Source organism: Caballeronia sp. LZ032 (genome assembly GCF_031451315.1).
Lineage (GTDB): Bacteria > Pseudomonadota > Gammaproteobacteria > Burkholderiales > Burkholderiaceae > Caballeronia.
On sequence record NZ_JARUXP010000004.1, the window covers coordinates 840865 to 1068748 of the forward strand.

Here is a 227884-nt window from a genome sequence, read left to right on the forward strand (position 1 = left end):
GCATAAAGGCCGGATAGAGAGCTGCGACCCATCCTGTCAATCTGAACACACGAAAGCTGTTGCAAAACGGGACGCGTTCATAGAGACCTCCTGTGAAGTTCGCCTGGATTGACACGCAGTGCCGGCAATATCCCGTGTTGGCGCTGTGCGAGGTCCTTGGCGTAAGCGTTAATGGCTATCGCGCCTGGAAGCGCGGCGGCACGCCCGAGCGTCAGCGGCTGACCGATGCGCAGTTGCTCACGTTGATTCGGACGATTCACGCCGAGGTCAAAGGCGCGTACGGTTCGCCGCGCATGACCGAAGAGGTTCGCTCTCGCGGCTTCCCAGCCAGCAAGGCACGGGTAGAGCGGTTGATGAGCGCCAACGGTATTCGAGCCCGCCACAAGCGCCGTTACCGCGTAACAACCGATTCCCGGCACAAGTTGCCGGTCGCGCCGAACGTGTTGAATCGCAACTTCGCGCCGGCCGGGCCCAATCAGGTGTTCACCTCGGACATCACGTACATCTGGACCGACGAAGGTTGGCTGTACTTGGCCGTCACGCTGGACCTGTTCAACCGGGAGGTCGTGGGCTGGTCTGTCAAGCCGCGCATGACCACGGAACTCGTTATCGACGCGCTGACGATGGCATGGTTCCGCCGTCGGCCCGCGCCTGGCGCGCTGCATCACTCGGATAGGGGCAGTCAATACGCCAGCCACGACTTCCAGCGCAAGCTCAACTCGTACGGCATGCAATGCTCCATGAGCCGCAAAGGCAGTTGCTGGGATAACGCGCCGACGGAAAGCTTCTTTAACAGTCTGAAGAACGAGCGAGTGCATGGCACGAGGTACCGCACGCAACGCGAAGCCGTCGCGGACTTGTTCGAATACATCGAAGTGTTTTATAACCGCAGTCGTCGTCATTCATCGCTTGGCTTCGTGTCGCCAACCCAGTTCATGCAAGACTGGGGTGTGGCTCAGCGGACAAGGGATGCGGCTGCATAACCCGGGGCCTCTGGAAGGCGAAAAACCGAGGGAACCTCACTGCCCAGATCTGACCTTTTCCAGCTCCCGCGCGTAATACATCGCCGCCGCATCAATCTCCTCGGCGGTCATGTTGCGCGCCACGTTCCGCATGACGCCATCGATATCATTGGTCCGCGCCCCGCTCGCGAACGCCAGCAACTGCGACTTCGTATAAGCCGCCGGCAGACCATCGAGCCAGGGACTTCCCGCCTTGCTGTCGATGCCGCCATGACACACCGCGCACGGCGCCACATTCCGCATCGGCGCTCCGTGCGCGACGATCGCCGGCGCACGCGCATCGCTCACCTTGCGCTGCGCCGACGGTCGCGGCAGACTCGCGTAATACGCCGCGAGATCGCGCATGTCCTGATCGCTCAGGTTCATCGCCATCGGCGACATCACCGCGTTGCTGCGCGCGCCCTTCTGAAAATCGATCAACTGCTTGTAGATCACCGCCGCATACTGGCCCGCCAGATTCGGCGAGTTCGCATCGCTCATGCCGCGCTCGCCATGACACATCGTGCAGCGCAAGGCCAGCGTCGCGCCTCGTCCGATGGAATTCGAACTGACCGTCGCGAGCAGTTGCGGCGTCATCTCGACGCTCGTCAGCTTCGCCTCCGGCTCGACGATCACGCCTCCCGCGTACCAGCTGCGCGGCACGCCCGCCGCGCTGCAGATGGCGTTCCAGATGCCGCTGAACTGCGCATCGCGCTGCACCGAAGGCAGCCACACGAAGCCGATCAGCGCCGCCACGATGGCGATGCCAATCGTCCCCAGCACGCTGACCGTGAACCAGCGGTTGCGAAAGGTGAAGAGGCGTTCGTCGCTCATCGCGCGGCTCCGATGGGCACGGCGGGCACCGACGTGTCGGAGCGCGCGAGCAGTTGCGCGATCGGATAGCCGTAGTTGACGAGCGTGAGCCCGATCATCAGCGTGAGCCACAGGGCAAAGCTGTTCAGCGCCACCGGAATGCTGCTCGGCTCATGCACCGCGCGGCTGAAGCGGAACGGCTCGATCGTGGCGCGCGGCGTGCGATGCGCCTTCACCAGCACGATGAAGAACAGCACCGCCGACACCAGCAGAATCAGCGCGCCCACCACCGAGATCACCACGGACAGCGCCTGCGCCGCGATCTCCGGATCGCTGTAGTCATAGAAGGCCATGCGTCGCGGCATGCCCAGCAGGCCGACGAAATGCCACGGGAACGTCAGCACGATCATGCCGATGAACCACAGCCACAGTTGCCAGCGCATCAGCTTCGGATGCAGCAGCGGCCGCCCGGTCAGATGCGGCCACAGATCGTAGGCAATCACGAAGTACATGATGACGATCGCCCCGCCGAAAATCAGGTGGAAGTGCCCGGTCACCCACTGCGTGTTGTGAATCGTCGAATCGAGCTGGTAGCTCATGTTGATGAGGCCGCCCGCGCCGCCAAAGCCGAGCATCACGAACGAAAACGCCACGGCCAGCATCATCGGATTGTCCCAGGGTAGCGCCTTCAGCCAGCCCAGCGGGCCGCGTCCGCCGCGCAGCCGCGCCGCGATCTCCACCGACGCGCAGATCGTGAACACGGTCAGCAGCGTCGGCACGGCGACGAGCGCGGTGAACACCGAATGCATGAACTTGAAGCCCGATCCCACTTGCGGATCGGCGAACAGGTGATGGATCCCGATCGGCATCGACACCACGAGGAACAGGATGAACGAGATGCGCGCCATGGCATCGCTGTACAGACGGCCGCCGACCGCGCGCGGGATGATCGTGTAGTACGCCACGTAGGCGGGCACCAGCCAGAAATAGACGATGGCGTGCAGCGTCCACGAGAAGAAGATGCGAGCGAGGCCGGCATCGATGGTCGTCTTCCAGCCGAAGGCCACCGGCAGGATCAGGAACAGCACTTCGATCGCCGCGCCCACCGCGGTCCAGCCCCACAGATAGGCGCCCGCGACGGTCGCGAACATCGCGAGCGGCACCGGCTTGCCGCGGTTCTCGCGCTTCCACGCCGCGAGGTTCACCGACATCAGCGCAACCCACACCCACGAGCCCACCACGACCAGTACCACGCCGATGTAATAGAAGACATTGCCGATCATCGGCGGATAGAAGGTGTAGAGGACCGAAGCCAGACCCATCGCCACCGGTATGGTTGCCGTGACCGCGCCCGCTGCTACCAGCCAGAAGCCCAGCCACGCCCAGCGCAAACCCGCGAGCGGACGCTTCAGCGCCAGTTCGCTGACGGCATAGCCGAAGCCCATCGCCACGAGCGTCGGAAAGGCATAGCCCATCACGGTGCCGTGCTCCGTCACCGAGCGGTAGTACAGCTCCGGATTCTGCAGCCACGGATGCAGTGGACTGCGCACCAGCATCTGCCATGCGCCGAGCAGGAGCGCGATGCCGAAGGCGCCGAACGCCAGCCAGAAATGCGCGAGGACGAGCCGCTTGCTATTGAACACAGGACACTCTCCGCGAACGGGCCGGCAGCTTGGCGGCCCTCTCCATGAACTCGGCGCGATCGATCACCTTCACGTGCGCCCACATGTTCTGATGCCCGGTGCCGCAGTACTCGTGGCAGGGCATCAGATGATCGCCGGTCGTCTCGAAGGTCGTCTTGAAGGTCGAGACATAACCCGGTTCCAGCATCGAATTGATGTTGGTGCCGGTGATCAGGAAGCCATGTACGACGTCCGCCGCCGTCGCGCGGAACGTCACCGGCACGCCCGCCGGCACCACCAGGCATTGCGGCGTGAACGAATACTGCTGCGCGACGATGCGCACCGTCACCGAACCATCCGCCTCCGGCGCGCTGCCCAGATTGCTCTCGATGAATTCGCCCGACACGCCGAGCGTCTCCGGCCGCACGGTCTCGACCCGCGACGGCGGCATCATCGCCCAGTGCAGGCCGGTGTAGACGACCATCCCGACCAGCAGCACGGCGATCGCGAGGACGAGGATCGCCCAGCGCCGCTCCACGCGTTCGGCAATGTCATGCGAGCTTGGATCGATGGCCATATGCGAAGTCTGGATGAATCACCGGATCACGCCGCGCGGCAGGAACACGGCGAAGTAAAAAACGAACCACATGCCGATCACGATCGCAGTCGAGATACCGGCCAGCACGATTGCGCCGCTCGGGCCGCGCTTCACAATCTCGTCGAGCTTCGCGTCTTCCTCGGCGTTCGGGTCTTCGTTCATGGTCGTCAGGGTTCTAGTAAAGCGGCGCCGAGCGCAGTTCGTTCACGTCCTTCACCGTCACCGGCGCGCCCTGGTTGCCCCATGCGGTGCGGATGTAGGTCACCACCGCCGCCACCTCGACATCGGACAGCGCTTGCGCGAACGGCGGCATGCCATACGGCTTCGGATTCTTGAACGTGCCAGGCGGATAACCGCCGTTCAGCACCATGCGGATCGGGTTCACGGCCGAGTTCATCACGATCGACTGATTGTTCGCGAGCGGCGGAAAATCCGGCGGCTTGCCCTCGCCGCGCGCGGCGTGGCACTCGGCACATTGGGCGTCGTAGATCTTCTTGCCGAGCGGCGCGAGACTCGTCTGCTGCTCCATCACCGCCGGTCCGGGCGGCGCGGACTTGTCGCCGGAACGCGCGGGCAGCGCCTTCAGATAGACGGCCATCGCGCGGACGTCGTCCTCGCTCAGATACTGGAGGCTGTCGTACACCACTTCGGCCATCGGGCCGTACACCGCGCCGCGACGACTCACGCCCGCATGCAGCAAACCGACGATGTCGTCCATGCTCCAGTCGCCGAGGCCTGCCTCCCGGTTCGAGGTCAGCGAAGGCGCGTACCAGTTCTGGATCGGGATCAATCCGCCCTCGAATGCCTTGGAGCTCACGTTGCCGCCGAGTGCGTTGATCGCGGTGTGGCACATCGAGCAATGTCCGAGTCCTTCGACCAGATACGCGCCGCGATTCCATTCCGCCGATTGCTTCGGGTCGGGCCGGTACTCGCCCTCCCTGAAGAACAGCGAGCGCCAGCCAAACAGCAGTTGCCGCTTGTTGAACGGAAAGCGCAGTTCGTGCGGCCGGTTCGGCTGGTGCACGGGCGGCGTCGACATCAGGAACGCGTAGATCGCGTCGGAATCGGCGCGCGTGACTTTCGTGTAGGACGTGTACGGCATCGCCGGATAGAGCAGCGAGCCGTCGCGCGACTTGCCGTCGTGCATCATCCGGTAGAACTCGTCGGCGCTCCAGCCGCCGATGCCCGTCTCCCGGTCCGACGAAATGTTGGGCGTGAAGAGCGTGCCGAACGGCGTGTCCATCGGCCGGCCGCCGCCGAAGGTCCGGCCGGCGGGCAGCGTATGGCACGCGATGCAATCGCCCGCGCGCGCCAGATACTCGCCGCGCTTGATCGTCTCCGCGCGGTCCTGCGCATGGACCTGCCTCAACGGTGCCAGCAGCAACACCGCCCATGCCGCCCATGCCGCCAGTAGAACCGCGACGGTCAGCGCTCCGGAGGGTCGAAATCGGCGCACGTCGGGGTCCTCGTCAGTGGGGAACGCTGCCGCAGGCGAGCGGCATCGTGAGCGAACCGGCCGCCACCGGCGCCGGATCAGCCGGCGCGGGCAGCGAGGCCAGGTACGCGGCGATCCCGGTGATGTCGCGATCGGAGAGCAGCTTGGCGATCTGGCCCATGCAATCGGGCGCGGCCGTGGTGCGGGTGCCGTAGCGCCATGCGCCCAGTTGCGCGCTCAGATAATCGGCATGCAGGCCCAGCAGGCCGGGGATGGCAGGTTCCATGCCGGTCATCGCCGGGCCGTGGCAGCTGATGCAGGCAGGCACGCTGCGCACCGGATCGCCTTTCGTGACCAGCGACCTGCCCAGTTCGAGCGTTTTTGCATCGACACTGACGGGCGCCGGCGGCGGGAACGGCGGACGCTCGCCCGCGAAGTACGCGGCAATCTCCTTCAGATAGGCATCCGGAAGATAGGCGAGCAGGTAATTCATCGGCGGATATTTGCGCCGGCCGTCGCGGAAGGCGAGCAACTGGTTGTACAGGTAGCCGGCAGGCTTGCCGGACAGGCGCGGGAAATAGTCGTTGTCCGTGCCCTCGCCGTGCGCGCCGTGGCAGGCGGCGCAGCCCATCACGCGGGCCTGCATGGTGTCCGGCGCGCGCTCGGTGGCCGGCGCGTCCGCGGCGAACGCCCCGCTGCCGAAACACAGCAAGAGTGCGCACACGATGAACGTGCTGAGCTTCGCCGCGTCTGTCACGTTCTGCACGTAACCCCCGGTTGTCGAAATGCCGTGTTCGAAATGCCGTTGTCGATACGCCGCGCGGGACAGGCCCGCATCCGGCACGCTGCTTCAAGGCACTGCAGTGAACATGCTGTCGATGGGTTGCGTCAGGCTGTTCTGATACTAGAAGACAGCGCCCGCTTTTCCCAGCACCGGGATTGTCTCAATGCGCGCGCACGCCGCGTGGCGGGCACGAGCGCGTTTCTTGATCTAAAGCAATCTATTCAATATTTTCGGGATAGGCAAAGAGCCGGCCGCGCTCACTTGAGCCCAAGGCGCTTCGCGAGACGATTCAGGTTGGCCCGATCCAGACCCAGCTCGCGGGCCGCGGACGCCCAGTTCTGCTCATGACGCCTGAGCGTATCGAGGATCAGCGCGCGTTCGTAGGCGCTCACCACTGCACGAAAGTCCGTGCCGCTTGCCGACAGCGGCGGCGGCGCGGCGGACGCCTGCGTCGGGGCGGCATCGCCGTTGAGCGCGAGATCGGCGGCGCTGAGCGTCAGGATGCGCGGACGCTCGCGGTGCGACGCCAGCGCCTTCAACGCGCTCCGGCCGATCAGATGCTCCAGTTCGCGCACGTTTCCCGGCCAGCGATAGGCCAGCAGCGCGGCCTGGGCGTCGGCGGCGAGGCGCAGACTCAGCAGGCCGAGACGCGAACGGTTTTCCTCGAGGAAGAAGCCGGCCAGCAGCAGCACGTCGCGGCCGCGCTCGCGCAGCGCCGGCACGACCAGCGGATAGACCGACAGCCGGTGATACAGGTCCGCGCGGAACCGCCCTTCGCGCACTTCTTCGGCGAGATCGCGATTGGTCGCGGCGATCAGCCGTACATCCACCTTGTGTTCGCTGTCCGAACCGATGCGCTGCAACTGCCCGTTCTGCAGCACGCGCAGCAGTTTCGCCTGCACGGGCAGCGGCAGTTCGCCGACTTCGTCGAGAAAGAGGGTGCCGCCGTCGGCGAGTTCGAACTTCCCGCGCCGGTCCGACGACGCCCCCGAAAACGCCCCTCGCACATGCCCGAAGAGCTCGCTTTCGACGAGCGTATCCGGCAGCGCGGCGCAGTTGAGGCTGACGAGCGGCTTGTCGGCGCGCGGCGACAGCGCGTGAATCTCGCTCGCGACGAGTTCCTTGCCGACGCCCGTCTCGCCCGTCACAAGCACGGTGAGATCGCTCGAGGCGACGATCGCGATCTCCTCCAGCATCCGCCGATGCCGATCGCTGCCGCCGATCATCTCGCGCCGCTTCGGCCCGCCTGCCTGCCGGTAAGCCTCCGCGCGATGACGCTCCGCCTCCCTCGAACGCGCCAGCCGGTCGATGCGCCCCGCGACGCTCACCGTCGCCGCCGCAAGACTCAGAAACGCTTGCAGCGAGGCCATGTCGATGCCGTCGAAACGGGCGGGATCGAGCGCGTCGAGGGTCAGCAGGCCCCACGCGCGGCCATCGATCCACAGCGGGCAGCCCAGGCAGTCGTGCACCTCCAGATGGCCGCTCAAGCCCTTGACGAGGCCGTCATAGGGATCGGGAAGGTCGGAGCTGGCGGAGAAGCGTGTCGGCGCCTCGTGCGCAAGGATGCGCGCGAAACGCGGATGTTCGCTCACCCGGAAGCGCCGCCCGAGCGTATCGCCCGACAGACCGTCGATGGCGAGCGGCACGAGCGTGTCGCCGTCGAGCCGCAGGAGCGCGGTGGCGTCGCTCGGAAAAAGCGCGCGGGACGTATGCAGCAGACGCCGGTAGCGCTCGGTGTCCGGCATCTCGCTCGACAGATCCTCGATGAGCGGAACCAGCGCGTCGAGCAGCACGCGCGAAGTCATTGCGACTACGTCAGCAGTCTTTTTGACTAGAGTCGAATCGACCATATAAATCTTCAAAGCATTGATTTAACGACGATTCTACCTTGGCACAAAACCTGTATTGGAGTTTGCACAGACTTCCGATGCGCCATGCATCTTCATCAACGAGGAAAGAACCATGCTGTCAGCCGAACACCGTGCCATCGTCAAGGCAACCGTTCCCCTGCTCGAAAGCGGCGGCGAAGGGCTCACCACCCATTTCTACGCCCGGCTGCTCGCCGACTATCCCGAAGTCCGCCCGATGTTCAATCACGCGCACCAGGCGAGCGGCGCGCAACAGCGCGCGCTCGCCAACGGGGTGCTGATGTATGCGCGCCATATCGATGAACTGGAGAAGCTCGGCGGGCTCGTCGGCCAGATCATCCATAAGCACGTCGCGCTGAATATCCTGCCCGAGCATTATCCGATCGTCGGACGCTGCCTGCTCGCATCGATCCGGGACGTGCTCGGCGCGGAGATCGCCACCGATGCCGTCATCGACGCTTGGGCCGCCGCCTACGGGCAACTCGCCGATCTGCTGATCGGGCTCGAGGAAGGCATCTACAGCGAACGCGAACAGGCGCCCGGCGGCTGGCGCGGCACGCGGCGCTTCGTCATTGCCCGCAAGGAAAAGGAAAGCGACGAGATCACGTCGTTCTACCTGACGCCCGAAGACGGCGGCGCCCTGCTCGACTTCCGTCCGGGCCAGTACATCGGCTTGCGGGTGGTAATCGACGGCGAGGAAGTGCGTCGCAACTATTCGCTGTCGGCCGCGCCGGATGGCCGCGAGTACCGCATCAGCGTGAAGCGCGAGGCGAACGGCAAAGTCTCCGGCTTCCTGCACGAGCACAAGCACGCCGGCGACGTGCTCGAACTCTATCCGCCCGCCGGCCATTTCACGCTCGAACCCGGCGAGAAGCCGGTCGTGTTCATCAGCGGCGGCGTCGGCATCACGCCGACGCTCGCGATGCTGCACACCGCGCTCGTGACGCAGCGTCCGGTCACGTTCATTCATTCGGCGCGGCACGCCGGCGTGCATGCGTTCCGCGAGACCATCGAGACGCTGGCGGCGCGCCATCCGCAGCTCAAGCGCTTCTACTGCTACGAGCACGCGCGCGACGGCGATCATCCGGCGGACGGAATCGGTTTCGTCGACGAAGCCTTGCTCGACAAGTGGCTGCCCGCGGATCGCGACCTCGATGCCTATTTTCTTGGGCCCAAGCCCTTCATGAAAGCCGTGAAGAAGCACTTGAAGGCGCTTGGCGTGCCCGAGTCGCAGAGCCGTTATGAATTCTTCGGCCCGGCAGCGGCGCTCGACTGAACGCCTTGACGCGGGTGTTCGAAACCGCGGCGCAGCTCGCCGCGGTTTTTTTCGTCCGGCGAAGACTTCCACTGGTTACCCCATATTCCACAAACCGGCTATTTGAATAGGCCACCATCCGGCCTATTCTGAACCTGTCCAAACCCACAGCAAGGAGCAGCGCCATGGAATCCCGTCTCGACTTCTACAAGGCCAATCCCGCCGCTATCAAGGCCCTCGTTGGCGTGGAAGAGCGCATCGGCAAATCCGCGCTCGATAAGTCCCTGACCCATCTGGTGCGCCTGCGCGCGTCGCAAATCAACGGCTGCGCGTTCTGCGTCGACATGCACACCACCGATGCCCGCAAGGGCGGCGAGACGGATCGCCGTCTTGCGACCGTCGTGGTATGGCGCGAGACGCCGTTCTTCACGGATCGCGAACGCGCCGCGTTCGAATGGACCGAAGCACTGACGCTGGTCTCGCACGACCATGTGCCGGACGCCGTCTGGCAAGCCGTGAAGCCGCATTTCAGCGACGAGGAAATCGTCGACCTGACGCTGCTCGTAACCGCGATCAATGCATGGAACCGTTTCGCCATCAGCTTCCGCAAGCTGCCCGCCTGACGCGCCCGGCCCACTTTGACGATCCGGGCGTCGCAATGTGACTATGATGGCAGGCACCTTCCATGAACATGGCGCCCTGCCCATCTGATCGTGAATCTTCGTTCTCTTCGCCTCGCCGTCCTGGTCATCGCCGCGTCACTCGCGCTCGGCGGCTGCGGTCTGTTCGGCTGCGGCGGCGTGGCCACCAACGGCGGCGGCTTCGGCGGTTGCAGCGTCGGCACGCGCTTCTGAGGCTTCTCCCTCATTCGGCAGGGCTCGCATTGAGCCCGCGAAGCGGCGTCCTTCCCCACGGGAGCAGGGTTTTCCGGCAAGCCGTTCCCGCCGACACTGTCTCCAACCACCCGTTTGGAGAAAATCATGGACGCTGACCTCGCTCTCGCCCTCTTCGCATGCGCTTCACTGGCATCGGCACTGAGCTTTCCGGCGTGGCTTGCCATGATCGAACGGCGCACGCCACGGTACGTCACAGTCACGGCTGCCGTCCGGCTGACGAGATAAGAGAGCGAGGAGACCATCCGCCGGCGGCTGCACAACACGCGCAATCGCAATCGGCCTGCGGGCCGCCTCGTCAGTCGCAAGCCGCGAAACGCGCGAGCTCGATAACAATAAAACGGGCGACACGCCGGGTCGCCCGTCCTGGTCACTCCTTCATGGCAGGCGTATAAGGCAGATCCAGTGCCGCCGCGCGCGCATGCCGCACCGTATGCGCCTGACGCATCGGCTTCAGCACGAAGAGCGCAAGCAGCGCCGAGAGCGCCGCCATCCCCGCCGCGAGCATGAACACGGCGTGCCAGCTTCCGGTCATCGACGTGATGACGCTCGAAAATGGCACCAGCAGCGCAGCCGTGCCCTTGGCCGTATAGAGCAGCCCTGCATTGGTCGCCGCGAACTTCGGGCCGAAGGTGTCGCCGCAGGTCGCCGGGAACAGGCTGTAGATCTCGCCCCAGGCGAAGAACACGATGCCGGTCAGCACCACGAAGGCCACCGGACTCTGTCCATAGCGCGACAGCGCAACGATGCCCACCGCCTCGATGGCGAACGCGATGAACATCGTGTTCTCGCGCCCGATGCGGTCCGATACCCAGCCGAAGAAGGGTCGCGTGAGGCCGTTGAGCACGCGGTCGATGGTCAGCGCGAAAGTGAGCGCCGGCAGCGTCAGGCCGAGCAGCGAGACGGGTGAATCATGCAGGCCGAAGTCCTTCGCGATGGGACCGAGTTGCGCGGTGGCCATCAGGCCGCCTGCCGCCATCATCACGAACATCAGGTACATGACCCAGAAGATCGGCGAGGCCAGCACCTGCTTCGGGCTTGCGTTGTAGACGGCCGCCTTGACCGCGCTTTTCATGGAGGCAAGCAGTTGAACCGGCGGGGCATAGAGCGCCATGCCGAGCAGGAAGACCACGAGTCCCTGTCCCAGCCCGAACCACAGGAAGGTCGCTTCATAGCCGCTCGATTTGATCATGTGCGCGATGGGCACGACGGTCGCCGCCGATCCCATGCCGAAGCCCGCCGCCGTGATGCCCGCCGCCAGCCCGCGCCGCGCCGGAAACCACTTCAGCGCATTGCCGACGCAGGTGCCGTACACCGCGCCCGCGCCCACCCCGCCGACGGCCGCCGCGAAATAGAGCAAGGGCAGCGAAGACGCCACCGAGTTGAGCGCCCAGGCAATCGCGCAGAGCAGACCGCCGCCCACGACGACCGGACGCGGACCGTATTTGTCGACCAGATAGCCTTCCACCGGAACGAGCCAGGTCTCGGTCACGACGAAGATCGTGAACGCCACCTGAATGGCGGCGCGGCCCCAGTGATACTTCTCATCGATCGGATTGACGAAGAGCGTCCAGCCATATTGCATGTTGGCGATCATCGCCATGCAGATCACGCCGAAAACCAATTGCACCCACGGCGAAGCGAGACGCGAGGTCCTGCCTTCGCGGTCCATCTGGTCCGTTCCCATGCCTGTCTCCTTGGCAATCATGCCTTGTGTATGCGTGCGCCGATCGGCGCCTCTCGCGGCATGAGCAGCGTCGCCGCATATACACAGTATTTGATATATCAAGTAAGTCAAGCGAAAGAAACGACCGGGTTTTCACGGAGAAAACCGGGCATCGTAAGCGCTTGAAAGCTGGAGGAGAGGCAGAACGAAGGGCAAAAAAAAACCCGGCAGAGACAGCCCTGCCGGGCGATGAGCGTGGGCGAGACATGGCAATCCGCAACACGCCCTCTCTTTATATTGAAAGATAAACGTAATGTAAACGGAAATTTATGTAGGGTTTACGATCCGGCCGGTTTCGCCTGTTCCTGGAAGCCGTCAGAACACGTTCACCGGCACGTTCACCATCAGTCGATACACGTCGCTCGTGCCGTCCGGATAATACGGGCTGTTGCTGTGGTGGTGCATGTAATAGAACTTGATCGACGTGTTCTTCAGCTTGCCGCTTGGCACCGTGTAGCTCGGAATCACGCCCACTTCGTAGTGCGTGCCCTGGATCGGCGTGCCGTTGATGCGGTATGCCGCGGCCTGCGCGCTGGTGCCGTTGGCCATCGCGCTGCCGTCCGCATCCCAGCCATATGCGCCCCACACCGCGACCTTGAGACCCGGCACGCCGTAGTGCTTCATGTCGAGCGTATAGGTGAGACTCAAGGACTTTTCATGCGGCTGGTTGTAGTCGACATCCAGCGAGTTGGACAAGTAGTCGCCCGCGGACTGCCCCATGTAGTCGAACCTCTGATCGCTCACGATCTGCTGATACGCCACCTGCACCGTATGCGCGCCGTGCGTACCCGACAATGCCAGCGAGTAGGCATTGTTGGTGATCGCGCCCTGCCGCTGGTCGCCGATCGAACCCGTGTAGTAGTAGTTCAGCGCGCCCGTCCAGCGTATCGAGGCGGGATCGCCGATGCTGTGCGTCGCATTCAGGTAGTACTGTTGCCACACGTCGTTGGCAATGCCGCCCCATAGCGAGACGGCCGTGTCGTCGCCATGGGTCCAGTCGCCGCCGAAGAAGCTGAAGCGCGAGATATGCGTGCCGCCGTATTCGGTCGTGAGTCCGGTGACGCTCGTCATGCCGCGCGCAAGCACGGCGTCCACCGTGCCGGCCTTGAGCGTCAAGCCCCTGATCTCATCGCTCTCCAGCGAGAAGCCGCGATACGTCGGCGGCAGCGAGCGGTTGTCGTGCGGCACGAGGAACGGATCGTCGAAGAGTTGCTGACCGTATTTGAGCACGGTGTTCGAGACGCGCGCCTTCACGTCCCACACGCCGGGATAAGCCCACGCCAGTTGTCCCGATCCGCCGCCGTCCGTGCCGAGGTGCACGCGGTTGCCCGCGCCCTCCCCGCCATTGAACTTGAATGCGCCGAACAGGGAGACGTCGCCGCCCAGTCCGATCAGCCCCTTCGTATAGCCCGACTCGAACACGGCCTGTGCGCCCAGCACCGATGCATCCTTCTTGCCGCTGCCCTTCAGGTCGTCATGCTCGGTGTAGGACCGCAGCAGCAGGTTGAAATGCGAGTCCTCGATCAAGCCGTTCGACTTCGCCTGGCTGCTCATGGGCGCATCGGCTTCCGTATGCGGCGGCGATGCGGGCGGCGCTTCGGTGTGACGCGTCGAGGCGTCGGCATCGGTTTCATCGGCATGAGAGGTAGCGGCGGCGGCCATGAAACCGCTGCACAGCAGAATCGACAGCGCGATTGATCGCTTTTGTTTTTTCATTAGAAAGATCTCCACGAATTGATGCAACGCTCGACTGCGCGCACAGAAAAATCAGGATGCAGAACACCCCGCCCGCAGATCGGCAAGGTCTGGGCGTACGGACAGGATCGGGTGAAGCGGCAGGCCGGCCAGGTCGGCTACACCGGCCTTTCGCTATAGGGCGTGGATTGGGCGACTCATGCGGGTGGACGCGTCCTCGCTATCGAAGGGTTGCAGTGAAAGCGCACGTCCGTCATGCGAACAGACAAGCTACTGAGGCATCGCCGCCGAGCGGGCGCAGCGCGGGCACCTCGTGCGCGCAGCGCGCCTGCGCCATCGGGCAGCGCGTGCGGAATACGCAGCCCGAAGGCGGATCGATGGGACTGGGGATATCGCCCGGCAGGATCTCCACGGTGCGGGCACGCTGGATCGCCGGATCGGGCACCGGCACGGCGGAGAGCAGCGCGCGCGTATAGGGATGGCGCGGCGTGTCGTAGAGCGCGTGCTTGCTGGCCAACTCCATCACGCGTCCGAGGTACATGACCATCACGCGATCGGAGATATGGCGCACCACGGCCAGGTCGTGCGCAATGAAGATCAGCGCGAGCTTCATCTCCTTCTGCAACGACCGGAGCAGGTTCACGATCTGCGCCTGAATGGAGACATCGAGCGCGGACACGGGCTCGTCGCAGATCACGAGCTTCGGCTCGACCACCAGCGCCCGCGCGATGCCGATGCGCTGACACTGGCCGCCGGAGAACTCGTGCGGATAGCGATTGATCATCTGCTCGCGCAGGCCGACGCGCGCCATCATCGCGCGCACGCGGGCGTCGATCTCGCGCTTGTGCATGCCCGGCCGATGCTCGACGAGCGGTTCGGCGATGATCTGCCCGACCGTCATGCGCGGATCGAGCGAGGCGAGCGGATCCTGAAAGATCATCTGCACGTTGGCGCGCAGCGCGTGCCATGCATGTTTCGACGCGTTCGCGAGCGGCGCGCCCATCCAGACGATCTCGCCGCCCGTGGCCGGAATCAGGTTGAGGATCGCGCGCGACAAGGTGGACTTGCCGCAGCCCGATTCGCCGACCACGCCAAGCGTTTCGCCGGCCTTGAGATCGAAGCTGACGCCATCGACGGCCTTCAGCGTGCGCTTCGCTGCCCACGGCAGGCGCTGCTTCGCCCCGACCTGAAAATGCACGCGCATCTCGCGTACGGAAAGCAGGCTGGCGTCAGACATGATTGATCTCTCCGAGGCGGGCATGCATCTGTTCGACAGGTCGATGGCACGCGCGCATCCCATGCAGGCCGATGCGCTGGAGCTCGGGCGCCACGCGCGCGCACTCATCGCTCGCGTCCGCGCAGCGCTCGTGAAACGGGCAACCCGCGAGCGGATGCGCCATGTTCGGCGGATTGCCCGGAATGCCGACCAGCTCGCCGCCGTCGTGGTCGAGCCTCGGCAGCGCGCGCAACAGACCGATGGTGTACGGATGCGAAGGCCGGGCGAAGAGCGTCGGCGCATCGCACTGTTCCATCACGCGGCCGCCGTACATCACCATCACCTGATCGCACACGCCGGCGACGACGCCCAGATCGTGCGTGATCAGCACGATCGACGTGCCGAAGTCATGCTGGAGCGTGCGCAGCAGTTGCAGGATCTGCGCTTGCACGGTGACGTCGAGCGCGGTGGTGGGTTCGTCGGCGAACAGGATCTCAGGCTCGCACAGCAGCGCCATCGCAATCATCACGCGCTGCCGCATGCCGCCCGAGAGTTCGTGCGGATACTGCCCGATGCGATGCGCCGCTTCCGGAATGCGCACCGCTTCGAGCATCGCGATGGCGCGCTTGCGTGCCTCGCGGCGCTTCAGGTTCTTGTGCAGTTCGAGCACCTCGGTCATCTGCCGTTCGATGGTCAGATACGGATTGAGCGAACTCATCGGGTCCTGGAAGATCATCGAAAGGCGATTGCCGCGGATGCGGTTCAGGCGCCGCCCGCTCATGCCGATGAGATCGTCGCCGCGATACAGCGCCTGGCCCATGGCCCGGCCGTTCTGCGCCAGCAGCCCGAGCATCGCGAGCACGCTCTGGCTCTTGCCCGAGCCCGACTCGCCAACGATGCCGAGCGTCGCGCCCGCCTCAAGCGTAAAGCTCACGCCGTTGACGGCGCGCACGGCGGCGTCGTGAGTCGCGAACTCGACCTGCAAGTCCTTCACTTCGAGTAGCGGCATGGCTCACCTGTCCTTCGGATCGAGCGCGTCGCGCAGCCCGTCGCCGACAAAGTTGATGCAGTAGAGCGTGACCGACAAGAGCGCCGCCGGACACAGCAGGATCCACGGCGACGCCTCCATCACGCCGACGCCGTCCTGGATCAGCACGCCCCAGCTGGTCATCGGTTCCTGCACGCCGAGGCCAAGAAACGACAGCACGGATTCGGTGAGGATCACGGCGGGCACGGTGACGGTCGTGTAGATCGCGACGATGCCGAGCAGGTTCGGCACCACGTGGCGCCGGATGATGCGCGCGGTCGGCACGCCGATCGCACGCGCTGCTTCCACGTACTCTTTCGAGCGGATCGAGAGCGTCTGGCCGCGCACGACGCGCGCCATGTCCATCCACGAGAACACCGTGATGGTGATGACGACGAGATAGAACTCGCGGCCGAGCAGCGTGACCATCAGGATGGCGATCAACAGGTACGGAATGGCATACATCATGTCGACGATGCGCATCATCGCGTTGTCCACGCGCCCGCCGACAAAGCCCGCCACCGCGCCCCACACGATGCCGAGCGTGACCGACGTGAGCGTGGCGAGCGCGCCGATCATCAGCGACACGCGTCCGCCGATCAGGCAGCGCACGAAGAGGTCGCGGCCGGTGTCGTCGGTGCCGAAGAAGTGCCAGTTGGCGAGCGTGGGCGGCGTGCTGGTGGCGTTCCAGTCGGTGGAATCGAAGGCGTTCGGCGACAGCCATGGCCCCGCGATGCACGCCAGCGTGATGACCGCGAGCAATGCGAGACTCACGACCGCCGCCTTGTTGCGCAGGAAACGCGTGCGCGCGTCCTGCCACGGACTGCGGCCCGCGACGGCCTGTTCGAGCGTCGAACCCAGCGATGCTGTTTTCATGGCGCGCCTCTCAGTAACGGATCTTCGGGTCGAGCCACGCATACGCGAGGTCGGCCAGCAGGTTGAGCAGCACGGCCACCGCCGTGACGAGCACCACGAGGCCCAGCACGAGCGTGTAGTCGCGATTGGCCGCGCCGTTCACGATCAGCTTGCCGATGCCCGGCAGCGAGAACACGGACTCCGTGACGACCGCCGCCGTGATCGATGAAATCGCCAGCGGGCCGATCACCGAGACGACCGGAATCAGCGTCGGCCTGAGCGCGTGGCGCAGCACGATCACGCGCAGCGGCAGGCCTTTCGCGCGCGCGGTGCGGATGTAGTGGGTGTTCAGCACTTCGATCAGGCTGGCGCGCGTCACGCGGCCGATGGTCGCGACGTTGATGGTGGCCAGCAGCGCGACCGGCAGCACCATGTAGCGCAACTCGAAGCCGTTCCAGCCGCCGGCCGGCAGCCACTTCAGCGCGATCGCGAACACGAGGATCAGCACCGGCCCGAGCACGAACGACGGGATCACGTTGCCCGCGTTGCCGACCAGCATCAGCGCGTAGTCGGCGAGGCTGTTGCGGCGCAGCGCCGCGACGACGCCCAGCGCCACGCCCGCGCCGATGGCAAGCAGCATCGACACGCCGCCGACCGCCAGCGAGACCGGCAGCGCGCGCAATACGAGGTCGTTGACGCTCCAGTCCGCGTAACGGAACGAGGCGCCGAGATCCCCGTGCAGGAGGCCGTCGAGATACAGCAGGTACTGCTTCCACAATGGCTCGCCGAGGTGATACTTCGCCTGCAGGTTGGCGAGCACGTCGGCGGACACCTTGCGCTCGCCATCGAACGGGCCGCCGGGCGTCGCGTGCAGCAGCAGATAGCAGACCGTGATGACGATCAGAAGCGTCGGCAGCGTGAGCAGCACGCGCCGCAATGTGTATGACCCCATGAGCGTTCCTCCGGTGCGTCAGGACTTCAATGCCTGACGATGTAGAGATCCTTGCTGGCGTAATGATCCATCGGATTCTTCAGCGAATAGCCGCCCACATAGCTTTTCACGAGGCGTGGCAGGCCGTATTGCAGCAGCGGCAGCATCGGGTAGTCGTCCATCACGAGTTTCGCCGCCTGGGTCTGCAGCTGCGTGCGCTTCGCGGTATCGGCGGTGGCGGCCGCTTCGCTGATGAGCGCATCGGCTTTCGGGTTGCAGTTGAAGTTGTCGTTCTGCGACGACTTGCACTGCACGAGCGTCAGGAAGGTCGTCGCGTCGTTGTAGTCGGCCACCCAGCCATTGCGGGCAATCTGGTAGTCGCCGTCATGGCGCTTCTTGAGCAGCACCTTGAATTCCATCGACTCGATGTCCATCGTCAGGCCCAGCTTCGTCTTCCACTCCGACGCCACGAAGATCGCCATCTTCTTGTTGTAGTCGCTCGTGTTCATCGCGAAGCGCAGCTTCGTGCCGGGCTTCACGCCCGCCTGATCGAGCAGCTTCTTCGCTTCCTCGACACGCTTCGTCATCGGCCATGCGGCCCACTCGTAGTTCGACACGTCCGCGCCGCTCACGCCCTTCGGCAGCAGGCCGAGCAGCGGCGTCTGCCCGTCCGCGGTCACGCGCCGCGCCAGCAGGTCGCGGTCGATCACCATCGACAAGGCCTGGCGCACGCGCACGTCCTTCAGCAACGGATCGCGATTGTTGAAGCTGTAGTAGCGCGTACCGAGAATCAGCGAGTTGCGGATGTCGCCCGGAAACTGCTTGCTGTAGGTCGCGTACGTGCCGGTGGGCAACTGGTAGGTCATGTCGTTGTCGCCGGACTGGAACATCTTGACGTCGGTGTTCTCGTCCTCGATCGGCAGATAGGTGACTTGCGTCAGCTGCACGTTCGCCTTGTCCCAGTATTGCGGATTCTTCGTCAGCACGAGCTTGCTGTTCACCTGCCAGTCCTTCAGCTGGAATGCGCCGTTCGTGACGATGTTGCCGGGCTTGGTCCATTCGCGGCCGTACTTCTCGATGGTCGCGCGGTGCACCGGTCCGAAGTTCGGATTCGACATCAGTTCCGGCAGGAACGGCACGGGGCCGGCGGTCTTCACCTCGATGGTGGCGGCATCGACGGCGCGGATGCCGAGCGTGCTCACCGGCTTTTTGCCCGCGACGATCTCCGCGCCGTTCAGGATGAACGGACCGAACACGCTCGCATACGACGAGGCGGTTTTCGGATCGAGAAAGCGCTGGCTGCCGTACACGAAATCGTTTGCGCTGACGGGCTCGCCATTGGACCAGCGGGCGTTGGCGCGCAAATGGAAGAGCCAGGTGGTCGCGTCCTTCTGCTCCCATTTCGCGGCGACGCCCGGCACGACCGCGCCGTCGCCATTGGTGGCCGTCAGGCTTTCGAAGAGATCGCGTGCGAGGTTCGCCGCGCCCACGGTTTCGACCAGCGCCGGATCCAGCGTCTCGACCTCCGAGCCGTTGTTGCGCACCAGCTCCTGTCTGGCGGCCAGCGTTACGCCGGGCGGCACGATGGCCGCCGTGGCGTTCCACGCACTGATAGCCAGCACGAGCGCCGCGCTGGCGGCGAGGCATGTGCGTTGAAGACGGGCACGAACGGCGATCGGTTTCATGGGCATTCCTGGGGTCCTTGTCTCGTGTTGTTGTGCTTGTTGTGTGTGTTGCGCCGGCCGGCGGATCCCGGCCGTTTATCTCTTTCGAGATAAACAATGAGGTTTCCGAATCAAGCGCATCACGCGGGCGATGCTTCACCGGGCGGGCTGTCACGCGGCGCCGGGCCGCTGCATTCATCTGCGGTTCAAGACTGGCGGCGAGTATTTCGCATCAATAAGCCAGATGCCACTCACATGTGCTTATAGTCACTAAATTTTTCGAATAGTCGTTCGAATTGTTGCAAAGGTGTCAATGAGCACGGCGGCACAGGGTTCCGGTCGAGGCGGCGCACGACGGTTTCCGCTAAGATCGGCGTCGCTTTCAACCGTCGCTTTCCAGCCGTACGCCAGATGATCCGTTTCCGCCAGATCGAGGCTTTCCGCAGCCTCATCATGACCGGCACCAGTGTCGGCGCAGCCCGCAAGCTGCATGTGACCCAGCCCGCGATCAGCCGCCTGATCGCCGATCTCGAAGCCGATCTCGGCTTCAGCCTGTTTTCCCGCATCGGCGGCCGGCTCAATCCGACCACCGCCGGCCTGCGCTTCTACAAGTCCGTCGAAGAGAACTTCCTGGGACTGGAGCGCCTCAAGCAGGTCGCCGCCATGATCCGCGAGGAAGCCTCGGACGGTCTGACCGTCGCCTGCATGCCGGTGCTTGCCACGACCCTGCTGCCGCCCGTGCTGCTCGGCTTCACCGGCGAGCATCCCGGCGTGCCCATCAAGGTCGATTCCGTGAAGGTGCCCGAGGTGCTCGTCAACCTGCAGAACCACAAGGCCGATGTCGCCTTGAGCCTGGCCTTTCCGGCGGTCGCGGGCATCGAGGTGGAGAGCCTGCTGAAGGCTCCCGCGGCCTGCGCGATGCCCGCCACGCACCGGCTCGCGAAAAAGAAGCTCGTGCGCCCTGCCGATCTGCGCGGCGAGAATCTGATCGGCTGGCTGCCGAATTCGCGCCAGCCCTACGAGGCCGAGCAATCGCTCATTTCGTCGACCGAGGACCGGCCGCGCTACACCGTCTTCACCGATACCGCGCATACCCGCTATGCGATGGTCGCGGGCGGACTGGGCGTGTCGATCGTCGAGCCCTTTGCGGCGAAAGTGTGGCGCGCGCATGGAGTCGTCGTGAGGCCGTTCGAGACCGACATCGAATACGAATACGTGATGTCGTATCCAAGCAGCGGCATTCGCTCGGATCTGGTGGGATCGTTCAGGAATGCCGTGAAACGGGTCGTCGAAGCGTATTCCTTCGACGACTGACGCGCGCCGAAGTCACCTACTGCTTCGCGCCTCGATGCGTGCGCCGCACCGCCAGCAGCACGATCAGGCTCACGAGCAGCAACACCGCGATCGCGCCCGCCGCACGCGCGAGTCCCGCCAGCGGCGACGGCTGCGTGCCCGTCCGCAACCGCGCGACCTGCGCGACGCTCACCTTCGCCTCGACGTTCCCATACAGCCCCAGCAGATGATTGCCGAGCGTGGCGATCTGCTGATCGGTGAGCAAGGCCGCGAAGCCGGGCATCGAGGCGTCCGACGTGCGCTCGGGATGTCGCGTGCCGCCCAGCATCACGAGCACGAGATTGTCCGTGTTGCTGCGGCCGAGCGTGGTGCTGTGGAACAGCGAAGGCAGCCGCCCGCCGCTCGCGCCTTCGCCGCTCGCCTGATGACAGGACGCGCAATAGCCGTCGTAGAGCTGCGCGCCGCTCAGGCGGCCGCTGTCCACGGGCCACGCCACCCCGCGCAAATCGCCCAGCCCGTTCGCCGGTTTACCCCAGGTGCTGGCCGGCTGGGTGTCGGCTTCGGTCCGGACCGCTTCGACCGTCTTCAGATACACCGCGACCGCGCGCAGATCCTCGGCGGCGAGATGACGCAGGCTGTTGTCGACGGCTTCGGCCATCGGACCGGCCGCGTGCGCCTTGCCGCGCGCATAGCCGTCGCGCAGATAGCCGATCAGCTCCGCCTCGCTCCATGCGCCGATCCCGCTGTTGACGTCCGGCGTGATGTTCGGCGCATGCCAGGCCCCCGCCGATCCGCCCGCGAGCGCGCGCGAGCTCGATTCGGCCAGCCACGCGTTGCGCGGCGTGTGACAGGCGCCGCAATGCGCCAGGCCTCGCACCAGATACGCTCCGCGATTCCACGCCGCGCTGCGCGATGTATCGGCAACGTAAGGCTGTTCATCGAGGAACAACAGGTTCCAGACCGCCAGCGTCTGCCGCACGCTGAACGGAAATGGCAGCGACGTCCGGGGCGCCGCCTGATCCACCGCGCGCACGCGCTCCATGAAGTACGCGTACAGCGCCCGGGTATCTTCATCGGTCACGCGGGCGTACGAGGGGTAGGGCATCGCCGGGTACAGGTACACGCCGTCGGCGCGGATGCCGCGGCGCAGCGCCGCGGAGAACTGCTCGAACGTATAGCCGCCGATGCCGTGCGTGCGCGACGGCGTGATGTTCGTCGAGACGATCTCACCCAGCGGCGTGGCCAGCGCCAGGCCGCCCGCGAACGGCTGGCCATCGGGCGCGGTGTGGCAGGCCACGCAATCGCCGGCAATCGCCAGATAGGCGCCGCGTTCGAGCAAGGCGTCGTGCGCGCGTGTGTCCGCCTGCGCGGCCGCGCACAGCATCGCCCATGCGCATCCGGCCAGCACGCGCCAGCGCAGAGCCTCAAGCATGAAGAGCGCTTCGTTCACGTCGTGCTCGTCGCGTGGAGGTGCTCGGCCGTGCCCAACGCGAGCGCGACGGCGGTCAGCGTCGAGTTGACCGTCGCCGCCGTGGGCATGACGCCCGTGCCCGCGATGAAGAGGCGGTCGGCGAGCGCCAGATCGAGCGACGCCTGCCCGGTGAGAAATTTCGACAAGGCCACGAAACTCTCCGGCGCAGGCAACGCCGTGGCGAGTTCGGCCGGCATGGGCCGGCGCGTCGTGCCGGGCACCCAGGTCGTCACGCAGGACGCCACGATGCCGGCCAGAAGCGTGCGCCGGGTACGCGCCCGCACCGGCCCGCGCTGCATGGAAACACTTGGATGATTCATGTTGATTCGATGGTTCGTTCTGACTGACGGATGCGCCGCAACGCGCATGACGTGCGCGACTGCTTCCCCGACCCGTTGCTCGCTCGCGGTCGGTACAGTGCGGCATGCGGCGGCGCGGCGATAGAGCCCGCGCTCGAATTCAATGAAATTGACAATTGCGGGCGACGTCGCGGCATGACATCGGCTTGCTGGAGCGCTTCGTGCTGCCTCCCGACGACGCGTCCAACGCGTGCCGGCGCGACGGCTCATACTCTCGGTCACGGCACACTGCCGGCGCTTTTCCCAGCACCATCCGACGCATGTTCGGGCGAACCTGCGCGGACCTCATCGACACGGAGCATCCATGCACGACCTGAAAGGCAAGTCGATCCTCATCACGGGCGCGAGCACCGGCATCGGCGCGGCGGCGGCACGGGCGTTCGCGCAATACGGCGCGAATGTCGCGGTTCACTACAACAGCTCGAAGGAACAGGCCGAGGCGGTCGCGCAGGACGTGCGCGCGCTCGGCGTCAGCGCGATCACCGTCGGCGCCGACGTGCGCGACTCGAAAGCCATCGACGCGGCCGTCGCGCAAGTGGTGGACAGCTTCGGCAAGATCGACGTGCTCATCAACAACGCCGGCAGCCTCGTGAAGCGCGAGCCGATCGCCTCCGCCAGCGACGAACTCTTCGACGAGATCATGCACATCAACGCGCGTTCGGTCGTCGCGTTCACGCGCGCCGCGCTGCCTTCGCTGCGCTCGGGCGGCGGCGGCTCGATCATCAACGTGACCTCGGTGGCCGCGCGCAACGGCGGCGGTCCTGGCGCGCTGCTCTATGCGGCGTCGAAGGGCTTCGTCAGCACCATCACGAAAGGCATGGCGAAGGAACTCATGCCGGACCGCATCCGCGTGAACGCCGTCGCGCCCGGCGTGATCCAGACGCCGTTCCAGGAACGCTTCACGACGCCCGAGCAGCTCGAGTCCTTCCGCAAGTCCATCCCGATGGGCTTCATCGGCGAACCGGACGATTGCAGCGGCGCGTTCCTCTATCTCGCCTCCGAGACGATGTCGCGCTATGTCACCGGGCAGATCATCGACGTGAACGGCGGGCAGTTGATGCCCTGAGTCCGGCGGAGCCGCGTGATTTCGGCGGCCTCGCGCGCATGGTATATAACGGACTGATCTTTCGTCGCACGCAAAAAAGGAGAATGCAGGAGATGCTCTTGACACAAACACCGCGCATGCGGACCTTCGCACTGAGCGCTATCGTGGCGTCCGCGCTGCTGACGGCGGGTTTCGTCGACACGACACCCGCCCATGCGAAAACCGCGGATCAGCCGCAGGTCCTGACTTCGTCGGCTGTCGCGGTCGCCGACAAATACGCCGCCGACACCGCCGAGCAGATCTTAAAGCAAGGCGGCAATGCCGTGGATGCCGCGGTGGCCATCGCGTTTTCGCTCGCGGTCACGTATCCGGAAGCGGGCAACATCGGCGGCGGCGGCTTCATGACGCTGTACGTCGATCATCGTCCCTACTTCCTCGACTATCGCGAACGCGCGCCGCTCACCGCCACCCGCAACATGTATCTCGACGACAAGGGCGAGGTCATCAAGGGCATGAGCCTGTACGGGCATCGCGCGGTGGGCGTGCCGGGCACCGTCGAAGGCATGTGGGAAGCGCAGAAGCGCTTCGGCAAGCTCAAGTGGAAGCAGGTTCTGGCGCCGGCCATCCATTACGCGCAGGATGGCTTCGTCGTCGATGACCAGCTGGTGGCGCGCCGCGACGCCGCCGCGAAGGAGTTCGGCGGCAAGACCAACTTCGACCTCTATTTCGGCGGCATGAAGTCCGGCGAAGTGTTCAAGCAGCCGGACCTTGCCAAGACCCTGCAACGGATCTCCGACAAGGGCGCCAAGGGCTTCTATGAAGGCGAGACGGCACAGCTGATTGCGAAGTCGATGGAAGGCCACGGCCTCATCACCGCGCGCGACCTGAAGGACTACAAGGCCGTGTGGCGCCAGCCGATTACCGCAAGCTGGAACGGTTATCGCGTGATCACCGCGCCGCCGCCAAGTTCGGGCGGCGTCGGCCTGGTGCAGTTGCTCAAGATGAAGGCGGACCTCAAGGACAAGTTCAACGATGTCCCGCTCGACTCGGCGCAGTACATCCATCTGGTGGCCGAGATCGAAAAACGCGTGTTCGCCGACCGCGCGCAGTATCTCGGCGATCCGGACTTCTACAAGGTGCCGGTCGCGCAGCTCACCAACGACGACTACATCCTGAAGCGCGCGCAAGAGGTGAATCCGGACCAGCCTTCGGACACCAAGAGCGTGCAGCCGGGACTCGGCACGTCGATGCCGGAGAAGGCCGAGACCACGCATTTCTCGGTGGTCGACAAATGGGGCAACGCGGTATCGAACACGTACACCATCAACGGCTACTTCGGCTCGGGCGTGGTGGCGGAAGGCACGGGCATCGTGCTGAATGACGAGATGGACGACTTCGCTTCGAAGCCGGGCGTGCCGAACATGTTCGGCGTGGTCGGCAGCGATGCGAACTCCATCGCGCCGAAGAAGCGCCCGCTCTCGTCGATGACGCCGACCATCCTCACGAAGGACGACAAGGTCGCGATGGTGATCGGCACGCCGGGCGGCTCGCGCATCTTCACGTCGATCTTCCAGGTGCTCTCGAACGTGTACGACTTCAACATGCCGCTGCCCGAGGCCGTCGGCGCGACACGCTTCCATCATCAGCTGCTGCCGCCGAACACGATCTTCCAGGAGCCGTTCCATCAGCTCGATCCGGAAGTCATCAAGCAGCTCGAAGCCAAGGGCTACACGTTCCAGATGCAGGGCTTCAATGGCGACATCCAGGCGATCCGCGTCGATGGCGACACGCCCGAGGCCATGTCCGATCCGCGCGGGCGCGGCGTCTCGCGCGTGATCAAGTAACGCGGCAGTCACGCGCCGCTGCCGGTCTTGCCGGACTAGGCGTTTGCCCTAGTCCGGCGTTTTCGCGGTCCGGCCGGTGCCCCGTCGCGTGGGGCGTTGACGGCATATACGCCGCGTGGCATGACCGGCATGTTTTTCATGGGATTGGACCCTGCGTTCTGTTCCCCTAGGCTCTGTCCTGACCGAGTGCAGCCTCAGGTGCGAGACCTCGGCATCATTCAAGACACCCTACGAGACGACCCTGATGACGGCTCCGAAGTACGCCTCGTGCGTGCACGGCCCTGCCGTTTCAGCGTGCTGATAAAGGAGCAGCTCATGTTGGAATCCTCTGCCCAGCAGCTTGGCGACATTGACATTCCCCCTACGGAGCGACAGGAGAGCGGGCCATCCGGCAACGGCGGCTTTCTCGATCGCTATTTCGGTATCTCAACCACCGGCAGCACGGAGAAACGCGAAATCGTCGCCGGCGTGACGACCTTCCTCGCGATGGTCTACTCGGTGTTCGTCGTGCCGGGCATGCTCGGCAAAGCCGGCTTCGATACCAGCGCGGTATTCGTCGCCGTCTGTCTGACGACGGCGTTCGGCTCGCTGCTGATGGGCGTGTGGGCGCGCCTGCCGATCGCGATCGGCTGTGCAATTTCGCTCACCGCGTTCACGGCCTTCGGGCTCGTGCTCGGCAAAGGCCTGACGCCCGCCATCGCGCTCGGCGCCGTGTTCCTGATGGGCATCGTCTTCACGGCGATCTCGGTCACCGGCGTGCGTTCGTGGATCCTGCGCAACCTGCCGACGGGCGTCGCGCACGGCACGGGTATCGGCATCGGGCTGTTCCTGCTGCTGATTGCTTCCAATGACGTTGGTCTCATCATCAAGAATCCCGCGCCCGGCATGCCGGTCTCGCTCGGACACATCACGGCGTTTCCGGTGCTGATGTCGGTGGTGGGCCTCGCCGCGATCTTCGGGCTGGAACGCCGGCGCGTGCCGGGCGGCATCCTGCTCGTGGTGATCGGCCTTTCGGCGATCGGCCTGATCTTCGATCCCTCTGTGCGCTTCCATGGCGTGTTCGCGTTGCCGGCCTTGTCCGCGCCTGGGCATGCCTCGCTGATCGGCGCGATGGACATCAAGGGCGCCCTCTCGATGGCCGTCCTGCCGAGCGTGCTGGCCCTCGTGATGACCGCCGTCTTCGATGCCACCGGCACGATTCGCGCGGTGGCCGGCCAGGCGGGACAGATCGACCAGAACGGACGGATCGTCAACGGCGGCCGGGCCCTGACGGCGGACTCGCTCAGCTCGATCTTCTCGGCCTGCTTCGGCGGCGCGCCGGCGGCGGCGTACATCGAATCGTCCGTGGGTGTGGCGGCCGGCGCGAAGACCGGTCTTGCGGCCAGCGTGGTGGGCGTGCTGTTCCTGGTGGTGATGTTCCTCTCGCCGCTCGCCGCGCTCGTGCCCTCCTATGCGACGGCGCCCGCGCTCATGTACGTCGGCCTCCTGATGCTCGGCAACGTCAGCAAGCTGCATTTCGAGGATACCGTCGACACCATGTCCGGCCTCGTCTGCGCGGTGTATATCGTGCTGTCGGCGAACATCGTGACGGGCATCATGCTCGGCTTCTCGACGCTCGTGATCGGCCGGCTGGTGGCAGGCGAATGGCGCAAGCTGAATGTCGGCACGGTGGCGATTGCGGTGGTGCTCGCCGTGTTCTATCTCGGCGGCTGGGCCATCTGACCGCTCGTCTGGCTGATCGTCGACGATAGCCACATACGACAACGCCCCGCAGGCTTTCGCCTGCGGGGCGTCTCTACTTTTACGACCTGACCGGGGTGCTACGACTGATGCTTACTTCCGGCGGTACGATTCCACGAGGATTTCGCAGTTCTGCAGATGCAGTTGCAGCGCCCGGTTCCACTCACGACGCACCGCAGCCTTTGCCGCGCGCAGCCAGGAACCGAACGAAACGAGCAAGGATTGTTGTGCAGTGGTCTTCATGAGCGTCTCTCAGGGTAAGTAGCTAGGGGATAACCCTGAATATACGCCTTTTACGCTGCATTGCAACAAGTTCTTAAAAAAGAATCAGGGTAATCCCTAGATCATCGGTCAATCCTTCCGGGGCGCGTCCGGCGCGAGTTGCACGCCCTTCTTGAAAATGAAGCAGCCGTAGCCGCGCGCCTCGCCCGTCGCAATCACGCAGTACGCCTTCCGGGCGCGCTCATAAAAGGCAAAGCGCTCGACCGGCGCCAGCGGCACCGGCCGTCCCTCGGCGGCGTCGATTTCCTTCTGCACTTCGCGTTGCACGGCAGGCAGCGCGCTCGCGTCGCCCACGACTTCCATGCGCTCGGCGGGATGATCGACGAAAGTATCGAGCGGCAACACCGACAGCACGGCCCGCGCGGCACGCGGCGCATCGACGCCGTCCAGCCGCAGCAGACGGCCGAGTACCGTCTGACGCGCGACGGAATCGGCGGGGAAATTGGCGTCGCAGATCACGACTTCGTCGCCGTGACCCATCGCGCAGAGCGCATGCAGGATGTCGGCATTGAGCAGCGGATCGAGATTTTTCAGCATGTCGCGGGATTCTCCATGACGGTTTGAGCAGACGGATCCATGGTAACCGGCACCGGCGCCGCGTTCAGGGCACCAGCAGGTCGCCGGTGCGCGCCGCGTGCGCGCCCGCGATGCGCGCCACCAGCATTCCGGCCGTCGCGAAGCGCGTCCAGTGGCGCGCGTACAGCACGCCATCCGTCCCGGCGACGAGCGGCACGAGCCGGTCTTCGAGCGGATCCAGCACCTCCGCGATGGTCTCGCCCGCACGCACCGTCTCGCCGATCTCCCGCCGATGCAGGATCACCCCCGCCAGCGGCGCGCGCAGATGCTCGCAGCCGGCAAGCGGCGTCGCGGGATGGCGCAGCGGCGGCGGCTCCGGCGCGTCGCCTTCGATCATGCCGAGGTGCGTCAGCGTATCGACGATCGCCTGCGCGTCGCGCGCCGCCAGTTCGTGCGACACGTCGCGGACGCCGCGTAACTCGAGCGTGACCGTCAGCACGTCCGGCGGCAGCGGATAGCGCTCGCCGAACGCGCCGCGCAAATAGCGCCACGCCGACGCGCAGGCTTCGTCGAACGGCTCGCCTCCCGACACGTCCGCCAGCAGTTGCGCCTCGCTGCCGAGATAGCGCGCCAGCGGCTCGATCGCGGGCCACGCTTCGGGCGTCGTGTAGAGATGCGGAGCGGCTTCCCAGTCGCAATGAAGGTCGATGACCAGCTCGGCGTCGCAGGCGAGGCGCATCAGTTCGAGCCGCTGCGCATCCAGTTCGGTCACCGGCTGGCGAGCGGCCAGCGCGTCGCGCAGCGCCGTGCGGATCAGCCGCCCGTTATGGTGTTCGTCACCGTTCAGGCGTAATTTCAGGTGCAACGCCAGCTCCGGACCGAGCTCCGGAAAGCGCCGGTTGAAATCCTGCCCGGAGCGCAGGTCGAAACGCCCCATTTGCGCGCCGAACCAGTGCTGGTTCAGGCCGGCCGGATTGGCGACCGGAACCAGAACGATCCGCGCCATCAGCCGTCCGGCGGCTTCCAGCGCGGCGAAGCGCTGCTTCAGATACCACGCGACGACCATGCCCGGCAGTTCATCCGCGTGCAGCGACGCCTGGATATAGACCTTGCGGGGCGCGTCGCCGTCTTGCGGGCCGAAACCGTAGCTCGTGAGCACACGCCCGGTGCCGAGCGGCGCGCCCGCGAGCGGATGATGATGAACCTGCATGTGCGCAGACCTCGTGTCGAAAAGAAAAGGCACCGCAAGCGATGCCTTTCCAAAACCCTGCAAACCCGCGGCGAGGCGCTTACTGGATCGAGATATCGGTCTCGAAGTACTTGGCCATGATGCGCTTGAACGTGCCGTTCTTCTTGAGCTCCGCGAATGCGTTGTCGAGGCCGTTCTTCAAGTCGGTGTCGCCCTTGCGCAGCCCGATGGCCGTTCCCGGACCGATGATCGCGCGGTCCTCGACGATCGGGCCGACCAGCGCGAACGGCTTGCCCTGCGGCTTCTTCAGGAAGCCGATGGCGGCTTGCGCGGCGTCGGTGAACATTGCGTCGATGCGGCCCGCGACCAGATCCGCTTCGACCTGTTCCTCGTCGGCGTAAGGCACGACGGTCACGCCCTGCGGCTCCCACTTCGCCTTCGCGTAGCGTTCCTGCACGGTGCCCTGCTCCACGCCGACGCGCTTGCCCTTCAGCGATTGCGGCGTCGGCAGGATGCCCGAGCCGGCGCGCGCGACGAGTTGCGCATGCGTGTCGTACAGCGGCACGGTGAAGTCGATCTGCTTCAGGCGTTCGTCGGTGATGCCCATGTCGGAGAGGACGGCGTCGAACTTGCGGGCCTTCAGGCCGGGAATCATGCCGTCGAAATTGTTCTCGACCCACACGCACTTGACCTTCATCTGCGCGCACAGCGCATTGCCGAGGTCGATATCGAAGCCGGCGAGCTTGCCGTCGGCCTGCTTGGATTCAAACGGCGGATAGGACGGGTCGACGGCAAAGCGGATCTGCGTGATTTCCTTGGCTTGCACGGCGGACGACACTGCGCCGAAAGCGGCGGTTACAGCAAGGACGGTACAAACGGCGAGCGAGGCGGACTTCTTCGATGACATGCGTTTCCTTCGGGACTTTCGGTGTAACCAGACGGTGAAACCAGAGCGGCTGGAGCGGGCTTGCGCCCGCGAAAAACCGAGCATGGTAACAAATTGGCACGATCGTCCCGGATTCCCCTCGCTCAAGGCACCACGGAAAGGAACAGGAAAGCCGCGAAGATCACGAGGTGCACGACGCCCTGGAGAACCGTCGAGCGGCCGGTGCCGAGCGTGATGACCGAGACGATCAGCGTGAGCGCCAGCATGACGATTTCCTTCGAGGCGAGCCCGAGCGAAATGGGCTGGCCGATGACGATCGACACGACCGCCACCGTCGGAATGGTCAGGCCGATGCTCGCGAGCGCCGAGCCGAGCGCGAGATTCAGACTCGTCTGCAGGCGGTTGAGCCGCGCCGCGCGCAGGGCTGCGAGCCCTTCCGGCAACAGCACGAGCGCCGCGATGACGATGCCGACCACCGCTTCGGGCGCGCCCGCGGCCGCGACGCCCGCCTCGACCGCCGGCGACAGCAGCTTCGCGAGCCCGACCACCGAAACCAGCGACAGCAGCAGGAACGCCAGCGCGATCCACGCCTCGCGGTTGCTGGGCGGCGGCGCATGGGGCGCGCTTTCATCGTCGGGGGCCGCGACAGGGACGGACGTGGCGGCTTCGGGCGTGGGCAGCAGGAAGTAGTCGCGATGCCGGATGGTCTGCACGAACACGAAGGTCACATACAGCACGAGCGAGATCACGCCGACGAACACCAGTTGCGAAGTGGACAGCGCCGGACCTTGCACCGTGCTCGTGAAGTTGGGCAGCACGAGCGTGAGCACCGAGAGCGCGCACAGGATGGCGAGCGCCGCGCTGGCGCCCTGCAGCTGGAAGTTCTGCACGTGATGCCGCAGGCCGCCCACCAGCAGACACAGCCCGACGATCGCGCCGCTGCAGATCATGATCGCGGCAAAGACCGTGTCGCGCGGCAAGCCGGCCTTGTCGGGACCGCCGGAAAGCATCACGGAGACGATCAGTGCGACCTCGATCACTGTGACGGCGATGGCCAGCACCAGCGTGCCGAACGGCTCGCCGACCCGATGCGCGACCACTTCCGCATGATGCACCGCTGCGAACACCGCGAAGGCGAGCGCGATGGCGGCAAGCACCATCAGGACGCCGCTCGGTATCAGCGCGGTCGCGGCGAGCACGACGAGCGCAAGGATCGGGGTAATGACGGTCCAGTCCAGCTTGAGTTTCATCGGCGCTCCGGGCGGATCGGTTGAGGGGACGTCGAGGTTCGGTCTCGAGCTGAACGGGTTGCATGCATGGGTCCGACCCACGGGCGCGACCGGCGTGCCGTAGCGCGCCGTGACATGCAGCCGCAGCCCCTCGGCATGATAGCGAATGTGCCGGCTGAAGCGCGGATAACCGAGCCAGGTGGTCGAAGGAATGAATTTGTCGCGTGTTTGTCGGAGAATAAGGGTGGTCAATGGCCACGTCCAGGAACCCGGAGAACCATGCTAGTCGCCCCGATACCCGAGAACGAACCCATTCGCCTGTCCACGCTGCGCACGCTCAGATTGCTCGATACCCCGGCGGAAGAACGCTTCGACCGCCTCACGCGGCTGGCGCGGCGTCTGTTCGACGTGCCCATCGCGCTGGTCAGCCTGATCGACGAAAACCGGCAGTGGTTCAAGTCCTGCGCCGGTCTGGGCGTGCGGGAAACCGGCCGTGACATCTCCTTCTGCGGGCACGCGATCATGCACGACGACGTGTTCATGATCCCCGACGCCCGTACCGACGCACGCTTTCATGACAATCCGCTCGTCACTGGCGATCCGGGTATCCGTTTCTATGCGGGACAGCCGCTGACCGTGCCGAACGGCAGCAAGCTTGGCACGCTGTGTCTGATCGACACGCGTCCGCGCGAACTCGACGGCGAGGCGGTCGGACTGTTGCGCGACCTGGCGCATATCGCGGAGCAGGAGATTGCGGCGATCGAACTCGCGACCGTCGATGAACTGACGCTGATCGCCAACCGGCGCGGCTTCGAGGCGCTGGCGCAGCATGCGCTGAATGTCTGCCGGCGCATGGGCCGGGACGCTTCGCTGCTGTTCTTCGATCTCGATGATTTCAAGCGCATCAACGACAGCTTCGGCCATGCCGAGGGGGATCGCGCGTTGACGACCTTTGCGGCGGCCTTGCGCGCGGCGCTGCGGGAAAGCGATGTGATCGGCCGGCTGGGCGGCGATGAGTTCGTCGCGCTGCTCACCGACGCCGGCGATGAAGAAACCGATCGCGCGCTCGAGCGGCTGCGGGATGCGCTGGCGGCCAGCAACGCGGCGGCGGAGCGCGGGTATCAGATCCGCTTCAGCGTCGGGCAGACGCTGTTCGAAGCGGGGCAGCATGGGTCGATCATCGACTTGCTTGCTTTGAGCGATAGCCGGATGTATGCCGACAAGGTTGCGAGGAGAGGCGGAAGGGGATGATAAAGACGCGTTCATGCCGGGCACTTTGGCGACGGTGAACAGGCCCGTCTGGAATACGTGTCGAGTTTCGCTATCGCCGGAAAGCGGAACGATTGAAGCTGACGGAACGCCTTGAGTCGATCCTGCTGATTGAAAAAAGGCAGCCAAAAAAACGCGCGGGAAGCATCGACTACCGATGCTTCCCGCGCGCCATCAACCAGCCAATACGCTTACGACACGAGTTCCGCGTTCAACGTGATCTTCGCGTTGCCCGCGAAGAGCTTCGACACCGGACAGCCCTCCTTCGCGGCTTGCGTGGCCTTGTCGAAGGCGGCCTTGTCGGCGCCCGGAATCTTGGCCTTGAGGTCGAGCTGGCAGGCGGTGATAGTGAAACCTTCGCCATCCTTGTCGAGGGTGACGGTGGACTTGGTCTCGAGACTCTCGGCCTTCAGGCCCGCCATTTCCAGTTGCAGCGAGAGCGCCATCGTGAAGCAGCCTGCGTGCGCCGCGCCGATCAGCTCTTCCGGATTCGTGCCCGGACCTTCCTCGAAACGCGACTTGAAGCCGTACGGTGCCTCATTGAGCACGCCGGTCTGCGTCGAGATGAAGCCCTTGCCGTCCTTGATGCCGCCGCTCCATTTTGCCGATGCTGTCTTTTGCACGTGAGTTCTCCAGAGGATGAAGGTGAAGGGAAATGATCGAACGGCGGCGTGACCCTCGGTCGCGCGCCGCATGCGCGTTGTCGGTCCGCACGCGTCGTGCCCGCTCGGACTTGCATGCATCCGCCGGATGACCTTGATTCGTCATCACGGCACGGCCGGACCGGCACGTCGTCATGCATCGTAACGGATCGCTCCGAGGCGCGCAGCGGAGGCAGGAAGCAAGCGATGAAGCGGCCTATGCCAGTCGGACGATGATGCCCGCAAAGCCTTTCCCGGCAAGGCTTTGCGCGGTGCCGCCCGGCGCCTGAGGGGTCGGGCCGATAACTCGGAAGTATTCATATGGTCAAAGACCATCGATTCACTTAGCATGCGTTCACCCTTCGACCCGAAGCACTTCGACACCGTGCAAGCCGCCCGCGCACGGTCCGGCCTCGCGTGTCGATCATGACCGGCAGAAAGACATGAACGCATTACCGCAACCGAAAACCCATCAGCTCGTCGACCGTATCAACGCACTGCGCGCGGCTTCGCCCCGCTTCATCGACCCCGCCGAAATCACGCCGCTTTCGCGTGAGTGGCGCGCGATCGGACATGACATCCGCCAGCTGTTGCAAGCCGATGCTCGCGCCGCGTGGGAACTGACCGGCTCGTGGCGCGCGCTCGCCGGCGATGTCGAAGGCGCTGAAGGCGCGTTCAGGAACGCGGTGGCGCTCGGACTGTCGGACGTCGGCCGTGAGAATTGGATGATCACGCGGCTCGGACTCGGCATGTTCTCCGAGGCGCAAGCGCTGTATCGCGAACTGTGCGGCGCGCGGACGCGCAACCTCGCGGTCATTGCGCCGTATGGGTTTCTCGCGGGAGCGGTCGGATGTACGGCGGAGTTGATCCGGGAAGCGAGGATGCGGGGGGTTGAGTGGGATGAGGAGTGGGCGGAACAAGTGTCGGCCGCGGCTTCCATATTGACGGACGCAGGCGTGACAGACGACGAAATCGCACAACGTCTCGATTGCACGGGCATCGTGTTGAGACAGCATCGGCTTTGCCCGGACGTCAATCCCCTCGTACTCGACGTGGAAGGAGTCTGCCGCTGCGTCAGCTTCAGACTCAGCGTGCCTACCTCGTGGGATCTTACGAAGAAGATGAATGAGGCGTTGCTACGTGAAGAGGAACGGCTGATGTTCTTCAACACCGCTGCACTGGGCGTGTATTTCGACGGAGCGTGCAAATGAGCAGCACAGCGCAGGAATGGGTCGAGTGCGCAGCGGCACTCATGCGCCACGCCACCACCGAGCCTCAATATCGTACCGTCTGCAGCCGCGCCTATTATGGAGCGTTTCATGCGGCAAACGAATTTCATCGGAGGTTGCCCGCGCCCGGTACCGTCGGTCGGGCAAGCGGCCGCCATGACCAGTTGATCCAGCAGTTGTGCAATCCAATGATCCGCCCGAATGACGCGAAACACGCTTTATCGAAAGCAATTGGACTGGACCTGATCACGCTTCGCAATGCACGAGTCAGAGCCGACTATCACCCTGGCGAGAACGTCAATCACGACGTGGCTGAACAATCCACCCAACTTGCCGCCAAAGTCATAAGGAAAACCACCTGACATGGGCCCACCCACCGACACCATCCCCGAAGACCGCACCCTGCCCGACCGCGTCGACGTCGTCGTCATCGGCGGCGGCATCGTCGGCGTCAGCACGGCGCGGGCGCTCGCCGACAAAGGCCTCTCCGTCGCGGTCTGCGAAAAGGGCGTAGTCGCCGGCGAGCAGTCGAGCCGCAACTGGGGCTGGTGCCGCGCCACGCACCGCGACTTGCGCGAGCTCGAACTGAGCCTCGAAAGCCTGAAGCTGTGGCGGCGCATCGATGCGGAACTCGGCATCGACACCGGCTTTCGCACGAGCGGCATCCTCTACGCCGCCGACGACCCACAAGCCCTCGCCGATCACGAAGCCTGGCTCGAACGCGCGCGGGCACTCGTCGGGCGCGACGCGCTCGACTCGCGCATGGTCTCGGCGGACGAAACCGCTGCGCTGATGCCAGGCACCGCGCGCCGCTTCGCGGGCGGCATCTACACGCTCTCGGACGGCCGCGCCGAGCCGCAACGCGCAGTACCCGCCATGGCCGCCGCACTGCGCCAGAGCGGCGTGAAAGTGCTCATGCCATGCGCTGTGCGCGGCGTCGAAACCAGCGGCGGCGCCGTCAGCGCCGTGGTGACGGAACTCGGCCGCATCGCGTGCTCAAGCGTGGTGGTAGCCGGCGGCGCGTGGACGCGCTATTTCACCGGCAGTCTCGCCGTCGACGTTCCGCAGTTGCTGGTCCGCTCCTCGGTCCTGCGCACGGCGCCCATCGAAGGCGGGCCGGAGGTGAGCGCCTGTAACCGGGACGTGGGTTATCGCAAGCGGCTCGATGGCGGCTACACCATCGCCAATGCATTCCACAGCGATCACGACATCACGCCGGACAGCTTCCGGCTGTTCTTCAAGTTCCTCCCCGCCCTGAAAAGCCAGTTCGGTTCGATCAAGCTCGGCCTGAACGCCCGCTTCCTCGACGGGCTGCGCATGCCGCGCCGCTGGCCGCTCGACCAGCCCACGATCTTCGAACTCGTGCGCACGCTCGACCCCGTGCCGAATCCGTCCTTCAACGCGAAGGCCCTCGCGGAGTTTCGCGCGATCTACCCTGCGCTATCGCAGATCCGGGAAGCGCAGGCATGGGCCGGCTATATCGACGTGACGCCTGACGCCGTGCCGGTCATCTCGGGCGTGGACGGCAAGCCAGGACTCTTCATCGCGACCGGCTTCTCCGGACACGGATTCGGCATCGGGCCGGGCGCGGGGAGACTGATGGCGGATCTCGTCGCGCGCGACCGGCCGATCGTCAATCCGCACGCCTTCCGGCTGTCACGTTTTTTCGATGGCAGCAGGATAGAAATCGACGGCGGATTCTGATGCCACGCTTGCCATGCGTGTCGCACGTCCGCAATCGTCCCGCGCTACCATATCGGTTCAACGCCCGTCGCACATGACGCCGGCCCAGGTTCACAAGACGGCGCATCCCGCGCCGTTCGCTTTTGAGGCTCACATGGCATCCACGCCTGTTCTGTATATCGACGTGTGGTCGGACTTCGTCTGCCCGTTCTGCTATCTCGAAACGCCCGTGCTCGATCAATTCCGCAACGCCTATGGCGATGCAGTCGAGATTCGCTGGCATGCGTTCGAACTGCGCCCCGAGCCGGCGCCCCTGCTGGATCCCAATAGCGACACGATCGTCGAGGCTTGGGAAAAATCAGTGCAGCCGCTCGCCGAAGAGCGCGGCGTCACCATGCGCATGCCGCCCGTCACGCCGCGCAGCCGCAAGGCGTTCGAAGCCGCCCTGTTCGCGCGCGAATCGGGCCGCTTCGACGTCGTGCATCGCGCGATTTTCAAGGCGTACTTCGAGGAAGGCATCGACATCGGCGATACCGATGCACTGCTCGATATCGCGTCCGCATGCGGTGTCGATCCCGAACTGCTGGAAGAAGCGCTCGACGACGGCACCTACACCGATCTCGTGATCGAGGACGAGGAGTTCGCAAAGAAGCTGGGTGTGGGGGGCGTGCCGTTCGCGGTACTGTCGCGCGAGCCGGCGCCCGGTCAGGAAGCACCGCCTCCTATCGCGCTGCGTGGCGCCGCCCCGGTGCAGCATTTCGAAGCCGCAGTCGAGCGGCTCTTTCCCGACGGCTTCCCGGGCAACTGATCGCCGGCCGGCATGCACGAGACGCGGGCCGGGCGCGCGGTTCAGCTGTGCTCGGCCATGAACGACTTCAGCGCGATGCGCTGCGAAGGCTCGAGTGATTCGAATTCCAGCCCGTAGGCCACGTGACCCGTACCGGGCTCCGGTGCGCCGACATGCCGGACGATCGCAATCGTGTCGATCTTCACGTCCACGCCATCGGTGCTGAACTGGAACGAGAGCGCCAGCTTGTCGCCGATGCGCGCAGCCGGCTTCGCCACCGTCAGCGACATGCCATACGGGCTGATATCGCTGACACGCCCCAGTTCCGGCACATCCGTCGAACCATGAGCCGAAAAGTGCGCAGCAAGACGCGTGGGCATCCGGGCGAACTTGCGGGTGCGAAGTCGGCGGATCGCGCCGGGCGCGGAGAGCACCGCATAGTTGAACGGCTCGCGGCAGATCGCATCGACCGTGCAGGCAAAACGGAATACGCCGCGCCCGGTCAGCGCAACCAGATCGACTTGTTCGCCGACATTGAGATCGAGCGGATCGAAGCCGGTCATCAACGGCTGCGTCACGAACAGCGAGCGCTCGCCGTTACGGCGCGGCGTCGAAAAACCGATCACGCGGCTCGCATACATCGCAGACCCTGTCCCGCCGGTTCCGCGCAGTCCGACTCGCGCGCCGATCGTCAGGCCGATATCGTCGAGCGACAAAGGCTGATCGCCGGACACATCCGCGTCTTGACTCACCGCACGCGCCGGTTCCTGAACCGCCCGATGCGGCTCGAAGTGCTGGAACATGAAATCACGCGCCGCGACGTCCGGCACGACAGCGCCCGCATCGAACAGCACGGCGCCGTCGGCGGACATGATCGGCCAGTCCAGCGCTGCATTCAGCGGAATCTCGGCCGGCCACAGACGAACCAGGGACTGGCGCGCTTCCAGTACGGTTTCTTCGGTCATCTTTAGGACGATTCTTAAGTGTTTTCGTAATCGTCAGTCTTGAACCCTTCGCCGTCAAGAGTCAAACGGCAACTTTTACGTTGGCGCACCAATTTTTTTGGAAAAAACGCCACGTTGATGACACAACAATTTGAGATAGAAGTTTTATGCGCATAAACATGGGGCCCGACTCAGCGCAACACGCTTCGTTCTCGTCGCGGCTCTAGCGCAGCATCGCACCCGTTTCCGCCGAGCCGGATACCGCTTGCGGCGCGCCGTTCGTTGCGCTTTCGATGGCTGCAAGCACTTGCGGCACGTCGGGCGGCGCGCCGTGATCGCCGACCGATACCGAGCGCCCCGGCGCATCGATGCCGAAATGCTCGCGCGATGTCGCGGCAAACAGCATGACCGTGCGGCGCTGCATGGCATGGGCGAGATGCACGAGACCGGTATCGGTCCCGACCACCAGCTCCGACGCCTGGATCCAGTGTGCGCATTCCTCGACCGTCACTTTCGGCAGCACGATCGCGCCCGGCACGATAGCCGCAATCGCCTGCGCCTCGCCGCGCTCGCGCTCGGTGCCCCACGGCAAGGCAATCGTATAGCCGCGCGCGACGAGCCAGCGCCCGACTTCGCCCCAATGTTCCTTGGGCCATTTCTTCACGTCGGCCGAAGTGGCGTGGAACAGCATCGCGATGCGCTTGTCGCGCGGAATATCGAGGCTGTACGCGAGCGCAGGCAGACGCACGTTGTAGTCGGGCGTCTCGTCGAAGGTGTAGCCGAGCGCCTCGGCGACGCTCACGCGCATGCCGCGCCAGGCATCGGTATGCGGACGCGGGCGAAAGCGCGCGTTATACGCGAAGGCCGCGCCACGCTCGCCGAGATCCTGGTTCAGATAGCCGAAGCGCCGCTTCCCGCGTGCAATGAACGCGATGATCGCGCTCTTGTAGACGCCGTGGATATCCACGATGGCGTCGTATTTCTCGGCACGCAGTTCGCTGATGGATGCGCCGATTTCCTTCAGGTCGTTCCAGTTGCGGGCCTTCTTGAACTTGCGCAGCGGCGCGCTCAGCACGCGGTCCACACCCGGATTCCAGCGAATGATGTCGGCGAAGGCGGCGTCGGCGGCCCAGTCGACTTTTGCGGAGGGAAAGGCACGCCGCAGGTCGGAAACGACGGGCAGCGTCTCCACGATGTCGCCGAGCGACGTGACTTTGACGATCAGAATTCGCTTCATGGAAGAGTCTTGAGTGCTCGGATGCCGGCGGCGCGCGGGAATGGGCCGCCGCAGGCGGCGCAGTGAGCCGCGCTCCGCAAAACCAGCGATTCTAATGAAATTGGGAAAGCGGCATTGTCAGCCTTTGTAAGTTCCGCCCGCTCGCGCCGGTTTGCGTGCGTCGCGCGTATCGAGAATAGTCCAAATCGCGCAGCGTGACCGCAACTCAGAGCGCGCGTGCGGAGAAGGTATCGCACTGGCCGACATCGCCCGTCGACAGCCCGCGCCGCAGCCAGCGCTGCCGTTGCTCGCTGGTGCCGTGGGTGAAGGCCTCCGGAACGACGCGCCCTTGCGACTGCTGCTGAAGCCGATCGTCACCGATCGCGCCTGCCGCGTTCAATCCCTGCTCGAAATCGCCGGGCTCGATCAGTTGCGCGTTCATCCGTTGCGCGACTGCGGCCCATACGCCCGCGAAACAATCCGCCTGCAACTCGACGCGCACGGACAGCGCATTGGCCTGCGCGCGCGACATCCGTGTGCGCGCCTGATCGACCTTGTCTGAAATGCCGAGCACGTTCTGCACGTGATGCCCGACTTCATGCGCGATCACGTATGCCTGGGCGAAATCGCCGCCAGCGCCGAAGCGGTCGCGCAACTCGCGATAAAACGAGAGATCGATGTAGACCTTACGATCCGCGGGACAGTAGAACGGACCCATGGCCGCCTGTCCGGTGCCGCAGGCCGTCTGCGTGCCGCCGGAGAACAGCACCAGCGTGGGTGCCGGATAGTCCTGGTTGAACTGTGTGTGGAAGATCTGCTGCCAGGTGCGCTCGGTGTTGCCGAGCACCTTGCGCACGAACACGGCGCCCGGATCGGTGGCGGGCTGCCTGCTGGCGGGCGCTGCCTGCTGCTGCGGCGCGTTGCCCTGCAGGACCTGTGCGCCGTTGATGATGGTCATCGGATTGATGCCGAAGAAGTACGAAGCCGCGAGCGCGACGATGATCGTGCCAATGCCGATCGATCCGCCGCCTACCCGGAAGCCGCCGCCTCCGCCGCCGCGCCGGTCTTCGACATTGCGGCTTTCTGCTTCGTCATCGAGGCGCATCGTATCTCTCCTTGTTTGTCTGCGCGGCGCGCGCGCTGCGATAGCCATTATCGTACCCGGCCGAATCGCGCGGTTTGTGATGACGCCGCCTCAGTTCTTTTAGCCCTTTCGCACAGGCTTCGCCGGTCGTGCGGTCGATTGTCGCGAACGCCCCTGCGCGTTCATGCCGCAGCGCACGATAAACGTGCCCGAAAAGCATCGGAGAATCAACCCGATAGCGCCTGCAAGCCCTTGAAACTGCGGCATTTGCGCGCGCAGCAAGATCGCTGACGCAACGCAACACTTTTTGCGATTGGCGCTAAGCTCGGCCCCGTTACACGACTGAATCGGCAAGAACACACACGCCCGACCATCCGGGCGCGGGTGACATTCAAGGCACAGGGCATCATGCATTCGACTCTCGAAGCACTCGATCTGGCGCGGCTCCAGTTCGCGTTCACTGTCTCGTTTCACATCATTTTTCCGGCGTTGTCCATCGGGCTCGCGAGCTTCATCGCGGTGCTCGAAGGCGCCTGGCTCAAGACCGGCAAGCCCGTCTACAAGGAGCTGTGTCTCTTCTGGTCGAAGGTCTTTGCCGTGGCGTTCGGCATGGGCGTCGTGTCGGGCGTCGTGATGGCGTACGAGTTCGGCACCAACTGGGGCGGCTTCTCGACCTTCGCCGGCCCGATCACCGGCCCCCTGCTCACCTACGAGGTGATGACCGCGTTCTTCCTCGAGGCGGGCTTCCTCGGCATCATGCTGTTCGGCTGGAACAAGGTCGGACCGAAGGCGCACTTCGGCGCCACGCTGATGGTCGCAATCGGCACGCTCATCTCCACCTTCTGGATCCTCGCGTCGAACAGCTGGATGCAGACGCCCCAGGGCTTTCGCATCGAAGGCGATCACGTCGTGCCGGTGGACTGGTGGGCGATCATCTTCAATCCGTCGTTCCCGTACCGGCTCGCGCACATGGCGATTGCGGCGTTCATCGTCGCGGCGCTGGTCGTCGCCGCGACCGGCGCATGGCATCTGCTGAAAGGCCGGCGCGATCCCGCCATCCGCAAGATGTTCTCGATGGCGCTCTGGCTGCTGCTCGCACTGACGCCGATCCAGGCGCTCGTCGGCGACGCCCACGGTCTCAACACGCGTGAACATCAGCCCGCGAAGATCGCGGCGATCGAAGGCATCTGGGACACGGAGAAAGGCGGCACGGCGCTGAACCTGTTCGGCATTCCCGACATGGAAGCCGAAACCACGAAGTACGCGGTGCGGATTCCGCATCTCGGCAGCCTGATCCTCACACACAGCTGGGACGGCGAGATTCGCGGCCTCAAAGAGTTTCCGAAGGCGGACCGGCCGAACTCGACGCTCGTGTTCTGGACCTTCCGCGTCATGGCGGGTCTTGGCGTGCTGATGATCCTGATGTCGTTCGCGGCGTGGTGGCTGCATCGCAAGCGCCGGCTGTTCGAGGCGCGCTGGTTCCATCGCTTCGCGCTGGCGATGGGTCCGAGCGGCTTCATCACGCTGCTGGCCGGCTGGATCACGACCGAGGCAGGCCGCCAGCCGTGGGTGGTGTACGGCGTGATGCGCACCGCCGATGCCGTCTCGCCCGTTACTGCGCAACAGGTTGGCGTGTCGCTGCTGGCGTTCGTGATCGTCTACACGATCGTCTTCGGCACCGGCATCTACTACTTGCTGAAGTTGCTGCGGCAAGGGCCCGCGCTGCCGGGCTCGCCTACGGAGACGCCCGACGGCACCGCGCGCCGGCCGCTCAGCCTTCCGCATCAGTCCATCGAAGGAGCTTAAGACATGGACCTCACGCTTGCCTGGGCCGCGATCATCGCGCTGGGATTGTTTCTCTACGTGGTGCTCGACGGCTTCGATCTCGGCATCGGCATTCTCTTTCCGTTCTTTCCCGACCAGCACGACCGCGACGTGATGATGAACACCGTCGCGCCGGTCTGGGACGGCAATGAAACCTGGCTCGTGCTCGGCGGCGCAGGACTGTTCGCCGCGTTCCCGATGGTCTATTCGACCGTGCTGTCCGCGCTCTATCTGCCGCTCGTGCTGATGCTCGTCTGCCTGATCTTTCGCGGCGTGTCGTTCGAGATTCGCGCAAAGGCGCAGCGCACGCGGCATCTGTGGGATCTGGCGTTCATCGGCGGATCGGCGGGCGCGACCTTCTTTCAAGGCGTGGCGCTCGGCGCGTTTCTCGACGGCATTCCCGTCGCCGATGGCCGTTTTGCCGGCGATCCCTTCGGCTGGTTCACGCCGTTCGCGCTCTTTACCGGCGGCGCGCTTGTCGTGACGTACGCGCTGCTCGGCGCGTGCTGGCTGATCGCCAAGACCGAAGGCGATTTGCAGCGGCGGATGTATCGCGTCGTCTGGCCTTTGACGCTGCTGCAACTCGCGACCATCGCCGTCGTCAGTATCTGGACGCCGCTGCAGGACGCCGGCATTGCGTCACGCTGGTTCGACTCGCCGCTGTTCTACCGGCTGCTGCCCGTGCCGGTGCTGGTCGCGGCGTGCGCGTGGGCCATGAGACGTTCGATCGAATCGCGTCACGAGACACGGCCGTTCGCCGTCGCGCTGGGCTTCGTGCTGCTCGGCTATGCGGGACTTGTCGCGAGCATTTCGCCCCATGACATCTTCCCCGGGGTTTCGATCTGGGACGCGGCCGCGCCGCATTCGAGCCAGCTGTTCACGATCGTCGGCGTGGCGGTGATCCTGCCGGTCATCATCGCGTACACGACGCTAAGCTATTGGGTATTCAGAGGAAAGGTGCGCCATGGCGAACATCACTACCATTGAGCGCGCGCGCAAGCTGTTCTGGTTTGTGGCGCTGTGGGTGGCGGGCGTGGGCGGCGCGATGCTGCTCGCGCTGCCGTTCAAGCTGCTGATCAAGGCTGGGGCGGCGATTCATTGAGGGCGGTGTGTCGTCTTCGACAAACACCCCCTCAAAACACCCCCGCCGCCACCACCCCGCCGACGATCCCGAACACCACCACCGCCACCGTCACGAACGCCAGCACGCGCGGCGGAAACGACCGCCCGAGCATCGCCAGCGACGGCACGCTCACCGGCGGCAGCGTCATCAGCAAGGCTCCAGCAGGACCGGCAGCCATGCCGAGCGACAGCATCGCCTGGATGATCGGCACTTCACCGGCCGTCGGGATCACGAACAGTGTGCCAGCCACGGCGAAGGCCGCGATCCACAGCAAGCCGTTGCCGATATCCGGCCCGATATGCGGAAACAGCCACGCGCGCGCCGCGCCGAGCAGCAGCACGAGCACGATGTATTCAGGGATGAGCCGCAAGGTCATGCGGCCGAGAATCTTGAGCCAGCGCGAAAACGCCGTGCCGGGGTCGTCGGTTTCGACGAGCTTCGCCAGCGACTCGCGCGATGCCGCCGCCTGTGCCGGCGTCACCATCCGGTTCACCGCGTAGCCGAGCCCGAACACCATCAACACGCCCAGCACGAGGCGCAGGCCGGTCCATTGCCAGCCGAGCACGAAGCCCATGAACACCAGCGCGGCCGGATTGAGCACGGTATTGCCGAGCCAGAACGCGATCGCCGCGCCCGGCGCCGCCTCGCGCGCCCGCAGGCCCGCGACGACCGGCGCCGCGCAGCACGTGCACATCATGCCCGGCAACGACATCAGCCCGCCGTTCACCACGCTGCCGAAGTCATGCTCCCCGAGCGCCCGGGCGACCCAGCGCGGCGGAATCAGCGCCTGCACCGCCGAGCCGAGCAGCAGGCCGAGCACCATGGCCTGCCAGATGGCCTTGCCATAAGCGAGCGCGTAATCGAGCGCGGCCTGCCACGAAGGCGTCGGCGCATTCGCGGCCGTGCCCATCAGAATGGACTTGCCGATGGAATGCTGGCTCGCCGCAACAAACGCGCGGTTGTAGTACGGAAACCATTTCACATAGAACAGTCCCAATACGGCGATGAGCAGGAACACCATCCAGCCGAGCGCGACGCGAGGTTGTCGGAGCGTGGTCATAACGTGTTTTCTTGTTTCGAGTGTGAAGTTGGAATCAGAGTGCGGGCGTGGTTTCGGCGAGCTGCGCGAGCAGTGCATGCGCTTGTTCGATACTGTCTTCGTCGTTCGGCCGGAACAGCACGTGCGCCGCGTGCGGCAACTCGCGATAAAGCGCCTGGCTGCTGCGCGCGTAGGCCGGATCGTAATGCCGGTCGATCAGCTCGCCGAACAGTTCCGCGCGCGCATCGGCGTCGATCAGCCCGTGCCAATGCGCCACGCGTTCGCGGCTGTGGAGCGCAACCAGCTTCGAGAGCTGCGTCTTGAAGAAGGCCGGTTCGTCGAACAGATGGGCGTAATCCTGCAACAAAAACGCGATGCGGTCTTTCCGCTGCGCACGAACCTCCACGCAGGGCGACGCGTGCAGACTGTCGAGCAGCGCGTCGGGCAGTGTGATGGAACCGATGCGGCGCCCTTCCGCCTCGACGAACACCGGCCGGGTCCGGTCGAAGTAAGACAGCACCTCGAGCAGCGCCGAATCGAAGCCTTTCTGCGACGGTTGCGGCTGCCCCGGCAACGCCCCGAGCAGCGACCCGCGATGCGCCGCCAGCCCTTCCAGATCAAGCGCCTGCGCGCCCGCCCCGTGCAGCGCTGTCAGGAGCCGCGTCTTGCCGCTGCCCGTATGGCCGATCAGCACCACATAGCGGAACTGGCGCGGCAGTTCGCTTAGCCGCTCCATCACGCCGCGCCGGTAAGTCTTGTAGCCGCCGTCGAGCTGACGCGCTTGCCAGCCGATCAGGTTGAGCCAGGTCGTCATCGAACCGGAGCGCTTGCCGCCGCGCCAGCAATAGATGAGCGGGCGCCAGTTGCGGGGTTTGTCTGCGAAAAGCGTATCGAGATGCCGCGCGATGTTGCGCGCGACCATCGCCGCGCCGACGCGGGTCGCCTCGAACGGCGAAACCTGCTTGTACATCGTCCCGACGATCACCCGTTCCTCGTTGCTGAGCACCGGCGCGTTGATGGCGCCGGGAATGTGATCCTCGGCGAATTCGAGCGGCGTGCGGACGTCGACGATTTCATCGAAATCGCCAAGGCGGTCGAGAGGAACAAGCAGGTTTTTCACGGGAAACGGGGCGCGCGGCGGCTGACTGAAGCGAAAAATTATCGCATGGGCACGGATTCGCTTCCGGCGGGCTCTTTTTTTCCGCCGCACCAGGCGGGCGCGAAGCGGCTACAGTGGCCGTATCGCAGGACCGTCCGCACCGTGCAAGGAGAAGCAATGAGCTATCACGAGACGATCGGCGTGCGCCGCTACCGTTTCGACGACCTGAAGACGCTGCTCGCCCGCGCCAGTCCGCGACGCTCCGGCGATGAGCTCGCCGGTCTCGCGGCCGCCACCGAGGAAGAGCGCGTGGCCGCCAAAATGGCGCTGGCGCAGGTCCCGCTCGCCGCCTTCCTCGACGAACCGCTGATCCCCTACGAGGACGACGAAGTCACGCGGCTGATCGTCGACACGCATTCGCGCGAAGCCTTCGCGCCCATCGCGCATCTGACGGTCGGCGCCTTCCGCGAATGGCTGCTCGCCGACAGCACCGACACCGCCGCGCTCGAAGCCGTCACCCTGGGCATCACGCCGGAGATGGCCGCGGCGGTGTCCAAGCTGATGCGCAACCAGGACCTGATCCTCGCCGCCAAGAAGCGCCCGGTGGTCACGCGCTTCCGGACGACCATCGGCCTGCCGGGGCATCTCTCCGTGCGCCTCCAGCCGAATCACCCGACCGACGATCCCAAAGGCATCGCCGCCGCGATGCTCGACGGCCTCTTCTACGGCTGCGGCGACGCGGTCATCGGCATCAATCCGGCCTCGGATTCGCCGGCGGCCATCGGCACGCTGCTCACGATGATGGACGACTTCCGCCGCCGCTACGACGTGCCGATGCAATCCTGCGTTCTCACGCACGTCACCAACACGCTCGCGGCGATCGAACAAGGCGCGCCGGTGGATCTCGTGTTCCAGTCGATCGCGGGCACCGAGCGCGCCAATGCGAGCTTCGGCGTGTCGCTCGCGCTGCTCGCGGAGGCGCGCGACGCGGCGTTGTCGCTCGGGCGCGGCACGGTCGGCGACAACGTCATGTACTTCGAGACGGGCCAAGGAAGCGCGCTGTCGGCGAACGCGCATCACGGCGTCGACCAGCAGACTTGCGAGGCGCGTGCCTACGCCGTGGCGCGCCGCTTCCAGCCGCTGCTGACGAATACCGTGGTCGGCTTCATCGGTCCGGAATATCTGTACGACGGCCGGCAGATCATTCGCGCGGGACTGGAGGATCACTTCTGCGGCAAGCTGCTCGGCGTGCCGATGGGCTGTGACATCTGCTACACGAATCACGCCGAAGCCGATCAGGACGACATGGACACGCTGCTGACGCTGCTCGGCGCCGCGAACGTGAATTTCATCATGGGCGTGCCGGGCGCGGACGACGTGATGCTCAACTATCAAAGCACCTCGTTTCACGACGCGCTGTATGTCCGCCGGCTGCTCGGCCTCAAGCGCGCGCCTGAGTTCGAAGCGTGGCTCGCCAGAATGCGCGTTACGGATGCAGAGGGCGGTTTGCTTGCGCGTCCATCAGGCGCGCCCCGTCAACCACTGCTCGACTGGATCGACGCATGACGACGCCACCCCGCCAGGACGATCCGTGGGACGCGTTGCGGCGTTTCACGAATGCCCGCATCGCGCTGGGCCGCGCGGGCAGCAGCCTGCCGACTGCGCCGCTGCTCGCCTTCGAACTCGCGCACGCGCAGGCGCGCGACGCGGTCCACCAGCCGCTCGATACCGGCGCGCTTGCCGAGGCCATCCGCGCCGCAGGATTCGACACACTCGATGTGCCGAGCGCGGCACCCGATCGCGCTACTTATTTGCGTCGTCCCGACCTGGGGCGCATGCCCGGGGAAGCAGGCGAGGCGCATCTCGCCGAGTACGCGAAGACCCTGCATGACGCACCGGACCTGGTGTTCGTGGCCGCGGACGGACTGTCCGCTGTCGCCGCGCAGCGCCACGTCGCGCCGCTGCTCGCGAGCCTGCGGCCACGTCTCGAAGGCTGGCGCATCGGTCCCGTGGTAATCGCCACGCAGGCGCGGGTTGCGCTGGGCGATCCCGTCGGCGAACGCTTGCGGGCGCGGATGGTGGTGATGATGATCGGTGAACGGCCGGGACTCAGTTCGCCGGACAGTCTCGGGCTCTACGTCACGTATGAGCCGCGCGCCGGCCGTCACGACGCCGAGCGCAACTGCATCTCCAACGTGCGCCCGGAGGGCCTGCCTTACGACGCCGCCGCGCACAAGCTGATGTGGCTGCTGAACGAAGCGCGCCGCCTCGGACTGACCGGCGTCGGGCTGAAGGATCACAGCGGCGCGTTGCCCGCGCCTCACAGCCCGGACGCACTCGAAGACTAGCCGCGCAGCTTGCGATACACCGTCGTGCGCGACACGCCGAGTTCGCGCGCCGTCGCCGATACATTGCCGCCGTGCGCCTTGAGCGCTGCCGCGACCGCGCCGGCTTCGATGTCGGCAAGACGCCCGCCTGAGGGCAGCGTCGGTGCGAATGCCGGTTCTATCTCACCGAGTGCATCGAGTTCATCCACGAAATCGTGCGGCAGATGGGCTACGCGAATGTGCGTGTCGTGGTCGTCGAGCATCGCGCAGGCCGTGCGCAGCACGTTGCTCAACTGCCGCAGGTTGCCCGGCCAGGGATGGCGCGCGAACAGCGTGAGCACGGCCGGATCGATCTCGATCGGACGGCCGATAAATCGCTCGTCGCGCAGCATCGTGTCGGCGACCGCGCGCAGATCGGTTCGCTCAGCCAGCGGCGGCAGTGTCACCGAGAGTCCGTTGACGCGGTAATACAAATCCTCGCGGAAGGCGCCCTGCGCGACGCAATCGCGCAGCTTGCGGTTACTCGCGCAGACCAGCATGAAATCGACCGGCACCCCGCGCGCCGCGCCGAGCGGCTCGACCACGCGTTCCTGCAGCACGCGCAACAGACGGCTTTGCAGTGCGAGCGGCATGTCGCCGATTTCATCGAGGAACAGCGTGCCGCCGTTCGCCTGCACGATCTTGCCGGTCGCGCCGCGTTTGGCCGCGCCCGTAAAGGCGCCCGGCACATAGCCGAACAGCTCGGATTCGATCAGCGTCTCCGGCAGCGACGCACAGTTCACCGCGACGAACGGGCCCGCGCGACGCGGCGAATCGGCATGGATCGCGCGCGCGAGCATTTCCTTGCCCGCGCCGGTCGGCCCGCCGATCAACACTGGAATGTTCTTGCCGATCACCTTGCGGACGCGTCCGGCGACGTCCTGCATGTGCGCATCGCCGGTGCAGAGCGCCGCGAGCGCCGACGACACCGGCTCGGCGACCGTCACGGCCACGCTCGTCGACGGCCGGCCGCGAAACTCGATGCTCGCAAACACGCCGACGCCGCTGTGCAGCACGAGCCGCCGCGGCGCGTCGCCGGGACGCCCGATCAGCGTTTCGACACCCTCGCCGAACAGCGTCTCCGCCGTCTGCGCACGCAGACTGCGCAAATCAAGCCCGAGCTGGAACTGCGCGCTGCGGTTCGCGCACAGCAGACGGCCGTCCAGTTCGAAGACGGCAATGCCCTCCATCAGCGTGCCGATGAATTCGGGCCGGCTGTGGAAACGGACGCGCAGCTTGTCTTCGAAGGCGCTCGAAATCAGCCGGTTCTCGATGGTTTGTCCCGACATCTTGACGAGCGCCATCGTGTGCTGGTGATAGCCGCGCCGGTCGCCGGTGACGTCGAGGACGCCGGACAGGTTGCCGAGCGGATCCAGGATCGGCACGCTCGAGCAGGTCAGGAAATGATTCGCGCGCAGGTAGTGCTGGTCGCCGTGAACGGTGACGGCCGTGCGCTCCGCGATGGTCGTGCCGATGGCGTTCGTGCCCTGATGCGCTTCGTTCCAGATCGCGCCGGCGCGCAACGCGACTTTTTCGGCGCGGGCGAGAAAGTCGTCATCGCCGAACGAATGCAGGATCAGGCCTTCCGCGTCCGTCAGCGCAATCATGCTGTGCGTATTCGCAAGCTGGGCGTACAGCGTCTCGATGACCGGCAGCGCGTGCGCGCACAGCGTGCGGCTCTCGTCGAGCTTGACGGCGAGTTGCGCGCCGGTCAGCACGGCGTAATCGGGGCGCATCGTTTCACACAGCCCGAAAGTGGCCGAACGCTCGTGCGAATGACGGATGAGATCGCGCTGCGCGGGCTGCAAGGCCGCGCCGATGGCGTGCTGCATCGCCTTCCTCCTTGTCGGTTCAGCGCGGCCGTGGGCGGGGCTTGGTGCCATCCGACGCCGCGTGACTGTCTCCTCGCCGCAATGTAACACTGCGGCGGGACACGGGTCGATCCGAGGAAGCACGCGTAGGCGGCATGGCGCCGCCTTGGCGCTACAGCACGAGCGAGCCCGCGGATATCGCGATGACGAGGAAGATCACGAACAGGATCAGGAAGATGAAGAAACAGATCTTGGCGATGCCCGCCGCGCCCGATGAAACGCGTGTGAAGCCGAAAAGGCCCGCAACGACGGAGATGATCGCGAAGAGGATGGCAAGTTTGAGCATGGCGATTCCGGTTTTTTTGTCGTGATGGCCGGTGTACATGCAAGCAGCGTGCCGCACATGCTTTTCCGCATCAATCTGATGGTGCGTTGCGAAAAAGACGGTTAGTTGCTGGTCAATCCCCAAAAAAGCGGGCGAAGATTGCCCGCTTTTTTGGCTCGTTGCTGCTGTCAACGCCCGCGCGTATCGGCGGCGACGCGAGCTGGCGCTGCTGCCGGCGCCGGTTTGGGCAGCGGTCGACGGCTGCCGAGCCAGCCCGCCACGGCTTGATGCACGCGCGGCACGGCGAGCAGCGCGCCGATGGCGAGCGCATCGGCGGCTAGCCCGGCCGGCACGTTGATGAGGCCGTCGGTGAGCGTGAACAGGACAGAATCGACGACCAGCGAAATGACCGTCCCCGCGACGAATGCCACCATGCCGTCGCGCCCCACCGCGCCGATCCACGGCAAGCGGTTCGCGATCGCCTTCACGACGCCATAGCGCGCCAGATTGGCGCAGATCCACGCGATCGCCAGGAAATTGACGATTCGCGGCCCGGCGAGGTCACGCTTGAACGCACTGTCCAGCACCGGGGGCAGCACGAGCAGCTTGTAATACGCCATGCCGGCGATCAGCGCGACAGTGCCCGCGCTGACGATCCAGCCGAAACGATGCGCGCTCACCCGCTGGTACACGGGCTGGCAGCGCGCCAGCACGCCGAGCACGAACATCAGCTGCCAGGCTGCCGGATTGAAGTCCCACAGGTTGTCTTCGGCGGAGGGCAGATATTCGCCGATGGCCGGCGCACACGCCCACAGTGCGAGGCTCAGGCCGAGCAGGATCCAGGGCTTGCTGCGCGCGAGCGGCAGCATCAGCGGCACGGCCAGCGCGAACAGGGCGTACATCGGCAGGACGGCGGCCAGGTACGGCTGGCGCTCGAAGGTGAGAATCTGCGCGATCGAAGAGACCGGCTCGGCCATCAGGCTGTCGAGATCGTGTAGCGCGAGATTCGGCGCGTGGCCAAAGAACGGCCGCAGCAGGAAGGACGCGGCCAGCATCAATACGGCGGTGACGAGGAAGGCGCGGTACAGCTCGAACGCCCGCTTCACGAAGCGGCGGCGCGCGACGCTTTCGGAACGGCGCTCGGCGAGCGAGACATAGGCGGTGGCGGTGGCGAAGCCGCCAAGAAAGACGAAGACTTCGGCGGCATCATTGAGCGCGAACGCATGCAGGGTGAAGCGCGACACCATGCTCCCGCCGATATGATCGACGACGATGATGAGCAGAACCAGTCCCCTGAAGAAGTCCAGCTCGACGAGACGTTGTGATTTTCCCTGCATGCGAAAGTGGCGTTTTTTCCCGGAAGTCGGGAAGTGTAGGACGGCCGGATTTTCAGCCGGCTCGAGAGGGTTGGAGTTTACCCGTAAACCGAGCTCAACCGCTTCTCAAGAGATGCAAAAATCCGTTTCAAATCCGGTATTTGTGGCCAGTTGGCCATATTTAGTCGCAAGACACGACCCGGCCCGCAGAAGATCGCTATCGTGTGGCGCTTCGATACGAATTAATATTTCAGGTTCCTTTCATTTCTGCAATCGAGCAGGTTAGCATTCCGCCATTGACGTCAATCCCTGACCAGGCCCGCACCGCATGGACTATCTCTTCGCCCTTCTCGCCGATCCTGCCGCCTGGGCCGCGCTCGCGACGCTCGTCGTCATGGAAGTCGTGCTTGGCATCGACAACCTCATCTTCATTTCCATCCTGACCAACAAGCTGCCCGAAGCGCACCGGGCACGCACCCAGCGCCTGGGAATCGGCCTCGCGCTCGTGATGCGGCTTGGCTTGCTCGGCACGGTGGCGCTGATCGTCCGGCTCACGGCGCCGATCTTCGAAGCCTTCGGGCACGGCTTCTCGTGGCGCGACCTGATCCTGATCGCGGGCGGCGTGTTTCTCGTGTGGAAGGCCACCACCGAAATCCGTCATCACGTGACGCACGACGCCGACGACCACGCTGGCGCGAACCCGGGCGGCCGTCTGACGCCGCTCTCGGCGATCGGCCAGATTTTGCTGCTCGACCTCGTGTTTTCCATCGACAGCATCGTGACCGCGGTCGGCATGACCGAGCACATTCCGATCATGTTCGTCGCGGTGATCGCCGCGGTCGCCGTGATGCTGTTCGCGGCCGGGCCGCTGTCGAGGTTCATCGAACGGAATCCGACCATCGTCATGCTGGCGCTCGGCTTCCTGCTCGTGATCGGCATGACGCTGATTGCGGAAGGTTTCGGCTCGCATGTGCCGAAAGGCTATATCTATGCCGCGATGGCGTTCTCGGCGCTGGTGGAGGCGCTCAATATGCTCGCCCGGCGCGCGAAGACGCGCAAGGCAGGCGCAGCAAGGGATTGAGAGCCTCCAGACGGACGCATGCTAGCGGACTCTGGCGGTGTGCCAGGCTTAGTTCAGCGTCCGAATAAATTTCCGAGCGTTCGCACAAGGAAATAAAAGCAACCGGGCCAGGTAATATTTTGTATTAAGTCATTGTAGAATCCGCCGAAACGATAATTCCAGACGGCGAGATTCAATTGGCGACAGTTGCAAATACAAAAATAGTCCAGACAGAGGCCAGACCCTACCGTCCCGAGATTGACTCACTTCGCGCAGTCGCTGTCATTGCCGTCCTGATCAGTCACTGGGCGCCCAAAATCATGGGCCCCGTGAATTGGGGACACGCCGGCGTCTACATGTTCTTTGTGATCAGCGGCTTCGTCATTACGCGTGGGCTGCTGCGCGAACGCAACGCAGGTCAAGGCCAGATCAATGTCGTCGCGTTTTACACCCGGCGCGCGCTGCGTATTTGGCCGATCTATTACCTTTCGATCGCATTCTATTTGCTGATCTGGCCTGGAATGAGCGGGTCGGAGGCACTCTGGCACTCCGCATTTCTCTCCAATCTCTTTTTCTCGCTCAACCATGGAGACGGATTTCCAATCCATTTCTGGTCGCTCTCGGTTGAGGAGCAGTTTTATCTGGTGTGGCCGTTCATCACGCTGCTGCCGAGCCGAATCTTGTGGAAGGTCTGCTGCGCCATGATCGTCGCTGCGCCCGTGTCGAGACTCTTCTTCTACGGACACATACACAACGTCGAAGCAACGCTTTACTCCTTGACCAGCAACGTCGATTGCCTCGCGTTCGGTGCACTGCTCGCATTATTCGAGCAGCGAAGGCAGCAAGGTCTTGCTTTTCCTCATGTCGTCACAGGATGCATCGGCGCCGTTCTCACGATGTGTGTTTTCGCCGGCGACCTCACCGGTCACTGGGCCTATGGAATCGTTCTGTGGCCCACGGCCATTGGCTGCCTGACAGCCTCGTTGATTGCCTGGATGGACGGCTCGCCGACTGCGATAGCGATCGCTTGCCGTCCCACCTTGCAATACCTCGGCCGCATCAGCTACGGGATCTACCTCTACCATCTGGCAGTGGGCCGATACCTGTTCGATCAGACCGTGGTTCGGAACATGTCGCCGCTGGCTTTTTTCCTGATCGCGTTTGCGATCACCGTCGCGGTCGCATCGGCGAGCTGGTATCTGATCGAAAAGCCGTTCGTGGCGCTGGGACGCAGACATCGCGACGGATCGAAATCTCCGCGTATCGCCATGTCCATGGCGATCGCGTGCGCAGTGCTTCTCGTGCCGCTTGGCATGAACCAGCTCTTCCTTCGCAACGCGCTGCCGGTCGTCTCGCTGCAAACGAAGATCGTCGATTACGGGCCCAGGACCATCGATCTCGCCCACCTGGATCCCGCCGGCACGCCGATCTGGATGAAGATCAACGGCGATTTGCCTCCGGGTACGGTGGCCGTCATTGGCGGTGAACGAATTCCAATGTGGAAGTCCGATGACGTCGTGGCATTCAAGCTGACGCCGGATCTTTTGCTTCGTCCGAGCCATCAGACGGTGTTTCTGGAGCACCGTGGCTTCGTCACTGTTGCGCGAACGGCCCAGGTCGGACTGGAAATCGGCAGCAATTGACCGACGCGCCGCGCTGACCGTCAGAACAGGCTGCGCTGACGCACCTCAGGCTCGGACCGCGACGCTTCCGGCAGCGGCTGCGCCCGCAGCCAGCGTTCGATAGCATCGACCACATGCTGCCGCTCGACGGCATCCAGCGCCCGGCCCGCCGGGATCTCATGCCATTTGGCCAGACATGAGCGGCAGCACGTCGCCGTCGCATGCTGTGCGATGAACACCGGATGCCCGCGCATCGGCGTCTGCTTTCCGTCGTTGGGCGGCAGCGGCGGCCCGAGACGCCTGCCGATCATGTCGTGCGCTTGCGCGAGCACCGTCTCCATGCCCTTCGCGCCCAGATACTTCCCTTCCCGCACGCCGAGCGCAAAGCGCCGCCGGAACGCCGACCGGGCGAGTGCGGCAAAAACGGCGTCGAGATCGCGCATGGCGGGGTCAGCTGCCGTAGAGCGTCGATTCGGCGAAACCGTCGGCGGACAGCACGCGGCCGACGAGAATCATCGCCGTGCGTTCGACGCCCGCCGCGCGCACCTTTTCCGCGATGTCCGCGAGCGTGCCCTCGATGCGCGTTTCGTCGGGCCAGCTCGCGCGAAACACCACGGCCACCGGACAGTCCGTGCCATAGTGCGGCACCAGGTCGGCGACGATGCGCTCGATGTGACGCACGCCGAGATGAATCGCAAGCGTCGCGCGGTGCCGCGCCAGATCCGCGAGCGATTCGCCAGGCGGCATGGCCGTGCGGGTCGCGTAGCGCGTGAGGATGACCGTCTGGGAGATGCCGGGCAGCGTCAGTTCGCGACCGAGCGCCGCCGCCGATGCAGCCGTCGCCGTCACGCCGGGCACAATTTCATAGGGAATGCCGAGCGCGTCGAGCCGGCGCATCTGCTCGCCGATCGCGCCGTACAGCGAGGGATCGCCCGAATGCACGCGCGCCACGTCCTGGCCGGCGACGTGCGCGTCGTGCAACAGCGCGACGATGGTATCGAGATCGAGCTCCGCCGTATCGATGCACTTTTCCGCATGATGACCGGCGAGCACTTCCTTCGGCACCAGCGAGCCGGCATAGAGCAGTACCGGGCAGGTGCGGACCAGCCGCTGGCCTTTGACGGTGATGAGTTCGGGATCGCCGGGTCCGGCGCCGATGAAATAGACGGTCATGCTGTGAATGAGAGTTGAAGTCCGAGCGCATCGAGTGCATCGGCGACGGTGCCGAAACGGCGGTCGGCGGCGGGCAACTCGGGACGCGCGAGCATGATGACCGGCAGGCCGCGTTCGCGCGCGACCGTCAGCTTCGCCTCGGTCGCGCGTCCGCCGCTGTGTTTGCTGATGACGACATCGATGCGGGCTGCGTCGAACAGCGCGCGTTCGCCGTCGAGGGTGAACGGGCCGCGCGCATCGATGATCCGCGCGCGTGCATTGCCCGCGTGCGCTTCGAGACAGCGCACGGTCCAGTATTGCGAAGCGGGAATCTCGTCCAGATGCGCGAGCGGTTCGCGCCCGAGCGTGAACAGCGGCCGGCCGAATCCGGCGATGCCGGCGACGATGCCGTGCCAGTCGTGAACGAAACGCCAGTCGTCGCCGGACTGTGCAGGCCACGCGGGACGGCGCACGGCCCATAGCGGCACGCCTGTGCTGTCGCAGGCCGCGCGGGCGTGGCGGCTCATTTGCGCGGCATACGGATGCGTCGCATCGACGACGAGCGCAATGCCCGCGTCGCGCAGATAAGCGCCGAGCCCGTCGATGCCGCCAAAGCCGCCGACGCGCACCGTGCACGCGAGATCGTCCGGTACGCGTCCCAGGCCTGCCAGGCTATAGACGTGACCGGCGGGCAGTGCGCGCGCGAGCGCGAGCGCGTCGCCGGTGCCGCCGAGCAGGAGAATGCGCTTCATGCCGCACCGGCCTTGCGGGAAGACGAACGCATGCCGCTCATGGCTTGCTCGCTTGCAGCAGCGTGATGGGCAGCGCCTGGCGCCAGGTATCGAAACTGCCGAGCGGCTCCGCCTGCGCAACGGCGATGCGCGTCAGTTCGCCGCCATGCCGCGCGCGCCATTCGACCAGCGCCATCTCGCTCTGCAAGGTCACGGCATTGGCGACGAGCCGTCCGCCCTGACGCAGGCGCGACCAGCACGCATCGAGCACGCCGGGCACGGTCAACCCGCCGCCGATGAACACGGCGTCCGGCGCGGGCAGGCTGTCGAGCGCGGCGGGCGCCTCGCCCTTCACGAGTTGCAGCGCGGGCACGCCGAGCGCGTCGCGGTTGTACTCGATGAGCCGCTGCCGGCTCTCGTTCGCTTCGATCGCAATCGCACGGCAGGCGCGGTGCGCGCGCATCCATTCGATGCCGATCGAGCCGCAGCCCGCGCCCACATCCCACAGCAGTTCGCCCGGCTGCGGCGCGAGATGGGCCAGCGTCACGGCACGCACCGCGCGCTTGGTGAGCTGGCCGTCGTGCCGATAGGCGTCGTCGGGCAGGCCCGGCGTCAGCGGCGGGCCGGCGTGGCCCGCGTGCGTACGGCAGTCGATTGCGATCAGATTGAGTGCGGCGACGCGCGGTTCGCGCCAGTCGTCGGCCCGTTCGTCGATACGGCGTTCGCTGGCGCCGCCCAGATGCTCGAACACGCTCATGCGGCTCGCGCCGAAACCATGCGCGGTGAGCAGCGTGGCGACTGCGGCGGGCGTGGCGCCGTCGGCGCTCAGGACGAGCAGGCGCGCGCCGCGATGCACGTCGGCGAGCAGCGACGCCGCCGGCCGGTTGACGAGCGACACGCACGCCACGTCCTGGAGCGCCCAGTGCAGGCGCGCCGCGGCCAGCGACAGAGACGACGGCGCGGGCAGCACGCGCATTTCCTCGCCGGCGACTTCACGCGCGAGCGTCGCGCCGACGCCGAAGCACATCGGATCGCCGCTTGCGAGCACGCAGATGCGGGTCTTGCCGTCCCCGCGTTCGGCGAGCACGGCGTCGATCGAAAAGGGCCGGGGCCACGGCACGCGGCGCGCGGCGATACGGGACGGCAGCAGCGCAAGATGGCGCTCGCCACCATGGATGGCCTGCGCTTCGACGAGCGCGCGGCGGGCGGCGCGGGACAGGCCGTGCCAGCCGTCCTCGCCGATGCCAACGACGGTCAGCCAGGTCGACATGCGGCATCTCCTCGATTGGGATCCGGGCCTGTCAGGCAACCCGCTCAGCAAAGCGCCCGAGGGGCCGTCAGGGCCGGATGGTCGGTAAAAGCGGGCATGATACAGGTCCAACGGAGCCCGGGTTGCCCTTGCAGTGGACGGTACGGTTGTTATGTTTCTCGAGCTTCGTGAAGGCGCGTCAAATCTTGATGGCCCGAAGAATCGACTCTCATAGATTACATGGGTACGACCGGTTTCTCGTGGTCTGAATCAAATCGAAGCCCAAGTGGCGGCGCGCGACAGCGCTTGATTCAAGAACGCGCAACGGAAGGCGGCAAATCTGCGCAAGTGAACGCGAACGATCTGTTTGACGTGGTCCGCATACGGGTGACGATGCTCTCTTGGCTGCGGAGATCGAACAAGGCGGTGACGGTTCCGCCTCTCTGCCCCAGGTTCGTCAACAGGACATACTCATATTTCATTCGAACAAAAGAAAGCGCGACGCGTTCTACGATGGTGCCGCCCGCGCCGACGGGTTCCACGACCGTTACCCTCACGTCATCCATGCTCCACCGCATGAATTCCTGTGGCGTTCCTCCGGCCATACGTGAAAACAGCGCGGCTTTAGGGATGGACCGACCCACGGCGCAGTACTGGCCAAATTCGGGCTGGCGCGATCCAGGCGGTGAACGAATTCCACGTCGCGAATGGTTGCCCTCGGTCCGCTTCCTGCATTGCTGTGTGATGCGCCGGACGCCTGATGCAATGATCACTTGAAAGAGATGACATCAATGGCCTTGGGCACGCTCTGCGATTCGCCCTCGATACCGTCAACAAGGATAAAAGTCTCCATGCGTTCCTTTTCTTGAACAGAATGAACTTGTAATGCGCATCAAACAATTTCAGCTGTGAGAGACAAAGCCGATCGACGACGACAAGCCAAATCCGTCAATCAAACCCTCACTGATACCCTTCATGACAATCATGGCCCTGGCGTTTCTTGCCGCCATACCGATCAAGGCCGGACTGGCAGCGCACGCAAGCATCAGTGCCTCCGGAATGCCCATGTGCATGATTGTGCAAGCCTTTGCAATCAGCATGCCGCCACCCATTTCGACGTTGAACGCGCCGCCGCCAAAATCGGCTGCGGACAGTTCGTCGCCTTGGAAGGAGTAGTTCATAAAGACGATGCCGTCGCCCCAGAAATCCGTGGTGGAGCCCGAACCGGTCAATCCACGCCCTTTAGGCAAGGGCAATTCAGGAAGCTGAAACTGCTTCGGAATTCTCAGGCCAAGAAGATTGATTCCAAACGTGGAAAAGTTGAACTGGTGGGATACCTTCGCGGGATCGACCAGCACGAGTATGCCGCGTGCAGCAGATAAAGGACCCAACGCGCCAGCCACACTGGCACCGGTGTTATATCGCCAACGACTCTTTCTATAACTGATCATTCCTCGATCCGAAGTTGAGCAAGGACCTCCCCATTAGTCCCGATATGACCACCACCACGCCAAACAGGAGCGGCATGAAATCGAACAGGTTTAATGTCTGGTTGACCTTCGGTTGCATACCGGGCGCGCTGCGCAAATAACGCACCTCAAGGCGGTCACCCACCTCCACCGGTTAGGTACTGCTTCCGGGGAAAGTGACCGTTACGCCCTTGTCTGTCGTGAAAGACACTTCCGGGTGATAAGCACCGTGATTCAACTTGACGACTTCGCCCACTGTCACTGTGGATTCGAGATAGAAATCAATATCCATCCAGGTGAATTGACCAAAAATCGCGATCAGGCAAACGCCCAGAAAAGCCGTGACCCAATCGATTCGGGCCGTGCTCCGTTTCATGACCTCTGGCTCGATTTCACGTGCGCGGGATTTCCTACGTTCCTATCTCTTGCCCGGTTCAACCTGACTGCGGCACAGCCTGATTCGACAAAGCTGAAATCGCCGAGTCGTGTTCCGCTTCGCATCGCGCAGAAGGACTGCTGGTCAGGCAAATGCATCATGCGTCACGTCTCCGTGTCATCAAACCATCGATCAAAAATATCGCGATAACAAAAGTATGTGTGTCGCTTTGTGTAACGAATTCAAATGCCCGTATGAAGAAAATGTCCGCATGCATACAAGCGGAGGAGATGCTTGCCCAACAGCATTGACTCGGTTCTTCATAGACCAAGGGATCGCGTTGATGACCAGCGTCCCGATAACGTTCATGCGTGCCATGCCGAGCACCGGCTTGAGTCGCGATGTTCGATGTTAGAATTCGGACCTGCCTTGCCTGACAAGGCTTTGCGGCATATTTTGGAGACGCCGGCAGGGCCTGGCGCTTGTACGCAGCGAGTCCGCGCACTCGCGCCCCTGATTCACTGCAAACAGCGCGGCGCGAATGACGCCTCCAAGCCAGGCGACTTGCCAACCGAACGTTTTCGCGCGACACCCACCGGCCGATGCAACCCGGTCAGCGCCACACACGCGAAGCCTCACGGGCCATGCCTTTGATCTCACTCGACCATCCAGTGCCTGCGACCGCATCCCGCACCTCCGCGTGTCCGGGGCTGATGCGCGTCGTGCCCGCGCGCGATGGCGGTCTCGCACGTTTGCGCCTGACGGGCGGCTCGCTGAGCGCCGACGCTGCGCGTGCCGTGGCGCGGGCCGCGCGCGAGTGCGGTTCCGGTGTGATCGAAGTGACGAATCGCGCGAACCTGCAACTGCGCGGCATTCGCGCCGACGCCCACGCGCGGCTCGTCGACATTGCTTCCGCTGCGGGCCTGGCGCCCGCGACCGAGAGCGCCGACGACATCCGCAATGTGATGCTGAGCCCGCTCGCCACCGACGCCACCCGCACGCTGGCCGCCGATCTCATCGCTGCCATGCAGGCCGATGCCGCGCTGCATGCGCTGTCGCCGAAATTCGCATTGCAACTGGATGGCGGCGAGCAACTCGCGATGCTCGATCATCCGCATGACCTGTGGCTCGCCGCGCTCGATGACGGCGCGCGGTTCGCCTTCGGCCTTGCCGGCACGATCCCGCTGCATGCGCACGACACGCCCGCACTCGGCGTGATTTCCCGTGACGATGTCGTTACTTTCGTGACCGGCGTGCTGCGCCGCTTCCTTGCGCTTGCACGGCCCGACGAGCATCGCATGCGCGATCTGCTGGCGCGCGCCAGCACGCATGCCCTCGCGTTCCCGGCGCCGGAAGCAGCGCTTCGTTCCTGGCGGCGCGCTCCCTCCGATGCCACTTTGCGGCTCGGCGCGCACGCCGACAACACCATGGCCTACGCCGGCGCACAGGCTCCGCTCGGACGCCTCGACGCCGCCACGCTCGACGCCCTCGCTGCCATCGCGACGACCTATGCCGCGGGCCGCCTTGCGATGACGCCCTGGCAGAGCGTGCTGATCCCGGATCTTGCGCCGCACGCCGCGCACGATGTCCTGCATGAACTGCGGGGACTCGGTCTCGCGACGGAGCCGCGCGATCCGTTCGCGCGCCTGATCGCGTGCGCTGGTTCCGCCGGCTGCGCCAAAAGCCGCGCAGACACAAAATCCGATGCACAACGCCTCGCCCCGCTTCTGCCCGCGCACGCACTGGCGCAGGTGCATCTGAGCGGCTGCGAGCGTTCGTGCGCGGCGGCGCATCCGGTCGCGACGACGCTGCTGGCACGCGCACCGGGCCGTTACGACCTTTACCGCGGCGAGCAGCTCGCCGCCTGCAACCTGACACTCGAAGAGGCGGCCGAACGGCTCGCCCGGAGCACGACCGATGCTTGACTACATCCGCGACGGCGCGGAGATCTATCGCCAGTCGTTCGCGACGATCCGCGCCGAAGCCGACCTCGCCGCCGTCCCCGCCGATCTCGAAAAAGTCGCGGTGCGGCTGATTCATGCCTGCGGCATGGTCGATATCGTGAGCGACCTGCGTTTCTCGCCCGGCGCGGGGCTTGCTGGCCGCCGCGCGCTCGCGGCCGGCGCGCCGGTGCTGTGCGACGCGCGCATGGTCGCCGAAGGCATCACGCGCGCGCGGCTGCCGGCGGCCAATCGCGTGATCTGCACGCTCGCCCATGCCTCGGTTCCCGAACGCGCCCGCGCGCTGGGCAACACGCGTTCGGCTGCGGCGCTCGAACTCTGGCGGCCGGATCTCGAAGGCGCGATCGTCGCGATCGGCAATGCGCCCACGGCCCTGTTCCATCTGCTCGACATGCTCGATGCCGGCGCACCCCGGCCCGCGCTGATCCTGGGCTTCCCGGTGGGATTCATCGGCGCGGCGGAATCGAAGGCGATGCTCGCCGCCGACAGCCGCGGCATCCCGTACGTCGCGCTGCTCGGCCGGCGCGGCGGCAGCGCGATGGCCGCCGCCGCCGTGAACGCGCTGGCCTCGGAGGTCGAATGATGAGCGGACGTCTCTATGGCCTGGGCGTCGGTCCGGGCGATCCGGAACTGCTCACCCTGAAGGCGCTGCGCCTGCTGAAGGCCGCGCCGGTGGTCGCGTATTTTGTGGCGAAGGGCAAGAAGGGCAATGCGTTCGGCATCATCGAGGCGCATCTCGACGATGCGCAAACCCGCCTGCCGCTCGTCTATCCGGTCACGACCGAAGCGCTCGAACCGCCGCTTTGCTACGAAACCATCATCAGCGCGTTCTATGACGACGCGGCCCTCGAAATCTCGGGACATCTCGAATCCGGACACGATGTCGCGGTGATCTGTGAAGGCGATCCCTTCTTCTACGGCTCGTACATGTATCTGCACGACCGCCTCGCGACGCGATTCGACGCGGAAGTCGTGCCGGGCGTGTGTTCGATGCTGGGCGGCGTCGCGGTGCTCGGCGTGCCGCTGGTGTATCGCAACCAGAGCTTGTCGGTGCTGTCCGGCGTGTTGCCGGAAGCGGACCTGAAGCGCCGTCTCGAAGCCGCCGACGCCGCCGTCATCATGAAGCTCGGCCGCAACTTCGAAAAAGTGCGCCGCGTGCTGGCCGAACTCGGCCTCGACGACCGCGCGCTCTACGTCGAACGCGCGACGATGGCGAATCAGCGCATCGTCGCCCTCGATGAAGTCGACCCGATGGCGTCGCCGTACTTCTCGCTGCTCGTCGTGCCGGGGAAAAAATGGCAGGCATGACGGGCAGGAACGCGCCGGCGATCGTCGTATTGGGCAGCGCCGCGCTCGACACCGCGCGACGCATCCAGGCGCACGTTCCGGGCGCGCGCATCCATGGGCTGGCGAGCCGCGTGGACGCTCATTCCGCCGACATCGCCTATGACGATTTCGGCGCGCATCTGCGTTCGCTGTATGTGTCAGGTACGCCGGTGATCGCGCTGTGCGCCGCGGGCATCGTGATCCGCGCGCTGGCAACGTGTCTCGCGGACAAGGGCGCGGAACCGCCGGTGCTGGCCGTCGCCCAGGACGGCAGCGCGGTCGTGCCGCTGCTCGGCGGCATGAACGGGGTGAACGTGCTGGCGCGCGAGATCGCGGCTTCGTTGCACATCGCGCCCGCCATCACGACGAGCGGCGAGCTGCGCTTCGGCCAATGTCTGCTCGCACCGCCCGAGGGTTACGCGCTGGCGGACATCGAGCAAGGCAAGCGCTTCGTGTCCGGACTGCTGGCGGGCGAGACGACGCGCATCGAAGGCCACGCGCCCTGGCTCGACGACGCGCCGCTGCCGCGCGCCGCCGACGCTCGCCTCGCCGTGCATATCACGCCGTATGGCGCGGGCACAGCCACGGCCGCGCTTACGCCGGACGATCTCGTGATTCATCCGCGCTGCGTGCTGGCGTGGCTCGACGATGCGGGCATCGAAGGCGATATCGCGGAACGGGTGCGCGTCGCAATGCGCGAGCGCGGTCTCGCGCCGCTTGCGCTCGCGGCGCTTGTTGCACCCGTGCGGCAAGGTTCACTCGAACCGCTCACGGAGGCCGCGCATGCGCTCGGCGTGCCGCTGCGCCTGTGCGATGCGCGGCCCTTCGACGCAGCCAGCTCGAACGGCGTCGCGCTGCATGTCGCGGATACGCCGGTCGATGCGCTTGCCATCGGCCGTGCGCGCGGCACGCTGACCGTGCTGGGCCTCGGCCCCGGCAGCGCGGATTTGCTGACGCCCGCCGCGCGCCGTGCGCTCGATGAAGCGCAGGACGTGCTCGGCTATGAAACCTACGTGCGCATGGCCGGACCGTTCCGCGACGGCCAGTGCGTCCACATGACCGACAACCGCGAGGAATTGCAGCGCGCGCGGCGTGCTTTCGAACTGGCGAGCGAGGGACGGCGCGTCGTCGTGGTGTCGTCGGGCGATCCGGGCGTGTTCGCCATGGCGGCGGCAGTGCTCGAAGCACTCGACACAGGCCGCGCCGATCACGCCGACTGGCACGCCGTGAAGCTTGCGATCGTGCCGGGCGTGTCGGCATCGCTGGCGACGTCGGCGCGGGCGGGCGCGCCGCTCGGTCACGACTTCTGCGTGCTCTCGCTGTCCGACAACCTGAAGCCGTGGAGCGTGATCGAGAAACGCATCGCACATGCCGGCGAAGCCGATCTGGTGATGGCGTTCTACAACCCGCTATCGAAGGCGCGGCCCTGGCAGTTTGATCGCGCGATGGAGATCGTCAGGCAGCATCGGCGGGCGGAGACGCCGGTCGTCTTGGGACGGGACATCGGCCGTCCGGGGGAACGCCTGAGCATCGTGACGCTGGGCGCGCTGACGAGCGATCTCGTCGACATGCGGACGATGGTGATCGTCGGATCATCGACGACGCGAACGGTGGGGGACTGGGTTTATACGCCGCGGTGGTATGAGTGAGGGTTAGCGGGAAGGTGAATGGATGCGGCGGTTCGGGTCAATCACCATGGCCTGCACCAGATGGTCCAGGTCCTTGCTGTGATACAGGTCGAGGCATTTGAGAAAGTCGAAGCGAATGTTGAGGCCGTTCGTTTCGGCTTCGGCAAGCGGATTTCGATAGTCCCGTTCAAGGTAAGCCTTCACAAGTGACGTGATGGCCTGGGGCGTCCGGTCCAGATCGTAGTAGGTCCAGTCACGCAGCGCACTCACGCTGCTTCCGGAATCGATTCGTGCGTCCGCGCTGCTGTCGTAGGCCGTTGCGACGCAAGTAGCCAGCACCATGTCTCTGTAATTATCGGCGTAGGTGCGCGTGGACCCTTCTGGCGAGTCGGCGGCAGCGATGACTGATGGGCTAATGAGCACCATCCACATTGAAATAAGTGAAAAGATGGCGTTCCGAAGCCTCAACGCAAGCTCCAAAAATGGGCGCGATTAGTTCGGAAAGTCGCCTCCGGTTCGTTGAAATAACACCGGTCATAGCAAATGATTCCGTTGTACAACGTCGCATGCCCTTGAGCATCGCCCCACCCAGAAACCTCGAAAAGGATGACACCTCTTTTGTTTGCCAGCGCGCCACCGCCTGAAGGCGGAAACTCAACCACCTCTGCTTCACCCCAGCAATGCTGAAGGAAGTCGATCAGATCTCGCACCCGAAAAAAGTACTGTCGCTTGTCTCCGCCGGTCACTGTTTTGCCACGGATCGTCGGAATTGGGATGCCGCAGTGATTGAGGATGTAACTCATCCGAACAGCACACGTATTTTTCCACCTCGAGGCCGCATTCGGTAAGTCGATGTTTCGAGCCACCACGCCACCGATAGTGCTCGCGACCTTCGCCTCAGGATTGGACGGGGCATAGACCTTCATCGCGGCAGACCACGCCGTTGCAAACATCGGACGATGCATGGGGAATCCTCATCAAAGTTCCGAGTGATTCTGGATCCTAGCCTTGAAATCCACGCATAACAATGGAGAGCAAACTATCTATCATCAATTTCAGAAACATCACAGTCGAACGCGGTTAGTCCACGCAATGCATGCGATTCACCGCCTCATATAGCTGCCCCTTCCTCCTCTAACTCCCCCGCCGTCAAATACTCCGCCTCCCACTCCCGCGCGAACGCCCTGCACCGTCCGACGCGCACGGCATGCTCATCAAAATCCACGACCACAATCCGGTCCGCATCCCGTGGCCGCTGTGGCTGCTCATTCGTCCGCCCGTCCGTCAGCAGCCACAGCGAGCGACGCTGCGAAGGCCTGCGCCGTGCCGCACGCGTCAGCAGCGCCGCCGCACGCGCAAGCCCAAGCGTGAGCGGCGTACCCCCGCCTCCGCCGATCGGCGCCACCCAGCGCTCGTTGAACACATGCGCCGCGCCCGGCTGACGGCGCACTTCCGCGCGCCCGCCGCCAAAACACACCAGCGCAATTTCCGCACGCTCGCGATACGCGCGATCGAACAATGCCACCAGCATGCCCTTCGCGCGCGCGAGCCGTTCGCCCGCGAGCATCGATGCCGAGCAATCCAGCACGAAACAATGCAACGCCGCGGCCTCGCCTTGCTTGCGCCGATGCCGCAGATGCCCCGGCTGAAGACGCGCCGCGCGCCGGGCACGCAAAGTCGCCGGCCAGTCGATGGACACGCTTGCATCGCCCTCGCGCGACACGTGACGACCAGGTGAACGCGCCGCTTTCCATCGAAGACGATGCTCTCCGGCATCCGCGTCCCGCCTTCGATGGTTCAGGCTTTTTTTGTGGTGAGCGGCCTCACGTGCTTGATCTTCGTGATGCCGGCAGGCTCGGGCGGCAGATGGCCCCAGTCGGCATCGCCGGAATCCGCTTGCAAAGGCGCGGACTCGCGGTCCGGCGGCGGCAAGGAAGAAGACGACGAAGACGTATCCCCCTCATGCCGGCGATGCCGCAATACCGCATCCGCCACCTGCTCCACATGCGTGACCTTGACCTTGGTGGCCCCTTCCAGCGCCGCCAGTGCACGCGCCGCGCGCAGCATCACGAGATCGGCGCGCAGACCGTCCACATTCGCCGCGATGCACAGTTCACTCACACGCGCGTGAACGGCATCGTCGAACGTGAAGTAAGCAAGCGCCGCGCGCGCCGCATGGATGCGTGCATGCAACGCAGCCTGCGCCGCTTCATGCCGCGCGCGAAAGGCGGCCGGGTCGGCATCGAATGCAAGCCGCGCCTTCACGATCTGCTGGCGCACGGCCGCGTCGAAACAATTGCTCATTTCCACCGCAAGCCCGAACCGGTCGAGCAGTTGCGGCCGCAATTCGCCCTCTTCCGGATTCATCGTGCCGATCAGCACGAAACGCGCGTCATGCCGGTGCGAAATGCCATCGCGCTCGACGATGTTCACCCCGCTCGCCGCGACATCCAGCAGTTGATCGACGAGCGGATTCGGCAGCAGGTTCACTTCGTCGACATACAGGACGCCGAGATGCGCCTTCGCAAGCAAGCCCGGCGCAAAGCTCACGCCGCCGTCGCGCAACGCGCTCTGTATATCCAGCGTGCCGATCAGCTGCTCCTCGCTCGCGCCGAGCGGCAGGCTCACGAGCCGCCCTTCCGGCAACAGTTCGGCAAGCGCGCGCGCGGCCGTGGACTTCGCCGTGCCGCGCGGCCCGCTGACCAGCACGCCGCCGATAGACGGGTCCACCGCCGCCAGCAACAGCGCCTGCTGCAAGTCGTCCTGACCGACTAGCGCGGCGAACGGAAACACCGAAGAAGAAAGAGATGAGTTCAAGACTGTCTGCCCTCGATGCGTTGCTCGACATCGAGCAGATGCCGCTCGACCTGGTCGCGATAATCAGCGGGGTTCTGCCACAGGCCGCGCTCCATGGCTTCGAGCAGCCGCTCGCAGATCGATTGCAGCGCGTGCGGATTGTGCCGCGAGATGAAGTCGCGCGTGGCGGGATCGTTCACATAGGCATCGGTGACGAGCGCGTATTGATGATCCGACACCACGCGCGCGGTTGCGTCATAGCCGAACAGGTAATCGACCGTCGCGGCCATTTCCGACGCACCCTTGTAGCCGTGCCGCTTCACGCCGTCGATCCATTTCGGATTCACGACCCGCGCACGCACCACGCGCGCAATTTCCTCGTGCAGCGTGCGCACGCGCGGCGCGGCGGGATTGCTGTGATCGGCGTTATAGGCCTGCGGCTGCACGCCGGACAGATAGCGCACGGCCGCGATCATGCCGCCCTGGAACTGGTGATAGTCGTTCGAATCGAGCAGGTCGTGCTCGCGATTGTCCTGGTTCTGCAACACGACATCGAGGGTCGAGAGCCGCGTGCCGAAACTCGCGCGCGCCTCCACGCCATCGCCGGACTGCGCATACGCATAGCCGCCCGTGGTTTGATAGGCGGCGGACAGATCGGCGTCCGTCTGCCATTGCTTCGCGTCGATCAGTTCCTGAAGCCCCGCGCCATAGGCGCCCGGCTTCGTGCTGAACACACGCCAGCCCGCTTGCCGCCGCGCCGCTTCGGCATCCATGCCGCGCGCCATCAGTTCGTCGCGTTCGCGCAGGATGCGGGCGCGGATCGGATTGACGTCGGCGGGTTCGTCGTCGAGGGCGGCCACGGCCTGCACAGCGGCATCGAAGAGATGCATCAGGTTCGCGAAGGCATCGCGGAAAAAGCCCGACACCCGCAGCGTCACGTCGATGCGCGGCCGGTTGAAGATCGAGATCGGCAGGATCTCGAAGTCCGTCACGCGATGGCTGCCCGCCGCCCACTTCGGCCGCACGCCGATCAGCGCAAATGCTTGCGCGATGTCGTCGCCGCCGGTGCGCATCGTCGCCGTGCCCCACACGGACAAGCCGATGGCGCGCGGAAAATCGCCGTGATCCTGGACATGCCGCTCGACCAGCGCGTTCGCCGACTTGAGTCCGAGCGACCAGGCGGCTTGCGTCGGCAACGCGCGGGTATCGACCGAATAGAAGTTGCGGCCCGTCGGCAAGACATCGGGCCGGCCGCGCGAAGGCGATCCGCTCGGACCCGGCGGCACGAAGCGCCCTTCGAGCCCACGTTTCAGTTGCAGCAGTTCCTGCGGTCCGCACGCATCGAGACGCGGCAGCACCTCATGGCGCAAGCGCCCGAGCACGAGCGACGCGTGCGCGCCGGGCGCCTCCCGTGCGTCGTCCGACAATAGTTGCACCGCTAACCATTCGAGGCGTTCGCGCGTATCGCCATGATGACGCCATGGCGCATCGCTCACCGCCGCGAGCGTCAGCGGACGCGGACCGGTCCATGGCGCGGCCCAGTCCGAGTCGAGCGGGTCGAAGTGATCGCCGAGTTGCAGGTCGCGCGCGAGCGCGGTGATGAGACTGGCGTTCGCGCCCTGTCCGTCGCCGACGGGAAAACGCCCGAGCGCCAGCAGCGTGTCGCTTCGCTGCGTGCCCTCCGGCGACACGCCGAACACATGCAGTCCGTCGCGGATCTGCGCTTCCTTCAGCTCGCAGAGATAGGCATCGGCGCGCGTGAGCAACACGTCTTCTCCCGCGATGTCGCGCGGGGCGTCGAGCCCGAGTTCCTCGTGCAGCCGGTTCTCGACGATGGTCCTGAGAATCGACTGGCGCAACAGCTTCGCGCGGCGCACGTCCACCATCAGCGCTTCGTAGTATTCGTCGACCTGACGTTCGAGGTCCTGCAAGGGCCCGTAGTTTTCCGCGCGCGTGAGCGGCGGCATCAGGTGATCGATGATGACGGCCTGCGCACGGCGCTTGGCCTGACTGCCCTCGCCCGGGTCGTTGACGATGAACGGATAGAGATGCGGCATCGGGCCGAGAATCGCATCGGGCCAGCACGATGACGACAGCGCCACGCTCTTGCCCGGCAGCCATTCGAGATTGCCGTGCTTGCCGACATGCACGATCGCATCCGCCTGGAAACGCACGCGCAGCCAGAAGTAGAACGCCAGATACGCATGCGGCGCGACGAGTTCGGCGTCGTGATAGCTCGCGTAGTCATTGCGTTCGCGCGAACGCGCGGGCTGGATGCCGACGAATATCTCGCCGCAGCGATACCCCGCGATCATGAAGCGACCGCGCCGCACGGTGGGATCGTCTTCAGGCGCGCCCCAGACGGCTTCGAGCGCGGCGCGTGCGTCGGCGGGCAGGGCGCGGTACGCGTCGAGGTAATCCGCCATCGACAGGCTTTGCAACGCGGGCCGCAAGTCACGCACGAGTGGGTCGTTGGTCACGCCTTCCGTCAGCATGCCGATCAGCGCGTCGCCATCGGCCGGAATCTGGCCGACGCGATAGCCTTCGCGCGCGAGCATCGACAGAATGCCGATGGCCGATGCCGGCGTATCGAGCCCGACGCCATTGCCGATGCGTCCCTCGCTGGCCGGATAGTTGGCCAGCACGAGCGCGACGCGCTTCTGCGCATTCGGCGCCTGACGCAGCCTGCACCAGCGCCGGCTCAGTTCCGCGACGAAACGCACGCGCTCGTCGTCGGCCTGATAGCGCACCACGTCGACCTGCGTCTGCTTGCAGTGATACGCAAGCCCCTTGAAGCTCACAGCGCGCGTGATGATGCGGCCATCGACTTCGGGCAGCGCCACGTGCATCGCGACGTCGCGCGAGTTCAGGCCATGATTGGACTGCTGCCAGTCCTCGCGATTGCCGCCGCTCAGGATCACCTGCAGCACGGGTGCATCGCCCGCGACTTCGAACGCCTCGCTCTCGCCGATCACGCCCGCCGCGAATGCCGTGGTATTCAGCACGAGCGCCGCGCGCTGCTCCACGCACACGCGCTCGACCACTTCGCGGCTCACGCAGTCCTTCAGCGATGCAATGGCGATCGGCAACGGGTTCAGCCCTTCCCGTTCGAGCGCGTCGACGAGGGAATCGAATACGGCCGTGTTGCCCGATTGCAGATGCGCGCGATAGAACAGGATGGCGACGACCGGCGCGTCCTTCGTCCAGCGCGCCTGCCAGTCCGCGACCGTGGCGATCTCGCGTTCGGGATGATAGATCGCCACCGCGGGCAGTGCGGCGGGCGGCGGCGGCTCAGTGCCGTAATCCAGCGCACGCCGCGCGATGGCGCGCAAGAACGCTTCTGCATTGCGCGCGCCGCCTTCGCGCAGATAGCGCGAGAGCTGGCGGCAGAACGCGGGATCGACAGTGCTCCTGGCGATCAGGTTTGGGTCTTCGGTCAGATCGCCCGAGAACATCGCGAGCATCTGGCGCTGCTTGTTCGCCAGCGTCACCAGGCGCTCGATGCCATACGGCCAGTACGATTCGCCGCCGAGATGATCGACGACCACGACCTGTGCATGGCTCAGGACATCGTCGACGTAGAAATCGACGGAAGCCGGCTGGCGCAGGAACGACTGATTGGCGAGCCGCACTTCGGGGAAACCGGGCTCCAGACGTGGCACCACGCTTGCCAGCAGGGCGAGCGTGGTGTCGGCGGAACTGAGAATGACGATCGGCGCGCGGGTCTGCTCGATGCGCATGACGCCCTGCGCGTCGTCGACGAAACCGCCCGGGGTCGTGCGCAGCAGATGCATGGCGGCCTACGCCTGCGCTGGCGCGCTCGCAAGCGCGGCTTCGAAGGCCCGCTGCAAGGCGTCCGCGCTCAGGTCCTCGCCGATCAGCACGAAGCGGCTCTGTTGACGGTCCTCGTGCGCTTCCCAGCGACGGTCGAAGTAGCTGTCGAAGCGCTGCCCGACGCCCTGCACCACGAGCCGCATGGCCGCGCCCGGCAACGCCGCGAAACCCTTCACGCGATAGATCGTGTGCTGGCCGACCAGCGTCTGCAATGCGGCGATCGCCTGCTCGCGCGATTCGACCGGCGCGTGCACGACGACCGAATCGAACTCGTCGTGATGGTGATCGGCGTGACCTGCTTCGTCGGGCGAGCCATGATGATCGTGGCGCAGGTGAATGGTCTCTTCCGATGCCGCTTCGAGACCGAGCAACGCGTGAATGTCGAGCTTGCCCATGTGCGCGGGCACGATCTTCACTTCGGCGGGAATCTCGGGGCGCACGAGCGCTTCGACCTTGTGCAGGGCCTCGGCGTCCATCAGGTCGGTCTTGTTCACGATGACGAGGTCCGCCGACGACAACTGGTCTTCGAACAATTCATGCAGCGGCGATTCGTGATCGAGATTCGGATCGGCCTTGCGCTGTGCATCGACGGCGACCGGGTTCGCCGCGAACTGGCCGCTCGCGGCGGCGGGTCCGTCGACCATGGTGACGACCGCATCGACGGTGAAGGCGTTGCGGATGGACGGCCAGTTGAACGCCTGCACGAGCGGCTTGGGCAGCGCGAGACCCGAAGTCTCGATCAGCACGTGATCGATGCTGTCGCGCCGTTCGAGCAACTGTTCCATCACGGGATAGAACTCCTCCTGCACGGTGCAGCAGAGACAGCCGTTGGCGAGTTCGTAGAGATTGCGGTCGGCGGATGCTGCTTCGTCGTCGCAGCCGATGCCGCAACCCTTGAGGATCTCGCCGTCGATGCCGAGTTCGCCGAACTCGTTGACGATGACTGCAATGCGCTTGCCCTGCGCGTTGGACAGGATATGCCGCATCAGCGTGGTCTTGCCGCTGCCGAGGAAGCCGGTCACGACGGTAACGGGAATCTTGCGGGTCTGCATCGTGGCTCCGGGAGTGGTGTTGCGTTTGGGATGCGCGAGGCGGGATGAAGGGCTGCATCGACTGAACGATGACGCGCGTTTTGTGTTCGGGTCTGGCGAGGCTGGGGCGCAGATTGCTGCGCTGTTGCCGGAGCCGGACTGGAATGCCGCAAAGCCTTGTCAGGCAAGCCGGACACAAATTTTAGCACGGGGGTTTTCGTTGTTTCACGTTCGAAGTGCGTGGCTCGGCGGCGGCCCTGCTCATTCGCTATATCACTCGCCGGTCATCGTTACGTTCTTATCGACTGCGCGGGAGCATCGGATTTATCTCAGGACCTTGATCCAGTCACACAAAAGCACACATTTAAGGACGTTGGTGCGCTAAGTTCACCGGTCACATCATTTTTTGAGGCTTGCGCCCGCAAAGGATGGATCGAGATGCCCGTCACATGTACTTTCATCCTGAACAATCGCTCCACATCCACGCTAGTTTGCTCGGGATATGGAACCGTCAAAGCGTTTTCAGGCAACGAGCGAGGTCTTGACAATCCGGCCGAGGTTGCGTCAAAAGGCATCGGACCCATCCGCCTGGAACGTATTACCTCGTTGACCGTCAATCAGGCGGCCGGTTGGGTCAACTCCGTGATGTTCTCTCGCCGCAGCTCGGGTCAACGGATCGAAGTAATGGTTCATGCTCTGGAATCCACGGTCGGGCGATGAGACCAACATCAAAGGCGTAAAACGCAGCAACTTCCGATTGCACGCTGTGGGAGCCGATGAAAGAAGCGAGGGGAGTATCACGCTCGTCAATCCCGCCGAGTTCGAGCTGTTGCAACGTTTCATTCGTAGATCGCCGCCCTCAATGTCCGTTCCTGGTTCCACCCTCAAGTCGTATGGGATGGTGACGGTTCGATGATCCGAAAAGCAGTCCGCAAGCTTTGCCTCGTCGCTTCGGCGCTCCTCGCCTCGCTCCTCGCCGCCCTCGCCATGACTCGCTTCGCGAACCTTCGGGCCGGCGCCATACCTGACTGGATGGCCGACGGCGTGCGCGCCACGTTCGAAGCCATGAGCGACCGGCCAGTCGGAATCGAAAGCATCATCGACGGAAGCCTGCTGTTCAAGCTCGCGTTCTTCTGGCTCATGGCCGCGCTCGTGATGACAGGCAGTCTTCTGGCTGCTCGCCGCTTGCTGCACAAGCCATCACTGGGCCTTGCCTGTAGTGCTGGCGCGTTTCCCATTGCGTGGCTTCTTGCGCATTGCGTGCACCTGGCATCGACCACGTTTAATGGCGTTCGGAAAGATTCTCAAATCCTGTACGTGTCAGGCTTGTTGCTTGCATGCTGGGTTGGCATGGTGATGGTTCTGCTTGCCGTTCTCGCCTTGAGGAGCCGGCGTTCTGCACAGAACAATCAAAAGAAGGACGACTAGTTCCCCTTTGGCGCGGTCGAAAGCCCGAACAAAAGCGTCCGGCTGAGCCACGTTAAAATCCCCGCTCACCCCTCAACAACCCACCCGCCTCGCGATGAACCCCGCCATTGATCGCGCCCCGCCGCTCCCTTCGAAGCTCGCCGTAGGCATCGGCTGCAGGCGAGGCACGAGCGCGGATGCAATCGAACGCGCGGTGCAAGCCGCACTCGGCCCGCATGCATTCGGCGATATCGCCGTTATCGCCACCATCGACACCAAGCGTGCCGAAGCCGGTCTGCTTGCCTTCTGCACACGCCACCATCTGCCGTTGCGCTTCTTCAGCGGCGCGGAGATCGCGCAGGCGCCGCACTCGGCGCGCTCGCATCACGCGCGCAAACATCTGAACGTGGATGGCGTCTGCGAGCCCTGTGCGCTGCTGGCGGGCAACTCGGCCACGCTCATCGTGCCGAAGACGATCGATTCCGGCGTAACCGTCGCGATCGCAGCGGCGCGCGGAGCATTCGGAAGCGGCGCTTGATGACAGGATCGACCCCGGCCGCCATGGCTCCCTTGCGCACCAGCGGCTTGGCGACCACGGGCTTCAGTTTGTCGTAACAAAGCCAGATCAGTATGGTCAGTGCCACGAGTTCCAGATAAAGGTAAAACGCATCCATCGTCTTGCTCCAGTAACAGTCACCGCTGATCCTTCATGGAAGGATCGACATCGCTTTCCCGCGGCGGCCGCAACGACCAGATCCAGCCGAGCAGCACGCCGTAGAACACGAGCGAAGCCACACCGACGACGATCACGACAAGCAGGCTGTCCATGGATCTCTCCCTGAATGGTTCACGGATGCAGCAAGCGAAGGGCGATGAGCCATGTTTCGTGATTCCTCGTGAGGCCGTTTCGTTGTTGCGCAACGAATGATGACCACCATGAATTAGCCCGGTATGAGCACATCACCGGCGCCATGTCTCGCTCGCCAGCGCAGGGTTTGCTCGCGCCAGCCTCATTCGGCGCTAATGCCGTCCGCGTAGCGTGGCTTCTTCCGCTTACTGGAAGGAGGTTCTTATGAGGGCGGTGAAGGCGCGCGTGATGGTCGCAGGCGTCCTGGGCACGGCGTCAGCGGGGTTCGACGGGATAGCCGCAGCAGCGCCGGAATACAGCTTTGACATGCGGCGGCATGCGCAACTCGGCCTGCCGGGCAGGCCGGCAGCAGGCGCAATTCCGCAGCCCGAGTTTGCAGCGAGGGCTGCGCAGACGCAGGACACGATTGCGGAGATGCAACGCATCCAGACTACGATTCGGCTCGCACAGGAGGCGGTGGTGTGTATCGATTCGATCTTGTCCGAAGGCCCGCATGACTGCTGGGCACGTACTTACCAGATCATTGCAGAGCTCGACCTCAGCCACGGTGTGAGCATCGATGCTCATACGCCGCCGGATCGGGTCGAATCGGCTCGGTTGAAAGCGGCGCTCGAAGGCTACATCTCCGAGCTGGCGGCGGCTGTGCAGCGGTTCATGCTGGAGGCAAATCGGGGCGGCTCCACCCCACCGGTAGTCGTTAAACCGCCGGTCATGCCCAGGCTGCCCTGAACTCCATCGCTCAAAGCCGAACGTCTTGCCTGCGCCATGGACAAGCTTGCAAGCCCTCTTCAACCTGACCGGCGCGGTGTAAACTGTGTCGCTCTGCGTCCCGCGCTTCGCGATGGCTTCCATGTTATCCGCGAAGTCGGTGCTTATAAGGCTCAAACAAGCACCGAGACAAGCACGACGTTCTGCAACGTTCGTGTGACTTCGCGGCGCATTCCGACTACATCAACCCTCAGGCCTCTGTCCGGCTTGGGTTTCCGCGCTGAGCCCACGAGCAGCGGACCGATCGGGAACGTCACTCATCCCATGCAGAAAAATACCGAAGCGCATCTGCGCATGACCCAGCGGCGCAAGGAAGGCCACGAGAAAAAGCAGGCCGCTGCGGATCACGAGAAAGGCCTGCTGATCGTGAACACCGGCAACGGCAAGGGCAAGACCACCGCTGCGTTCGGCATGGCGGTACGCGTGCTCGGACATGGCATGAAACTCGGCGTCGTGCAGTTCATCAAGGGCGCGCTGCATACGTCGGAGCGCGATTTCCTCGGCGCCATCGCCAACTGCGATTTCGTCACGATGGGCGACGGCTACACCTGGAACACGCAGGACCGCGAGGCCGACATCGCCACCGCGCGGCGCGGCTGGAACGAGGCGCGCCGGATGATCGAGAGCGGTGACTACCAGATGGTGGTGCTCGACGAACTGAACACCGTGCTGAAGTACGAGTACCTGCCGCTCGACGAAGTGCTCGACGTGCTGAAGGCGCGTCCCGCGTTGCTGCATGTCGTCGTGACGGGACGCCATGCACCGGATGCCCTCGTTGAACTGGCCGATCTCGTCACCGAGATGCGGATCGTCAAGCATCCGTATCGTGAGCAGGGCGTGAAGGCGCAACGCGGCGTGGAGTTCTGAACGCGATGCCGCTCTGTCCCGCCCTCTTCATCGGCGCGAGTGCATCGCATCAGGGCAAGACCACGGTCACTGCCGCGCTGGCGCGCCACCACGCGCGTCGCGGACTGAAGGTGCGCGTCTTCAAGACCGGCCCGGACTTTCTCGATCCGATGATCCTCGAACGCGCGTGCGGCGCGCCCGTGTATTCATTGCATCTGTCGATGGTGGGCCTCGACGCATGCCGCGCGCTGCTCGCCCAGGCGGCGCGCGAGGCCGATCTGATCCTGATCGAAGGCGTGATGGGCCTGTTCGACGGCACGCCGAGCAGCGCCGACCTCGCCGCCGCATTCAAGGTACCGGTGCTCGCGGTGATCGGCGCACACGGCATGGCGCAGACCTTCGGCGCCATCGCATTCGGACTCGCGCGCTATCGCGAGGATGTGCCGTTCCACGGCGTGCTCGCCAATCGCGTGGCGTCGCCGCGCCATGCGCAGATGTTGTCCGAGACCATTCCCGCAGGGCTGCTTTACTGCGGGCATCTGTCCAATGCCGACGATATCGCGCTGCCCGAACGGCACCTCGGTCTGACGCAGCCCGCTGAAGTCGCGGACCTCGATGCACGCCTCGACCGCGCCGCCGACGCCATCGCACAGACCTCGCTGTGCGACCTGCCGCCGCCCGTGCAGTTCGACGACGCGACCCTGCCCGAGCCGCCGCGCCTTCTCGAAGGCGTGCGCATCGCCGTCGCGCACGACGCCGCGTTCTCGTTCATCTATCCGGCGAATCTGGATCTGCTGACCGCGATGGGCGCGCGCATCGAGCGCTTCTCTCCGCTCGCCGACGAACCCGTGCCCGCCGCTGCCGATGCGCTCTACCTTCCCGGCGGCTATCCGGAACTGCACGCGGCCACGCTGGCCGGCAACCGGCGCACGCGTGCATCGATCGATGCGCATGTCGAACAAGCGAAGCCGGTCGTCGCGGAATGCGGCGGCATGCTGTATCTCGTCGAGTCGCTCACGGTCCTCGACGGCGCGCAGCACGCAATGCTCGGCATCCTGCCCGGCGCGGCCTTCATGCAGCGCAAGCTGTCGCGCCTCGCGATGCAGCGCATCGACACCGCGCACGGCGCGATGACGGGCCACACGTTCCACTACTCGACGCTCGACACCCCGCTGCAACCCGTGCTCAAGGCCGCACACGCGACCACGGGCGCCGAGGGTGAAGCCCTCTATCGGCATGGACCGGTGACGGCCACCTACATGCACGCTTACTGGCCGTCGAACCCGGCCGCAACTGCCGCGCTGTTTCGCGGCGCCTCGCTCTCATGACGCAAGACACTCAAGCACCGCTGGACCTGGCCTTCACCATCGAGCGCGCCATGACGCAGGAACCGGTCGGCTCGCCCTGTACGAACGTCTGCAAGCTCGACGCCGATACCGGCCTGTGCCTCGGCTGTTTCAGAAGCCGCCAGGAGATCAAGACCTTCCGTTCGCTCGATGATGACGCGAAGCGCGCGCTCTTCGATGAACTGCTGGCCCGCCGCGCGGCACAACGTCGTTAAGCAAAAAAGCCCGCGCTCCTCACGGAACGCGGGCTTCGTCATGTCAGTACAGGCGATTTGACGATTCAGGCCGCAGCCATTCTCCGCACTGGCGGCCGTTCGAGTTCACGCGCGGCCAGCGCACCGAACAAAAGCCCGAGAGTCGTCCAGATCAGCGCTTGAATACCGATGGCGGTCACGCGGAAGTTCCACAGCAAGGACGCCGAGAAGCCTTCGGGCACTTCATCGACGTGCGGCAGCGCGACCTGCGCAATCACGATCACGACCACGTAAGCGAGCGCGGCGACGAGCGTTGCGTTCCATGCGCCTTGCCGTGCCGTCAGACGCCGCTGCCAGCGCACGGCCCACACCATGGCCGCAATCGAAATCGCCACCATGGTGAAGAACAGCGCGGTGCGCGGTCCGATCGTCGCGGCATTGCCCACGGCAGGCGGATTGGGCGGGTACTTGAGGAACGGCACGATGGCCACGCTCACGAAGCCGAACAAGGCCAGCAGCGCCGACGTGCCCCGCGCGTGCAACGCGCCGAGCCGGCCATACGCAAACGCGAAGACGAGCGAGAAGATCCCGCCCAGCGCGGTGCCGAACACGACGACGCCCGTCAACAAGCCGAGGCCCGCCTGGGTGCCGCGTGAGACGAGTTCTTCATCGCCGTGATCGTGGCTCTGGTCCGCGTTCGCGGAGGCATTGGCGGCTGCATGACCGTGCTCGTGCTCGTGTGCAGGCGCGGCCTCCGCATGCTCATGCTGCTCTTCGAAGGCGATGGCCTGCGCCACCGAAGGTTCGCCGAAGCCACGCGCGAAGCCGAAGCCGATGAGGCCCGCGACCAGTCCCGCGAGCATGCCGCGTATCAGCAGGGTGCGAATCATGCTGCGCCCTCAGTGGCAGGGAAAGCCGAGCAGATGCCGGCCGTCGTGAACGAATTCGTGGATGTACATGCCCGAGAAGATCGACGTCGCGCCTTGTTCGGCGCCGACGAAATAAATCGCGATCAGCAGGATCAGGCCGATGAACACGGCCCAGGGCAGGACTTCGCGCACCGGCAGCGGCACGGGTGCGTCGAAGGAAGGGGAAACCGGTGCGGCAAAGCCCGGCGCGTTGGAAGCATTCATGGTGTTTCTCCAAGGGATAGGCGCGTCCCGATTGACGAAGAGCATGCAGCGGGGTCTGACTCGCGGCGCGCCTCATGGCGCTGACGGACCGCTTACAGTGGCGCGACCGTGCCGGGTTTGCACCGGCTTCCTCGCACTGCAGGCTTGCCATTCTATGACGATTGCCCGCAAAGTAAAACGATAACCTCAGAACCGCCGATTGCCTTGGAACTCGTTCTCCTCTGCCACCCCGCCACGCGCGCGATGAAAACCGGCCGCTTTCCTGTCGGCGACGAACCCGCCGATGACACCCCGCACGCGCCCTTGCCCGCCGATGACACCGCGCGCGTGATCTCCAGCCCGGCCCGCGCGGCGCGCGAGATGGCGGCGTGCATCGCGCCTGATGTCGACATCGATGCCGCCTTCGACGACATCGACTATGGCAGTTGGCGCGGACGTTCCATCCGCGAACTCGCCGATGGCGAAGCCGCGCAACTCAGCGCATGGCTAACCGATCCGCGGGCGCGTCCGCACGGTGGCGAAAGCATCGGGATGCTGGCTGTGCGCGTGGTCGAAGGTCTCGACCGGATCGAACGCGAGATGCGCGGCGAGCGCTGCATCGTGGTGACGCATGGCATCGTCGTAAAGGTGGCCGTCGCGCATGCGCAGCGCAAGCCGCTGACCTCCGTCTATGCGATGAACTTCGCGCCGTGCTCCATCACCGTCCTGACCCGCAGTCGAAGCGCACAGGACTGGACGGTGAGCCTGTTCCCGCCGGCCTGAACTTCAGCGCGTGCAGGACGCTCCAAGCATGCAGCGCAGCGATTGCGCGAGCCCGCTATCAAACCGCTCAGGAGATACACATGGCGCATTACGTGGATGGATTCGTCGTACCCGTGCCGTCCGACAAGATCGAAGCCTACCGGGCCATGGCCGAAGCGGCCGGCAAGATCTGGATGGAGCACGGCGCGCTGCAGTTCGTGGAAGCTGTCGCTGATGACGTGAAGCCCGGCAAACTCACCTCCTTCCCGCAGAGCGTGCAGATGAAGGAAGGCGAGACCGTGGTGTTCTCGTATATCGTCTATGCGTCGCGCGAGGAACGCGACCGCGTCAATGCGAAGGTGATGGAAGACCCGCGCCTCAAGGCCATGATGGAAACCGGCGAGCCGCCCTTCGATGCGCAACGGATGTTTTTCGGCGGGTTCAATGCCATCGTCGAACTTGGACGCGACTAGTATTTTTTGTTGTCTGACCGCGCTTGCCGCAAAGGAACTGCATCGACATGTATATCGCCATGAACCGCTTCAAGATCGTACCCGGCGCCGAAGCCGATTTCGAACGCCTCTGGACCAGCCGCGATACCCATCTCAAGGACGTGCCGGGCTTCGTGGAGTTTCATCTGCTGAAGGGACCCACGAAGGACGACCATGTGCTCTATTCGAGCCACACAATCTGGGCAAACCGAGAGTCCTTCGACGACTGGACGCGTTCCGACGCGTTCCGCGCCGCGCACCGCAATGCGGGCGGGGAAACGCGCCAGCTTTACCTCGGACATCCGGAGTTCGAAGGCTTCGAAGTGATCCAGACGGTCAAGTGAGGTCCGGCGAACGACCGGTCCATTCAGCCGTCCGTTCGCGCCCGGAGCACGCGCGTTTTACACACGTATGAAAAAACGCGCTTCGCCGACAGGCGCTTGTCAGAACTTCCTGTCAGGCCTTCGCGCCGCGCGCCATACGCTGGAGTGTCGACGAATCGATGGCCGCGGCGCAGATGCGCACCGCCTCCTTCAGCGTGCGCGGGCGGCCCGCGCCGAACTGCGATTCGAGCATGGCCACGGCGCGCAGACGCTCATCGTTGCCGAGCTTTTCGCCGGTCGCCAGTTCCAGTACCGAGATGAAGTAGGCCGCGGGCGGCGCGGCATTGGGCGTGGGGCGCGGCGGGCGGCTTGCGCTTGCCGCGCCGCCGCTTTCATGGCCGTCCTCGTGGGCGGGGATCCAGGGGTGCCACTTGCTGTCGTATCGACTCTTCATGAGTGTGTTCGCTGGCTGAATTGCAGGGACACGCCGTTGCGCGCCTCGTCATCAAGCCAACTGACAGCAAGGACCGTTCCAAGCAGCTTCAATCAGCCCCCGCCCGGGCTTTCCTCCGACAAAATCACCCGCGCGACGCGGCATGCCGCCAGGTCCCAGGCCGCGCAGCCAACCGACTTGAACATGACGGGCCGGGGGGCGGCGTCCGCCGAAACCGGAGCCGCCAGCGCCTCGGCAAGCGCCCGCACCGCGCCCCACTCGACGCCTGCCAGGATGAAATCGCCGGCTTCGTGGCGGGCGCCGGCCAGATCGTCCACGTAAAGCGCGCTGCCATGCACGATCTCAGCAGCGATCTCGGCGGCATCGGCGGTGAAGGCGCCCACGCCGATCACCAACCGTCCGGCGCGCGGAGGCGCCGTGTACACCGGCGTCTTGCTGGTGGTCGCGGCGATCACCACATCGACCGATGCGGGGATCTCCGCCGCCTCGAGCGGCGCGAGGTGGCGGCCGGGCGCCGCATGCGCGTCGCAGAACGCGCGCGCACGCTCCGCCCGCGAACCCTGCACGAGAATGCGTGCCTCCGGATACACGGCCGCCAGCGCCTCGACGTGAAACGCCGACTGCCTGCCCGTGCCGATTACCAGCACCTCGCGCGGCGCGGCGCCGTGCAGCGCGCGGATCGCCAGCATCGAAACCGCAGCCGTGCGCCGCCCGGTCACCGTGGGGCCGTCCAGCATGAATTGCGGCACGCCGGTGGCGGCATCGTAGGCGGTAACCTGACCGTGAATCGTCGGCAGGCCGAGCGCGCCGTTGCCCGCGCACACGTTGACGAGCTTGTGCATCGCGAGATCGGCGGCGCTCGCGGGCATCGACAGCATCACGCCGCCTTCGATCGGCACGACCATGCGCTCCGGACTCACGATGCGCCCCGCCGCGTAGTCGAGCATGGTCGCGGCGAGCGTGTCCACGAGACGGTTGTACGGCACGAGACGGGCGGTCTGCACGTCGTCGAAACTCTGGAGGGCGCGTGGCGTTGGGGTCATCGTGTTCTCGTCTGGCTGGAAGAAAGTGGACATGCCATCGGCATGCCATTGAAGCGCGGAATTATTCTAACGGCGCGCACAACGACGGCGCGACCGCGTCATAAAGCCACTTAACCGGCGCGGCGCGCGCCTGTCACAATGATTTCCCTGTTCGACGAGTCAGGCGGGAGCGCCGTTGTCACATGCCTGCCACTGGCGACGGTCATACTCGGCGGACCCGCGTCTTCGTCTCGCGCCGCCTGGCGCAATGCACCACGACAGCCCAGCACACAATCACGGAGCCAACCATGAGCATCGACACGACGGACAAGCAGCGCCGTTTCCACGCGGACCTCATCGACAGTTACGACGAAGAGTTCGAGATGGAAATCGATGACCGCTTTCTGGACGGTGAATCGACCTTCTCGGATGAAGAGCGCGCGCTGCGCAAGACCTATTTCCGCGAACTGTTCCGTCTGCAAGGCGAGCTCGTGAAGCTGCAGGACTGGGTCGTGCATACGGGTCATCGTCTGGTCGTGCTGTTCGAAGGACGCGATGCGGCCGGCAAGGGCGGCGCGATCAAGCGCATCACGCAGCGTCTCAATCCGCGGGTCTGCCGCGTCGCCGCCCTGCCCGCGCCGAACAATCGCGAGCGCACGCAGTGGTACTTCCAGCGCTATGTGTCGCACTTGCCGGCAGCCGGCGAGATCGTGCTGTTCGACCGCAGCTGGTACAACCGCGCGGGCGTCGAGCGCGTGATGAACTTCTGTACCGATGAGGAGTATGAGGAATTCTTCCGCTCGGTGCCCGAGTTCGAGAAGATGCTGGTGCGCAGCGGCATCCAGATCGTCAAGTACTGGTTCTCGATCACCGATGACGAACAGGAAGTGCGCTTCCAGGCGCGTATCGAGGATCCGCTCAAGCAGTGGAAGCTGAGCCCGATGGACCTTGAAAGCCGTCGCCGCTGGGAAGCGTACACGGCGGCGAAGGAAGTCATGCTGGCGCGCACGCACATTCCGGAGGCGCCGTGGTGGGTTGTGCATGCAGTGGACAAGAAGCGTGCGCGTCTGAACTGCATCCACCATCTGCTGAACCAGGTGCCGTATCACGATGTGGAGCATTCGCCGATCGAGCTACCCGACCGCGTGTTCAATCCTGACTATCTCCGGCAACCCGTGCCGGATGAGCTGTACGTTCCTGAGGTTTATTGAAGCAAGTTATTGATCGAGTGTGTTTGTCGAAGCGCGAACCGGTTCAGCAGCAGTTGCTGCAAGGAACGTGCTTCACTCTTTCGACATCGCGCCGGCGCGTGAATGCATGGCGCAGCGCGAACTGATACGCCTGTTGCGAACCCTTGAGCATCACGACGAACATGACCTGCGCGAGGTTGAAGTCGAGCGTGACCATCAGGCGCATCAACAGCAGCAGTGGCAGCACCACCGCCGGCTGATACAGTTGTTTTGCTATCAAGTCTTTCATCTTCGGCTCCTTATCCCATGTTCGTATTTTATGGACTGGAGCCTCGCGGATAAACGCTCCGCAGGTGAAGACATATGTTCCGTGAAGCGAACAATCAGCCGTGAATGCGCATGAGCCGTCGGCCCTCATGCAAATGGCCCTGCGCGAGGCAGGGCCATGTTCACGTTACTTCTGCGTTACTTCTGCGCGAGACTCGCGTCAGGCACCGGCGTGGGCTTCGCATCGCCCCAGCCGCCGCCCAGTGCGCGTATCAGATTCACCGTCGATACCGCCTGCAAGCCCTGCAACTGCACCGATGACCGCTGCGTTTGCAGCACCGTGCGTTCGGCGTCGATGACATCGAGATAGTTCACCGCGCCTTCCGTGTACTGGGTGCGCGACAGCTGCGCGGCGCGTACCGAGTACTTCACCGCATCGTCCTGCGTCGCGGTCTGGTCTTCGAGAATGCGCAGATCGGACAGGTTGTCCTCCACTTCGCGGAAGGCCACGAGCACCTGCTGCCGATAGCTCGCGACATCCTCTTCATACACTGCCCGCGCATTCGCGAGATTGCCCTTGCGGCGGCCGCCATCGAAGATCGGCAGGTTCAGCGCCGTGCCCGCGAACGGCCCGAGCAGGAACGTGCGGCTCGACCAGTTGAAGAGATCGCCGAGCGTCGCCGACTCGAAGCCGCCCGAGCCCGTCAGCGTCAGCGACGGGAAGAAAGCCGCCTTCGCCACGCCGATGCGCGCATTGGCTGCGGCCATCGCGCGTTCCGCTGCGGCGATGTCGGGACGGCGTTCGAGCAGCGCCGAAGGCAGCCCTGGCGGGACACGAATCGTGACCGGCTTGAGCGGATTCGCGGCCATCGAGAACTCCGCGGGCGTCTTGCCGAGCAGCACCGCGAGGCTGTGCTCGGAGGCCGCGCGCAGACGCTGCACGGTCATCGCGTCGGACCGGGCAGTCGCCAGCTCCGACTTCGCGCGAGCAACGTCCAGCTCGCTGATGTCGCCTTCGGTGAAGCGTCGTTGCACCAGCTTCAGCGCCTGTTCGCGCAACTGCACGGTGCGCGTGAAGACGTCGGTTTCAGCGTCCAGCTCGCGCAGGTTGAAGTAGTTCTGCGCGACGTCCGCTTGCAGCGCCAGCTGCACCGAGCGGAACAGCGCCTCGCTCTGCGCAGTGTCCGCGTTGGCCGCCTGCACCGAGTTCGACACGCGGCCGAACAGATCCACTTCATACGACGCGCTCGCCTGCGCACGCCACAAGGTCTGCGCGGGCACATTGGCATTCGCCGGCAGGAACTGCGATGCCGGCGAGAACTTCTCGCGAGTCGGGCCGAAGCCCGCGTCGAGCGTCGGGAACAGCCCCGCGCGCGCCGTCTGGTTGATCGCGCGCGCTTCCTTCACGCGCGCGGCCGCCGCCTTCAGGTTCTGGTTCGCGTCCTGCGCCTGCTTTTCCAGATCGTTGAGCGAAGCGTCGCCGAAGATCGTCCACCATTCGCCACGCAGCATCTCTTCCGAGGGCTGCGCGGTCTTCCAGGTGCCCGCCTCCGATGCGTCCAGCGTCTTTTGCGGCGTTTCCTTGTAGGCGGACGGCGCGCCGACATCCGGCTTTTCGTAAGTGGGCGCGAGCGAGCAGCCCGCAACCACCAGCAGCGCCGCCATCAGGCCCGGCACACCCAACCATCGTTTCATATGCAACTTGTTCATCATCGACCTCATTGCGCTTCAGGCGAAGCACCGATACCGCGCATCTGCGGATGCGAGCCATGCTTGTCCGTCACGTGTTCGGTGCGCGACAGCTTGCGCAGGATCACGTAGAACACGGGCGTCAGCATCAGACCGAACAACGTGACGCCGAGCATGCCGAAGAACACCGCGACACCCATTGCGTGACGCATCTCAGAACCCGCGCCCGACGACAGCACGAGCGGCACCACACCCATGATGAACGCAATGGACGTCATCAGGATCGGGCGCAGACGCAGCCGGCTCGCTTCGATCGCGGCCTGCACGATGGAGCGTCCCTGCATCTCCAGTTCGCGTGCGAACTCCACGATCAGGATCGCGTTCTTCGCCGACAGCCCCACCAGCACCATCAAGCCGATCTGCGTGAAGATGTTGTTGTCGCCATCCGTGAGCCATACGCCGAGCAGCGCGGACAGAATGCTCATCGGCACGATCAGGATCACCGCGAGCGGCAGCGTCAGGCTTTCATACAGCGCGGCCAGCACCAGGAACACCAGCAGCACGCTGATCGGGAACACCCACAGCGCTGCGTTGCCCGCGAGGATCTGCTGATACGTGAGATCGGTCCATTCGAACTTGATCCCGCGCGGCAGCACTTCCGCCGCAATGCGTTCCGCCGCCGCCTGCGCCTGTCCCGACGAATAACCCGGAGCCGGGCCGCCGTTGATGTCCGCCGCCGTGTAGCCGTTGTAGCGCACGACCATTTCCGGCCCGTAGGTCGGCGACACCTTCACCAGCGACGACAAGGGCACCATGTCGCCATTCGCATTGCGCGTCTTGAGCAAGCCGATATCTTCCGGATGCGCACGGAACGGTGCATCCGCCTGCACGCGCACCTGATACACGCGGCCGAAGCGGTTGAAGTCGTTCACGTACAGCGAGCCGAGATAGACCTGCATCGTGTCGAACACATCCGTCACCGAGACGCCGAGCTGCTTCGCCTTCACGCGGTCCAGATCGACATTCAGTTGCGGCACGTTGATCTGATAGCTCGAGAACGTCGGTCCGAGTTCGGGCGTCTGCGAAGCGCGCTTGATGAATGCCTGGGTGGCATCGGCGAGCGCTGCATAGCCGAGCGCGCCGCGATCCTCCAGCTGCATCTTGAAGCCGCCCAGCGTGCCCAGCCCCAGCACCGGCGGCGGCGGGAACACGGCGATGAACGAATCCTTGATGCCGGCGTACTTCTGGTTCAGCGCACCCGCGATGGCATTGGCCGACAGCGCCTTGTCATGCACGCGGTCCTTGAAAGGCTTCAGCGTGACGAACACGATGCCCGCGCTGGACGAATTGGTGAAGCCGTTCACCGACAGACCCGGGAACTCCACCGCGCTTTCCACGCCCGGCTGCTTCAGCGCGATAGCCGACATCTGGCGGATCACGCCTTCAGTGCGGTCGAGCGAAGCGCCGTTCGGCAGTTGCGCGAAGCTGATGAGGTACTCCTTGTCCTGCGCGGGCACGAAACCGCCCGGCACGACCTTGCCCATCAGCACCGCGCCCGCGAGCAGCACGGCATACACCACCATCATGATCGACTTGCGGCCGATCACACCCTTCACACCCTTGCCATACGCTTCCGAACCGCGATGGAAGACCTTGTTGAAGCCCCGGAAGAAGCCGCCGAACACGCGATCCATGGCGCGCGTGAGCCAGTCCTTCGGTTCATCGTGGCCCTTCAGCAGCAGCGCGGCGAGCGCAGGCGAGAGCGTCAGCGAATTGAACGCGGAGATCACCGTCGAGATGGCGATGGTCATCGCGAACTGCTTGTAGAACTGCCCCGTGAGACCGGACATGAATGCGAGCGGCACGAACACGGCCACCAGCGTCAGCGCAATCGCGATGATGGGTCCGCTGACCTCGCGCATCGCCTGATAGGTGGCCTCTCGTGCTGACAGACCCGCCTCGATGTTCCGCTCGACGTTTTCGACCACCACGATCGCATCGTCGACGACGATACCGATTGCCAGCACCATCCCGAACAGCGACAACGCGTTGATCGAGAAGCCAAACGCAAGCAGCAGCGAGAAGGTCCCGACGATCGACACCGGCACCGCGAGCAGCGGAATGATCGATGCGCGCCAGGTTTGCAGGAACACGATCACCACGAGCACGACCAGCGCGATGGCTTCAGCGAGCGTATGGATCACCGCTTCGATGCTGGAACGCACGAACTGCGTCGGGTCATAGACGATCTGGTATTCGAGGCCTGCGGGCATGTCGGCCTGGAGTTCCTTCATGGTCTTGCGGACTTCGTCGGAGATCTGCAGCGAGTTCGCGCCCGGTTGCTGGTTGATCGCGATGGCCACCGCCGACTTGTTGTCGAGCAACGAGCGCAGACCGTATTCCGATGCTGCCAACTCGACACGCGCGACATCGCCGAGATGCGTGACGGCGCCGTCCGGCGAAGTCTTCAGCACGATATCGCGGAACTCGGCTTCGTTCTGCAAGCGGCCGCGCGCATTCACGTTCAGTTGCAGCGGCACGTTCGGCAGCGTGGGCGAGCCGCCGATCACGCCGGCCGCGACCTGCACGTTCTGCTCGCGGATCGCGTTCGCGACGTCAGTGGCCGTGAGGCCGCGCTGCGCGACCTTCTGCGGATCGAGCCACACGCGCATCGAGTAATCGCCCGAGCCCCACAGCTGCACTTCACCCACACCCGCGATGCGCTCCAGCCGGTCCTTCACGTTGATCAGCGCGTAGTTGCGCAGATACGTCATGTCGTAACGGCCGTTGGGCGAGTTCAGATGGACCACCATCGTGAGCGTCGGCGAGGACTTGATGGTCGTCACGCCGAGCCGCTGCACGTCCTGCGGCAGACGCGGCAGCGCCTGGTTCACGCGGTTCTGCACCAGCTGCGTGTTCTTGTCGGGATCGGTGCCGAGCTTGAACGTGACCGTGGTCGTGAGGTTGCCGTCGCTGTTCGCCTGCGACTGCATGTACAGCATGTCCTCGACGCCGTTGATCTGCTCTTCCAGCGGCGAAGCCACGGTCTCGGCAATCACCTTCGGGTTCGCGCCGGGATACTGCGCATGCACGACGACCGAAGGCGGCACGACTTCCGGATACTCGGAGATCGGCAGCTTGAACATGGCGATCACGCCCGCCAGCAACACGATCACCGAGAGCACGCCCGCAAAGATCGGGCGGTCGATGAAAAATTTGGAAATATTCATGACGAGTTCTGTCTGTTGCGGATGACGCGCATTACTGCGCGGATGCCGTCTTCACGACCGGAGCATCGCTGTCGTTGTTCATCGCGACGTTGTTGGCCTTGATCACGTCGTTCGGACGCACACGCTGCAAGCCGTTCACGACGATGCGCTCGCCCGGCTGCAAGCCCTTGCTGATGACGCGCAAGCCTTCATGCGTCTGACCGAGCGTGACTTCGCGGTACTGCACGCGGTTGTCCTTGTCGACGACCATCACGTACTTCTTGTCCTGGTCCGTGCCGATAGCCTCGTCCTCGACGAGCACCGCCGGATGCGGCGTGCCGCCGCCCACCTTGACGCGCGCATAGAGCCCCGGCACCAGCGAGCCGTCCGGGTTGTTGAAGCGCGCGCGCACGCGGATCGTGCCGGAGGTGGTATCGAGGCGGTTGTCGACCGAATCGACGACGCCATCACGCGAATACCCATCCTCGTTCGCGAGACCCAGCGACACCGGCACCTTCGAACCCGCATCGCGGCCGAGATAGCGCAGATAGGTTTGCTCGTCGACGTCGAAGGAAGCGTAGATCGGCGAGACCGACACCAGCGTGGTCAACAGCGGCGCGTTCGCACCCGTCGACACGATGTTGCCCACCGTGAGCTCAGCGCGCGACACGCGGCCCGACACCGGCGCCGTGATGTGCGTGTAGGCGAGATTGATCTTCGCGGCTTCGAGCGCAGCCTGCGCGGCCTTCAGGTTGGCGACGGCCTCGCGGGCGGCGTTCTGCTTCTCGTCGTAATCACGCTTGGCGATGGCGTTGTCGGCGAGCAGCCGTTCGGCGCGCGCGGCGTCGGTCGACGTGTAGCCGTTGCGCGCCTGGGCCGCCGCGAGCTGCGCCTGCGCGCGGTCCACTTCGGCTTCGTACGGGCGCGGATCGATGGTGAACAGTGCATCACCCTTCTTCACGAGCTGACCGTCCTTGAAATGCACGGCGACGATGGTGCCCGGCACGAGCGGACGGATATCGACGTGATCCACCGCTTCCAGCCGGCCCGAATAGCTCTGCCAGTCAGTGATGGTCCGGGCGATCACGGTGGCGACGTCCACTTCGGTGGCCGTCGGGCTATGCGCGGCGGCCTTGGCTTCGTTCATGGCCGCGTCGCCGTGGCCGTGCAGAGCGGTATAGCCGCCCGCGCCGGCAATGATGACTGCCGCGCCCAGCGTGGCGTAGATGCGTTTGCGAGTGAAGAACATGGTGAGAGGCTCCGGTTGCGTTGAGATTGTTGTTGTGTGGTGCTGCGCTGGCGTGCCGATTCTTGCGTTGATGTTGCGAACGTTGCGAACCGGCTTCCCGCGCTTATTTGGTGCGCGCCAGCCGCTTTCTGAAGAACGCGACGACATCGGCAAGCGCATCCGGGTGCGCGGCCAATGCGTGGTGCGAGGTCTTGCCATGACGCGTGACTTCAGTCGGCACGCCTGCGGCGATCAGTTCGCCGGCGTATTTTTCCGCCTCGATATGCAGCAGATCGTGCTCGGCGCTCGCGATCATCGCGGGCGGCAGTCCGCCCAGGCGCCGCGATTCGAGCGGCGCCGCGTACGGATGCAGGCGTTGCGACGGGTTCGGCAGATAGGCGCGATACCACTGCGCGCAATCGCAGGCTTCGAAATCGGGGCACAGCACCTTCCGTTCGTCGGCCATGCGCGTCAGGCTCGGATCGAGCAGCGGCGCCAGCAGGGCCTGCGCGGACATGCGGATATCGCCGCGATCACGCGCGATGGCAGCCACGCACGTGGCAAGATTGCCGCCCGCGTCATGACCCGCGATGCCGATGCGCAACGGATCCGCACGCTGTCCGCGTGCATGCGCCACGGCCCATTGCGCCGCGCGATAGCCGTCTTCGGGCGCGGCCGGAAACGGGAACGCGGGTGCGAGCGAATAGCCGACCGACACGACCCATGCGGGTGTATCGCGCGCAATGGTCGCGGCGGCGATGTCCGCGTCTTCGAGCGTTCCGCCGATAAAACCGCCGCCGTGAAAATAGAGCACGATGGGCACGACCTTCCCATCCGATGCAGGACGATAGCTGCGCACCGTGATGGGCTGCGTGTGACCCGTGATGCGCACATCCTCGATGCACAGCCGGGGGCTCGACTCCAGTTCCAACAGTGTTGCCATGGTTATTCGTGGTGCGGGGCCCGTGCTGCAAGGCCTGCGCGCATAAGTTGCGATGCTGCGAATTCTGGGGGCCGCGCCTTTCTGGATAAATGCCTATAATCCGGCAACACAATTCGGTCGCCCCGAACAATCGTGGTTATCCCTCGCGATTATTCGACCGGTCTTTCTTTGGCGTCCGCTTAATTCCCGGCGGCGCAAGCATTCAAGGTGAGAGAACATGGATCGGCTTCAAGCAATGCAGGTCTTCACTCGAGTCGTCGACACCAACAGCTTTTCCCGCGCCGCGGACACGCTCAATCTGCCGCGCGCCTCGGTCACGACGATCATCCAGAACCTCGAAGCGCATCTCAACGTGCGCCTGCTCCAGCGCACCACGCGCAGGCTCAATCTCACGCCCGACGGCGCGGCGTACTACGAGCGCTGCGTGCGCATTCTCGCGGACATCGAGGAAGCCGAAGGTTCTTTCTCGAACAACGGCAAGGGTCCGCATGGCAAGCTGCGCGTGGACATGCCGGGCGCGATAGGACGTCTCATCGTGATGCCGCAGTTATGCGATTTCCACACGCGCTACCCGGACATCGAGCTGATGATGGGTTTCGGCGACAAGCCGGTCGATCTGATTCAGGAAGGCGTCGATTGCGTGATCCGCGTGGGTACGCTGCAGGATTCGAGTCTGGTGGCGCGGCGTATTGGCGTGTTCCAGGGCGTGACCGTGGCCGCGCCGCAGTATCTCGAACGGCACGGCATTCCTGAGACCATCGACGATCTGCAGGACCACACCGCCGTCAATTATTTTTCGAGTCGCACGGGCCGCGTGATGGACATGGACTTCGTCGTCGACGATAAGACCGTCGAAGTGAAGATGCGCGGCATGATCGCGGTGAACGATGCCGAGGCGTATCTCAGCTGCGGCCTGAAGGGCGTCGGCATCATCCAGGTGCCGCGCTTCATGGCGCTGCCGCATCTGCGCGCAGGTGAACTCATCGAAGTGCTGCCGCAATGGAATCCGCTGCCCATGCCGATTTCAGCCGTGTATCCGCATAACCGGCATCTGTCGCCGAAGGTGCGCGTGTTTGTCGACTGGGCGGCCGAGTTGTTCGAACGCTGCCCGCTCCTGCAAGGCCAGAAGGATGCGGAAGACCGCTGCCTGCCGACGAGCACCGCATCGCCGAAGGTCGTGCGTCATGGCACGCCGGAAGTCGCGGGTACTGAAGATGTGGTTGCATAGCTAATCAATTTGCTGACCGGCGCGGCGCCTATCGCTTCGATAGGCGCCGCGCGACAACTCCGCTCAAGCCCGCCTCGCAAGCCTCTGCGCGATTGTTCACCGGATTCGATAAATCTTTTCGCCGATCCGGCATTTATCCCCGCCCCGCTGTCCGACTAAATTGTCCTGAACGCAACGTGCCTCAGGCGCAGATTGCAATCCGCAATTGCCCGCACGCTGCATCGGAACGAAGGAGTCGCAAGCATGAAACAGCTCATCACGGGGTTCTCCCTGGCCGCCATCTCCGCAGTCGTCACGACGACCGCATTCGCGGAAGGCGGCCAGGGCATCGGGCGCGCAGGCACCTACCAGATGTCCACGCAAGTTCAGGAAAGCACGAGCGAAACGCCCAAGACCCGCGCACAAGTGGGAGCCGAACTCGTCGCCGCTTATTCGAACGGCTCCCTCCCCGCCTTGAATCGCAATAGCTATCCGGACCGCAGCATGCTGGGCGATGCCATCGCCGCGCAGAACGCTCAAGCCGAAGCGCATAACCGCGAAATCGTCGAGTACGCCAACGGGTCGTCGGCACATAACGCCGTGACGGCGCGCTGAGCGCACCGGCATAAGGAATCACGAGGTCATCATGTTCGAAAACACTTCGCTCGATCAATTCTCGGCTCTCGAAGAGCTCTCGGCCGTGACGCCGGTGTGGCGTCCTTTCGTGCAGCAGACAGCACGCGTGCCCGTTGTCTCGCAGGAAAGCCGGCAAGAATCCGCCGAGTGCGCGCATTGAGCTTCCGTCAGGCGTGGCGCGAAGATCGCACCACGCTTCTTTCAACCGCTTCTTAACCGCACGCGCCGATTTCACCGCACGACGTGCAGAAGTCGCAACCGTCCTTGCGAATCACCGCATTGGCACCGCACGTCGGGCATTTGCGGCCGTGCATCTGGGGAAGACCATGAGGATCGATCTCGCCTGGCGCGACAGCCTCGGTTACTTCTTCGCGCTCATCGGGAATGGCTACCGCATGCGGCGCGTCATCGGGACGTTTGCGCGCAAGCACGCGCGACGGTACCTGCTCGCCTTCTGCGTCGAGAAATCCGCGACGATGAAGGATCTGCTGGATCGCATACGCTAGCGCCGCCACTTCCGAGTCATGCCAGCGCGGACTGCGATGACCGTCGAGCCGTTCGACGTCGCCCAGACGCACCTGGCCGCGATCCCACGACACCTTGCGCATGTCCTGCAAGGTGCGCGCCGCGAAGCCGCCGCGCGCGGCCAGTGACAGCGAACGCATGGTCGCAGTGATCCACTGCTGCGACTCGTCGCGCTGCCCGGTTGGAATGAAGAATTCGATAGGACGCTCGATGGTCACGTCCTCGCCGCCGACGCGCCCCGTCACCTCGATGAACGACACCGCGAGATAGAGCGACTTCTTGCCGGCCTGCGTCAGATACTCAACCTTCTCGATGATCGCGGGCAACGCGCCCTTGGGCCGATGATCGATTGCGATACGCAACGGGTCGAGATCGAGTTCGGGGTCGGGTGAATCGCTGGGGGTCTCCGCCGGCGTCACCGAGAGCACGGCGCCGAGCGTCTCGTTCGGCCGATATGTCGCCAGCCCTTTCAGGCCGCGCCGCCATGCCTCGAAGTAGAGGTCCTGGAACTTGTCGAAGGGATAGTCGGCGGGCACGTTGACGGTCTTCGAAATCGACGTGTCCACGAACGGCTGCACCGCTGCCATCATTTCCATGTGCTCCTGCGCCGACATTTCAAGCGCGCTCACGAAGTAGTCCGGCAAGGCGTTCACGTCGCCGCCCATCTCGCGATACAGCCGATAGGCATGATCCTCGACGGCAAAGCTCTGCCGTGAGCCATCGGCCATGCGCTTGGTGCGCTGATAGGTCCACGAGAATGCGGGCTCGATGCCGTTCGACGCATTATCAGCAAAAGCGAGGCTAACGGTGCCGGTCGGCGCGATCGACAGCAGATGACTGTTGCGAATGCCGTGCTCGCGAATCGCGCGCTTGATGTCGTCAGGCAGGCGCGAAGCAAACGTCCCCTCTTCCAGATAGCGCTTTGCGTCGAAGAGCGGGAACGCGCCCCGCTCGCGCGCAAGCTCCACGGAAGCGCGATACGCCTCGTCGCGCATGGTGCGTGCAACACGTTCCGCGAAGTCGCGCCCTTCCTGTCTGTCGTAGCGCAAGCCGAGCATGACAAGCGTGTCGCCGAGGCCCGTGAAGCCCACGCCGATGCGCCGTTTGGCCTCCGCTTCGCGCGCCTGTTCGTCGAGCGGCCACAGCGTTACGTCGAGTACGTCGTCGAGAAAACGCACTTGCGTACGGGTTGTGCGCGCAAGTCCGTCCCAATCGAAGGCGGGCGTGGCGCCGCGCATCTGTGCGAACGGGTCGCGCACGAAGCGCGTGAGATTGAGCGGGCCGAGATTGCAGCAGCCGTAGGCGGGCAAGGGCTGTTCGCCGCAGGGATTGGTCGCGCGGATCGCTTCGATGGCGCGCAGGTTGTTGTCATCGTTCATGCGCGACATGAACACGACGCCGGGTTCCGCGACATCGTAGGTGGAACGCATGATCGTGTTCCACACGTCGCGGGCGCGCACCTCGCGATACACCCACAGGCCGTCATCACGCTGCCGCATGTCTTCCGCCGTGCGTTGCGCCGGCGATGGCTCGGCCTTGTGCACGAGTTGCCATGCAGCGTCGTCGGCGACGGCCTGCATGAATTCGTCCGTCACCGCGACCGACACGTTGAAATTGTTCCAGCGCCCTTTCGTGTGCTTGGCCGCGATGAATTCGAGCAGGTCGGGATGCGAGCAGTCGAGAATGCCCATCTGCGCACCGCGTCGCGCGCCCGCGCTTTCGACGGTGCGACACGAAGCGTCGAACACATCGATATAGCTGCACGGTCCCGACGCCGCCGAGCCAGTGGAATGCACGCGCGCCCCGCGCGGACGAATGGCCGAGAAGTTATAGCCGACGCCGCCGCCGCGCCGCATCGTCTCGGCGGCCTGCAACAAGGCGACATAGATGCCCGGCAGACCATTGCTGTCGACGCCCTGGATCGCGTCGCCCACCGGCTGCACGAAACAATTGATCAGCGTCGCTTCAATGCCCGCGCCGGCCGCGCTCATGATGCGTCCTGCGCCGAGCGCGCCGCGTTTGAAATTGTCGACGAACTCTGCCTCGATCTTCGCGCGCAGCTCCTTCGGCTCGGCGAGCGCGACGCCTCGCGCGACGCGCCGGTGAATATCGTCCACGTGCGTCTCGTCGCCTTTTGCGTACTTCTCGAGCATCACGTCGATGGAAAACTGCTGCGGTGCGAGAGCGGTGCTGGGATTGTCTTCGGCCATGTCGGATCCTGTGTGCGCTGGGCGATTCGCGCGTGGGCGAGGCAGGTGTCACGCGCGTCGGCTGAACGTGCCGCAAAGGCGATGCCCGACGATAGCGCGAAATCACCCGGCCCGCCATCGAGCCGTTACACTCCGATGATGCTCACCAGCCAGACACTTCGCATGATTACGCGTCATCCGCCGCTCTTCGGCATCGCGGGCCGCTCGGGCCAGGGCAAGACCACGCTGATCGAAGGGCTGTTGCCGTGGATGCGCGCGCAAGGTCTCGTGGTCAACGTCATCAAGCACAGTCATCATTCAATCGAACTTGAGCCGCCCGGCAAGGACAGCGCGCGCTTTCGACGCGCGGGCGCGGGCGAAGTGCTGATCGCCTCGCCGTTTCGCTATGCCATCGTGCGGGAACTGCATGACGCGGATGAACCCCCGCTCGCCGAACTCGCCATGCGGCTTTCGGATGCGGACCTGGTGATCGTCGAAGGATTCGCGCGCGAGCCCATTCCACGGCTTGAAGTGGTGCGGCCTTCCGCGGGCCGCGAACCGCTCTACAAGACCGAAGTGGACATCCTGGCCATCGCCACTGATGCACCCGAGGCCATCGATTCAACACTGCGGATGCTCGATCTGAATGACATCGCGAGCATTGGCGCATTCATCTGCGAGACCATCGGCCGGCCCCTTGCGCGCTAGCGCCCTGCCATGCCGCGACGCGCCATTGCGAGCGCTTCCTTCAGGACTTCGCCATCGCCGATGTGATTCGCCAGCAGCAGGATGAGCCGTGCGTTGAGCATCTGGCTTGCTTCGTCCGAGAGCCCGTCGTGTGTTTCGATGAGGCGCTCGTAGAACGCATCGTGGTCCGCGATATTCAGTTCGAGATTGAGCTTCATGCGCGTCGTCATCCGTTGCAGGTTGCGCGGTCGAGCGCGGCCGTGACCCGGGCGGCATCGAAGCGACGCCAGCGTGCACATACGTGCTGGTCGGGACGCAGCAGATAGAAGGTGCCCGGTTGTGCATCGAAACGATGTGCAACCATGCCCTCGACATCTTCCACCACTGTCACGCCTTCGACGCTGCACGCCATGCCCCGCGGCACCACGAGCAGCAGGCGCACCGGCAGCTTTCCGTCCTGAAGCGCCGCGAGGCTCTGCAAGCAAGCATCAGGGCCATGATTAAGGCCGCAGAAGTAAAGGCCAGCAAACGCGCCGCCGTGGGTCTGCGCAAGCAGCCATGCCGTCTGGCCATCCACCTGTACGGGCGCATCCGCGCACGGTGCGCCGGGCACCATGGCGGTGTCGAAAGCATCGTCGGCGTCATCGGGCGTGTTCAGCGGCGAATCACGCAGCACGGCAGGCACGGACAGCCGCCCGCTGTTCGCCAGGCGGCGCGCGAACGGACAGTCCTTCGCCAGTTCGAGCGTCGCGTCACGGAACAGCCGCGAGACCGCGCTCTTGGGCGTGATGAAGTCGGTGGCGCGGGTCGAGTTGAGGATGTTCTCGTCGGCGGCGTACTCGCGCTCGGATGCGTAGGTGTCGAGCAAGCTGTGCGGTGCATCGCCCTTCAGGACGAGCGCGAGCTTCCACGCAAGATTGTCCGCGTCCTGCACGCCGCTGTTCGCGCCGCGTGCACCGAACGGCGACACGCCATGCGCCGCATCGCCCGCGAAGATCACGCGGCCATGCCTGAAATGCTCCATCCTCAGGCAGGAAAATGTGTAGACGCTGACCCACTCGAGCTCGAACTCGGCGTCTTCGCCAAGCAGCGCCCGCACTCTGGGAATCACGCGCACCGGCGCTTTCTCCGCCACCGGATCGGCATCCCAGCCCAGCTGGAAATCGATGCGCCAGATGTCGTCCGGCTGACGGTGCAGCAGCACCGACTGGTTGCGATGAAACGGCGGATCGAACCAGAACCAGCGCTCGGTGGGGAACGGCGCTTTCATCTTCACATCGGCGATCAGGAAGCGATCCTTGAAGGTGCGGCCCTGGCTGTCGAGGTTCAGTGCATGACGCATTGCGCTGCGCGAACCGTCCGCCGCGACCACGTATTGAGCCTTAAGAAGGTAGGCGCCATCCGGCGTGTCGATGTGCAACTCGACATGGTCGTCTTGCTGCGTCACGCTGGACACGCTGCTCTTCCAGCGCAACTCCAGCTTGTCCAGTTGCTTTGCGCGCTCGGCGAGAAAGCCTTCGACGTAGTACTGCTGCAGGTTGATGAAGGCCGGGCGCGCATGACCGGTTTCGGGCAACAGGTTGAAGGTGTAGACCAGCTCTTCGTGCAGGAACACCTTGCCGACATTCCAGCTCACGCCCTTCTCCATCATCCGGTCGCCACAGCCCAGGCGGTCGAAGATTTCCAGCGTGCGCTTCGCGAAGCAGATGGCGCGCGAGCCTGTCGAGACGGTGTCGTCGTTATCAATCAATACGGTACGCACGCCCTGCTGGGCGAGATCGACCGCCGTTGCCAGACCGACCGGACCGGCACCCACCACGACCACCGGATAGGGCATGGGCGCTGGCGCATCGTGATCGGGTGCGCGCTGGTATTCAAAACGCAAAGTGCCGTAATTCGTGGGCATTGAGATCGTCTCCATCGGCGGACCTGAGGCCTCTTCGCACTGTCGAGCGTGTTCTCGACGATTCATTATTGTAGAACTGGTTTTATATTATTGAATTTGCGTTTACCCGCACGGTTTGCCGCGCGGTTTCCCGCACGACCGGACGAGGCGCACACGGGCTGTGTTCAATCTGCGCTTACATTCATTTACATCCTCGCGCGACGGGTTCGTCCTTTTCGAACGTTCAACAGGAACACCGGCCACAGCCTGGCCGGTTCCGATGCATGAACCAAGGGAGACAAGAAATGAAAACGAAGGCTTCGATGTTGCTGGCCGGTGCAATCGCGTCGGGGGTGCTGGTCTCGGGCTGCGTGGTCGAACCGGCGCGGCCGCCTGAGCCCGCGCCGGTGGCCGAAGTCATGCCGCCACCGCCGGCGCAGGGATACCGATGGGTGAAGGGGCATTACCGCTGGGAAGGCAACCACTGGCAGTGGGTGCCGGGACACTGGCGTCCGGTCTGAGGCGTGTTGCCTTGGTTGCGTTCTGTAGCCTTCAGGCGGCGACGTAGCCCAGCATCTTCGACACGCGTTGCGCGCAGTCGCGCAGCGCGTGTGCGATGTTGCCGTCCCATGCGCCGTCGAACGAGCCACTCGGCCCGATTGCCGTGATCGCGAGCACGATATGACGGGCATGATCGAACACCGGCGCGCTCATCGCGCTGATGCCGGCGACGGGTTCATCGAGGGCCCGCGCGATGCCGCGGTGGCGTACTTCAGTGAGCATCGCGTCGATTTGCCCGTGCGTGTAGTCGCGCCGCTGTGCGCCGATTTGCAAGCCTCCGGCACGCTCGATGGCCACCAGCGCCTCCACTGTCGAGGGCGGCAGCCAAGCGGCGAACACGCGGCCGGTTGCGGTCTGCAACAGCGACATCACGGTGCCGGTGCGCATGGTCACATGAATGGGCACGCTGGCCTGCTGAATATGGACGATTGTCGGTCCATAGCTGCCAGCGGTGGCGAGTGCGACCGTATGTTCAACGGGCGGCCGGAGGTTCGCCACTTCGGCGATCGCGACGCGCACCGGATCGACGCGCTGCAGGCTGATCAGTCCCATCTGCAACGCGAACGGTCCCAGTTCGTACCGGCCGGTGGCGGGATCCTGCTGGATCAGGCCGAGATTGCCGTAGGACACGAGGTAAGGATGTGCCTTCGCCGAAGACATGCCCGCCTTTTTCGCGAGATCGCCCAGCAACATGGGCCCGCCATGATCCACCAGCGCACGCAGCAGCGCGCCGCCTACTTCAATCGATTGAATCCCGCGGCGCACTCCGCTCATGCCCGTCCTCGTTCACCTAGTCGAGATGCGCGCGATGATAACCGCAGGCGCCGCAGCGTCAAGCACGCTCACGACTTCGGTCCGAGGCGTGCGATCAGTTCGCGGTGATGCGGGTAGCGGGCTTCGAGCGCGCCGGCCTCGGCCAGTTCGAACTCGCTGAACTCGAAACCCGGTGCGACGGTGCAGCCGACGAGCGCCGCACCGTCCGTATCGCGGCATTCGGCTGCGAACCAGTCGCCGGCTGTGACCACGGCCTGGAACGTCGCATCCGGATGCGTAACCGCATTGCCGAGACGATGCGTGTTCAGCGCCCCGTGTGCATCGAGCACGTGGACGTCGACGGGATCGCCTGCGTAGAAATGCCAGACTTCATCGGAACGAATGCGATGCCATGCGGAATGCGCGCCATCGCAAAGCAGGAAGTAGATGGCGGTGGATGCTGAACGCGGGTGCGTCTCGCGTTCGCGCGTCACGTTGCCAGGCGCGCGATAGGTCTCGCGGAAATAGCCGCCTTCGGGATGGGGTGCGAGTTGAAGACGCTGAATCCATTCGCGCGGGGCGATGCGTTCGTGCTGCATGGCGGTTCCTTTTTCCTTGCGTTTTGCGTTTTGCGTTTTGCGTTTTGCGTTTTGCGTTTTGCCAGTGCGATCGTGGTTCGCGTATTCTGCATGCAATCGACCGTATCGTTCGAGTCCTCTCTTCGTTCACTTCCTTCAGCTGACGCCACCATGACCTTGTCCTCTTCGCTGCTGAACGCCCTCGCCCCGACTGGCACACTGCGTGCGTCGATCAATCTCGGCAATCCGATCCTCGCGCATCGCACGGAAGGCAGCGAGCCGGGCGGCGTGTCCGTCGACATCGCGCGCGAACTCGCATCGCGCCTCGGCGTGCCTGCTTCGTTCACGTCGTTCGACCGGGCGGCGGAGTCGGTCGAGGCCGTCACGAACGAAGCCGCCGACATCGGCTTCTTCGCTATCGATCCGCTGCGCGGCGCGGGCATTGCGTTCACGGCGGCCTACGTATTGATCGAAGGCTGCTATCTGGTGCGCGAGGACTCGCCGATCACGCGCAACGAACAGGTGGACCGCGAAGGCAACCGGATCCTGGTCGGCAAGGCCAGCGCCTACGACCTGTTCCTCACGCGTGAAATCAAGCATGCGCAGCTGGTGCGCACGGCGTTGTCGCAGACTGTGGTCGAAGAGTTCCTGCGCGATGTTCTCGAAGTCGCGGCGGGCGTCAAGCAGCAACTGCAAGCCGATGCAGCGCGCCACCCGGGCGTGCGTCTGCTGGACGGCCGCTTCATGGTCATTCAGCAGGCGATGGGCTTGCCGAAGCGCCACGGCGAGGAAGCCGCGGCCTATCTGCGCGGCTTCGTGGAGGACATCAAGCGTTCGGGGTTCGTTGCCGCGGCACTGAAGCGGCACGGCATCGAGGGCGCGTCGGTAGCGCCGGCCGCCTGAACGCGTTCCCGCGCGAGCCGCTCATGCAACCGGATGATTCGGCAAAGATCACGCTCGCCGTGACCGACTGGATCGACGCCACGTTTGAAACGGACGTCTCCGGCGGACTTGCGGCATTCAATCGCACGCAGCTTGGGCCGAGCCGATATCGCGATCTCGCGGTGTCGGTGTATCGCGGCGACGATTTCATCGGCGGTCTCGCGGGCTACACCGCGTGGGACTGGCTCTTTGTGAAATGGCTATGGATTCGCGATGACGCGCGCGGCCTGGGCTGCGGGAGGCGCGCGCTCGAAACCGCGGAAAACGAGGCGCAGAAGCGAGGCTGCCGGGCCGCCTGGCTCGACACGATCAATCCCGCGGCGCGCGCGCTATACGCACGCTGTGGCTACGAATCGTTTGGCGAGATCGCCGATTTTCATGCAGGGCAGCCACGGTACTTTCTGCAGAAGCGCTTTGAGCACGAAAGCGGAGAGTGAGGGGCAGTTGACTTAGACACCGTGGATGATCACCGCATGCCCGCCCCTCGGTGTGCACCCGGCGTTTTGCATTACGCATGCATAACGCAAACTGGCATTTTGCGTTTTGAATTGCAAATGCCGAATGCCTTTCTTGCGCTGGGCGCAGCGCGTGAGGCAATACGCACGCACAACACCACCCCCTTGACACTACACATCCCCAACCCCACCCGGAATTTTGCGTTTTGCATTACGCACGCATAACTCCATTTGGCATTCTGCATCACGCATCCAACCCGAGCCGTTCAGCCACCCGCGCCACGATCGCGCTCCGGGCCGCCAGCGACGGCGCAGAGCGCTCTTGCACGCGCTCCAGCACTGAAGCGGGCGCGAGCGCCGGATCGCCGGCGTCGAACGGCGGGGCCGGCGCGTATTCCAGTTGCAATTGAATGGCCTGCGCCTCGCTCTCTCCAACCAGTTCGGCAACGAGCGTCAACGCGAAATCGATACCTGCCGTGACACCGCCGCCCGTGAACAGGTTGCCGTCGCGCACCACGCGCGCCTGCACTGGAACCGCCCCCAACTCCGCTAGCAACGCGTGATACGCCCAGTGCGTCGTCGCTCGTTTGCCGCGCAACAACCCCGCCGCACCGAGCACGAGCGAGCCCGTGCAGACCGAGGTCACATAGCGCGCGTTCGCCGCCTGGCTCTGGACGAAAGCGAGCGTCGCGTCGTCCTCCATCAGGTCGCCGACGCCGGCCCCGCCCGGAATGCAGATTACATCGAGCGAAGGGCAGTCGTCGAAGGTGGTGTCGGGCGTCAGGATCATCCCCGCGCTCGACTTGACGGGCTCGCGCGTCTTCGCGACGAGATGAACCCGCGCGTCCGCGAGTTGCGCGAACACATCGTACGGGCCGGTCATGTCGAGTTGCTGCACGCGGGGAAACAGCAGCAGGCCAATGTTGAGCGTCATCATCATCTCCTTGGGATCAAGCCATCGAGCATCGAATGAGTCGATGGTATGCTTCCTCACACTGGCGGAAATGACACATTCCCCACTTTTCACGCCAGACTGACGCTCGGCCCCTTGGTACATCGAATTCAAAATGCATCAAACCACGCCTCGCCCCGTCGACATCCTCGCGTTCCCCGACGTCCAGTTGCTGGATGTCGCCGGGCCGCTCCAGGTTTTCGCCACCGCGAACGATCTGGCCCGGGCAGCCGGTTTGCCGCCACCCTATCTGCCACGCGTGGTCGCCCGGGAGGGCACCGTGAGCGCATCAGCGGGGCTTGGACTGGTCGCCTGCCCGCTTCCGGCAGCGGATCAAGTCTGCGACACGCTGATCGTCGCGGGCGGCTGGGGCGTGCATGAGGCGGCGCGTGACCCGCAGCTGGTCGAGTGGGTGCGAAGCCGCTCCGTGCATGCGCGCCGCACGGCTTCCGTGTGTACCGGCGCGTTTCTGCTGGCCGCAGCAGGCCTGCTCGACGCGCGCCGCGCCGTCACGCACTGGACCCGCTGCGCGGAACTCGCCGCGCGCTTTCCTGCAGTGCGTGTAGAAGCCGATCCGATCTTCATCCGTGACGGCGACATCTGGACCTCGGCGGGCATCACGGCCGGCATCGACCTGGCGCTTGCGCTCGTCGAAGATGATCTTGGACGGGCGCCCGCGCTCGACGTGGCCCGGCATCTGGTGGTGTTTCTCAAGCGGCCCGGCGGACAGGCGCAATTCAGCACCGCACTGTCACTCCAGCATGCCGGCGAGCGCTTCGGCGAACTGCACGCCTGGATCGCCGAACATCTCGCGTCCGACCTGAGCGTGAGCGTGCTCGCGGACCGCATGGGCATGAGCGAGCGCAGCTTCGTCCGCCACTACCGTGCGCATACCGGCATGACGCCGGCGCGCGCCATCGAACGCATGCGGCTCGAAGCAGCGCGCCGCTTGCTGGGTGATACGCGCCTGTCCGTCAAGCGCGTCGCCGCCCGCTGCGGCTTCGGCTCGGAAGAGACCATGAGACGCGGTTTTTTGCGTGCACTTGGGGTACCGCCGCAAACGTATCGGGACAGATTTACCGGCGCCGGGCACACGCCCGGCGCGCATCCGTAACGGATTCCTGTCCCGCGGCTTTTTTGCTCCGCCTACTCAAGCCTGTATGCTCGATGCCGTTAGCACTAAAAGTACGTTTGCTTGATACGCGCGCCCTGAGCGCGGCGCGCAGGCACATGTCACTGAACGAGAACCGCCCGTCGCGGGCGGCAACAGGGCCTGGAGCGCCGATGACCGTGTTACCCGCGTACGACGTGCAGGAAGGTTGCGCGAGCGCCTTCGCCGCAGCCACCGCAACGGCAATGGAACAAAACAATTTGGCAAGCGCCGCGCCGTCGATCGAATACCTGCTGCGTCATTTCGCTGCGTCGGGCTGCCCGCAGCAATGGGCGTGGTATCGCGCGGGTGAGCAACTGCATCTCGAGCGGCGCGGAGACGCCTCATTACCCAATGGCCAACTCTGGCCGCACAGCATCGCCGAGGACTGTCTCGCCGAATGGTGCGCGACACACGGCTGGCACGCATGGCCCACCGGACGAGGCGAAAGCGTGCTCGGCTGGCTGCTCGCCCCGGCTGGACAACGTGATGACCCGCGTCTCGCCGAACTCGCCCGCACGCTCGGCGAACGAGTCCAGGCCGATGTGCTCGCCCGCGCCCAGCTTACTCAGCGCGTGCTCTATGACATCGCCAATCTGGCAAGCTCGGTACCCGAACGCGCCGACTTCCTGCGCGGCGTGCATGAACGGCTCGCCACCCTGATCGACGCCGAGAACTTCTATCTCGCGCTCTACGACCGCAAGACCGGCAAGATCACCTATCCGTACTACGTCGACGTAATCGACACCGATGTGGTCGCCGCCGAGAACTACGACATCCTGAATCCGGCGCGCCTGTCGATGACCGGCCAGGTGCTGACCAGCGCCCAGCCCTTGTTCATCACCAACGACGATATCTGCACGGCGGAACGCGAAGGCCGCTTCTACTGCATCGGCGACCGTCCCGAGTTCTGGATGGGCGCGCCGCTCAAGAATGCATCCGATGAAGTCTTCGGCATGCTGGCGATGCAGGTCTACGACGTCTCGCGCATCTATACCGCCGAAGACCGCGCGCTGTTCCTCGTGGTCGCACGGCACGTCGCCATGGCGCTCGACCGGATCCTGCATCGCGCCGATCTGGAAGAGCAGGTCGCGCGACGCACCTCCGAACTCTCCAAGCTCAACGCCGCGTTGCGTCATGGCATCGCCGAGCGCGAGCGCTCCGAGCACTTGCAGGCAGCGCTCTATCAGATCGCGGAGCTGTCGAGCCGGCCCGGCGACACGATGGAGTTCTTCCGCAGTCTGCACGGCATCGTCGGCGAACTGCTCTATGCCCGCAACTTCTATATCGCCCTGTTCGAAACCGATACGGAGGAAGTGTCGTTTCCGTATTACGTCGATGAGATCGTGCAGGAGCGCCCTGCTCCGCGACGCAGACAGCGTGGCTTGACCGAATACGTGATCCGCGAGCGGCGTGCGCGTTTGATCGATCATCAGGAGGCGTTGCGGCTCATCGAAGATGGCGCGTTCGAGATCGAGCACAGCGAAGTGCGGCTGCGTTCATGGCTCGGCATTCCCCTCTTCGACGGCGACGTCGTGCGCGGCGTGCTGGCCGTGCAAAGCTACTCGCCGCTCGTGCGTTATTCGCTGCGCGATCAGGAACTGCTCACCTTTGTCTCGCGCCACATCGATACCGCGCTCTCGCGCCGTCGCGATGCCGAGGCGCTGCACGCCGCCAACCTCGAACTGGAAGCACGCGTGCAGGCACGCACGCGCGAACTCGATGACGTCAACGCGCGCCTGCTTTATGAGAACTCGCACGATTCATTGACGGGCCTGCCGAACCGCAGCCATCTGATGCACAAGCTGCGTTTTGCATGGACGGAGTACCAGAGCCACGCCAATGACCTCTCGGTGATGTTCATCGACCTGGACCGCTTCAAGGTCGTGAACGACAGCCTGGGCCATCACTTCGGCGACATGCTGCTGGTGCAGGCGGCGGCCCGTCTGCGCGATTGCCTGCGCCCCGGCGATCTGCTCGCGCGGCTGGGCGGCGACGAGTTCGCCGTGCTTTCGCCGGATGCACCGGTGCGCGAGGCCGTCGCGATCGCCAAGCGCATTCTCGCCGCGTTCGACCTGCCGTTTCACATCGATGAGCATGTGGTGTTTTCGTCGTGCAGCATCGGCATCGTGAGTGCGGACGGCGAGTTTCACACCGAGCCCACCGACCTTCTGCGCGACGCCGATACCGCGATGTACCGCGTCAAGAACGCGGGCCGCGACAGCTTTGTGGTGTTCAATCAGGAATTGCGCCGGCAGGTATCGGATCAGGTGGAGCGTGAAGGCGCACTGCGCAACGCGATCAAGCGCGATGACGAATTGCTGCCCTATTTCCAGCCTATCGTCGATGTGAAGAGCGGCGAGGTGGTCGCGCTGGAAGCACTGATCCGCTGGCAACAGCCGGACGGCCGCATTGTAGCGCCGGGGGAGTTCCTGCCATCGGTGGAAGGCCTGCGGCTCATCGGACGGCTCGATCTCTACATGCTCGAACGCGTCGCGGCCATTCTGTCCCACGCAAGCTTCGCGCACTGGCCGCCGGTGCATGTGAACTGTTCTAGCTACAGCATGACGCGTCCGGAATTCGCCGACGACGTCCTTGCGCTGCTGCGGCGGTATCGCGTGTCGCCCTCGCGCGTATGTCTCGAACTGACGGAAGGTGCGCTCGTTGCCGAGCCGGATCTCGCACGACGCACCATGCAGCGGCTCGCGGACAATGGCATGTCCGTGGTGCTGGATGACTTCGGCGCGGGTTTCTCGTCGCTGAGCTATGTCCACCAGTATCAGTTCACCGGCCTCAAGATCGACAAGTCGTTCATTCTTGAACTGACCGAGAGTCCGCGTAGCCGCGCGATTGTTCGCGCCATCGTGCGCATGGCGGAATCGCTCGATCTCACCCTTGTCGCCGAAGGCGTGGAAGACGCGGCGACACTCGCCGTGTTGCGCGACATGGGCGCTGCGCAGGCCCAGGGCTACTTCTTCGACAAACCCATGCCCCTTCAGGCGCTCACGCGCGCGTCGCTGGCGCCCCGCTCGACGACGGTCAGCGCCACGCTTTAAGGCATCCCGCCCAGCGACGGCGAAATGATGCTGCCCGGCTCACCCTGTGGTTCGCCGCTCGCTTCATGCGCCGCGCGTGTCTTCGCGGGCGCATGATTCGTTGCGCACGTATCGACTGAATCGTTCACGAGGCACTGCTGGAAAGCGTCGGCCTTGATCTTTGCGTCGAACAAGTAGATGGTGTTTTCCACCTTGACCTCGGTGTCCGAGAGGCGCTCTGCTGTGATGGTCATGTTGTCGATTCCTTCATCAAGGTTGATTCCCTGTTTCGACAAGCATCAAGCGCTCCTGCGAGACGGGAACGACCGTTGCTGCGACAAGGAGGTTTCGGCAGATGAACCTGGAGGTGAACCATGGCACAACATCCGGCGCATGCGCAAAATCATCGGCATCCCGATGAACCGCGCCCCGACGAAATCGCGCGTGCCCTGAAAGGCGCAGCCTATCCGCTGGGCAAGGAGAAGCTACTGGCGCTTGCGACAAGCAATGGCGCCGACGGTGAAGTCATGGCCGTGCTCAACCGGATGAACGACCGCAACTTCGACAGCGAGGACGCAGTGTTGCGCGAAGCTACGCGCGTCGAGTGATCTTCACGGACTGCATAGAGGAAACCGTAATGGCAGAAAATCGTCCGCATGAAGCGCCGCGCACACCAGGCGGCAATAATCTAAGCAATATCGACAAGCAAGATGTAGATAGGGTAATCCCGAAGCCCGGCGAAGCGCTCGAAAAGAATCCTGACAAAACAGACAGAATCCCTGACGACGCTGGAAATCCGCCTCGCCCTCTATAAAAAATTTAAATGGATGCCTGCGCAAATTCCAATCGTTTCAGCCTCAAAGTCGCGTTAGCATCAAAAGTGCGTCGACCTGGGGTGCGCGGCATGCACGGCGCCTGGCAAGAGTGGAACCGCGCAATGGCCCCGGCAACCGCCAGGCCAGACCAGTTGCACAAGGAGGCTCTATGAAGTGGGAAACGCCGAGTTTCACCGATATGCGCTTCGGCTTTGAAATTACGATGTACATTGCCACGCGTTAAGTCGGAGCTTGAATGACAAAACGGCCACGCAAGTGGCCGTTTTGCTTTGATGCCGTCAAGACGACGGGCTTATTTACGCGGTATGGATTCAGTATGCCGCTCAGCGGACTCAGGCTTCGCGGCGGGTTCCGGATCCAGCCCGCCATGACCCGCGATCTCCGGTTGATTGCCGGATCCATAAGGCACTTCCGCCGTCTGATGCGGATGCTGATCCAGACGCCTGTTTTCCGGCTCAATTTCCGCCGCGTTCGGATGCGGTGCGGAAGTCGGCTGCTGATGCCGCTTCTCTTCGTTCTCGCTCATCTTCATTCTCCTTTCAAAGTCTGATGGAGGACGAAGCGAGCAACCCGCGTTCCCATACAAACTTGTACCACCAAAGCAAGCCTCAGATCTCAGATCGCCTGCGTAGACAACGCCGAACCAATCACCTCGTTCGAAACAGCATCCACCGCCTGTTTCACGATGCCGACGATCTCGTCCACCTCGTCGCGCGTCGTCACAAGCGGCGGCGCAAAGCCGAGGATGTCGCCATGCGGCATCGCCCGCGCAATCACGCCACGCTCGAGCGCCGCAGCCGACACTTTCGGCCCTACCTTCAAGCTCGCATCGAAGGGCTTGCGCTCTTCCTTGTCGGCCATGAACTCCAGTGCCGCCAGCATGCCCGCGCCGCGCACTTCCCCGACCAGCGGATGCGCATCGAACGCCGCATGCAATTGCTGCTGAAGATATGCGCCGACATCGGCGGCATTCTGCGTGAGGTTTTCGCGCTGCAGGATGTCCAGATTGGCAATCGCGGCGGCGGCGCAGATCGGATGTCCCGAATAGGTCCAGCCATGACCCATCGGGCCGAATTCGCGCGAGCCCTTCTCGATCACATCCCACACCTTCTCGCCGACGATCACGCCCGACAACGGCGCATACGCGCTCGTCAGCCCCTTCGCGACCGTGATCAGGTCCGGCTTGATGCCGAAGTGCTGCGCGCCCATCTTCGAGCCCAGGCGGCCAAAACCGCACACGACTTCGTCGGAGATCAACAGGATGTCGTGCTTGCGCAGCACGTCCTGAATGGCCTCCCAGTAGCCTTGCGGCGGCGCGATGATGCCGCCCGTGCCCATCACCGGTTCGGCGATGAAGGCGGCGATGGTGTCCGCGCCCACCTTCGCAATCAGCTTTTCGAGTTCCTCGACACAGTACCCCGTGAACTGCGCTTCGCTCATGCCGGCCGGCGCCTTGCGATACCAGTGCGGACAGACCGTGTGCTTGACCCGCTCGATGGGCAGGTCGAAGTGCTGATGAAAGCTCGCGAGACCCGTCAGGCTCCCGGTCACGATGCCGGAGCCGTGATAACCGCGCTCGCGCGAGATGATCTTCTTCTTGTTCGGACGCCCGAGCACATTGTTGTAATACCAGACGATCTTGATCTGCGTTTCGTTGGCATCCGATCCGGACATGCCGTAATACACCTTCTTCATGCCCTCGGGCGACCAGTCGATGATGCGCGACGACAGTTCGATGATCGCATCGGTCGAATGACCGACATAGGTGTGGTAATACGCGAGCTTCTTCGCCTGCTCATAGATGGCCTCGGCCACCTCGGTGCGACCATAGCCGATGTTCACGCAATAGAGACCTGCGAACGCATCGATATAGCTTTTTCCCTGATGATCCTGGATGCGAATGCCCTTCGCGCCGGTGACGATCTTGCCGGGCAGCGCGCCGCTCGCGTGATCGTGCGCATGCGTGGATGGGTGCATGAAGTGAGCGCGGTCTTCCGCGAACAGCTGGTCGAGCGATTGATTATGCTGGGTCATGTGCTTCTCCTTGATTCGAAGTTATCCGGGTAATGCTTCAGGCCGCGGTCGTAAGCGGCAGGCCGAGATTGCCGAGGCAAAAGTATTTCGTTTCGACGAAAGGCTCGAAGCCTTCCGCCCCGCCTTCCCGGCCGAGTCCCGATGACTTCATGCCGCCGAAGGGAATCGGCGCGCCGGTGAACTTCACGCCGTTGACCGAGACCATCGCGAAGTCGAGCCGTCGCACGAGCTGGAAGATGGTGTCGATGCGCGTCGCGCAGACGTAGGCGGCGAGGCCGTACTCGGTATCGTTGGCGCGTGAGACGGCTTCATCGAGCGTATCGAACGGGGAAATTGCGGAGATCGGCGCGAAGTTCTCTTCGTCATAGATGCGCATGCCCGGTTGGGCATCCGCGACCACGGTCGGTTCGTAGAACCAGCCACCGAGCGCATGCGGCCGACCGCCCGCCGTCACGCGTGCGCCTCGCGCTTTCGCGTCTTCCACGCGTGCCACCGTGGCGTCGAACGCGGCCTGATGCATCAACGGGCCGACATCCACGTCCGCTTCGAATGCGCTGCCCACTCTGAGCGCCCGCACCGCCGCCGAGTAACGTTCGACGAATGCCTCGTAAAGCGGCCGCGCCACGAGCATGCGGTTCGCCGCGCAGCAATCCTGTCCGGAGGTCTGGAACTTCGCACCCACTGCGACCCGCACCGCCTGATCCAGGTCGGCGTCTTCCGTCACGATGAACGGCGCGTTGCCGCCCAGTTCGAGCGCGAGCTTCTTGATGCCCGATGCAGCCGCCGTCTGCGCCACCAGCGCACCGACGCGCGTCGAGCCGGTGAAGCTGACGGTCCGCACGCGCTTGTCGCCGACGAGCGCTTCCATGCCCATCTGCGGCTCGCCGAGCACGACGTTGAACACGCCCGGCGGAAAGCCCGCTTCTTCCGCGAGTTGCGCCAGTGCGATGGCCGAGAAAGGCGTCTCGTGCGCGGGCTTGACCACGACCGTGCAACCTGCCGCGAGCGCGGCGGCGGCCTTGCGCGTGATCATCGCGGCCGGGAAATTCCACGGCGTGATGAGCGCGGCAACGCCGACCGGCTCCATGACCGTGCCGAGATGCGCGCCGTCGATATGCGTTGGAATCGTGCGGCCTGCAAGCCGCTTCGCTTCGTTGGCGAACCATTCGATGAAACTCGCGGCATAGGCGATCTCGCCCTTCGCTTCCGCGAGCGGCTTGCCCTGTTCCAGCGAAAGAATGCCGGCGAGATCCGGCAGATGACGCACAATGAGTTCATGCCAGCGCAGCAACAGCGCGCTACGCTTCTGTTGCGGCATCCAGCGCCACGACTGAAACGCGCGATCGGCGGCATCGACTGCGCCGGTGATCTGCGCCCGGTCGAGCATCGGCACATGGCCGATGACCTTTTGATCCGCGGGATTGTTCACCGCGATCGACGCGGCGCTGTCGCTGTGAACCCAGCGGCCGTCGATATAGCAAAGCGATTTGAAGAGAACGGGATGACCGAGCAGCATGATTGTCTCCTTGCTCAAAGCGTGCATTGGTTGAAGTGATCCGATGCATTCACTTTAAGCTTCATGCGCGTCGTGAATTTTTCGTTATGGCGCGGCGCGCGTGGTGTTTTTTCTGTTCACGGGAACCGCTGCATGAGGTTTTTCGCGTGCCGCGTGTATTCGATTCAAAGCGCATCGTCGGCCCATTCCGGCGGACCTTCCGCGCTGTTCTTGACGACCTTGGTGACGATATACGTGAAGTACCGTTCAATCCCGAGCTCCTCGACCAGCAGCGAATCAATGAAGCGCTGATAGTGATCGATGTCGCGCGACACGACATGCAGCACATAGTCCACACCGCCCCCGGTCGCATAGCACTGCACGATCTCCGGCGCCGCATTGACGCGCTCTTCGAAGCGCCGCATGTCCTGCGCCGTGTGCCGCGACAGCGTCACTTCAACGACAATCCGGCTGCCCTTGAACGCCGCCGCCCAGTCGATGTCCGCGCGATAGCCGCGCACGAGCCCGCTCTCTTCGAGCTTCTTCACGCGTTCCCATGCGGGAGATATCGACAGGTTGACCTCTTCCGCCAGACGCGACTTGGTAATGCGCCCATCCCGCGCAAGAATGCGCAGGATGGCGAGGTCGTAGCGGTCGAGCTTGATCAAGTCACACACCCGCAGGAAGGTTGCGCTCGATCACATCCGCGAGCACCGCCACGGTGTCGCCGGTCTGCACGAGGCCCGGGAAATGACGCGCCGCGAGCAGGCCGTCGCGCTTCGCCCGGTATTCGAACGGCGCCGCGCCGGTCCGCGCGATGTCATGCACGCGCGCGAGCACGTCGCCCGCCTTCACCGGTTCGCCGAGATCACGGCACATTTCGAGCAGGCCGCTGTGCTCGCTCGTCGTATAGCAGGAGCCATCGGGCATGTCGAGCAGCGTCGTGGTACGCACCTCGCCCGCCTGTGCCGGCGCTTTCTCCACGATGCCCGCATACGCAAGAAAGCCATGCACGCCACGCTCGGCGATCGCCACGCTCTGCGCCGTGGAGGTCCCGCCGCCGCCCAGTTCGGTGGACACGAACACCTTGCCCGCATCCTCGGCGGCGCTGTCATAGAGACCGATGCTGTCGAGTTCGAGCATGCGCATCGAATACGGCGCGCAAAACGCACGCATCGCGGCTTCGCAACGCGACTGCTGGGTTGCGTCGTTCAGCACGTGAATGGCCGCGAACGGCAGGAAGTCGAGCGTGCGGCCGCCCGCATGAATGTCGAGCACGAAATCAGCGAGCGGCAGCAGATGACGCTGGAAGTAGTCCGCGATCTTCTCCGTCACCGTGCCGTCGGGCTTGCCGGGAAAGCTGCGGTTCAGGTTGCCTGCATCGACCGGCGAGGTGCGCGTGCCTGCGCGGAACGCCGGGTAGTTCATGAACGGCACGATGATCACGCGGCCGTTCACGTCCTCTGCGCGCAGCGTCGAAGCCAGTTTCGCCAGCGCGATCGGCCCTTCGTATTCATCGCCGTGATTGCCGCCCGTGAGCAGCGCCGTGGGTCCGTCGCCGCGACGAATCACGGTGATGGGAATCATCACCGCGCCCCATGCGGAATCGTCGCGCGAATACGGCAGCTTGAGGAAGCCGTGCTGAACGCCGTCGGCGTCGAAATCGACGGTCGGGCTGATCGGTGACGCGCGCATTCGCTACTCCTTCACGAACAGTTTGCGAGGCGTATTGCAGAAGGTCTCGACGCCGGTGTCCGTAATCAGGATGCTCTCCGTGATTTCGAGGCCCCAGTCGTCGAGCCACAGCCCCGGCATGAAGTGAAACGTCATGCCGGGTTCGAGGACGGTCTTGTCCCCGGGACGCAGGCTCATGGTGCGCTCGCCCCAGTCGGGCGGATAGCTCGCGCCGATCGGATAGCCGCAGCGGCTGTCCTTCTCGATGCCGAAGCGCTTCAACACCGCGAAGAACGCGTTCGCAATGTCCTCCGTGCGGTTGCCCGGCTTCGCCATCGCAAGGCCCGCTTCGATCCCTTCGACCACCGCCTTCTCGCCTTCGATGAAATGCTGCGGCGGACGGCCCAGATATACCGTGCGCGACAGCGGGCAGTGATAGCGCCTGAAGCAGCCGGCGATCTCGAAGAAGGTGCCGGCGTTCGCGGTGAAGACCGAGTCGTCCCACGTCAGATGCGGCGCCGCTGCGTCCGATCCCGTGGGCAGCAGCGGCACGATAGCCGGATAGTCGCCGCCATACCCTTCGACCCCCGTGATGCCCGCTTCATAGATCTGCGCGACGAGATCGCTCTTCTTCATGCCGGGCTCGACCGCATCGAGAATGCGCGCATGCATCTTCTCGACGATGCGCGCCGCCACCCGCATGTATTCGATCTCGCGCGCCGACTTCACCGCGCGCTGCCAGTTGACGAGCGCGGTGGCATCGACGAAGCGCGCCTTCGGCAAGTGCTGCGTCAGCGACGCATAGGCCTTCGCGCTGAAGTAGTAGTTGTCCATCTCCACGCCGATGCGCTTGCCATCCCAGCCGCGCGCGGCGATGACTTCGGCGCACAGGTAGTCCATCGGATGGCGCACGGTCGACTGCACGTAGTGATCCGGGTAGCCGACGATATTGTCATGCGCCATGAACACCGTGCGTTTCGCGCCGTTCGCATCCTGGCCGCGCCCATACCACACGGGTTCGCCGTCCATCGCCAGCAGCACGCACTGATGCACGTAGAACGACCAGCCGTCATAGCCGGTGAGCCAGCCCATGTTGGTCGGATCGGTCACGATCAGCAGATCGATGCCCGCCTGCTCCATGGCGCGCCGCGTCTTCGCGATGCGCGCGTCATACTCGCTGCGCTCGAACGGCAGGCGTACCACGGGCGCCATGCCTTGTTTCTCTTGCGTGATCTCGGACATCGTCCCCTCTGTCAAGCGGTCACATCGTTGTGGAAAATGGTCCCTGCCTGCGATGCACGCGCACGCTGCAGCGCAAGCGTCGCAATCGCCGTGTCCTGCGCGCCCGTGCCGGTCAGGTCGCACACGGTCACTTCGTCGTCGTTCGTGCGGCCGGGCGCCTGTTGCGCGATCACCTGCCCCAGTTCCGCGAAGCTTGCATCGGCGCCGATCACGCCCGCCTGGATCGCGTGTTGCAGTTCGCCCAGCATGCGCACCTGCTGCAAGCGGTCGCACACATAGCGCGCGTGCCTGAATACGTCCGGCGCGAGTTCGTTCTTGTGCTCGGCGTCCGAGCCCATCGCGGTGATATGCAGGCCCGGATGAAGATCGCACGCATGGATCAGTGGCTCGCGCGACGGCGTCGTGGTGACAGCGATATCCGCGTGCTTCAGCGCGTCATGCACGCTGGCCGCGACCTCGCACGTCAGGTCCGCGCAATCGCGTGCGAAACGCCTGGCGCTCTCCGTATCGCGTGCCCACACGGTGACGTGTTCGATCTCACGCACCATCCGCAAGGCCTGTAATTGCAGACGCGCCTGCTCGCCCGCGCCGATGATCGCCACGCGCTTCGCATCGCGGCGCGCAAGCCAGCGCGCGGCCACCGCCCCGGCCGCCGCAGTGCGCACGGCAGTGAGATAACCGTTGTCGAGCAGCACCGCCTCGGTAAGACCCGTCTGCGCCGACAACACCAGCATCAGGCCGTTGAGACTCGCCAGCCCGAGCGACGGATTGTTGAAGAAGCCCGGACTCACCTTGATCGCAAAGCTCGAAAAGCGCGGCAGATAAGCAGTCTTCACATCGACTTCGCCGGCGTGTTCGGGAATGTCGAGGCGCAGGATGGGCGGCATCGCAACGGCTTCCGTCGCAAGCGAACGGAACGCGGCTTCGACCTGCCCGATGGCGTCGAGATCGAGCGGCACGAGCTTTCGCAATTGCGCCTGCCCGAGCAGCACGGTGGATCGATCAATGGCAGACATGATTCAGGCGGCTCCAATCAGACGGCGATGCGTTTCGATATCGATGTTGCTGCCGCTCACGACGATGACAATCGGCCCGCCCCGCACCGGCACGACGCCGTCGAGCAACGCCGCGATGCCGACCGCCGCCGCGCCCTCCACGACGAGCCGTTCTTCGCGATATGCATGGACGATGCCGCGCGCAATCGACATTTCATCGAGCAGCACGACGTCATCGATCAATGCGCGCGTCATCGCGAAGGTATGCCGGTTATCGAGGCCGATGCCGCCGCCGAGCGAATCGGCGAGCGTTTCGAGTTCATCGACGAAGACCGGTTCGCCCGCCGCGAGGCTCGCATGCATGGCCGCGCCGCGTTCCATCGAGACGCCGATCAGCTTCGTTTCAGGTCGAATGTTCTTTGCCGCGAAGGCCACGCCGCTGAACAGCCCGCCGCCTGACAGCGGCACGACGATGCTCGCCGCGTCGGGCAAGGTTTCGAGAATTTCAAGGCCGATGGTGGCTTGGCCGGCAATCACTCGCGAGTCATCGAAAGGCGGCACGAACACATAGCCTTCCTCGCGCACCAGACGTTGCGCTTCGCGTTGCGCATCGTCCTGGCTCTTGCCCGAGATCACGACGCGCGCACCGAGTGCGGCCACCGCTTCGACCTTGTTCTTCGGCACGAGCGATGACATGCAGACGGCGGCTTCCATGCCGAGTTCGCGTGCGGCATGCGCGACGGCACGCCCATGATTGCCCGTCGATGCCGTCACCACGCGCGTGCCGCCTGCTTCGGCCACCTGGGCCAGCGCGTTGGTCGCGCCGCGCAGCTTGAAGCTGCCGGTGGGTTGCAGCGTTTCGAGCTTCAGATGAACCGGCACGCCCGCGATACGCGACAAGCTGATCGAATGAACCAGCGGCGTAGCGATCGCGCGTCCTTCGATGCGCTGACGGGCGCGGTAGATATCGGCGAGCGTGAGTGAGGACATGTGAATCCGGCTTGCATGGCGAGCTTCGATGCAAACCAGTCTAATGTCCTAAAAAATCCTTTTCGATTGTCCTAGTTCATTTAGTTGAAGTCATGCACGTGCGGGAACTGGCCGAACACCTCGCGCATCGTCTCGATGGCCGTGCGGAACGTGCTCTCGCCGACTTCCGCGCCCACGCACAGACGCACGGCATTGGGCCGCACCGCGCCGCGCACGAGGAACGGATCGGGCGAAGTCACCGCGATATTGCGATTGCGCAGTTCACGCGTAATGCGCTCCGCTTCCCATTCGTCGGGCACGCGCAACCACACGGACAGCGCATTCGGATGACTGCCCAGCACATAGTCGCCGAGCACTTCGCGCACCACGCCCTGCCGCGCCGCCAGACGTTCGCGCTGGATCTGCACGAGCCGCGCCGCGGTGCCGTCCGTGATCCAGCGCGCGGTGACTTCGGCAATCGGCGAAGTCGCCATCCAGCAGCTCACACGCAACACGCTTTCGGCGCGCAACGCAAGCCGCCGCGGCACCGTCATGAAGCCCGTGCGCAGCCCGCTCAGCACCGACTTCGTCATGCTCGTGCAGTAGAACGCCAGCTCCGGAATCAGGCTCGCGATGGGCGTCTGCGTCTTTGCGGGCAGCGCGCCGTAGACATCGTCCTCGATCACATACACGCCATAGCGCTCGGCAATCCGCGCAATGGCGCGGCGGCGCGAGTCCGGCATCATCGCGACGGTGGGGTTGTTGAGCGTCGGCGTGCAGACCAGCGCGCTCACGCGCTCGCTGTCGCACATCTCCTCGAAGTGCTCCGGACGGATGCCGTGTTCATCGAGTTCCAGACCCTTGAGCGTGAATCCCAGCACGTTCGCCGAGCCGATCACGCCGTGATCTGTGAGGCTCTCGCACAGGACCGTGTCGCCGGGTCCGACAATCGACGCCAGCGCCAGAAAGATGCTGTGCGCCACGCCGTTCGTGACCAGCAAGGTATCCACGTGCGCCGGCATGTTGAGCGAGGCAAGCCATTCCACCCCCGCCTGGCGATGATTCTCGAAGCCCGCGATAGGCCGGAACGCGCGTATCCACGGCTGGTCCTCGATGGTCGAGAGCGTCGCGCAGACCTTGCGCCACATCGCATCGTGCTCGGGCGTATGCACGATGCGCGCAATCGAGAAGTCGACGACCGAGCGTTCGGCGGTGTCGAGCATGTAGTTGGACATGGTCTCGGTCACGCGCGCCGCGACGAAGCTGCCGCGCCCCACTTCGCAGCGGATCAGGCCTTGGCGCTCCAGTTCCTTGTAGGCGTTGGTCACGGTCTGCACGCTGATTGAAAGATCAGCGGCGACCTCGCGCTGCGGCGGCAGACGTTCGCCCGATGCCAGCGCACCGCTTTCGATGTCCGCGGCCATCGCCTTCACCAGCCGCTTGTACTTGGACTGCACGCCCTGCACGGTGCGCACGGCGTCGCGCCATCGTTGGTTCACACGCTGTTCCTTTTATCCAGGTTGGCCAAGCATCGTCATGCGCAATAGTGGCGCAAAAGCGCACCCGAAAATAATTGTCCTAGAGCAATCGGAACAAATATATGGCTTTGTATTCTGCGTTCGTGGCTGCGCGGCGAATGCCTTTGAGACCTCTGCAGCAAGGGTTTCCACGAACTTCCACATGAACGCCCTTCTCCGACCACGCTTGAAGAACCACCACTACGGGAACGATATGAAGACGAAGCGACTGTCTGGATTGCTGGCAGCGGCGTGTGTCACAGCGGCATGCCTGGCCTCCTTTGCCACGAGCGCGAGCGCGGAAACCACCTTGCAGCGCATTCAGCGCACCGGCGAGGTGCGCATCGGCTACGCCAACGAAACGCCCTTTGCCTACACGACGGCTGACGGCACCGTGACCGGGGAGTCGCCGGAGATCGCGAAGAAGGTCTTCGCCAAGCTCGGCGTGAACAAGGTCGATGCGGTCCTGACCGAATGGGGCGCCTTGATTCCGGGCCTCAAGGCCGGCCGCTTCGACGTCATCGCGGCAGGCATGTACATCACGCCGGAGCGCTGCAAGCAGGTCGCGTTCGCCGATCCGCAATACCAGATCCCCGACACGCTGCTGACGATGAAGGACAACCTGAAGAAGCTGCACAGCTATGCCGATGTCGCGAAGCAACCCGATACGAAGCTTGCAATCATGGCCGGCACCGCCGAACTCGGCTACGCGCGTCAGGCCGGCATCAAGGACGATCAGATCCTCCAGGTTCCGGACACCACCGCGCAATTGCAGGCGGTGCGGGCACGCCGTGCCGATGCCGCCGTGGGCACGTCGCTGACCATGAAAGGCCTGGCATCGAAAGGCGGGCCGCAAGTCGAAGCGGTGAGCCAGTTCAACGACGATCCGAAGCACACGGGCTATGGCGCGCTCGCGTTCCGTCCGGAAGACACGGACCTGCGCGATGCGGTCAACAAGGAACTGCATCAATGGCTCGGCACGGACGATCATCTGAAGACCGTGGGGCCGTTCGGTTTCGACAAGTCCAACCTGACGACGAAGAAAGCACCGGAGCTGTGCGCGGGCTGAAGCGCTTCGCGTCTCGTTACGGCAATTCACAGCGTTTCATCCACTCGCGAGGACCATCGTCATGAGTGACCTCAATGAGCTCCTGCCCCTGTTGTGGAAGGGCACGCTCGTCACGATGCAGATTGCCGTGATCAGCATCCTCCTGGCCATCGTCATGGCGAGCGTCGCTACTGCGTTGCGCGCCGCGCCCTATCGCCTCGTGCGCTGGGCCGGCAATGCCTATGTGGAAGTGTTTCGCGGCACCTCGCTGCTGGTGCAGCTGTTCTGGCTGTTCTTCGTGTTGCCGCTGCCGCCCTTCGACCTGAAGCTGTCGCCGTTCACGGTGGCCATCGTCGGGCTGGGGCTGCACTACGGCGCGTATGGCTCGGAGATCCTGCGCGGCGCGCTGCGCTCGGTGCCCGGCGGCCAGTATGAAGCGGCGCTCGCGCTGAACATGCCGGCAACGGCGCGGCTGCGTCGCATCATCCTCCCGCAGGCGATGATCAATGCCCTGCCGCCCGCGACCAACCTGATGATCGAATTGCTCAAGGGCACCTCGCTCGTCTCGCTGATCACGCTCTCGGACCTGACGTTCCGCGCGCGCCAGCTCGACGAAGCAACCTTCAAGACAGCCGAGATCTTCGGCCTCACGCTGCTCATCTACTTTGTGCTCGCACAGATCATCGTCGCCGTGATGCGCGGCTTCGAGCGCCGCGTCAGCAGTCATGTGGCCGTTCGCAAGCCGGCGCGTGCGCTTCCGGGAGCGGCATCATGAATGCGCTCGGACAGCTCTTCGATGTCAAGTACGCGCTGCAGATCCTGCCCGAACTGGCGCGCGCGGCCACCTACACCATCGGCATCACGCTGGTTGGCTTCGCCATCGCCCTCGTGCTGGGTCTCGTGCTCGCGATCCTGCGGCGCAGCGAGATCGCCGCCGTGTCGCGGCCCACGGCGCTGTTCATCGAATTCATTCGCAGCACGCCGCTGCTGATCCAGGTGTACGTGCTGTTCTACGTCGCGCCGCTCTACGGGCTCACGATGTCCGCGCTGACGGCAGGCACCATCGGCATCGCAGTGCATTACGCGTGCTATGTGTCCGAGGTCTATCGCGCGGGTCTCAACGGCGTGGCGCGCGGTCAATGGGAAGCCTCGTGTGCGCTGTCGCTTTCGCCGTGGCGCACCTATACCGGCGTGATCCTGCCGCAGGCGATTCGCCCGGTGATTCCCGCCCTCGGCAACTATCTCGTCGCCATGTTCAAGGACACGCCGGTGCTGTCGGCCATCACGGTGGTCGAACTGATGCAGCAGGCCAAGAACCTCGGCTCCGAAACGTTCCGCTATCTCGAACCGATCACGATGACCGGGATCTTCTTCCTCCTCATCAGCGTGACGTTCGCCTCGGGCGTGCGTCATCTGGAACGGCGCGTGAGGCTGCCATGACCGCAACCCACCTTCAGGAGCAGCATATGAAACGCGATCTCGATCCCGCGCTCGGCGCCGCCGCCGATGCCCGCGCGAACGCCCCGATGGTGCGCTTTCGCAACGTGACCAAACGCTATGGCGCGCTGACCGTGCTGGACGGTCTCGATCTCGATGTCGCGCGCAACGAGAAAGTAGCGATCATCGGGCCGAGCGGCTCGGGCAAGTCCACGCTGCTGCGCGTGCTGATGACGCTCGATCCGCTCACCGACGGCGTCATCGAAGTGGACGGCGAGCCGCTCACGCATGAACGGCGCGGCGGCGCGCTCGTCGCTGCATCGCCGCGCCATGTGCGGCAGGTGCGCAGCAAGATCGGCATGGTGTTCCAGAGCTTCAACCTGTTCCCGCACATGACGGCGCTCGCGAACACCATCGAAGCGCCGATGAGCGTGCTCGGCCTCTCGAAGAAGGAAGCCACCGAACGTGCCCGCGAACTGCTCTCGCTGGTCGGACTCGCGGACAAGAACAATCATTATCCGTCGCAGTTGTCGGGCGGTCAGCAACAGCGCGTCGCGATTGCACGCGCGCTCGCCATGCGCCCGCAAGTCATGTTGTTCGATGAAGTGACGTCGGCGCTCGATCCCGAACTGTGCGGCGAAGTGCTCAACGTCATCCGCCGCCTCGGCGAGGAGCACAACCTGACCATGCTGATGGTCACGCACCAGATGGGCTTCGCCAAGGAATTCGCCGATCGCGTGTGCTTTTTCTCGCAAGGCAAGATCATCGAACAGGCGCCGCCGCAGCAGTTCTTCTCAGCGCCTCAGCATGAGCGCACACGGCAGTTCCTGCGTGCGGTGACCGAAGCGCTTTGACAAGGCCGCGCGGTCCACGAATTGCTTCGCGCTCTCCAGACGCAAAACGTGCTTTGATGTTCGAAGCTACTGGAGAGTGCGATGTCCCCCATTCAGCATAAGGTTGCGCGTGCCGCAGAGGTCTCCGCCGAACGCGGCAAGCGCGTGTGCATCAAGGGCAATGAGCCGGACGCGAAGGAAACGCCCATTCTGCTCGTGCGCGACGGCGACGACATTCGCGCCTATACGGCCGAATGTCCGCACGCGGGCGGGCCGCTCGATGAAGGCGCGATCTGCAACGGGCGCATCGTCTGTCCATGGCACAAGGGCACCTTCGAGGTACGCGACGGCAGTCTCGTCGAACCGCCTGCGCTCAAGGCGCTGACTCGCTACGAGACCACCGTCAACGACGGCGACGTTTATGTTGCACTGCCCGCCGTCGATAGCGAAGAGTTCGCATCAAAAGCGCAGACGAATGCGCGGACGATGCTGGTCGTGGGCGCGGGCGCGGCGGGCGCCGCGGCATGCGCCGCGCTTCGCGAAGCCGGTTTCGACGGCCGCGTGGTTCTGGCAGGCGGCGACGCCCGCGAGCCGTACGATCGCACGTCGCTGAGCAAGTTCACGCTCGCCGGCGACATGCCGCCGGACGACGTGCCGCCCCTGCTCGACGCGGATTTCTTCGAGAAACATGACATCGACCGCATCGAGTCGGACGTCATGCATCTGGACGCCCGCGCGCGGCACGCGGATTTCGTCGACGGCAAGAAGCTCGACTACGACACTGCGCTCATCTGCACAGGCGGCACGCCCAAGCCGCTGACCATGCCCGGCGCGAATCTCGAACATGTGCACTTGCTGCGCACACGTGACGATGCACGCGCCATCCTGACCTCGCTCGAAGGACGCAAGCGTGCAGTCATCGTGGGAGCGAGCTTCATCGGACTGGAAGCGGCTTCATGCCTGAGGAAGCGCGGCGTGGACGTCACCGTGGTCGCGCCCGGCAAGGTGCCCTTCGCGAACCAGTTCGGCGAGCGCATCGGCGACATGTTCCGGAAACTGCATGAGAAGAACGGCGTGGCGTTTCACATGAACGCGCGCGTGAGTTCGCTCGTGGGCGGCAATGCGGTGCGCGAAGTGATGCTCGACTCCGGCGAGAAAATTGCCGCCGACATCGTCATCGCGGGAACCGGCGTCGCGCCCGCGACCCAGTTCCTGACAGGCGTCGCGCGCAACGAGGACGGCAGCCTTACCGTCAATACCACGATGCTCGCCGCGCCCCACCTCTATGCCGCAGGCGATATCGCGCAGTTTCCGCTGCCGCGCTCGGGGCAGTCCGTGCGTATCGAGCACTGGCGTGTCGCGCAGCAGCATGCGCGCGTCGCCGCGTACAACATGGCGGGACAACCGCGCGACTATGCGGGCGTGCCGTATTTCTGGACCTTCCACTACGACAAGACCTTCGACTATCTCGGACACGTGTCGGAACCGGACAGCGTCGAGATCGACGGCGACCTCGACGCCCAGCACTTCATCGCCTTCCTGATGAAGGATTCGCAAGTGGGCGCGGTGGTGGCCTGCGAGTACGATGCCGCCGTTTGCCGGCTCGCCGAAGCGATGCGCGAACCGCTCACGCTGGAACAGGCGCGACGCATCGCGCACGGCTGACTTGAGGAATCGAGGAACGAGACATGGCCACTACAGCCGGGAAATCCACCAAGTCGCCGAAGCGCAAATCCAGCAGCAGCAAGCGTCCGAGCACGCGCCAGCGTCATTCCCTTGCCACCGCCCGCAAGAAGCCCGCGCGCTCGACACACCGCTGGTCGCATCACGTCATGGAGACAAGCGACGCGATGGATATCCAGCGCGACATCTTCAAGACCGGCAATGCACAGGAAATCGCCGATTCGCTGAAGCGCTCCTCCACGCACAGCACACGCCGCAAGGGGTCGCCGTTCCAGTCGGCCATGTCGATGCTTAACTTTTATATCAACCGCGCGGGACGCAATCTGCCGAAGTCGCGCAAGAGCACGCTGGAGCGTGCGAAAAAGCGGCTGCGCGAGGCGTTCGGGCGAAAGCCTTGAGGCGCGATTCCGCGTGACACGAAACCGCGCGCCTTGAATGGCTCAAGGTTGACGCTGCCCGCCCTGATGCTGAGGCAATGGCTGGTTCTGCTGACGCTGGCCACTCTGATTGTCCTGCTGCGGTTGTGCGGGCGGCGGCTCAGGCTGCCCGTGCTGTTGCTGTGACGGGTCCGACGGCTGATTGCCCATTTGCTTCTGCTTGTCGCTCATGTTCCCTCCTGCGCTTTGAACTGAAACACCGGTGCGACTCGAAGGCCGCCCACGGGTTGCAGCATCGCGCATACCTGACACGACGAGGAACGTCGCTTGCTCGCTGTGCACATGCATGCGCGGGCGATCCAGCCTGCGCGCGGTCGATCAAGGAGACAGCGATGGCCCAGCAACCTCCTCTCAATCCCGGCGATGAAGCCGAAGCCGGCGCGCCCGGCTCAGGCGAGGATCTGTGTCCGGACTGCAACGGCACCGGCAAGCTCGACGGTTCGGAGTGCGCTACCTGCGGCGGCACCGGCAAGGTGACACAGGGCATCGGCGGCGGCTGAGCGGATCGGCGGAACCTCCGCTCGTCACACCACAGGAGTCAAGCTTGAAGAAAACATCGAATCAACTCGTGCGCGTTGCATCCAGCCTGTCGATGCTCGCTTGCGGCAGCGCCTTCGCGGCAGGCTACGCCGCCGGCTTCGGTCCCGATCCCGAATTGCCCGCACCGCACAAGGGCTTGATGCCGACCGTGAACATCGCTCCGGCGAAGCCGTGGCAAGCCGGCGAGCAGCCGGACGCCGCACAGGGTTTCCAGGTGACGCCGTTCGCCACCAAGCTCGATCACCCGCGCTGGATCGCCACGCTGCCCAATGGCGACGTGCTCGTCGCGGAAAGCAATGCGCCCGCGCAACACGACGAAAACGCCGGCATCAAGGGCTTCGTGATGAAGAAGGTGCAGAAGCGCGCGGGCGCGGGCGTCGCGAGCCCGGACCGCATCGTGTTGCTGCGCGATACCAACGGCGACGGCATCGCCGACACGCGGACCGTGTTCATCGACAAGCTGCATTCGCCGTTCGGCATGGCGCTCATCGGCGACGAACTGTACGTCGCGGACACCGACGCGATCATGCGCTTCAAGTACGAGCCCGGCATGACGCAGATCACCACGCCGGGCGAGAAGTTCATGGATCTGCCCGCCGGCGAGATCAATCATCACTGGACCAAGAACATCATTGCAAGCCGCGACGGCAAGAAGCTCTATGTGACCGTCGGCTCGAACAGCAACGCGGCGGAAAACGGCATCGATGCCGAGAACGGCCGGGCGCAGATCATGGAAGTGGACATCGCGACGAAGCAGGCGCGGCCGTTCGCCACCGGTTTGCGCAACCCTAACGGCATGTCATGGCAGCCGCAAAGCGGCGCGCTGTGGACGGTCGTGAACGAGCGCGACGAACTGGGCAACGAACTCGTGCCCGACTATCTCACCTCGGTGAAGGACGGCGCGTTCTATGGCTGGCCCTACAGCTATTACGGCCAGCATGTCGACGACCGCGTGAAGCCGCAGCGCGCGGACCTCGTGCAGTCCGCGATCCTCCCCGACTACGCGCTCGGCGCGCACACCGCGTCGCTCGGCCTGACGTTCTACGACGGCAGCGCCTTCCCCGAGCGCTATCGCAATGGCGCGTTCATCGGCCAGCATGGCTCGTGGAACCGCAAGCCCCGCAGCGGCTACAAGGTCGTCTTCGTGCCCTTCCAGGACGGCAAGCCCTCGGGACCGCCGGAAGACATCCTCACCGGCTTTCTTTCGTCGGATGGCCATGCGCGCGGACGGCCCGTCGGCGTGGCGGTGGATCATGCGGGCGGCCTCCTCGTCGCCGACGATGTCGGCAACGCCGTGTGGCGCGTCGCGCCCGCCGGGAAGCCGCAGTAAGTGGCCGCGCGCAAGCCAAAGACCAAACCCGCGCGCGGGCCGGGCAGCCTGTTCGCGCTTGCGGAGCGGCAGATCGTCGGGCTTTACGATGCCGGCGTGATGTCGCCCGCCGTGCTGCATCATCTCGTCGCGGCTTACGCGGAGAGCGGTATCGACTGGAACGAGGACGGCACGCTGCGCACCGTGGACGGCCATGGCGTGCACGAAGCAGTGGTCATCGTGATGATGCCGGGACGCGCGCTGAAGACGGCGCGCAAGGACTTCATCTCGGTGGTCGAGCATCTCGCGGGCGCGTCACCACCTACGGACCCAGCCGAAGACGCGCCCGACGACGAAGACCTGTTGAGCCAATTGGGCGGCGACGGCACGCGTTCGTCAACCCGTGCAGCGAAGAAAACCGAGCCTTCTCCGAAGCGTGCCGGCTTCAATCCGCTAGTCGGCGCGCGCTCGGTGCCGAGTCATAACAAGTAAGCCCATTCAATGCGCCACGCCCGGCGCAATCAGTTCGAGCAGATCGTCCATGTCGAACGGCTTCGCGAGAATCGGCACGCCGAGATGCTTCGCGCGTTCAAGTTCGTCGGCGTAGCCGGTCATCAGGATCAGCTTCTGCGCCGGCAGCCGCCTCGTGATCTGCTCGGCCAGGTCGATGCCGTTCATGCGGCCCGGCATCTGCACGTCCGTCAGCACGAGATCGAAAGCGTAGCCTTCGCCCAGCAGCGCGAAGGCGCCATCGGCGCTGTCCTCGTGATGCACCGCGCAGCCGAACACTTCGAGTACGGCCAACACGCCCGCCGCCACATCCTGGTTGTCCTCGACCAGCAGCACCGACGTGCCGCGCAGCGGATGCGCTTCGTCGTTGGCGTCAGTGGTCGAGCGGGCCGCGGGCAGCAGCGGTTCGATCTCGGTCTCCGGCGGCATGTAGGCCTTCGACGTCACCGGCGCCGGCCCATGATGCCGCGGCAGATACAGCCGGACCGTCGTCCCCGATCCCGCCACGCTGGTGATGCGCGCGGTGCCCCCGGCCTGCTCGCAGGCCGCCAGCACCTGCACCAGGCCGAGGCCCGTGCCCATGCCGCGGACTTTCGTCGTGAAGAGGGGCTCGAAGGCGCGCCGCAGCGTCTGCTCGTTCATGCCTTCGCCGTTGTCCGTGATCGAGATGAGCAGATACTCGCCATCGGGGATATCGGTTTCGGCGCCCCGCACGCGCGCGTTCTGGCAGCGGATCAGCACGCGCCCGCCGTGCGGCATCGCCTCGCTGGCGTTGACCGCGACGTTCACGAGCGCCAGTTCCAGTTCCACCGGATCGGCCGTTACGCACCACAAGTCGGGCGACAGTTCCAGCGTCACCGACACCGACGGATGCACGGAGGTCTTCACAAGCCCGAGCAGATTGCGCAACCACGCCGCCGGCTCGATCAGTTCCTGCTTGAGCGGCTGCTTGCGCGCAACGCTCATCAGGCGCCGCGCCAGCGATTCGGCCCCGGAAGTCGCGCGCTCCACCGCCAGCACCTCCGGCTCGACGCCGTTGAAGTGCTTGCGCCGCGCCAGCTCCATGTTCGACGCCACCACCATCAGCAGGTTATTGAAGTCGTGCGCGACATTGGCGACGAGGTTGCCGAGCGCCCCCATGCGCCGCAGCTGTCGGCTCGACGCCTCGATGGACAGCCGCGTCGCCACCTCCGCGCGCCAGCGTTCCCACGCGGCCTGTTCGGCGTTCAGCCGGCGAATGGAGAACAGGATCAGCAGCCAGACGGCGATGCACGGCCCCAGCGCGGCCGCCGCCGCGAGCGCGAGGCCGTGAAGCCAGTTCCCGTAGATCGCGGAGACCGCGTAGCCCACCGCGACATAGAGCGGATAATCGCCCACGCGCCGGAAGGCCAACAGCCGTTCGACGTGATCGACGCTCGACTCCACGCGCATGCGGCCATACAGCTCGTTGTTGCGGAAGGCGTTCGTAAAGGGCGTGTTGGCGGCGGGCTCGGCGTCGTCGGGCTTGGCGGGATAGCGCGCGAGAATGCCGCCGTCGCGCCGGTACAGGCCCACCACAACTGCCTGATCGCTGCCGACCAGCTCGTGATAGAAGTCGACGAAGTAGCCCCGCTTCACCGCGATCGACACCACGCCAAGGAAGCGCCCATTGCTGGCAATGCGGCCCATCGTGGTGGTGAAGACATCCGAACGCGCCACCTTGCCGCGCAGGGGCAAGGAGAAGTACGTGACCGGCGCGACGGAACGCGCGGACTGGAAGTCGTCGCGCTCGGCGATCGAGACGGGCGGCGCCGGGAAATAGCGGCTGTTCGCGAGCAGATTGCCATGCTCGCCGAACACGGAGATGGCCGCGATCTGCGCGAGCGTGCTGTCCATCTCGTCGAGCGTGTGATGAAGCGAGGCCTCGCGGCCGCGAATGGCGTCGTCGTTGCTGTCGCCGAGCAGATCGACGATACGGGTTTCGAGTTGCTGGTTCAGGTCGATGACCTTCAGCGCATGCTCGTCCGCCACGCGCGTCAGGCGCTCGGTGAAGTCTTCCGCGTCGGAAAAGCGGCGCTGCAGGTCGTAGTAGCCATACAGGGCCAGGCATGCCAGCGGAATGACGATCGACGCAGCCAGCACGCGCAGCAGCATCTTTCGCGTCGAAGCGAAATTGCGTGCGGGCAGCGGCAGATCGTATGTCGCGGTCTCGGTGGAGTCCAAGCGTTGCGCCTCCGGGGATGTCGACCGGTATATCGTAACCGGCGCGCGCTCGGGACGGCACAAGATCCTGAAAGACGCCGGGCGGGGCATTCTCTGTCAATGCCCGAGACCCGTCAATCGGCGCGCCTGTGTTGAGTCGCGTCACAGGCGCAAAGACCGCAACGGCTGGAACGGCCAGTCAGCCCGCCAGATCCCGCTCCGGCGTCGCCGAGATGCGATGGATGGCCAGATCGGCGCCATTGAACTCTTCCTCGCGATCCAGCCGCAGGCCCACGGTCAGCTTGATCGCCCCATAGACGGCCGTGCCGCCGGCCAGCGCGAGCGCCACCGCGCCCACCGTGCCGATCACCTGCGAGAAGATCGACACGCCGCCAATGCCGCCGAACACCTTCTGCCCGAAAATGCCCGCCGCGATGCCGCCCCACGCGCCGCACATGCCATGCAGCGGCCACACGCCGAGCACGTCGTCGATGCGCCAGCGGTTCTGCACGCAGGTGAACATCTGCACGAACAGCACGCCCGCGACCGCGCCCACGATCAGCGCGCCGAGGGGATGCATCAGGTCCGAGCCCGCGCACACCGCGACCAGGCCCGCGAGCGGTCCGTTATAGGTGAAGCCCGGATCGTTGCGGCCTGCGAACCAGGCGGCGAGCGTGCCGCCGACCATCGCCATCAGCGAGTTGACCGCGACGAGGCCGCTGATCTTGTCGACCGTCTGCGCGCTCATCACGTTGAAGCCGAACCAGCCGACCGCCAGCACCCATGCGCCCAGTGCCAGGAAGGGAATCGACGAGGGCGGATGCGCGGCGATGCGCCCGTCCTTGTGATAACGCCCATGACGCGGCCCGAGCAGCACGACCGCGGGCAGCGCCACCCAGCCGCCGAACGCATGCACGACCACGGAACCCGCGAAGTCGTGAAACGGTGCGCCAAAGGCCTGCGTGAGCCAGGCCTGGATGCCAAAGCGCTCGTTCCACGCCATGCCCTCGAGCAGCGGATACAGGAAGCCGACGATCACGCAGGTCGCGAAAAGCTGCGGATTGAATTTGGAGCGCTCGGCGATGCCGCCGGAGACGATCGCCGGAATCGCCGCTGCGAATGTCAGCAGGAAGAAGAAGCGCACGAGCGCATAGCCGTTGTGCTCGGCGAGGATATCGGCGCCATGCATGAACTGCACGCCGTACGCGATGTTGTAGCCGATGAAGAAGTAAGCGAGCGTCGAGACGGCGAAGTCCACCAGGATCTTGACCAGCGCGTTGACCTGATTCTCGCGGCGGACCGTGCCGAGTTCGAGGAACGCGAAGCCCGCATGCATCGCAAGCACCATCGCGGCGCCAAGCAGCAGAAAAAGTGTGTTGGTTCCGGACTGAAGTGCCTGCATGGTCGAGCGGTCGATTGACGAAAGGCGCTCAATTTGCAAGTTCCGGGCCAAGTTGGCGCATGAGGCATCGAAGCGGTGCGTACGTTTGGCCCACAGGCGAACAAGGTGGTGCGGCGTGCGCCGCGAACGATCAACGGGTGTTATCGAACTTGGTGCAATGCTCTTTCATGTCGCATGAAACGCACCGATTTCGTGCTTTAGTTTTCATCGTGAAGGCTGATGAAGGGACATTGCAAGCGTTGCAACAAGGCGTCCCCCTGACTTGACCCGCGAGTATCCTGAAACCGCGCGGCAACGTTCGGGAGGCATCCGGCATGGACTCCACATTCGACAACCGAAGGCACGCAGGCCGCGACCTCGCGACTCATCTCGGTCACTACGCCCATCGTGAAGACGTCATCGTCCTCGCGCTGCCGCGCGGCGGCGTTCCTGTTGCGTTCGAAGTGGCCCGCGCGCTCGACGCGCCGCTCGACATCCTCGTCGTCCGCAAGCTCGGCGTGCCGGCGCAGCCCGAACTCGCCATGGGCGCGATCGCCTCGGGAGAAGCGTTCTTTCTGGACCGGAGCATCGTGGATTACGCAGGCGTGTCGGAGGATCAACTCGAGCGCGTAATCGCCGGGGAACGTGCCGAACTGCTCCGGCGCGAGCGGCTGTATCGGGGAGCGCGTCCGCCGCTCGACGTGAGCGGCCGCGTGGCGATTCTCGTCGATGACGGCATGGCAACCGGCGCGACGCTGAAGGCCGCCGCAATGTCGCTGCGGCACGCGCATCCCGCGAGGATCGTCGCGGCGCTACCGGTCGCGCCGCTCGATTCGGATGCGCGCGTGGAACACGTCGTGGACGAGTTCGTGTGCGTGCTTCGGCCGCGTGCCTTCTTCGGCGTAGGCCAGTTCTACGCCGATTTCGACCAGACCAGCGACGACGAAGTCCGCGACCTGCTCGACGCCGCGCGGCGCGACGCCTAGCGCGTCCAGGGTGCGCCGGAATCCTCGTTGCTGCGGCCGTAACGCGCGCGCGCATCCTTCAGCACAGAGCGCTCGATCACGCCGTCATCCACGAGCGCCTTCAACGCGGCCAGCACGATCGACACGCGGTCCACCTCGAAGAACGCACGCAGCGCCTGCCGCGTATCGCTGCGGCCGAAGCCGTCGGCACCCAGCGTCACATAGCGGCGCGGCACGCTGACGCGAATGAGTTCGGGCAGCGCGCGCACATAGTCCGTCGCCGCGATCACCGGTCCGTGCGTGCCTTGCAGCGCGCGCGTGACGAACGGCTCGGGGGCGTCATCGTCGCTCAGGCGCGCGAGACGTTCGCAGGCCGCGCCGTCGCGATGCAGCTCGGTGTAGCTCGTCACGCTCCACACGGCGGCGTCGATGTTCCAGTCTTCCGCGAGCATCGTGCGCGCCGCGAGCGTTTCATTCAGGATCGCGCCTGATCCCAGCAACTGCACCTGCGCCGCGCTCTCCGCAGCGTCGCCGAGCCGATGCATGCCGCGCAGGATGCCGTCGCGCGTGGCATCGCTCAGCGTGCCGCCCGGCGCGGAAGGCTGCGCATAGTTCTCGTTGGTCACCGTGACGTAATAGAACACGTCGTTCTGACGCTCCATCATCTCCTGCATGCCTTCATCGACGATGGCCGCCACTTCGTACGCGAATGCGGGATCGTAGGCGCGGCAATTCGGGATCGTCGATGCGCTCAGATGGCTCGTGCCGTCCTGATGCTGCAAACCCTCGCCGCCGAGCGTCGTGCGCCCTGCCGTCGCGCCGATCAGGAAGCCGCGCGAACGCTGGTCCGCCGCCGCAAAAATCAGGTCGCCGATGCGCTGGAAGCCGAACATCGAGTAGTAGATGTAGAACGGCAGCATCGGCAGGTCGTGCACGCTGTAGGACGTCGCCGCCGCGATCCACGACGACACCGCGCCCGCCTCCGAAATGCCTTCTTCGAGAATCTGGCCGCGCGTGTCCTCGCGGTAATAGAGCATCGAGCCCATGTCCTCCGGCTCGTACAACTGGCCGAGCGGCGAATAGATGCCCACCTGCCTGAAGAGGTTCGCCATGCCGAAGGTGCGGGCCTCGTCGGCGACCACCGGCACCACGCGCGGCCCGAGCGCCGGATCTTTCAGCAGGCTGCCGAGCATCCGCACGAAGGCCATCGTCGTGGACATTTCCTTGCCGGCGGCAGTCAGCGAGAATTGTCCCCAACTGGCGAGCGCGGGCGGCGTGACGCCCTGTGTCGCCTTCGCCCGGCGGCGCGGCAGATAGCCGCCCAGCGCCGCACGCCGCTCGTGCAGATAGCGCATCTCCGGAGCGTCGTCGGCCGGTTTGTAGAACTTCACCTGCTCGACGTCTTCATCCGAGAGCGGCAGGCGGAAACGATCGCGAAACGCCTTGAGGTCGTCGAGATCGAGCTTCTTCTGCTGATGCGTCGTCATGCGGCCCTGTCCCACCGTGCCCATGCCGAAACCCTTCATGGTCTTGGCGAGGATCACGGTCGGTTGGCCCTTGTGCGCGAGCGCCTTCGCGTACGCCGCGTGCAGCTTGCGCACGTCGTGGCCGCCGCGGCGCAGACGGTCGATGTCCTCGTCCGACAGATGCGCGGCCAGCGCCGCCAGTTCCGCGTTCTGGCCGAAGAAGCGTTCGCGGTTGTAGCGGCCGTCGTTGGCCGAGAAGGTCTGGAACTGGCCGTCGACGGTATGCGCAAAGGCGCGCAGCAACGCGTTGTTGCGATCGCGCGCGAACAGCCCGTCCCAGTCCGAGCCCCACAGCACCTTGATGACGTTCCAGCCTGCGCCGGTGAACTGCGCTTCGAGTTCATCGACGATCCGGCCGTTGCTGCGCACGGGACCGTCGAGCCGCTGCAGGTTGCAGTTGATGACGAACACCAGGTTGTCCAGCTGCTCGCGCGCCGCGAGCGACAGCGCGCCGATCGATTCCGGCTCGTCCATCTCGCCGTCGCCGAAGAAGCCCCACACCTTGCGGCCTTCGGTGACCTGCAGGTTGCGGTTCTGCAGATAACGCATGAACCTGGCCTGGTAGATCGAGTTGATCGGCCCGATGCCCATGGAACCGGTCGGGAACTGCCAGAAGTCGGGCATCAGCCACGGATGCGGATAGGAGCAGAGTCCCGGTCCCGCGATCTCGCGCCGATAGTGCTTCAGGTGTTGCTCGTCGAGGAAGCCTTCGAGAAAGGCGCGCGCATACACGCCCGGCGACGAATGCGGCTGGAAGTACACGAGGTCGCCGCCATGATTCGCGCCGGCCGCGCGGAAGAAGTGATTGAAGCCCACTTCGAACAGATCGGCCGCCGAGGCATAGCTGGCGATATGACCGCCCAGCTCGCCATAGGCGCGGTTCGCGCGCACGACCATCGCGAGCGCGTTCCAGCGCAGCACGGCGGCGAGCCGCTCTTCGACGTCGAGCTTGCCCGGATACGGCGGCTGCTGCGCGACAGGAATGGTGTTGGTGTAAGGCGTCGCGCGCGCTCGCGCCGATTCCACGCCGACGGACAGCGCGTGTTCCGCAAGCCGGTCGAACAGATACTGCGCGCGCTCCCGGCCTACGTGCTCCACGACGGCGTCGAGCGCCTCCAGCCATTCGGCGGTTTCCGCGGGATCGACGTCCTCGCGGCCTTTCGCGATGGAAAGAAGCTGGGTGGTTCCGCTCGACAAATCGGTCATGGCGACTCCGCGCGCTGGCTGATGGTGGCTGATGGTGACTGATGGATCACACAAGCATATCCATGCTTGCGCAAAATGTGCGTCTCATTTGGCTGTCTCTGCGCTTTGCGATAGTGTATTTATTCTTTCAAACCGCCCGAAACCGGAATTTCTCGACCATGAGCACGACGACCTGGCAACGCCTCGACCGCATCGACATCGGCATCCTCAACCAGTTGCAGCACAACGCGCGCATCACCAATGCCGAGCTGGCGCGGGCGGTGAATCTCTCGGCTACGCCCTGCTTCAACCGCGTGCGCGCGCTGGAGAAGGCCGGCCTGTTCCGCCAGCACGTCACGCTGCTCGATCCGGAGGCACTCGGCCTGTCGATCAACGTGTTCATCCAGGTGAGCCTGGAGAAGCAGGTCAAGGACGCACTGGCGCACTTCGAGCACGCGATCAGCGAACGTCCCGAGGTGATGGAGTGCTATCTGATGACGGGCGACGCGGACTATCTGCTGCGCGTGGTGCTGCCGGACATCGCCGCGCTGGAGCGCTTCATCCTGGAGCGCCTGACCACGCTGCCGGGCGTGTCGAACATCCGCTCCAGCTTTGCGCTGAAACAGGTGCGCTACAAGACGGCGCTGCCCTTGCCCGCCTCTGGTCTGACCCTGCGCGATCCGGATGCCGCCGAAACGGAATGGACTTGATTGTTTCGCCAAAAAGGTCAATTCTTCCGATTAAAGCAACAGCAAGAGTAACTCTTGCCATGACTCGGAGTGTCATCTATAACTCGTGTGCCACGCGGCCTGCCACCCGCGAATCCGCGTTCCTACCACGAAGCGCCACGCGAGAACAACAAAATGAACCTCGAGACGGTACGTGTTTTCATCATGACGCGTGGCGTCGATCTGGCGATCATGGTCGTCGGCGCCATCGCGCTGTGGATCATCGGACGCTGGCTCATCAGTCTCGTCACCGGCGGCATGCGCAAGCTGCTGGCGCGCAACGGCCGCGTCGATCCGACGCTCGCCCATTACCTCGGCTCCATCGTCGGCGTCATTCTCAACCTGCTGCTGGTCCTCGCGATCCTGCAGATCTTCGGTGTCCAGACCACCTCGTTCGCGGCGCTGCTCGCGGGCCTGGGTCTCGCCATCGGCACGGCGTGGGGCGGGCTGCTCGCGCACTTCGCCGCCGGCATCTTCATGCAGGTGCTGCGGCCCTTCAAGGTCGGCGATTTCGTGACGGCGGGCGGCGTCACCGGCACCGTCACCGAACTCGGCCTGTTCGGCACCACCATCACGACGCCCGACAACGTCGCGGCCATCATCGGCAACAACAAGATCTTCTCCGACACGATCTGGAACTTCAGCCTGCTGCCGCACCGCCGAGTGGAGCTGACGGCAAAGATCGCGAACGGCGTCGATCCGCTCGACGCCATTGCGCGGCTGAAGGAAGCCATCGCCCGGATTCCGAACGTCGCGACGACGCCGCCGCCGGACGTCGAAGTGCTGTCGTTCACGCCCGAAGGCCCGTTGCTGTGCGTGCGCCCTTACACCAACACGAGCGATTACTGGCAGGTCTACTTCGACACCAATCGCGCGATCATCGAGACCTTCAAGCAGGCCGGCTATCCGACGCCGGAAACGCCGCTCGCACGGCGCGTCATCAGCTAGACGCGCCGCGTCCGTTGCTCAAGCCGCACGGACGTGCGCGCCGTGCGACGGCAGGCCCCCGAGGCGCGCCGCAACGTGATCGATGAAGGCACGCAGCCGCGGCGCTTCATGACGGCTCTGCGGCCACACGATCTGGAACGTCCCCTCCGTGCTCACGTGCGCGCCGAGCACCGTCCGCAACAGACCCGCCTCCAGCGCATGCTTCGCGACGAAATCCGGCACGCAGGCGAGACCGAGCCCCGCGACGCAGGCGGCCAGCACCGCTTCCATGTCGTTGAAGGCGAGGATGGCGTGAGGATCGAGCGCATAGCTGTGATCGCCGCGGGCGAAGCGCCACGGCTCGGGCCGGCCGCTTGCCGGCGAGCGGAAACGGATGCAGGCGTGGCTCGCGAGTTCCTCGGGTGTCGCCGGATCGCCGCGTGCCGCAAGATAAGCCGGCGCCGCCACGATCACCGGGCCATATTGCGCGAGCGGACGCGCGAGCAATTGCGAATCGGCGAGACGACCGGTGCGGATGACCGCGTCATAGCCTTCCTGCGTGACGTCGACCAGACGGTCGCTGAAGTCGATCTCCAGTTCGATGTCCGGATAACGCCGCCTGAACTCCGGCACGAGCGGCAACAACAGCCGGCCGCCAAGCGACGGCGCGCTGATGCGCAGGCGTCCGCGCGGCGAGGAATTGGAATGGAACAACTCGTTCTCGGCGTCTTCGAGATCGGCGAGCATGCGCTTGCAGCGCGCGAAGAAGCGGGCGCCTTCGTGCGTGAGGCCGATGCGCCGTGTCGTGCGGTTCAGCAGCTGCACGCCGAGCTTCGCCTCCAGCCGCATCACGCTCTTGCCCACCGCCGACGCCGACAGCCCCAGCGCGCGGCCCGCCGCCACGAAGCTGCCGGTTTCGGCCGCCCGCACGAAGGCCACCATGCCGGACAGGCTTTCGGTGGAAAGAGAACCGTGCGTGACGGATGCGGCCGCGGCGGGAACCTGAGTCATGTGCGTGATCCAGCGAGAAGATGGGGCGCGACGATTGCGCCCTGTTCTCTGCATGAACGTGCACGCACGGCTTTTATTCCCCGGCGCCGTCATGACCGACGGCGGCGCTTCAGCCGTTCAGTTCCTCATGCAGGGCCACATATTCCTGCGCGAGCTTGTGACGCGGTTCGAGGTAGATCATCGGCCGCGCGTGCTGATGGCTTTCGCGAATCTTCACCGACGAGGACAGATGTGAGTTGAGCACCGGCAGGTCCTCGCCACGCAGTTCATCGACGAGTTGCTGCGGCAGGCTCGCGCGCGGCTGGAACTGGTTGATGACGATGCCTTCCACGCTCAGGTCCGGGTTGTGATCGTGACGGATCTCCTGCACGTTATCGAGCACCGAATAGAGCGCGCGACGCGAGAAGTCGTCGCAATCGAAGGGAATCAGGCAGCGCTCCACCGCGATCAGCGCGGAACGCGTGAAGAAATTGAGCGCGGGCGGCGTGTCGATGTACACGGCGTCGTAGTGTTCGAGATTCCTGAGCGCGTCACGCAGCTTGTAGATCTTGTAGCGCGATTCGAGCTTGCCTTGCAGCGCTTCGAGATTCGGGTGCGACGGCACGATGTCGAGATGCTCGAACGGCGTCTGGTGAATGAAGGACTCGAAGGCGGGTTCGCGAAAGCTGTAGCTCAGCGCGGACTCGAAGAAGCTCGCGAGATTCGGCTGGGCCTCGGCGGCCTGTGCGCCGAGCAGATACTGGCTGGCGTTGCCTTGCGGATCGAGATCGATGACGAGCGTGCGCACGCCGCGCGACGCGCTGATGGCCGCCAGATTGCAGACGATGGTGGACTTGCCCACCCCACCCTTTTGATTGAAGACCACTCGGCGCATCGGCTTATTCTTCCTCGGTTTGTGAACGGTCGTTTGTTCATGTTGCTTTCGGTGGCTTTTCACGGGGTCGACCGGTGCCCGGTGGCAAATCTTAGCGCATCAAAATGAACGCTCTTCGACGCTGCACGCCGCGCGCGCCTGTGCGACGATGTTTCGCATGCCCGCCTACCCACGCAACCTGGTGCATCCTGACGCCCCTTCATGGCAGGACGTTGTCACGCAGACAGAACGCGCGCTTGCGTGCGGCGCACTGCGCTCCTTCGACACCACGCAGAGCGTGATCGACGACGGCGGCGTGCGCTTCCTGATCCGGCAGGCGGCGAACCTTCGACGCAAGGAGGAAGCAGCGACGCTCGCGGCCCGATCGGCCAGTGCATGGCGCGATCCGTTCTCGCCGTGCGAGGCGGCGCTGCGTGTCGGCGATATCGGCGCGCGGCACTTCCTGTTGCTCAACAAGTTCAACGTGCTCGCGCATCATCTGCTCATCGTGACGAACGACTTCGAGACGCAGGAGTCGCTGATCGACGAAAGCGATTTCGCCGCCTTGTTCGCGTGTCTCGCGCGCGTCGAGGCGCTGGGTTTCTACAACGGCGGCACGATCGCCGGTTCGAGCCAGCCGCACAAGCATCTGCAACTGGTGCCGCTGCCGCTCGACGGCCACGTCCTGCCCATCGAGCCGTGCATCGAAGCCGCGCGCACGGACGCGCTTTTTCAAGCGCCGCAGCTTGCGTTCAGGCACGCGGCCGCCTGGCTCGCCGACGACGATCCCGTCCGCGCCCACACCGTGTATCTGCAATTGCTGAAGGCCATCGGCGTCGAGCGGGTCGAGATTGCAGGCGTCGCGCGGCAGAGTGCGCCGTACAACCTGCTGGTCACGCGCCGCTGGATGCTGGCCGTGCCGCGCAGCGTGCCCGACGTGCAGGGCGTGGCGGTGAACGCGCTCGGCTTCGCGGGCTCGCTGTTCGTACGCGACGACGCCCAGCGGCGCATCGTCGAAACACTCGGTCCGATGCAATTACTTGCGAACGCAACTATCTCTTGAAATCGGCCGGCGTGCCCCGCATGTCCGCATCCAGACATCTGGAGTCATGCCAACATGGGAAGCCGGCCACAATTCATCGATGACCTCGGGCGCGCGCCGCACGCCGCCGCGTCGTCAGCGTCATCCACACACGCCGCGCCGCTTGACGACACCGCCCTGCTCGACGCCTATTCGCGCACGGTGATCGGCGCACTCGAACGCGTGCAGCAAGCTGTTGTGTTCATCTCGGTGGAGCGTGAACTTGCCGACGCGCGCGGGTCGCGCCGTCAGGCGGGCGGCACGGGATCGGGTTTCATCTTCACGCCGGACGGTTATCTGCTGACCAATAGCCACGTCGTACACGGCGCCACGCAACTCGCCGTCACGCTCGCCGACGGCACGCGCTTCGACGCCGATCTCGTCGGCGACGATCCCGCCAGCGATCTCGCGGTGCTGCGCATCGGTTCGCCCGAGCCGCTGCCGCATGTGCAACTGGGCGAATCGGGCAGCTTGCGCGTCGGGCAGATCGCCATTGCCGTGGGCAATCCGCTGGGCCTCGCGCAGACGGTCACCACCGGTGTCGTGTCCGCGCTCGGGCGCTCGTTGCGCTCCACCTCGGGCCGCCTGATTCACGACGTGATCCAGACCGACGCCGCGCTCAATCCGGGCAATTCAGGCGGACCGCTCATCAATTCGGCGGGACAGGTGATCGGCGTCAATACGGCGATCATTTCCGGCGCGCAGGCTATTTCCTTCGCCACGGCGATCGATTCGGCCAAGTGGGTCATCATGCAGATCTTCGCGCACGGGCGCGTGCGGCGCGCGTATATCGGCGTGGCGGGCACGACCACGCCCATCTCGCGGCGCGTGCAGCGATACTTCGGGCTGGCGTCGGCGAGCGGCGTGCATGTGATGGAAATCGTCAAGGGCAGCCCGGCTGCGATCGGCGGATTGCGGACGGGCGACCGCATCGTCGAAGTGGATGGAATCGCCGTGGACAGCGTCGACGGCCTGCAACGCACGCTGGATGCGTCGCGCATCGACAAGCCCGTGAAGGTGGCCGTGCTGCGCGGCACGCAGAAGGTCGAGATCGATCTCACGCCGGTCGAGCAGACCGTTTGATGGCTCGAGCCGCATAGGCAGCGTACGACGGCACGCGCCGCCGTACGCCTGTTCACTTCATTCTTCCCGGCTGGTCTCACGCGCGGCTTGAGCCCCGTCCCCGGTGACCGGTCTTGTCGAAACAGCGAAGACTTTCACCAGGCGCTCGCGCAATGCGGCGGCATCGCGCCGCAAGGGCTCGTTGGCGGTGGCGTCGATCAAGGCATCGATACGCCGCCGCCAGTATTCCGGACGTAACACCGCATGGTGCGCCGGCATGCGGCGCCCGCTGGTCGCGACGCGCGCCAGCTCGGCAATCATTCGCCCGATATGCACGAGTTCCTCGTGCGCGTAGTGATCGGCGCTCACGGCGTGCGTCCTCCGCGTTTCCCTCTTGCTGAACGCACGACCCGAAAGATTTATTCCAATCCGAAAGCTTTTATCGCAGACGGGTCAGGCCCGCTCATTGCGCTAACGAACACATCCTGGCGGCTATGTGCGGCAACAGCCGGTAGGCGCGCCGCCGCTAGGGTTCAATGCGAAGGCAGAAGGCAGCGCGCTCACGGGTCGCCCCGTTGAACGATCCTGCCCTGTCGGGGGAAGGTCCTGGAAAAAGGATTGCCATGAACACGTACAAGAAAAATCAGGCTGCGCCGCGACGCGCAGCTTTCCGTTGCACAGGCCAGCAGCTGGACGCCATCATGCGCTTCGCCGAGGAGCGCAGGCTCGATCAACAGCCGCTGCATGTGGTGGTCGAGCCCTTTTGGCGCTTCCATGCGCATGCGAAAGCCGCCTGAAGCAACGACATGCGTCATGCGGTGATGCAGCGCGCTGTCGTCACTGATTCGACAGCACGCGCTCCTTGAGCACCCAGATCGCGGTAGGCACCGCGTAGTAGCCGCTGACATTGCCGGTGACGAGCTTGCCCGTCAACTGGATGCGGGCGTTCTCGATAGGCGTGGCGTCGATGATCTGCACCGCCGATACATTCGATTGCTGTCGAGCATTCTGTCCCGCGCCTGCACTCAGGACGCATACCGGACTTGCCAGCGACAGCACCCATGCGGGCTTGGCCGATCCTGCCGCCTCATGCGGCGCCTGCCGCGTGGCGGTGCCTTCGAGCGTCACGACATCGCCATCGCTGTAGCACGGCGCCGCCGATGCCGCACGCGCCACCACCAGCAAGATCGTCAATGCGCAGGCTTTCGCAATCATTCGGACCTCGCGGAAAACGCGTCGGCAGACGCGCCATGTTGGCAGGAAGCATTGTCACTTTAGGGTATCGGCCGTGGGGTCGCAACCCGGTGAAAGCGCGCGGCCCCTTCACTGCCGACACCTTTCAGACCTGTCATGCGGGAACGGGCGTTGCTGCGGATCATATGAGGATTACACCAGCGCTGATTGCTTACCCGGATTGAGTAACTCGAGCAACGCGCAACAACATCCGAGGCTTGGATCGCGTAAAGACGATTCCACAGAGGGGGCGACGATGAATCAGGTCATAGTAGGTGTGTTCGGCTCCTATCGCGACGGACACGAGGCGCTTCGCGCATTGCAGCTTGCGGGCTTGCGACGCGACGACGCTCATCTTTACCAGGCACGCCGCGGCGAAGTCGATATCGATATGCCATGGCAACCCGCGCACGACGAAGACGAAGCCGAATATGTTGCACACGGCGAGCATCAAGGCGTGATCGCGCGCAATCGCTTTGTGCCTGACGAGCCCTTGCCGAAGCCCGCGGCTTCGCCGCCGACGGAAGCCGATGCCGCTCTGCTGCAGCGCACGCTGCTCGTGATTCGCATCACCGGCGATATCAAACCCGCGGCCATTGGCGAATTGATGCACGAACATGGCGCGATCGCCGTGAAGGACGCCAGCGGACACTGGCGCTTTTCACCGTACCGGAACGCCGCCCGCGTCTGAACCCATCAATGGATGCCTGACCGGGGTCCTTCGGTATCCGTGGCGGCGTCGGCCTGGTCGTCGTCTTCGGGCGCGTCCGCCGATGCCGCCTCGTTCGCGAGATCACGGGCGGCCTGCGCGGCCGATGCCGCCCGCAACCGTCTGCAATGAGCGGAATGCCTGAGCGTGGCGAGCATTCGCACGACTTCACGCGGTCTGGTTCTCATCGACGTCTCCATCTCGATAATGTTCAGAAACTACTTTAAGTTTAGGCGCCCGGACGATGATGGCAAGGAGCAAGCGTGAAACAATGTCCCGCCAAGGCCGGTGCGTTCGCTACTGGTACGACAGGGTGAAGGTCACCCTGGCGCGAACGCTGCCGGGCACCAGCGCGCCGGCCGTGCGCACGTAGCGCGCCGACGTGCCCCGCCGACCACTGATTCAGCGTGCCCGCCGCCTGCGAATCCGGTCCGAACGCAATCGGATCCGCGCCGTTCAGGATCTCGATGCTCACGCCCGCTGCCGTCGAACCCGGCGCGAGCGCCAGATCGGTGACGCGGTTTCCCGGGTCGATGGCGTCGGTCATCGTGATGCAGACCTCGATGCCCGGCTGGCAGTCCAGTCCCATCGGGACCAGCGTGTCGCCGGTGCTGTCGCCTTCGTCCACAGGTCAGTCGTCAATGCGTTGGGCAGCGGGAAGTACAGCACGGGCGTCAGCAGCCGACAGGGGTTGCCGCTGACCGTCGTCGAGCCGGTCAAGGTCTGGGTGGCCGTGACCGTCGCGAAACAACTGCCCGAGAAATTGATCTTCATGCTCGGCAAGTTGCTCGTGACGCCGCTGCTGACGGGGGCCGGTGACTACGAGCTCGGCCTTGGTGTCGTGAACGGCGCGGCCATCGGGCCGCGAGAACGACTGCGACAGCGGCGCCTCCGCCAGGCCGCCGGAGAAGTTGCTCGTGATGTAGAAGCGCACGCCGAGGCCCGGCACGCCGCTTTGATACGCGTTCGTGTAACCGGGCACGAGCGTTCCATTAACCGTGACGTCCTTCTGGATCGTGCAGTCGACGCCGCTCGTGGCAATGCCCGCATTGCCGCTCACGCTCGCCAGATTGGTGCCGACTGCGGTATCGCGTCCGATCGACACGTTTGCGGGAAAGCTCAGCAAGGGCATGCTGCCCCCGTTCGGGAACGTGAGCGTGCCCGCGATGGCCTGCCAGGCGGGAAGGAGCAATGCGTGCAGACCGAACGTGTTGCGATTGCGCTTCATACAGGACGCGCACAGACGCCTTGCGAGCGCGATGAGGAGAAACGTCCTTGCACGCTTTGCATGTCTCGAACGGATCATTGATACGACATCGTGAAAGTGGCCTTGCCGTTGACGCTGCCCGGCACCAGCGTGCTCGAAGTGCGGACATAGCGCGCCGTGAGCGGAATGCGCATCGCACCGCCCGCCGATGTCCCCGCAATCCATTGATTGACCGTCCCCGCCGCAGCCGAATCCGGACCGAAGGACACGGCCGTTGTTCCGTTCAGGATCTGCACGCCGACGCCCGCCGCCGAAGAATTCGCCGCAAGACTCAAGGTGGACGAACGATTCGCGGGATTCACGGCATCGGTGATCGTGATGCCGACCTTGACGCCCGCCGGGCAATTGAGATCGAGCGGGACGACCGTGTCGCCGGTTGTCGCCCCGGCGCTCGCGAGGTCTTTCGAAAACGCGCGCGGCAGTTGGAAAGTCAGCGTGGGCGTCGTGACGCTGCAGGTGTTGCCGGTTACGGCCGTGTTTCCGGTCAGCGTCTGTGTGGCGGTCACCGTGTTGAAACAGCTGCCGGAAAACGTAATCTGCATGGAGGGCAGGTTCAGCGTGGTCCCGCTCTTGATGGGCCCGGTCACGATGTAGTCCGCGCGGACGTCGTACTCCATCGAGCTGTTGGGAGGACTCGTGAATGATTGGGACACCGGCACCGCCACGAGTTGTCCCAAGAAATTACTGGTTACGTAGAAGCGTACGCCAATGCCCTGCACCCCTGACTGATAGATGTTCGTATAGCCTGGCACGAGTGTTCCGGTTACCGTGACATCTTTCTGGACCAGGCAGGTCACATCGTTGGTCGCGACACCTGCGTTGTTCATCTGCTGCCACAGCGTGGTTCCAACAGGGATGTCCCGACCAACCGAGAGGCTCGCGGGGACATTCAGTACCTGTATCCCATGGCTGGGATAAGTAAGCGTCCCGGCTTTCGCGTGCAACATCGGCAACATGATCGCCAGCAAGCCAGCCAAACAGTTCGACCGAACGCGGGCCATTCCCACATCCTTCATTTGCTCACCTGATCCGTTCCCGTGCTCACCGCCACAGGCGCATCCACGCAATGCGTCTCCACCGACGCATACAGCGCGTTCTTCTGCGTCGTCCGCGCCGGCAGCGCATAGCTCACGATGCATTGCTCGGACGCCTGCTCGCCCCACCTCACCACAAGGCTCCCCTGATCCTCGACACCCCGCGCGAAAATGCGGCTGTCCTGCGCCACGACGCCCACCACCTGCCCCTTGCCGTCCGATACTTCCGCGCCGAACGGCAGCGACTCGCCGTCGATGCGCGGCGCGCGGATCAGCACCGCGCGGCCCGTCATCGTGCGGTACTTGAGCATCACGATGGAGCCGAGATGCGGCGCAGCCTGATCCGAAGTCGATTCGAATTCCACATCCGGCGACGTGCCCTTCGGATCGATGTCGATGGTGTTCATGTCGTACGGCGTCAGGAACGGCACGATCGCATAGCCGCGTCCGTCGATCTTCGTGCCCGGCGTGCCCGCCACCGTCGCGCCTTCTGCGCCGGGCGCCTCGACGATCCCGAAGGTCTCGCCGACCGTCTGCGACAAGGTCACGCCGCCCGGATGCGCGACGATCGAGCCGCTCACGCCCGCCGACAACTGCGACGTGTGCGCGCTGCCGCTGGCGGAGGCCGTGATCTGCGCATACGGCGCGCGATAGACGCCGCTCGCGCCGCCGTTGCCGCTGATGCTCGAGCCATTCGCGCGTGTCTGCGCGGCGTAGAGGTTGTAGGACATCTCGTTGCCCTCGCCCGCCGACCCGCTCACGCTTTCCTGGAGACTCGTGACGTCGTCGCCGGTGTTCAGGTTGACGCTCATTAGCGGCGCATGTGGCGAGCGTCCGAGCGGCAACGTCACGCTCACCATGATCTCGTCCGAAGCCTCGCCGTCCGTCGAAATCGTGCGGCCCGCCGTCACGCTGTAGCTGCCGTAGCGAAAGCTGTTCGAGTAGCCGAGCTGATAGAAGGTGTCGTGTCCCGAACGATTCCAGTAGTTCTGCGAGCTCAGCGTGCCGAAGACCGTGCCGTAGTTCTTCAGAGGCTGATTGACCGTCAATTGCAGACGCCCGCGCTGACGGTCGCTCACGGCGCCGCCGTTCATCGCGTAGTCGCGTGCGCGGGCTGCGTCGGCGAACCCCAGATAGCCCGAACTCGAATAGCGGTACGCACCGAGCGTGAAGTTGGTGTTCGAGTAGTCGATCAGCTTGCTGTAGGCAATGTGCATGCTCTGCCCGCTCATCGTCCCGGAGCCGGGAATGTCCGTGCGCGCGGCGGTCACGTCGGCGGCGAACGCGCCCAACGTCGTGTTCAACGCGACGCCGAGGTTCGCCGCCATATAGCCGCTCGCCGCAATCGCGCCGCCATACGCCGTGACGAGATTCGTCAGGCCGCGCTGCAGCGTGAACTGCGTGAAGGTGGGCCGCGAATGCAGCGAGTCGTCGCGCAACTGGCCCGCGGTGAACGCGAAGCGCGTGGTGCCTGGACGCAGCGACTGCGCCACCGCCGCGTAAGGCACGCTGAACGACCTGGTGCGTCCGTCGGCTTCCGTGACGGTCACATCCAGATTGCCGCCGTAACCCGTCGGGTACAGGTCGCGCACTTCGAACGGTCCGGGCGGCACGCTCGTCTCGTAGATCACCTGGCCGTTCTGGCGCACCGTCACGCGCGCGTTCGATGCAGCCGTGCCGCGCACCACCGGCGCATAGCCGCGCAGCGACTCCGGCAGCATGCGGTCGTCGGTCGCGATCTGCGCGCCGCGAAACGCGACGCTGTCGAACACGTCGCCCGTCGTCTGGCTCTCGCCCAGCGTCACCTGGGCCTGGAGACGCGGCACGTCGTGCTGGGCGTAGGTGGCGATGTCGTCGAACTGGGTCGGCTGACCGGTCGATGAGGTCAGCGACGATTGATGCCGCAGATGCCAGCCGCCGAGATTCACGCCCGCATTCAGGCCCAGATAGCTCTGGGTGGAATGCGCGCCGTCGTTCGAGGTCTGATAGACGTTCGCGCCATAGCTCACGAAGGCCGCGTTCACGCCCTTGTCCCATAGCTCGGGCGGCACGTAGCCGCGCGCCTGGTTGCGCATGTATTTCTGCGGCACCGAGAGCGTGAGCTTCTGCTCGCCGAAGTCGAAATCGACGGCGGCCTCGGGCACGAGCGCGCGCAGGTCGATACACGCGTCGGCCTGCGTCTCGCGTGCGCCGGCCAGCTTCGTGAAGTCGACGCCGGCCCGCTCCAGCATGCCGCGCGTCAGGCATGGCACGGCGCTCGCGTCCTTGCCCTGCTCGAGGAAGCGCACCGTATCGCGCAGGACGCGGTTGCCGTTCATCCAGACCTCCACCGGATACGCGCCCGGCGACACATAGTTGCTGCGGGCAAGACGCGCGATATCGACACGCTGGGGATCGACGCGCAGATAAGTCGTGTCGAACTCGACGCCCGGCTCCGGCGCCGCCGCCGGACTCGTTGCCGCGGCCGCGAATGACGACAGCGCGAGCGCCGTCGCCGGCGTCAGCGTGAACACGCCGCACCGGGCGTGCAAACGAAGCTTCCGGCGCAAGGTGCCTCGCTTCACACTGCATGTCTCCTGCATCGAATTTCAAATCCATGGTTGTCGGCTCGAAGTGCGACGCGCACGCGAGCGCCCGCCGCGCGCCCGCGGCGCAGCGCGTCGAACTCGTGTGTCGGGATTCGATCCGGTTGACGGACGGGGATGCGCTCAGCCGGAGCGCGGAGGATGACTAATCGGCTGCGTCGGCATCGCCCTCGATGGGACTGCCGAGATCGCTGATCGCCATGTAATGGACCTTGCCGGCATGCACCCCGCTCATCTTCGGCACCGCGATGATTTCGGTGCCCCGCGGCGCGACCATGCCGCCCATCTCGTTCTTGTAGTGCTTGCCTTGCGCCTCCACCCCGATCTCGCTGAACGAAACGTAGTAGGCGGTCGGGTTCGAGACGGCGAGCGCGTCGCCGCCGCCCTGCGGCGCGGGCACGATCTTCCAGGTCAGCGCGCGCGGCGCATCCTCGGGCACGCCCGGCAGCTTCACCGGCCGCACGAACACCTTGATGCGCGTCCGGTAGGCAAGTTGCAGCGTGTTCTGATCGGCCTTGGGCTGCACTTTCGGCGGAACGTCGAGCACGTTCAGCCAGTACACCGATTCGTGGTCCTGCGGCAGCGCGTCGCCGCCGTACATCACCCGCAGCGTCTGCGACTTGCCCGCGTCCATGCGGAAGATCGGCGGAGTAATCACGAAGGGCGTCTTGACGTCGTCGGGCGCGGCATCGGCCCGGCCGTCGTCGATCCACACCTGGACCAGCGAAGGGCTGCGGCTGTCGTTGTTCAGCTTGACCGTGACTTCACGCTGATCCAGCGGATAGACGACCCGCGTGCCGCCGATCGTCACGCTCGCGCCCGCCGTGCCCGCTACGCTCGCGAAGCAGATGCCGAGGCATGCGGCCGCTGCGATCAGCCGCCTGTTGCTGTTCATGTCGAGTGCCTGTTTCAATGACCACGCTATGACTGACCCATGCCGGGCGCGCCCACGCGCGCGCCCGGAACCTGCTTGCCGCGACGCGGTTACTGATAGGTCATCGTGTACTGCGCCGAGGTCGTCACGTTGCCCACCGCGGCCTTGCCGGTCGCGTAGTACTGCGCGAAGTAGTTCAGCGTGGCCGCGCCGCTGGCGATCGTCGCGCCGTTGGTGGCCAGGTCGTTGTTCGCGTTCGTCAGGATGTTGATCGGCTGCATGTTCACGTTCAGCAGGCGGACCTGGACATTGGTCGCCGGCGTCGTCACGGCCTTGTTCACCAGATTGCCGCTTGCCTGGTCCACCGTCGGGCCGTTCTCGAAGCGCGCGACTGCCTTGGTCGCAGCGCCCGTGCAGCCGCTCAGCGTCAGCTTGATGTCGCCGAGATTGGACGTGCCGGCCGTCGTGCCCGCCGACGCCAGCGAGCCCGCCGTCACAGTCGGCAAGAGCACGCTGATGTCGGCCTGCGTGCCGCTGGCCTTGCCATTGATCGAGCAAGTGGTGTCGGTGATGACGCCGTTGATGGTGATGGTGCCGTCGGCGGCCTGTGCGATCGTCGACGAAAGAGCGATGAACGCTCCGGACAGGATCGCTGCTGCGACCGAAAAGCGCTTCTGCATGGTGTGCTCCACAACTGGGACGGGTGAGTTCCTGTGCGATCGGGACGCGCGGCCCGCGTGCCGTATCGCTGCTTCTGACGCCAGATGTTTGCCGAGCAACTTTGTTAAGGGTCGACAGGTTGCATGACATCCGACATCCAGCGAATCGTAGAGACAGCGCACTAAGAATGATCTAGTCGAAGTCTGAAAAATGACGAAAACATCATGAGACATCGAACCGCATCGCATCTGTGTTCGAACCGTCTAGTTAATTTTTTGAGTCCGTGACGGTGACGCAACAAGACAGCACACGACATGACTGCGTTCTTGCAGCAACCTGACGATGACTGGAAAATGATGCAAGGCTCGAAAGGCCGTTCATCTTCAGAATCCCGTTCCACGATCCGCGGTTCCGCGGCAACCGGTCAAACCAACCACGGACATTCGATGGCAAGCTTGGAGAGCAAGGCGCGTTACCGCATTGATACCGATAACACCGGCGCCGGCATCGCCATCATGATCCTGACCACGGCGACCTTCGCCGCCAGCGACTCGACAGTGAAGCTGATCGGCACGGCGGTTCCGCTGCTTGCGCTCCTGTGGGTCCGGTACTTGTTCCAGATGGTCGTGCTGGGCGTCTGGCAGGTGCGGCGTGGCGCGTTCGGCCTGTTTCGAACGGGCAGCGTGAAGCTGCAGATCGTGCGCGCCGTGCTGCTGCTGACCAATTCGGCGTGTACCTTCGCGGCCCTGCGGCATCTGCCGCTGCCGGTGACCACGTCGCTCGCCATGCTGGCGCCGCTGATCTCCACGCTGCTCGCCGCGCTCGTGCTGAAGGATCATGTCCCGCGCAGCAAATGGGCGATGGTCGTGCTCGGCTTCATCGGCATGCTGCTGGTGGTGCGTCCGGGCGGCAGCCAGTTCAACTGGAATATCGCCTATCCGATCGGCTCGGCGACGACCTTCGCGTGCTTCCAAGTGATTTCCAGCCACCTCTCCCGGGTCGATGACGCGATCACCACCAACTTCCTCACGGCGTTCGTCGCGACGCTGGTGTTGTGCGTGCTCGTCTGGATGGATCAGGCGGAGACGCTGCCGGCGATTGCACGCGTGCGGCCCGGAAGCTGGATGCTGGTGGCCTTGATGGCGACCTTCGCGACGGTCGGCCAGTTGCTGATGCTGCAGGCGTTACGGCGCGCGCCGCTGGCCGTGCTCACACCGTTTTCCTATGGCCAGCTGGCGTTCGCGGCGTTCTTCAGTTGGCTGCTGTTCGGCCAGGTGCCGGATGGCTGGATGGCGTTCGGGATGTGCGTGATCGCGGCGAGCGGCATCGGCACCGTGCTGCTGCACGGGCGCGGGCAGGCGGCGCCTGCGATGACGCCGGAAGCCTGATGACGCGGAAAATGCGGCGGGAAAGCGCGCTCAGTTGACTGCCTGAGACTGCGCATGCACCGGAGCCTGGCGGCTCTGGCCGGTGCACAGCCAGTGCACGTCGAGGTCGAGCGCGCGGGCGATGCGATTGAACGCCGCCAGCGGCGGCACCGTGATGCCGCGACGCCAGTACTGCACGTCGTGCTCGCTCACGTCGAGCCAGTTGGCGGCTTTTGCGGAACTGATGTTTGCCTTGTGCATGGCCCGGTCCAGACGCGCGGCCATGGCGCGCCGCAGGGTGTTGTCTTCTTCGCTGCGTTCAAGGTGGCCCAGGGTTTGAGAATGTTGCCCCATCTTCTTCAAGTCTCTCGATTTATATATATGCCGTTCAGCGCCGGCTGATTTGCGCGAGGATGAATCCTATACAGGCGAAGTGACGGGCTGGTGACACGATTTACGTCGAAATTCTTACCCGGCATTACGCCTTTCCCTCGTTTGCTGCGGTGCGTGATTTTTTCAATTCCGACATCAATGCGTCAACTAGGGAAACATCGCATTCGGTAATAATTGGCTTAGGTGTTTACCAGCATCTCGCCCAAAGTGCTGCTGGACAAGGGTTTGACCGAACGAGCGTGCGTTCCGGACCATCCTGAATAAATTATCAGCAGTTGAAATATTGTTCAGAATTTAACCATTGATCAGTCGCACACGTCTGATGACGTGATGTGTGATCAAACCGTATATATCGTCCGAGCGCATTTGCTTATTTCCCTTCGATTATTTTGACGAATATCGGAATGGTTTAATGTCTGGTCGGAAACACGTAATTGACACGCGAAGCAGTTTCATTAAAATGAGTCGCTCGCTGCACCGCACCAATCATCGCGCGCCCCGCGCCATCACGCATCAAACCACCTGGAGTCGAGAATGAGCAGTCTTGCGCCGGAAAAGGTAGTCGAGTCGCAGAAGGCGGGAGTAGACGCCACGTTTGGCCTCGCCACGCGGGCTGTCGGTGGCTTTGAACAACTGGTCGATCTGAACACGCGCACCATCAGGACCGCGCTCGACGAACAGCAGGCGTTCGTCGTCCGTGCGTTCTCGGCGCGCGGTCCGCAGGAATTCCTCACGCTGCATAACCAGAATTTGCAGGACGCCGCCCAGCGCACGCAGGCTTACTGGACGCAAGTCTACGAAATCGCCGCGGGCGTCCGTGGCGACTACATCGAAGCCGTGCAGGATCAGCTCGGCAAATCGCAGCGCAACGTCCAAGCGTTTGTCGAGAGCCTCGCGAGCCACGCGCCCGCCGGCAGCGAAGCCGTGGTGAATGCGTGGCGCTCCGCCATCGACGCTGCGACGGAATCCGCCAACTCCGCGTACGAAGCCGCCCGGAAGGCCGCCAAGCAGGTCGTGGACGCCGCGCAGAGCGACGCGGAAGTGGCCGGCGGCGCCGTCGTGCGTGCCGTGCCCAAGGCGGCTACCGCGAAGAAGTAAGCTTCTTTCAGCGGCAATCAAGAGAACAAACAAAGGCGGGCATGACCCGCCTTTGTTGCGTCTGAGAGACAGGCCTGGGGATTCAGCCGCCCAGCGTCTTCAACACCAGTTCATGCGAACGCCCGATCCACACCGCTGCATCGCGATGATCCGCCAGCGCGTTGCCGGTGTTGGGATGCATGAAGACATCGAGCGCGCCGTGGTTGAGGGTCAGCCATTCGAGCATCGGCGCGAGCAGTTCGCTGCCGAAGGCGAGCTGGAACGACCACACCGGATGCGGTCCGACCGGTCGCTCATGAAAACGGCCCAGACGCAACGCGCCGCCTTCCAGCAGATCGGAGAAATGCGCTTCGATGACCAGCCGGAGTTGCCAGGCGGCATCGCGCGTATGTGCATCGAAATAGACGTGGGCGTGCCAGTCGGTGATGCTGCGGGTGTGCTTCGCGTCCATCTTGTCATTCCTGCGCGGCGTAGTGCGGAACGCCGATTCTATCCTTCGGACCGCGCCTGCCTCGCGGACCGGCGGCCCTAGTACCGGCCGCTGCTGCTGCCTGAAGACGAACCCTGCGGCATGCCGCTGCCATCGCTTTGACATCCCGCGAGCAGACCGGCGAGCAAGGCGACGACGATCGCGGCGATTCTGGCGCACTTCATGACACACCTCCGGACGAGTTAAGAATGGGCGCGGCGCATGGGCCGCTCCCTGATCAAACGCGCGAGTCCGCCGCGATATTCCCCGCACGCGCCGTGCGACAATTCGCGCCGCGCATCGGCCGATGCGCGTCCACTCCAGCACACCACGCGATGAAGCGCTACCAGGCCCTGGCCGACACGATGGCCGCCGAGATCCGCGCGGGCCGCTTGCCTGTCGGCGCGCGCCTGCCCTCGGTGCGGCATCTGACGACGCAATACGGGGTCGGGCAGTCGACGGTCTTCCGCGCCTATTACCTGCTCGAGGAATGGGGGCTCATCCGCGCTCGCGAGCGCTCGGGCTACTACGTCACGCCGGGCGCGACGCTCGACGCGCCGCGCGCCGGCGCCGCGCAGACGGCGCTTGCCGAACCCGCGCCGATCGACGTCAGCAGCCTCGTGTTCTCCGTGCTCGATGCGCTCAAGCGTCCCGATGTCGCGCCGCTCGGTTCGGCGTTCCCCGCGCCGCAACTGTTCCCGCTGGCGCGGCTCGCGAAGTCGCTCGGACAGGCGGCGCGCGGGCTCGATCCGTGGAGCACGGTCGCCGACATGCCGCCGGGCAATGAAACGCTGCGGCAGCAGATCGCCTTGCGTTACGTCGGCATGGGGATCGCGCAGCCGGTGGACACGCTCATCGTGACGAACGGCGCGCTGGAGGCGCTCACGCTCTCCCTGATGGCCGTGACGAAACCGGGCGACGTCGTCGCGATCGAATCGCCCTGCTTCTACGCCGCGCTTCAGGCGATCGAGCATCTGGGGCTGCAGGCGGTCGAGATTCCCGTCGATCCCGAAGAAGGACTGGATCTCGCCGTGCTCGCCGAAGTGCTCGACCGGCATCCGGTGCGCGCATGCTGGTTCATGACGAATTTCCAGAATCCGACCGGCGTGACGCTGTCGATTGCGAAGAAGCGCGCGCTGGTTGAACTGCTCACGCGGCACGACGTGCCGATGATCGAAGACGACGTCTACGGCGAGCTGCATTTTGCGCAGGACCGGCCGCCGCCCGCGAAAGCGTTCGACACCCAGGGGCTCGTGATGCACTGCGCGTCGTTCTCGAAGACGCTCGCGCCGGGCTACCGGCTCGGCTGGGTCGCGGCGGGCCGCTACGCGCAGGCGGTGCGCCGTCTCAAGCTGATGACGACGCTGTCGACCAGCATTCCGGTTCAGGCGGGCATCGCCGATTATTTGCAGCATGGCGGCTTCGACCGGCATCTGCGCAAGCTGCGCGGCGCCCTGCTCGCCCAACGCGGCGAGATGGAAGCGGCGATTGCGCGCTGGCTGCCGCCGGAGGTGTCGTTCGTGCGGCCGGAGGGCGGCTATTTTCTGTGGCTCAGGCTGGCGGCGGACGTCGATGCGATGCAGTTGCACAGGCGTGGGCTGGAGCATGGCGTCAACGTGACGCCGGGGCCGATCTTCTCCGCGCGTCATGCGCATGGCAATTACGTGCGGATCAACTTCGGGCATCCGTGGTCGGGACAGATTGAAGGGGCGGTGAAGGCGTTGGGGGAGTGGGTGCGGGGGCCGTCCTGAATGTCACTCGCCGCATTTTCCCCATGCTAGACTGCTGTACATGCATACAGTACCCGAGCCCGCCTACACCGTTGCCGTTCGCGCGCTGTGCGAATTCACGGCGAAGCAAGGCGATCTCGACCTGCGCTTCACACCCGCGCCGAGCGCTCAGGAAGGCATCGCCGGTCATCTGACCGTGACTGCAAGGCGCCCCGCGGGTTACCAGAAGGAAATCTCCCTCGCGGAAACACACGGCCCGCTCAGCGTGCGCGGCCGCGCCGACGGCTACGATCCCGCGCTGAACCGGCTCGAAGAGATCAAGACGCATCGCGGCAAGCTCGACGCGATGCCGGCCAATCATCGTCACCTGCATTGGGCGCAGGCGCGCGTCTACGGACATCTGATGTGCCGCAAGCTCGGGCTTGCCGAAATCGACATCGCGCTCGTGTACTTCGACATCGTCGATCAAACCGAAACCGTGCTGGTCGAGACTCAGACCGCGCACGCGCTCGCCACGCATTTCGACACGCAATGCGAACGTTTCATCGCCTGGGCGCGGCAGGAACTGGCGCACGGCGCGGCCCGCAATCAAGCGCTGGATTCGCTCACATTTCCCCATGCCGGTTTTCGGCCCGGCCAGCGCACGCTCGCGGAGGCGGTGTATCGGGCGGCCGTGTCGGGAAAGCGGCTCGTCGTGCAGGCGCCGACGGGCATCGGCAAGACGGTCGGCACGTTGTTTCCGCTGTTGAAGGCCTGGCACGGGCAGCAACTCGACAAGATCTTCTTTCTCACCGCCAAGAGCGCCGGCCGGCAACTCGCGCTCGACGCGCTGACGACGCTGGCCGCGCGTCCGTTGCGCGTCATCGAACTCGTCGCGCGCGACAAGGTCTGCGAGTATCCGGGCCGCGCCTGTCACGGCGATGCGTGTCCGCTCGCGCGCGGCTTCTACGATCGCCTGCCCGGCGCGCGCGCCGCCGCGCTCGAGCGTCCTCTGCTCGACCGCGCGTCGATCGCCGAAGTGGCGCGCGCGCACGACGTCTGTCCGTACTATCTGAGTCAGGAACTGGCGCGCTGGGCCGATGTGATCGTCGGCGACTACAACTATTACTTCGACACCAGCGCGATGCTGTTCGCGCTCGCGGAGGCGAACCGCTGGCGCGTCGCGGTGCTCGTCGACGAGGCGCACAACCTCGTCGAACGCGCGCGCGGCATGTATTCGGCGGCACTCGACCAGCGCGCCTTCGACGCCATGCGCCGCGGCGCGCCTGCGTGGCTGAAGAAGCCGCTCGGCCGCGTCGCGCGCTGCTGGAACGAGACGGCGCGCGAGCAGCGCGCAGCCGACACCGACTACGTTGCCTACGCGCAAGCGCCCGCCAGTTTCCTCGGCGCGCTGGCTCAGGCGGTCTCGCACATGACCGAGGTGCTCGCCGAACAGCCCGACAGCTTCACGCCCGAGATCCTCCGCTTCTATTTCGATGCCATTCACTTCGCGCGCATCGCCGAACGCTTCGGCGCGCATTCGATCTTCGACATCGCGCTCGAGCGCTCGCACGGCGGCAAGCGTCCGGCTGTACTGTGCCTGCGCAACGTGGTGCCCGGGCCGCATCTGGCGCCGCGTTTCGCGCGCGCTCACAGCGTCGCGCTGTTCTCCGCGACCCTCACACCCGCGCACTTCTACGCCGATACGCTCGGCCTGCCCGAGTCGTGCGTGCGCGTGGACGTCGAGTCGCCATTCGACGCCACGCAACTCGACGTGCGCGCGATCGCCGATGTCTCGACGCGTTATCGCGACCGCGCCCATTCCGTGGCGCGCATTGCCGATCTGATCGCCGCCCAGTTCTTCCAGGCCGAGGGCAATTACCTGAGCTTCTTCAGCAGCTTCGAGTATCTGACGCAGGTGGCGGCCGCGCTGATCGAACGGCATCCGTCGATTCCCTGCTGGCAGCAATCCCGCGCGATGAGCGAGGCGGAGCAGCACGCGTTTCTCGAGCGCTTCGTGCCGGACGGACGCGGCGTCGGCTTTGCGGTGCTGGGCGGGGCGTTCGGCGAGGCCGTGGATCTGCCGGGCACGCGGCTGGTCGGCGCGTTCGTCGCGACGCTCGGCCTGCCGCAGCTGAATCCGGTCAACGAGCAGATGCGCGCGCGCATGCACGAAGCCTTTGGCGAAGGCTATGCCTATGCGTACCTGTTTCCGGGCCTGCAGAAAGTAGTGCAGGCGGCCGGGCGCGTGATACGCGGGCCGCTCGATCGCGGCGTGCTGTACCTGATCGACGATCGCTTCGCACGCGCCGAGGTGCGGCGTCTGCTGCCGGCGTGGTGGCAGGTGAAGGTGCTGCGACATCGTGACCTGGCGCAGATCGGCAGCGACCATTTAGACCGGCGCGATGCCGCCGTTAACGGATGCAATCGCGGGCATTCGCTTTGCTTCTCTTCGGCACCTCGGGAACACACGTGATCCCTGCCAGGCCGTAGAGCCCTCATCTGGAGAACCCCCACATGTCCACCGTTCACTCCCCGCGACATCCGGACGCGCTCGACATGCTCGAAGCCGATCACCGTGCGCTAGAACAGCTGTTCGATGCCTTCGACCGCGCCGGCGCCGCCGCGCCGGAACACAAGCAATCGCTGGTGCAGCGCGCGTGCGAACTGCTGACGATCCATGCGATCGTCGAAGAAGAACTGCTCTATCCGATGGCTCAGGATGCGCTCGCCGCACAGGGGAACATCGACGTCGACGAAGCTTATGTCGAGCATTTCCTGATGACTTCGCTGATCGATCGCCTGGCGTCGCTCACGGCCGGCGAAGACGGCTTCGACGCCACCTTCAGGATGCTCAAGGAACATGCGGGGCGTCATGTCGCGGAAGAAGAAACGACGCTCTTTCCCGAACTTCGCCGCGCGCAACTCGATCTCGTCACGCTCGGCGCCCGGATGGACGCGCGGCGAAACGCGCTGCGAGGGCGTATCGACGAGACAGCCATGACGGCGCTGCCGCACTAGACCATTCGCGTTCTTGAATTGCGGCGCAAGACCCGGAGTGCGTGACGCGCGCGTGGCGAGCAGAATCACGCTTTTTCGGAGATCCAGCATGAACTTGTCTGTGTCAGCGCCGCCGGCGGTCAGCGAGCGCATCGACGCGCTCGACTGGGCCAGCCTCGAAGCACAACTCGATGCATTCGGTTCAGCGACCGCGCCAGGCCTGCTCTCGCGCGGGGAGTGCGAGGCGCTGGCCGCGCTTTACGATCGCGAAAGCGGCTTCCGCAGCCGCGTCGTGATGGAGCGGCACGGTTTCGGGCGCGGCGAATACAAGTACTTCGCGCATCCGCTGCCTGATGTGATCGGCGATATGCGCCGCGCCGTCTATCCGCATCTCGTGCCGGTGGCGAACCGGTGGAACGAGATCATGGGGATCGACACGCGCTATCCCCGCGAACACGATGCGTTCATCGACCGCTGTCATCGCGCAGGGCAGACGCGCCCCACGCCGCTGCTGCTGCGCTACGTGGCGGGCGATTTCAACTGCCTGCATCAGGACCTGTACGGCGAGCACGTCTTTCCGATCCAGATGGCCATCTTGCTGTCAGCGCCGCAACGCGATTTCACCGGCGGCGAGTTCGTGATGACGGAACAGCGGCCGCGCATGCAATCGCGCGCGGAAGTGGTGCCGCTCAGTCAGGGCGATGCGGTGCTGTTCGCCGTGCATCATCGGCCGGTGCAGGGGACGCGCGGGCCGTATCGGGTGAATCTCCGGCATGGCGTGAGCCGCCTGCGCTCGGGTCGGCGGCATATGCTCGGGGTGATTTTTCACGACGCGAGTTGAGGGGGCGCCCAGTCGAGCTTACTCACGCTACTCGTTCTCCTCGAAGTAGTGCCCAAACCGCGCCTGCTTCGTCTTGATATAGCGCTCGTTTTCCTCACGCATCGGGATTGCGAGCGCGACGCGTTCGCATACCGGGATGTCATGCTTGAGCAGCGTGTCGAACTTCGACGGGTTGTTGCTCATCAGGCGCACGGACTTCACCTTCATCGCCCGCAGGATGGCCGCGGCGGAGTCGTACTCACGCGCGTCGTCCGGAAGGCCGAGGTGCAGGTTCGCATCGACGGTATCGAGTCCCTGCTCCTGCAGCGCATACGCGCGGATCTTGTTGGCCAGCCCGATGCCACGGCCCTCATGCCCACGCAGATACAGCAGGATGCCGCGGCTTTCGGCGGCGATGTAGCGCAGCGCGAGATCCAGCTGCTCGCCGCAATCGCACCGATACGAGCCGAACACATCGCCGGTCACGCATTCGGAATGCAGCCGCGTCAGCACCGAATCGCCGTTGCTCACGTCGCCCATGACGAAGGCGATGTGCTCGACGTTCGTATGCTTCACGCGATACACATACGAACCGAAGGTGCCGTAGCGGGTGGGAATGGTGGCGGTGGCGACGAGTTCGACATCGGCGCATGCGTCGCACTCGCCAAAACGGGGCTGGGGATCCTGCACATCCTGCGAGGGAGAAGCGGTTTTCATAGTCAATCAGCAAGTCCACGACGCCCGGTCAGGCCAGACAGCACGCGCCAGCCGGGGTTGCCATGATAAAGCCCATCAGGAAAGTGTGCCCGATTGTCTCATGAGGTGCGCCGTCTCCCGCATTAACCCGTACGAACGTTCCAACGCACGAAACACCCTTACCCCCGCGCGGCCTCAGGCGGGCGCGTCGAACGTGCCGGGACTCGCGTCGGTGGCGCGCCATTCGGGCTTGCGCACCGGATCCGCCTGCTGGAGCCCGGCCCGCAAGCCGGCGGCGTCGAGATCGGCGGTATAGACGGGCGTAGCCGGCTGCTGGCGCCAGGAATCGTCGATCGTTCCGGCATCCACCGCATCGAAGCCCATCTCCTCCACCAGCCGCATGACGAGCGCCTTCGCCTGAGGGTCGTCGCCCGCGACCGGCAGCGCGATACGCCCCGCTTCGCCCGCCGGCTTGCCGCGATTGCGCAGATGGTCCGCATAAATGTTGTTGAACGCCTTCACCACCGGCCGGCCAATCTGCTGCTCGACCCAGCGGCTCTCCGGCAGCCCCTGTTCGATTCCGTCGATACGCCCGTCACGCTGGCGCGGGTAGTAATTGCCCGTATCGATGACCACGACACCCGCCGCCACGCCCGCGAACAGGTCCTTCGGCAGATTCGGCACCTTGGCCTCGGGAATCGTCACGACGATGACTTCCGCGCCCGCTACCGTGTCACGCGCCTCGGCCGCCGTCGCGCCGGTCTCGCGCGCCACGTCGGCCAGCGTCGCCGGGCCGCGCGAATTGGCGATACGCACGTCGTGCCCCTTCTCGCTCCAGCGCAGGGCCAGCACCGCCCCGATATTCCCCGCTCCGATGATGCCGATTTTCATGACGCCTCCTTGAATATTGACAATGTAAAAAGCTGCTAAAAAGGAACCGCGACGGATGCGTGCAATCAGAATGCCGTATGCGGGAAAACATCCAATATCGGCCCGATAGACTCGCCCTATCTCGACAATAAAATCAATCCACTTCGCAGCAACGATAGCTTTACTGTATAGTTCACTTACTTCTTCAACACCACTCCAAAAGGAAACTGGTAATGCCCATCATCAACAGCCAAGTCAAGCCGTTCAAAGCAACCGCCTACCACAACGGCGATTTCGTGACCGTCACCGATGAAGACCTGAAGGGCAAGTGGTCGGTGTTCGTTTTCTATCCGGCGGACTTCACGTTCGTGTGCCCGACCGAACTCGGCGATCTGGCAGACCGCTACGAAGAGTTCAAGAAGCTCGGCGTGGAAATCTACTCGGTGTCGACCGACACGCATTTCACGCACAAGGCATGGCACGACACGTCGGACACGATCAAGAAGATCGAGTACCCGATGATCGCCGATCCGACGCTGGCCATCTCGCGCGCGTTCGACGTGCTGATCGAGGAAGAAGGCCTGGCGCTGCGCGGCACGTTCGTGATCAACCCGGAAGGCGAGATCAAGCTGTGCGAAGTGCACGACAACGGCATCGGCCGCGACGCTGGCGAACTGCTCCGCAAGGTTCAGGCAGCCCAGTACATCGCCAAGAACCCGGGTCAAGTGTGCCCCGCCAAGTGGACGCCGGGCGCTGAAACGCTGACCCCGTCGCTCGACCTGATCGGCAAGATCTAAGACCCGCGCCTACAGCGAGTCGAATGGGACGCACCGCGCGCAAGCGGCGCGTCCAGCAACACCCCAACGCTTACGCTGCGGCGCTGAAAACTTCAGTGCCGTATCGAAGCACGCCTGTACCAGTCACGGAACGGACCTCGCCATGCTCGACGCCAATCTCAAGAATCAGTTGAAAGCCTATCTGGAAAAGGTCACCCGGCCGATCGAACTCGTCGCCTTCCTCGACGACGGCGACAAATCGCGCGAGCTGAAAGGCCTGCTCGACGACATCGCCTCGCTGTCCTCGCGGATCAGCGTCGTCCAGAAAGATGATGCGGGCGCACGCCGGCCGTCGTTCACCATCGGCGAGCCGGGCAAACCTGCGGGCATCCAGTTCGCCGGCATCCCGATGGGCCACGAATTCACGTCGCTCGTGCTGGCGCTGCTGCAGACCGGCGGCCATCCGATGAAGCTCGACGACTCGACCGTCGAACAGATCCGCAATCTCGACGGTGATTTCGCCTTCGAAACGTATTTTTCGCTGACGTGCCAGAACTGCCCGGAAGTCGTGCAGGCGCTGAACATGATGGCGCTCATCAATCCGCGCATCAAGCACGTGGCCATCGACGGCGCGCTGTTCCAGAAGGAAGTGGAAGACCGCCAGGTCATGGCCGTGCCGACGATGTTCCTCAACGGCACAAGCTTCGGCTCGGGCCGCAGCGGCGTGAAGGAAATCCTCGCGAAGCTCGACACGGACGCGCCGGCCCGCGCCGCGAAGGAAATGGAAAACAAGCCGGTGTTCGACGTGCTGATCGTCGGCGGTGGCCCTGCCGGCGCGGCGGCCGCGATCTACGCGGCGCGCAAGGGCATTGCAACGGGCGTCGTCGCGGAGCGCTTCGGCGGTCAGACGCTGGACACGATGGCCATCGAGAACTTCGTCTCGGTGAAGGAAACGGAAGGACCGAAGTTCGCGATGGCGCTCGAACAGCACGTCAAGAACCATGAAGTCGACGTGATGGACGTGCAGCGCGCCGACAAGCTCGTGCCGGGCCGCATCAACGAGATCCATCTCGCGAGCGGCGCGGTGCTGAAGGCGAAGACCGTGATTCTCTCGACCGGCGCGCGCTGGCGCGAAATCAACGTGCCGGGCGAGCGCGAGTATCGCGGCCGCGGCGTGGCCTATTGCCCGCACTGCGACGGCCCGCTCTTCAAGGGCAAGCGCGTGGCGGTGATCGGCGGCGGCAACTCGGGCGTGGAAGCGGCCATCGACCTCGCGGGTCTGGTCGCGGCGGTGACGCTGATCGAGTTCGGCACCGAGCTGCGCGCCGACGCCGTGTTGCAGAAGAAGCTGCGCAGCCTGTCGAACGTGACCATCGTGACGAACGCGCAGACCACGGAAATTTTCGGCGACGGCAAGAAGGTCAACGCGCTCGCTTATACGGACCGCGCCTCGGGCGAAAGCCATCGCGTGGAACTGGAAGGCGTGTTCGTGCAGATCGGCCTGGTGCCGAACACCGAGTGGCTCAAGGGCACGGTGGAGCTGTCGAAGCACGGCGAGATCGTCGTCGATGCGAAGGGCGCCACCTCGCTGCCGGGCGTGTTCGCCGCCGGCGACGTCACCACGGTGCCGTACAAGCAGATCGTGATCGCGGTCGGCGAAGGGGCGAAGGCATCGCTCTCCGCGTTCGATCACCTGATCCGCTCGTCGGTGGACGATGAAGCAGTGGTCGAAGAAGCCGTGACGGCGTAATGCTCGCGGCCCGCATGCCTCGCATGCGGGCTGTTGTCACGAGGACCGGAAGCGAACGGGGCAGCCCGTTCGCTTTTTTTGTTTCATGAGGCAGCGCCGTTGGCAGGCTTCGGTTCGAGCACCAGCGGAAACGTCACCTCGAACACGCTGCCGCGGCCCTTCGCCGAGTCGAAACGCAACTCGCCGTCGAGCGCCCGCGACAGTTCCTTGACGATCGCCAGGCCGAGTCCCGCGCCGGGGATATCGTCATCGGCGGCGCGCTCGAACTCCTCGAACACGCGCTCCTGATCGTCCGGACCAATGCCGACGCCCGTGTCCGCGACCAGCAGCTTCCAGCGCTCGCCGGGCACGGCGGACATGGAAAACACGATTTCTCCCGCCGACGTGTATTTGATCGCGTTCGACAGCAGATTCAGCGCAACCTGCTTCACCTTCAGGCGGTTGGAGGTCACCGCGCCGAGATCGGCGTCGAGCTGGCCGATGAGCTTGAGCCCCTTGGCCTCGGTGGACACGCGGCAGGATTGCATGAGTTCGTCGAACAGGCCGACGGGATCGAACGACTCCACGGTCAGCAGCGAATCGTCGCCGAGAACCTTCGAGTATTCGACCATTTCGTCGACGAGCGTCGCCATGTCGGCGACTTGGCGGTTCGCGAGTCCGAGCGCCGTGTCGCGCTTCGCCGGTGAACGCGATGCCAGTTGCAGCGCCGTGGAGAACACGTTGAGAAAATTGCGCAGGTCGTGGGCGACGCGGCGCGTCACCTGCATGCGCGTTTCGTACAGTTCGCTGATGAGCTTCTGTCTGAGCGTCAGCTCGTAGTTGGCGCGCTCGAGCATGCCGGTGTATTCGTCGAGCTTGCGATCGCGCTCGCCCACCGCCTCGCGGATCGACGCCAGCGTGACGAAGCTCACCACTTCGTCGGTCATCAGGCGTGCATGTTCTTCGTCGGCGCGGGAGAAATCGTCATGGGTGCTCGCATACTCGCCGATCGCGAGCAGCAGCACTTGCCGGAACAGATCGAGCTCGCGCACCAGTTCATCGACACGATAGCCCTGCTGCCAGCGCCATTGCCCATGCTGGCGCGCATTGCGTTCGATGGCGCCTTCCTGGTCGCGCATATTGCGCGATTCCAGCACGATGCAGATTTCATTGAAGATGTCCGGCAGATGATCCGCGAGTTGCCGGTACGTGAGCTGGTCGGAGTGTTCGACTTCCTGATCGCCGAACACGAGCTTCATCCATTGCTCGGTAAGCGTCTGCTGCTGTGCGCGCAGCGCGGCCACGAGGCCGTTCGAGCTGCCGACTGACGTGTCGCTCATCTGCCGATTTCCGTTTGAGGGCGCCGCATGAAGCCGCGCAAGGAACCCTGATTCACAGTCGAAAGCACTGCGCCGGGGCGGCTTGCCTGGGGTCGGCCAGCGCCCGCGAACGCCACGCCAGTATAGGACGATGCCTGTTCGCAAAGGGGTAATTCCGAGCGTTAACTTGGGCTTTACGATCGGCGTATCGGTAAGCTGTACGTGCGCCAGGTCAGCATGTCCTTCAAGAGCGACGGCTGGCAGGGAACCAAATCACGCGTACGGATACGTATCCTCTCGGATATAGCCATCTTTCGACCCACATGAATGGAGCCTCACATGACGACGCCCTCGTCGGACTGGCAAGCCGCGCAATACTCCGTGTTCGAGGAACAGCGCACGCGCCCCGTGCGCGATCTGCTCAGTGCCACGCATGCCGCGACGGCGCGCATGGCCGTTGACCTCGGCTGCGGCCCGGGCAATTCGACGCAGACGCTGCTCGACTTCGCGCCCGACGCGCACATCACCGCCATCGACAACTCCGCCGACATGCTCGACGCCGCGCGCAAGCGCCTGCCGCAGATTGCGTTCGAGCTTGCCGACATCGGCGCATGGTGCACCGACAGCCTGTACGACCTGATTCTCGCGAACGCCTCGCTGCAATGGCTGCCCGATCACGCGACGCTGTTTCCGTCGCTCGCGGCCCGGCTGACGCCGGGCGGGCGGCTCGCGGTGCAGATGCCCGACAATCTCGACGAACCCGCGCACCAGGCGATGCGCGCAGCCGCCGCCGACGGCCCCTGGCGCGGCAAGCTCAAAGGCGTCGAGCGCACGGCGCGGCACGGCGCCGAGTGGTACTACACGCGGCTCAAGCCGCACTGCGCGCAGGTCGACGTGTGGCGCACCACGTATCACCATCCGCTCGAAGGCGGCATTGAAGGCATCGTGGAATGGTTCAAGGGCAGCGCGCTGCGGCCGTTCCTCGCGAAGCTCGATGCGGACGAAGGCGAGGCCTTCCTCGACCGCTATCGCGAAGGCCTGCGCGCCGCCTACACGGTGCAGCACGACGGCACGGTGCTGCTGCCCTTTCCGCGGCTGTTCATCGTCGCGACGCGCTGAGCGCGCTGAACGTCACTGCACGCGGCTCTGTTCCCGCAGCATCTGCGCGAACTGCCGCGCCGCCGGCGACAGCGCCCCGCCCTTGCGCGTCACGATGCCGAACGTTTGCGACTTGACCTTCATCCGCACCGGCAGGATGCGCAGCATGCCGTGGCGCTCGAACTCGCGCGCCACGCTCGCGGGCAGGATCGACACCAGCTCGGCGCTCTGCTTGAGCAGGCTCACCGTCAGCAGCGGCGAGGCCGTGGAGATGGGATTGACCGGCATCGGCAGGCCGGCAAGGTCCATTTCGCGTTCGAGCAGCGCGCTCATCGGCATGTAGGTGGGATAGGTCACCCAGCGGTAGTGCGCGAGATCGGCGAAGCCCACTTCGCGCGCGCCGGTGCGCTCGTGCCCCTGCCCGACGACGATGCACAACGGTTCGTCCATCAGCGGCTGGTAGTGATACTTCGACGGCTGATCGGACACGCTGGAGCGGCCGATGACGAGATCGACGCGGCCGTCGTCGAGCATCGGCAGCATGCGCGCGCTCGTGTCCTCGAGCACTTCGATGGCGAGATCCGGATGCTTCGCGTGCATTTCGTTGACGATCGGCGCGACCACGCCCGGCACCGCGCCCATGATGGTTCCGACCGTCAGCCGTCCGCCCGTCCCTGCGCGGATCTGCGCGAATTCATGACAGAGCGAGTTCAGATCGGCGGCCAGCACGCGTGCATAGCGCACCACGCAGCGGCCAAAGGGATTCGGAATCAGCCCGGTCTTGGCGCGCTCGAACAGCGGCGCTTCCAGCATCGATTCGAGCTCGGCGAGCGCCTTGCTGGCGGCGGACTGCGTCATGGCCATCGCGCTCGACGCCTTGTGCAGCGACTTGTGGTCGTCCAGCGAGATCAGCAATTGCAGCTGCTTCATGCGCAGCCGCGACATCAGCACGTCCAGTGTGTTCTTCATGGTCTGGCGCCCCGCGCGACGTGGCCGCCGCGCCCGGGGTGATTCCTGAAAGCGATCATGCGATGGAAAGGTTTCACTATACAGCCCGGCGTCGGAGGCCGTATAGTCGGCGCAGGGAGCGGTCATCGTACAACTGGCACCGACAGGCACCAACGGGCCGCCATGAATCCATTCAAGCAAGGACGAGACATCATGCAACTCACAGGCAACCTGCTCATCGGCCAGGAATCGCGCTTCGGCGCGAACGGCTCCATCAAGGCCGTCAATGCATCGACCGGCGCGGCCATCGAACCGGCTTTCGGCGGCGCCACGGCCGACGACCTCGAACGGGCCTGCGCGCTCGCGTGGACGGCGTTCGATCAATATCGCGAAACCTCGCCCGAAGCCCGCGCCACTTTCCTCGAAACCATCGCGCAGAACATTCTCGACATCGGCGACGACCTGATCGAGCGCTGCATGATGGAAAGCGGCCTGCCGCGCGCGCGTATCGAAGGCGAGCGCGGCCGTACCGTCGGCCAGCTGCGCATGTTCGCGGGCGTGGTCCGTAACGGCGATTTCCTCGGCGTGCGCATCGACCCGGCCCAGCCGGAACGCAAGCCGCTGCCGCGCGTCGACCTGCGTCTGCGTCACATCGGCGTGGGCCCGGTCGCCGTGTTCGGCGCGAGCAACTTCCCGCTCGCGTTCTCGGTCGCCGGCGGCGACACCGCATCGGCGCTGGCCGCCGGCTGCCCGGTCATCGTCAAGGCGCACTCGGCGCATCCGGGCACGTCGGAGCTCGTCGGCCGCGCGCTGCAAAAGGCCGTGAAGGATTGCGGTATGCCCGAAGGCACCTTCTCGCTGCTGTTCGACAGCGGCCGCGACATCGGCCAGGGTCTCGTCAAGGACAACCGCATCAAGGCGGCGGGCTTCACGGGCTCGCGCGGCGGCGGCACGGCGCTGATGAAGCTCGCCGCGGCCCGCGCCGAACCGATTCCCGTCTACGCCGAAATGAGCAGCATCAACCCGGTCCTGCTGTTCCCGAGCGCGCTGAAGAACCGCGCAGAAGGCATCGCCAAGGCGTTCGTGGGTTCGCTCGTGATGGGCGCAGGCCAGTTCTGCACGAATCCGGGTCTGGTGCTCGCCATCGACGGTCCGGAACTCGACGCGTTCACCGAAGCCGCCGCTACGGCGCTCAAGGAAACGGCCGCGCAAACCATGCTGACGCCGGGCATCTGCAAGGCCTATCAAGGCGCCGTGACGCGCGCCGCCGAACACGCGGGCGTGACGACCGCCGCGCGCGGCGTCGAGCAGAAGGGCGAGAACCAGGGCCAGTCGGCGCTGTTCGTGACCACTGCCGATGCCTTCCGCAAGAGCCATGAACTGCAGGAAGAGATTTTCGGAGCGTCGTCGCTGGTGGTGCGCTGCCCGGACCTCGCCGCGATGCGCGAGCTGATCGAATCGCTGGAAGGCCAGCTGACGGCGGCGCTGCATATCGATGAAGCCGATCACGCCGACGCCCGCACCTTCCTGCCCGCGCTCGAACGCCGCACCGGCCGCATCCTGGTGAACGGTTTCGGCACGGGCGTGGAAGTCGGACACGCGATGGTGCACGGCGGCCCGTATCCGTCGACGGCGGACGGCCGCTCGACCTCCGTCGGCAGCCTTGCGATCAACCGCTTCCTGCGTCCGGTCAGCTACCAGGACCTGCCTGACGCGCTGCTGCCCGACGCCCTCAAGACGGAGAACCCGCTCGGCCTGAACCGCCGTATCGACGGTACGCTGCAACTGGCGAAGTAAGCGCTTTCAAGGTTTCAGCACGGGCCGCTGCGCGTCACGCGCGCTGCGGCCCGTGTTGCTTTTGGGGAGCGATACAGCAATAACGATCGCCTTCCGGACGATGCTTCGGAACCCTGAGAAAGCTGTTTTTCGCCTGGATCTCAAGGGGCTTGAGCGATGCGTCGGCGAGATGCAACAAGACGTTTCAGATGTCGCCAGCCATGACATGCGCGATTTGCTTTGCCATCAGTGGTTTATCCTTCAGTCACGCCCCCTTGTCGGCAAACGGCTAAGGAATGGCGGCTCAAAACCGCCGGGCCGATCCCAAAATGTCAGAAACATAGTGAGCGAGAGAGCGAGACGTATCGCGCGATGCCTGCTCCGGCGCCGCCCATCCGTAGCGATCCGACGCTTTCACATCCATATCCGGGCCATGTGCCGGGCACGTGTGACGTGTCCGGGCACGATACGAGGTGGCGAGACGGCCAGCCGGCCGTTCTGCCGCGTGAGTCATGCAGGTTTCGGCGGCCCGAGATAGGTGCGAAAGGCAATTGACGTCCGAAAGCGGTTGAACCATATTCGGGCTGACGTTTCCACTCGCGGTATGCCACGCGAGGAAACCGTACGAAGGATTGCTGCTGCGGGACTTCGTCCCGATGTTCAGATGCCGCGCAAGCGCGCATCCGGCGGCCACGCGAACAGGCAACCTCACGCACATGTCCTTCGAGGGCTTCAAGCATGACCACGCGTTTGACGTTTCCTGCATCGATGTTCTCCGTCGTCTGCCAGCGGTGCGGCAGCACGATGCGCAAGAACGCCGACAGCTGTCCCAATTGCGGCGCGGACCGCACCGCCGCGCTCGGCGCAAGGCGCGCCGCCGCCCCGGCTTCGGCCAACACCGGCATGTTCGAGCAGACGGCTTCGGCCTCTGCCGCGGCGTCCGCTTCGGCGGGCGCGTCCCTCGGCGGTGGAGACCGTGCCGAACCCTCGCTGCGGCCCGGCTGGCCGGCCTGGGACGCCAAGCGCGCGAGCGAACGCATCGCGCAGAAAGCGGCGGAATACCGCGCGCGGCGCGCGGAAATGCACGCCCGCAGCGCCTACGCCGACTCCAGCAACGACCCCGACGCCCTGCCCGGTTCCGACCGCTGGAGCCGCAACAAGACATTCATCGCGGCGGCATGCGGCGTCGTGCTGCTGGCTGGCGCGGCGTTCTATCTGCAACAGTCCGGCAACTCCGACGGCGACAATGCCGCCTCCGCCGATCACAGCGTCTCCGGCGCCATCGATTCGAAGGTCGGTCCGCTGGTGCGCGGCGCAATCGACACGGGCAACCCGGCTAACAATTCCATCACGCCTGCCCGGCGCGCGCCGGCCGAGCCCCGCGCGCTGGCTTCCGGCGATCCGCTGAGCAGCGTGCGCACCGCCCTCGACCAGCACGATCTCGGCGCGGCCCGCGCGCGTCTCAAGGCGCTTCCCGCGCAGCAGCAGGCGCGCGAGGAGTATGAAACGCTCAAGGACGAACTGGTCAAGCGCGAACTGCAGCGCGACGCCGCGCTGCAACTGGCGCGCGCCTGCGAACGCACGTCCGCATGGGCGTGCGTGCAGCAGAACGCGGGTGAGGCCCTCGCGCTCGATGGCGGCAACGTCGAATCGCAGGCCATGCTGGAACATGTGATCTCGCATGCGGGCTGGCTGGCGCCGAGCGCATCGGCGGCGCTGGCGAAGAAGACGCCGTCGGGTCCCACGGCCGACGCCACCGCTCCCGCGCCCTCCGCGAACGCCGCGAACACGACGCCGAAGCCGGCTGTCGGCGCTCCTGCGCAGGCAAACGTTGCAGCAGCGGCCCCTGCGGCGAAGCCGAACAGCGCCGCGCAGAGAGCGGCCGAGCGGCAGCGCGCGGCGCAACGCAGCGCGGCCGCGCGCGCGGCGGCGGAAGAGGCGCGCGCCGACGCCGCTTACGATTCGCGTGCGGAGAAAATTGCCCGCGCCCAAGTCGCGACCAATGCGATCACGGCGGCGACGGTCGCGCCGTCGCCCTCGGTTGTCACGAAGGTGCCCGCTCCTGCGGTTGTGGCGCCTCCGGCACAGGTGCAGGCGCCCGCGCAAACGCAGGCTGCTGCACAACCGCCCGCGCAGCCGGCTGTCAGAACCATGCCGGCTCCGGCCGCGCAGGCAGCGACGCAGGCGCCCGCGCCAACCCAGTCAGCAACGCAGGCACAGCCGGCCGTCAAAGCCCCGGCTCCAGCCGCACAGGCTGCCGCGCCGCGCGCGCCTTATTATCTCGGCGAAGAAGAGCCGAAGTCCTCCGCGCCGTCCGCCCAGCCCGCCACGCGCGCCGCGAATCCGCGCACGCCCTACTACCTCGGCGAGGACCCGCCGCAGCAGGCAGCGCCCGCCGTGCGATCGGCGGTGCCGCGGCCGCCGCAATCAACGGGACAGAGCAGTTCGATCGAGCCATCCGCTCTCACCGTTCCCACGACAGCCGCGACAACACCGGCGGCCACCACGGCCGCCGCGCCGAAGCCGCCGGCGGCGGTCGCGCAGCCCATGCCGAACGTCGTCGCGCCGCGCGCGGCGGCCGCCGCGGCAACGGCAACGGCGGCGACGGGGACGCCAGCGGCCGCGACCGTAAGCCCCGCGACGACGCCGGCTGTCGCGACGCGCAGTGCGCAGTCCGCTGCGACCGCGGCATCGCCGCAATTTGCGCCGATGCCGGCGGGCGCGCATCTCGACTCCGACAAATCCGAGGAGCTCGAACGCGCCATCAAGCAGTATGGCTGGAGCAGCAACGGCGACTCGAGCCGAAGCCAGAAGCCTTCGCAATAAGCGATCAGCAAGCGACGGACGACAAAAAGCAGCAAGCCTGACCCGCGCACAAGAAAAAGAATCACGAGCGCCACGACGAAAACAAGCAGAGCACGCAAAACAAGCAGAACAAGAACGAGCAGAGACAGCGGCAGCAGCAAAAAAGCAGCAAAAAAACAGCAGAGACAGCACCGAAAGCACCGACAACGACGACGCATGGCACACACCGCCTTTCGCGCAACGCGCCTTGGGCCGCATGTGAGTGACCACGCACGACCGGATTGCGCGCCAACCGTACGCCACCTTCTCCTGTACCGGCAACGCGCGAGTTTCAGAGCAGACGTCCAACTCCGACCAAGGGACAATCATGTTCATCAAACAACGCATGAGCAATGCCGCACGGGGCCTGCTTGCGCTCGTCGCCGTCACGGGGATCACCGGGTTCGCCGGCGCACCGCTCAGCTTCGCAGCCGATCCGATTCCCTACAAGATCACCACAGGTCAGGAGCGCGGCACCTATATCCAGATCGGACAGGATCTGTCGAAATTTGTGGCCGAACCGGCGGGCATCGAGCTCGACGTGCTGCCGTCGAAGGGCTCCGCCGAAAACGTCCAGCGCATGCGTTATGAGCCGGGCGTGAAGTTCGCGCTGGTGCAGTCGGACGTGTATCAGGCATACATGGACATGGCGACCTCCGGCAACGCGGAAGCCGGCAAGATCATCAAGCCGCTGCGGCTCATCATGCCGCTCTACGACGAGGAGATCTATTTCGTCGCGCGCGCCGATTCGCCGATGAAGAACATCCAGGAAATCAAGGGCAAGAACATCAGCGTCGGGCCGATCGGCAGCGGCACGGCGCAGTCGGCCGAAACGCTGTACCGGCTGATGTTCGGCGAACCGATCGCCGACGCCAACGAGCAGCATCTCAACAACGAGGATTCGCTTGCGAAGCTGATCGTCGGCAAGATCGATGTGGCGGTGATCGTCGCGGGCCAGCCGGCCAAGCTGTTCCAGGACATGAATCCGGAACTGCTGAAGCAGATCAAGCTGCTGCGCCTCGATGCCAGCGCACCCGAAACCGCCCGCGCGAAACAGACCTACTTCCCGGCCACGATCCGCACGTCCAGTTATCCGAACTGGATTCAGGAAGACACGCCGACGCTCACCGTCAAGGCCTTCCTCGTGACCTACGACTACGGTCTGAAGGGCACGGTGGGCGCGCTGTCGAAGTTCGCGGATTCGCTGTGCACCAACTTCGACACGCTGCAGGCGCAAGGGCATCCGAAGTGGAAGCAGGTGCATCTCGAACTGCCGCCGCTCACCCGCGGCTGGAAATACTATCCGCCGATGGAAAAGCACCTGCGCGCCTGCATTGCGCAACGCACGGCGGCGGCGGAGCAGTCGCAGAACCCGACGCGGCAGGTGTCGGCCCGTCAGCAGGATGGCGCGATGCAGCGTGTGAAGAAGGCGACGTGTTCGGCGCAGGAGAAGTTGCTCTTGTTGTGCGATCAGTGATTCGTTGTTGCGCGAACCGGACCGGCCACCGTGATCGACGCGCGTGGCCGGCAGCGCGAGTGGAATGATCCGCGGATGCATGCCGCGTAACGGAAACAGTCGCGGTAGTGCGTCCGCATCGACAAGAAAAGCGTTTTTTGAGACACGGTTTCGAGTTAAAACCTGCCTACGGGTCGGCGATGACCCGAAGGAGCCGTGACCGTGCCCAGATCCCAGTATTGCGCGCCGCTGTGCCGCGCCTCGTTTCGCAAGAAGAAGGCTGCCGCGCCCGGAGAGCGCACGCGTAGAAGCCAGCTCGAGCCGCAAATCCAGCGCACCCATACCCAGCCTTTGCCCGGCGTTTCATCGGCTAGTGTGGACGCGTGGGACGAATCGGCATTTTCTGATCCCGCAACCCTTGCAAACAGCGATTACGCTGCGTTCCGCCTGCTCGTGCACACCGTCAACTGCGGCGAACTCGAACGCGAGAACGGCATGCAGCTGTTCCGCGAGGGTACAAAGGCGCTGAATCAGTGGGACACGATCAGCGCCAGCGTCATCGACGAAAACAACCGCTTCACCTATGCGACGGTGGGCGTCGTGTTGCGCGCTCCGAAGCAGAACATTCTGCTGACGTCGTTCAAGGACATGGATTTCGATGGCAACAAGGGCAATCTCGATCGTCAGAAAAACTGGCTGATCCCGAGTCAGGCCGCCCGAATCCAGGCGATGCCCGCTCATGGGCGCAACGGTCTTCTGATGCGGCACATTCTCGATCAGGCGGACCGGTATCCGATCATTTCGCCCGAGGAAGTACTCGCAAGCACTAAAAGGCTCCATCAGGAACACAACGAAGTCATCGTGATGACGCGGCCCGATGTCTTCATCCAGCGCGGCGCCTTCGACGGCGAAAGGCTCATCAAGACCGGGCCGGTCGAAATCGCGGCGATCTTTCGGGCCCGGGGCGAGAGCAAGGCCGCTTTTCCGAATGCGAACAAGGAGGCGCTCATCGCCGAAGCCATACGGCTGGCGCAGGAAAACCTGGGCGACCTTCCATTGCTCGAAATCCCCGGCATGGTCACGAACGTCGATTGACTCTTCCGGCGCTCAACAACGCCGCGAGCCGCGTCATGCCTTCTTCGATGACCGCTTCCGCCGTTCCGCCATAACCGAGCAGCACGCCTTGCTGCGTCGGCTGGCCTGCATAAAACCTGCGTATCCCGGCAATTCCGACCGACACGCCCCGCGCCGCCGCGACGATTTCGTCCTCGCGCCCCGGCGCCTTGAGCCGCGCGGCCAGATGAATGCCCGCCGACGCCGGCAGCGGCTCGAACCATGGCGCAAGCGCGCCGTTCAGATGCGCGAGTAACCGGGCGCGCCGCCCCGCATAGGCCTTGTGCATGCGCCGCAGATGCCGCGCGAATTCGCCGTCGAGCATGAAGGCGCCGAGCGCCGTCTGCGTGAGCATGCAGCCGTGCCAGTCGCAGATTTGCCGGGCCTGCCATAGCGGCACGGACAGGCTCGGCGGCGGCACCACATAGCCCAGCCTGAGATCGGGAAACAGCGTCTTCGAGAACGTCCCGACATACGCCACGAGGCCCGCGTGATCCAGACTCTTCAGCGACTCCATCGGCCGTCCCTCGAAGCGGAATTCGCCGTCGTAGTCGTCCTCGACGATCACCGCTCCTCGCCGCGCCGCCCATTCGAGCAACGCGACGCGCCGTTCGAGACTCATCGGCATGCCGAGCGGGAACTGGTGCGAAGGCGTCACGTAGACAAGCCGCGTGTTGCGCGGCAGCATGCTCACGACGATGCCCTCGCCGTCCACCGGCACGTGTGCGAGCCGCGCGCCCATCGACGCAAACAAGGCGCGTGCCGGCGGATAACCGGGCTCCTCGACGGCGACGACATCGCCCGGACGGACCACGACGCGCGCCAGCAGATCGAGCGCCTGTTGCGCGCCCTGCGTGACCAGCACGTCCTGCCAGTTGCAGGTCACCGCGCGGCTGAACGCGAGATAGCGTGCGATGCCCAGCCGCAGTTCCTGCTCGCCGCCCGGGTCGCGATAGCCCGCCACGCCGCCGTCCGCGCGCGCCTGCGTGCGCAGCGCGCGGTTGACGCAGCGGCGCCATGCGTCGTGCGGAAACAGCGTCCGGTCGGTCACGCCGCCCTTGAAGTCGCAATCGAGCGGTTCGCCGGCGGGCGGCATCGGCATGGTCATGCGCTCGGGCAGCTGGCGCCAGATGCCGGCGGCACGCGCACGGGCCGACTGCGGTTCGGCGCGCGCGCCGGGCAAACGCGCGAGGCCATCGGCGACGAAGGTGCCGTCGCCCGCGCGCGTGCGCAGGAAGCCCTCGGCGATCAGGCGCTCGAAGACGTCGAGCGTGGTCTTGCGCGACACGCCGAGCTGGGCGGCGAGATTACGCGTGGAAGGCAGGCGTGCATGCGCGGCGAGGCGCCCTTCGACGATGCCCGCGCGCAGTTGCGCATAGATCTGGCCGGTGAGGTCGCGACGGCCGTGCAGCGTGATATGGATGTCCACGGTTTCGAGAGTACGCGCGGTGTTGAATGGGCTTGCGACGAACGCGCTGACCGGCTTATCCCGCCGCGCCGAACACCGCCTGGCACAAGGTCTCGCCCTGCTCGCTGAGCCACGCGCTGCCGGTGCCGTCCTCGTTGATCGTCACCTGCACCAGCCCGGCGTCTTCGAGCCCGGTCAGCTGACGCCTGAGCGTGCTCATCGGCAGACCGGACTGCTTCGCCAGTTTCGCCAGCGACCAGGCCCGCTGCGGCGACCCTTCCCGCGCGCGCCACAGTTGTTCCAGCACGGCGACCAGCGCCGGATCGATGTCATCGCTCATCTTCTGTCTCCCTTCTCCCTGTGCGCGGCAATCTCGCCCGCCAGCGCGCCCAGCCGCCGCAACGCGGCTTCGCTCTGCGCCGTCCACGGATAGCTGTAGTTGAGCCGGATGTAATGGCTGAAGGCATTGCGCGTCGAGAACATGTAACCTGGCCCGACCGTGATGCCGCAATCGAGCGCCGCGCGATAAAGCCGCATCGAATCGACGTGTTCCGGCAGTTCCACCCACAGCACATAGCCGCCCTGCGGCGCCGACGTACGCGTGCCCGCCGGAAAGAAGCGCTCGACCAGCGCGGTCATGATGCGCGCCTGCTGCCGGTAGAGCCGCCGCACGCGCCGCAGATGCCGGTCGTAGCCGTCCTGGCGCAGATAATCGGCGATGGCGATCTGCGGCACGGACGGCGTCGTCAGCGTGTTGAGGAACTTGAGCTTCTCGACCTGCGCCCGGTAGCGCCCCGGCATCGCCCAGCCGATCCGGTACGACGCCGTCAGGCTCTTCGAGAACGACGCGCAATGCAGCACGAGGCCCTTGGTGTCAAAGTTCTTGAGGGTCGTCGGGCGCGTGTCGCCGTAGTAGAGCTCGTGATAGACATCGTTCTCGATGACGGGAATATCGTGCTCCGTGAGCAGTTCCACGAGCGCGCGCTTGCGTTCGTCGGGCATCTGGAAGCCGAGCGGATTCTGGAAGTTCGGCATCACCATGCACGCGGCAATCTTGCGCTTCGCGATGATCTGCGCGAGCGCCTCGACATCGATGCCGTCGACGGGATGCGTTGGCACTTCGATCGCGCGCATGCCGAGCCGCTCGATCGCATGCAGCATCGCGTAATACGTGGGCGACTCGACCGCGACCGTATCGCCCGGCCTGGCGACCGCCTGCAGGCTCAGGTTGATCGCCTCGGTCGCCCCGACGGTGATCACGATCTCCTCCGGATTCACCGGCACGCCGTTCTCCGCGTAACGCCGCGCAATCTGCCGGATCAGCTCGGGATTGCCGGGCGGCAGGTCGTCGATCAGGTTCCAGCTCGAATGCCGCCGCGCGATGGCGTTCGCGTACTGGTTGATGCGCCGCCAAGGAAACGGCTCGGGATCCGGATACGGCGAGCCGAACGGCACGGCGTCGTGCGCGCGGATGCTGCGCAGCGTCGACAGCACCAGCCGGCTCACGTCCACCTCCGATGCCGTGGCGCTCACCCGCTTCGGCGCGGCCTGGGCCACGCCCGCCGGCGGTTTCGCGCGCACGAAATAGCCGGACTGCGGCCGCGTCTCCAGCACGCCGCGGCTTTCGAGGATTGCGTAGGCGTGCAGCACCGTCTTGATGCTCACGCCGTGCTGCTGGCTCGCCTGCCGCACCGACGCGATCTTCTCCCCCGCCGCGAACACGCCGCGGCGCACGGCTTCCTCGATTTCGTCGGCAAGCTTTTCGTAGAGTTTCAATGGCGCTTTCCCTGGAGACGTCGCGGCGGGCCTGACTGTGCAGTCTAGGGCAAAACGCCGCAACTGTATCCCTCGAATTTCGCTTTTTCTGTGCGCCGCGTTCGTTTCGGAACACAGTAGGCTTCTCTCATTGCATGCTCAGCCTGATCCGAACGCCATGAAGAAGCCCGAAGCCCGCATCGAACCTTATACGCACCCGGCCGCGGGCTGGGGCGCGTTGAAGCAGGTCGCCATCAACCTCGTCAAGGAGCGCGTGGCGGGCGGGAACTACCGGACGCTCTTCAAGCAGAACCAGCCCGACGGCTTCGATTGTCCCGGCTGCGCGTGGCCCGACCGCGAGCACGGCTCGACCTTCGAGTTCTGCGAAAACGGCGTGAAGGCCGTCGCCGCCGAAGCGACCAGCAAGCGCGTGACGCCTGCATTCTTCGAGCAGCACACGGTACACGCGCTGATGGCGCAGACCGACTATGAACTGGAACAACACGGCCGTCTGACCGACCCGCTCGTCTACGACGCGAAGCGCGACCGTTACGTGCCGATCGAATGGAACGATGCGTTCGAGCTGATCGCGTCGCACCTGAAGCAGCTCGACGATCCCGACCGCGCCGCCTTCTATACCTCGGGCCGCGCGAGCAACGAAGCCGCGTTCCTGTATCAGTTGTTCGTGCGCATGTACGGCACCAACAACTTTCCCGACTGCTCGAACATGTGCCACGAGGCGACGAGCCGCGGCCTGCCGCATACGGTGGGCGTCGGCAAGGGCACGGTCACGCTCGACGACTTCGAGCACGCCGACACGCTGCTGCTGTTCGGCCAGAATCCCGCGACGAACCATCCGCGCATGCTCGGCGAACTGCGCGAGTGTGCGAAGCGCGGCGCGACCATCGTGTCGATCAACCCGCTGAAGGAGCGCGGCCTCGAGCGTTTCGCGAGCCCGCAGCACACGCTCGACATGCTGTCGCCGAAGGGCGTGAAGATCAGTTCGGTGTTCATCCGCCCGAAGGTGGGCGGCGACTTCGCGCTCATCAAGGGTGTGGCGAAGCGCGTGATCGAACTGGACGATGCGGCCGTGGCGAACGGCGGCGAGCGCGTCCTGGATGTCGCGTTCATCGCGGAGCACACGGTGAACTTCAACGCCTTCGCCGACGACCTGCGCGCCGAAAGCTGGGACGCGATCCTCGCGGAATCGGGCGTCGCGCGCGACGACCTGCTGAATCTCGCCGATATCTACGTCAAGGGCCGCGCCGTCATCTCGACGTGGGGCATGGGCCTCACGCAACACAAGAACTCGGTGCCGACCATCCAGGTGCTGTCGAACCTGATGATGATGCGTGGCAATATCGGCCGGCGCGGCGCGGGGCTGTGCCCGGTGCGCGGCCACTCGAACGTGCAGGGCGACCGCACGGTGGGCATCGAAGAAAAGCCGACCCAGGCCTTTCTCGACCGGCTCGGCGCGGCCTATGACTTCGAGCCGCCGCGCGAGCATGGCTATGACGTGGTCGAAACCATCCACGCGATGCTCGAAGGCAAGGTGAAGGTGTTCATCGGGCTGGGCGGCAATTTCTCGATCGCGACGCCCGACACGCCGCGCACCTGGGAAGCGATGCGCGCATGCGACCTCACCGTGCACATCACGACCAAGCTCAACCGCAGCCATCTGGTGCACGGCCACGACGCACTGATCCTGCCGACGCTCGGCCGCACCGAAATCGACCTGCAGAACGGCGTGCCGCAAGGCGTGTCCGTGGAGGACTCGATGAGCATGGTGCACATCTCGTACGGCATGAACAAGCCGGCCTCGCCGAACCTGCTTTCGGAAGTGGCGATCGTCGCGCGCATGGCGCAGGCGACACTGGGTTCAAGCAAGGTGGACTGGCTCGCGCAGGCGGGCAACTACGCGCTGATCCGCGACGGCATCGAAAAGGTGATCGACGGCTTCGCGCGCTACAACGAGCGCCTCAAGCAGCCGGGCGGCTTTCATCTGGGCGTGGCCTCGCGCGAGCGGGTGTGGAAGACGCCGAGCGGCAAGGCGCAGTTCATCGTGCATGCCATTGCGCACGACACGCCGATTCACCGGGCCCGCGCGCGTCACGGCGAGCGCCTGATGACGCTGATGACCACTCGTTCGCACGACCAGTACAACACGACCATCTACGGCCTCGACGACCGTTACCGCGGCGTGTACGGCCAGCGTCACGTGTTGTTCGCGAACCGCGAGGACATCGACCTGCTTGGCTTCGAGCCGGGCGAGCGGGTGGACATCACGAGCGTGTGGGACGACGGCGTGGAGCGCCGCGTGAACGGCTTCACACTGGTGGAATACGACATTCCGCGCGGCTGTCTCGGTGCGTATTACCCGGAGACGAATCCGCTCGTGCCGCTGTCTTCCGTCGCGGATGGCGCGGGCACGCCGACCTCGAAGTCCATTCCGGTGCTGCTGAGCCGCTCTGTCGCTGCGATGGCTGCTTGAGCCATGCGCGCCGGCGCTGGCGGATGCGCCGCTCGAACGCCCGCGCGCCACTGAAACGGCAGTGGATGAACCCGCCCAGTGCGGCGAAGATCGTCAGGCCGACAATCCAGCCGCCGGCGAAACTATGGAGCCTGCCGCTGAACCACACGATGCCGGCCATGGCCGAGCCGAACACCGTCATCACGATGGCAAACGGCGGGCAATGCTCATGTTCGATCCTGACCTGGCTCCAGGCGCCCAGCCGCTGGCGGTAGCCGCTCACGGAGTGCCGGTTGATGGCATGACTCATCATTTTCTCCGTGGTCTCGCTTCGATTGTTTCGAAGCAACCATACGAAAACGGAGAACCCGCCACCATCGGACGATTCCGAAACCGCCGCGCGCCGCTTTACTTGGCGCCGGCGAACTCCTGGACTTCGGCATCGGCTTCGCCGGCGAGCGGCACGACGCCCGACGGCCCCGACGCATGCGGATGCAACAGCAACGCAACGAGCCCGCTCCAGCCCGTCTGATGCGAGGCGCCGACGCCGCGCCCGTTGTCGCCATGAAAGTATTCGTGGAACAGCACGAGGTCACGCGAACGCGGGTCTGCCTGCAATTGCGGATAGGCGCGCATCACGGGACGCTCGCCGTTTGCATCGAGCAGGAACAGCGTGCTGACGCGGCGCGCGAGTTCATCGGCGATCTGCGCGAGCGAAAACTTCTGGCCTGACCCGGTCGGATATTCGACGCGGAAGTCGTCGCCGTAATAGCGGTGAAACTCGCGGATCGATTCGATGAGCAGGAAGTTGACCGGCATCCACACCGGGCCTCGCCAGTTCGAATTGCCGCCGAACACGCGCGAGTCCGACTCGCCCGGCAGATAGCGGATGCTGAAGCTTTCGCTGTTGTGATAGAAGACGAACGGGTTGTCGAGATGGACGCGCGACAGCGCCCGCACGCCGTGATCCGAGAGGAACTCGGTTTCATCGAGCATGCGCTTGAGCAGCGCCTTCATGCGATGCCCCCGCAGCAGGGACAGCAGCACGCTGTTGCCGCGCCCCGCGATATTCCAGCGCGACACGAGCTTGGCCAGATCCGGACGATGTTCGAGGAACCAGTGCATGCGGTCGCGCAGTCCCGGCAGCGAGCCGTGCACGCGCGGCTCCAGCACATGCACGGCAAACAGCGGACTCAGCCCGACGATCGAGCGGATGCGCATCGGCACGTTACTGCCGTCCGGCAGGCGCAGCTTGTCGTAGAAGAACTCGTCTTCCATGTCCCACAGGCCGGTATCGCAATCGTCCTCGCAGCTCACGGCCTCGGCGATGTACAGGAAGTGCTCGAAGAACTTCACCGCGATGTCGATGAACACCTTGTTCGCATACGCGAGTTCGAGCGCGATGCGCATCAGGTCGAGCGCATAGGCGGCCATCCACGCGGTGCCGTCGGCCTGGTCGATGTGACCGCCGGTCGGCAGCGGCGACGAGCGGTCGAAGATGCCGATGTTGTCCAGCCCGAGAAAGCCGCCCTGGAAGATGTTCTTGCCGTCGGCGTCCTTGCGGTTGACCCACCACGAGAAGTTCAGCAGCAGCTTGTGGAACACGAGTTCGAGGAAGTCGCGGTCGCTCTTGCCGGTGATCGCGCGGTCGATCTCGTAGACCCGCCACGTGGCCCACGCATGCACGGGCGGATTGGCGTCGCCGAAGGCCCATTCGTAGGCGGGCAATTGTCCGTTCGGATGCTGATAGCGGTCTTTCACGAGCAGCAGCAATTGCCGCTTGGCGAATTCCGGATCGATCAGCGCGAAGGCCGCTGCATGGAACGCGAGATCCCACGACGCATACCACGGGTATTCCCACTTGTCCGGCATCGACACGATGTCCGCATTGCACAGGTGCCGCCAGTCCACGTTGCGCCCGAAGCGCCGCTGTTTCGGCGGCGTGGGCTGCAAGGGATCGCCGTCGAGCCAGCGGGTGACGTCGAACTGGTAGTACTGCTTCGACCACAGCATGCCGGCCAGCGCCTGCCGCTGCACGAGCCGCTGATCCACGCCGGCGATGTCGTGCTGGAGCGCGCCATAGAACTCGTCCGCTTCGGCGATGCGGCGCTCGAACAGGGCATCCGCGTCGAGCGGCACGGCATCGGGCGCCGATTCGGGCCGCCAGCGCAGATAGACCACTGCGCGGCCGTGCGGCTCCAGCGCGAGATGCACATGAGCCGCGGCGCGCGTGCCGGAGGCGCGGCAGATGGCGGTCTCGTCGCCGTTCACCAGGTAATCGTTGAAGCCGTCCTTGAACGGCCCTTCGCCGTCCATGCCGTGCAGGCGCCGGACATTGGTTTCGTTTTCGCAGAAGAGCCAGTCCACCGCCGCGTCGTCCGCCGACCACGCCGTCACCACCATCGGCTCGTGGCCGGTCTGTTCGGCGAGCACATAGGTGCCTCGGCCCTCCACCGTCTCCTGCGTGAGCGACGGCTTCACAGGCGTCGGCCGCCACGACCAGCTGTTGCGCGCCCAGATCTGCGGCAGCACGTCGAGCGCGGCTGCCACCGCGCCGCGATTCTCGACGGTCACGCGCATCACGATGTCGTCGGGCGTGTGCTTCGCGTATTCGACCTGCACGTCGAAGTAGCGCTCGCCGTCGAAGACGCCGGTGTCGAGCACTTCGTACTCGGGGACTTCCGCGCTGCGCCGGCCGTTTTCATCGACGAGATCGGCGTAGGGAAATGCCGCATGCGGATACTTGTAGAGCATGCGCATGTAGGAATGGGTCGGCGTGCCGTCGAGGTAGAAGTACAGCTCCTTGACGTCTTCGCCGTGATTGCCCTCCTGGTTCGTCAGACCGAAGAGCCGCTCCTTGATGATCGGGTCCGCGCCGTTCCACAGCGCCAAAGACACGCACCAGTTGAGCTTGTCGTCGCCGAACCCGGCGAGACCGTCCTCGCCCCAGCGGTAGGCGCGGCTGCGCGCGTGATCGTGGGGAAAGTATTCCCAGGCGGTGCCGAACTCGCTGTAGTCCTCGCGCACCGTGCCCCATTGACGCTCGCTCAGGTACGGTCCCCAGCGCTGCCAGTGCGCGCAATCGGCCGAATGGAGCCGTGAGCCCTCGACGGTGTCGATCTGATTGACGGGGCGCGATTTCGGCATGAACGTCTCCTGAAGTGCGGGCGCGCTGAACCTCGCCCGGACCTTGTCCAGGCCATGCGCGAACCCTCTGGCAAGAGCCGTAATTTAGCGCGTTTGGGCACGCGGCGCGCGCGCCCTGCTCAGTCCGTGCCGAGCCGTTTCTCGATGCGCAGCAACTCCGCCAGCGACCACGCCTGGAACGGCGTGCCGCCGGGCGTGTGCGGCGCGTCGCCATCGGCGACTTCGCTGATGTGATCCAGCCCGTAGCGGTCGAGATGCGCATACAGCGGCGTCAGGAAGCGCTCGCGCGCGCCCGCCACGCCATGCACGCGCACCCAGGCCTCGACGAACGGCCCCAGCAGCCACGGCCACACAGTGCCCTGGTGATACGCGCCGTCGCGGTCCAGCACGCCGCCCGCGTAATGCGGCCGGTACGCCGGGTCCGAAGGCGCGAGCGTGCGCAGGCCAAGCGGCGTCAGCAGTTGCGCTTCGACCTGCGCGACGACCGCGCGCGCCACCTCGCCGTCCACCAGCGCGAACGGCAGCCCGCCCACCGCGAAGATCTGGTTCGGACGCACCGCGCGATCCACCTTGCCGGGCTCGTGGTCCACGTCGACGACATCGTAGAGCGTGTGCGTGGCCGGATCGACGAAGCGCGCGGTGAACGCGCTGTGCGCCCGGTCGCGCAGCGTCTGCCATTGCGCGCTCCACGCCGAGCTTGCCGACAGCGCATTGATCCACAGCGCCTGCACCTCCACCGGCTTGCCGATGCGCGGCGTCACGACCCAGTCGCCCGCCTTTGCATCCATCCACGTGAGCTGCACGCCGGGCACGCCCGCGCGCAGCAGGCCGTCGCTGTCGGCAGCGATGCCGAAGCGCGTGCCGCGCGCATAGCCGTCGAGGATCGCGCCGGCCGCGCGTTGCAGGCGGCTTGCCGTCGCGGCATGCGCGTGGCCCGTCGCGAGATAGTCCTGCACCGCGACGACGAACCACAGCGATGCATCGACGGAGTTGTATTCCGGCAGGCCGCCGCTATCGGGAAAGCGGTTCGGCACCATGCCTTCGGAGATCGTGCCGGCCCATTCGAGCAGGATGGACTCGGCTTCATCGTGACGGCCCGACGCCAGCAGCAGGCCGCGCATCGAGATGAAGGTGTCGCGGCCCCAGTCCGTGAACCACGGAAAGCCCGCGATGATCGTGCGGCCGCCGCTGCGATTGACCACGTAGGCGTCGGCGGAGCGCGCGAGCCGCGAGCCGAACGCCGCGCGCCGCTGCGTTTCGGTCGCGGCGAGACGCGCCGCATGCGCGAGCGCGGCCTCCGTGTCCGGCCGCTCCGCGCCGGTGTGGGCGTGCAGGATCATGACGGCGTCGGCGTGCGCGAGGTCGAAATGGAAGACGCCCGGCGCCGCGAGATCTTCGATGAAATCCAGACCGCGCTCGCGTTCGCGGGCATAGCAGAAGTTGCGATACCAGTCGGGCGCATGTTCATACTCGCCGTTCGCTTTCACATCGATGACGGGCAGATCGCAGTACGGACGCCACTGCACGCGCTCGCCCTCGACGGTGGCATCGAAGCCGAACGCGGCATTCTCGTGATGCAGCGCGTGGTAGTCGCGTCCGGAGACCAGCGGCCGCACGTGCAGACGCGCGTTCCCGTTCTGCCAGGCGGACGGCGTCGCGCCCTCGAAACGCCAGCGCAACACGGTCGCGCGGCTCTCCTTCGCGACGAACACCTCCGCCACGATCACCGCGTCGACGCCCACGCGAAAGCGCCACGTAGGCCAGGGCGATGTGTCGAAGGAAAGCAGGCTGGCGCGGACATCGGGATAAAGGACGTCCGGCGCGTAACGCTGCATGGTCAGCGGATAGCGCTGGCCGTCCGCTTCGAGCCATGCCACGACGCCGTTGACGAGCGTGACGCGTCCCGCCGGCGGCTGCGTGGCCGCGAGCAGCAGCGCGTGATAGCGCCGCGTGCGCACGGTGCCCGCGGTGCCCGATGCAAAGCCGCCGAAGGCGTCCGCCTCGAGCCATTCGTCTTCGAGACGCGCGTCGTCGAGGGGCGCGTGGTCCGTGCTTTCGATGCGTGTCATGGCGCGGCCTTGCGGTACTTCAAGCGATAGTCGTTCAGCGTGCGGCGCGCCCGGCTCTGGATGGCGTGCTGCATCTGCGGCGTCCAGCCCAGCAGCCAGCCGCTCGGCCCGAGTGCCTGGCGGCTCCAGCGCCAGAGATCGAAGACGTCGGTGTGTTCGGCGATGAGCCCGTCGCGGATCGCGAAGCGCGCCTGGATCTCGTTGACGACGGGCCTGCCGGTCGCGGAATACGTATAGCGCGCCACCACTCGCGCGCTGGCCACCTGGCCGATGGACTTGATGCTGTCGAAGGACAGCGAGAAGTCGGCGGCCCGGCCGAGCAGCATGCGCCACATGTCGCCGGCCTCCTTGCCGCGCAGTACGCCAAACGCGGGATCCTGGAACAGGATGTCGGGCGCGTAGCAGGCGGCCATCGCTTCGGCGTCGAGACGCTGGAACGCGGTGTAGAACTGTTCGATCAGGGCGTTGTTGGGCTGGGGCATGGGATACGTTGCGCGCGCAAGAGGTTGAGGTGCGACGTCCGGCTCGCTGCTGCTCAGGGGGCCGGGTGCACACATCATATCGCTGGCGGACCAGGCGGGTTCCGTGAAGCGTCCGCGAAATATTCCATTACCGCCCGGGCAGTGGCTCCGCAGGGAATAGTGCTCCATCCGCGCACTTCCATCAGTTGGCTCATTGGCGCGGCCAGATGAGCCGAACGCAACAGGAGCCCGCATGGCCATACAACCGGTAACCGGCAAGGAGTCATACTGGGGCGACGTGCATCCGACAGAGAACCAGGTCAGGCTCATCAACCAGAGTCCAACGATGCAGGCAGACCTCCGGGATTACGGCGCGGCAGTCAGCTCGGGAGATATCCAGCCGATTGCGGTCGGCCCGGACAAAGGGACCTATTTCGAGGACGCTACGCAGCACCGGATCGTACTCGCCCACAACTTTGCCGGGTTATCCGACGGCAACTGGGTCGGGGCACTTTCACACGAACTCGGCCATTTCGAGAGTCGCAGCAACGACCGGGCGTTTGCGACCCGCTACGGCGTCAATCCACGCGATCCCGAGGCGTTCGACGTGGAAGCGATGCTGGGTTTGCGCGGCGAAGGCGAGGCGATCTACAACAACTGGAAAGTCGGCCAGGAAATCTTGCGGAACACCTCGACGCCGGAGCATCCCGGGATGCTCATCAACATGGCGGGCGAACAACCAGGCGGCCCAACCCAGCAAGCGCTCGACAGTCTGCACGCGTCCGATACGCAGTCGGGCCTGTCCGACGAACAGGACAAGAACAGACTGATCGACAGAGCGTCGAGCCTCAACGCCACGGAAACGCCCAGCAACGCATCGAGCGATTACTACGACTACTACGGCGGCGCAAACAGGAGAGTCGTGCCGCCCGGACTGGGTTCACCGACCGCCGCGCAACTGGGCGATCCGGCTGGTGACGGCAAGATCACGTCGATGAACGAAACCTATGCATCCGGCATGCAGGGCACGCAGCATTTCGGGGCCGATGGCAAGCTCACCTCCGCCGACCTCAGGGATGCCAACGGCAACCTGCAACAGCACATCGAGTATGCGCGGCAGACGGGCGGCGCCTACTCGGCCACGATTTCCGACGGTCAAGGCGTGGTGACGGAGAAGGACGATTTCGACAAGGACGGCGCGTCGGTTGCCTACACGTACGGCAAGGACGGCACGCAAACCACTCAGGCCTACGATTCTTCCGGCAAGCCACAAGGCGACGCGGTCACATCAAACTCACCGCCTGGCGCGACCCCGGCTGCCTCGGCACTGCCAGAGTCAACGGAGGCGGCGCAAACCTATGACGGCGTCCAAGAACCCAGCGCCGCGAGCAACACCGACCCCGACGCCGGCTGATCCGCACGAACCGCAGGCGTTCACAGCAACGCCGTGACCGCGTGAATCAGGATACCGACCGCGCCGCCCACCAGCGTCCCGTTCACGCGGATGAACTGCAGATCCCGCCCGATGTTCAGCTCGACATCACGCACGAGCGTCGCGTCGTCCCATTGCTTGACCGTGGCGGCGATATGCTTCGCGATGCCGTCGCGCAGTTCCGGCGCCAGCGCCTTCAGCGCGTCGCGCATGTGCTCGTTGATCGAATCGCGCAAGGCCGGATCATTACCGAGCGCCGAAGCGAATCCGCCCGCCATTGCAACCACCTTCGTGTGCAGCGCCGAGTCGGGCCGCCTGATGTCGGCATCGAGCCATGCGACGAATTCGTCCCACAGACCGTTCACGTAATCCCGCAGTTCCGGCCGTTCGAGCCATTCGCGCTTGTGCTCGTCGATGCGCGCCTTGAACGCCGGGTCCGTGCGCAGGCGTTCGACAAACCGCGCCACGGCTGCATCGAAGGCCAGGCGGCGTTCATGCTCCGGATCGCTGCTGACGTCGTGCAGCCACTGGTTAGCGCCGCGCACCAGTCCGGCCGCGAACTTGCTGCCGAGATCCTCGGCGTTCAATCCGACGAAGCCCAGCATGCCGACCAGCTTCGGATACTCCTCGCCCGCCACCGCGACGATGCGCGCCGCGAGCATCTCCTGCACTTCGGGCTTGTCGAGCCACGCGGCCATCTGCGCGAGCCCTTCGTCGAGCAGCAGCTGATGCCGACGATCCGAGGTCAGCGACGCCAGCACGCCGCCCGCCGCGCCCGCCAGATCGAACTGGTCCGCGCGGCGGCGCAGCGTGTCGTGCAGCATGGTCTTGATGCGGTCGTCATCGGCGAAGGACAGCAGTTGGCCCACCGCCGTCACCGCCTTCTTGCCAAGCAGCTCGGCGTTCTTCGGCTCGGCGAGCCACAGCGACAGACGGCTCGCCGGATCGAACGCGTTCACGCGCGCCACCAGCGCATCGGTGCCGAGAAAGCGGTCGCGGACGAACGCGGCGAGGTTGTCGCCGACGCGCGCCTTGTTCGCCGGCAGGATCGCCGTGTGCGGAATGGGCACGCCGAGCGGATGGCGGAACAGCGCAACCACCGCGAACCAGTCGGCGAGCGCGCCGACCATCGCGGCCTCCGCGAACGACGATACCCACGCCCAGATCCCCTCATCGTGCCGGCTCTTGGCGAGCGCGAACAACGCGCCCGCCGCGATCAGCAACGCGAAGGCGAACCACTTCATTCTTTTTAGCGCAACGGCTTTGTCCTGCGTTTCCATCTGGTGTGCTTTCAGGGTTTCGAAGAGGCCGCCAGCATACCAGCCCGCTTCTGCAAGGAAAGCAGCGCGTCCATGGCGCGCGGGGCATCGTCGGCGGGCACGAAGAGATGATCGTGATACGCCGCCGCCATCACGTTGCAACTGATGCCCGCCTCGCCGAGCGCCTGCGCGAACGCCGCCGTCAGTCCCACCGCATGCAGGTCCGAGTGCACGGTCAGCGTGATCCACGCCGCGCGGAACAGCGGCGTCAGGCCCGCCGCCTGCGCCGCGTGTTCCTCCATCACGACCGTCAGGCCCTCGCGCTCGCGAAACGTCGCGATGACGTCAGCGCTCGCGGGCGCGCTTCCATGCGTCACCGATGCGAACACATACACGCCCGGCTGAAACTCGGGCTCCATCGCCGCGAGCAGCGCACTGAGGTCACGCAGCATTTTCAGCGGGCCTCGCACGTGCCAGCACCGGCCGCAACGCCGTGCCCGTGTGGCTGCGCGGATGCGTCGCCAGCGTGTCCGGGTCCGCCGCCGCGACGATCATGCCGCCGTTCACGCCGCCTTCCGGACCGAGATCGAGCACCCAGTCGGCTTCGGCGATCACGTCGAGATCGTGCTCGATGACGATCACGCTATGCCCGCCGTCCACCAGCCGGTGCAGCACGCGAATCAGCTTCGCGACGTCGGCCATGTGCAGGCCGACCGTCGGCTCGTCGAGCACATAGAGCGTGTGCGGCGGCTTCTGGCCGCGCCGCGTGATGTCGTCGCGCACCTTCGACAGTTCCGTCACGAGCTTGATGCGCTGCGCCTCGCCGCCGGAGAGCGTCGGCGAAGGCTGGCCGAGCGTCAGATAACCGAGGCCGACATCGCGCAGCAGTTGCAGCGGATGCGCAATGCTTTGCATCGACGAAAAGAACTCGACGGCCTCGTCGATCTCCATCGTCAGCACTTCGCCGATGTTCTTGCCGCGCCACGTCACCGCCAGTGTTTCCGGATTGAAGCGCTGGCCGTGGCACACGTCGCACGGTACCTTCACGTCCGGCAGGAAACTCATCGCGATGGTGCGCACGCCCTGGCCCTCGCAGGCCGGGCAGCGTCCCTCGCCCGTGTTGAACGAGAAACGCGACGGCGTATAGCCGCGCGCGCGGGCTTCGAGCGTATCGGCGAACAGCTTGCGGATGGTGTCCCACATGCCGATGTACGTAGCCGGACACGAGCGCGGCGTCTTGCCGATCGGCGTCTGATCCACTTCGAGCACGCGGTCGATCGACTCGAAACCGCTCACGCCGCTGCACCCCTGCCACGCATGCTTGACGTCGAACTTCGGCCGCGGCGCTTCGCGCGCGAGCACGCTGGCGCGCGATCCCGGCGCCGGCTTGTCGGCCTGCGCCGACTTGCGCGCGCGCCGCACCGCCGGCGACGACAGCACCGAGCGGCCGACCGCATCGAGCAGGTTGGTCATCAGCACGTCGCGCGCGAGCGTCGACTTGCCGGAGCCGGACACGCCCGTGATCGCGACCAGCCGGTTCAGCGGCACGCTCGCCGTCACGTCGCGCAGGTTGTGCAAGGTGGCGCCTTCGACCGTCAGCCATTGCTCCGGCACGGCGGCGCGCTTCGCGGTCGCAGCGCGCACCTCGCGGCGCGGCTGCAGCGGATGCACGATCGGGTTGGCGAGGAACTGGCCGGTCAGCGACGCCTTGTGGGCCGCGAGATCCGTCACGTTGCCCTGCGCGACCACCGTGCCGCCGCGCTTGCCCGCGCCGGGCCCGATGTCGATGATGTGATCCGCGCGGCGGATCGTGTCCTCGTCATGTTCGACAACCACGAGCGTATTGCCCTTGTCGTTGAGCTTCTTGAGCGCGGACAGCAGGATCAGGTTGTCGCGCGGATGCAGGCCGATGGTCGGCTCATCGAGCACATAGCACACGCCTTGCAGATTGCTGCCGAGTTGCGCGGCAAGACGGATGCGCTGCGCTTCGCCGCCGGAGAGCGTCGGCGCGGCGCGGTCGAGGCTCAGATAGCCGAGCCCGACTTCTTCGAGGAACTGCAGGCGCCCTTCGATCTCGCTCACCACGTCACGCGCGATATCCGCGTCACGTCCTGTCAGCCGGAGCGTCGCGATCCATTCGCGCGTATCGCTGACGGTCCAGCGGCCCACTTCCGTGATCGGATAATTGCCGAACGTGACCGCGCGCGCGACGTCGTTCAGGCGCGTGCCTTCGCAATCCGGGCACGGCTGATCGACGATGTCGTCCGGCTCCTGATCCACCGAGCCGATGGTCTGTTCGCGGCCGCGATCGTCCTGTGCGAACAGCGTGTCGTCGAACGCGGCGCGCTGCTCGCGCGTCAGCTTCACGCCGGTGCCCACACAGGTGTTGCACCAGCCGTGCTTGCTGTTGTACGAGAACATGCGCGGATCGAGTTCAGGATAGCTCGTGCCGCACACGGGACACGCCCGCTTGGTCGAGAACACGCGCATTTCTTCCGCGCCGCGGCGCTTGCCGTCGGCCCAGGAACCGTACAGATCATCGAGCGGCGCGAGCAGATGCATCACGCCCTTGCCGATTTCGAGCGTGTCGTCGAGCAGGCGGCGCAGTTCGGCTTCGTTCTCCGGGGTCACGATCAGATCCGCCACCGGCAGTTCGATCGTGTGTTCGCGGAAGCGGTCGAGCTTCGGCCACGGGCTCACCGGCAGAAACTCGCCGTCCACGCGCAGATGCGTGTTGCCGCGCGCCTTCGCCCACTTCGCCAGATCGGTATAGACGCCCTTGCGGTTCACGACGAGCGGCGCAAGCAGCCCGACGTGCGCGCCCTTGAAGTCGCGCATGATCTGCGCGGCAATCGATTCCGAACTCTGCGACTGCACCGGCGTGCCGTCGTGGATGCAGTGCTGGATGCCGAGCTTCACGTACAGCAGGCGCAGGAAGTGCCAAACCTCGGAAGTCGTCGCGACGGTGGACTTGCGCCCGCCGCGCGACAGGCGCTGCTCGATGGCGACCGTCGGCGGAATGCCGTACACGGCGTCCACTTCGGGGCGGCCCGCCGGCTGCACGATGGAACGCGCATACGCGTTCAGCGATTCGAGATAACGGCGCTGGCCTTCGTGGAACAGGATGTCGAAGGCGAGCGTCGATTTGCCCGAACCCGACACGCCCGTCACCACATTGAACTTGTTGTGCGGAATATCGACGTCGAGCGACTTCAGGTTGTGCTCGCGCGCATTGACGATGCGCACCACGTCCTCGCCCTGCAACGCGCGCCGTGCGCTCGCCACTTCGGCGGCGAGTTGCAGCGGCACGCCGGCGCGCTCGGCTGCGCCCGGAGCCATGGCTTCCTCGTAGTCCAGCAGCGCCCGGCCGGTATGCGAGTGTTCGCAGGCGGCCACCTCGTCCGGCGTGCCGACGCACACTACCTGACCGCCACCGTCGCCACCTTCAGGACCGAGATCGATGATCCAGTCGGCGGCGCGGATCACGTCGAGATTGTGCTCGATCACGATCAGCGAATGGCCGCGTTCCAGCAGCCGGCCCAGCGCGCGCATCAGCTTGGCGATGTCGTCGAAATGCAGGCCGGTGGTCGGTTCGTCGAACATGAAGAGGCGGCTTTCCGCTTCGCCGCCCTTCTTGCCCTTGGTGCCCTGCGACGTCTCCGCGAGAAAGCCCGCCAGCTTCAGGCGCTGCGCTTCGCCGCCCGACAGCGTCGGCACCGGCTGACCCAGCTTCACGTATTCGAGCCCGACATCGACGATCGGCTGCAGCACGCGCAGCACTTCCTTGTCTTCCGCGAACAGCTCGACCGCTTCGCTGACGGTCAGTTCGAGCACATCCGCGACGCTCAGGTGCCGCCCGCCGCGCTCGATCTTCACTTCGAGAATCTCGGCGCGGTAACGGCGGCCATCGCAGTCCGGGCAGCGCAGGTAGACATCGCTCAGGAACTGCATCTCGACGTGCTCGAAGCCCGAGCCGCCGCAGGTCGGGCAACGGCCATCGCCGGAATTGAAGCTGAACATGCTCGCGCTGTAGCCGCGCTGGAGCGCGAGCGGCGCCTTCGCATAGAGCTTGCGGATTTCATCGAACGCGCCGACGTAACTCGCCGGGTTCGAGCGCGCCGTCCGGCCGATCGGCGATTGATCGACGAACACGACATCGCTCAGCTGCTCCGCGCCCTTCAGGTCGCGGAATGCGCCGGGCGCTTCCGTCGCCTTGCCGAAATGGCGCATCAGCGCGGGCGCAAGCACGTCCTGGATCAGCGTCGATTTGCCCGAGCCCGACACGCCCGTCACGCAGACGAGCCGCTGCAACGGAATCTCGACGGTGACGTCGCGCAGATTGTGATCGCTCGCGCCTTCGAGCACGAGGCGCGGCGTGTTCCTGTCGACGGCGCGCCGGTTCCAGTCCGACGCATGCGCCACCTGCTTGCGGCCGCCGAGATAGGCGCCGGTGAGCGTATCGGTGGACTGGATGTCGCCGGGCGTGCCGTCATAGACGATCTGCCCGCCGCGCTCGCCCGGCCCCGGTCCCATGTCGATCAGACGATCCGCCGCGAGCATCACCGAAGGATCGTGCTCGACGACGACGAGCGTATTGCCCGCGTCGCGCAGCCGGTGCATGGCCTCGACGATGCGGTTCAGGTCGCGCGGATGCAGCCCGATGCTCGGTTCATCGAGCACGAAAAGCGTGTTCACCAGCGACGTGCCGAGCGCGGTGGTCAGGTTGATGCGCTGCACTTCGCCGCCGGAGAGCGTGCGGCTCTGGCGATCGAGCGTCAGATAGCCCAGGCCGACATCGCACAGATACTTGAGGCGCGTGCGCACTTCGGCGTGCAGCAGCTTGAGCGCTTCGTCGAGCAACGTGGACGGCAGCGTCAGCGAATCGAAGAAGCGGCGGATGCGTTCGATCGGCATCAGCATGAGGTCGTGCACGGTCAGGCCGGGCAGCGCTTCGAGCTGCGCGCGCGTCCAATCGACGCCTTGCGGCATGAAGCGATGCGCGGGCGACAGTACGGCATCCGCCTGTTCCTTCGTACCGAGACGCCACAGCAGCGATTCGGTCTTCAGGCGCGCGCCGGCGCAGACCGGGCACGGGGTGTAGCTGCGGTATTTCGACAGCAGCACGCGGATGTGCATCTTGTAGGCCTTCGACTCCAGATAGTCGAAGAAGCGCTGCACGCCGTACCACTGGTTCTGCCACTTGCCGGTCCAGTCGGGCGAACCCTTGATGACCCAGTCGCGCTCCTCCTGCGACAGCTCGTTCCAGGGCACGCCAAGCCGGATGCCCGCCTTCGCGCCGTAGCGCACGAGATCGTCCTGGTTTTCTTTCCACGCGGGCGTCTGGAGCGTCTTGACCGCGCCTTCGCGCAAGGTCTTCTTCTCGTCGGGAATCACGAGCCCGTAATCTACGCCGATCACCCGGCCGAAGCCCCGGCAGGTCTCGCACGCGCCGTAGGCCGAGTTGAACGAGAACAGCGCCGGCTGCGGGTCCGCGTAGCGCAGGTCGCTCTCCGGGCTGTGCAGGCCCGTGGAGAAGCGCCAGATGTCCGGTTCGCCCTCGTCCTTCAGCACGTAGACATCTACCCGGCCGGTGCCGCGCAGCAGCGCGCTTTCGATCGCCTCCAGCGCGCGCGAGCGTTCGGTGTTCTGGAGCCGGAACCGGTCCGCGACGACGTCGAGCATCTGCCGTCTGCCGCTCGCAGTTTCGATGTGGCGCTTCGCCTGCACGCGCGTGTAGCCGCTCGCGGACAGCCATTGCTCGACTTCCGCGTCGCTGGCGGTGTCGGGCAATTCGACGGGAAACGTGATCGCGAGACGCGGATCGTCCGCGCGCGTGCGTTCGAGCAGTTCGGCGTAGATCGTCTCGGGCGTGTCGTGGCGCACGCGGTGCGAGGTCTTTTTGTCGAACAGCTCGGCGGCGCGGGCGTAGAACAGTTTCAGATGGTCGTTCAGCTCGGTCATCGTGCCGACAGTCGAGCGCGAACTGCGCACCGGATTCGTCTGGTCGATGGCGATGGCGGGCGGCACGCCGTCCACGCGCTCCACTTGCGGACGGTCCATCCGGTCGAGGAACTGGCGCGCGTAGGCGCTGAAGGTTTCGACGTAGCGGCGCTGGCCTTCCGCGTAGAGCGTGTCGAACACGAGGCTCGACTTGCCGGAGCCGGACGGGCCAGTCACGACCGTCATCTGGCCGGTGTGCAGGTCGAGGTCGAGATTCTTGAGATTGTGCTGACGTGCGCCGCGGATGCGGATTGCGTTGTTCGATGCCAATTTGTCAACCGGTTCAATGAGTTGGGCGGCCGTTCACGGCCTCGGGCGAGGTGCGCGCGAGTTCGGAAGCGCACAGCTGCCGCAGCGAACAGTACTGTACACGCATACAGTGGTTGTCGCCAAACGTGTCGGGAGTGTCCGTCTGGGGTGCGCAAGACGCTCGCCTGATCGACGGGTCACTCCAGATGGCGGAGCACTTCGGCAGCCACGGCGTCGGGGGCCTCGCGCAGCGGAAAATGCCCCGCCCCGTCGATCACGACGCGCCGGTAGCCCGCCTGAAAGTGGGACTCCTGGCCTTCCGAGCTGGCGGGTTCGTCGCAGGCATCGGCGCCGCCCTGGATCATCAGCGCGGGCACGCTGATGCGCTCGATCGTCCCGAGGCGCGCGTACAGGTCGGACAGCCTCGGATCGGACGGCTGATCGCCGCGCCAGCGCCGCCGATATGCGTTGAGCGTGATCGGCACCCAGTCGGGATTCTCGAAGGCGCGTGCGGTGATGTTGAATTCGGCCTCGTCGAACCAGCCGGGCGGCGACCACGTGTCCCACTGGATGCGCGCGAAGCCCTTCGGATCGGCGGCGACGGCGTCCGGGCCGCCATCGAGCGACATGAACCACTGGTACCAGAAACGCCGCGCCTGCGAAAAAACCGGCAGGCGGAACGCGCCGCGCGGCTGGTAGGCCAAGGCGAGCGCGGCCATGCGGCGCACCCGCTCGGGAAACAGCGCGGCAAGCGTGTAAGCGGCGCGCGCGCCCCAGTCATGGCCGACGACATCGAATTGGGCGATGCCGAGGGCGTCGGCGAGATCGATTGCATCCTGGGCAAGCGCGACGCCGGAGCCGTCGCGAACCGTGTCCGGCGAGAGGAAACGCGTGCCGCCCGCGCCGCGCAGCTCCGGCACGATGGTGCGGCGGCCGGCGTCGTTGAGGCGCGCGGCGACCGGGTTCCAGGCGCCGGCGGCATCGGGCCAGCCGTGCAGCAGAAGCGTGACCGGACCGTCGCGGGGGCCGGAATCGGCGAAGGAAATGTCGAGCGTCGGCGTGCGGGCGTGGAGAGCGAAGTCAAGCATGGCGAGACTCCTCAACGGGAACGCGAATGGGGGAAGGTCATTCTAGCGACGCGGCGTCGGGCGTGCTTGGCGTGCCCGTCCCCGCTCAAGCCCCGATCAACACGCCGCTCCTGATCGGCGTCTCGCCTGTTACGCGCCCCATCGGCGCTCCGGCGGGCACGAAGCGGATCGCGCGCCGCATGTAGAACACGCCGTCATTGCGCGTGGTGACGGTCGTCACCGCGTCCGTGATCGGATCGACGATATCGAACACCGGATCGCCCGCCCGCAACCGCGCGCCCACCTTCGCCCGATACACGACGATGCCGCTCACCGGCGCCGTCAGCTGCTCGCTGCCCGCGAGCGGCGTCGCGGGCTGTTCGAGCGGCGGCGGCGTCTGCGCTTCGCCCTCGATCACGCCGCGCCCGATCAGGAACTGGACGATGGCTTCGGCATCGTGCGCAGCGGTGTCGTAATCGACGTCGCGTTGGCCGCGATATTCCACCGTCGCCGCGAGATTCGGCGCGGCGAGCGGCACGGCGGCGCCCAGACGCTCCCGAACCTGGTTCCACAGGAGCGCGTGGACTTCATCGAACGACTGCCCGCCGGAATCCGTCGCGAGCAGCACGCCGTTGGCGTCGAGATGGCGCGCGAGCGGTTCGAGCGCCGGCCAACTTGCCGGGCTGGTATACAGATGCACGGTCGCTTCGAGCGAGCAGTGCAGGTCGAGCACGATATCCGCCTGCGACGCGAGCCTGAGCAGCACGAGCCGCAAGTCTTCGAACTCGTTCTTCACCGTCGTCTCGCCGAGCAGCGCGAGCAACGCGGCGCGCAACAGACGCGCGTTGCGCGCGCCATCGTGCGGCGAGAACGGCTCCGCGACCCGCTCGATCAACGCGGCCGCGGTCGGCAGCGGAAAGCCGCGGTTGAAATTCTGGCCGCTGTTCGCCTCGAAGCGCCCGAGGAACTGCCCGAGCACATGCTGCGACAGCCCGATGGGATTCGCCACCGGCACCAGCACCACGGCGCCGCGCAGGCGGCCTTGCGCCTCCACTCCGGCGAGACGCTTCTTGAGGGCCCAGGCGGCGAGCATCGCGGGCGTTTCGTCGGCGTGCAGCGATGCCTGGATATAGACCTGCTCGCCCGCGCCCCGCGCGTCGCCGAAATGAAAGCTGACGAGTTCGCGCGTCGTGCCGAGCGTGGTCGAGAGGAGGGAATCGCGCTGGATGTGCATGATCAGTCGCCGTAGACATCGAAGTCGAAATACTTGCGGGCGATCTTCTGATACGTGCCGTCGGCGCGCATGTCCTTCACCGCGCGATCGACCTTCGCCTTGAGCGCGGCGTCGTCCTGCCGCATGCCCATGCCGACGCCGTGATCGCCCATCGAAAGCGGCTCGCCGACGAACCCGAAGCCCGCGCCGCGCGGCGTCTTCAGAAAACCGTGCTCGGCCTCCACCGAGCCGAGCAGCGCGGCATCGATACGGCCTGCCGTGAGGTCGTTCAGCACCCCTTCCATGCTCTGATAGGGAACCACCTCGACGCCGCCCGGCGCCCAGTTTTTCATTGCATAGGTCTCGAACTGACTGCCGCTCTGCACGCCGATCCGCTTGCCGCGCAAGCCGTCCGCGCTGGCCGTGAGCGGCGCGCCCTGCTTCGCGATCAGCCGCGAGCGGAACTGGAACAGCTTGTTGGAGAAGGCGATCTGCTTCATGCGCTTGTCGGTGATCGCCATCGACGACATGATCCCGTCGATCTTGCGCGCCTGCAGCGCCGGAATCATCCCAGAGAATTCGAGCTCGACCCACTGGCAATGCATGGCGATGCGGCGGCAGATTTCGTCGCCGAGATCGACGTCGAAACCGACGACGTGGCCGTCGGGGGTCTTGACGTCCATCGGCGGATAGCCGGGGTCGATGCCGAGCCGCAGGGTGTCGGCGTCCTTGGCATGAGCGGGTGCGGCAGCCGCGAGGATGGCGGCCAGCATGAGGGCGTGGAATCGGGGCATGGGGCGCGGTGATGAGGTTATTCAGGGTCTCGATACTACGAGCGCCCGATGCCCACCAGAAGAGGCAATTTGCTTATCATGTTCACTTTTCGTGATCGCCCTGTCGCGAACCTGACGATGGAACTGACTCTCACCCAATTGCGCATGTTCATCGCCGTGGCGGACGCGGGCAGTGTACGCGCGGCGGCGCGGCGGCTCGACGTCGCGCAGAGCGGCGTCACGCAGCACATGCGCAAGCTGGAGGCACAGGCGGGCGGCCCGCTGTTCGAGCGCGACGTGCGCGGAGCGCGCCTGACGCCAATCGGCGAGCGATTGCGCGTACGCGCGGAACTGATTCTCGGCGAGTGCCGCAAGACCGAAGACGAAATGCGTCAGCTTCAGGGCGATCTGACGGGCCGCGTGGCGCTCGGACTGTCGGCCGAAGCCACGATGCGGCTGTTTCCCGCGTTGCTGGAGAGCTATCGCGAGCGCTGCCCGCGCATCGACGTGCACCTGACCAGCGCGACTTCACGGATGCTGACTTCGTGGGTCCGCGAAGGCCGTCTCGATTTCGCGCTCGCGCTGATTGCGCCGGACGCGGACGTTCACGACATGGAAACGACGCCGCTCTTCGAATCGGCCGTCGCGGTGATTGCGCGGCGCGATCATCCGCTCGCGCGGGCCCGCATGCTCGCCGACCTGCGCGACGCACAATGGGTCAGCACGCGGCAACGCAGCGGCGAGACCGCGGGCAACCGGCTCTCCGCGCTCTTCGAAGACGCGCGCTTGCCCGCGCCGAGCATCGCCGCGACAACCGAAGCCGTGTTCGATACGCTGCATTGCATCGCCGCGAGCGACTATCTCGGCCTGGAACCGGCGGGCCTCGCGGCTCACCCGTTTTTCCGCGACCACGTGACCGTGCTCAAGATAGCCGAGCGGGCTGCGAGCACGCCGGTCTGCCTGGTGCGACGAGCGGGCGTGCCGCTGACGCCCGCCGCCCAGGAACTCGCGACGATGGCGCTGTCGTACTCGCGAATCGCCCGCAAGCGCCGCGTTCAGCGCGACGCGTGACGCGCGCGTGTTCCTTTCGATGCCGCCGCTGCATTGGCGCGGCGCGTCGCCCAGCCCTTCTTCGCCGCCGCCGAGCGATCCGCAGCCGAGCGATCCGCAGCCGAGCGCCTGCTCGACGCCGCATGGGTCTGCCGCGACAGCGCCTTGGGCGACGCGGCCCTCGTGCTTTCCCGCTTCAACGCACGGGTAGACGCCGCCGAGCGCTTCGCCTTCGACTCGGTGCTGGGGCTCTTCTTGGTGCGATGCGCGGCCTTCGTGTCCTGCGCGGCTTTCTTGCGGGTGGCGGCGGAGGTCGTGCTCTTGCTGGGCGCCTTCATCTTGACGCCGGAGCGTCGGGCCTCGGACAACCCGATCGCGATGGCCTGCTTCGCCGACTTCGCGCCGTGCTTGCCTTCGCGAATATGGTCGATCTGCTCCTTCACGAACGCGCCTGCCTGGGTGCTGCCGGACTTGCCTGCGCGCTTCGCTTGCGAAGCGCGCGCGAGAGTTTTCTTTTCGGGCATGTCAGACCTCCTCGAGTGAAGTGAAACTGCACTGATCCCGCGAGCAACGCATGTGCCCGCAAACGTTTTACGCGCCGACACGTCTCGACGACGGTCGACCCGCTCGCCGTCCGCCCGGATCCGTTCGATGCAACGGTTCAGCACGCCAATCGTTTGCTTGCTGAAGAGACAGAAAACGCAATCGTTTTCTGTTTCCAAAGGCGTTCATCTCAGCCGAAGCAAACGTTCGAATCTTTTCTGCAAACAGGGTTAAAGCCACTCAGACGCATGCCGTTAACGGGCTTATCCATAGCACCCAAGTCGAGTTGAATTAAGGCCTGTTTCGCCTTTTGTTCCAGCGATTGGCCAGGGCCGCCGTGGATATGATCCAAATCGGTAAGCAAATCCCTCTGGTACTGCAAGCCCAAACCTCACTCATCAAGGAAGCAACATGCAGAAATTCATCAAAGCCTTCGTCCGTGACGAACGTGGCGTCAGCGCCATGGAATACGCGATCCTCGCCGGCATCGTCGTGGTCGCGCTGGTCGCTGTCGGCAGCGCCTTCAGCACCAACATGCAAGACGTCTTCTCGAACCTGACCACGAAGGTCAAGGCAGCGGCGGGCTAAGCAGTCGAGCCACAGGTCCGGTCTTCACACGCCCGGACCTCAACCTGCCCTCCCCCGAATCGAGCCCATCGTGACCGCCCTGTCTCTCATCATTCGTCTTGCCGTGCTCGGCGCCTTGCTTTGGCTCGCGATCGCCGACGTGCGCACCCGACGCTTGCCGACGAGCATAGTTCTCACGATCGGCGCACTGTTTTTCCTCGATGCGTTCGTCGCCGGCATGTCGCTCGACGATGTCATCTCGCATCTGGTGCTCGCGGTCATCGTGTTTCTGGCCTGCGCGCTGTTGTTCGCTGCAAAGATGGTGGGCGGCGGCGACGCCAAGCTCGCATCAGTCATTTTTCTGTGGGTGGGATTCGGTCTTTCGCTCGCCACGCTGACACTCGTCTCGGTCATCGGGACCGTGGTGTCGCTCGTGAGTCTCGCCACCCGCAACATGAATCCGTCTCATCGCTCCATGCCGCTTCGCGCCCTCGCCATGTTTTCCGCGGCCCGCGGCGTTCCGTACGGCGTGGCGCTTGCCTTCGGCGGCGGCCTCGTGATCATGCTGCCTGCCCTGCTGCCCCTCATTTCGACGCGATAGGACGGCGTCCCTATGTCCAATATCATTAAATTTGCCGTACTGCTGGTCGGCGCGCTTCTGATCGCGCTGATCGTGCGCGTGGTCGTTGCGGGCGCTTCGCACCCGTCGAAGCCGGTCGTGACGAGCGAAAAAGTGCTGGTGAGCGCCGCGGATCTGCCGCAGGGCCTGCTGCTGCGCGACGAGGATCTCGCCTGGAAGGAGATCCCGAAAGCGCAATTGCCGCCGAATGCCATCGTCAACGGCGTGGAGGGAGCGCCCAGCCTGAAGGGCGCGCTGTTGCGCCATCCGGTCACGAGCGGCACCGTGCTGGTGTCCGACGACGTCTTTCTGCCGAGCGCGCCCGGCTTCCTCGCCGCGACCCTCAAGCCCGACATGCGCGCGGTCTCGGTCGCCGTCGACGATGTGTCCGGCAACGCCGGCCTGATCCAGCCGGGCGACTACGTCGATCTGCTGCTCACCCAGCAGATGGAGCGCCGCACCGACTCCCCCGATCTCGCAGTATCGAGCGAAACGGTGGTGGAGCACGTACGCGTGCTGGCCGTCGGCTCTGAAATCAAGCGGCCCAACAACAGCGGCAGCGGCGGCGCCGACGCGGATGTCGCCGTGGTGCGCGCCCGTACTGTCACCCTCGAAGTGACGCCGCGCATGGGCGAAGTCGTCGCGGTCGCGGCGCGGCTCGGCAGCCTGTCGCTCGCGCTGCGCAGCTTCGCGACCGTCAGCCGCGATCCGGCAGCGCCCATGGGCGCATCGGCGCCCGAGCGCAAGCCCATCTGGGCCGGTGACATTTCACGCGCCGTGCGGGACCTGCCGCGCCCGCGTCCGGCTCAGTCCGGTACGCCGAGCGCCACGCCGGCCGCCCCGCGCATGGTGACCATCTACCGCGGTTCCGAGAAATCGGATACGTCGACCGTCGCGCAGGCGGGCTCCGGCCAGGGCGTTCCGCCGCTGCCCTCCGTGCCCGCGGAGCGTTGATCCCGTGCCCTTGTTCGAACGCGCGCCATCGCCAGGATTCACATTCATGAAAACGCAGTTCAGTTGGAGTCGGCTCGCGAGCGGTATCGCGGGAAGTATCGATCAGACGCGCAGCGCGCCGGCGTTGGCGTGCGCAGCGTTGCTCGCGTGCACGGTCGCCCACGCCGCGCCGCCGGCGAAGCTGCCGCCGCACGCCGGCGCAGCCTCGCCCGTCCGCACCGCTTCGACGGACGCGATGTCGCCCGCCGCGCCGCAAGGCCCGCTCGTGCTGGACGCGAGCAAGGGCACGATGTTGTCGCTCAACGAGAACGCCGTATCGGTGTTCGTCGCGGATCCGACCATCGCCGACGTGCACGTACCCTCGCCGCGCGCGGTGTTCGTGCTCGGCAAGAAAACCGGCTCGACCACGCTCTACGTGCTCGGCGCCAATAACCGGCCGCTCGTGCAGCGCACGATCATCGTCTCGCGCGACCTGACCATGCTGCGCGGCATGCTCACCGCACGCTTCCCTAACGCGAACGTGCAGATCGGTACGGGACCGGGCACGCTGACGCTGAGCGGCCAGGCATCGAATCCGGCGGATGCCGACGCCATCGTGCAGACGGTGACGCCCTATCTCGCCGAGAAGGAAGTGCTGGTCAACCGCATGACGATCGACCGGCCGCTGCAAGTGCAACTGCGCGTGCGCATCACGGAAGTGGACCGCAACGTCACGCAGCAGCTCGGCATCAACTGGCAGGCGATGGGCAACGCGGTCGGCAACTTCTACGGCGGCGTCTTCAGCGGCCGTTCGATCTACAACCTGAACCAGCCGCTCACCGCCGCCAACGGCGCCGTGACCTATCCGGTCAACCTGCCGACCAACAACGCTTACTCGATTCTGGGCGCCTTCAAGACGAACAACGTGGACATCCGCGCGCTCGTCGATGCGCTGAACCAGGAAGGTCTGCTCACCGTGCTCGCCGAGCCGAATCTCGTCGCGCTCTCGGGCCAGACCGCAAGCTTCCTCGCGGGCGGAGAATTCCCGATTCCGGTGTCGCAAGTCAACGGCGCGATCACGGTCGAGTTCAAGCAGTTCGGCGTCAAGCTCGACTTCACGCCGACCGTGATGACGGACCGCCGCATCAGCCTGAAGGTTCGCCCCGAGGTCAGCCAGATCGACACGACGGCGAGCGTCACGACCGGCGGCATCACCGTGCCGGGCCTGTCGGTGCGCCGCGCGGACACCACCGTGGAACTGGCGAGCGGCCAGAGCTTCGCGATCGGCGGGCTGCTGCAGAGCAATACCAGCGACGTGGTTTCGCAGGTGCCCGGCCTGGGCTCGATCCCGGTGCTCGGCAAGCTGTTCTCGTCGACCAACTACCAGAACAACAAGACCGAGCTGGTGATCATGGTCACGCCGTATCTGGTCGAGCCGACCGATCCGTCGAAACTGCGTACCCCGCTCGATTCGCTGATCTCGCCGTCGAGCGATGTCGAATACAGCTTCCGGCGCCAGAACGGCGACGCGGCGGCTCAGGCCGGACAGCCGCGTCTTGTCGGCGCGGCCGGCTACGTCTATTGAGCCCGTCATGAAACACACACGACTGCTTTCCCTTCTCATCGCCGGCGTGTTCGCCGTCGCCGCCAGCGGCTGCTTCAAGCCGCCGCGCAACATGCCGAACGAAACGGTGATCGGCTACGACGGCACGAACGCCGTGCCGCCCGACTGCGCCAGCCTCTCGCGCCCGTCGCTGCTGACGGACGCCGGCATCCGCCGGCCGAGCATGCAATGGGGCTGCGCCACGTACACCAACCTGGCCGCGCAACTCGCACGTCCCGAAGACGCCGTGCATCCGCAGACACTCGGCCCGGCGGACGCGGCCGTGGCGGCGAGCGCGGTTAGGCGTTACGAGACCGGTCACGTGATCCCGCTCGACACGTCGACCTCGCGCAGCAGCAAGTGATGCAACGCAATTCAGCCCAAGTCAGACCAGGCCAGCCATGAGCACAGAGCTTTCCTTTTCGAAGACCAAGTCGAGCGCGCGCAATGCGGACTTCATCGCGTTCGTGTCCGATCGCAAGACCGAACAGATCGTGAAGAGCTTCGTGCTCGAACAGGCGATGCCGCACGCGCATATCGTCGTGGGCAACGTCGACGACGCAATTGCGTATCTCGCCAAGGTCGACCGCTCGCCGCTCTTCCTGCTGGTGGATCTGCAGGAATCCGTGATGCCGCTCTCCGACCTCGGCCGTCTTGCCGAAGTGTGCGAGCCCTCGGTGCAGGTGGTGGCGCTCGGCGAGCGCAATGACGTGGGCCTGTTCCGCAGCCTGCTCAAGATTGGCGTGCGCGACTATCTCGTCAAGCCGATCACCGTCGAACTGCTCAAGCGCACGGTGAACGTCTCGGAAGGCAAGGTCAGCCCGGTGATGCTGGCGCGCGCCGGCAAGACCATCGCGTTTGCGGGTTCGCGGGGCGGCGTCGGCGTCACGACGCTGGCGCTCAACGTGGCGCGTCACCTGTCCGAAGACACGCACCGCCGCGTCGCCTATGTGGACCTGAACCTGAACGGCGGCGCCGCCAACTCGATGCTCGGCCTGCAAAGCAACAACGGCCTGGTCGACGTGTTGCAGAACGTGCACCGCCTTGATCCGCAATACGTGGAGCGCACACTGGTCGCCAAGGGCACCCGGCTCTTCATGCTCTCCGCGGAACTCGAATACGGCGCCGCGCGGCCGTTCGGCGCCGGTGCGCTGCCGCGCGTGCTCGAACTGCTGTGCGACAGCTTTCACTACGTGATTCTCGACGTCGGCCCGATGACGGATCCGCTCGCGCAGGAAGCGCTGGATCACGCCGCGCGCGTCTATCTGATCGCCGACCGTTCGGTGCATTCGACGCGCGAGACCATTCGCCTGCTGCGTCACATCGAGGACCGTGACAACAATCCGCCGACCTCGCTGCTGGTCAACAACCCGAATGCCGTGTCGAGCGGCAAGGTGCAACTGAACGACTTCATGACGGCGGTCGGCCGCAACGTGCTGTACGAGATCCCGTTCGAGGCGAAGGCGCTCGCAACGGCCGAGAATCTCGGCGAAGCGCCGAAAGAGAAGAACGCGAACGGCTTCAATCAGATGATCACGCGTATCGGCGGCGACCTGACCGGTCAGCAGATGAACGCCGAGCGCTCGTTCTTCCAGAAGCTCCGGCTCAGGAGAGGCTGATGTTCGGACAGAAACAGGTTACCCGCCCGGAGCCCGACACGGAAGCGGCAGCCGACGCTGCCGCGCTCGCGCCGGCTCCCGCCCCGGCGCCACCGCCTCCGCGCGTGCAGGCGCCGGAAGGCAACGAGGTGCTGGTGCGTTCGGACCTGTTCAGGCTCATCCGCACCGGCGTGTTCGCCTCGATGAATGCATCCGCGGCCGTCGGCAAGACGCGCGAGCAGATGAAGCCGGGCGTCGAACAGCTCGTGCTCGAAGTCGCGGAGCGCGAACGGCTCAACATCACGATCTCGGAACAGGCGCAGATCGTCGGCGAACTGCTGAACGACATGTTCGGCCTCGGTCCGATCGAACCGCTGCTCGCCGACGACACCATCACCGACGTGCTGGTGAACGGCCCCGATCAGGTCTGGGTGGAACGGCACGGCCGTCTCGAACTCACGAATTGCAAGTTCCGCGACAACACCCACGTGACCAACGTGGCGCAGCGCATTGCGGCGGGCGTGGGCCGTCGCGTCGATGAAAGCAGCCCGATGGTCGATGCGCGTCTTGCCGACGGCAGCCGGGTGAACGTCGTGCTGCCGCCGCTCGCGATCCACGGCGCCTCGATCTCCATCCGGAAGTTTTCCAAGCGCAACATCACGCTGCATCGCATGGCGCAGCAGGGCAACCTGTCCGCCGCGATGGCCACCGTGCTCAAGCTCGCGAGCACCTGCCGCCTCAATATCATCGTGTCGGGCGGCACGGGCTCGGGCAAGACGACGCTGCTGAACGCGCTGTCGCACTTCATCGGCCATGGCGAACGCACGGTGACGATCGAGGACGCGGCCGAACTGCAGCTCGTGCAACCGCACGTGGTCAGCCTGGAAACGCGGCCCGAGAATGCCGAAGGACTCGGCGCGGTGACGCAGCGCGATCTGGTGCGCAACGCGCTGCGGATGCGTCCTGACCGCATCATCCTCGGCGAAACCCGCGGCTCCGAAGCCTTCGACGTGTTGCAGGCCATGAACACGGGCCACGACGGCTCGATGACCACGATCCACGCGAACACGCCGCGCGACGGCATCACGCGTCTCGAATCGATGGTGATGATGGCGAACGGCAACCTGCCGCTGCTGTCGATCCGCCGCCAGATTGCAAGCGCGGTGCACATGATCGTGCAGATCGAGCGGATGCGCGACGGCATGCGCCGCGTCACGCGCATCACGGAACTCGTCGGCATGGAAGGCGAGGTGATCATCACGCAGGACCTGTTCGCGTTCCATTACGACGCCAGCGCCTACAGCGAGGAAGTCAAAGGCGTGTTCGAAACGGGGTCGGTGCGGCCGGCGTTCGCGGCCCGCGCCGCCTACTACGGACTCGAAGACGCACTGCTGGAGGCGATGCGCCCATGAGCAACGTCGATCTGATCACATTCGGCGTGTTCGCCGTCGCCCTGCTGGCCGGCATCATGCTGCTAATGCTGCAGGACATGCGCAAGCAGCAGCCTGACGCACGCATCCAGGCCCGCGTCAAGGCCGACTTCCCCGCGACCGGCTCGCATATCCGCGACGCGCGCCATGACGTTGCCGACCTCTTCACCGTCAGCCGTAACGAAAATCTGTTCACGCGCTGGTTCGGACCGAAGATCTCACGCCTCAAGACCGTGGCTGGCGCGAACGGCTTGCGCATCGTGATCATCGCGACGGTCGTGGCCGAAATCATCGCGCTGCTGATGACGAATCTGCTGCCGCTGCCCGACGTCGCCAAGCCCGCGTTGCTCGCCGGCCTGCCGCTGCTCGGCGCGATGCAGTCGTACCGCTTTCTCGTCGAGCGCTTCAAGCGGCGCTTCCTCGAGGGCTTCCCTGATCTGATCGACCTGATCGTGCGCGCGGTGCGCGCCGGCGTGCCGGTCACGCACGTCATGGGCGTCGCGTCCAGCGAATGCGCCGAGCCGCTCAAAAGCGAATTCAAACTGATGGGCGACGCGTTGAAGGTCGGTCTCGATCTCGAAGAAGTGCTCGACACTGCGGTCGCGCGCATCGGCATCGCGGACTTCTCGTTCTTCTGTGTCTGCCTGCTGCTGCAACGCGAAACCGGCGGCCAGCTCGGCGAGACGCTCGAAAACCTCGCGGGCATCGTGCGCAAGCGCCGTGAGATTCGCCAGAAAACGAAGGCGCTGACGGGTGAGGCACGCATCACCACCAAGATTCTCGCTTCGGTTCCGTTCTTCATTCTGGGCAGCACGTTCATGCTCAATCGCGCTTATCTGATGGTGCTGTTCGATACCTCGGCGGGCCAGAAGGTGCTGATGTGCGCGGCAGTCTGCCTCACGATGGGTTTGATCATCGTTCAAAAGATGTCGAAACTGGATACGGCGCGATGAGTCAGGACAACCTCGAAACACTGATCAACCTGCTGATGCTGCTGGCGCTCGTCGTCAGCATCGTGATCTGGTGGGCGACCAAGCACGGCGGTACTCGCGGGCGCATCGCCGAGCGCACGCGTCAGGCCGCGGTCGTGCAGCGCAATGAACGCATGGCGGTCGAAGAGGACACCGACGACGGCCGCATGGCGCGCCTCGCGCAGCGCCTCGCCCGCCTGGGCGACCGTCTGCCGCTGTTCGACGCCAAGTACCGCGCAAAGCTGCGCACGCAGATGATCCGCAGCGGCTATCGCAGCCAGTCGGCGGTCTCGGTGCTGCTCGCGATCAAGTTCGTCGTCGGGCTTGTCTGCGCCGCGTTCACCGTGATGCTCGGCTCGCATATTCCCGTGGTGGGCGGCTATCCGGCCGTGCGCGGCGTCATGATGCTGCTCGTTTTCGTGGTCGGCATGATCCTGCCGGAATACGTGATCGGCTTCTTCGCCGCGCGGCGCCGCAAGGCCATGGCCTCGTGCCTGCCCGATGCACTCGACCTGCTGGTCATCTGCACGAACGCGGGGAATAGTCTCGGCGTGTCGATCCGGCGCGTCGCCGACGAGCTGAAGACCATCTGCCCGCCCCTGTCGGGCGAATTCTCGCTGACCGCCGACGAGCTCAAGCTCTCGGGCGAAAGCACGCGCGCCTTGCAGGCGCTCGCCGACCGCATCGATCTGCCGTCGATTCGCGCGCTCATCTCCACGCTCACGCAATCGATGCGCTACGGCACTCCGATCACGCAGGCGTTGCGCACGCTGTCGCACACCGAGCGGCTCGCGCACATCGTCTCGCTCGAAGAAAAGGCGGCGAAGCTCGCCCCCAAGATGGCCGTGCCGATGATGCTCTTCATCCTGCCCGCGGTGATGCTGATCGCCGCAGGCCCGGCTGCCATCCAACTCATCAGCGTCTTTACAAAACGATGAAGACCACACCGTTCTCCCATCCCGCCGTGCGCCGCCTGAGTGTGACGGCCTGCTGCGCCACGCTCGCGATCCTGCTCGGCGCCTGCACGACCACGTCCCGCCAGAGCGTCGATAGCCGCCCGGTGATGCGCAACTCGGCGCCCAGCTCGATGAGCGAGATGCGAATCGCCGAGACGGCGCTCGATTCCGGCAACATCGAACTCGCGACGTCGCTCTACGAAAAAGTGGTGCAAGCGGACCCGCACTCGGTCGCGGGCCTCACGGGCCTGGGCAATACGCTGTACGCGGTCGGCGACTTCACGCGCGCGGGCGTCTATTACGATCGCGCCAGCAAGAACGATGCGAACGCGCCTGCGCCGCTCATCGGCATCGCGCGCGTCGCGATGCGCCAGCGCCGCTTCGACGACGCCATCGCGACGTACCGCCGCCTGCTCTCGCTGATGCCGGACGATCCGCTCGCTTCGGCCGGACTGGGCGCCGCACTCGACATGAGCGGCGATCACCGGGGCGCACAGGCCGTGTTGCGGCAGGCGCTCAGGAAGAACGCAGGCGATCCGCTGATTTCGGTGAACCTCGGCCTCTCGCTGGTGCTCGGCGGCGATCCGCGCGAAGGCGCGAACGTACTGCTCGACGTCACGCGCTTCCCCGCCGCGCCGCCGCAAGCCCGCCAGGACCTCGCGCTCGCCTACGGGCTGCTCGGCAACCGCGAAGCGGCCGCCGAGATTCTGTCGCGCGATCTGCCGAAGGCGTCGGTCGAGGACAACCTGCGCTACTACGACCTGCAGCGCGAGCTGCTGTTGCAACGTACGTCGTCCGTCTCCCCTGCGACGCCCTCCGGCTCCACCACGCCCGCCGCCATTCCGACGGCCCAGGTGCAGACCACGCGCCTCAAATGAATCACTCCGCGCGCCGCCGGCCGGGCTCACCGGCCTTCGCGAAAGCACTGCTGCGCGACGAGTGCGGCATCGCGTCGATCGAATTTGCGTTCGTCGGGATCATTGCGATGATCCTCTTCATCGGCACCGTCGAGATTGCACTGGAGATGATCGCCGATGCATCGGTGCAGGCCGCGGCACAGGTTGCGTCGCGTGTCGGCCTGACCACGACCGCGCCGACTTCGGGCACGCGGTCGCAGGAGGCGCAGGCGAAGGTCGAATCGATCCTCGGCGGATGGCGCAACGTCGGCGCGACCATCGCCGTCACCGAACAGAACTACGGCAGTTACGGCTATAACAACGTCGCCAACGCGAGCTACGCGCCGACGTCGGACATGGGTGGATACGGCGACGTGGTCGTCTACAACATCCAGCTCAAGATGCCCGGCATCACCGGCGTTCCGAAACTGTTCGGCATCAGCCAACTGACCTTCGAGCGCAACTACATCGTGCTGAACGAAAAATGACAACGACCCGCGAACCAGCCGGATCCATCGCGACGAAACTGGGCCGCCTGCTGCGCTCGGATCGTGGCAGCGTGTCGATCGAGTTCGTGATCATCGTGCCGATGATGCTGCTCGTGCTGCTCGGTTTCACCGAAATCTACATGTATATCCGGGCGGTCAGCGCGGTCGATCGCACGGCTTTCACGCTCGCCAATACTATCGGCCAGATGACCTCCGTCATCGCCGACAACAGCGACACCACCGATGCCAACAGTTATGGCTCGCTGTGGCAGGATGCGGCGCTCCTCGCCGCGCCGTATCAATTGAAGGCCAACGGCATGGTGTACGTGACCTTCGTGTGCGATCCCGATTCCAGCAAGAAGTGCAAGGACATGGATACCTCCATGACGACCGCCACGCCGAAGGTTCAGTGGACGGCCTCCCCGCCTTCATGGACCAACAGCAAGGCTTCGAGCATGGCGTCGCGGGTGTCGAGCGCGGCGCCGCTGCCCACGACATGGCCCTTCCGCACGGGCGATTCAGCCATCATCGTGGAAGTGTTTTTGTCGTATAACCCGTTCCTCATGACCTCCAGACTGGTGCCTGGAATGCCCGGTCAGCAGACGGTGTACCGCCGCGTGTTCGTGCGCCCGCGTGCGCCGCGAGCGTTCTATTGAGGCTCGCGGAACCACGGATTCGCCCATGAAAATCAAAAGAACGGGGTACTGCTTCATGACGATTTCGTCGACGCTGCGTGCATGCAACCGGCTGCGCAAACACGCGGAAGGCAGCGTCGCGATCATGTTCGCGATGTGCGCGAGCGCCATGATCGGATCGATGTGCCTGGCGCTGGACTCGATCAACTACGTGATGACGCAGGGCCACATGCAGATGGCGCTCGACGTGGCCACGCTCTCGGCCGGCGTCGATCTCCAGCGCTACGGCAATACGCCGACCGGCACCAGCCTTGCTACCTGGCAAAAAGACGCGCGCGCCTACTACGACGCGAACAGCCCTTCCGGCATGATGGGCTTCACCATGCCCGACGCGAACTTCTCGGCGACCGTGACGGGCGCGCCGGCCACCGGACAGACCATCTCGCTCACGGCTTCGGGATCACTGCCTTTGATCGCGCCGAAGGTCTTCACGAAAACATCAGGTAGCGGCAGTGGCAGCGGTTCCGGCAGCGGCACGCCCACGCCGGATACGTCGACGGTATCCGCGACCAACACCGCAACGCGGCTGCCGCAAAGCACCCTCGAACTCGTGATGGTGCTGGACAACACCGGCTCCATGAAGGACCCCGCCAACGGCATCAGCGGCGCCACCAAGATGAGCGGCCTCCAGGCAGCGGCGAACTCGCTGATCGGCGACCTTCTGCCGTCCGGAACGAGCAGTGCGACCAACAAGAACTTCATCGGACTCGTGCCGTTCGCCAGCACGGTCAACACGACCGGCGCCCTGCCCTCGACCGGCACCTGGCTCAGCAGCACGCTGCCCACGTACAACACGTCGAACATCTCGACCAGCACCTGGAACGGCTGCGTGATCGAGCCGCGCACGGGCGGCAACCTTTCGCCCGAAGCCTATTCGCCGGCGGACACGCGCAAGTTCCAGCGCTACTACTACAACGTCCCGACCAGCAAGCTGAAGATGATCACCTACAGCTCGAGCAGTCGCTACAAGAGCTGCACCACGACCGACTCGACCACCTCGACCAGCTCGTCCGTGCCGGTGACGCTCGGCTCGTCGGGGGCGGCCAATCAATGCTCGTATCCGTCGACGGGAAAAGGCACCGGCATCGGCTATCAGTTCGATCAGACCAACAGCAGCGGACAGACGCTCACGCAGAACTCGGGCTGCCTCGCCACCTCGATGACCTTCCTCACGCAGAGCTCGAGCACGCTGACGGCCGCGGTCAAGAAGATGACGCCGTCCGGTTCAACCATCATTCCGACAGGATTGCTCTGGGGCTGGCGCATGCTGGAGCCGTCGTGGTCGCAGAACGTGGCCGGCACCAAGAGCGGCTGGACTTCCACTGACCCAAGCCTGCCGAAGCCCACCGATGGCTCGGTGCAGAACCTGCAGCGCGTGATGATCGTCCTCACCGACGGCCAGAATCAGATCGGCGCAACGGGCTCCATTCCCAATACGCTCTATTTCAATGGACTGTCGGGCGTGGGCACCAACAGCCTCTCGGCGCCGACGGTGATCCGCCCCAACGGCACCACCATGTCCAACGCGCTCACGGATTCATCCGAGCTGCACGGCGGCGATCCGGTCGACGATTCGAGCGGCAACGGCGCCGGCTATCCCGACGACGTGAATACGTTCCAGCAGGCCATCTGCTCGGCGATCAAGGCCGAAGGCATCACGATCTATGCAATCACGTTCGGCGCATCGGCGTCGAGTTCGAGCGCGAAGGTCAACATGCAGAACTGCGCGAGCCCGGGCAATTACTACAACGCGCCCGACAATACGACGCTCGACAACATCTTCCAGCAGATCGCCGGCAATCTGGGCGTGCTGCGTCTCACGAAGTAAGCCGTCACGTCTGCTTCCCGTTCGAGCGTGCATCCGCGCGCTCGAACGCCGGCATCTCGATATCGCTACCCGCCGAACGCAGATCCTCGCGCGCTTCCTGCGCAAGCTTCTCGTAACGCTTGCGGAACACGGCGAGTTCCTTCTCGTCGAGTTCCTCCAGATCCAGCAGCGCGTTGTGCGCGCGGTCCATCGCGCGGATCAGCTCGTCGAGCTTGATCTGCATCGCGGCGGTATCGCGGTTCTGCGTGTTCTGGATCAGGAACACCATCAGGAACGTGACGATGGTCGTCGAGGTATTGATGACGAGCTGCCACGTATCGCTGAAATGGAACATCGGGCCCGAGATGGCCCAGACGATCACCAGCACGACGGCAATCACAAAGGTCGATGCGTGGCCCGCCACCTGCGCGAGCGCATTCGAGAATCGCAGAAACCATGAAGTCTTCATTCGGCGTCTCCTGAGTCGTTGGCGGACGCGGCGTCCACGCACGACTTAGAATAGCGCTCGTGAACACCCAGCCCACTCCCATCGATTTTTACGCGCCCTCCGAGGTCGTCGCGCAACGCCTGATCGGCGCGATCGTGACGGTGGACGGCGTCGGCGGCCGCATCGTCGAGACGGAAGCCTACGACCGCGAAGATCCCGCGTCACATACCTTCTCCGGCCCGACGCCGCGCAATGCAGCAATGTTCGGGCCGCCCGCGCATGTGTATGTCTATCGCTCGTACGGCATTCACTGGTGCATGAACTTCGTGTGCCGCGAACCAGGCCACGGCGCGGGCGTGCTGATCCGCGCCATCGAACCGCTGACCGGCCTCGATGCCATGCGCCAACGGCGCGGGCTCGAACCCGTGAAGCTGCTCTGCTCGGGACCGGGACGCCTCGCGCAAGCGCTCGCCATCACGCACCGGAACAACGGCATGTCGCTGTTCGAGCCGCCGTTTCATATCGAGCCGCCCGAGGAAGAGTTTCCCATCGTGAGCGGCCCGCGCATCGGCCTGACCAAGGCCATCGACGTGCCCTGGCGCTTCGGGCTTGCCGGCTCGAAATTCGTCAGCAAGCCCTTTCCGAAGTCCTGACGCCTTACTCCGCCGGACGCAGCTTCTTTACCTCGGCGTCCGAGGGCTGGACGCTCGCGCCATCCACATAGCGGAACGAGGTCATCACGCCCTTGCCGTCCTTCTGCCCCGTCACGCCCACGTATGCGCCCATGGTCGACTGGTTGTCCTGCGGGCGGTACGTGATGGGCCCGAACGGCGTGTTCACCGGCAGGCCCTTGAAGGCGGCGGCGAGCTTGTCGGCATCGGGCGAGCCGGCTCTTCTCAGGCCGTTGGCAATCGACATCATCGCCGTGTAGCCGACCACCGAGCCAAGCCGCGGATAGTCGTGATACTTCGCTTCATAGGCCGCGACGAACTTCTTGTTCTCGGGCGTATCGATCGAATACCACGGATAACCCGTCACGATCCAGCCGACCGGCGCTTCCTTGCCCAGCGGATCGAGATAGTCGGGCTCGCCCGTCAGCAGCGACACCACCGCCCGATCCTTGAACAGGCCGCGCGTATTGCCCTCGCGCACGAACTTGCCCAGGTCTGCGCTGAACAGCACGTTGAAGATGGCGTCGGGCTTCGCGTCGGCGAGCGCCTGCGTCACCGCGCCGGCGTCCACGTTGCCGAGCGGCGTCGCCTGTTCCGTGACGAACTCGACATCCGGCTGCGCGGCCTTCAACAGGCGCTTGAAGGTCGCCACCGCGGACTGCCCGTACTCGTAGTTCGGGTACACCAGCGCCCAACGCTTCTTGTGGAGCTTCGCCGCTTCGGGCACCAGCATCGCGACCTGCATGTAGGTGGACGGCCGCAGACGATACGTGTACTTGTTGCCGTCCTGCCAGACGATCTTGTCCGTGAGCGGTTCCGCCGCCAGGAAGAAGATGCGCCGCTGCTTCGCGTAGTCCGCGAGCGCGAGGCCCGTGTTCGACAGATAGCCGCCGAACAACAGCTTCACCTGCTCGCGCGTGACGAGTTCCTGCGCGACGCGCACCGTGTCGCCGGGGTTGCCATTGTCGTCGCGCGAGACGACTTCCAGCTTGTTGCCGTTGACGCCGCCCGTCGCGTTGATCTCGTCCAGCGCGAGATTCCAGCCGTTCCTGTAGGGCATGAGAAACGCCGGCTGGGCCTTGTAGCTGTTGATCTCGCCGATCTTGATGGTATCGGCGCGCGCGGCGCCGATACTCGCGGCAAGCACCGCGGTCGCGGCAAGCGTCAGGCGCAGCGGGATGCCCGCACGAATTGTCATGGATGCTTCTCCTCTTCTGGATAACCGGTTCGGGCGGATGGGGTCATACGCCCAGGAATTCACGGCGCGCAGCGTTGTCGCGCGCGAATGCGTTCATCGCGCCGGCATGGCGCACCTGGCCTCGTTCGAGCACATAGACGCGGTCGCTGACCAGCTCCGCGAAATGCAGGTTCTGCTCGGACAACAGAATGGCGAGGCCTTCTCGCTTCAACGTCAGGATCATGTCCGCCATCTGTTCGACAATGACCGGCGCCACGCCTTCCGACGGTTCATCGAGCAGCACCAGGCGCGGATTGCCCATCAGCGTGCGCGACACCGTGAGCATCTGCTGTTCGCCGCCGCTCATGCGGCTCGCGCGACGCTCGCGCATTTCGCCGAGATTCGGAAATACGTGGAACAGCTTCTCCGGCGTCCAGCGCGGCGCGCCTTCGCGCGGCGCTTGACGACCGGTAGCGAGATTCTCCATCACGGTCAGATCGCCGAACACGCGGCGATCTTCCGGCACGTAGCCCAGCCCCTTGCGCGCGATCCGGTGCGGCGCCATGCCGGCGATGTCCTCGCCCATGAACGAGACCGCCCCCGACACCCGCGGCAACAGGCCCATCACGGCCTTCATCGTGGTGGACTTGCCCGCGCCGTTGCGGCCCATCAGCGCAACGACCTCGCCACGCGCCACTTCGAAGCCGACGTCGAAAAGAATCTGCGCGCGGCCGTAGAACGCATTCAGGCCGGCAACCTTCAGCAGACTCATGCCGATTCCCCACGCGGAGTGAACGACGCGCCCGTGCCGAGATACACCTCGCGCACGCGGGCATCATTGCGGATGGTGGCGGCGTCGCCCTGCGCGATCAGATGGCCGCGCGCCAGCACGATCAGCCGGTCGGCATGCGCGAAGACCACGTCCATGCTGTGCTCCGTGAACAGCACGCCGATCATGTGCTCCTTCGCGAGCCGCGCGGTCAGCGCCATCAACGCGTTGCGTTCCTGCGGGGCCATGCCGGCGGTGGGCTCGTCCATCAGCAGCAGCTTCGGACCGTGCGCCAGCGCAATCGCCAGTTCCACGCGCTTCACATCGCCATACGCCAGCACCGCGCAACTGCGCCGCGCATGCCCGGCCATGCCGACGAGATCGAGCAGATCGAGCGCGTCCTGCTCGCGCCACGACGCCACCCGGCCGAACGGACTGAACAGCCGACGCTCGTGCGAGAGCAACGCCATCTGCACGTTCTCGAGCACGGTCATCGAGTTGAAGGTCGCGGCGATCTGGAACGTGCGGCCCACGCCGCGCCGCCAGATCTCGCGCGGTCGCAGTCCGGCGATGTCGTGGCCGTCGAAACGGATCGCGCCCGAGGTCGGTTTCAGCTGGCCGTTGATCATATTGAAGCAGGTGGACTTGCCCGCGCCGTTCGGACCGATCAGCGCAAGCAGCTGGCCTGCTTCGAGGTCGAAGGAGACGTCGTCGACGGCCTTGACGCCGTCGAAGGACTTCGAGAGATGCGCGATGCTCAGGAGAGTCATGACGCATCCCTCGCGAAGCGCTCGCGCACGAAGCCCGCGATGCCCTGCGGAAACGCGATCACCAGCACCAGGATGGCTGCGCCGAGCAGCGCCTGCCAATAGTCGGTCTGGCGCGCGACGGTGTCCTGCAGCCACGTAAACACGCTCGCGCCGACGAGCGGCCCGGCGAGTGTCTGGATGCCGCCCAGCAGGACCATCACGAGGCCGTCCACCGAGCGCCCGACGCTGATGACCTCGGGCGAGATGTTGCCCTTCGAGAACGCATACAGCGAACCCGCGAAGCCGCACACGAGCGCGGCAGCGACGAACGCCGCCCATTGCACGCGCGCCACGTTCACGCCGATCGCTTCGGCGCGCAACGGCGAATCGCGGCCCGCGCGCATCGCGAAGCCGAGCGGCGCGAACAGCATGCGGCGCAACAGCCACACGCCGAGCACCGCGAAGCCGAGCGTCAGGTAATAGAACGCCACCGGCGACGACAGCCATGGCGCCGGCCAGATGCCGAGGATGCCGTTGCTGCCGCCCGTCACCGCATCCCACTGGAACACCACGGACCAGACGATCTGCGCGAACGCGAGCGTGAGCATCGCGAGATAGACGCCTGACAGCCGCACGCAAAACCAGCCGAAGACCAGCGCGCCGATGACCGCGAGCAGCGGGCCGAGCACGAGCGCGAGTTCCATCGGCAGCGCGAACAGCTTGAGGACGAGCGCCGCGCCATACGCGCCGAGACCGAAGTACGCCGCGTGTCCGAACGAATGCATGCCGCCCGGGCCCATGATGAAGTGCAGGCTCGCGGCGAACAGCACGGCGATCATGATCTCGACGAAGAGCACCGGCATGTAGGGGAACGCACCGGCGGCGAGCGGCGCGGCGGCCAGCGCGAGCACCACGGCCGCGGCGGCCAGCTTCATCGCTCGCGTGGCGGGCACGAGCGGCCGCTCGGCGGGCGCGGCCGACCGCGCGACGCTTGAAGGACGTCCGAACAGCCCCCACGGACGCAGCACCAGCACCACCGCCATCACGACGAACTCCGCCACCAGCGTGAACTTCGACAGCGAGAAGTCGATGCCCGCAATCGACACATGGCCGATGCCGATGCACAGCGCCTTGATCTCGGCGATCAGCAGCGCCGCGACGAACGCGCCCGGAATCGAGCCCATCCCGCCGACCACGACGACCACGAACGCATTGCCGATGGTGTCGAGGTCCAGCGACAGGTTCGCCGACATGCGCGGCGCCTGCAACGCGCCGCCGAGGCCGGCGAGCATCGCGCCGACACAGAACACGCCGGTGAAGAGCCAGGCCTGGTTGACGCCGAGCGCGCCGAGCATTTCCCGGTCCGCGCTCGCCGCGCGCACGAGCGTGCCCCAGCGCGTGCGCGTGAGCGCATACCAGAGCGCGAGCAGCACCAGTGGGCCGATCACGATCAACGCGAGGTCATAAGTGGGCAGCGCGTGGCCCAGCCATTGCACCGCGCCTTCGAGATGCGGCGCACGCGGGCCGAACAGGTCTTCCGGGCCCCAGAGCCACAGTGCGGCATCGCGGATGATGAGCACCAGCGCGAACGTGGCGAGCAGATGAAACAGTTCGGGCGCGCGGTAGATGCGCCTCAGCACCGTCACCTCGATCGCCGCGCCCAGCAAGCCGACCGCCAGCGCCGCACCGGCGAGCGAGGCCCAGAATCCCGCGACGCTCGCGCCGAAGCGGCTCGTGAGGCTGTACGCGAGATACACGCCGAGCATGTACAGCGAGCCATGCGCGAAGTTGACGATGCGCGTCACGCCGAAGATCAGCGAGAGTCCCGAGGCGACGAGGAACAGCGCACAGGCGTCGGCCAGGCCATTGACGAGTTGGACGAGCAGGTTCGAGAGCATCAGGCTCGATGACGAAGGGCGAAGGGCCGATGACGGACAAAAGAGCCGACATTATCGATGAATTGTGCAACGACGCCCGCGCGAAGCAAAAATCCGTCGCCCCGGACGAATGGAAAACCGGGGTTGACGGCATGCATGGCTCGTATATGCTCGCTGTAGGGTCATCGTCAGCCTGGCGATGGCGCCTGACTCAACTCGCTCAACGAGTGTCATCGTGAAAGTCCAAAGCCCTCTGGCACGCCGGCCCATGCGCCGCGCCTGCACCGATCGCTGCGGCATGCTTCCCGACTGCCGCTTCCTGTCGGATCTCACCGCCCTGTCCCGCCGCGGCGTGCGGCGGCGCAATGCCATTGCCGCGCGCGCGTTCATCGCCGTGCATTGCGTCGGCGCGGCCTCGCTGCTGCCGTAGCGCCTCTCTCCTTCCCCTTCTGACTGGCTTTAGCTGACCGCACCGCACGCGGAACCCGCGCGCGTCGTTGCCTTGCGCGCTCGCGATGCTTCGCGGGCGCTGGGGACGCGCACGCCCTGATCTACGAGAGCACACCCATGGACCGCATCGACGAATTCCTGCGACACCATCACATCACCGAAGTAGAAGCGATCATTCCCGACATGGCCGGCACCGCGCGCGGCAAGATCATTCCGCGCAGCAAGTTCGAGTCGGGCGAGCCGATGCGCCTGCCGCAAGCCGTGATGCTGCAGACCGTGACGGGCGATTACCCCGAGACCGGCATCACCGGCGTCACCGATCCCGACATGATCTGCGTACCGGATCCCGACACGATCCGCCTGATTCCCTGGGCCACCGATCCGACCGCGCAGGTCATCCACGATTGCGTGCATTTCGACGGCACGCCGGTCGCCATCTCGCCGCGGCGCGTGCTGCGCCAGGTGCTGCAACAGTTCGCGGCAAGGGGCTGGCGTCCGGTGGTCGCGCCCGAACTGGAGTTCTTTCTGGTCGACATGAACCGCGACCCGGACCTGCCGCTCAAGCCGCCGGTCGGCCGGACCGGTCGCGCGGAAACCGGACGCCAGGCGTATTCGATCGACGCCGTCAACGAGTTCGATCCGCTCTTCGAGGACATCTACGAGTATTGCGAGGTGCAGGAACTGGAGGTGGACACGCTGATCCATGAAGTCGGCGCGGCGCAGATGGAGATCAACTTCTTGCATGGCGACGCATTGAATCTCGCGGACCGCGTGTTCCTCTTCAAGCGCACGGTGCGCGAGGCGGCGCTGCGCCACCAGATGTACGCCACCTTCATGGCCAAGCCGATGGAAAACGAACCCGGCTCGGCCATGCACGTGCATCAGAGCATCGTCGACGCGGACACCGGCCGCAATCTCTTCTCCGGCCGCGACGGCGAACCGACTGGCCTGTTCTACAGCTATATCGCCGGATTGCAGAAGTACACGCCCGCGCTGATGCCCATTCTTGCGCCTTACATCAATTCGTATCGCCGGCTGTCGCGCTTCATGGCCGCGCCGATCAACGTGCAATGGGGCTACGACAACCGCACCGTGGGCTTTCGGGTGCCGCATGCGGCACCGCAGGCGCGACGCGTCGAGAACCGCATTCCAGGCGTCGACTGCAATCCGTATCTCGCGATGGCGGCCACGCTCGCGGCGGGTTACCTCGGCATGACGCAGCATCTGGAGCCCACCGCGCCGCTCGCGAGCGACGGTTATCGCCAGCCTTATCAACTGCCGCGCAATCTCGATGAAGGCCTCGCGCTGATGGGCGCATGCCAGCCGCTGGCGGAACTGCTCGGCGAAACCTTCGTGCGCGCCTATCTCGCGCTGAAGGAAACCGAGAACGAAGCGTTCTTCCGTGTCATCAGTTCATGGGAACGCAAGCATCTGTTGCTGCACGTCTGACTCAGGGAGATAGAGACATGAACGATCGTATCGACTGGACCGCTCACTACCAGGCGCTCGACGCCGCGCATCACCTGCATCCGTTCTCCGACATGGGCGCGCTCAATCGCACGGGCAGCCGCGTGATCGTGCAGGGCGAAGGCGTGTATCTGCGGGATTCGGAAGGCGTGCGCATCATCGACGGCATGGCGGGGCTGTGGTGCGTGAACCTCGGCTATGGACGGCAGGAACTCATCGATGCCGCCTGCCGGCAGATGCACGAACTGCCCTACTACAACACCTTCTTCAAGACGACGCATCCGCCGGTCGCGGAACTCTCGGCGTTGCTCGCGGAACTCATGCCCGCGCGCTTCAACCGCTTCCTGTACTGCAACAGCGGCTCCGAAGCGAACGATACCGCGTTGCGTGCCGTACATCGCTACTGGGCCGTGCAGGGCAAGCCGGAGAAGCGCCATGTGATCGCGCGCCACAACGCGTATCACGGCTCGACCATCGCGGCGGCGACGCTCGGCGGCATGACCGGCATGCACGAGCAGATGCTGTCGAAGCTCGAACACGTCGCGCATATCGGCCAGCCTTACTGGTTCGGTGAAGGCGGCACGATGGATCAGCACGCCTTTGGACTCGAATGCGCGCGCCAGCTCGAAGCGAAGATTCTCGAACTCGGCGCGGACAAGGTCGCCGCGTTCATCGGCGAGCCGTTCCAGGGCGCGGGCGGCGTGATCGTTCCGCCCGCGAGCTACTGGCCGGAGATCCAGCGCATCTGCCGCGAGCATGACGTGCTGCTGATCGCCGATGAAGTCATCGGCGGCTTCGGGCGCACCGGCGAATGGTTCGCGCATGAGCATTTCGGCTTCGAGCCCGATGTCATCACGATGGCCAAGGGCATCACGAGCGGCTACGTGCCGATGGGCGCCGTCGCGCTCTCGGATGCCATCGCGGATGCGATCATCGAGGGGGGCGAGTTCAATCACGGCTTCACGTATTCCGGGCATCCGCTCGCGGCCGCCGTGGCCGTGACGAATCTGAACCTGCTGCGCGACGAAGGCATCGTGACGCGCGTCAGGCACGACACCGGGCATTATTTCCAGCGGTGCCTGAGAGAGGCGCTCGCGCATCATCCGATCGTTGGCGAGATTGCGGGAACGGGACTCGTCGCGGGCATTCAGCTCGCGGAGGATCCCGCCACGCGCAAGCGTTTCGACAACGCCGATGCCATCGGCACGCTATGTCGCGACTTCTCTCTCGAAGGCAATCTCGTGATGCGCGCGAGCGACGACCGGATGCTGCTGTCGCCGCCGCTGGTGGTCACGCATGCGGAGATCGACGAGATCGTGCAGAAGGCGCGCGCTGCCATCGACGCGACCGCGCGCGCCATCAATCGCGCTGCTTGACGAAGTAGTCCGCCGCCATGTGCCGGAAGGCCGTGACGGCGGGATTGTCCTGGTCCGTGCGCCACGCCATGCTCATTTCCGCGTGAACGGTGTGGCCCGAGATCTCCCGGAACTCGACGTTGTCATAGTGAAAGCGCTGCGACGACGCCGGCAGGATCGACACGCCCAGACCCGCGCGCACGAGTGAGAGAATGGTCGGCGTCTGGTCGATGTATTGCGTGAAATGCGGCGTCACGTCCTCGGCGGCGAGAAGGCCCATGATGCGGTCGTGGAAATATTTGCCGTGCGCGGGCGAGTGCATGATGAACGCCTGCTCGTGCAATTGCCTGAGTGCCAGCTGCGGGAAGGCGCATAGCGCATGTCCGGCGGGCAGCGCGACGATCATCGGCTCGCGCTCGACCAGCATGAACTCCACTTTCTGCCGCGACGGCAACGGCCGCAGAAAACCGAGGTCGATGGCATTGGCCTCGAAGCCCTCGATCTGCGCCACCGAGATCATCTCCAGCAACACGACATCGATATCCGGCAGGTGCTGCTTCGCCGCGACGAGCAGTCCCGGAATCAGCTCGTAGCCCGCCGCGCCGGTGAACGCGATGCGCACCCGCCCGGTCTTGCCCGTGCTGGCGCGCCGCACCGTGCTCTCGGCCTGTTCGGAGAGATTCAGCAGACGCGTGGCGTCGGCGAGGAACACGCGGCCTTCCGTGGTCAGCCTGACCGTGCGGCCGATGCGCTCGAACAGCTGCACGCCCAGGTTCTCTTCGAGCAGATGAATCTGCCGGGAAAGCGGCGGCTGCGTCATGTTGAGCAACGCAGCGGCGCGCCTGAAGTTCAGTTCGGTCGCCGCAGCGACGAAGCAACGTACTTGTCCGAGATCGAGCATTCGTCATCGACGTTGATGGAGGTGCCGATCATTATAGGTTCGTCGCGGCGCGGCTCATGCGGGCATCAGGTCGTCAGGCTGCCTTCCGGGCGCTGTCCCGCCAGTGCCTGCGCGAGACTCGCGAGCACCATCTCGCCCATCGCCGTGCGCGATTCCACCGTTGCGCTCGCGCGGTGCGCCTGCAATACGACGCGCTCGCTCGCCAGCAAGGCAGCCGGCACGTTGGGTTCGTCGACGAACACATCGAGGCCCGCGCCTGCAATCGCGCCGCTTGCCAGCGCGTCGCACAGGTCGCTCTCCACCACAAGCTTGCCGCGCGCAATGTTGATCAGATAACCGTCCTTGCCCAGCGCATCGAGCACGGCGGCGTTCACGATGCCCTGCGCCTTGTCCGCAGCCGCGGCGAGCACCAGGATGTCGCTGGTCCGCGCCAGCGACAGCAGGTCCGGCACATAGGCATACGCGACGTCGTTCATCTCGCGCACGTCGGTATAGGCAATCGGACAGCCGAAGGCTTCGGCCCGTTGCGCGATGGCGCGGCCGACCTTGCCGAGGCCCACGATGCCCACGCGCTTGCCGCTGAAACGGCGCGACAGCGGAATCGCCGCGGGGCTCGGATTGGCGGGCCACTTGCCGGTCTTGACGAAGTCGTGGCCGGAGCAGATCTCGCGCAGCACCGTGAGAATCAGTCCGATGGCGAGATCGGCGACGTCTTCGGTCAGCGCGCCGAAGGTGCCCGTCACCGGCAGACCGCGCGAGCGCGCGAAGGCGAGATCGACGGCGTCGGTGCCGACACCGTTCACCGCGATCACCTGCAAACCCGGCAGGCGTTCGATCATGTCGTTCGAAATGCCCGTATGACCGCCGGTGATTACGCCACGAATCGCCGCGCCGTGCTCGCGAATATAGGCTTCCTTGTCGTCCTGCTCGTATAGCCGGTGCATGACGTAGAGGGCATCGAGCTTCTGGTTGATCGCGGGAACGAGGATGGGATTGAGTTGCAGAATATGCGGCTTCATGTGATGCGCTTCCTCTCATTCGATGACCGATGTGGAGCGCATCATGCGTGCTTTGTCCGCACGCGTCCAATCCCAAAACGCTATCAGTTGATCCACTCCTGGATGCAACGCCCATCGATTCAATCCGGGAATCAGGTAATAGCAATAAAAGATTGGACGCTCTTGCAGGGCGTCTCCACAATTTGAAACATCGGAAGGCATATCAATAAAAAAGCCTCCATAACGATCCGGAGACAACAGCGTGAGCCTGCGCCCTGACTGCCCTTCATTTCCCCCTTTTCTGACTGTCGCTGCGCCGTCCGGCAAGGAGGCAGCACGATGAGCAACGCCGACGGCATCGTCGCTTCGTCGAATGCGGACGCCACCACTGAGAAGCGCACGAAACATCGCTGGGTCGTGATGGGCCTGATCTTCTGCATCTGGGCCATCGCCTGCGCGGATCGCGCGAACTTCGGCATCGCATTGCCGTATCTGAAGAAGGAATATCACATCAGCAACACCGAGGCCGGCCTGATCGTCAGCCTCTTTTCGTTCGCCTACGGCTTCGTGCAGATTCCCGTCGGCCTGCTCTACAAGCGGCTCAGCGAACGCACTGCCGGGCTGCTGTTCTCGGTCTTCATGATCCTGACGTCGGTGTTCACGGGACTGATGGGCACGACCTCTTCAGTGTTGCTGCTGATGACCTATCGCGTGGGGCTCGGGCTGTCGGAAGGACCGCTCGGCATCGGCTGCACCAACGTCATCAACCGCTGGTTTCCCAAGCGCGAGAAAGGCACGGCCGCCGGCCTGTGGATCGCCGCGTCCAAGCTCGGGCCGCTGATCGTGCCTTCGGTGTGCATCATCGTGATCAATCTGTGGGGCTGGCGCGAGATCTTCTACGTCTTCGCCGTTCCTGGGATCGTGCTGGCGCTCGTGTGGCTCGTGCTGGTGACCAACTCGCCCGATGAAAACCGCTTCTGCTCGCCCGCTGAGCGCCGCTATATCGCCGATGAATCGAACGACGGCCAGCATGGCGGACGCGCGCCCATCCGCACGCAGATGACGCCGATGCCCCGGCTCGACGCCATCAACCGCACGAAGCGCGTGCCGCAGCTGGAGACAATCCGCCAGGTGTTCGGTTCATGGAATATCTTCGGCATTGCGCTGGGCTATGGCTGCATGATCGGCATCAGCAACATCTTCATCTCGTGGATCCCGACCTATCTGGTCACGGTGAAGGGCTTCGCCTCGGTGAAGATGGGCTTTCTCGCGTCGGCGCCGTTCATCGGCGCAGTCACGGGCAACATGCTCGGCGGCATCATCTCGGACCGCCTGCTCGGCGGCCGCCGCAAGCCGATGATGATGCTCGGCGCGCTCGGCACGATGATCATGACCTTCCTGCTGATCGACGCACCCGACAGCGTCGCCTATCTCGGTGGTGCGCTGATGCTCGCGGGCCTCATGCTCGGCATCGGCTTCGCGGGCTATTCCGCCTATCCGATGGGCCTTGCGACCAAAGCCACCTACCCCACCGCGTTCGGCATCGTGAATTCGCTGGGACAGATCGGCGGCGCGTGCGCACCACTCGCTGTCGGCCTGCTGCTCGACCGCTATAGCTGGACCGCCGTGTTCCTGTACATGGTCGGCACTGCGCTGCTGTGCCTGCTGTTGCTCATCAGCGTAGTCGAGCCGGTGGCGGGCGAGGAATCGTCAGCGAAGTAGATTCGCGCAGAGGGCCGCCTGGGTCTCAGAGACCGTGCTCGACCATCGCGAGCAGGCGCTCTGCCAACGGCCCGATCTGCGCGTCGTCCATCCCCTGCAGCGGGCCTTCGATCAGCAGCAGCGCGAAGCCATGCACCGCGCTCCACGCCAGATACTCCGCGCCAACACGCCGTGCTGCATCGAGGGCGCCGGTCGTCACCATGTCGTCGAGCGCGCGGCTCAGCAACTGGAAGGGATCGAGTCCGCCCGGACCCGCGCCGTAAGCTTCCGCATGCTCGCCCCATTCCGTGCGCGACGCCGCAAAGGCCGTGCGGAACAACCCCGTTTCTGACTGCGCGAACCGCAGATATCCGGCGCCGACCGCCCGCAATCCGGCGCGAGCCGCGTCCACACGGCTGCGCTTCCTGGGCCGCGCCGCCAGCTCTTCCTCCATCGCCTGCGCAACGTACGACAGCGCCGCCGAGCGCACCGCCGACAGCAACTCCTGACGGCTGTCGAAGTGCCGGTACGCCGCGTTCGGCGCGACGCCTGCGCGGCGCGTGGCCTCGCGCAGGACGATGGCATCCGGGCCGCCTTCGCGAGCGAGTTCAATTCCTGCATCGATCAGCGCGCGTCGCAAGTCGCCGTGGCGATATGTGCTGCGCTGCATTCCGTTCGTCATGGGCGGCATGTTATTTCAGATTATTCAGGTGTTTGCCGATGTGGACACTGTCCATTATCTCTGCTACTTTTTGTGGACGGTGTACACAAGCAAAAATAAATCCGCGTCGCAGGCAAACGCAGGAGGAAGGAGACGCTCATGAACCCGTCGAACGATCGTGCGCAGGAAACGGAAGAGGTACGCGCCATTCGCGCCTTGATCGAAGCATGGCGGCAAGCGGTGCTCGCCAAGGATGTCGATGCGCTCGTGCGTCATTACGCAGAAGATGTCGTCGTGTTCGACGTCGTGCCGCCTGCATCGCTGAAGGGCGTCGAGCCGTATCGCGAGCACTGGCAGCACTGGTTCGACAGCATGAAAGGTCCGCTTGCATTCGAGATGCGGGACGTGGAGGTCGCGGCAAGCGGCGACCTGGCCTTCGCGCATTCCGTCAACTGCGTCGCCGTAGGCGAGCAGGACGACATCGTGCGCGCCACCGTATGTTTCAGGAAGATCGGCGGCGAATGGCGTGTCGTGCATGAACACGCCTCCGTGCCGCTGATGATGGATATGGACCCGGACGAGAAGTCATAACCCAGGGAGCGGACATGCAAGTGCAACCCTATCTGTTTTTCGAAGGCCGCTGTGAAGAAGCGATCACGTTCTATCGCGAGAAGCTCGGCGCCCAGGTCGTCATGATGATGCGCTACAGCGAGAATCCCGAAGCCGGAAAAGATCAGGGCAGCGACGGCGGCTGCAACATGCCGCCCGGATCGGAGAACAAGATCATGCACGCGGCGCTGACCATCGGCGACTCCGTCGTCATGGCATCCGACGGCTGGTGCAACGGCAAGCCGGAATTCAAGGGCATTTCGCTCTCGCTCACCGCCAACGACGAACAGCAGGCCGAGCAGTATTTCAGCGCGCTGTCGGACGGCGGCCAGGTGCAGATGCCCATGGCGCCCACCTTCTTCGCAAAGCGCTTCGGCATCGTCGCGGACAGGTTCGGCGTGTCGTGGATGGTGCTCGGCGGCCTGGAACATCCGCCCGCTCAACGCTAGACACATACAGCGGGAACACGGCTTGCGCGCTTTTTATCGCCTCAAACCGAAAGGAGAAGCGATATGAGCAACTACGCCGGACGTTCGCAGGAAGACCGTATCGCGCAACGCAAGGGCAAGCAGCAAACGTCGCAGGAGCAGACAGGCGGCTCCATGGCGCAGCCCGGAACCGAGCCCGACCGCGACCGCAGTAGCGGCGAACTGACCGAGGAAGGCAAGCAGGTATGGCGCACGGGCTCGGGCATCGACGGGGGCGGAAAGACCTGACCCGCATAGCGGCCATCGAAAACGTGGAACAATGGCGGCGTGCCGGTCTCCTTCCATGACCGGCGCGTCTCGCATTCGACCGACAGGAGTTTTCGATGAGCGCCCCGCGCAAGAACCATCTTTCAGGCTTGGACATCCCCGCTGACAAAGCCGATGATCGTCCAAGCCGCGAGGAAGCCGAAGCCGCCGTGCGTGTGCTGTTGCGCTGGGCCGGCGACGACCCCGCTCGCGAGGGCCTGCTCGACACCCCGGGCCGCGTCGTACGCGCCTATGAAGAATTCTTCGCGGGCTACACGCAGGATCCGCATGAGATCTTGGCGCGCACATTTTCCGAAGTGCAGGGCTATGACGAGATGATCGTCCTGAAGGACATTCGTTTCGAAAGCTATTGCGAACATCACATGGTGCCGATCATCGGCCGCGCGCACGTCGCGTATCTGCCGAATGAACGCGTCGTCGGCATCTCGAAGCTGGCGCGGCTCGTCGATGCCTTCGCCAAGCGTTTGCAGATTCAGGAGAAGATGACCGCGCAGATCGCCGACACGCTGAACGAAGTCTTGCAGCCGCTCGGCGTCGGCGTGATTCTCGAGGCGGCGCATCAATGCATGTCCACGCGCGGCGTACACAAGGCCGGCGTCTCGATGGTGACGTCGCGCATGCTCGGCTCATTCCGCGACGACCCGTCCACGCGGCGCGAATTTTTGTCCATCGTCGGCAATCAGAACGCGTTCAGCGTCTCCAACACCTGATTGGCCGATCCCGCATGTGAAAAGGGCCTCGCTCGCTGCGAGGCCCTTTTCGTTTCATCGCGCACGCTGCGGGTTCATGCGCCGTAGCCGCTGCCCGGCGCATCGGCGCCCGACCCTTCGCGCACCTTGCCCTGCGACACATTGCTTCCCGGCGGCACGCTGTGCGTAAGCCACACATTGCCGCCGATGACCGAACCCCGGCCGATCGTCACGCGACCGAGAATGGTCGCGCCCGCATAGATCACCACATCGTCCTCGACCACAGGATGGCGCGCGTTGCCCTTGACGAGCGAGCCGTCGCTGCTCGAAGGGAAGCTCTTCGCGCCGAGCGTCACCGCCTGGTACACGCGCACGTGCTGGCCGATGATCGCCGTCTCGCCAATCACGACGCCCGTCCCGTGGTCGATGAAGAAACTCGGCCCGATGGTCGCGCCCGGATGGATGTCGATGCCCGTCAGCGAATGCGCGATCTCGTTGATGAAGCGCGCCAGCAAGGGCACGCCGAGCTTGTGCAGCGCGTGGGCCAGACGATGATGCGTCATCGCCCAGATGCCCGGATAACACAACAGGATTTCGGTGATGTGCTGTGCCGCCGGGTCGCCGCTGAAGGCTGCCTGAATGTCGCTGACGAGCAGCGCGCGGATGGCCGGCAACTGTCCGCCGAACTCGCGTGCGATCGCGAAGGCGCGCGCGCTGACTTCGGCGTCGGCGGTGTCGCGATGCTCGGGCAGGAACCGCAATGCGCGGCGAATCTGCTCGTGCAGCAGACGCAAGGTGCTCTCCAGCGTCTGGCCAACGTAATAGTCGACGCTTTCGTCGGTCAGATCGGGCGCGCCGTAATGCGTGGGAAAGAGCGCGGAGCGCAGGCCGTTCACGATCCTGACGATCGCCTCGCGCGACGGCAATTCGCGTATGCCCAGCGGATGACGCGTGCGATGCAGTTCCTCGCGCGACTGGCGCAGGTCAGCGACGATTCGCACGAGGCCCCATTCCTGGGCGGCGTCGCGGGAGATCTCGTGAGAAGGTTCGAGCGGCGATACGGCGCCGAACTTGGGCGTGTTCTGCATGGGCGGGCATGGATCGAGGGAAAACCGCCGCCATGACACGCAGCGCGCACGGCGGATGAAAGATCAAGCGTAACCGGTTTTGCCCAGACTTGCCGCACAGCGCCTGATGCGCCGCGTGTCGCGCTGTTACGTGAACACCGTCACACCGTTACGTTACTTGCGTCGATCCAGCGCACCGCCCAGTCGCGCGCGTGCGCAATGGCCTCATGTTCGTCGCGGAAGCGCAGGTCGGTGGGAAAGAAGCGGTTCGCGATGAGTTCACCGTCGCTCGATCGCGAGATCACCACGTAGGGCTGGTAGCTGCCATCTCCGGCCCGGGCGGGCGCGCAGTTTAGAAGGTAGCCTCGATGTGAAAAGGCTGCATCGTGTTGCATGAGTCACCTGTATGAAAGTGCCCTGCTCGTTCGAATGGCAATGCGCTTCGTAGACGGCGTGTGGGATGCGTCCTCCTGATTGCCCGCATCCCGTCTTGCAGTTTGCCGCCGACAGGTTCCAAATGATACTTGCTGGAAATCGGCTTGGGGTTGAAAAAAAATCCCGAAAATTTTCGCTTGCCTGCAAGGCGCGCTACGACAAGGGCGGCGGTTCCGGCGCCAAAAAGCCGGAACGAACCTTGCGAGCCAATCGGCTGGTTCAGATCCAACGGAGCAATGCGATGAACAACGCTGAAGCAAACGAGCCGCAGGACAAGCAGACGAAGCGCGCCGCCGACAGTCCAATCAAGACGCCCGGCGCCGAAACCGCGCACGTGCGGATGGACGATGCGCAGAAGGCCGCCGCGGGCGGCGAAGCGCATGCGGGCGCTGGTGCCCAGAGCGGCGTGCGCGCGGAGACGACCCGCGATGGCATGCACATCGGACCGCAAGGCACGTATGAGAAGCCGCCGCGCGGCGTCGATGTCGCCAACGACGACGGACCCGATGACACCGTCGACGCCGACGGCAAGAATCGCGAGGCACAGCGCGACATGGAAATGCGCGCGCGTCAACCGGACGCGGTGATCAATTCGAACGCGACGCCGGTGAACCATGTGCCCGAACCCGGCGACGGGCTCGGCGGTTTCGATAGCCGTCCGGCGCGCAATGGCCTGCTGCTGGCGCTGGAGCGCGGTTATCGGCTGATCGATCGCGGCATGGTCGCGCCGACGGTTCCGGAAGTGGAAGACCGCGTGCGCTTCGAAGGACGCGATGCGCACGGTCATACCTTGCGCGGTCGCAAGCACTACGCGCTCAATCACCTGCGTCCTTCCAGGCTGTTCGAAATCGATCGCGGCTAAGGCGGGTTGAGGCTCATGGGAAGAGTAAAGCCGCATCGATGATGCGGCTTTGCACATGCAATTGCAGTCTCGGCCGAAGCCGAACCCAAAGCGTCACTTCTTTTCCTTCGACTCCTCATCGGACTCGATGCGGGTCACGCCGCCTGTCGCGGGAGGATCGCTCGCCGGGAAAGTATCCTCGACGGCCTTGTCGAGATCCTCTTCGTCACGTTCGGAATGCGGGTGTTGTTCCTTGGTGTTCATTGCTGGCTCCTTGGGTTGGGGTGCGTGCCCCGGATACCTGCAACGCGCGTGCCTTGGCGGCAAAGTGAACTGCCGCAGCAGGCACGATGGTTGCGCATGCTTCCTCGCGACCATGCGCCGCACAAAAACAACGCGACTGACCGTAGATCGATAAGGGGAAGGCCAATGACGACGATCCATGCGTACGACGGCTATCAGAACAACACGGAAGACCTTCAGGCACTTCCTGCAACGCAGCAGCCGCTGACCGCGCCGGAACAACGCTTCACCTCCGCGATGGCGTGTCTCGGCGCCGCTTACGCGCTTTCATGGGCCGAATTCGCGCTGGCGCTTGCCATCGGTCTGCCGGGCGATGCATCGAGCCATCCGGTGGCGGCGTCGATTGTTTCTCGTGTGCTGATCGGCATGCTGTATGTGTGCGTTGCATCGCGGCTGCAATGGGCGCGCTGGCTTACAGTCGCCATCGGCATTCTTTCGGTGGCGCTGGTGGCGCCGACGATCGGCATGCAATGGCATGCGTTCCCCGCCGCCGCACTGGTCTGCGGCGCCGGTCTGGTCTGCAAGCTGGCAGCGTCCCTGTATCTCGTCTCGCCGATGCCGCCGCGTATCGCAAGGCGCTGACACCCTCTAACGCCGGCGCATTCGAAACCGCACGTTTGTAATCCATGAAGCGGGCGCGGCTGTTTCGCGCGTCCGCCGGCTCGCACAATGCAAGGCGGTTTATCGTTATTACTCACGCCCTGGCTTGCGAGCCCACATCATGAAAATTGCCGTCATCGGCGCGACCGGCACGGTCGGCCAGGCTGTCGCCAACGAACTCACAGCCCGCCACGAAGTCATCGAGATCGGCGCCACGCGCGGCGCACATCGCGTCGACTTGATGGACCTCAACAGCATCAAACGCCTTTTTGAATCCATCGGCCGGGTCGATGCCATCGTCGCCGCCGCCGGTCACGTCCATTTCGGCGAACTCGTGAAGATGACGCCCGAGCAATTCCGCCTTGGCCTCGACGACAAGCTGATGGGTCAGGTCAATCTCGTCCTCACCGCGCGCGATCATCTCAACGACGGCGGTTCGTTCACGCTGACGAGCGGCATCGTCGGCGCGGAACCGATCCTGCAAGGTGCGAGCGCGGCCGCCGTCAATGGCGCGATCGAAGGCTTCGTGCGCGGCGCCGCGATCGAACTGCCGCGCGGCCTGCGCATCAACGCCGTCAGCCCGACGATGCTCGAAGAAGCGCGCGAAAGCTTCGGCCCTTACTTCCGCGGCTTCGAGGCTGCCAGCGGCGCGCGCGTGGCATTGGCATACAGCCGCAGCGTCGAGGGCGCCGAAACCGGGCGCGTGTACTGCGTGCATTGAGTTACGCCCGCTGTTCGCTGCCAACTGTGCATGGAGCATGACAAGGCGATCGTCTAAGCTCGGCGCTTCATGACGAATGGAGCGGCGCCATGCTATGGACCCGGGACGACTACCGCGTGAGCACGGACATCGACAGCTTCGACTTCGATGTCATTCATCGCTACCTGAGCGAAGAGGCTTACTGGTCGCCCGGTATCGCGCGCGAGAAGGTGGAACGCGCGGCGCGCCATTCACTCGCGTTCGGGCTGTTCCTGCGTGACGAGCAGATCGGCTACGCGCGCATGGTCACCGATACCGCCACCTTCGCCTATCTCGCCGACGTCTTCGTGCTGTCCGCGCATCGCGGCGCGGGTCTGGGCGTGTGGCTGATCGATTGCGTGATGGCGCATCCCGACCTGCAAGGACTGCGGCGCATGATGCTCGTCACGTCTGATGCCCACCGCCTCTACGCGCGCCACGGCTTCGCGGCCAGCCCGCATCCGGAGCGCATCATGGAGAAGATCGGCCGCGCGTGAGCGCTTTCAGCCGCCCTGCACGCCTTGCGTGTTGACGTAGAGCGCATAGAGGCCATGGCTCGCCGCCATGAACAGACGGTTGCGGTGCCGCCCGCCGAAACACACGTTCGCGCAGCGCTCGGGCAAGTCGATATGGCCCAGCGCTTCGCCTTGCGGCGAGAACACGCGCACGCCGTCGAGTTCCGCGTCGCCCATGCCCCAGCCGCACCACAGGTTGCCGTGGATATCGACGCGAAAGCCGTCCGGCGTACCCGGTCCCGCGTCAATGACCAGGCGCGGCTTGCCGAGGCGCCGGCCGCCGTCGAGCACGTCGAACGCGAAGATCTTGCGCGGCGCGGAACGCGACTCGACCACGTACAGCACCGATTCATCCGGCGAGAACGCCAGGCCGTTCGGTCCGATGAAGTCGTCGATCATCATCGTGATCTCGCCGCTCTGGCCGTCCACGCGATAGACGCATGGCTTCAGCTCCGCCGCGGCCTTTTCGCCTTCGTAGAACCCGTCGATGCCGAACGCCGGATCGGTGAACCAGATCGAACCGTCCGACTTCACGACGACATCGTTCGGCGAATTCAGCGGCTTGCCCGCGTAACGGCCCGCGAGCACGGTGATGGAGCCGTCGTATTCCGTGCGCGTCACGCGCCGCGTCAGATGCTCGCAGGTCACGAGGCGTCCGGCGCGGTCGCGCGTGTTGCCATTGGCGTTGTTCGACGGCTTGCGGAACACGCTCACCTGGCCGCTCTCTTCGTCCCAGCGCAGGATGCGGTTGTTCGGAATGTCGCTCCACAGCAGTGCGCGGGCGTCGCCGAACCAGACCGGTCCCTCGGACCAGCGCGTTCCCTGATAAAGACATTCGACCGATGCCGCCGCCACGCGCAACGCGTTGAAGCGCGGATCCAGCACGCGGATGGCGGGGTCGGGATAGCGGCGCGAATCACTCGACATGGTTGTTCGTCTCCTTGAATGCGTTCATGAGCGCGGCATCATGCGGGCGGCATGGCGTCGAGCGCGGCCACGGACCGGCGCAGTCCGTCGAAGATGCGCTGCGCGACACGCGGCGGGAAGTCGGCGGGCAACTGTGCCGTGACTTCCTCGATGACCGCGGGCGTGCGCTCGATGATCCTCTGGATGACCGGCTCGGCGTTCTCGCCGTAACCGGACTTGAGCGCCAGCGCGTTGAAATGCCGCCGCCGGATGTCGCGAAAGGCGTAATGCCGGCTCTTGCCCGGCAGCGCCATCGCGAGCCGGGCCTTGTGCCACGACCACTGGTTCGCGCCATCGCCTTCCACCGGCCAGATCGACATGACGTCGTACAGCGGCGTGAGCCGATACAGCCCGCCGCGCAGCAGATGCAGGCTGAAGTTCTTCGCGTGTCCGTCCGGCGCGGCGAGCAGCCAGAAGAGCAGTTGCGTGGTGAGCAAGGTTTCGAGGTCGCGCCGCGCCGCACTCGACTGTTGCAGCACGCGCGCCAGATCCAGCACGCCGGGGCCGCCGTCGTGCTCGTACTTGCGATGCGGCGGCAGGCCGCTTGCCTGGCAGAAATCCTCCTGCGGCAGGCGCAGGATCCAGGCGCCGTCGGGATGCGTGCGGCGGTCGAAACGCTCCACCACCAGCACGCGCCGCGCGCCGAAGGTCGCGATTTCCACGTGCGCTGCCGGCAAACCGAACGCGCGCAGTAGGCGCATGCAGAGCCATTCGTTTTCGACCGACGTGGTCAGGTCCGCACGGCGATTGCCCACCAGACCGAGCGGCAGCTTCAGGATGTGAGTGGTCGGCGTCGCGCCGTGCGGCCTGAGCCAGCGCCCGTCGTGGCGCAGCAGCGCGGTCTTTTCCTGCGCGCCGGCGAGCGAGATGCGGAAGTCGTCTTCATCGTCGACGCCGAATGACAGGCCGCCCGCCACCTGGTTCAGCAGCCGCTCGATGTCCTCCTCGCCGAGCGTCTCGCCCTTGATGCGCTCGACGCCCTCGGGCACTTCGTCTTCGCCGAGCAACTGCACCGCGCCCACGCAATCGCGGCCGATGGCCTGCAGGAGATCGAAGGCATCGAGACTGCCGGTCTGGAAGCGCTGGGCGATGCGCCGGCGGATCGCTTCGCTGTCGGGGAGCAGGTTGTCGAAGTAGTTCAGCACGGCCTCGCCGCGCAACGGCGCGCCGTCCAGCGGCACCGGCAGCGAGAGCGACAGCGCGCGCGCCTCGTCGGAGCGCAGCCACGCATCGTCGTACAGCAGTTCGGCCGGGCCGCGTGCGGGCAGACGCCAGGTGGCCATGCGCAGACCGTTGGCCCAGATGGACAAGGCCCGGGAATAAGGCCGGCGTCCGGCCATTACCAGTTCGCTCCGTCCGGCTCGCCCAACTCGAGCAACCCCGCTTCGGGCCGGTCCTGAACCAGCAATTGCAGGCCGTACACGCCGAACATGGCCAGCATCTGATCCAGCGTCAGCGCGCGGGCGTCCCGTTCGAGT

224 protein-coding genes, 1 pseudogene and 1 riboswitch (1 of these 226 cut by a window edge) are annotated in these 227884 nt (G+C 65.0%); of the genes and pseudogenes, 106 read left to right on the forward strand and 119 right to left on the reverse strand.

All coding sequences use genetic code 11. The annotated features are described in order from the left end of the window. Positions 1-86 precede the first annotated feature (86 nt). Positions 87-983: pseudogene (locus tag QCE69_RS31640) on the forward strand (IS3 family transposase); the annotation flags it as partial. 36 nt (positions 984-1019) lie between these two features. Here the strand turns inward: QCE69_RS31640 and QCE69_RS31645 are convergent. From QCE69_RS31645 to norR, 7 genes are all read right to left on the reverse strand, one after another. Continuing rightward, a complete protein-coding gene (locus QCE69_RS31645) occupies positions 1020-1835 on the reverse strand; it encodes a c-type cytochrome (protein WP_309934864.1) in 816 nt (271 codons plus the stop codon). Continuing rightward, complete coding sequence (locus tag QCE69_RS31650; protein ID WP_309934865.1) at positions 1832-3457, reverse strand: b(o/a)3-type cytochrome-c oxidase subunit 1; 1626 nt, start codon at positions 3455-3457, stop codon at positions 1832-1834. The genes QCE69_RS31645 and QCE69_RS31650 overlap by 4 nt, the downstream gene beginning before the upstream one ends. Continuing rightward, complete coding sequence (locus QCE69_RS31655; protein ID WP_309926433.1) at positions 3447-4013, reverse strand: cytochrome C oxidase subunit II; 567 nt, start codon at positions 4011-4013, stop codon at positions 3447-3449. Before QCE69_RS31655 ends, QCE69_RS31650 begins: the two co-directional genes overlap by 11 nt. A gap of 18 nt (positions 4014-4031) precedes the next feature. After that, positions 4032-4196: a hypothetical protein gene (locus QCE69_RS31660; RefSeq protein ID WP_309820351.1), complete on the reverse strand. Its 165-nt coding sequence runs from the start codon at positions 4194-4196 to the stop codon at positions 4032-4034. A 13-nt stretch (positions 4197-4209) separates the two neighbouring features. Next, positions 4210-5490, reverse strand: coding sequence for a c-type cytochrome (locus tag QCE69_RS31665; protein ID WP_409021250.1), 1281 nt, complete (start codon positions 5488-5490; stop codon positions 4210-4212). A 13-nt stretch (positions 5491-5503) separates the two neighbouring features. Further along, complete coding sequence (locus tag QCE69_RS31670) at positions 5504-6115, reverse strand: c-type cytochrome (protein ID WP_309935430.1); 612 nt, start codon at positions 6113-6115, stop codon at positions 5504-5506. 395 nt (positions 6116-6510) lie between these two features. Beyond that, positions 6511-8103: a nitric oxide reductase transcriptional regulator NorR gene (gene norR / locus QCE69_RS31675; protein WP_309934867.1), complete on the reverse strand. Its 1593-nt coding sequence runs from the start codon at positions 8101-8103 to the stop codon at positions 6511-6513. A 112-nt stretch (positions 8104-8215) separates the two neighbouring features. Here norR and hmpA point away from each other — a divergent pair, with 112 nt between their 5' ends. The 3 genes from hmpA (at position 8216) to QCE69_RS31690 (ending at position 10230) form a co-directional block, all read left to right on the forward strand. Then, positions 8216-9397, forward strand: a complete 1182-nt coding sequence (gene hmpA, locus QCE69_RS31680; RefSeq protein WP_309934868.1) for an NO-inducible flavohemoprotein — start codon at positions 8216-8218, stop codon at positions 9395-9397. Between the two features lie 164 nt (positions 9398-9561). Further along, complete coding sequence (locus tag QCE69_RS31685; protein WP_309934870.1) at positions 9562-9999, forward strand: carboxymuconolactone decarboxylase family protein; 438 nt, start codon at positions 9562-9564, stop codon at positions 9997-9999. 90 nt (positions 10000-10089) lie between these two features. Continuing rightward, positions 10090-10230 (forward strand): hypothetical protein, encoded by a 141-nt coding sequence (locus QCE69_RS31690; RefSeq protein WP_309820363.1) that lies wholly within the window; start codon positions 10090-10092, stop codon positions 10228-10230. 409 nt (positions 10231-10639) lie between these two features. Here the strand turns inward: QCE69_RS31690 and oxlT are convergent, their stop codons facing one another. The 7 genes from oxlT to QCE69_RS31725 form a co-directional block, all read right to left on the reverse strand. Continuing rightward, complete coding sequence (gene oxlT, locus QCE69_RS31695; protein ID WP_309926439.1) at positions 10640-11956, reverse strand: oxalate/formate MFS antiporter; 1317 nt, start codon at positions 11954-11956, stop codon at positions 10640-10642. A gap of 354 nt (positions 11957-12310) precedes the next feature. After that, a complete protein-coding gene (locus tag QCE69_RS31700) occupies positions 12311-13711 on the reverse strand; it encodes an OprD family outer membrane porin (RefSeq protein WP_309934872.1) in 1401 nt (466 codons plus the stop codon). A 232-nt stretch (positions 13712-13943) separates the two neighbouring features. Next, positions 13944-14927, reverse strand: a complete 984-nt coding sequence (locus tag QCE69_RS31705) for an oligopeptide/dipeptide ABC transporter ATP-binding protein (RefSeq protein ID WP_309926444.1) — start codon at positions 14925-14927, stop codon at positions 13944-13946. Then, positions 14920-15915: an oligopeptide/dipeptide ABC transporter ATP-binding protein gene (locus QCE69_RS31710; protein ID WP_309934874.1), complete on the reverse strand. Its 996-nt coding sequence runs from the start codon at positions 15913-15915 to the stop codon at positions 14920-14922. The genes QCE69_RS31705 and QCE69_RS31710 overlap by 8 nt, the downstream gene beginning before the upstream one ends. 3 nt (positions 15916-15918) lie before the next feature. After that, positions 15919-16809 (reverse strand): ABC transporter permease subunit, encoded by an 891-nt coding sequence (locus QCE69_RS31715; protein ID WP_309926447.1) that lies wholly within the window; start codon positions 16807-16809, stop codon positions 15919-15921. A gap of 10 nt (positions 16810-16819) precedes the next feature. Continuing rightward, the gene (locus QCE69_RS31720) at positions 16820-17740 is read right to left on the reverse strand and encodes an ABC transporter permease subunit (RefSeq protein WP_309934876.1); all 921 of its coding nucleotides are present in this window, start codon (positions 17738-17740) and stop codon (positions 16820-16822) included. A gap of 26 nt (positions 17741-17766) precedes the next feature. Next, on the reverse strand, positions 17767-19404 hold the full coding sequence (locus QCE69_RS31725; protein WP_309934878.1) for a peptide ABC transporter substrate-binding protein: 1638 nt from the start codon (positions 19402-19404) through the stop codon (positions 17767-17769). Positions 19405-19794: 390 nt separating this feature from the next. Here QCE69_RS31725 and QCE69_RS31730 point away from each other — a divergent pair, with 390 nt between their 5' ends. After that, on the forward strand, positions 19795-20697 hold the full coding sequence (locus QCE69_RS31730; RefSeq protein WP_309934880.1) for a LysR substrate-binding domain-containing protein: 903 nt from the start codon (positions 19795-19797) through the stop codon (positions 20695-20697). A gap of 16 nt (positions 20698-20713) precedes the next feature. Here QCE69_RS31730 and QCE69_RS31735 read toward each other — a convergent pair whose 3' ends face one another. Further along, positions 20714-22126, reverse strand: coding sequence for a cytochrome c (locus QCE69_RS31735; RefSeq protein ID WP_309934881.1), 1413 nt, complete (start codon positions 22124-22126; stop codon positions 20714-20716). Beyond that, positions 22123-22467, reverse strand: a complete 345-nt coding sequence (locus QCE69_RS31740; RefSeq protein WP_309934882.1) for a sugar dehydrogenase complex small subunit — start codon at positions 22465-22467, stop codon at positions 22123-22125. The genes QCE69_RS31735 and QCE69_RS31740 overlap by 4 nt, the downstream gene beginning before the upstream one ends. A gap of 343 nt (positions 22468-22810) precedes the next feature. Here QCE69_RS31740 and QCE69_RS31745 point away from each other — a divergent pair, with 343 nt between their 5' ends. The 3 genes from QCE69_RS31745 (at position 22811) to QCE69_RS31755 (ending at position 27117) form a co-directional block, all read left to right on the forward strand. Continuing rightward, positions 22811-23572, forward strand: a complete 762-nt coding sequence (locus QCE69_RS31745) for an SDR family oxidoreductase (RefSeq protein WP_309934883.1) — start codon at positions 22811-22813, stop codon at positions 23570-23572. Positions 23573-23688: 116 nt separating this feature from the next. Continuing rightward, on the forward strand, positions 23689-25395 hold the full coding sequence (gene ggt / locus QCE69_RS31750; RefSeq protein WP_409017959.1) for a gamma-glutamyltransferase: 1707 nt from the start codon (positions 23689-23691) through the stop codon (positions 25393-25395). A 315-nt stretch (positions 25396-25710) separates the two neighbouring features. After that, positions 25711-27117, forward strand: a complete 1407-nt coding sequence (locus QCE69_RS31755) for an NCS2 family permease (protein WP_409017945.1) — start codon at positions 25711-25713, stop codon at positions 27115-27117. Between the two features lie 111 nt (positions 27118-27228). On the opposite strand, the gene QCE69_RS31760 is transcribed toward QCE69_RS31755, so the two are convergent. The 5 genes from QCE69_RS31760 to QCE69_RS31780 all read right to left on the reverse strand — a co-directional run bounded on the left by QCE69_RS31760 (position 27229) and on the right by QCE69_RS31780 (position 31258). Beyond that, positions 27229-27378: a hypothetical protein gene (locus QCE69_RS31760; RefSeq protein WP_181290817.1), complete on the reverse strand. Its 150-nt coding sequence runs from the start codon at positions 27376-27378 to the stop codon at positions 27229-27231. Between the two features lie 108 nt (positions 27379-27486). Next, positions 27487-27954 carry an RbsD/FucU family protein gene (locus QCE69_RS31765; RefSeq protein ID WP_309934885.1) on the reverse strand — a complete coding sequence of 156 codons (468 nt, stop codon included), beginning with the start codon at positions 27952-27954 and terminating at the stop codon, positions 27487-27489. A gap of 64 nt (positions 27955-28018) precedes the next feature. Beyond that, positions 28019-29143, reverse strand: a complete 1125-nt coding sequence (locus tag QCE69_RS31770; protein ID WP_309934888.1) for a M14 family metallopeptidase — start codon at positions 29141-29143, stop codon at positions 28019-28021. Between the two features lie 79 nt (positions 29144-29222). Next, entirely contained in the window at positions 29223-30029 is an 807-nt protein-coding gene (locus tag QCE69_RS31775; RefSeq protein ID WP_309926461.1) for an ABC transporter substrate-binding protein, read from the reverse strand. A 122-nt stretch (positions 30030-30151) separates the two neighbouring features. Continuing rightward, entirely contained in the window at positions 30152-31258 is a 1107-nt protein-coding gene (locus QCE69_RS31780; protein WP_309926463.1) for an ionic transporter y4hA, read from the reverse strand. Positions 31259-31516: 258 nt separating this feature from the next. On the opposite strand from QCE69_RS31780, the gene QCE69_RS31785 reads away from it, so the two are divergent. After that, complete coding sequence (locus QCE69_RS31785) at positions 31517-32488, forward strand: sensor domain-containing diguanylate cyclase (RefSeq protein WP_309934889.1); 972 nt, start codon at positions 31517-31519, stop codon at positions 32486-32488. A 209-nt stretch (positions 32489-32697) separates the two neighbouring features. On the opposite strand, the gene QCE69_RS31790 is transcribed toward QCE69_RS31785, so the two are convergent. Beyond that, entirely contained in the window at positions 32698-33129 is a 432-nt protein-coding gene (locus tag QCE69_RS31790; RefSeq protein WP_309838145.1) for an OsmC family protein, read from the reverse strand. A gap of 461 nt (positions 33130-33590) precedes the next feature. Here QCE69_RS31790 and QCE69_RS31795 point away from each other — a divergent pair, with 461 nt between their 5' ends. The 4 genes from QCE69_RS31795 (at position 33591) to QCE69_RS31810 (ending at position 36867) form a co-directional block, all read left to right on the forward strand. Continuing rightward, positions 33591-34358: a hypothetical protein gene (locus QCE69_RS31795; RefSeq protein ID WP_309934891.1), complete on the forward strand. Its 768-nt coding sequence runs from the start codon at positions 33591-33593 to the stop codon at positions 34356-34358. Beyond that, positions 34355-34738 (forward strand): hypothetical protein, encoded by a 384-nt coding sequence (locus QCE69_RS31800; protein WP_309934893.1) that lies wholly within the window; start codon positions 34355-34357, stop codon positions 34736-34738. The genes QCE69_RS31795 and QCE69_RS31800 overlap by 4 nt, the downstream gene beginning before the upstream one ends. Before the next feature lies 1 nt (position 34739). After that, entirely contained in the window at positions 34740-36080 is a 1341-nt protein-coding gene (locus QCE69_RS31805) for an FAD-binding oxidoreductase (protein WP_309934894.1), read from the forward strand. A 133-nt stretch (positions 36081-36213) separates the two neighbouring features. Next, a complete protein-coding gene (locus QCE69_RS31810; RefSeq protein WP_309926472.1) occupies positions 36214-36867 on the forward strand; it encodes a DsbA family oxidoreductase in 654 nt (217 codons plus the stop codon). A gap of 41 nt (positions 36868-36908) precedes the next feature. Here QCE69_RS31810 and QCE69_RS31815 read toward each other — a convergent pair whose 3' ends face one another. From QCE69_RS31815 to QCE69_RS31825, 3 genes are all read right to left on the reverse strand, one after another. Continuing rightward, positions 36909-37811, reverse strand: coding sequence for a flagellar brake protein (locus tag QCE69_RS31815; protein ID WP_309926474.1), 903 nt, complete (start codon positions 37809-37811; stop codon positions 36909-36911). A 202-nt stretch (positions 37812-38013) separates the two neighbouring features. Next, positions 38014-39027, reverse strand: a complete 1014-nt coding sequence (waaC, locus tag QCE69_RS31820) for a lipopolysaccharide heptosyltransferase I (RefSeq protein ID WP_309934896.1) — start codon at positions 39025-39027, stop codon at positions 38014-38016. A gap of 205 nt (positions 39028-39232) precedes the next feature. Further along, entirely contained in the window at positions 39233-40111 is an 879-nt protein-coding gene (locus QCE69_RS31825; RefSeq protein ID WP_309934898.1) for a neutral zinc metallopeptidase, read from the reverse strand. A 387-nt stretch (positions 40112-40498) separates the two neighbouring features. Here QCE69_RS31825 and QCE69_RS31830 point away from each other — a divergent pair, with 387 nt between their 5' ends. Genes QCE69_RS31830 through QCE69_RS31840 form a run of 3 tightly spaced genes read left to right on the forward strand, consistent with a single transcriptional unit; the run spans position 40499 to position 43016 of the window. Continuing rightward, positions 40499-41896, forward strand: coding sequence for a cytochrome ubiquinol oxidase subunit I (locus QCE69_RS31830; RefSeq protein WP_309926481.1), 1398 nt, complete (start codon positions 40499-40501; stop codon positions 41894-41896). A 3-nt stretch (positions 41897-41899) separates the two neighbouring features. After that, positions 41900-42901 (forward strand): cytochrome d ubiquinol oxidase subunit II, encoded by a 1002-nt coding sequence (gene cydB, locus QCE69_RS31835; RefSeq protein ID WP_309934900.1) that lies wholly within the window; start codon positions 41900-41902, stop codon positions 42899-42901. Next, a complete protein-coding gene (locus QCE69_RS31840; RefSeq protein ID WP_309820430.1) occupies positions 42879-43016 on the forward strand; it encodes a hypothetical protein in 138 nt (45 codons plus the stop codon). Before cydB ends, QCE69_RS31840 begins: the two co-directional genes overlap by 23 nt. Before the next feature lie 31 nt (positions 43017-43047). Here the strand turns inward: QCE69_RS31840 and QCE69_RS31845 are convergent, their stop codons facing one another. Further along, complete coding sequence (locus QCE69_RS31845; RefSeq protein ID WP_309934901.1) at positions 43048-44097, reverse strand: permease; 1050 nt, start codon at positions 44095-44097, stop codon at positions 43048-43050. Positions 44098-44131: 34 nt separating this feature from the next. Further along, positions 44132-45196 carry a tRNA 2-selenouridine(34) synthase MnmH gene (gene mnmH / locus QCE69_RS31850; protein WP_309934903.1) on the reverse strand — a complete coding sequence of 355 codons (1065 nt, stop codon included), beginning with the start codon at positions 45194-45196 and terminating at the stop codon, positions 44132-44134. Positions 45197-45352: 156 nt separating this feature from the next. Here mnmH and QCE69_RS31855 point away from each other — a divergent pair, with 156 nt between their 5' ends. After that, positions 45353-46741 (forward strand): ethanolamine ammonia-lyase subunit EutB, encoded by a 1389-nt coding sequence (locus tag QCE69_RS31855; RefSeq protein ID WP_309926488.1) that lies wholly within the window; start codon positions 45353-45355, stop codon positions 46739-46741. Further along, a complete protein-coding gene (eutC, locus tag QCE69_RS31860) occupies positions 46738-47523 on the forward strand; it encodes an ethanolamine ammonia-lyase subunit EutC (protein WP_309934904.1) in 786 nt (261 codons plus the stop codon). The genes QCE69_RS31855 and eutC overlap by 4 nt, the downstream gene beginning before the upstream one ends. Here eutC and QCE69_RS31865 read toward each other — a convergent pair. The 3 genes from QCE69_RS31865 to QCE69_RS31875 form a co-directional block, all read right to left on the reverse strand. Further along, positions 47520-49373, reverse strand: a complete 1854-nt coding sequence (locus tag QCE69_RS31865; RefSeq protein WP_309934906.1) for a sigma-54-dependent Fis family transcriptional regulator — start codon at positions 49371-49373, stop codon at positions 47520-47522. The two genes, eutC and QCE69_RS31865, sit on opposite strands and share 4 nt — an antisense overlap. Before the next feature lie 151 nt (positions 49374-49524). Further along, complete coding sequence (locus QCE69_RS31870) at positions 49525-49698, reverse strand: DUF1328 domain-containing protein (protein WP_309820442.1); 174 nt, start codon at positions 49696-49698, stop codon at positions 49525-49527. A gap of 167 nt (positions 49699-49865) precedes the next feature. Continuing rightward, positions 49866-51014, reverse strand: coding sequence for an OpgC domain-containing protein (locus QCE69_RS31875; RefSeq protein ID WP_309926495.1), 1149 nt, complete (start codon positions 51012-51014; stop codon positions 49866-49868). A 307-nt stretch (positions 51015-51321) separates the two neighbouring features. On the opposite strand from QCE69_RS31875, the gene QCE69_RS31880 reads away from it, so the two are divergent. Together QCE69_RS31880 and QCE69_RS31885 are read left to right on the forward strand one after the other, a co-directional pair. Continuing rightward, the gene (locus QCE69_RS31880; RefSeq protein WP_309934908.1) at positions 51322-52074 is read left to right on the forward strand and encodes a TerC family protein; all 753 of its coding nucleotides are present in this window, start codon (positions 51322-51324) and stop codon (positions 52072-52074) included. A 176-nt stretch (positions 52075-52250) separates the two neighbouring features. Further along, positions 52251-53696, forward strand: coding sequence for an acyltransferase (locus tag QCE69_RS31885; RefSeq protein WP_309934910.1), 1446 nt, complete (start codon positions 52251-52253; stop codon positions 53694-53696). A 20-nt stretch (positions 53697-53716) separates the two neighbouring features. Here the strand turns inward: QCE69_RS31885 and QCE69_RS31890 are convergent, their stop codons facing one another. The 7 genes from QCE69_RS31890 to QCE69_RS31915 form a co-directional block, all read right to left on the reverse strand. Then, on the reverse strand, positions 53717-54118 hold the full coding sequence (locus tag QCE69_RS31890; RefSeq protein ID WP_309934911.1) for a DUF4186 domain-containing protein: 402 nt from the start codon (positions 54116-54118) through the stop codon (positions 53717-53719). A 7-nt stretch (positions 54119-54125) separates the two neighbouring features. Beyond that, entirely contained in the window at positions 54126-54848 is a 723-nt protein-coding gene (gene cobM / locus QCE69_RS31895) for a precorrin-4 C(11)-methyltransferase (protein WP_309934912.1), read from the reverse strand. Then, entirely contained in the window at positions 54845-55579 is a 735-nt protein-coding gene (locus QCE69_RS31900) for a cobalt-precorrin-6A reductase (protein WP_309926506.1), read from the reverse strand. Before QCE69_RS31900 ends, cobM begins: the two co-directional genes overlap by 4 nt. 37 nt (positions 55580-55616) lie before the next feature. Continuing rightward, positions 55617-56828 carry a precorrin-6y C5,15-methyltransferase (decarboxylating) subunit CbiE gene (gene cbiE, locus QCE69_RS31905; protein ID WP_309934914.1) on the reverse strand — a complete coding sequence of 404 codons (1212 nt, stop codon included), beginning with the start codon at positions 56826-56828 and terminating at the stop codon, positions 55617-55619. Positions 56829-57118: 290 nt separating this feature from the next. Next, a complete protein-coding gene (locus QCE69_RS39620; RefSeq protein ID WP_409021251.1) occupies positions 57119-57580 on the reverse strand; it encodes a type VI secretion system tube protein Hcp in 462 nt (153 codons plus the stop codon). A 129-nt stretch (positions 57581-57709) separates the two neighbouring features. After that, positions 57710-58258, reverse strand: coding sequence for a hypothetical protein (locus QCE69_RS31910; protein ID WP_309934915.1), 549 nt, complete (start codon positions 58256-58258; stop codon positions 57710-57712). Positions 58259-58430: 172 nt separating this feature from the next. Next, positions 58431-58652 (reverse strand): hypothetical protein, encoded by a 222-nt coding sequence (locus QCE69_RS31915; RefSeq protein ID WP_309934917.1) that lies wholly within the window; start codon positions 58650-58652, stop codon positions 58431-58433. Positions 58653-59323: 671 nt separating this feature from the next. Here QCE69_RS31915 and cobG point away from each other — a divergent pair. The 4 genes from cobG to cobJ are packed head-to-tail and all read left to right on the forward strand — an operon-like array spanning position 59324 to position 63588. Continuing rightward, on the forward strand, positions 59324-60577 hold the full coding sequence (gene cobG, locus QCE69_RS31920) for a precorrin-3B synthase (protein WP_309926516.1): 1254 nt from the start codon (positions 59324-59326) through the stop codon (positions 60575-60577). Beyond that, a complete protein-coding gene (locus tag QCE69_RS31925) occupies positions 60570-61196 on the forward strand; it encodes a precorrin-8X methylmutase (RefSeq protein WP_309934919.1) in 627 nt (208 codons plus the stop codon). Before cobG ends, QCE69_RS31925 begins: the two co-directional genes overlap by 8 nt. After that, positions 61193-61921 carry a precorrin-2 C(20)-methyltransferase gene (locus tag QCE69_RS31930; RefSeq protein WP_309926520.1) on the forward strand — a complete coding sequence of 243 codons (729 nt, stop codon included), beginning with the start codon at positions 61193-61195 and terminating at the stop codon, positions 61919-61921. The genes QCE69_RS31925 and QCE69_RS31930 overlap by 4 nt, the downstream gene beginning before the upstream one ends. After that, the gene (gene cobJ, locus QCE69_RS31935) at positions 61909-63588 is read left to right on the forward strand and encodes a precorrin-3B C(17)-methyltransferase (RefSeq protein ID WP_309934921.1); all 1680 of its coding nucleotides are present in this window, start codon (positions 61909-61911) and stop codon (positions 63586-63588) included. Before QCE69_RS31930 ends, cobJ begins: the two co-directional genes overlap by 13 nt. Positions 63589-63591: 3 nt before the next feature. On the opposite strand, the gene QCE69_RS31940 is transcribed toward cobJ, so the two are convergent. The 6 genes from QCE69_RS31940 to cobW form a co-directional block, all read right to left on the reverse strand. Then, positions 63592-64035: a type VI secretion system amidase immunity protein Tai4 gene (locus QCE69_RS31940; protein ID WP_309934923.1), complete on the reverse strand. Its 444-nt coding sequence runs from the start codon at positions 64033-64035 to the stop codon at positions 63592-63594. Then, positions 64032-64532 (reverse strand): type VI secretion system amidase effector protein Tae4, encoded by a 501-nt coding sequence (locus QCE69_RS31945; protein ID WP_309934925.1) that lies wholly within the window; start codon positions 64530-64532, stop codon positions 64032-64034. Before QCE69_RS31945 ends, QCE69_RS31940 begins: the two co-directional genes overlap by 4 nt. A gap of 146 nt (positions 64533-64678) precedes the next feature. Beyond that, the gene (locus QCE69_RS31950; RefSeq protein ID WP_309935431.1) at positions 64679-65260 is read right to left on the reverse strand and encodes a VWA domain-containing protein; all 582 of its coding nucleotides are present in this window, start codon (positions 65258-65260) and stop codon (positions 64679-64681) included. Positions 65261-65364: 104 nt separating this feature from the next. Then, positions 65365-66384: an ATP-binding protein gene (locus QCE69_RS31955; RefSeq protein WP_309934926.1), complete on the reverse strand. Its 1020-nt coding sequence runs from the start codon at positions 66382-66384 to the stop codon at positions 65365-65367. After that, entirely contained in the window at positions 66381-70157 is a 3777-nt protein-coding gene (gene cobN, locus QCE69_RS31960) for a cobaltochelatase subunit CobN (RefSeq protein ID WP_309934927.1), read from the reverse strand. The genes QCE69_RS31955 and cobN overlap by 4 nt, the downstream gene beginning before the upstream one ends. Positions 70158-70163: 6 nt before the next feature. Next, entirely contained in the window at positions 70164-71249 is a 1086-nt protein-coding gene (gene cobW / locus QCE69_RS31965; protein ID WP_309934928.1) for a cobalamin biosynthesis protein CobW, read from the reverse strand. Between the two features lie 417 nt (positions 71250-71666). Between cobW and QCE69_RS31970 the strand changes: the two genes are divergently transcribed. The 4 genes from QCE69_RS31970 to QCE69_RS31985 all read left to right on the forward strand — a co-directional run bounded on the left by QCE69_RS31970 (position 71667) and on the right by QCE69_RS31985 (position 73173). Further along, positions 71667-71948, forward strand: coding sequence for a hypothetical protein (locus QCE69_RS31970; RefSeq protein WP_309935451.1), 282 nt, complete (start codon positions 71667-71669; stop codon positions 71946-71948). Then, positions 71920-72144 (forward strand): tlde1 domain-containing protein, encoded by a 225-nt coding sequence (locus QCE69_RS31975; RefSeq protein ID WP_309926535.1) that lies wholly within the window; start codon positions 71920-71922, stop codon positions 72142-72144. The genes QCE69_RS31970 and QCE69_RS31975 overlap by 29 nt, the downstream gene beginning before the upstream one ends. Beyond that, entirely contained in the window at positions 72141-72656 is a 516-nt protein-coding gene (locus tag QCE69_RS31980; protein ID WP_309926537.1) for a hypothetical protein, read from the forward strand. Before QCE69_RS31975 ends, QCE69_RS31980 begins: the two co-directional genes overlap by 4 nt. A 94-nt stretch (positions 72657-72750) precedes the next feature. Beyond that, entirely contained in the window at positions 72751-73173 is a 423-nt protein-coding gene (locus QCE69_RS31985) for a cobalamin biosynthesis protein (protein WP_309926539.1), read from the forward strand. A gap of 155 nt (positions 73174-73328) precedes the next feature. On the opposite strand, the gene QCE69_RS31990 is transcribed toward QCE69_RS31985, so the two are convergent. Next, on the reverse strand, positions 73329-73463 hold the full coding sequence (locus QCE69_RS31990; RefSeq protein WP_309934929.1) for a hypothetical protein: 135 nt from the start codon (positions 73461-73463) through the stop codon (positions 73329-73331). Positions 73464-73707: 244 nt separating this feature from the next. On the opposite strand from QCE69_RS31990, the gene QCE69_RS31995 reads away from it, so the two are divergent. From QCE69_RS31995 to QCE69_RS32010, 4 genes are all read left to right on the forward strand, one after another. Continuing rightward, entirely contained in the window at positions 73708-74232 is a 525-nt protein-coding gene (locus tag QCE69_RS31995) for a hypothetical protein (RefSeq protein WP_309934931.1), read from the forward strand. A 303-nt stretch (positions 74233-74535) separates the two neighbouring features. Further along, positions 74536-75138 carry a cob(I)yrinic acid a,c-diamide adenosyltransferase gene (cobO, locus tag QCE69_RS32000; protein WP_309926543.1) on the forward strand — a complete coding sequence of 201 codons (603 nt, stop codon included), beginning with the start codon at positions 74536-74538 and terminating at the stop codon, positions 75136-75138. A 5-nt stretch (positions 75139-75143) separates the two neighbouring features. Continuing rightward, positions 75144-76445, forward strand: a complete 1302-nt coding sequence (locus QCE69_RS32005) for a cobyrinate a,c-diamide synthase (protein ID WP_309934932.1) — start codon at positions 75144-75146, stop codon at positions 76443-76445. Then, a complete protein-coding gene (locus QCE69_RS32010; protein ID WP_309926548.1) occupies positions 76442-76678 on the forward strand; it encodes a DUF1289 domain-containing protein in 237 nt (78 codons plus the stop codon). Before QCE69_RS32005 ends, QCE69_RS32010 begins: the two co-directional genes overlap by 4 nt. Before the next feature lie 65 nt (positions 76679-76743). Here the strand turns inward: QCE69_RS32010 and QCE69_RS32015 are convergent, their stop codons facing one another. Together QCE69_RS32015 and QCE69_RS32020 are read right to left on the reverse strand one after the other, a co-directional pair. Continuing rightward, positions 76744-77547 (reverse strand): CbtA family protein, encoded by an 804-nt coding sequence (locus QCE69_RS32015; RefSeq protein ID WP_309926550.1) that lies wholly within the window; start codon positions 77545-77547, stop codon positions 76744-76746. Positions 77548-77556: 9 nt separating this feature from the next. Continuing rightward, the gene (locus QCE69_RS32020; RefSeq protein WP_309820468.1) at positions 77557-77790 is read right to left on the reverse strand and encodes a CbtB-domain containing protein; all 234 of its coding nucleotides are present in this window, start codon (positions 77788-77790) and stop codon (positions 77557-77559) included. A 29-nt stretch (positions 77791-77819) separates the two neighbouring features. Next, a riboswitch (cobalamin riboswitch) is annotated at positions 77820-77946 on the reverse strand. 48 nt (positions 77947-77994) lie between these two features. Between QCE69_RS32020 and QCE69_RS32025 the strand changes: the two genes are divergently transcribed. The 3 genes from QCE69_RS32025 to QCE69_RS32035 all read left to right on the forward strand — a co-directional run bounded on the left by QCE69_RS32025 (position 77995) and on the right by QCE69_RS32035 (position 79366). After that, complete coding sequence (locus QCE69_RS32025; RefSeq protein WP_309934933.1) at positions 77995-78552, forward strand: histidine phosphatase family protein; 558 nt, start codon at positions 77995-77997, stop codon at positions 78550-78552. Between the two features lie 80 nt (positions 78553-78632). Further along, positions 78633-79004, forward strand: coding sequence for a DUF1428 domain-containing protein (locus tag QCE69_RS32030; protein ID WP_309934935.1), 372 nt, complete (start codon positions 78633-78635; stop codon positions 79002-79004). A gap of 47 nt (positions 79005-79051) precedes the next feature. Continuing rightward, positions 79052-79366, forward strand: coding sequence for an antibiotic biosynthesis monooxygenase (locus QCE69_RS32035; RefSeq protein WP_309926559.1), 315 nt, complete (start codon positions 79052-79054; stop codon positions 79364-79366). A 112-nt stretch (positions 79367-79478) separates the two neighbouring features. Here QCE69_RS32035 and QCE69_RS32040 read toward each other — a convergent pair whose 3' ends face one another. Both QCE69_RS32040 and lhpI read right to left on the reverse strand, forming a co-directional pair. Continuing rightward, positions 79479-79799, reverse strand: a complete 321-nt coding sequence (locus QCE69_RS32040; protein WP_309926561.1) for a hypothetical protein — start codon at positions 79797-79799, stop codon at positions 79479-79481. 92 nt (positions 79800-79891) lie between these two features. After that, positions 79892-80842: a bifunctional Delta(1)-pyrroline-2-carboxylate/Delta(1)-piperideine-2-carboxylate reductase gene (gene lhpI, locus QCE69_RS32045; protein ID WP_309934936.1), complete on the reverse strand. Its 951-nt coding sequence runs from the start codon at positions 80840-80842 to the stop codon at positions 79892-79894. Between the two features lie 287 nt (positions 80843-81129). Here lhpI and ppk2 point away from each other — a divergent pair, with 287 nt between their 5' ends. After that, complete coding sequence (ppk2, locus tag QCE69_RS32050; RefSeq protein WP_309926565.1) at positions 81130-82032, forward strand: polyphosphate kinase 2; 903 nt, start codon at positions 81130-81132, stop codon at positions 82030-82032. Positions 82033-82075: 43 nt separating this feature from the next. Here ppk2 and QCE69_RS32055 read toward each other — a convergent pair whose 3' ends face one another. From QCE69_RS32055 to QCE69_RS32075, 5 genes are all read right to left on the reverse strand, one after another. Beyond that, the gene (locus QCE69_RS32055) at positions 82076-82300 is read right to left on the reverse strand and encodes a hypothetical protein (protein WP_309926568.1); all 225 of its coding nucleotides are present in this window, start codon (positions 82298-82300) and stop codon (positions 82076-82078) included. Between the two features lie 176 nt (positions 82301-82476). Further along, positions 82477-84000, reverse strand: coding sequence for an efflux transporter outer membrane subunit (locus tag QCE69_RS32060; protein WP_409017947.1), 1524 nt, complete (start codon positions 83998-84000; stop codon positions 82477-82479). Continuing rightward, the gene (locus QCE69_RS32065; protein ID WP_309926572.1) at positions 83997-87197 is read right to left on the reverse strand and encodes an efflux RND transporter permease subunit; all 3201 of its coding nucleotides are present in this window, start codon (positions 87195-87197) and stop codon (positions 83997-83999) included. Before QCE69_RS32065 ends, QCE69_RS32060 begins: the two co-directional genes overlap by 4 nt. 31 nt (positions 87198-87228) lie before the next feature. Beyond that, positions 87229-88425, reverse strand: coding sequence for an efflux RND transporter periplasmic adaptor subunit (locus tag QCE69_RS32070; protein ID WP_309820483.1), 1197 nt, complete (start codon positions 88423-88425; stop codon positions 87229-87231). Between the two features lie 103 nt (positions 88426-88528). Further along, positions 88529-89347: an alpha/beta hydrolase gene (locus tag QCE69_RS32075; protein ID WP_309926576.1), complete on the reverse strand. Its 819-nt coding sequence runs from the start codon at positions 89345-89347 to the stop codon at positions 88529-88531. A gap of 217 nt (positions 89348-89564) precedes the next feature. On the opposite strand from QCE69_RS32075, the gene QCE69_RS32080 reads away from it, so the two are divergent. From QCE69_RS32080 to QCE69_RS32090, 3 genes are all read left to right on the forward strand, one after another. After that, the gene (locus QCE69_RS32080) at positions 89565-90575 is read left to right on the forward strand and encodes a LysR family transcriptional regulator (RefSeq protein WP_404986001.1); all 1011 of its coding nucleotides are present in this window, start codon (positions 89565-89567) and stop codon (positions 90573-90575) included. Between the two features lie 243 nt (positions 90576-90818). Then, complete coding sequence (locus tag QCE69_RS32085) at positions 90819-91169, forward strand: DUF4148 domain-containing protein (protein ID WP_309934938.1); 351 nt, start codon at positions 90819-90821, stop codon at positions 91167-91169. Positions 91170-91200: 31 nt separating this feature from the next. Continuing rightward, complete coding sequence (locus QCE69_RS32090) at positions 91201-91350, forward strand: hypothetical protein (RefSeq protein ID WP_309926581.1); 150 nt, start codon at positions 91201-91203, stop codon at positions 91348-91350. A gap of 52 nt (positions 91351-91402) precedes the next feature. Here QCE69_RS32090 and QCE69_RS32095 read toward each other — a convergent pair whose 3' ends face one another. Further along, positions 91403-93925 carry an adenosylcobalamin-dependent ribonucleoside-diphosphate reductase gene (locus QCE69_RS32095; protein ID WP_309934940.1) on the reverse strand — a complete coding sequence of 841 codons (2523 nt, stop codon included), beginning with the start codon at positions 93923-93925 and terminating at the stop codon, positions 91403-91405. Between the two features lie 162 nt (positions 93926-94087). Here QCE69_RS32095 and mobB point away from each other — a divergent pair, with 162 nt between their 5' ends. After that, positions 94088-94612, forward strand: coding sequence for a molybdopterin-guanine dinucleotide biosynthesis protein B (mobB, locus tag QCE69_RS32100; protein WP_309934942.1), 525 nt, complete (start codon positions 94088-94090; stop codon positions 94610-94612). Here mobB and QCE69_RS32105 read toward each other — a convergent pair. Continuing rightward, positions 94609-94809 (reverse strand): DUF2783 domain-containing protein, encoded by a 201-nt coding sequence (locus QCE69_RS32105; RefSeq protein WP_309926585.1) that lies wholly within the window; start codon positions 94807-94809, stop codon positions 94609-94611. The genes mobB and QCE69_RS32105 overlap by 4 nt on opposite strands. 8 nt (positions 94810-94817) lie before the next feature. Beyond that, positions 94818-96497: an FAD-dependent oxidoreductase gene (locus tag QCE69_RS32110; RefSeq protein WP_309934944.1), complete on the reverse strand. Its 1680-nt coding sequence runs from the start codon at positions 96495-96497 to the stop codon at positions 94818-94820. 284 nt (positions 96498-96781) lie between these two features. On the opposite strand from QCE69_RS32110, the gene QCE69_RS32115 reads away from it, so the two are divergent. Continuing rightward, complete coding sequence (locus QCE69_RS32115) at positions 96782-96997, forward strand: YXWGXW repeat-containing protein (protein WP_309934945.1); 216 nt, start codon at positions 96782-96784, stop codon at positions 96995-96997. Between the two features lie 31 nt (positions 96998-97028). Here QCE69_RS32115 and QCE69_RS32120 read toward each other — a convergent pair whose 3' ends face one another. Both QCE69_RS32120 and QCE69_RS32125 read right to left on the reverse strand, forming a co-directional pair. Then, positions 97029-97811, reverse strand: coding sequence for an IclR family transcriptional regulator (locus QCE69_RS32120; protein WP_309926591.1), 783 nt, complete (start codon positions 97809-97811; stop codon positions 97029-97031). Positions 97812-97879: 68 nt separating this feature from the next. Further along, positions 97880-98389 (reverse strand): cupin domain-containing protein, encoded by a 510-nt coding sequence (locus QCE69_RS32125; RefSeq protein ID WP_309934947.1) that lies wholly within the window; start codon positions 98387-98389, stop codon positions 97880-97882. Between the two features lie 150 nt (positions 98390-98539). Between QCE69_RS32125 and QCE69_RS32130 the strand changes: the two genes are divergently transcribed. Continuing rightward, on the forward strand, positions 98540-99271 hold the full coding sequence (locus QCE69_RS32130) for an ABC transporter substrate-binding protein (RefSeq protein ID WP_309934949.1): 732 nt from the start codon (positions 98540-98542) through the stop codon (positions 99269-99271). A 23-nt stretch (positions 99272-99294) separates the two neighbouring features. Then, positions 99295-99747, forward strand: coding sequence for a GNAT family N-acetyltransferase (locus QCE69_RS32135; protein ID WP_309934952.1), 453 nt, complete (start codon positions 99295-99297; stop codon positions 99745-99747). Positions 99748-100009: 262 nt separating this feature from the next. Here the strand turns inward: QCE69_RS32135 and QCE69_RS32140 are convergent, their stop codons facing one another. Then, complete coding sequence (locus QCE69_RS32140) at positions 100010-100699, reverse strand: DJ-1/PfpI family protein (RefSeq protein ID WP_309934953.1); 690 nt, start codon at positions 100697-100699, stop codon at positions 100010-100012. A 133-nt stretch (positions 100700-100832) separates the two neighbouring features. On the opposite strand from QCE69_RS32140, the gene QCE69_RS32145 reads away from it, so the two are divergent. Further along, entirely contained in the window at positions 100833-101831 is a 999-nt protein-coding gene (locus tag QCE69_RS32145; RefSeq protein WP_309934956.1) for a helix-turn-helix domain-containing protein, read from the forward strand. 170 nt (positions 101832-102001) lie between these two features. Then, a complete protein-coding gene (locus QCE69_RS32150; RefSeq protein ID WP_309934957.1) occupies positions 102002-104923 on the forward strand; it encodes an EAL domain-containing protein in 2922 nt (973 codons plus the stop codon). Here the strand turns inward: QCE69_RS32150 and QCE69_RS32155 are convergent. Further along, positions 104920-105156 (reverse strand): hypothetical protein, encoded by a 237-nt coding sequence (locus QCE69_RS32155; RefSeq protein ID WP_309934958.1) that lies wholly within the window; start codon positions 105154-105156, stop codon positions 104920-104922. The genes QCE69_RS32150 and QCE69_RS32155 overlap by 4 nt on opposite strands. 120 nt (positions 105157-105276) lie before the next feature. Here QCE69_RS32155 and QCE69_RS32160 point away from each other — a divergent pair, with 120 nt between their 5' ends. After that, complete coding sequence (locus QCE69_RS32160; protein WP_309926606.1) at positions 105277-105510, forward strand: DUF2795 domain-containing protein; 234 nt, start codon at positions 105277-105279, stop codon at positions 105508-105510. A 376-nt stretch (positions 105511-105886) separates the two neighbouring features. After that, positions 105887-105961 (forward strand): pyrroloquinoline quinone precursor peptide PqqA, encoded by a 75-nt coding sequence (pqqA, locus tag QCE69_RS32165; protein WP_008353049.1) that lies wholly within the window; start codon positions 105887-105889, stop codon positions 105959-105961. 69 nt (positions 105962-106030) lie between these two features. Here the strand turns inward: pqqA and QCE69_RS32170 are convergent, their stop codons facing one another. From QCE69_RS32170 to QCE69_RS32210, 9 genes are all read right to left on the reverse strand, one after another. Next, positions 106031-106270: a hypothetical protein gene (locus QCE69_RS32170; protein WP_309934960.1), complete on the reverse strand. Its 240-nt coding sequence runs from the start codon at positions 106268-106270 to the stop codon at positions 106031-106033. Between the two features lie 83 nt (positions 106271-106353). Continuing rightward, positions 106354-107772, reverse strand: coding sequence for an aspartate aminotransferase family protein (locus QCE69_RS32175; RefSeq protein WP_309934961.1), 1419 nt, complete (start codon positions 107770-107772; stop codon positions 106354-106356). Positions 107773-107809: 37 nt separating this feature from the next. Beyond that, on the reverse strand, positions 107810-109288 hold the full coding sequence (locus QCE69_RS32180; RefSeq protein ID WP_309926613.1) for an NAD-dependent succinate-semialdehyde dehydrogenase: 1479 nt from the start codon (positions 109286-109288) through the stop codon (positions 107810-107812). Positions 109289-109452: 164 nt separating this feature from the next. Beyond that, a complete protein-coding gene (locus QCE69_RS32185; RefSeq protein WP_309935432.1) occupies positions 109453-109932 on the reverse strand; it encodes an Lrp/AsnC family transcriptional regulator in 480 nt (159 codons plus the stop codon). 4 nt (positions 109933-109936) lie between these two features. Beyond that, positions 109937-110962: a N(2)-acetyl-L-2,4-diaminobutanoate deacetylase DoeB gene (gene doeB / locus QCE69_RS32190; protein ID WP_309926614.1), complete on the reverse strand. Its 1026-nt coding sequence runs from the start codon at positions 110960-110962 to the stop codon at positions 109937-109939. A gap of 3 nt (positions 110963-110965) precedes the next feature. Further along, positions 110966-112183, reverse strand: coding sequence for an ectoine hydrolase DoeA (gene doeA, locus QCE69_RS32195; protein WP_309934962.1), 1218 nt, complete (start codon positions 112181-112183; stop codon positions 110966-110968). 11 nt (positions 112184-112194) lie between these two features. After that, entirely contained in the window at positions 112195-113190 is a 996-nt protein-coding gene (locus tag QCE69_RS32200; protein WP_409021263.1) for a cyclodeaminase, read from the reverse strand. A 12-nt stretch (positions 113191-113202) separates the two neighbouring features. Then, on the reverse strand, positions 113203-114168 hold the full coding sequence (gene eutB, locus QCE69_RS32205) for a hydroxyectoine utilization dehydratase EutB (protein ID WP_309934967.1): 966 nt from the start codon (positions 114166-114168) through the stop codon (positions 113203-113205). A gap of 80 nt (positions 114169-114248) precedes the next feature. Further along, complete coding sequence (locus QCE69_RS32210) at positions 114249-115646, reverse strand: PLP-dependent aminotransferase family protein (RefSeq protein WP_309926620.1); 1398 nt, start codon at positions 115644-115646, stop codon at positions 114249-114251. Positions 115647-115878: 232 nt separating this feature from the next. On the opposite strand from QCE69_RS32210, the gene ehuB reads away from it, so the two are divergent. The 6 genes from ehuB (at position 115879) to QCE69_RS32240 (ending at position 121063) form a co-directional block, all read left to right on the forward strand. Then, positions 115879-116733 (forward strand): ectoine/hydroxyectoine ABC transporter substrate-binding protein EhuB, encoded by an 855-nt coding sequence (ehuB, locus tag QCE69_RS32215; protein ID WP_309934968.1) that lies wholly within the window; start codon positions 115879-115881, stop codon positions 116731-116733. Between the two features lie 61 nt (positions 116734-116794). Beyond that, positions 116795-117487, forward strand: a complete 693-nt coding sequence (gene ehuC, locus QCE69_RS32220) for an ectoine/hydroxyectoine ABC transporter permease subunit EhuC (protein ID WP_309934970.1) — start codon at positions 116795-116797, stop codon at positions 117485-117487. Beyond that, positions 117484-118152 (forward strand): ectoine/hydroxyectoine ABC transporter permease subunit EhuD, encoded by a 669-nt coding sequence (gene ehuD, locus QCE69_RS32225; protein WP_309934972.1) that lies wholly within the window; start codon positions 117484-117486, stop codon positions 118150-118152. The genes ehuC and ehuD overlap by 4 nt, the downstream gene beginning before the upstream one ends. 26 nt (positions 118153-118178) lie before the next feature. After that, on the forward strand, positions 118179-119003 hold the full coding sequence (ehuA, locus tag QCE69_RS32230) for an ectoine/hydroxyectoine ABC transporter ATP-binding protein EhuA (protein ID WP_309934973.1): 825 nt from the start codon (positions 118179-118181) through the stop codon (positions 119001-119003). A gap of 81 nt (positions 119004-119084) precedes the next feature. Continuing rightward, positions 119085-120647, forward strand: a complete 1563-nt coding sequence (locus QCE69_RS32235; protein ID WP_309934975.1) for an FAD-dependent oxidoreductase — start codon at positions 119085-119087, stop codon at positions 120645-120647. A 23-nt stretch (positions 120648-120670) separates the two neighbouring features. Next, a complete protein-coding gene (locus QCE69_RS32240) occupies positions 120671-121063 on the forward strand; it encodes a DUF3175 domain-containing protein (RefSeq protein ID WP_309926626.1) in 393 nt (130 codons plus the stop codon). A 42-nt stretch (positions 121064-121105) separates the two neighbouring features. Here the strand turns inward: QCE69_RS32240 and QCE69_RS32245 are convergent, their stop codons facing one another. Beyond that, positions 121106-121273, reverse strand: coding sequence for a hypothetical protein (locus QCE69_RS32245; protein ID WP_309926628.1), 168 nt, complete (start codon positions 121271-121273; stop codon positions 121106-121108). A 161-nt stretch (positions 121274-121434) separates the two neighbouring features. Between QCE69_RS32245 and QCE69_RS32250 the strand changes: the two genes are divergently transcribed. From QCE69_RS32250 to QCE69_RS32260, 3 genes are all read left to right on the forward strand, one after another. Beyond that, positions 121435-121602 carry a hypothetical protein gene (locus QCE69_RS32250; RefSeq protein ID WP_309820549.1) on the forward strand — a complete coding sequence of 56 codons (168 nt, stop codon included), beginning with the start codon at positions 121435-121437 and terminating at the stop codon, positions 121600-121602. Between the two features lie 92 nt (positions 121603-121694). Beyond that, entirely contained in the window at positions 121695-122972 is a 1278-nt protein-coding gene (locus QCE69_RS32255; protein ID WP_309821201.1) for a sorbosone dehydrogenase family protein, read from the forward strand. Continuing rightward, the gene (locus tag QCE69_RS32260; protein ID WP_309934977.1) at positions 122973-123443 is read left to right on the forward strand and encodes a hypothetical protein; all 471 of its coding nucleotides are present in this window, start codon (positions 122973-122975) and stop codon (positions 123441-123443) included. Between the two features lie 6 nt (positions 123444-123449). On the opposite strand, the gene QCE69_RS32265 is transcribed toward QCE69_RS32260, so the two are convergent. Together QCE69_RS32265 and QCE69_RS32270 are read right to left on the reverse strand one after the other, a co-directional pair. Beyond that, complete coding sequence (locus tag QCE69_RS32265) at positions 123450-125663, reverse strand: ATP-binding protein (RefSeq protein WP_309934978.1); 2214 nt, start codon at positions 125661-125663, stop codon at positions 123450-123452. Between the two features lie 178 nt (positions 125664-125841). After that, a complete protein-coding gene (locus QCE69_RS32270; protein WP_309926634.1) occupies positions 125842-127044 on the reverse strand; it encodes an ammonium transporter in 1203 nt (400 codons plus the stop codon). A gap of 314 nt (positions 127045-127358) precedes the next feature. Here QCE69_RS32270 and QCE69_RS32275 point away from each other — a divergent pair, with 314 nt between their 5' ends. Then, positions 127359-128009, forward strand: a complete 651-nt coding sequence (locus tag QCE69_RS32275) for a phosphoribosyltransferase (RefSeq protein ID WP_309934979.1) — start codon at positions 127359-127361, stop codon at positions 128007-128009. On the opposite strand, the gene mdeB is transcribed toward QCE69_RS32275, so the two are convergent. Beyond that, positions 128006-130720, reverse strand: coding sequence for an alpha-ketoglutarate dehydrogenase (gene mdeB / locus QCE69_RS32280; protein WP_309934981.1), 2715 nt, complete (start codon positions 130718-130720; stop codon positions 128006-128008). The genes QCE69_RS32275 and mdeB overlap by 4 nt on opposite strands. Positions 130721-130878: 158 nt before the next feature. Here mdeB and QCE69_RS32285 point away from each other — a divergent pair, with 158 nt between their 5' ends. Continuing rightward, positions 130879-131409: an Lrp/AsnC family transcriptional regulator gene (locus tag QCE69_RS32285; protein WP_309934983.1), complete on the forward strand. Its 531-nt coding sequence runs from the start codon at positions 130879-130881 to the stop codon at positions 131407-131409. Between the two features lie 153 nt (positions 131410-131562). Next, positions 131563-132375 carry a mechanosensitive ion channel family protein gene (locus tag QCE69_RS32290; RefSeq protein ID WP_309926641.1) on the forward strand — a complete coding sequence of 271 codons (813 nt, stop codon included), beginning with the start codon at positions 131563-131565 and terminating at the stop codon, positions 132373-132375. Positions 132376-132393: 18 nt separating this feature from the next. On the opposite strand, the gene QCE69_RS32295 is transcribed toward QCE69_RS32290, so the two are convergent. After that, a complete protein-coding gene (locus tag QCE69_RS32295) occupies positions 132394-133296 on the reverse strand; it encodes a LysR family transcriptional regulator (protein WP_309935434.1) in 903 nt (300 codons plus the stop codon). A 178-nt stretch (positions 133297-133474) separates the two neighbouring features. After that, entirely contained in the window at positions 133475-134239 is a 765-nt protein-coding gene (locus QCE69_RS32300) for a ParA family protein (RefSeq protein ID WP_309934985.1), read from the reverse strand. A 157-nt stretch (positions 134240-134396) separates the two neighbouring features. On the opposite strand from QCE69_RS32300, the gene QCE69_RS32305 reads away from it, so the two are divergent. Then, a complete protein-coding gene (locus QCE69_RS32305; protein WP_309926646.1) occupies positions 134397-135281 on the forward strand; it encodes a phosphorylase in 885 nt (294 codons plus the stop codon). A 54-nt stretch (positions 135282-135335) separates the two neighbouring features. After that, positions 135336-136382 (forward strand): trypsin-like peptidase domain-containing protein, encoded by a 1047-nt coding sequence (locus tag QCE69_RS32310; protein WP_309934986.1) that lies wholly within the window; start codon positions 135336-135338, stop codon positions 136380-136382. A 57-nt stretch (positions 136383-136439) separates the two neighbouring features. Here the strand turns inward: QCE69_RS32310 and QCE69_RS32315 are convergent, their stop codons facing one another. Continuing rightward, a complete protein-coding gene (locus tag QCE69_RS32315; RefSeq protein ID WP_309934988.1) occupies positions 136440-136730 on the reverse strand; it encodes a hypothetical protein in 291 nt (96 codons plus the stop codon). 254 nt (positions 136731-136984) lie between these two features. Between QCE69_RS32315 and QCE69_RS32320 the strand changes: the two genes are divergently transcribed. After that, complete coding sequence (locus tag QCE69_RS32320; protein ID WP_309934989.1) at positions 136985-137158, forward strand: hypothetical protein; 174 nt, start codon at positions 136985-136987, stop codon at positions 137156-137158. Between the two features lie 40 nt (positions 137159-137198). Here QCE69_RS32320 and QCE69_RS32325 read toward each other — a convergent pair whose 3' ends face one another. Continuing rightward, on the reverse strand, positions 137199-137576 hold the full coding sequence (locus QCE69_RS32325) for a hypothetical protein (RefSeq protein ID WP_309934990.1): 378 nt from the start codon (positions 137574-137576) through the stop codon (positions 137199-137201). A 274-nt stretch (positions 137577-137850) separates the two neighbouring features. On the opposite strand from QCE69_RS32325, the gene QCE69_RS32330 reads away from it, so the two are divergent. Continuing rightward, on the forward strand, positions 137851-138285 hold the full coding sequence (locus QCE69_RS32330; RefSeq protein ID WP_309926659.1) for a hypothetical protein: 435 nt from the start codon (positions 137851-137853) through the stop codon (positions 138283-138285). A 5-nt stretch (positions 138286-138290) separates the two neighbouring features. Here QCE69_RS32330 and QCE69_RS32335 read toward each other — a convergent pair whose 3' ends face one another. The 7 genes from QCE69_RS32335 to QCE69_RS32365 all read right to left on the reverse strand — a co-directional run bounded on the left by QCE69_RS32335 (position 138291) and on the right by QCE69_RS32365 (position 144743). Next, positions 138291-138491 carry a hypothetical protein gene (locus QCE69_RS32335; protein WP_309926660.1) on the reverse strand — a complete coding sequence of 67 codons (201 nt, stop codon included), beginning with the start codon at positions 138489-138491 and terminating at the stop codon, positions 138291-138293. Between the two features lie 41 nt (positions 138492-138532). After that, complete coding sequence (locus QCE69_RS32340) at positions 138533-138931, reverse strand: hypothetical protein (RefSeq protein WP_309934993.1); 399 nt, start codon at positions 138929-138931, stop codon at positions 138533-138535. A gap of 3 nt (positions 138932-138934) precedes the next feature. Further along, positions 138935-139531: a hypothetical protein gene (locus QCE69_RS32345; RefSeq protein WP_309934995.1), complete on the reverse strand. Its 597-nt coding sequence runs from the start codon at positions 139529-139531 to the stop codon at positions 138935-138937. Positions 139532-139605: 74 nt separating this feature from the next. Beyond that, a complete protein-coding gene (locus QCE69_RS32350; protein ID WP_309934997.1) occupies positions 139606-140586 on the reverse strand; it encodes a fimbrial protein in 981 nt (326 codons plus the stop codon). Further along, positions 140583-143168 carry a fimbria/pilus outer membrane usher protein gene (locus QCE69_RS32355; RefSeq protein ID WP_309934999.1) on the reverse strand — a complete coding sequence of 862 codons (2586 nt, stop codon included), beginning with the start codon at positions 143166-143168 and terminating at the stop codon, positions 140583-140585. Before QCE69_RS32355 ends, QCE69_RS32350 begins: the two co-directional genes overlap by 4 nt. 166 nt (positions 143169-143334) lie before the next feature. After that, positions 143335-144084 carry a fimbria/pilus periplasmic chaperone gene (locus tag QCE69_RS32360; RefSeq protein WP_309926672.1) on the reverse strand — a complete coding sequence of 250 codons (750 nt, stop codon included), beginning with the start codon at positions 144082-144084 and terminating at the stop codon, positions 143335-143337. 89 nt (positions 144085-144173) lie between these two features. Further along, positions 144174-144743 (reverse strand): fimbrial protein, encoded by a 570-nt coding sequence (locus QCE69_RS32365; protein ID WP_309926675.1) that lies wholly within the window; start codon positions 144741-144743, stop codon positions 144174-144176. 426 nt (positions 144744-145169) lie between these two features. Here QCE69_RS32365 and QCE69_RS32370 point away from each other — a divergent pair, with 426 nt between their 5' ends. Beyond that, complete coding sequence (locus QCE69_RS32370) at positions 145170-146111, forward strand: DMT family transporter (RefSeq protein WP_309935000.1); 942 nt, start codon at positions 145170-145172, stop codon at positions 146109-146111. 30 nt (positions 146112-146141) lie between these two features. Here QCE69_RS32370 and QCE69_RS32375 read toward each other — a convergent pair whose 3' ends face one another. Further along, the gene (locus QCE69_RS32375) at positions 146142-146444 is read right to left on the reverse strand and encodes a helix-turn-helix domain-containing protein (protein ID WP_309927536.1); all 303 of its coding nucleotides are present in this window, start codon (positions 146442-146444) and stop codon (positions 146142-146144) included. A gap of 573 nt (positions 146445-147017) precedes the next feature. Here QCE69_RS32375 and phaP point away from each other — a divergent pair. After that, positions 147018-147581: a TIGR01841 family phasin gene (phaP, locus tag QCE69_RS32380; protein WP_309935002.1), complete on the forward strand. Its 564-nt coding sequence runs from the start codon at positions 147018-147020 to the stop codon at positions 147579-147581. Between the two features lie 82 nt (positions 147582-147663). Here phaP and QCE69_RS32385 read toward each other — a convergent pair whose 3' ends face one another. Both QCE69_RS32385 and QCE69_RS32390 read right to left on the reverse strand, forming a co-directional pair. Further along, positions 147664-148032, reverse strand: a complete 369-nt coding sequence (locus QCE69_RS32385; RefSeq protein WP_309926683.1) for a DOPA 4,5-dioxygenase family protein — start codon at positions 148030-148032, stop codon at positions 147664-147666. Positions 148033-148109: 77 nt separating this feature from the next. After that, positions 148110-148235, reverse strand: a complete 126-nt coding sequence (locus tag QCE69_RS32390) for a hypothetical protein (RefSeq protein WP_309935004.1) — start codon at positions 148233-148235, stop codon at positions 148110-148112. A gap of 150 nt (positions 148236-148385) precedes the next feature. Here QCE69_RS32390 and QCE69_RS32395 point away from each other — a divergent pair, with 150 nt between their 5' ends. The 4 genes from QCE69_RS32395 (at position 148386) to QCE69_RS32410 (ending at position 153600) form a co-directional block, all read left to right on the forward strand. After that, a complete protein-coding gene (locus QCE69_RS32395) occupies positions 148386-149801 on the forward strand; it encodes a PLP-dependent aminotransferase family protein (RefSeq protein ID WP_309935005.1) in 1416 nt (471 codons plus the stop codon). Between the two features lie 40 nt (positions 149802-149841). Beyond that, positions 149842-152235, forward strand: coding sequence for an ATP-dependent DNA helicase (locus QCE69_RS32400; protein ID WP_309935007.1), 2394 nt, complete (start codon positions 149842-149844; stop codon positions 152233-152235). A 41-nt stretch (positions 152236-152276) separates the two neighbouring features. After that, a complete protein-coding gene (locus QCE69_RS32405) occupies positions 152277-152780 on the forward strand; it encodes a hemerythrin domain-containing protein (RefSeq protein ID WP_309926690.1) in 504 nt (167 codons plus the stop codon). 88 nt (positions 152781-152868) lie between these two features. Further along, complete coding sequence (locus QCE69_RS32410; protein ID WP_309935009.1) at positions 152869-153600, forward strand: 2OG-Fe(II) oxygenase; 732 nt, start codon at positions 152869-152871, stop codon at positions 153598-153600. 27 nt (positions 153601-153627) lie between these two features. On the opposite strand, the gene ribA is transcribed toward QCE69_RS32410, so the two are convergent. After that, on the reverse strand, positions 153628-154296 hold the full coding sequence (gene ribA, locus QCE69_RS32415; RefSeq protein ID WP_309911040.1) for a GTP cyclohydrolase II: 669 nt from the start codon (positions 154294-154296) through the stop codon (positions 153628-153630). A 174-nt stretch (positions 154297-154470) separates the two neighbouring features. Next, on the reverse strand, positions 154471-155322 hold the full coding sequence (locus QCE69_RS32420; RefSeq protein WP_409021264.1) for an NADPH-dependent F420 reductase: 852 nt from the start codon (positions 155320-155322) through the stop codon (positions 154471-154473). Between the two features lie 56 nt (positions 155323-155378). Here QCE69_RS32420 and ahpC point away from each other — a divergent pair, with 56 nt between their 5' ends. Next, positions 155379-155942, forward strand: a complete 564-nt coding sequence (gene ahpC, locus QCE69_RS32425) for an alkyl hydroperoxide reductase subunit C (protein ID WP_309820620.1) — start codon at positions 155379-155381, stop codon at positions 155940-155942. 142 nt (positions 155943-156084) lie between these two features. Continuing rightward, positions 156085-157671 (forward strand): alkyl hydroperoxide reductase subunit F, encoded by a 1587-nt coding sequence (gene ahpF, locus QCE69_RS32430; RefSeq protein WP_309935011.1) that lies wholly within the window; start codon positions 156085-156087, stop codon positions 157669-157671. Between the two features lie 83 nt (positions 157672-157754). Here ahpF and QCE69_RS32435 read toward each other — a convergent pair whose 3' ends face one another. Next, complete coding sequence (locus QCE69_RS32435) at positions 157755-158990, reverse strand: HAMP domain-containing sensor histidine kinase (RefSeq protein ID WP_309926700.1); 1236 nt, start codon at positions 158988-158990, stop codon at positions 157755-157757. Positions 158991-159308: 318 nt separating this feature from the next. Between QCE69_RS32435 and tam the strand changes: the two genes are divergently transcribed. Beyond that, positions 159309-160088, forward strand: a complete 780-nt coding sequence (tam, locus tag QCE69_RS32440) for a trans-aconitate 2-methyltransferase (protein WP_309935013.1) — start codon at positions 159309-159311, stop codon at positions 160086-160088. A 12-nt stretch (positions 160089-160100) separates the two neighbouring features. Here the strand turns inward: tam and QCE69_RS32445 are convergent, their stop codons facing one another. Beyond that, on the reverse strand, positions 160101-161036 hold the full coding sequence (locus QCE69_RS32445) for a LysR family transcriptional regulator (protein ID WP_309935015.1): 936 nt from the start codon (positions 161034-161036) through the stop codon (positions 160101-160103). Positions 161037-161228: 192 nt separating this feature from the next. On the opposite strand from QCE69_RS32445, the gene QCE69_RS32450 reads away from it, so the two are divergent. The 4 genes from QCE69_RS32450 to QCE69_RS32465 all read left to right on the forward strand — a co-directional run bounded on the left by QCE69_RS32450 (position 161229) and on the right by QCE69_RS32465 (position 168186). Beyond that, positions 161229-162812: an aldehyde dehydrogenase (NADP(+)) gene (locus QCE69_RS32450; protein WP_309935016.1), complete on the forward strand. Its 1584-nt coding sequence runs from the start codon at positions 161229-161231 to the stop codon at positions 162810-162812. Positions 162813-163529: 717 nt separating this feature from the next. Further along, the gene (locus QCE69_RS32455) at positions 163530-165617 is read left to right on the forward strand and encodes a zinc ribbon domain-containing protein (RefSeq protein WP_309935018.1); all 2088 of its coding nucleotides are present in this window, start codon (positions 163530-163532) and stop codon (positions 165615-165617) included. A gap of 346 nt (positions 165618-165963) precedes the next feature. Beyond that, positions 165964-167112 (forward strand): TAXI family TRAP transporter solute-binding subunit, encoded by a 1149-nt coding sequence (locus QCE69_RS32460; protein ID WP_309820634.1) that lies wholly within the window; start codon positions 165964-165966, stop codon positions 167110-167112. 201 nt (positions 167113-167313) lie between these two features. Then, a complete protein-coding gene (locus QCE69_RS32465; protein ID WP_309935019.1) occupies positions 167314-168186 on the forward strand; it encodes a hypothetical protein in 873 nt (290 codons plus the stop codon). Here QCE69_RS32465 and QCE69_RS32470 read toward each other — a convergent pair. From QCE69_RS32470 to QCE69_RS32480, 3 genes are read right to left on the reverse strand one after another with little or no spacing between them, the layout of a single operon-like run. Then, positions 168170-169633 (reverse strand): PLP-dependent aminotransferase family protein, encoded by a 1464-nt coding sequence (locus tag QCE69_RS32470; protein WP_309935020.1) that lies wholly within the window; start codon positions 169631-169633, stop codon positions 168170-168172. The two genes, QCE69_RS32465 and QCE69_RS32470, sit on opposite strands and share 17 nt — an antisense overlap. A 55-nt stretch (positions 169634-169688) precedes the next feature. Then, positions 169689-169952, reverse strand: coding sequence for a helix-turn-helix domain-containing protein (locus QCE69_RS32475; protein WP_309926712.1), 264 nt, complete (start codon positions 169950-169952; stop codon positions 169689-169691). Beyond that, positions 169949-171388: a PLP-dependent aminotransferase family protein gene (locus QCE69_RS32480; RefSeq protein ID WP_309935021.1), complete on the reverse strand. Its 1440-nt coding sequence runs from the start codon at positions 171386-171388 to the stop codon at positions 169949-169951. Before QCE69_RS32480 ends, QCE69_RS32475 begins: the two co-directional genes overlap by 4 nt. Before the next feature lie 157 nt (positions 171389-171545). Between QCE69_RS32480 and QCE69_RS32485 the strand changes: the two genes are divergently transcribed. Then, entirely contained in the window at positions 171546-173858 is a 2313-nt protein-coding gene (locus tag QCE69_RS32485; RefSeq protein WP_309935023.1) for an FdhF/YdeP family oxidoreductase, read from the forward strand. 65 nt (positions 173859-173923) lie between these two features. Then, positions 173924-174112, forward strand: a complete 189-nt coding sequence (locus tag QCE69_RS32490) for a hypothetical protein (RefSeq protein ID WP_309926717.1) — start codon at positions 173924-173926, stop codon at positions 174110-174112. A gap of 133 nt (positions 174113-174245) precedes the next feature. Here QCE69_RS32490 and QCE69_RS32495 read toward each other — a convergent pair whose 3' ends face one another. From QCE69_RS32495 to QCE69_RS32505, 3 genes are all read right to left on the reverse strand, one after another. Next, positions 174246-176984: an MGH1-like glycoside hydrolase domain-containing protein gene (locus tag QCE69_RS32495; protein ID WP_309935025.1), complete on the reverse strand. Its 2739-nt coding sequence runs from the start codon at positions 176982-176984 to the stop codon at positions 174246-174248. Between the two features lie 119 nt (positions 176985-177103). Beyond that, the gene (locus QCE69_RS32500; RefSeq protein ID WP_309935026.1) at positions 177104-179053 is read right to left on the reverse strand and encodes an amylo-alpha-1,6-glucosidase; all 1950 of its coding nucleotides are present in this window, start codon (positions 179051-179053) and stop codon (positions 177104-177106) included. Continuing rightward, positions 179050-179535 carry a nuclear transport factor 2 family protein gene (locus QCE69_RS32505; protein WP_309926722.1) on the reverse strand — a complete coding sequence of 162 codons (486 nt, stop codon included), beginning with the start codon at positions 179533-179535 and terminating at the stop codon, positions 179050-179052. Before QCE69_RS32505 ends, QCE69_RS32500 begins: the two co-directional genes overlap by 4 nt. A 232-nt stretch (positions 179536-179767) precedes the next feature. Between QCE69_RS32505 and QCE69_RS32510 the strand changes: the two genes are divergently transcribed. After that, positions 179768-180928 (forward strand): hypothetical protein, encoded by a 1161-nt coding sequence (locus QCE69_RS32510; RefSeq protein WP_309935027.1) that lies wholly within the window; start codon positions 179768-179770, stop codon positions 180926-180928. A gap of 20 nt (positions 180929-180948) precedes the next feature. Here the strand turns inward: QCE69_RS32510 and QCE69_RS32515 are convergent, their stop codons facing one another. From QCE69_RS32515 to QCE69_RS32540, 6 genes are all read right to left on the reverse strand, one after another. Then, positions 180949-182190, reverse strand: coding sequence for a DUF445 domain-containing protein (locus QCE69_RS32515; protein WP_309935028.1), 1242 nt, complete (start codon positions 182188-182190; stop codon positions 180949-180951). A gap of 47 nt (positions 182191-182237) precedes the next feature. Beyond that, the gene (locus tag QCE69_RS32520; protein WP_309935030.1) at positions 182238-182657 is read right to left on the reverse strand and encodes an ACT domain-containing protein; all 420 of its coding nucleotides are present in this window, start codon (positions 182655-182657) and stop codon (positions 182238-182240) included. After that, positions 182647-188475, reverse strand: a complete 5829-nt coding sequence (gene uvrA, locus QCE69_RS32525) for an excinuclease ABC subunit UvrA (RefSeq protein WP_309935031.1) — start codon at positions 188473-188475, stop codon at positions 182647-182649. The genes QCE69_RS32520 and uvrA overlap by 11 nt, the downstream gene beginning before the upstream one ends. 176 nt (positions 188476-188651) lie before the next feature. Beyond that, positions 188652-189542: an alpha/beta hydrolase gene (locus QCE69_RS32530; RefSeq protein ID WP_309935033.1), complete on the reverse strand. Its 891-nt coding sequence runs from the start codon at positions 189540-189542 to the stop codon at positions 188652-188654. A gap of 85 nt (positions 189543-189627) precedes the next feature. Next, a complete protein-coding gene (locus QCE69_RS32535) occupies positions 189628-190755 on the reverse strand; it encodes a M14 family metallopeptidase (RefSeq protein ID WP_309935034.1) in 1128 nt (375 codons plus the stop codon). A gap of 2 nt (positions 190756-190757) precedes the next feature. Then, positions 190758-191528, reverse strand: a complete 771-nt coding sequence (locus QCE69_RS32540) for a transporter substrate-binding domain-containing protein (RefSeq protein ID WP_309935035.1) — start codon at positions 191526-191528, stop codon at positions 190758-190760. Between the two features lie 117 nt (positions 191529-191645). On the opposite strand from QCE69_RS32540, the gene QCE69_RS32545 reads away from it, so the two are divergent. Next, positions 191646-192578 (forward strand): LysR substrate-binding domain-containing protein, encoded by a 933-nt coding sequence (locus tag QCE69_RS32545; protein WP_309935036.1) that lies wholly within the window; start codon positions 191646-191648, stop codon positions 192576-192578. Here QCE69_RS32545 and QCE69_RS32550 read toward each other — a convergent pair. Then, positions 192563-193081: a DUF6496 domain-containing protein gene (locus tag QCE69_RS32550; protein WP_309935038.1), complete on the reverse strand. Its 519-nt coding sequence runs from the start codon at positions 193079-193081 to the stop codon at positions 192563-192565. The genes QCE69_RS32545 and QCE69_RS32550 overlap by 16 nt on opposite strands. A gap of 430 nt (positions 193082-193511) precedes the next feature. Between QCE69_RS32550 and QCE69_RS32555 the strand changes: the two genes are divergently transcribed. The 13 genes from QCE69_RS32555 (at position 193512) to QCE69_RS32615 (ending at position 205684) form a co-directional block, all read left to right on the forward strand. Beyond that, positions 193512-193688, forward strand: a complete 177-nt coding sequence (locus QCE69_RS32555) for a Flp family type IVb pilin (protein WP_309926739.1) — start codon at positions 193512-193514, stop codon at positions 193686-193688. 70 nt (positions 193689-193758) lie between these two features. Beyond that, the gene (locus QCE69_RS32560) at positions 193759-194268 is read left to right on the forward strand and encodes a prepilin peptidase (RefSeq protein WP_309935041.1); all 510 of its coding nucleotides are present in this window, start codon (positions 193759-193761) and stop codon (positions 194266-194268) included. Positions 194269-194280: 12 nt separating this feature from the next. Further along, on the forward strand, positions 194281-195240 hold the full coding sequence (cpaB, locus tag QCE69_RS32565; protein WP_309926743.1) for a Flp pilus assembly protein CpaB: 960 nt from the start codon (positions 194281-194283) through the stop codon (positions 195238-195240). 46 nt (positions 195241-195286) lie between these two features. Beyond that, positions 195287-196804, forward strand: a complete 1518-nt coding sequence (locus tag QCE69_RS32570; protein ID WP_404987710.1) for a type II and III secretion system protein family protein — start codon at positions 195287-195289, stop codon at positions 196802-196804. Between the two features lie 7 nt (positions 196805-196811). Beyond that, positions 196812-197186 carry a CpaD family pilus assembly lipoprotein gene (locus QCE69_RS32575; RefSeq protein WP_309926745.1) on the forward strand — a complete coding sequence of 125 codons (375 nt, stop codon included), beginning with the start codon at positions 196812-196814 and terminating at the stop codon, positions 197184-197186. A 37-nt stretch (positions 197187-197223) separates the two neighbouring features. After that, on the forward strand, positions 197224-198441 hold the full coding sequence (locus QCE69_RS32580) for an AAA family ATPase (protein ID WP_309935043.1): 1218 nt from the start codon (positions 197224-197226) through the stop codon (positions 198439-198441). Continuing rightward, a complete protein-coding gene (locus QCE69_RS32585; RefSeq protein WP_309926748.1) occupies positions 198441-199832 on the forward strand; it encodes a CpaF family protein in 1392 nt (463 codons plus the stop codon). Before QCE69_RS32580 ends, QCE69_RS32585 begins: the two co-directional genes overlap by 1 nt. After that, complete coding sequence (locus tag QCE69_RS32590; protein ID WP_309935044.1) at positions 199829-200803, forward strand: type II secretion system F family protein; 975 nt, start codon at positions 199829-199831, stop codon at positions 200801-200803. Before QCE69_RS32585 ends, QCE69_RS32590 begins: the two co-directional genes overlap by 4 nt. Continuing rightward, complete coding sequence (locus tag QCE69_RS32595) at positions 200800-201759, forward strand: type II secretion system F family protein (protein WP_309926754.1); 960 nt, start codon at positions 200800-200802, stop codon at positions 201757-201759. Before QCE69_RS32590 ends, QCE69_RS32595 begins: the two co-directional genes overlap by 4 nt. Beyond that, a complete protein-coding gene (locus QCE69_RS32600) occupies positions 201756-202655 on the forward strand; it encodes a tetratricopeptide repeat protein (protein ID WP_309935045.1) in 900 nt (299 codons plus the stop codon). Before QCE69_RS32595 ends, QCE69_RS32600 begins: the two co-directional genes overlap by 4 nt. Beyond that, a complete protein-coding gene (locus tag QCE69_RS32605; RefSeq protein ID WP_309935047.1) occupies positions 202652-203161 on the forward strand; it encodes a pilus assembly protein in 510 nt (169 codons plus the stop codon). The genes QCE69_RS32600 and QCE69_RS32605 overlap by 4 nt, the downstream gene beginning before the upstream one ends. Then, entirely contained in the window at positions 203158-203817 is a 660-nt protein-coding gene (locus QCE69_RS32610; protein ID WP_309935048.1) for a TadE/TadG family type IV pilus assembly protein, read from the forward strand. The genes QCE69_RS32605 and QCE69_RS32610 overlap by 4 nt, the downstream gene beginning before the upstream one ends. A gap of 25 nt (positions 203818-203842) precedes the next feature. Continuing rightward, positions 203843-205684, forward strand: a complete 1842-nt coding sequence (locus QCE69_RS32615) for a VWA domain-containing protein (RefSeq protein WP_309935050.1) — start codon at positions 203843-203845, stop codon at positions 205682-205684. A gap of 4 nt (positions 205685-205688) precedes the next feature. Here QCE69_RS32615 and QCE69_RS32620 read toward each other — a convergent pair whose 3' ends face one another. Next, entirely contained in the window at positions 205689-206132 is a 444-nt protein-coding gene (locus QCE69_RS32620) for a low affinity iron permease family protein (protein WP_309926768.1), read from the reverse strand. 59 nt (positions 206133-206191) lie between these two features. On the opposite strand from QCE69_RS32620, the gene QCE69_RS32625 reads away from it, so the two are divergent. Further along, positions 206192-206764 (forward strand): DNA-3-methyladenine glycosylase, encoded by a 573-nt coding sequence (locus QCE69_RS32625; RefSeq protein WP_309926770.1) that lies wholly within the window; start codon positions 206192-206194, stop codon positions 206762-206764. A gap of 4 nt (positions 206765-206768) precedes the next feature. Here the strand turns inward: QCE69_RS32625 and QCE69_RS32630 are convergent, their stop codons facing one another. From QCE69_RS32630 to QCE69_RS32645, 4 genes are read right to left on the reverse strand one after another with little or no spacing between them, the layout of a single operon-like run. Continuing rightward, positions 206769-207980: an ABC transporter substrate-binding protein gene (locus QCE69_RS32630; RefSeq protein WP_309820707.1), complete on the reverse strand. Its 1212-nt coding sequence runs from the start codon at positions 207978-207980 to the stop codon at positions 206769-206771. 43 nt (positions 207981-208023) lie between these two features. After that, a complete protein-coding gene (locus QCE69_RS32635; RefSeq protein WP_309927539.1) occupies positions 208024-208737 on the reverse strand; it encodes an ABC transporter ATP-binding protein in 714 nt (237 codons plus the stop codon). Then, the gene (locus tag QCE69_RS32640; RefSeq protein ID WP_309935051.1) at positions 208728-209498 is read right to left on the reverse strand and encodes an ABC transporter ATP-binding protein; all 771 of its coding nucleotides are present in this window, start codon (positions 209496-209498) and stop codon (positions 208728-208730) included. The genes QCE69_RS32635 and QCE69_RS32640 overlap by 10 nt, the downstream gene beginning before the upstream one ends. Further along, positions 209495-211375, reverse strand: a complete 1881-nt coding sequence (locus QCE69_RS32645; RefSeq protein ID WP_309935053.1) for an ABC transporter permease — start codon at positions 211373-211375, stop codon at positions 209495-209497. The genes QCE69_RS32640 and QCE69_RS32645 overlap by 4 nt, the downstream gene beginning before the upstream one ends. A 214-nt stretch (positions 211376-211589) precedes the next feature. Between QCE69_RS32645 and QCE69_RS32650 the strand changes: the two genes are divergently transcribed. From QCE69_RS32650 to QCE69_RS32660, 3 genes are all read left to right on the forward strand, one after another. Further along, entirely contained in the window at positions 211590-211784 is a 195-nt protein-coding gene (locus tag QCE69_RS32650) for a hypothetical protein (RefSeq protein ID WP_309935452.1), read from the forward strand. Positions 211785-211921: 137 nt separating this feature from the next. Next, a complete protein-coding gene (locus tag QCE69_RS32655) occupies positions 211922-213253 on the forward strand; it encodes a glutamine synthetase family protein (protein ID WP_309935055.1) in 1332 nt (443 codons plus the stop codon). Between the two features lie 17 nt (positions 213254-213270). Continuing rightward, positions 213271-214647, forward strand: a complete 1377-nt coding sequence (locus tag QCE69_RS32660) for an aspartate aminotransferase family protein (protein ID WP_309935058.1) — start codon at positions 213271-213273, stop codon at positions 214645-214647. On the opposite strand, the gene QCE69_RS32665 is transcribed toward QCE69_RS32660, so the two are convergent. The 3 genes from QCE69_RS32665 to QCE69_RS32675 all read right to left on the reverse strand — a co-directional run bounded on the left by QCE69_RS32665 (position 214631) and on the right by QCE69_RS32675 (position 216852). Then, on the reverse strand, positions 214631-215527 hold the full coding sequence (locus QCE69_RS32665; protein ID WP_309926784.1) for a LysR substrate-binding domain-containing protein: 897 nt from the start codon (positions 215525-215527) through the stop codon (positions 214631-214633). The genes QCE69_RS32660 and QCE69_RS32665 overlap by 17 nt on opposite strands. A gap of 65 nt (positions 215528-215592) precedes the next feature. Further along, positions 215593-216546: a 2-hydroxyacid dehydrogenase gene (locus tag QCE69_RS32670; protein ID WP_309820725.1), complete on the reverse strand. Its 954-nt coding sequence runs from the start codon at positions 216544-216546 to the stop codon at positions 215593-215595. A gap of 15 nt (positions 216547-216561) precedes the next feature. Further along, positions 216562-216852, reverse strand: a complete 291-nt coding sequence (locus QCE69_RS32675; RefSeq protein WP_309935060.1) for a hypothetical protein — start codon at positions 216850-216852, stop codon at positions 216562-216564. Between the two features lie 12 nt (positions 216853-216864). Here QCE69_RS32675 and QCE69_RS32680 point away from each other — a divergent pair, with 12 nt between their 5' ends. After that, positions 216865-218247: an MFS transporter gene (locus tag QCE69_RS32680; RefSeq protein ID WP_309926786.1), complete on the forward strand. Its 1383-nt coding sequence runs from the start codon at positions 216865-216867 to the stop codon at positions 218245-218247. 25 nt (positions 218248-218272) lie between these two features. On the opposite strand, the gene QCE69_RS32685 is transcribed toward QCE69_RS32680, so the two are convergent. After that, entirely contained in the window at positions 218273-218908 is a 636-nt protein-coding gene (locus tag QCE69_RS32685) for a TetR/AcrR family transcriptional regulator (RefSeq protein ID WP_309935061.1), read from the reverse strand. Between the two features lie 138 nt (positions 218909-219046). Between QCE69_RS32685 and QCE69_RS32690 the strand changes: the two genes are divergently transcribed. From QCE69_RS32690 to folE, 4 genes are all read left to right on the forward strand, one after another. Next, complete coding sequence (locus QCE69_RS32690) at positions 219047-219478, forward strand: nuclear transport factor 2 family protein (protein ID WP_309935062.1); 432 nt, start codon at positions 219047-219049, stop codon at positions 219476-219478. A gap of 14 nt (positions 219479-219492) precedes the next feature. Continuing rightward, positions 219493-219945 carry a VOC family protein gene (locus QCE69_RS32695; protein WP_309935064.1) on the forward strand — a complete coding sequence of 151 codons (453 nt, stop codon included), beginning with the start codon at positions 219493-219495 and terminating at the stop codon, positions 219943-219945. A 63-nt stretch (positions 219946-220008) separates the two neighbouring features. Continuing rightward, complete coding sequence (locus tag QCE69_RS32700) at positions 220009-220212, forward strand: hypothetical protein (RefSeq protein ID WP_309926797.1); 204 nt, start codon at positions 220009-220011, stop codon at positions 220210-220212. 95 nt (positions 220213-220307) lie between these two features. Continuing rightward, positions 220308-220961: a GTP cyclohydrolase I FolE gene (gene folE / locus QCE69_RS32705; RefSeq protein WP_309926799.1), complete on the forward strand. Its 654-nt coding sequence runs from the start codon at positions 220308-220310 to the stop codon at positions 220959-220961. A gap of 74 nt (positions 220962-221035) precedes the next feature. On the opposite strand, the gene epsC is transcribed toward folE, so the two are convergent. Further along, complete coding sequence (gene epsC, locus QCE69_RS32710) at positions 221036-222028, reverse strand: serine O-acetyltransferase EpsC (protein WP_409021252.1); 993 nt, start codon at positions 222026-222028, stop codon at positions 221036-221038. Positions 222029-222168: 140 nt separating this feature from the next. Further along, positions 222169-222402 carry a hypothetical protein gene (locus QCE69_RS32715; RefSeq protein ID WP_309935065.1) on the reverse strand — a complete coding sequence of 78 codons (234 nt, stop codon included), beginning with the start codon at positions 222400-222402 and terminating at the stop codon, positions 222169-222171. A 281-nt stretch (positions 222403-222683) separates the two neighbouring features. On the opposite strand from QCE69_RS32715, the gene QCE69_RS32720 reads away from it, so the two are divergent. After that, positions 222684-223304: a DUF3005 domain-containing protein gene (locus QCE69_RS32720; RefSeq protein WP_309926800.1), complete on the forward strand. Its 621-nt coding sequence runs from the start codon at positions 222684-222686 to the stop codon at positions 223302-223304. Between the two features lie 93 nt (positions 223305-223397). Here QCE69_RS32720 and QCE69_RS32725 read toward each other — a convergent pair whose 3' ends face one another. Continuing rightward, entirely contained in the window at positions 223398-223547 is a 150-nt protein-coding gene (locus QCE69_RS32725; RefSeq protein ID WP_309926801.1) for a hypothetical protein, read from the reverse strand. 165 nt (positions 223548-223712) lie between these two features. Here QCE69_RS32725 and QCE69_RS32730 point away from each other — a divergent pair, with 165 nt between their 5' ends. The 3 genes from QCE69_RS32730 (at position 223713) to QCE69_RS32740 (ending at position 225422) form a co-directional block, all read left to right on the forward strand. Next, positions 223713-224168, forward strand: a complete 456-nt coding sequence (locus tag QCE69_RS32730; RefSeq protein ID WP_309935067.1) for a hypothetical protein — start codon at positions 223713-223715, stop codon at positions 224166-224168. Between the two features lie 136 nt (positions 224169-224304). Further along, positions 224305-224907, forward strand: coding sequence for a short chain dehydrogenase (locus tag QCE69_RS32735; RefSeq protein WP_309927542.1), 603 nt, complete (start codon positions 224305-224307; stop codon positions 224905-224907). 89 nt (positions 224908-224996) lie between these two features. Beyond that, the gene (locus QCE69_RS32740) at positions 224997-225422 is read left to right on the forward strand and encodes a GNAT family N-acetyltransferase (RefSeq protein WP_309935069.1); all 426 of its coding nucleotides are present in this window, start codon (positions 224997-224999) and stop codon (positions 225420-225422) included. A 6-nt stretch (positions 225423-225428) separates the two neighbouring features. On the opposite strand, the gene QCE69_RS32745 is transcribed toward QCE69_RS32740, so the two are convergent. The 3 genes in view from QCE69_RS32745 to QCE69_RS32755 are tightly spaced (at most 38 nt apart) and all read right to left on the reverse strand, a layout consistent with a single transcriptional unit that may run on beyond the window. After that, on the reverse strand, positions 225429-226367 hold the full coding sequence (locus QCE69_RS32745; protein ID WP_309926807.1) for an SMP-30/gluconolactonase/LRE family protein: 939 nt from the start codon (positions 226365-226367) through the stop codon (positions 225429-225431). A gap of 38 nt (positions 226368-226405) precedes the next feature. Continuing rightward, complete coding sequence (locus tag QCE69_RS32750; RefSeq protein WP_309935071.1) at positions 226406-227746, reverse strand: type II toxin-antitoxin system HipA family toxin; 1341 nt, start codon at positions 227744-227746, stop codon at positions 226406-226408. Continuing rightward, positions 227746-227884 carry the 3' portion of a helix-turn-helix transcriptional regulator gene (locus tag QCE69_RS32755; RefSeq protein ID WP_309935074.1) on the reverse strand. Its footprint extends 125 nt past the window's final position, so the window shows 139 of its 264 coding nt (coding positions 126-264); its start codon lies off the right edge, out of view; it ends in the stop codon at positions 227746-227748. The genes QCE69_RS32750 and QCE69_RS32755 overlap by 1 nt, the downstream gene beginning before the upstream one ends.

Coding starts and splice junctions, on each gene's coding strand:
- ahpF (WP_309935011.1), top strand. CDS start 156,085: ATGCTCGACGCCAATCTCAAGAATCAGTTGAAAGCCTATCTGGAAAAG.
- QCE69_RS32040 (WP_309926561.1), bottom strand. CDS start 79,799: ATGAAGAGTCGATACGACAGCAAGTGGCACCCCTGGATCCCCGCCCAC.
- QCE69_RS32150 (WP_309934957.1), top strand. CDS start 102,002: ATGACCGTGTTACCCGCGTACGACGTGCAGGAAGGTTGCGCGAGCGCC.
- QCE69_RS32745 (WP_309926807.1), bottom strand. CDS start 226,367: ATGTCGAGTGATTCGCGCCGCTATCCCGACCCCGCCATCCGCGTGCTG.
- QCE69_RS31720 (WP_309934876.1), bottom strand. CDS start 17,740: ATGGGGTCATACACATTGCGGCGCGTGCTGCTCACGCTGCCGACGCTT.
- cydB (WP_309934900.1), top strand. CDS start 41,900: ATGGACCTCACGCTTGCCTGGGCCGCGATCATCGCGCTGGGATTGTTT.
- QCE69_RS32030 (WP_309934935.1), top strand. CDS start 78,633: ATGGCGCATTACGTGGATGGATTCGTCGTACCCGTGCCGTCCGACAAG.
- QCE69_RS32605 (WP_309935047.1), top strand. CDS start 202,652: ATGAATCACTCCGCGCGCCGCCGGCCGGGCTCACCGGCCTTCGCGAAA.
- QCE69_RS32300 (WP_309934985.1), bottom strand. CDS start 134,239: ATGCGCCGAGTGGTCTTCAATCAAAAGGGTGGGGTGGGCAAGTCCACC.
- QCE69_RS31980 (WP_309926537.1), top strand. CDS start 72,141: ATGATCCGAAAAGCAGTCCGCAAGCTTTGCCTCGTCGCTTCGGCGCTC.
- QCE69_RS32600 (WP_309935045.1), top strand. CDS start 201,756: ATGAAGACCACACCGTTCTCCCATCCCGCCGTGCGCCGCCTGAGTGTG.
- QCE69_RS32610 (WP_309935048.1), top strand. CDS start 203,158: ATGACAACGACCCGCGAACCAGCCGGATCCATCGCGACGAAACTGGGC.
- QCE69_RS32460 (WP_309820634.1), top strand. CDS start 165,964: ATGTTCATCAAACAACGCATGAGCAATGCCGCACGGGGCCTGCTTGCG.
- QCE69_RS32390 (WP_309935004.1), bottom strand. CDS start 148,235: ATGAAGTGCGCCAGAATCGCCGCGATCGTCGTCGCCTTGCTCGCCGGT.
- QCE69_RS32555 (WP_309926739.1), top strand. CDS start 193,512: ATGCAGAAATTCATCAAAGCCTTCGTCCGTGACGAACGTGGCGTCAGC.
- QCE69_RS32395 (WP_309935005.1), top strand. CDS start 148,386: ATGAAGCGCTACCAGGCCCTGGCCGACACGATGGCCGCCGAGATCCGC.
- QCE69_RS32170 (WP_309934960.1), bottom strand. CDS start 106,270: ATGAAGATGAGCGAGAACGAAGAGAAGCGGCATCAGCAGCCGACTTCC.
- cobW (WP_309934928.1), bottom strand. CDS start 71,249: ATGCAGACCCGCAAGATTCCCGTTACCGTCGTGACCGGCTTCCTCGGC.
- QCE69_RS32585 (WP_309926748.1), top strand. CDS start 198,441: ATGTTCGGACAGAAACAGGTTACCCGCCCGGAGCCCGACACGGAAGCG.
- QCE69_RS32330 (WP_309926659.1), top strand. CDS start 137,851: ATGAATCAGGTCATAGTAGGTGTGTTCGGCTCCTATCGCGACGGACAC.
- QCE69_RS32590 (WP_309935044.1), top strand. CDS start 199,829: ATGAGCAACGTCGATCTGATCACATTCGGCGTGTTCGCCGTCGCCCTG.
- ehuA (WP_309934973.1), top strand. CDS start 118,179: ATGAAACGCGATCTCGATCCCGCGCTCGGCGCCGCCGCCGATGCCCGC.
- QCE69_RS31795 (WP_309934891.1), top strand. CDS start 33,591: ATGAACGCATTACCGCAACCGAAAACCCATCAGCTCGTCGACCGTATC.
- ggt (WP_409017959.1), top strand. CDS start 23,689: ATGCGGACCTTCGCACTGAGCGCTATCGTGGCGTCCGCGCTGCTGACG.
- QCE69_RS31875 (WP_309926495.1), bottom strand. CDS start 51,014: ATGCAGGGAAAATCACAACGTCTCGTCGAGCTGGACTTCTTCAGGGGA.
- QCE69_RS32445 (WP_309935015.1), bottom strand. CDS start 161,036: ATGAAGAACACACTGGACGTGCTGATGTCGCGGCTGCGCATGAAGCAG.
- QCE69_RS32450 (WP_309935016.1), top strand. CDS start 161,229: ATGCAACTCACAGGCAACCTGCTCATCGGCCAGGAATCGCGCTTCGGC.
- QCE69_RS32105 (WP_309926585.1), bottom strand. CDS start 94,809: ATGAAGCTCAATCTCGAACTGAATATCGCGGACCACGATGCGTTCTAC.
- ppk2 (WP_309926565.1), top strand. CDS start 81,130: ATGAGCATCGACACGACGGACAAGCAGCGCCGTTTCCACGCGGACCTC.
- folE (WP_309926799.1), top strand. CDS start 220,308: ATGAGCGCCCCGCGCAAGAACCATCTTTCAGGCTTGGACATCCCCGCT.
- QCE69_RS32125 (WP_309934947.1), bottom strand. CDS start 98,389: ATGCAGCACGAACGCATCGCCCCGCGCGAATGGATTCAGCGTCTTCAA.
- QCE69_RS32350 (WP_309934997.1), bottom strand. CDS start 140,586: ATGAAGGATGTGGGAATGGCCCGCGTTCGGTCGAACTGTTTGGCTGGC.
- QCE69_RS32080 (WP_404986001.1), top strand. CDS start 89,565: ATGGATCGGCTTCAAGCAATGCAGGTCTTCACTCGAGTCGTCGACACC.
- QCE69_RS32520 (WP_309935030.1), bottom strand. CDS start 182,657: ATGCTGCGTGACCTCAGTGCGCTGCTCGCGGCGATGGAGCCCGAGTTT.
- cbiE (WP_309934914.1), bottom strand. CDS start 56,828: ATGTCGACCTGGCTGACCGTCGTTGGCATCGGCGAGGACGGCTGGCAC.
- QCE69_RS31995 (WP_309934931.1), top strand. CDS start 73,708: ATGAGGGCGGTGAAGGCGCGCGTGATGGTCGCAGGCGTCCTGGGCACG.
- QCE69_RS31745 (WP_309934883.1), top strand. CDS start 22,811: ATGCACGACCTGAAAGGCAAGTCGATCCTCATCACGGGCGCGAGCACC.
- QCE69_RS31925 (WP_309934919.1), top strand. CDS start 60,570: ATGCTTGACTACATCCGCGACGGCGCGGAGATCTATCGCCAGTCGTTC.
- QCE69_RS31900 (WP_309926506.1), bottom strand. CDS start 55,579: ATGAAGCGCATTCTCCTGCTCGGCGGCACCGGCGACGCGCTCGCGCTC.
- QCE69_RS32715 (WP_309935065.1), bottom strand. CDS start 222,402: ATGCAACACGATGCAGCCTTTTCACATCGAGGCTACCTTCTAAACTGC.
- QCE69_RS32385 (WP_309926683.1), bottom strand. CDS start 148,032: ATGGACGCGAAGCACACCCGCAGCATCACCGACTGGCACGCCCACGTC.
- lhpI (WP_309934936.1), bottom strand. CDS start 80,842: ATGACCCCAACGCCACGCGCCCTCCAGAGTTTCGACGACGTGCAGACC.
- cobJ (WP_309934921.1), top strand. CDS start 61,909: ATGGCAGGCATGACGGGCAGGAACGCGCCGGCGATCGTCGTATTGGGC.
- QCE69_RS31805 (WP_309934894.1), top strand. CDS start 34,740: ATGGGCCCACCCACCGACACCATCCCCGAAGACCGCACCCTGCCCGAC.
- norR (WP_309934867.1), bottom strand. CDS start 8,103: ATGGTCGATTCGACTCTAGTCAAAAAGACTGCTGACGTAGTCGCAATG.
- cpaB (WP_309926743.1), top strand. CDS start 194,281: ATGTCCAATATCATTAAATTTGCCGTACTGCTGGTCGGCGCGCTTCTG.
- QCE69_RS32435 (WP_309926700.1), bottom strand. CDS start 158,990: ATGAGCGACACGTCAGTCGGCAGCTCGAACGGCCTCGTGGCCGCGCTG.
- QCE69_RS32535 (WP_309935034.1), bottom strand. CDS start 190,755: ATGCACATCCAGCGCGATTCCCTCCTCTCGACCACGCTCGGCACGACG.
- QCE69_RS32180 (WP_309926613.1), bottom strand. CDS start 109,288: ATGCTGCTCGGTCATCCCGTTCTCTTCAAATCGCTTTGCTATATCGAC.
- QCE69_RS32175 (WP_309934961.1), bottom strand. CDS start 107,772: ATGACCCAGCATAATCAATCGCTCGACCAGCTGTTCGCGGAAGACCGC.
- QCE69_RS31930 (WP_309926520.1), top strand. CDS start 61,193: ATGATGAGCGGACGTCTCTATGGCCTGGGCGTCGGTCCGGGCGATCCG.
- QCE69_RS31725 (WP_309934878.1), bottom strand. CDS start 19,404: ATGAAACCGATCGCCGTTCGTGCCCGTCTTCAACGCACATGCCTCGCC.
- QCE69_RS32575 (WP_309926745.1), top strand. CDS start 196,812: ATGAAACACACACGACTGCTTTCCCTTCTCATCGCCGGCGTGTTCGCC.
- QCE69_RS32365 (WP_309926675.1), bottom strand. CDS start 144,743: ATGCAGAAGCGCTTTTCGGTCGCAGCAGCGATCCTGTCCGGAGCGTTC.
- QCE69_RS32455 (WP_309935018.1), top strand. CDS start 163,530: ATGACCACGCGTTTGACGTTTCCTGCATCGATGTTCTCCGTCGTCTGC.
- QCE69_RS32665 (WP_309926784.1), bottom strand. CDS start 215,527: ATGCTCGATCTCGGACAAGTACGTTGCTTCGTCGCTGCGGCGACCGAA.
- QCE69_RS32475 (WP_309926712.1), bottom strand. CDS start 169,952: ATGAGCGATGACATCGATCCGGCGCTGGTCGCCGTGCTGGAACAACTG.
- QCE69_RS31840 (WP_309820430.1), top strand. CDS start 42,879: ATGGCGAACATCACTACCATTGAGCGCGCGCGCAAGCTGTTCTGGTTT.
- QCE69_RS32515 (WP_309935028.1), bottom strand. CDS start 182,190: ATGAAGTGGTTCGCCTTCGCGTTGCTGATCGCGGCGGGCGCGTTGTTC.
- QCE69_RS32295 (WP_309935434.1), bottom strand. CDS start 133,296: ATGGTGGCCTTCGTGCGGGCGGCCGAAACCGGCAGCTTCGTGGCGGCG.
- QCE69_RS31715 (WP_309926447.1), bottom strand. CDS start 16,809: ATGAAAACAGCATCGCTGGGTTCGACGCTCGAACAGGCCGTCGCGGGC.
- QCE69_RS32095 (WP_309934940.1), bottom strand. CDS start 93,925: ATGGCCGAAGACAATCCCAGCACCGCTCTCGCACCGCAGCAGTTTTCC.
- QCE69_RS32410 (WP_309935009.1), top strand. CDS start 152,869: ATGAACTTGTCTGTGTCAGCGCCGCCGGCGGTCAGCGAGCGCATCGAC.
- oxlT (WP_309926439.1), bottom strand. CDS start 11,956: ATGGGAACGGACCAGATGGACCGCGAAGGCAGGACCTCGCGTCTCGCT.
- QCE69_RS32510 (WP_309935027.1), top strand. CDS start 179,768: ATGGCCATACAACCGGTAACCGGCAAGGAGTCATACTGGGGCGACGTG.
- QCE69_RS31865 (WP_309934906.1), bottom strand. CDS start 49,373: ATGCAGCACGCCATCGGCGCGGCCTTGCAGCCCGCGCAGCGCGATCTC.
- QCE69_RS32655 (WP_309935055.1), top strand. CDS start 211,922: ATGGACCGCATCGACGAATTCCTGCGACACCATCACATCACCGAAGTA.
- QCE69_RS32035 (WP_309926559.1), top strand. CDS start 79,052: ATGTATATCGCCATGAACCGCTTCAAGATCGTACCCGGCGCCGAAGCC.
- QCE69_RS31775 (WP_309926461.1), bottom strand. CDS start 30,029: ATGTCATCGAAGAAGTCCGCCTCGCTCGCCGTTTGTACCGTCCTTGCT.
- QCE69_RS31890 (WP_309934911.1), bottom strand. CDS start 54,118: ATGCGCGATCTCGACGCCGTTTTTGCCGCACTCGCCCGGTCGGCGTTC.
- QCE69_RS32595 (WP_309926754.1), top strand. CDS start 200,800: ATGAGTCAGGACAACCTCGAAACACTGATCAACCTGCTGATGCTGCTG.
- QCE69_RS32370 (WP_309935000.1), top strand. CDS start 145,170: ATGGCAAGCTTGGAGAGCAAGGCGCGTTACCGCATTGATACCGATAAC.
- QCE69_RS32540 (WP_309935035.1), bottom strand. CDS start 191,528: ATGCCCCGATTCCACGCCCTCATGCTGGCCGCCATCCTCGCGGCTGCC.
- QCE69_RS32145 (WP_309934956.1), top strand. CDS start 100,833: ATGCATCAAACCACGCCTCGCCCCGTCGACATCCTCGCGTTCCCCGAC.
- cobO (WP_309926543.1), top strand. CDS start 74,536: ATGCAGAAAAATACCGAAGCGCATCTGCGCATGACCCAGCGGCGCAAG.
- QCE69_RS32360 (WP_309926672.1), bottom strand. CDS start 144,084: ATGAACAGCAACAGGCGGCTGATCGCAGCGGCCGCATGCCTCGGCATC.
- QCE69_RS32695 (WP_309935064.1), top strand. CDS start 219,493: ATGCAAGTGCAACCCTATCTGTTTTTCGAAGGCCGCTGTGAAGAAGCG.
- QCE69_RS31910 (WP_309934915.1), bottom strand. CDS start 58,258: ATGATCAGTTATAGAAAGAGTCGTTGGCGATATAACACCGGTGCCAGT.
- QCE69_RS31870 (WP_309820442.1), bottom strand. CDS start 49,698: ATGCTCAAACTTGCCATCCTCTTCGCGATCATCTCCGTCGTTGCGGGC.
- QCE69_RS31855 (WP_309926488.1), top strand. CDS start 45,353: ATGAGCTATCACGAGACGATCGGCGTGCGCCGCTACCGTTTCGACGAC.
- QCE69_RS32055 (WP_309926568.1), bottom strand. CDS start 82,300: ATGAAAGACTTGATAGCAAAACAACTGTATCAGCCGGCGGTGGTGCTG.
- QCE69_RS31685 (WP_309934870.1), top strand. CDS start 9,562: ATGGAATCCCGTCTCGACTTCTACAAGGCCAATCCCGCCGCTATCAAG.
- QCE69_RS32680 (WP_309926786.1), top strand. CDS start 216,865: ATGAGCAACGCCGACGGCATCGTCGCTTCGTCGAATGCGGACGCCACC.
- tam (WP_309935013.1), top strand. CDS start 159,309: ATGACGACGCCCTCGTCGGACTGGCAAGCCGCGCAATACTCCGTGTTC.
- QCE69_RS31880 (WP_309934908.1), top strand. CDS start 51,322: ATGGACTATCTCTTCGCCCTTCTCGCCGATCCTGCCGCCTGGGCCGCG.
- QCE69_RS32335 (WP_309926660.1), bottom strand. CDS start 138,491: ATGAGAACCAGACCGCGTGAAGTCGTGCGAATGCTCGCCACGCTCAGG.
- QCE69_RS32310 (WP_309934986.1), top strand. CDS start 135,336: ATGGGAAGCCGGCCACAATTCATCGATGACCTCGGGCGCGCGCCGCAC.
- QCE69_RS32405 (WP_309926690.1), top strand. CDS start 152,277: ATGTCCACCGTTCACTCCCCGCGACATCCGGACGCGCTCGACATGCTC.
- doeB (WP_309926614.1), bottom strand. CDS start 110,962: ATGCGCGCGTCACCGATCAGCCCGACCGTCGATTTCGACGCCGACGGC.
- QCE69_RS32660 (WP_309935058.1), top strand. CDS start 213,271: ATGAACGATCGTATCGACTGGACCGCTCACTACCAGGCGCTCGACGCC.
- QCE69_RS32160 (WP_309926606.1), top strand. CDS start 105,277: ATGGCACAACATCCGGCGCATGCGCAAAATCATCGGCATCCCGATGAA.
- QCE69_RS32620 (WP_309926768.1), bottom strand. CDS start 206,132: ATGAAGACTTCATGGTTTCTGCGATTCTCGAATGCGCTCGCGCAGGTG.
- QCE69_RS31845 (WP_309934901.1), bottom strand. CDS start 44,097: ATGACCACGCTCCGACAACCTCGCGTCGCGCTCGGCTGGATGGTGTTC.
- QCE69_RS32485 (WP_309935023.1), top strand. CDS start 171,546: ATGAAGAAGCCCGAAGCCCGCATCGAACCTTATACGCACCCGGCCGCG.
- QCE69_RS32250 (WP_309820549.1), top strand. CDS start 121,435: ATGGCCCAGCAACCTCCTCTCAATCCCGGCGATGAAGCCGAAGCCGGC.
- QCE69_RS32135 (WP_309934952.1), top strand. CDS start 99,295: ATGCAACCGGATGATTCGGCAAAGATCACGCTCGCCGTGACCGACTGG.
- QCE69_RS31945 (WP_309934925.1), bottom strand. CDS start 64,532: ATGCATCGTCCGATGTTTGCAACGGCGTGGTCTGCCGCGATGAAGGTC.
- QCE69_RS31990 (WP_309934929.1), bottom strand. CDS start 73,463: ATGGACAGCCTGCTTGTCGTGATCGTCGTCGGTGTGGCTTCGCTCGTG.
- QCE69_RS32490 (WP_309926717.1), top strand. CDS start 173,924: ATGAACCCGCCCAGTGCGGCGAAGATCGTCAGGCCGACAATCCAGCCG.
- QCE69_RS31705 (WP_309926444.1), bottom strand. CDS start 14,927: ATGTCTGACGCCAGCCTGCTTTCCGTACGCGAGATGCGCGTGCATTTT.
- QCE69_RS32285 (WP_309934983.1), top strand. CDS start 130,879: ATGAGCACGACGACCTGGCAACGCCTCGACCGCATCGACATCGGCATC.
- QCE69_RS32550 (WP_309935038.1), bottom strand. CDS start 193,081: ATGCCCGAAAAGAAAACTCTCGCGCGCGCTTCGCAAGCGAAGCGCGCA.
- QCE69_RS31985 (WP_309926539.1), top strand. CDS start 72,751: ATGAACCCCGCCATTGATCGCGCCCCGCCGCTCCCTTCGAAGCTCGCC.
- QCE69_RS32570 (WP_404987710.1), top strand. CDS start 195,287: ATGAAAACGCAGTTCAGTTGGAGTCGGCTCGCGAGCGGTATCGCGGGA.
- QCE69_RS32690 (WP_309935062.1), top strand. CDS start 219,047: ATGAACCCGTCGAACGATCGTGCGCAGGAAACGGAAGAGGTACGCGCC.
- mobB (WP_309934942.1), top strand. CDS start 94,088: ATGATTACGCGTCATCCGCCGCTCTTCGGCATCGCGGGCCGCTCGGGC.
- QCE69_RS32750 (WP_309935071.1), bottom strand. CDS start 227,746: ATGGCCGGACGCCGGCCTTATTCCCGGGCCTTGTCCATCTGGGCCAAC.
- QCE69_RS32345 (WP_309934995.1), bottom strand. CDS start 139,531: ATGAAGCGCAATCGCAACACGTTCGGTCTGCACGCATTGCTCCTTCCC.
- QCE69_RS31755 (WP_409017945.1), top strand. CDS start 25,711: ATGTTGGAATCCTCTGCCCAGCAGCTTGGCGACATTGACATTCCCCCT.
- QCE69_RS31760 (WP_181290817.1), bottom strand. CDS start 27,378: ATGAAGACCACTGCACAACAATCCTTGCTCGTTTCGTTCGGTTCCTGG.
- QCE69_RS32670 (WP_309820725.1), bottom strand. CDS start 216,546: ATGAAGCCGCATATTCTGCAACTCAATCCCATCCTCGTTCCCGCGATC.
- QCE69_RS32130 (WP_309934949.1), top strand. CDS start 98,540: ATGACCTTGTCCTCTTCGCTGCTGAACGCCCTCGCCCCGACTGGCACA.
- QCE69_RS32400 (WP_309935007.1), top strand. CDS start 149,842: ATGCATACAGTACCCGAGCCCGCCTACACCGTTGCCGTTCGCGCGCTG.
- QCE69_RS32740 (WP_309935069.1), top strand. CDS start 224,997: ATGCTATGGACCCGGGACGACTACCGCGTGAGCACGGACATCGACAGC.
- QCE69_RS31710 (WP_309934874.1), bottom strand. CDS start 15,915: ATGCCGCTACTCGAAGTGAAGGACTTGCAGGTCGAGTTCGCGACTCAC.
- QCE69_RS32275 (WP_309934979.1), top strand. CDS start 127,359: ATGGACTCCACATTCGACAACCGAAGGCACGCAGGCCGCGACCTCGCG.
- QCE69_RS31975 (WP_309926535.1), top strand. CDS start 71,920: ATGCTCTGGAATCCACGGTCGGGCGATGAGACCAACATCAAAGGCGTA.
- QCE69_RS32615 (WP_309935050.1), top strand. CDS start 203,843: ATGAAAATCAAAAGAACGGGGTACTGCTTCATGACGATTTCGTCGACG.
- QCE69_RS31655 (WP_309926433.1), bottom strand. CDS start 4,013: ATGGCCATCGATCCAAGCTCGCATGACATTGCCGAACGCGTGGAGCGG.
- QCE69_RS32115 (WP_309934945.1), top strand. CDS start 96,782: ATGAAAACGAAGGCTTCGATGTTGCTGGCCGGTGCAATCGCGTCGGGG.
- QCE69_RS31810 (WP_309926472.1), top strand. CDS start 36,214: ATGGCATCCACGCCTGTTCTGTATATCGACGTGTGGTCGGACTTCGTC.
- QCE69_RS32155 (WP_309934958.1), bottom strand. CDS start 105,156: ATGACCATCACAGCAGAGCGCCTCTCGGACACCGAGGTCAAGGTGGAA.
- ehuC (WP_309934970.1), top strand. CDS start 116,795: ATGAGTGACCTCAATGAGCTCCTGCCCCTGTTGTGGAAGGGCACGCTC.
- QCE69_RS32290 (WP_309926641.1), top strand. CDS start 131,563: ATGAACCTCGAGACGGTACGTGTTTTCATCATGACGCGTGGCGTCGAT.
- QCE69_RS32255 (WP_309821201.1), top strand. CDS start 121,695: ATGCTCGCTTGCGGCAGCGCCTTCGCGGCAGGCTACGCCGCCGGCTTC.
- QCE69_RS32240 (WP_309926626.1), top strand. CDS start 120,671: ATGGCCACTACAGCCGGGAAATCCACCAAGTCGCCGAAGCGCAAATCC.
- QCE69_RS31780 (WP_309926463.1), bottom strand. CDS start 31,258: ATGAAACTCAAGCTGGACTGGACCGTCATTACCCCGATCCTTGCGCTC.
- QCE69_RS32065 (WP_309926572.1), bottom strand. CDS start 87,197: ATGAATATTTCCAAATTTTTCATCGACCGCCCGATCTTTGCGGGCGTG.
- QCE69_RS32320 (WP_309934989.1), top strand. CDS start 136,985: ATGAACACGTACAAGAAAAATCAGGCTGCGCCGCGACGCGCAGCTTTC.
- QCE69_RS32005 (WP_309934932.1), top strand. CDS start 75,144: ATGCCGCTCTGTCCCGCCCTCTTCATCGGCGCGAGTGCATCGCATCAG.
- QCE69_RS31915 (WP_309934917.1), bottom strand. CDS start 58,652: ATGAAACGGAGCACGGCCCGAATCGATTGGGTCACGGCTTTTCTGGGC.
- QCE69_RS31740 (WP_309934882.1), bottom strand. CDS start 22,467: ATGAATCATCCAAGTGTTTCCATGCAGCGCGGGCCGGTGCGGGCGCGT.
- QCE69_RS32730 (WP_309935067.1), top strand. CDS start 223,713: ATGACGACGATCCATGCGTACGACGGCTATCAGAACAACACGGAAGAC.
- eutB (WP_309934967.1), bottom strand. CDS start 114,168: ATGTCCTCACTCACGCTCGCCGATATCTACCGCGCCCGTCAGCGCATC.
- QCE69_RS32630 (WP_309820707.1), bottom strand. CDS start 207,980: ATGACAATTCGTGCGGGCATCCCGCTGCGCCTGACGCTTGCCGCGACC.
- ribA (WP_309911040.1), bottom strand. CDS start 154,296: ATGAAAACCGCTTCTCCCTCGCAGGATGTGCAGGATCCCCAGCCCCGT.
- QCE69_RS32375 (WP_309927536.1), bottom strand. CDS start 146,444: ATGGGGCAACATTCTCAAACCCTGGGCCACCTTGAACGCAGCGAAGAA.
- QCE69_RS31660 (WP_309820351.1), bottom strand. CDS start 4,196: ATGAACGAAGACCCGAACGCCGAGGAAGACGCGAAGCTCGACGAGATT.
- QCE69_RS32010 (WP_309926548.1), top strand. CDS start 76,442: ATGACGCAAGACACTCAAGCACCGCTGGACCTGGCCTTCACCATCGAG.
- QCE69_RS31765 (WP_309934885.1), bottom strand. CDS start 27,954: ATGCTGAAAAATCTCGATCCGCTGCTCAATGCCGACATCCTGCATGCG.
- cobN (WP_309934927.1), bottom strand. CDS start 70,157: ATGCATCTGCTGCGCACGACCCCGGGCGGTTTCGTCGACGACGCGCAG.
- QCE69_RS32085 (WP_309934938.1), top strand. CDS start 90,819: ATGAAACAGCTCATCACGGGGTTCTCCCTGGCCGCCATCTCCGCAGTC.
- QCE69_RS32110 (WP_309934944.1), bottom strand. CDS start 96,497: ATGCCCACGAATTACGGCACTTTGCGTTTTGAATACCAGCGCGCACCC.
- ehuD (WP_309934972.1), top strand. CDS start 117,484: ATGAATGCGCTCGGACAGCTCTTCGATGTCAAGTACGCGCTGCAGATC.
- QCE69_RS32495 (WP_309935025.1), bottom strand. CDS start 176,984: ATGCCGAAATCGCGCCCCGTCAATCAGATCGACACCGTCGAGGGCTCA.
- hmpA (WP_309934868.1), top strand. CDS start 8,216: ATGCTGTCAGCCGAACACCGTGCCATCGTCAAGGCAACCGTTCCCCTG.
- QCE69_RS32270 (WP_309926634.1), bottom strand. CDS start 127,044: ATGCAGGCACTTCAGTCCGGAACCAACACACTTTTTCTGCTGCTTGGC.
- QCE69_RS32545 (WP_309935036.1), top strand. CDS start 191,646: ATGGAACTGACTCTCACCCAATTGCGCATGTTCATCGCCGTGGCGGAC.
- QCE69_RS31970 (WP_309935451.1), top strand. CDS start 71,667: ATGCCCGTCACATGTACTTTCATCCTGAACAATCGCTCCACATCCACG.
- QCE69_RS31815 (WP_309926474.1), bottom strand. CDS start 37,811: ATGACCGAAGAAACCGTACTGGAAGCGCGCCAGTCCCTGGTTCGTCTG.
- QCE69_RS32325 (WP_309934990.1), bottom strand. CDS start 137,576: ATGATTGCGAAAGCCTGCGCATTGACGATCTTGCTGGTGGTGGCGCGT.
- QCE69_RS32505 (WP_309926722.1), bottom strand. CDS start 179,535: ATGCCCCAGCCCAACAACGCCCTGATCGAACAGTTCTACACCGCGTTC.
- QCE69_RS32090 (WP_309926581.1), top strand. CDS start 91,201: ATGTTCGAAAACACTTCGCTCGATCAATTCTCGGCTCTCGAAGAGCTC.
- QCE69_RS32015 (WP_309926550.1), bottom strand. CDS start 77,547: ATGATTCGCACCCTGCTGATACGCGGCATGCTCGCGGGACTGGTCGCG.
- QCE69_RS32020 (WP_309820468.1), bottom strand. CDS start 77,790: ATGAATGCTTCCAACGCGCCGGGCTTTGCCGCACCGGTTTCCCCTTCC.
- QCE69_RS32500 (WP_309935026.1), bottom strand. CDS start 179,053: ATGACACGCATCGAAAGCACGGACCACGCGCCCCTCGACGACGCGCGT.
- eutC (WP_309934904.1), top strand. CDS start 46,738: ATGACGACGCCACCCCGCCAGGACGATCCGTGGGACGCGTTGCGGCGT.
- QCE69_RS32060 (WP_409017947.1), bottom strand. CDS start 84,000: ATGAGGTCGATGATGAACAAGTTGCATATGAAACGATGGTTGGGTGTG.
- QCE69_RS32140 (WP_309934953.1), bottom strand. CDS start 100,699: ATGACGCTCAACATTGGCCTGCTGCTGTTTCCCCGCGTGCAGCAACTC.
- QCE69_RS32700 (WP_309926797.1), top strand. CDS start 220,009: ATGAGCAACTACGCCGGACGTTCGCAGGAAGACCGTATCGCGCAACGC.
- QCE69_RS32245 (WP_309926628.1), bottom strand. CDS start 121,273: ATGAGCGACAAGCAGAAGCAAATGGGCAATCAGCCGTCGGACCCGTCA.
- QCE69_RS31770 (WP_309934888.1), bottom strand. CDS start 29,143: ATGCAGGTTCATCATCATCCGCTCGCGGGCGCGCCGCTCGGCACCGGG.
- QCE69_RS32685 (WP_309935061.1), bottom strand. CDS start 218,908: ATGACGAACGGAATGCAGCGCAGCACATATCGCCACGGCGACTTGCGA.
- QCE69_RS32070 (WP_309820483.1), bottom strand. CDS start 88,425: ATGTTCTTCACTCGCAAACGCATCTACGCCACGCTGGGCGCGGCAGTC.
- QCE69_RS32120 (WP_309926591.1), bottom strand. CDS start 97,811: ATGAGCGGAGTGCGCCGCGGGATTCAATCGATTGAAGTAGGCGGCGCG.
- epsC (WP_409021252.1), bottom strand. CDS start 222,028: ATGCAGAACACGCCCAAGTTCGGCGCCGTATCGCCGCTCGAACCTTCT.
- mdeB (WP_309934981.1), bottom strand. CDS start 130,720: ATGACCGATTTGTCGAGCGGAACCACCCAGCTTCTTTCCATCGCGAAA.
- QCE69_RS31785 (WP_309934889.1), top strand. CDS start 31,517: ATGCTAGTCGCCCCGATACCCGAGAACGAACCCATTCGCCTGTCCACG.
- waaC (WP_309934896.1), bottom strand. CDS start 39,027: ATGAAGCGAATTCTGATCGTCAAAGTCACGTCGCTCGGCGACATCGTG.
- QCE69_RS32075 (WP_309926576.1), bottom strand. CDS start 89,347: ATGGCAACACTGTTGGAACTGGAGTCGAGCCCCCGGCTGTGCATCGAG.
- QCE69_RS31645 (WP_309934864.1), bottom strand. CDS start 1,835: ATGAGCGACGAACGCCTCTTCACCTTTCGCAACCGCTGGTTCACGGTC.
- cobM (WP_309934912.1), bottom strand. CDS start 54,848: ATGACCGTCTATTTCATCGGCGCCGGACCCGGCGATCCCGAACTCATC.
- QCE69_RS31825 (WP_309934898.1), bottom strand. CDS start 40,111: ATGCGCCTCGATGACGAAGCAGAAAGCCGCAATGTCGAAGACCGGCGC.
- QCE69_RS31700 (WP_309934872.1), bottom strand. CDS start 13,711: ATGAAAAAACAAAAGCGATCAATCGCGCTGTCGATTCTGCTGTGCAGC.
- doeA (WP_309934962.1), bottom strand. CDS start 112,183: ATGTCCGAGATCACGCAAGAGAAACAAGGCATGGCGCCCGTGGTACGC.
- ehuB (WP_309934968.1), top strand. CDS start 115,879: ATGAAGACGAAGCGACTGTCTGGATTGCTGGCAGCGGCGTGTGTCACA.
- ahpC (WP_309820620.1), top strand. CDS start 155,379: ATGCCCATCATCAACAGCCAAGTCAAGCCGTTCAAAGCAACCGCCTAC.
- QCE69_RS32235 (WP_309934975.1), top strand. CDS start 119,085: ATGTCCCCCATTCAGCATAAGGTTGCGCGTGCCGCAGAGGTCTCCGCC.
- QCE69_RS32725 (WP_309926801.1), bottom strand. CDS start 223,547: ATGAACACCAAGGAACAACACCCGCATTCCGAACGTGACGAAGAGGAT.
- QCE69_RS31830 (WP_309926481.1), top strand. CDS start 40,499: ATGCATTCGACTCTCGAAGCACTCGATCTGGCGCGGCTCCAGTTCGCG.
- QCE69_RS32645 (WP_309935053.1), bottom strand. CDS start 211,375: ATGCTCTCGAACCTGCTCGTCCAACTCGTCAATGGCCTGGCCGACGCC.
- QCE69_RS32640 (WP_309935051.1), bottom strand. CDS start 209,498: ATGACTCTCCTGAGCATCGCGCATCTCTCGAAGTCCTTCGACGGCGTC.
- QCE69_RS32580 (WP_309935043.1), top strand. CDS start 197,224: ATGAGCACAGAGCTTTCCTTTTCGAAGACCAAGTCGAGCGCGCGCAAT.
- QCE69_RS32305 (WP_309926646.1), top strand. CDS start 134,397: ATGCCCGCCTACCCACGCAACCTGGTGCATCCTGACGCCCCTTCATGG.
- QCE69_RS32530 (WP_309935033.1), bottom strand. CDS start 189,542: ATGCTTGACTTCGCTCTCCACGCCCGCACGCCGACGCTCGACATTTCC.
- QCE69_RS31800 (WP_309934893.1), top strand. CDS start 34,355: ATGAGCAGCACAGCGCAGGAATGGGTCGAGTGCGCAGCGGCACTCATG.
- QCE69_RS32720 (WP_309926800.1), top strand. CDS start 222,684: ATGAACAACGCTGAAGCAAACGAGCCGCAGGACAAGCAGACGAAGCGC.
- QCE69_RS31670 (WP_309935430.1), bottom strand. CDS start 6,115: ATGCAGGCCCGCGTGATGGGCTGCGCCGCCTGCCACGGCGCGCACGGC.
- QCE69_RS31730 (WP_309934880.1), top strand. CDS start 19,795: ATGATCCGTTTCCGCCAGATCGAGGCTTTCCGCAGCCTCATCATGACC.
- phaP (WP_309935002.1), top strand. CDS start 147,018: ATGAGCAGTCTTGCGCCGGAAAAGGTAGTCGAGTCGCAGAAGGCGGGA.